The sequence below is a fragment of the Variovorax sp. GW821-FHT09A10 genome, from assembly GCF_059418385.1.
The window spans coordinates 1-224267 of record NZ_JBWKPT010000003.1; the positions used below are offsets into that span (position 1 = coordinate 1).

At 68.2% G+C, this 224267-nt stretch carries 210 protein-coding genes and 1 tRNA gene (1 of these 211 running past the window's edge); 101 read left to right on the plus strand and 110 right to left on the minus strand.

The window, feature by feature from the left end:
* Window positions 1–61 precede the first annotated feature (61 nt).
* Window positions 62–328 carry a hypothetical protein gene (locus AC07Q9_RS13380; RefSeq protein ID WP_495310009.1) on the plus strand — a complete coding sequence of 89 codons (267 nt, stop codon included), beginning with the start codon at window positions 62–64 and terminating at the stop codon, window positions 326–328.
* A gap of 40 nt (window positions 329–368) precedes the next feature.
* On the opposite strand, the gene AC07Q9_RS13385 is transcribed toward AC07Q9_RS13380, so the two are convergent.
* A complete protein-coding gene (locus AC07Q9_RS13385) occupies window positions 369–926 on the minus strand; it encodes a hypothetical protein (RefSeq protein ID WP_495310011.1) in 558 nt (185 codons plus the stop codon).
* A 133-nt stretch (window positions 927–1059) separates the two neighbouring features.
* Between AC07Q9_RS13385 and AC07Q9_RS13390 the strand changes: the two genes are divergently transcribed.
* Window positions 1060–2610, plus strand: a complete 1551-nt coding sequence (locus tag AC07Q9_RS13390; RefSeq protein ID WP_495310013.1) for an MORN repeat-containing protein — start codon at window positions 1060–1062, stop codon at window positions 2608–2610.
* A gap of 106 nt (window positions 2611–2716) precedes the next feature.
* Here AC07Q9_RS13390 and AC07Q9_RS13395 read toward each other — a convergent pair whose 3' ends face one another.
* Window positions 2717–3088, minus strand: coding sequence for a hypothetical protein (locus AC07Q9_RS13395; RefSeq protein ID WP_495310015.1), 372 nt, complete (start codon window positions 3086–3088; stop codon window positions 2717–2719).
* A gap of 8 nt (window positions 3089–3096) precedes the next feature.
* Complete coding sequence (locus AC07Q9_RS13400) at window positions 3097–3564, minus strand: hypothetical protein (RefSeq protein WP_495310017.1); 468 nt, start codon at window positions 3562–3564, stop codon at window positions 3097–3099.
* A 202-nt stretch (window positions 3565–3766) separates the two neighbouring features.
* Between AC07Q9_RS13400 and AC07Q9_RS13405 the strand changes: the two genes are divergently transcribed.
* The 3 genes from AC07Q9_RS13405 to AC07Q9_RS13415 all read left to right on the plus strand — a co-directional run bounded on the left by AC07Q9_RS13405 (window position 3767) and on the right by AC07Q9_RS13415 (window position 7742).
* Window positions 3767–4165 carry a hypothetical protein gene (locus tag AC07Q9_RS13405; protein WP_495310019.1) on the plus strand — a complete coding sequence of 133 codons (399 nt, stop codon included), beginning with the start codon at window positions 3767–3769 and terminating at the stop codon, window positions 4163–4165.
* Window positions 4166–4383: 218 nt separating this feature from the next.
* Window positions 4384–6324: a YadA family autotransporter adhesin gene (locus AC07Q9_RS13410; protein WP_495310021.1), complete on the plus strand. Its 1941-nt coding sequence runs from the start codon at window positions 4384–4386 to the stop codon at window positions 6322–6324.
* A gap of 134 nt (window positions 6325–6458) precedes the next feature.
* A complete protein-coding gene (locus tag AC07Q9_RS13415; RefSeq protein WP_495310023.1) occupies window positions 6459–7742 on the plus strand; it encodes an acyl-CoA dehydrogenase family protein in 1284 nt (427 codons plus the stop codon).
* Window positions 7743–7763: 21 nt separating this feature from the next.
* On the opposite strand, the gene AC07Q9_RS13420 is transcribed toward AC07Q9_RS13415, so the two are convergent.
* Both AC07Q9_RS13420 and AC07Q9_RS13425 read right to left on the minus strand, forming a co-directional pair.
* Window positions 7764–8045 carry a hypothetical protein gene (locus AC07Q9_RS13420; RefSeq protein ID WP_489058355.1) on the minus strand — a complete coding sequence of 94 codons (282 nt, stop codon included), beginning with the start codon at window positions 8043–8045 and terminating at the stop codon, window positions 7764–7766.
* 348 nt (window positions 8046–8393) lie between these two features.
* Window positions 8394–9221 (minus strand): crotonase/enoyl-CoA hydratase family protein, encoded by an 828-nt coding sequence (locus tag AC07Q9_RS13425; protein WP_495310025.1) that lies wholly within the window; start codon window positions 9219–9221, stop codon window positions 8394–8396.
* Between the two features lie 104 nt (window positions 9222–9325).
* Here AC07Q9_RS13425 and AC07Q9_RS13430 point away from each other — a divergent pair, with 104 nt between their 5' ends.
* Together AC07Q9_RS13430 and AC07Q9_RS13435 are read left to right on the plus strand one after the other, a co-directional pair.
* On the plus strand, window positions 9326–11203 hold the full coding sequence (locus AC07Q9_RS13430; protein ID WP_495310028.1) for a PhoX family protein: 1878 nt from the start codon (window positions 9326–9328) through the stop codon (window positions 11201–11203).
* 42 nt (window positions 11204–11245) lie between these two features.
* On the plus strand, window positions 11246–11635 hold the full coding sequence (locus tag AC07Q9_RS13435) for a DUF488 domain-containing protein (RefSeq protein ID WP_495310031.1): 390 nt from the start codon (window positions 11246–11248) through the stop codon (window positions 11633–11635).
* A gap of 10 nt (window positions 11636–11645) precedes the next feature.
* On the opposite strand, the gene AC07Q9_RS13440 is transcribed toward AC07Q9_RS13435, so the two are convergent.
* Entirely contained in the window at window positions 11646–12257 is a 612-nt protein-coding gene (locus AC07Q9_RS13440) for a glutathione S-transferase family protein (RefSeq protein WP_495310033.1), read from the minus strand.
* Between the two features lie 125 nt (window positions 12258–12382).
* Between AC07Q9_RS13440 and AC07Q9_RS13445 the strand changes: the two genes are divergently transcribed.
* The gene (locus tag AC07Q9_RS13445; RefSeq protein ID WP_062481605.1) at window positions 12383–12841 is read left to right on the plus strand and encodes an Lrp/AsnC family transcriptional regulator; all 459 of its coding nucleotides are present in this window, start codon (window positions 12383–12385) and stop codon (window positions 12839–12841) included.
* Window positions 12842–12844: 3 nt separating this feature from the next.
* On the opposite strand, the gene AC07Q9_RS13450 is transcribed toward AC07Q9_RS13445, so the two are convergent.
* Window positions 12845–13747, minus strand: a complete 903-nt coding sequence (locus AC07Q9_RS13450) for an SDR family oxidoreductase (protein ID WP_495310036.1) — start codon at window positions 13745–13747, stop codon at window positions 12845–12847.
* Window positions 13748–13911: 164 nt separating this feature from the next.
* On the opposite strand from AC07Q9_RS13450, the gene AC07Q9_RS13455 reads away from it, so the two are divergent.
* Complete coding sequence (locus tag AC07Q9_RS13455) at window positions 13912–14784, plus strand: CoA transferase (RefSeq protein WP_495310038.1); 873 nt, start codon at window positions 13912–13914, stop codon at window positions 14782–14784.
* A gap of 6 nt (window positions 14785–14790) precedes the next feature.
* On the opposite strand, the gene AC07Q9_RS13460 is transcribed toward AC07Q9_RS13455, so the two are convergent.
* The 3 genes from AC07Q9_RS13460 to AC07Q9_RS13470 form a co-directional block, all read right to left on the minus strand.
* Window positions 14791–16866 carry an esterase-like activity of phytase family protein gene (locus AC07Q9_RS13460; protein ID WP_495310040.1) on the minus strand — a complete coding sequence of 692 codons (2076 nt, stop codon included), beginning with the start codon at window positions 16864–16866 and terminating at the stop codon, window positions 14791–14793.
* Window positions 16867–17008: 142 nt separating this feature from the next.
* Window positions 17009–17923, minus strand: coding sequence for a hypothetical protein (locus AC07Q9_RS13465; RefSeq protein ID WP_495310042.1), 915 nt, complete (start codon window positions 17921–17923; stop codon window positions 17009–17011).
* Between the two features lie 4 nt (window positions 17924–17927).
* Window positions 17928–18848, minus strand: coding sequence for a DMT family transporter (locus AC07Q9_RS13470; protein WP_495310044.1), 921 nt, complete (start codon window positions 18846–18848; stop codon window positions 17928–17930).
* A gap of 291 nt (window positions 18849–19139) precedes the next feature.
* Between AC07Q9_RS13470 and AC07Q9_RS13475 the strand changes: the two genes are divergently transcribed.
* Window positions 19140–19778: a DUF1294 domain-containing protein gene (locus AC07Q9_RS13475; RefSeq protein WP_495310047.1), complete on the plus strand. Its 639-nt coding sequence runs from the start codon at window positions 19140–19142 to the stop codon at window positions 19776–19778.
* Window positions 19779–19797: 19 nt separating this feature from the next.
* Here the strand turns inward: AC07Q9_RS13475 and AC07Q9_RS13480 are convergent, their stop codons facing one another.
* Complete coding sequence (locus tag AC07Q9_RS13480) at window positions 19798–22185, minus strand: YgiQ family radical SAM protein (protein WP_495310049.1); 2388 nt, start codon at window positions 22183–22185, stop codon at window positions 19798–19800.
* A 156-nt stretch (window positions 22186–22341) separates the two neighbouring features.
* Between AC07Q9_RS13480 and AC07Q9_RS13485 the strand changes: the two genes are divergently transcribed.
* A complete protein-coding gene (locus AC07Q9_RS13485; protein WP_495310051.1) occupies window positions 22342–23283 on the plus strand; it encodes a bifunctional helix-turn-helix transcriptional regulator/GNAT family N-acetyltransferase in 942 nt (313 codons plus the stop codon).
* Window positions 23284–23410: 127 nt separating this feature from the next.
* Here the strand turns inward: AC07Q9_RS13485 and AC07Q9_RS13490 are convergent, their stop codons facing one another.
* The 4 genes from AC07Q9_RS13490 to AC07Q9_RS13505 all read right to left on the minus strand — a co-directional run bounded on the left by AC07Q9_RS13490 (window position 23411) and on the right by AC07Q9_RS13505 (window position 26852).
* Entirely contained in the window at window positions 23411–24193 is a 783-nt protein-coding gene (locus AC07Q9_RS13490; RefSeq protein ID WP_099790010.1) for a 3-hydroxybutyrate dehydrogenase, read from the minus strand.
* Window positions 24194–24237: 44 nt separating this feature from the next.
* Window positions 24238–24987, minus strand: a complete 750-nt coding sequence (locus AC07Q9_RS13495; RefSeq protein ID WP_495310054.1) for an acetoacetate decarboxylase — start codon at window positions 24985–24987, stop codon at window positions 24238–24240.
* Between the two features lie 100 nt (window positions 24988–25087).
* Complete coding sequence (locus AC07Q9_RS13500) at window positions 25088–26326, minus strand: patatin-like phospholipase family protein (RefSeq protein WP_495310056.1); 1239 nt, start codon at window positions 26324–26326, stop codon at window positions 25088–25090.
* 73 nt (window positions 26327–26399) lie between these two features.
* The gene (locus tag AC07Q9_RS13505) at window positions 26400–26852 is read right to left on the minus strand and encodes a CHRD domain-containing protein (RefSeq protein WP_495310058.1); all 453 of its coding nucleotides are present in this window, start codon (window positions 26850–26852) and stop codon (window positions 26400–26402) included.
* Between the two features lie 106 nt (window positions 26853–26958).
* Between AC07Q9_RS13505 and AC07Q9_RS13510 the strand changes: the two genes are divergently transcribed.
* Complete coding sequence (locus tag AC07Q9_RS13510) at window positions 26959–27513, plus strand: DUF924 family protein (RefSeq protein ID WP_495310060.1); 555 nt, start codon at window positions 26959–26961, stop codon at window positions 27511–27513.
* Here the strand turns inward: AC07Q9_RS13510 and AC07Q9_RS13515 are convergent.
* Entirely contained in the window at window positions 27510–28439 is a 930-nt protein-coding gene (locus AC07Q9_RS13515) for a YihY/virulence factor BrkB family protein (protein ID WP_489058371.1), read from the minus strand. The two genes, AC07Q9_RS13510 and AC07Q9_RS13515, sit on opposite strands and share 4 nt — an antisense overlap.
* A 46-nt stretch (window positions 28440–28485) precedes the next feature.
* Between AC07Q9_RS13515 and AC07Q9_RS13520 the strand changes: the two genes are divergently transcribed.
* Genes AC07Q9_RS13520 through AC07Q9_RS13530 form a run of 3 tightly spaced genes read left to right on the plus strand, consistent with a single transcriptional unit; the run spans window position 28486 to window position 30680 of the window.
* A complete protein-coding gene (locus AC07Q9_RS13520; RefSeq protein WP_495310063.1) occupies window positions 28486–29076 on the plus strand; it encodes a chromate transporter in 591 nt (196 codons plus the stop codon).
* Window positions 29073–29672: a chromate transporter gene (locus AC07Q9_RS13525; RefSeq protein WP_139704537.1), complete on the plus strand. Its 600-nt coding sequence runs from the start codon at window positions 29073–29075 to the stop codon at window positions 29670–29672. Before AC07Q9_RS13520 ends, AC07Q9_RS13525 begins: the two co-directional genes overlap by 4 nt.
* Window positions 29673–29717: 45 nt before the next feature.
* The gene (locus AC07Q9_RS13530; protein WP_495310065.1) at window positions 29718–30680 is read left to right on the plus strand and encodes an aldo/keto reductase; all 963 of its coding nucleotides are present in this window, start codon (window positions 29718–29720) and stop codon (window positions 30678–30680) included.
* Between the two features lie 7 nt (window positions 30681–30687).
* Here the strand turns inward: AC07Q9_RS13530 and AC07Q9_RS13535 are convergent, their stop codons facing one another.
* Window positions 30688–31209 (minus strand): GNAT family N-acetyltransferase, encoded by a 522-nt coding sequence (locus tag AC07Q9_RS13535; RefSeq protein WP_062481065.1) that lies wholly within the window; start codon window positions 31207–31209, stop codon window positions 30688–30690.
* Window positions 31210–31251: 42 nt separating this feature from the next.
* On the opposite strand from AC07Q9_RS13535, the gene AC07Q9_RS13540 reads away from it, so the two are divergent.
* From AC07Q9_RS13540 to AC07Q9_RS13550, 3 genes are all read left to right on the plus strand, one after another.
* Window positions 31252–31851 (plus strand): helix-turn-helix domain-containing protein, encoded by a 600-nt coding sequence (locus AC07Q9_RS13540; RefSeq protein WP_495310067.1) that lies wholly within the window; start codon window positions 31252–31254, stop codon window positions 31849–31851.
* 120 nt (window positions 31852–31971) lie between these two features.
* Window positions 31972–32142, plus strand: a complete 171-nt coding sequence (locus AC07Q9_RS13545; RefSeq protein WP_143605928.1) for a SoxR reducing system RseC family protein — start codon at window positions 31972–31974, stop codon at window positions 32140–32142.
* A 193-nt stretch (window positions 32143–32335) separates the two neighbouring features.
* The gene (locus tag AC07Q9_RS13550; protein WP_495310069.1) at window positions 32336–33463 is read left to right on the plus strand and encodes an NAD(P)/FAD-dependent oxidoreductase; all 1128 of its coding nucleotides are present in this window, start codon (window positions 32336–32338) and stop codon (window positions 33461–33463) included.
* A 7-nt stretch (window positions 33464–33470) separates the two neighbouring features.
* On the opposite strand, the gene rlmB is transcribed toward AC07Q9_RS13550, so the two are convergent.
* The 4 genes from rlmB to AC07Q9_RS13570 form a co-directional block, all read right to left on the minus strand.
* On the minus strand, window positions 33471–34217 hold the full coding sequence (gene rlmB, locus AC07Q9_RS13555; RefSeq protein WP_062481059.1) for a 23S rRNA (guanosine(2251)-2'-O)-methyltransferase RlmB: 747 nt from the start codon (window positions 34215–34217) through the stop codon (window positions 33471–33473).
* 124 nt (window positions 34218–34341) lie between these two features.
* Window positions 34342–35331: a hypothetical protein gene (locus AC07Q9_RS13560; RefSeq protein WP_070060994.1), complete on the minus strand. Its 990-nt coding sequence runs from the start codon at window positions 35329–35331 to the stop codon at window positions 34342–34344.
* A gap of 4 nt (window positions 35332–35335) precedes the next feature.
* Window positions 35336–35854 carry a ribosomal protein L7/L12 gene (locus tag AC07Q9_RS13565; protein ID WP_489058377.1) on the minus strand — a complete coding sequence of 173 codons (519 nt, stop codon included), beginning with the start codon at window positions 35852–35854 and terminating at the stop codon, window positions 35336–35338.
* A 61-nt stretch (window positions 35855–35915) separates the two neighbouring features.
* Window positions 35916–36638 carry an ABC transporter ATP-binding protein gene (locus AC07Q9_RS13570; protein ID WP_095947226.1) on the minus strand — a complete coding sequence of 241 codons (723 nt, stop codon included), beginning with the start codon at window positions 36636–36638 and terminating at the stop codon, window positions 35916–35918.
* A gap of 36 nt (window positions 36639–36674) precedes the next feature.
* Here AC07Q9_RS13570 and AC07Q9_RS13575 point away from each other — a divergent pair, with 36 nt between their 5' ends.
* Entirely contained in the window at window positions 36675–37310 is a 636-nt protein-coding gene (locus AC07Q9_RS13575) for an arylesterase (protein ID WP_489058378.1), read from the plus strand.
* Between the two features lie 90 nt (window positions 37311–37400).
* On the opposite strand, the gene AC07Q9_RS13580 is transcribed toward AC07Q9_RS13575, so the two are convergent.
* Entirely contained in the window at window positions 37401–37604 is a 204-nt protein-coding gene (locus AC07Q9_RS13580) for a hypothetical protein (protein ID WP_055796387.1), read from the minus strand.
* Window positions 37605–37708: 104 nt separating this feature from the next.
* Window positions 37709–38902: a PLP-dependent transferase gene (locus AC07Q9_RS13585; protein WP_495310073.1), complete on the minus strand. Its 1194-nt coding sequence runs from the start codon at window positions 38900–38902 to the stop codon at window positions 37709–37711.
* A gap of 134 nt (window positions 38903–39036) precedes the next feature.
* Between AC07Q9_RS13585 and AC07Q9_RS13590 the strand changes: the two genes are divergently transcribed.
* The 3 genes from AC07Q9_RS13590 to AC07Q9_RS13600 all read left to right on the plus strand — a co-directional run bounded on the left by AC07Q9_RS13590 (window position 39037) and on the right by AC07Q9_RS13600 (window position 41299).
* Window positions 39037–39792: a M48 family metallopeptidase gene (locus AC07Q9_RS13590; protein ID WP_495310075.1), complete on the plus strand. Its 756-nt coding sequence runs from the start codon at window positions 39037–39039 to the stop codon at window positions 39790–39792.
* Between the two features lie 79 nt (window positions 39793–39871).
* Window positions 39872–40753, plus strand: coding sequence for an AraC family transcriptional regulator (locus AC07Q9_RS13595; protein WP_495310077.1), 882 nt, complete (start codon window positions 39872–39874; stop codon window positions 40751–40753).
* Between the two features lie 75 nt (window positions 40754–40828).
* Entirely contained in the window at window positions 40829–41299 is a 471-nt protein-coding gene (locus AC07Q9_RS13600) for a VOC family protein (RefSeq protein ID WP_489058382.1), read from the plus strand.
* Window positions 41300–41330: 31 nt separating this feature from the next.
* Here AC07Q9_RS13600 and AC07Q9_RS13605 read toward each other — a convergent pair whose 3' ends face one another.
* The 20 genes from AC07Q9_RS13605 to AC07Q9_RS13700 all read right to left on the minus strand — a co-directional run bounded on the left by AC07Q9_RS13605 (window position 41331) and on the right by AC07Q9_RS13700 (window position 61984).
* Complete coding sequence (locus tag AC07Q9_RS13605) at window positions 41331–41855, minus strand: phosphoribosyltransferase (protein ID WP_489058383.1); 525 nt, start codon at window positions 41853–41855, stop codon at window positions 41331–41333.
* Window positions 41856–41873: 18 nt separating this feature from the next.
* Complete coding sequence (locus AC07Q9_RS13610; RefSeq protein ID WP_101490073.1) at window positions 41874–43205, minus strand: adenylosuccinate synthase; 1332 nt, start codon at window positions 43203–43205, stop codon at window positions 41874–41876.
* A gap of 23 nt (window positions 43206–43228) precedes the next feature.
* Window positions 43229–44389: an ATP phosphoribosyltransferase regulatory subunit gene (locus AC07Q9_RS13615; RefSeq protein WP_447744891.1), complete on the minus strand. Its 1161-nt coding sequence runs from the start codon at window positions 44387–44389 to the stop codon at window positions 43229–43231.
* A 44-nt stretch (window positions 44390–44433) separates the two neighbouring features.
* Window positions 44434–44622: a DUF2065 domain-containing protein gene (locus AC07Q9_RS13620; RefSeq protein WP_489058385.1), complete on the minus strand. Its 189-nt coding sequence runs from the start codon at window positions 44620–44622 to the stop codon at window positions 44434–44436.
* A 37-nt stretch (window positions 44623–44659) separates the two neighbouring features.
* Window positions 44660–45547: a protease modulator HflC gene (hflC, locus tag AC07Q9_RS13625; RefSeq protein ID WP_062480758.1), complete on the minus strand. Its 888-nt coding sequence runs from the start codon at window positions 45545–45547 to the stop codon at window positions 44660–44662.
* Window positions 45548–45564: 17 nt separating this feature from the next.
* The gene (gene hflK, locus AC07Q9_RS13630; protein WP_489058386.1) at window positions 45565–46944 is read right to left on the minus strand and encodes an FtsH protease activity modulator HflK; all 1380 of its coding nucleotides are present in this window, start codon (window positions 46942–46944) and stop codon (window positions 45565–45567) included.
* Window positions 46945–47018: 74 nt separating this feature from the next.
* Window positions 47019–48188, minus strand: coding sequence for a GTPase HflX (gene hflX, locus AC07Q9_RS13635; protein WP_070061004.1), 1170 nt, complete (start codon window positions 48186–48188; stop codon window positions 47019–47021).
* A gap of 53 nt (window positions 48189–48241) precedes the next feature.
* A complete protein-coding gene (gene hfq, locus AC07Q9_RS13640; RefSeq protein WP_056582504.1) occupies window positions 48242–48487 on the minus strand; it encodes an RNA chaperone Hfq in 246 nt (81 codons plus the stop codon).
* Window positions 48488–48651: 164 nt separating this feature from the next.
* Entirely contained in the window at window positions 48652–49995 is a 1344-nt protein-coding gene (gene der / locus AC07Q9_RS13645) for a ribosome biogenesis GTPase Der (protein WP_489058387.1), read from the minus strand.
* A gap of 66 nt (window positions 49996–50061) precedes the next feature.
* Window positions 50062–51204 carry an outer membrane protein assembly factor BamB gene (bamB, locus tag AC07Q9_RS13650; RefSeq protein ID WP_489058388.1) on the minus strand — a complete coding sequence of 381 codons (1143 nt, stop codon included), beginning with the start codon at window positions 51202–51204 and terminating at the stop codon, window positions 50062–50064.
* A gap of 12 nt (window positions 51205–51216) precedes the next feature.
* Window positions 51217–51909: a YfgM family protein gene (locus AC07Q9_RS13655; RefSeq protein ID WP_489058389.1), complete on the minus strand. Its 693-nt coding sequence runs from the start codon at window positions 51907–51909 to the stop codon at window positions 51217–51219.
* A gap of 6 nt (window positions 51910–51915) precedes the next feature.
* Complete coding sequence (hisS, locus tag AC07Q9_RS13660; RefSeq protein WP_495310082.1) at window positions 51916–53226, minus strand: histidine--tRNA ligase; 1311 nt, start codon at window positions 53224–53226, stop codon at window positions 51916–51918.
* 15 nt (window positions 53227–53241) lie between these two features.
* The gene (gene ispG / locus AC07Q9_RS13665; protein WP_495310084.1) at window positions 53242–54522 is read right to left on the minus strand and encodes a flavodoxin-dependent (E)-4-hydroxy-3-methylbut-2-enyl-diphosphate synthase; all 1281 of its coding nucleotides are present in this window, start codon (window positions 54520–54522) and stop codon (window positions 53242–53244) included.
* Window positions 54519–55445: a helix-turn-helix domain-containing protein gene (locus AC07Q9_RS13670; protein WP_489058392.1), complete on the minus strand. Its 927-nt coding sequence runs from the start codon at window positions 55443–55445 to the stop codon at window positions 54519–54521. The genes ispG and AC07Q9_RS13670 overlap by 4 nt, the downstream gene beginning before the upstream one ends.
* Window positions 55438–56289: a type IV pilus biogenesis/stability protein PilW gene (gene pilW, locus AC07Q9_RS13675; protein ID WP_495310086.1), complete on the minus strand. Its 852-nt coding sequence runs from the start codon at window positions 56287–56289 to the stop codon at window positions 55438–55440. The genes AC07Q9_RS13670 and pilW overlap by 8 nt, the downstream gene beginning before the upstream one ends.
* Before the next feature lie 4 nt (window positions 56290–56293).
* Complete coding sequence (gene rlmN, locus AC07Q9_RS13680; RefSeq protein WP_489058394.1) at window positions 56294–57463, minus strand: dual-specificity RNA methyltransferase RlmN; 1170 nt, start codon at window positions 57461–57463, stop codon at window positions 56294–56296.
* Window positions 57464–57484: 21 nt separating this feature from the next.
* Window positions 57485–57910 (minus strand): nucleoside-diphosphate kinase, encoded by a 426-nt coding sequence (gene ndk, locus AC07Q9_RS13685; RefSeq protein WP_489058395.1) that lies wholly within the window; start codon window positions 57908–57910, stop codon window positions 57485–57487.
* A gap of 152 nt (window positions 57911–58062) precedes the next feature.
* Complete coding sequence (locus AC07Q9_RS13690) at window positions 58063–59901, minus strand: pseudouridine synthase (RefSeq protein ID WP_495310088.1); 1839 nt, start codon at window positions 59899–59901, stop codon at window positions 58063–58065.
* Window positions 59898–60839, minus strand: a complete 942-nt coding sequence (gene scpB / locus AC07Q9_RS13695) for an SMC-Scp complex subunit ScpB (protein WP_495310089.1) — start codon at window positions 60837–60839, stop codon at window positions 59898–59900. Before scpB ends, AC07Q9_RS13690 begins: the two co-directional genes overlap by 4 nt.
* 128 nt (window positions 60840–60967) lie before the next feature.
* A complete protein-coding gene (locus AC07Q9_RS13700) occupies window positions 60968–61984 on the minus strand; it encodes an RluA family pseudouridine synthase (protein WP_489058849.1) in 1017 nt (338 codons plus the stop codon).
* A gap of 23 nt (window positions 61985–62007) precedes the next feature.
* On the opposite strand from AC07Q9_RS13700, the gene AC07Q9_RS13705 reads away from it, so the two are divergent.
* A complete protein-coding gene (locus AC07Q9_RS13705) occupies window positions 62008–62817 on the plus strand; it encodes an outer membrane protein assembly factor BamD (RefSeq protein ID WP_489058398.1) in 810 nt (269 codons plus the stop codon).
* A gap of 21 nt (window positions 62818–62838) precedes the next feature.
* Here AC07Q9_RS13705 and yoaA read toward each other — a convergent pair whose 3' ends face one another.
* Both yoaA and AC07Q9_RS13715 read right to left on the minus strand, forming a co-directional pair.
* On the minus strand, window positions 62839–64920 hold the full coding sequence (yoaA, locus tag AC07Q9_RS13710; protein ID WP_489058399.1) for a DNA repair helicase YoaA: 2082 nt from the start codon (window positions 64918–64920) through the stop codon (window positions 62839–62841).
* Window positions 64917–65123 carry an HP1242/YdcH family protein gene (locus AC07Q9_RS13715; RefSeq protein WP_095745658.1) on the minus strand — a complete coding sequence of 69 codons (207 nt, stop codon included), beginning with the start codon at window positions 65121–65123 and terminating at the stop codon, window positions 64917–64919. Before AC07Q9_RS13715 ends, yoaA begins: the two co-directional genes overlap by 4 nt.
* A 107-nt stretch (window positions 65124–65230) precedes the next feature.
* Here AC07Q9_RS13715 and AC07Q9_RS13720 point away from each other — a divergent pair, with 107 nt between their 5' ends.
* Window positions 65231–66001: a PP2C family protein-serine/threonine phosphatase gene (locus AC07Q9_RS13720; RefSeq protein WP_101490055.1), complete on the plus strand. Its 771-nt coding sequence runs from the start codon at window positions 65231–65233 to the stop codon at window positions 65999–66001.
* Between the two features lie 15 nt (window positions 66002–66016).
* On the opposite strand, the gene AC07Q9_RS13725 is transcribed toward AC07Q9_RS13720, so the two are convergent.
* The 8 genes from AC07Q9_RS13725 to AC07Q9_RS13760 form a co-directional block, all read right to left on the minus strand.
* The gene (locus tag AC07Q9_RS13725) at window positions 66017–66667 is read right to left on the minus strand and encodes a hypothetical protein (RefSeq protein ID WP_489058400.1); all 651 of its coding nucleotides are present in this window, start codon (window positions 66665–66667) and stop codon (window positions 66017–66019) included.
* Window positions 66664–67761, minus strand: a complete 1098-nt coding sequence (zapE, locus tag AC07Q9_RS13730; protein ID WP_492684040.1) for a cell division protein ZapE — start codon at window positions 67759–67761, stop codon at window positions 66664–66666. The genes AC07Q9_RS13725 and zapE overlap by 4 nt, the downstream gene beginning before the upstream one ends.
* 82 nt (window positions 67762–67843) lie before the next feature.
* The gene (gene lpdA / locus AC07Q9_RS13735) at window positions 67844–69274 is read right to left on the minus strand and encodes a dihydrolipoyl dehydrogenase (protein WP_495310091.1); all 1431 of its coding nucleotides are present in this window, start codon (window positions 69272–69274) and stop codon (window positions 67844–67846) included.
* A 19-nt stretch (window positions 69275–69293) separates the two neighbouring features.
* Entirely contained in the window at window positions 69294–70550 is a 1257-nt protein-coding gene (gene odhB / locus AC07Q9_RS13740) for a 2-oxoglutarate dehydrogenase complex dihydrolipoyllysine-residue succinyltransferase (RefSeq protein WP_495310092.1), read from the minus strand.
* 54 nt (window positions 70551–70604) lie between these two features.
* Window positions 70605–73481 carry a 2-oxoglutarate dehydrogenase E1 component gene (locus tag AC07Q9_RS13745; protein WP_495310094.1) on the minus strand — a complete coding sequence of 959 codons (2877 nt, stop codon included), beginning with the start codon at window positions 73479–73481 and terminating at the stop codon, window positions 70605–70607.
* Window positions 73482–73676: 195 nt separating this feature from the next.
* On the minus strand, window positions 73677–75650 hold the full coding sequence (locus tag AC07Q9_RS13750) for a propionate--CoA ligase (RefSeq protein WP_495310095.1): 1974 nt from the start codon (window positions 75648–75650) through the stop codon (window positions 73677–73679).
* A 98-nt stretch (window positions 75651–75748) separates the two neighbouring features.
* Window positions 75749–76354 (minus strand): isochorismatase family protein, encoded by a 606-nt coding sequence (locus AC07Q9_RS13755; protein WP_062480816.1) that lies wholly within the window; start codon window positions 76352–76354, stop codon window positions 75749–75751.
* A 12-nt stretch (window positions 76355–76366) separates the two neighbouring features.
* Window positions 76367–77053: a TetR/AcrR family transcriptional regulator gene (locus tag AC07Q9_RS13760; protein ID WP_495310097.1), complete on the minus strand. Its 687-nt coding sequence runs from the start codon at window positions 77051–77053 to the stop codon at window positions 76367–76369.
* A 127-nt stretch (window positions 77054–77180) separates the two neighbouring features.
* Between AC07Q9_RS13760 and AC07Q9_RS13765 the strand changes: the two genes are divergently transcribed.
* Together AC07Q9_RS13765 and AC07Q9_RS13770 are read left to right on the plus strand one after the other, a co-directional pair.
* Window positions 77181–78806, plus strand: a complete 1626-nt coding sequence (locus AC07Q9_RS13765) for a 4-hydroxyphenylacetate 3-hydroxylase family protein (RefSeq protein WP_495310099.1) — start codon at window positions 77181–77183, stop codon at window positions 78804–78806.
* A 10-nt stretch (window positions 78807–78816) separates the two neighbouring features.
* Window positions 78817–79617, plus strand: a complete 801-nt coding sequence (locus AC07Q9_RS13770; RefSeq protein WP_495310100.1) for an alpha/beta hydrolase — start codon at window positions 78817–78819, stop codon at window positions 79615–79617.
* A gap of 8 nt (window positions 79618–79625) precedes the next feature.
* Here the strand turns inward: AC07Q9_RS13770 and AC07Q9_RS13775 are convergent, their stop codons facing one another.
* Window positions 79626–80759, minus strand: coding sequence for a PQQ-dependent sugar dehydrogenase (locus AC07Q9_RS13775; protein ID WP_495310101.1), 1134 nt, complete (start codon window positions 80757–80759; stop codon window positions 79626–79628).
* Window positions 80760–81000: 241 nt separating this feature from the next.
* Between AC07Q9_RS13775 and AC07Q9_RS13780 the strand changes: the two genes are divergently transcribed.
* Window positions 81001–81576 (plus strand): C40 family peptidase, encoded by a 576-nt coding sequence (locus AC07Q9_RS13780; RefSeq protein ID WP_489058409.1) that lies wholly within the window; start codon window positions 81001–81003, stop codon window positions 81574–81576.
* A gap of 87 nt (window positions 81577–81663) precedes the next feature.
* On the opposite strand, the gene lpdA (AC07Q9_RS13785) is transcribed toward AC07Q9_RS13780, so the two are convergent.
* The 4 genes from lpdA (AC07Q9_RS13785) to aceE all read right to left on the minus strand — a co-directional run bounded on the left by lpdA (AC07Q9_RS13785) (window position 81664) and on the right by aceE (window position 88591).
* The gene (gene lpdA, locus AC07Q9_RS13785; RefSeq protein ID WP_489058410.1) at window positions 81664–83493 is read right to left on the minus strand and encodes a dihydrolipoyl dehydrogenase; all 1830 of its coding nucleotides are present in this window, start codon (window positions 83491–83493) and stop codon (window positions 81664–81666) included.
* Window positions 83490–84083 carry an MFS transporter gene (locus AC07Q9_RS13790; RefSeq protein ID WP_495310102.1) on the minus strand — a complete coding sequence of 198 codons (594 nt, stop codon included), beginning with the start codon at window positions 84081–84083 and terminating at the stop codon, window positions 83490–83492. Before AC07Q9_RS13790 ends, lpdA (AC07Q9_RS13785) begins: the two co-directional genes overlap by 4 nt.
* 70 nt (window positions 84084–84153) lie before the next feature.
* Window positions 84154–85812: a dihydrolipoyllysine-residue acetyltransferase gene (gene aceF / locus AC07Q9_RS13795; RefSeq protein WP_495310104.1), complete on the minus strand. Its 1659-nt coding sequence runs from the start codon at window positions 85810–85812 to the stop codon at window positions 84154–84156.
* Window positions 85813–85861: 49 nt separating this feature from the next.
* On the minus strand, window positions 85862–88591 hold the full coding sequence (gene aceE / locus AC07Q9_RS13800; RefSeq protein WP_492676698.1) for a pyruvate dehydrogenase (acetyl-transferring), homodimeric type: 2730 nt from the start codon (window positions 88589–88591) through the stop codon (window positions 85862–85864).
* A gap of 183 nt (window positions 88592–88774) precedes the next feature.
* Here aceE and AC07Q9_RS13805 point away from each other — a divergent pair, with 183 nt between their 5' ends.
* The 5 genes from AC07Q9_RS13805 (at window position 88775) to AC07Q9_RS13825 (ending at window position 95631) form a co-directional block, all read left to right on the plus strand.
* Window positions 88775–91315, plus strand: a complete 2541-nt coding sequence (locus AC07Q9_RS13805; RefSeq protein WP_056580072.1) for a PAS domain-containing sensor histidine kinase — start codon at window positions 88775–88777, stop codon at window positions 91313–91315.
* Window positions 91312–91947 (plus strand): response regulator transcription factor, encoded by a 636-nt coding sequence (locus AC07Q9_RS13810; protein ID WP_099790122.1) that lies wholly within the window; start codon window positions 91312–91314, stop codon window positions 91945–91947. Before AC07Q9_RS13805 ends, AC07Q9_RS13810 begins: the two co-directional genes overlap by 4 nt.
* A gap of 80 nt (window positions 91948–92027) precedes the next feature.
* A complete protein-coding gene (gene folD / locus AC07Q9_RS13815; RefSeq protein ID WP_495310105.1) occupies window positions 92028–92879 on the plus strand; it encodes a bifunctional methylenetetrahydrofolate dehydrogenase/methenyltetrahydrofolate cyclohydrolase FolD in 852 nt (283 codons plus the stop codon).
* Between the two features lie 5 nt (window positions 92880–92884).
* A complete protein-coding gene (locus tag AC07Q9_RS13820) occupies window positions 92885–94942 on the plus strand; it encodes a M3 family metallopeptidase (RefSeq protein WP_495310106.1) in 2058 nt (685 codons plus the stop codon).
* A gap of 59 nt (window positions 94943–95001) precedes the next feature.
* Complete coding sequence (locus AC07Q9_RS13825) at window positions 95002–95631, plus strand: glutaredoxin family protein (RefSeq protein WP_255221182.1); 630 nt, start codon at window positions 95002–95004, stop codon at window positions 95629–95631.
* Window positions 95632–95671: 40 nt separating this feature from the next.
* Here AC07Q9_RS13825 and rpiA read toward each other — a convergent pair whose 3' ends face one another.
* Window positions 95672–96376 carry a ribose-5-phosphate isomerase RpiA gene (rpiA, locus tag AC07Q9_RS13830; protein WP_492676694.1) on the minus strand — a complete coding sequence of 235 codons (705 nt, stop codon included), beginning with the start codon at window positions 96374–96376 and terminating at the stop codon, window positions 95672–95674.
* 40 nt (window positions 96377–96416) lie between these two features.
* Between rpiA and AC07Q9_RS13835 the strand changes: the two genes are divergently transcribed.
* On the plus strand, window positions 96417–97496 hold the full coding sequence (locus tag AC07Q9_RS13835) for a quinone-dependent dihydroorotate dehydrogenase (RefSeq protein ID WP_495310107.1): 1080 nt from the start codon (window positions 96417–96419) through the stop codon (window positions 97494–97496).
* 25 nt (window positions 97497–97521) lie between these two features.
* On the opposite strand, the gene AC07Q9_RS13840 is transcribed toward AC07Q9_RS13835, so the two are convergent.
* The 4 genes from AC07Q9_RS13840 to AC07Q9_RS13855 all read right to left on the minus strand — a co-directional run bounded on the left by AC07Q9_RS13840 (window position 97522) and on the right by AC07Q9_RS13855 (window position 100002).
* Complete coding sequence (locus tag AC07Q9_RS13840) at window positions 97522–98223, minus strand: phage holin family protein (RefSeq protein ID WP_495310108.1); 702 nt, start codon at window positions 98221–98223, stop codon at window positions 97522–97524.
* 87 nt (window positions 98224–98310) lie between these two features.
* Entirely contained in the window at window positions 98311–98607 is a 297-nt protein-coding gene (locus AC07Q9_RS13845) for a glycine zipper domain-containing protein (RefSeq protein ID WP_056580064.1), read from the minus strand.
* A 133-nt stretch (window positions 98608–98740) separates the two neighbouring features.
* Complete coding sequence (locus AC07Q9_RS13850) at window positions 98741–99844, minus strand: NAD(P)/FAD-dependent oxidoreductase (RefSeq protein ID WP_495310109.1); 1104 nt, start codon at window positions 99842–99844, stop codon at window positions 98741–98743.
* 35 nt (window positions 99845–99879) lie between these two features.
* Window positions 99880–100002 carry a hypothetical protein gene (locus AC07Q9_RS13855; protein WP_062479916.1) on the minus strand — a complete coding sequence of 41 codons (123 nt, stop codon included), beginning with the start codon at window positions 100000–100002 and terminating at the stop codon, window positions 99880–99882.
* A 497-nt stretch (window positions 100003–100499) separates the two neighbouring features.
* Here AC07Q9_RS13855 and AC07Q9_RS13860 point away from each other — a divergent pair, with 497 nt between their 5' ends.
* From AC07Q9_RS13860 to gmd, 20 genes are all read left to right on the plus strand, one after another.
* On the plus strand, window positions 100500–100805 hold the full coding sequence (locus tag AC07Q9_RS13860) for a hypothetical protein (RefSeq protein WP_495310110.1): 306 nt from the start codon (window positions 100500–100502) through the stop codon (window positions 100803–100805).
* 418 nt (window positions 100806–101223) lie between these two features.
* Window positions 101224–108366 carry a hybrid non-ribosomal peptide synthetase/type I polyketide synthase gene (locus tag AC07Q9_RS13865; protein WP_495310111.1) on the plus strand — a complete coding sequence of 2381 codons (7143 nt, stop codon included), beginning with the start codon at window positions 101224–101226 and terminating at the stop codon, window positions 108364–108366.
* Complete coding sequence (locus AC07Q9_RS13870) at window positions 108363–113360, plus strand: amino acid adenylation domain-containing protein (protein ID WP_495310112.1); 4998 nt, start codon at window positions 108363–108365, stop codon at window positions 113358–113360. Before AC07Q9_RS13865 ends, AC07Q9_RS13870 begins: the two co-directional genes overlap by 4 nt.
* 2 nt (window positions 113361–113362) lie before the next feature.
* Entirely contained in the window at window positions 113363–114136 is a 774-nt protein-coding gene (locus AC07Q9_RS13875) for a 4'-phosphopantetheinyl transferase family protein (RefSeq protein WP_489058422.1), read from the plus strand.
* Window positions 114133–114954, plus strand: coding sequence for a serine aminopeptidase domain-containing protein (locus AC07Q9_RS13880; RefSeq protein WP_495310114.1), 822 nt, complete (start codon window positions 114133–114135; stop codon window positions 114952–114954). Before AC07Q9_RS13875 ends, AC07Q9_RS13880 begins: the two co-directional genes overlap by 4 nt.
* A complete protein-coding gene (locus AC07Q9_RS13885) occupies window positions 114947–115870 on the plus strand; it encodes a hypothetical protein (protein ID WP_495310116.1) in 924 nt (307 codons plus the stop codon). The genes AC07Q9_RS13880 and AC07Q9_RS13885 overlap by 8 nt, the downstream gene beginning before the upstream one ends.
* Window positions 115871–115898: 28 nt before the next feature.
* Complete coding sequence (locus tag AC07Q9_RS13890) at window positions 115899–117074, plus strand: polysaccharide biosynthesis/export family protein (RefSeq protein WP_495310118.1); 1176 nt, start codon at window positions 115899–115901, stop codon at window positions 117072–117074.
* A 44-nt stretch (window positions 117075–117118) separates the two neighbouring features.
* Complete coding sequence (locus AC07Q9_RS13895) at window positions 117119–119398, plus strand: polysaccharide biosynthesis tyrosine autokinase (protein WP_495310121.1); 2280 nt, start codon at window positions 117119–117121, stop codon at window positions 119396–119398.
* A complete protein-coding gene (locus AC07Q9_RS13900; protein WP_495310123.1) occupies window positions 119395–120102 on the plus strand; it encodes a sugar transferase in 708 nt (235 codons plus the stop codon). The genes AC07Q9_RS13895 and AC07Q9_RS13900 overlap by 4 nt, the downstream gene beginning before the upstream one ends.
* A gap of 37 nt (window positions 120103–120139) precedes the next feature.
* Window positions 120140–121117 carry a GDP-L-fucose synthase family protein gene (locus AC07Q9_RS13905; RefSeq protein WP_495310125.1) on the plus strand — a complete coding sequence of 326 codons (978 nt, stop codon included), beginning with the start codon at window positions 120140–120142 and terminating at the stop codon, window positions 121115–121117.
* A 19-nt stretch (window positions 121118–121136) separates the two neighbouring features.
* A complete protein-coding gene (locus AC07Q9_RS13910; RefSeq protein ID WP_495310127.1) occupies window positions 121137–122465 on the plus strand; it encodes a hypothetical protein in 1329 nt (442 codons plus the stop codon).
* A gap of 8 nt (window positions 122466–122473) precedes the next feature.
* Window positions 122474–123565: a glycosyltransferase gene (locus AC07Q9_RS13915; RefSeq protein WP_495310129.1), complete on the plus strand. Its 1092-nt coding sequence runs from the start codon at window positions 122474–122476 to the stop codon at window positions 123563–123565.
* Window positions 123562–124515 carry a hypothetical protein gene (locus AC07Q9_RS13920; protein ID WP_495310130.1) on the plus strand — a complete coding sequence of 318 codons (954 nt, stop codon included), beginning with the start codon at window positions 123562–123564 and terminating at the stop codon, window positions 124513–124515. The genes AC07Q9_RS13915 and AC07Q9_RS13920 overlap by 4 nt, the downstream gene beginning before the upstream one ends.
* 29 nt (window positions 124516–124544) lie before the next feature.
* Window positions 124545–125501 carry a hypothetical protein gene (locus tag AC07Q9_RS13925; RefSeq protein ID WP_495310132.1) on the plus strand — a complete coding sequence of 319 codons (957 nt, stop codon included), beginning with the start codon at window positions 124545–124547 and terminating at the stop codon, window positions 125499–125501.
* A complete protein-coding gene (locus AC07Q9_RS13930) occupies window positions 125498–126766 on the plus strand; it encodes a polysaccharide biosynthesis protein (RefSeq protein ID WP_495310133.1) in 1269 nt (422 codons plus the stop codon). Before AC07Q9_RS13925 ends, AC07Q9_RS13930 begins: the two co-directional genes overlap by 4 nt.
* Window positions 126763–128034 (plus strand): glycosyltransferase WbuB, encoded by a 1272-nt coding sequence (locus AC07Q9_RS13935; RefSeq protein WP_495310134.1) that lies wholly within the window; start codon window positions 126763–126765, stop codon window positions 128032–128034. The genes AC07Q9_RS13930 and AC07Q9_RS13935 overlap by 4 nt, the downstream gene beginning before the upstream one ends.
* Complete coding sequence (gene galE, locus AC07Q9_RS13940; protein ID WP_495310135.1) at window positions 128031–129143, plus strand: UDP-glucose 4-epimerase GalE; 1113 nt, start codon at window positions 128031–128033, stop codon at window positions 129141–129143. The genes AC07Q9_RS13935 and galE overlap by 4 nt, the downstream gene beginning before the upstream one ends.
* A gap of 40 nt (window positions 129144–129183) precedes the next feature.
* Window positions 129184–129945 carry a LuxR C-terminal-related transcriptional regulator gene (locus tag AC07Q9_RS13945; protein WP_495310791.1) on the plus strand — a complete coding sequence of 254 codons (762 nt, stop codon included), beginning with the start codon at window positions 129184–129186 and terminating at the stop codon, window positions 129943–129945.
* A 59-nt stretch (window positions 129946–130004) separates the two neighbouring features.
* Complete coding sequence (locus tag AC07Q9_RS13950) at window positions 130005–131492, plus strand: mannose-1-phosphate guanylyltransferase/mannose-6-phosphate isomerase (protein WP_495310136.1); 1488 nt, start codon at window positions 130005–130007, stop codon at window positions 131490–131492.
* Between the two features lie 30 nt (window positions 131493–131522).
* Window positions 131523–132560: a GDP-mannose 4,6-dehydratase gene (gmd, locus tag AC07Q9_RS13955; RefSeq protein ID WP_495310138.1), complete on the plus strand. Its 1038-nt coding sequence runs from the start codon at window positions 131523–131525 to the stop codon at window positions 132558–132560.
* A 108-nt stretch (window positions 132561–132668) separates the two neighbouring features.
* Here the strand turns inward: gmd and AC07Q9_RS13960 are convergent.
* The 10 genes from AC07Q9_RS13960 to uvrB form a co-directional block, all read right to left on the minus strand.
* Window positions 132669–132743, minus strand: a tRNA-Val gene (locus AC07Q9_RS13960).
* 75 nt (window positions 132744–132818) lie between these two features.
* Window positions 132819–133526, minus strand: coding sequence for a DNA polymerase III subunit epsilon (dnaQ, locus tag AC07Q9_RS13965; RefSeq protein ID WP_495310140.1), 708 nt, complete (start codon window positions 133524–133526; stop codon window positions 132819–132821).
* Entirely contained in the window at window positions 133526–133864 is a 339-nt protein-coding gene (fdx, locus tag AC07Q9_RS13970; RefSeq protein WP_099790179.1) for an ISC system 2Fe-2S type ferredoxin, read from the minus strand. Before fdx ends, dnaQ begins: the two co-directional genes overlap by 1 nt.
* 13 nt (window positions 133865–133877) lie before the next feature.
* Window positions 133878–135740, minus strand: a complete 1863-nt coding sequence (gene hscA / locus AC07Q9_RS13975; RefSeq protein ID WP_495310142.1) for a Fe-S protein assembly chaperone HscA — start codon at window positions 135738–135740, stop codon at window positions 133878–133880.
* Between the two features lie 6 nt (window positions 135741–135746).
* Window positions 135747–136265: a Fe-S protein assembly co-chaperone HscB gene (gene hscB / locus AC07Q9_RS13980; protein ID WP_495310143.1), complete on the minus strand. Its 519-nt coding sequence runs from the start codon at window positions 136263–136265 to the stop codon at window positions 135747–135749.
* 63 nt (window positions 136266–136328) lie between these two features.
* The gene (gene iscA, locus AC07Q9_RS13985; RefSeq protein ID WP_007828190.1) at window positions 136329–136652 is read right to left on the minus strand and encodes an iron-sulfur cluster assembly protein IscA; all 324 of its coding nucleotides are present in this window, start codon (window positions 136650–136652) and stop codon (window positions 136329–136331) included.
* Between the two features lies 1 nt (window position 136653).
* Window positions 136654–137076, minus strand: a complete 423-nt coding sequence (gene iscU / locus AC07Q9_RS13990; protein ID WP_070061054.1) for a Fe-S cluster assembly scaffold IscU — start codon at window positions 137074–137076, stop codon at window positions 136654–136656.
* 50 nt (window positions 137077–137126) lie between these two features.
* Window positions 137127–138347: an IscS subfamily cysteine desulfurase gene (locus AC07Q9_RS13995; protein WP_489058440.1), complete on the minus strand. Its 1221-nt coding sequence runs from the start codon at window positions 138345–138347 to the stop codon at window positions 137127–137129.
* Between the two features lie 87 nt (window positions 138348–138434).
* Window positions 138435–138971 carry a Fe-S cluster assembly transcriptional regulator IscR gene (iscR, locus tag AC07Q9_RS14000; protein WP_056580055.1) on the minus strand — a complete coding sequence of 179 codons (537 nt, stop codon included), beginning with the start codon at window positions 138969–138971 and terminating at the stop codon, window positions 138435–138437.
* Between the two features lie 238 nt (window positions 138972–139209).
* Window positions 139210–141327 (minus strand): excinuclease ABC subunit UvrB, encoded by a 2118-nt coding sequence (uvrB, locus tag AC07Q9_RS14005; RefSeq protein WP_495310145.1) that lies wholly within the window; start codon window positions 141325–141327, stop codon window positions 139210–139212.
* A 105-nt stretch (window positions 141328–141432) separates the two neighbouring features.
* Between uvrB and AC07Q9_RS14010 the strand changes: the two genes are divergently transcribed.
* The 4 genes from AC07Q9_RS14010 (at window position 141433) to AC07Q9_RS14025 (ending at window position 145529) form a co-directional block, all read left to right on the plus strand.
* Entirely contained in the window at window positions 141433–142629 is a 1197-nt protein-coding gene (locus AC07Q9_RS14010; protein ID WP_307586982.1) for an amino acid aminotransferase, read from the plus strand.
* A 155-nt stretch (window positions 142630–142784) separates the two neighbouring features.
* Window positions 142785–144245, plus strand: coding sequence for a polyhydroxyalkanoate depolymerase (locus AC07Q9_RS14015; protein ID WP_495310147.1), 1461 nt, complete (start codon window positions 142785–142787; stop codon window positions 144243–144245).
* A 19-nt stretch (window positions 144246–144264) separates the two neighbouring features.
* Entirely contained in the window at window positions 144265–144897 is a 633-nt protein-coding gene (locus tag AC07Q9_RS14020) for an RnfABCDGE type electron transport complex subunit B (RefSeq protein ID WP_495310148.1), read from the plus strand.
* Window positions 144894–145529 carry a LysE family translocator gene (locus tag AC07Q9_RS14025; protein WP_495310149.1) on the plus strand — a complete coding sequence of 212 codons (636 nt, stop codon included), beginning with the start codon at window positions 144894–144896 and terminating at the stop codon, window positions 145527–145529. Before AC07Q9_RS14020 ends, AC07Q9_RS14025 begins: the two co-directional genes overlap by 4 nt.
* Window positions 145530–145538: 9 nt before the next feature.
* On the opposite strand, the gene yedA is transcribed toward AC07Q9_RS14025, so the two are convergent.
* Window positions 145539–146456 carry a drug/metabolite exporter YedA gene (gene yedA / locus AC07Q9_RS14030; RefSeq protein WP_495310151.1) on the minus strand — a complete coding sequence of 306 codons (918 nt, stop codon included), beginning with the start codon at window positions 146454–146456 and terminating at the stop codon, window positions 145539–145541.
* 116 nt (window positions 146457–146572) lie between these two features.
* On the opposite strand from yedA, the gene AC07Q9_RS14035 reads away from it, so the two are divergent.
* On the plus strand, window positions 146573–147070 hold the full coding sequence (locus AC07Q9_RS14035) for an Lrp/AsnC family transcriptional regulator (protein ID WP_062473217.1): 498 nt from the start codon (window positions 146573–146575) through the stop codon (window positions 147068–147070).
* Here the strand turns inward: AC07Q9_RS14035 and AC07Q9_RS14040 are convergent.
* The 8 genes from AC07Q9_RS14040 to scpA are packed head-to-tail and all read right to left on the minus strand — an operon-like array spanning window position 147060 to window position 156171.
* Window positions 147060–147545 carry a VOC family protein gene (locus AC07Q9_RS14040; RefSeq protein ID WP_495310152.1) on the minus strand — a complete coding sequence of 162 codons (486 nt, stop codon included), beginning with the start codon at window positions 147543–147545 and terminating at the stop codon, window positions 147060–147062. The two genes, AC07Q9_RS14035 and AC07Q9_RS14040, sit on opposite strands and share 11 nt — an antisense overlap.
* Window positions 147542–148579 (minus strand): biotin synthase BioB, encoded by a 1038-nt coding sequence (gene bioB, locus AC07Q9_RS14045; RefSeq protein WP_062473215.1) that lies wholly within the window; start codon window positions 148577–148579, stop codon window positions 147542–147544. The genes AC07Q9_RS14040 and bioB overlap by 4 nt, the downstream gene beginning before the upstream one ends.
* Window positions 148579–150627: an acetyl-CoA carboxylase biotin carboxylase subunit gene (accC, locus tag AC07Q9_RS14050; protein WP_495310153.1), complete on the minus strand. Its 2049-nt coding sequence runs from the start codon at window positions 150625–150627 to the stop codon at window positions 148579–148581. The genes bioB and accC overlap by 1 nt, the downstream gene beginning before the upstream one ends.
* Before the next feature lie 7 nt (window positions 150628–150634).
* Entirely contained in the window at window positions 150635–150862 is a 228-nt protein-coding gene (locus AC07Q9_RS14055; RefSeq protein ID WP_495310155.1) for a hypothetical protein, read from the minus strand.
* Window positions 150863–150873: 11 nt separating this feature from the next.
* Window positions 150874–152418 carry an acyl-CoA carboxylase subunit beta gene (locus AC07Q9_RS14060; protein ID WP_099790205.1) on the minus strand — a complete coding sequence of 515 codons (1545 nt, stop codon included), beginning with the start codon at window positions 152416–152418 and terminating at the stop codon, window positions 150874–150876.
* A gap of 59 nt (window positions 152419–152477) precedes the next feature.
* Window positions 152478–153527, minus strand: a complete 1050-nt coding sequence (gene meaB / locus AC07Q9_RS14065) for a methylmalonyl Co-A mutase-associated GTPase MeaB (RefSeq protein WP_495310157.1) — start codon at window positions 153525–153527, stop codon at window positions 152478–152480.
* Window positions 153521–153994, minus strand: coding sequence for a GNAT family N-acetyltransferase (locus tag AC07Q9_RS14070; RefSeq protein ID WP_139704974.1), 474 nt, complete (start codon window positions 153992–153994; stop codon window positions 153521–153523). Before AC07Q9_RS14070 ends, meaB begins: the two co-directional genes overlap by 7 nt.
* 11 nt (window positions 153995–154005) lie before the next feature.
* Entirely contained in the window at window positions 154006–156171 is a 2166-nt protein-coding gene (gene scpA / locus AC07Q9_RS14075; protein ID WP_495310160.1) for a methylmalonyl-CoA mutase, read from the minus strand.
* 131 nt (window positions 156172–156302) lie between these two features.
* Between scpA and AC07Q9_RS14080 the strand changes: the two genes are divergently transcribed.
* Window positions 156303–156950, plus strand: coding sequence for a GntR family transcriptional regulator (locus tag AC07Q9_RS14080; protein ID WP_369629171.1), 648 nt, complete (start codon window positions 156303–156305; stop codon window positions 156948–156950).
* 129 nt (window positions 156951–157079) lie between these two features.
* Here the strand turns inward: AC07Q9_RS14080 and AC07Q9_RS14085 are convergent, their stop codons facing one another.
* The 4 genes from AC07Q9_RS14085 to AC07Q9_RS14100 form a co-directional block, all read right to left on the minus strand.
* On the minus strand, window positions 157080–157865 hold the full coding sequence (locus AC07Q9_RS14085; RefSeq protein WP_495310162.1) for an IclR family transcriptional regulator: 786 nt from the start codon (window positions 157863–157865) through the stop codon (window positions 157080–157082).
* A gap of 161 nt (window positions 157866–158026) precedes the next feature.
* The gene (dusA, locus tag AC07Q9_RS14090; protein WP_495310163.1) at window positions 158027–159022 is read right to left on the minus strand and encodes a tRNA dihydrouridine(20/20a) synthase DusA; all 996 of its coding nucleotides are present in this window, start codon (window positions 159020–159022) and stop codon (window positions 158027–158029) included.
* Between the two features lie 31 nt (window positions 159023–159053).
* Complete coding sequence (locus AC07Q9_RS14095; protein ID WP_495310165.1) at window positions 159054–159869, minus strand: helix-turn-helix transcriptional regulator; 816 nt, start codon at window positions 159867–159869, stop codon at window positions 159054–159056.
* A gap of 46 nt (window positions 159870–159915) precedes the next feature.
* On the minus strand, window positions 159916–160713 hold the full coding sequence (locus AC07Q9_RS14100) for an acetoacetate decarboxylase family protein (protein ID WP_495310167.1): 798 nt from the start codon (window positions 160711–160713) through the stop codon (window positions 159916–159918).
* Between the two features lie 236 nt (window positions 160714–160949).
* Here AC07Q9_RS14100 and AC07Q9_RS14105 point away from each other — a divergent pair, with 236 nt between their 5' ends.
* Window positions 160950–161333, plus strand: a complete 384-nt coding sequence (locus AC07Q9_RS14105) for a response regulator (RefSeq protein WP_070061069.1) — start codon at window positions 160950–160952, stop codon at window positions 161331–161333.
* A 4-nt stretch (window positions 161334–161337) separates the two neighbouring features.
* Here the strand turns inward: AC07Q9_RS14105 and gabT are convergent, their stop codons facing one another.
* From gabT to AC07Q9_RS14120, 3 genes are read right to left on the minus strand one after another with little or no spacing between them, the layout of a single operon-like run.
* Window positions 161338–162627: a 4-aminobutyrate--2-oxoglutarate transaminase gene (gene gabT / locus AC07Q9_RS14110; RefSeq protein ID WP_495310170.1), complete on the minus strand. Its 1290-nt coding sequence runs from the start codon at window positions 162625–162627 to the stop codon at window positions 161338–161340.
* A 35-nt stretch (window positions 162628–162662) separates the two neighbouring features.
* A complete protein-coding gene (locus AC07Q9_RS14115; RefSeq protein ID WP_495310171.1) occupies window positions 162663–163901 on the minus strand; it encodes a serine hydrolase domain-containing protein in 1239 nt (412 codons plus the stop codon).
* Window positions 163902–163917: 16 nt separating this feature from the next.
* A complete protein-coding gene (locus tag AC07Q9_RS14120; RefSeq protein WP_495310172.1) occupies window positions 163918–164874 on the minus strand; it encodes a GntR family transcriptional regulator in 957 nt (318 codons plus the stop codon).
* A gap of 165 nt (window positions 164875–165039) precedes the next feature.
* Between AC07Q9_RS14120 and aptA the strand changes: the two genes are divergently transcribed.
* From aptA to AC07Q9_RS14170, 10 genes are all read left to right on the plus strand, one after another.
* Entirely contained in the window at window positions 165040–166398 is a 1359-nt protein-coding gene (gene aptA / locus AC07Q9_RS14125) for an omega-aminotransferase AptA (protein ID WP_495275329.1), read from the plus strand.
* A gap of 48 nt (window positions 166399–166446) precedes the next feature.
* Window positions 166447–167544, plus strand: coding sequence for a C45 family autoproteolytic acyltransferase/hydrolase (locus tag AC07Q9_RS14130; RefSeq protein WP_495310176.1), 1098 nt, complete (start codon window positions 166447–166449; stop codon window positions 167542–167544).
* 38 nt (window positions 167545–167582) lie between these two features.
* Complete coding sequence (locus tag AC07Q9_RS14135) at window positions 167583–169175, plus strand: ABC transporter substrate-binding protein (RefSeq protein WP_495310178.1); 1593 nt, start codon at window positions 167583–167585, stop codon at window positions 169173–169175.
* 15 nt (window positions 169176–169190) lie between these two features.
* Window positions 169191–170135 carry an ABC transporter permease gene (locus tag AC07Q9_RS14140; RefSeq protein ID WP_495310179.1) on the plus strand — a complete coding sequence of 315 codons (945 nt, stop codon included), beginning with the start codon at window positions 169191–169193 and terminating at the stop codon, window positions 170133–170135.
* Window positions 170132–170947, plus strand: a complete 816-nt coding sequence (locus tag AC07Q9_RS14145) for an ABC transporter permease (RefSeq protein ID WP_495310181.1) — start codon at window positions 170132–170134, stop codon at window positions 170945–170947. Before AC07Q9_RS14140 ends, AC07Q9_RS14145 begins: the two co-directional genes overlap by 4 nt.
* Window positions 170944–172605: an ABC transporter ATP-binding protein gene (locus tag AC07Q9_RS14150; RefSeq protein WP_495310183.1), complete on the plus strand. Its 1662-nt coding sequence runs from the start codon at window positions 170944–170946 to the stop codon at window positions 172603–172605. Before AC07Q9_RS14145 ends, AC07Q9_RS14150 begins: the two co-directional genes overlap by 4 nt.
* Window positions 172602–173591, plus strand: coding sequence for an alpha/beta hydrolase fold domain-containing protein (locus AC07Q9_RS14155; protein WP_495310184.1), 990 nt, complete (start codon window positions 172602–172604; stop codon window positions 173589–173591). The genes AC07Q9_RS14150 and AC07Q9_RS14155 overlap by 4 nt, the downstream gene beginning before the upstream one ends.
* Window positions 173592–173601: 10 nt before the next feature.
* A complete protein-coding gene (locus tag AC07Q9_RS14160) occupies window positions 173602–174240 on the plus strand; it encodes an FMN-binding negative transcriptional regulator (protein WP_495310185.1) in 639 nt (212 codons plus the stop codon).
* 23 nt (window positions 174241–174263) lie between these two features.
* Complete coding sequence (locus AC07Q9_RS14165) at window positions 174264–175985, plus strand: hypothetical protein (protein WP_495310187.1); 1722 nt, start codon at window positions 174264–174266, stop codon at window positions 175983–175985.
* A 440-nt stretch (window positions 175986–176425) separates the two neighbouring features.
* Complete coding sequence (locus AC07Q9_RS14170) at window positions 176426–177661, plus strand: NHL repeat-containing protein (protein ID WP_495310189.1); 1236 nt, start codon at window positions 176426–176428, stop codon at window positions 177659–177661.
* Window positions 177662–177777: 116 nt separating this feature from the next.
* On the opposite strand, the gene ilvB is transcribed toward AC07Q9_RS14170, so the two are convergent.
* Window positions 177778–179565 (minus strand): biosynthetic-type acetolactate synthase large subunit, encoded by a 1788-nt coding sequence (gene ilvB, locus AC07Q9_RS14175; RefSeq protein ID WP_495310191.1) that lies wholly within the window; start codon window positions 179563–179565, stop codon window positions 177778–177780.
* 65 nt (window positions 179566–179630) lie between these two features.
* On the opposite strand from ilvB, the gene AC07Q9_RS14180 reads away from it, so the two are divergent.
* From AC07Q9_RS14180 to AC07Q9_RS14260, 17 genes are all read left to right on the plus strand, one after another.
* The gene (locus tag AC07Q9_RS14180) at window positions 179631–180125 is read left to right on the plus strand and encodes an Lrp/AsnC family transcriptional regulator (RefSeq protein ID WP_495310192.1); all 495 of its coding nucleotides are present in this window, start codon (window positions 179631–179633) and stop codon (window positions 180123–180125) included.
* 83 nt (window positions 180126–180208) lie between these two features.
* A complete protein-coding gene (locus tag AC07Q9_RS14185) occupies window positions 180209–180736 on the plus strand; it encodes a P-loop nucleotide/nucleoside kinase family protein (protein ID WP_495310195.1) in 528 nt (175 codons plus the stop codon).
* A 4-nt stretch (window positions 180737–180740) separates the two neighbouring features.
* Complete coding sequence (locus AC07Q9_RS14190; protein WP_495310197.1) at window positions 180741–181064, plus strand: hypothetical protein; 324 nt, start codon at window positions 180741–180743, stop codon at window positions 181062–181064.
* 20 nt (window positions 181065–181084) lie between these two features.
* Window positions 181085–181534, plus strand: a complete 450-nt coding sequence (locus AC07Q9_RS14195; RefSeq protein ID WP_495310199.1) for a GNAT family N-acetyltransferase — start codon at window positions 181085–181087, stop codon at window positions 181532–181534.
* A gap of 87 nt (window positions 181535–181621) precedes the next feature.
* Window positions 181622–182131, plus strand: a complete 510-nt coding sequence (locus tag AC07Q9_RS14200; RefSeq protein ID WP_495310793.1) for a GNAT family N-acetyltransferase — start codon at window positions 181622–181624, stop codon at window positions 182129–182131.
* 65 nt (window positions 182132–182196) lie between these two features.
* Window positions 182197–182445, plus strand: coding sequence for a DUF1272 domain-containing protein (locus tag AC07Q9_RS14205; protein ID WP_082818251.1), 249 nt, complete (start codon window positions 182197–182199; stop codon window positions 182443–182445).
* Between the two features lie 121 nt (window positions 182446–182566).
* Window positions 182567–183061 (plus strand): YfbM family protein, encoded by a 495-nt coding sequence (locus tag AC07Q9_RS14210; RefSeq protein WP_495310201.1) that lies wholly within the window; start codon window positions 182567–182569, stop codon window positions 183059–183061.
* Between the two features lie 131 nt (window positions 183062–183192).
* Complete coding sequence (locus tag AC07Q9_RS14215) at window positions 183193–183786, plus strand: hypothetical protein (RefSeq protein WP_495310203.1); 594 nt, start codon at window positions 183193–183195, stop codon at window positions 183784–183786.
* Between the two features lie 265 nt (window positions 183787–184051).
* The gene (locus AC07Q9_RS14220; RefSeq protein WP_495310205.1) at window positions 184052–184813 is read left to right on the plus strand and encodes a class I SAM-dependent methyltransferase; all 762 of its coding nucleotides are present in this window, start codon (window positions 184052–184054) and stop codon (window positions 184811–184813) included.
* A gap of 68 nt (window positions 184814–184881) precedes the next feature.
* Window positions 184882–185322: a GNAT family N-acetyltransferase gene (locus AC07Q9_RS14225; protein WP_495310207.1), complete on the plus strand. Its 441-nt coding sequence runs from the start codon at window positions 184882–184884 to the stop codon at window positions 185320–185322.
* A 188-nt stretch (window positions 185323–185510) separates the two neighbouring features.
* Window positions 185511–187208, plus strand: coding sequence for a serine hydrolase domain-containing protein (locus tag AC07Q9_RS14230; protein WP_495310209.1), 1698 nt, complete (start codon window positions 185511–185513; stop codon window positions 187206–187208).
* 62 nt (window positions 187209–187270) lie between these two features.
* Window positions 187271–187687, plus strand: a complete 417-nt coding sequence (locus tag AC07Q9_RS14235) for a VOC family protein (RefSeq protein WP_062480009.1) — start codon at window positions 187271–187273, stop codon at window positions 187685–187687.
* A 55-nt stretch (window positions 187688–187742) separates the two neighbouring features.
* Window positions 187743–187952 carry a DUF4287 domain-containing protein gene (locus AC07Q9_RS14240; RefSeq protein WP_495310212.1) on the plus strand — a complete coding sequence of 70 codons (210 nt, stop codon included), beginning with the start codon at window positions 187743–187745 and terminating at the stop codon, window positions 187950–187952.
* 101 nt (window positions 187953–188053) lie between these two features.
* On the plus strand, window positions 188054–188425 hold the full coding sequence (locus AC07Q9_RS14245; protein WP_495310214.1) for a VOC family protein: 372 nt from the start codon (window positions 188054–188056) through the stop codon (window positions 188423–188425).
* 73 nt (window positions 188426–188498) lie between these two features.
* A complete protein-coding gene (locus AC07Q9_RS14250) occupies window positions 188499–189023 on the plus strand; it encodes a sigma-70 family RNA polymerase sigma factor (RefSeq protein WP_495310215.1) in 525 nt (174 codons plus the stop codon).
* Window positions 189020–190015: a FecR domain-containing protein gene (locus AC07Q9_RS14255; RefSeq protein WP_495310216.1), complete on the plus strand. Its 996-nt coding sequence runs from the start codon at window positions 189020–189022 to the stop codon at window positions 190013–190015. The genes AC07Q9_RS14250 and AC07Q9_RS14255 overlap by 4 nt, the downstream gene beginning before the upstream one ends.
* 129 nt (window positions 190016–190144) lie before the next feature.
* A complete protein-coding gene (locus AC07Q9_RS14260; RefSeq protein WP_495310217.1) occupies window positions 190145–192652 on the plus strand; it encodes a TonB-dependent siderophore receptor in 2508 nt (835 codons plus the stop codon).
* A 124-nt stretch (window positions 192653–192776) separates the two neighbouring features.
* Here AC07Q9_RS14260 and AC07Q9_RS14265 read toward each other — a convergent pair whose 3' ends face one another.
* Window positions 192777–193694: a LysR substrate-binding domain-containing protein gene (locus AC07Q9_RS14265; protein WP_495310218.1), complete on the minus strand. Its 918-nt coding sequence runs from the start codon at window positions 193692–193694 to the stop codon at window positions 192777–192779.
* Between the two features lie 85 nt (window positions 193695–193779).
* Between AC07Q9_RS14265 and AC07Q9_RS14270 the strand changes: the two genes are divergently transcribed.
* Complete coding sequence (locus tag AC07Q9_RS14270; protein ID WP_495310220.1) at window positions 193780–194874, plus strand: threonine aldolase family protein; 1095 nt, start codon at window positions 193780–193782, stop codon at window positions 194872–194874.
* A 62-nt stretch (window positions 194875–194936) separates the two neighbouring features.
* Window positions 194937–195917: a tripartite tricarboxylate transporter substrate binding protein gene (locus tag AC07Q9_RS14275; RefSeq protein WP_495310222.1), complete on the plus strand. Its 981-nt coding sequence runs from the start codon at window positions 194937–194939 to the stop codon at window positions 195915–195917.
* Window positions 195918–196008: 91 nt separating this feature from the next.
* Here AC07Q9_RS14275 and AC07Q9_RS14280 read toward each other — a convergent pair whose 3' ends face one another.
* The 3 genes from AC07Q9_RS14280 to AC07Q9_RS14290 all read right to left on the minus strand — a co-directional run bounded on the left by AC07Q9_RS14280 (window position 196009) and on the right by AC07Q9_RS14290 (window position 198571).
* Window positions 196009–196440 carry a VOC family protein gene (locus tag AC07Q9_RS14280; RefSeq protein WP_495310224.1) on the minus strand — a complete coding sequence of 144 codons (432 nt, stop codon included), beginning with the start codon at window positions 196438–196440 and terminating at the stop codon, window positions 196009–196011.
* 80 nt (window positions 196441–196520) lie between these two features.
* On the minus strand, window positions 196521–198002 hold the full coding sequence (locus AC07Q9_RS14285) for an ankyrin repeat domain-containing protein (protein ID WP_495310225.1): 1482 nt from the start codon (window positions 198000–198002) through the stop codon (window positions 196521–196523).
* Between the two features lie 59 nt (window positions 198003–198061).
* On the minus strand, window positions 198062–198571 hold the full coding sequence (locus AC07Q9_RS14290) for a hypothetical protein (protein ID WP_495310227.1): 510 nt from the start codon (window positions 198569–198571) through the stop codon (window positions 198062–198064).
* A 212-nt stretch (window positions 198572–198783) separates the two neighbouring features.
* Here AC07Q9_RS14290 and AC07Q9_RS14295 point away from each other — a divergent pair, with 212 nt between their 5' ends.
* On the plus strand, window positions 198784–199176 hold the full coding sequence (locus tag AC07Q9_RS14295; protein WP_495310228.1) for a VOC family protein: 393 nt from the start codon (window positions 198784–198786) through the stop codon (window positions 199174–199176).
* Window positions 199177–199247: 71 nt separating this feature from the next.
* On the opposite strand, the gene AC07Q9_RS14300 is transcribed toward AC07Q9_RS14295, so the two are convergent.
* Window positions 199248–199604, minus strand: coding sequence for a winged helix-turn-helix transcriptional regulator (locus AC07Q9_RS14300; protein WP_495310230.1), 357 nt, complete (start codon window positions 199602–199604; stop codon window positions 199248–199250).
* A 142-nt stretch (window positions 199605–199746) separates the two neighbouring features.
* On the opposite strand from AC07Q9_RS14300, the gene AC07Q9_RS14305 reads away from it, so the two are divergent.
* The 3 genes from AC07Q9_RS14305 to AC07Q9_RS14315 are packed head-to-tail and all read left to right on the plus strand — an operon-like array spanning window position 199747 to window position 203472.
* A complete protein-coding gene (locus tag AC07Q9_RS14305; protein ID WP_495310232.1) occupies window positions 199747–200307 on the plus strand; it encodes a (2Fe-2S)-binding protein in 561 nt (186 codons plus the stop codon).
* 1 nt (window position 200308) lies between these two features.
* Entirely contained in the window at window positions 200309–201298 is a 990-nt protein-coding gene (locus tag AC07Q9_RS14310) for an FAD binding domain-containing protein (RefSeq protein WP_495310233.1), read from the plus strand.
* Window positions 201295–203472 (plus strand): xanthine dehydrogenase family protein molybdopterin-binding subunit, encoded by a 2178-nt coding sequence (locus AC07Q9_RS14315; protein WP_495310235.1) that lies wholly within the window; start codon window positions 201295–201297, stop codon window positions 203470–203472. Before AC07Q9_RS14310 ends, AC07Q9_RS14315 begins: the two co-directional genes overlap by 4 nt.
* A 67-nt stretch (window positions 203473–203539) precedes the next feature.
* Here the strand turns inward: AC07Q9_RS14315 and AC07Q9_RS14320 are convergent, their stop codons facing one another.
* Together AC07Q9_RS14320 and AC07Q9_RS14325 are read right to left on the minus strand one after the other, a co-directional pair.
* Entirely contained in the window at window positions 203540–203851 is a 312-nt protein-coding gene (locus tag AC07Q9_RS14320; RefSeq protein ID WP_492676609.1) for a hypothetical protein, read from the minus strand.
* Between the two features lie 133 nt (window positions 203852–203984).
* Window positions 203985–204878 (minus strand): LysR family transcriptional regulator, encoded by an 894-nt coding sequence (locus tag AC07Q9_RS14325; protein WP_495310237.1) that lies wholly within the window; start codon window positions 204876–204878, stop codon window positions 203985–203987.
* An 88-nt stretch (window positions 204879–204966) separates the two neighbouring features.
* On the opposite strand from AC07Q9_RS14325, the gene AC07Q9_RS14330 reads away from it, so the two are divergent.
* Window positions 204967–205785 (plus strand): NAD(P)H-dependent oxidoreductase, encoded by an 819-nt coding sequence (locus AC07Q9_RS14330; RefSeq protein WP_495310238.1) that lies wholly within the window; start codon window positions 204967–204969, stop codon window positions 205783–205785.
* Between the two features lie 95 nt (window positions 205786–205880).
* Window positions 205881–206270: a DUF427 domain-containing protein gene (locus AC07Q9_RS14335; RefSeq protein ID WP_062481469.1), complete on the plus strand. Its 390-nt coding sequence runs from the start codon at window positions 205881–205883 to the stop codon at window positions 206268–206270.
* A 120-nt stretch (window positions 206271–206390) separates the two neighbouring features.
* On the opposite strand, the gene AC07Q9_RS14340 is transcribed toward AC07Q9_RS14335, so the two are convergent.
* The 5 genes from AC07Q9_RS14340 to AC07Q9_RS14360 all read right to left on the minus strand — a co-directional run bounded on the left by AC07Q9_RS14340 (window position 206391) and on the right by AC07Q9_RS14360 (window position 209554).
* Entirely contained in the window at window positions 206391–206771 is a 381-nt protein-coding gene (locus AC07Q9_RS14340; RefSeq protein ID WP_095947133.1) for a helicase SNF2, read from the minus strand.
* Window positions 206772–207017: 246 nt separating this feature from the next.
* Window positions 207018–207827 (minus strand): APH(3'') family aminoglycoside O-phosphotransferase, encoded by an 810-nt coding sequence (locus AC07Q9_RS14345; protein WP_495310239.1) that lies wholly within the window; start codon window positions 207825–207827, stop codon window positions 207018–207020.
* A 3-nt stretch (window positions 207828–207830) separates the two neighbouring features.
* Complete coding sequence (locus tag AC07Q9_RS14350; protein ID WP_095947131.1) at window positions 207831–208166, minus strand: SMR family transporter; 336 nt, start codon at window positions 208164–208166, stop codon at window positions 207831–207833.
* 114 nt (window positions 208167–208280) lie between these two features.
* The gene (locus tag AC07Q9_RS14355; protein WP_495310240.1) at window positions 208281–208814 is read right to left on the minus strand and encodes a cupin domain-containing protein; all 534 of its coding nucleotides are present in this window, start codon (window positions 208812–208814) and stop codon (window positions 208281–208283) included.
* The gene (locus AC07Q9_RS14360; protein WP_495310242.1) at window positions 208811–209554 is read right to left on the minus strand and encodes an NAD-dependent epimerase/dehydratase family protein; all 744 of its coding nucleotides are present in this window, start codon (window positions 209552–209554) and stop codon (window positions 208811–208813) included. The genes AC07Q9_RS14355 and AC07Q9_RS14360 overlap by 4 nt, the downstream gene beginning before the upstream one ends.
* A gap of 96 nt (window positions 209555–209650) precedes the next feature.
* Here AC07Q9_RS14360 and pdxR point away from each other — a divergent pair, with 96 nt between their 5' ends.
* The gene (pdxR, locus tag AC07Q9_RS14365; RefSeq protein WP_495310243.1) at window positions 209651–211069 is read left to right on the plus strand and encodes a MocR-like pyridoxine biosynthesis transcription factor PdxR; all 1419 of its coding nucleotides are present in this window, start codon (window positions 209651–209653) and stop codon (window positions 211067–211069) included.
* A gap of 3 nt (window positions 211070–211072) precedes the next feature.
* On the opposite strand, the gene AC07Q9_RS14370 is transcribed toward pdxR, so the two are convergent.
* Window positions 211073–211885 (minus strand): ankyrin repeat domain-containing protein, encoded by an 813-nt coding sequence (locus AC07Q9_RS14370; protein WP_495310244.1) that lies wholly within the window; start codon window positions 211883–211885, stop codon window positions 211073–211075.
* A 338-nt stretch (window positions 211886–212223) separates the two neighbouring features.
* Here AC07Q9_RS14370 and AC07Q9_RS14375 point away from each other — a divergent pair, with 338 nt between their 5' ends.
* From AC07Q9_RS14375 to AC07Q9_RS14395, 5 genes are read left to right on the plus strand one after another with little or no spacing between them, the layout of a single operon-like run.
* Window positions 212224–213321, plus strand: coding sequence for a GNAT family protein (locus tag AC07Q9_RS14375; protein WP_495310245.1), 1098 nt, complete (start codon window positions 212224–212226; stop codon window positions 213319–213321).
* Entirely contained in the window at window positions 213318–214169 is an 852-nt protein-coding gene (locus AC07Q9_RS14380; RefSeq protein WP_495310246.1) for a PA4780 family RIO1-like protein kinase, read from the plus strand. The genes AC07Q9_RS14375 and AC07Q9_RS14380 overlap by 4 nt, the downstream gene beginning before the upstream one ends.
* A 22-nt stretch (window positions 214170–214191) precedes the next feature.
* Window positions 214192–215121, plus strand: a complete 930-nt coding sequence (locus tag AC07Q9_RS14385; protein ID WP_495259906.1) for an ABC transporter substrate-binding protein — start codon at window positions 214192–214194, stop codon at window positions 215119–215121.
* Window positions 215122–215133: 12 nt separating this feature from the next.
* The gene (locus AC07Q9_RS14390; protein ID WP_495310248.1) at window positions 215134–216000 is read left to right on the plus strand and encodes a GNAT family N-acetyltransferase; all 867 of its coding nucleotides are present in this window, start codon (window positions 215134–215136) and stop codon (window positions 215998–216000) included.
* Window positions 215997–216551: an SET domain-containing protein gene (locus tag AC07Q9_RS14395; RefSeq protein ID WP_495310250.1), complete on the plus strand. Its 555-nt coding sequence runs from the start codon at window positions 215997–215999 to the stop codon at window positions 216549–216551. The genes AC07Q9_RS14390 and AC07Q9_RS14395 overlap by 4 nt, the downstream gene beginning before the upstream one ends.
* Before the next feature lie 6 nt (window positions 216552–216557).
* Here AC07Q9_RS14395 and AC07Q9_RS14400 read toward each other — a convergent pair whose 3' ends face one another.
* From AC07Q9_RS14400 to AC07Q9_RS14430, 7 genes are all read right to left on the minus strand, one after another.
* Window positions 216558–216854, minus strand: a complete 297-nt coding sequence (locus tag AC07Q9_RS14400) for a DUF1090 family protein (RefSeq protein WP_495310252.1) — start codon at window positions 216852–216854, stop codon at window positions 216558–216560.
* Between the two features lie 90 nt (window positions 216855–216944).
* On the minus strand, window positions 216945–217352 hold the full coding sequence (locus AC07Q9_RS14405; RefSeq protein ID WP_495310257.1) for a RidA family protein: 408 nt from the start codon (window positions 217350–217352) through the stop codon (window positions 216945–216947).
* Window positions 217353–217480: 128 nt separating this feature from the next.
* The gene (locus tag AC07Q9_RS14410; protein WP_495310795.1) at window positions 217481–217978 is read right to left on the minus strand and encodes a vWA domain-containing protein; all 498 of its coding nucleotides are present in this window, start codon (window positions 217976–217978) and stop codon (window positions 217481–217483) included.
* Between the two features lie 140 nt (window positions 217979–218118).
* Window positions 218119–219177: a magnesium chelatase ATPase subunit I gene (locus tag AC07Q9_RS14415; protein ID WP_495310261.1), complete on the minus strand. Its 1059-nt coding sequence runs from the start codon at window positions 219175–219177 to the stop codon at window positions 218119–218121.
* Window positions 219174–222986: a cobaltochelatase subunit CobN gene (gene cobN / locus AC07Q9_RS14420; protein ID WP_495310262.1), complete on the minus strand. Its 3813-nt coding sequence runs from the start codon at window positions 222984–222986 to the stop codon at window positions 219174–219176. Before cobN ends, AC07Q9_RS14415 begins: the two co-directional genes overlap by 4 nt.
* 4 nt (window positions 222987–222990) lie before the next feature.
* Complete coding sequence (cobW, locus tag AC07Q9_RS14425; protein WP_070061111.1) at window positions 222991–224055, minus strand: cobalamin biosynthesis protein CobW; 1065 nt, start codon at window positions 224053–224055, stop codon at window positions 222991–222993.
* A gap of 114 nt (window positions 224056–224169) precedes the next feature.
* A protein-coding gene (locus tag AC07Q9_RS14430; protein ID WP_495310264.1) for an energy-coupling factor ABC transporter permease crosses the window boundary here: on the minus strand, window positions 224170–224267 show its end. The gene runs 580 nt beyond the window's last position; 98 of the gene's 678 nt are visible here — the last part of the coding sequence; the start codon falls outside the window, past its right edge — the gene reads right to left on this strand; it ends in the stop codon at window positions 224170–224172.

The following is a 224267-nucleotide window of genomic DNA, read 5'->3' on the forward strand; positions in this document are numbered from 1 at the left end:
TGAAGCCTTCAGGCTCACAAAGCGGGTGGGTCAGTATTCGACGGAAATCTAGGGTCAGAGATTGGCGGAATCCAACAACCGCTATTACCGCCGCAACCACACGGGGTCCCGTGAGCGCGTGCAAGGCTGGATGACGGAAAAAGCCAGGGGCGAATACGCCGCAGGCACGCTGGCCATTCCGCCCCAGTCGCTGGCCGAGTACCACGCGGGAGCCCTTCAGGAGGCGGCAAGCCGCACCAGGCCGATGGGCAACGGATTGCACGACCCCCATCGCGAACTGGCGCTCCTGCGGGCCTGCTTCATGAAGGCCCGCATGGACAGCCGGTAAAGAGCCACTGCGGCGCTTGCGCGAACCGACCCGCGGATGCTCAGCACCTGGCCCTGAACTGCGCGTCGCGCGCCTCCTTGCGTTGCTGGGCAATCCACGATTGGGACGCGCCGCTCTGCGGCTGTCGCGCCAGGCGGTCGTAGTGCGCCACCTGCTGGTTGAAGTGTGCGCAGCGCGACGTGTCTTCACCCGCACCCGCCCCGCCTGTCACGCCCGGCAGGCTCGCGCCGCGCTGCTGCGCGGCCTGTTGCTGGACGGCGTGGCCCTGCCTGGTCTGCTGGTCGGCAATCTGCACCTGTTGCTCCCACGACAGCCCGCCGGGAACCGGCTCGATGCGCTCGACCAGCGCGCCGCGTTCACGGCAATGCTGGGGTGACCAGAACCGACCTCCGCTGTGGCTGACGCAGAGAAACACCTCGGCAGCGCCGGCCGCATCGAGGTTGCGCACCGGGGGCGACACATCCACCAGCCGGCCGCCGCCGCCGCGTGCACACGGCTCGCTGCTGTACTGGTTGCCGCATCGGTAGACCTGCTGCCCATAGGCCATGCCGCAGGCGGCCAGGAGGAGGCCGGCGAGGAAGGTGGCGGTGTTGCGCATGGCGCGATGGTAGCGACGCCCCGCCAAACGCGGTGACCCGAACCACCGGTTCCCGTGGACTCCCACAAACGCGGTATTTGGTTTGCAGACCGCTTCGCTAGATTCGGCCGATCGCAGACCGAGGAGAGACGCCATGACGACGAAGACCACCGTGCGGCCACCCGCCTGTTCCCATGTACTGTCGGCGCTCGTGCTCTCGGCCTGCGCGCTGGCCCTTCCCGCAGTCGTCCGGGCCCAGGTCAACCCCGAGATCGCGAACTGCACCGAGCTCAAGGACGAAGCCACGGTCACCCAGGCCGATCTTTGTTCGGCCCACATCGGTTGCCGTTTCGTGCTGAGCGCACAGAAGACCTGCGCGCGCGCCAAGAGCTACATCGAGCGGCTGCAGACGGCCATCGGCGAAGGCACGCGCAACTTCCTCGGCTTCTACCGCAAAGAGGTCACGCCCGACGCCATCTTCACGGCGGAGCTGAACAGCGAGGAGCGCAGCAACGAACGCGCGTTGGGCACCCGGCCCGACGTCCAGCCCCGCGCGCAGGACATCGGCACCCACGTGCGCGATGCAGGCAGCGGCGACACCCTGAGCGGCAAGGGCAACAACGGCACCACCTGGGTCTACTACGGCCAGACCCGGGACGGCCAGGAGGAAGGCGCCGGCACGACGATCTTCTCCAGCGGCGAGATCCAGCGCGGCCAGTACCGGCAAGGCGAGAGGCAGGGGGCATTCGACGTCCTGCACTCCACCGGCGACCGGTTCGTGGGCGAGTATGTGAACGGCAAGCGTGTCGGCGCGGGAGCGTACGGCTTCAAGAACGGCGCCACCCTGGTCGGCCGCTGGACCGACACAGGCGCCGTACAGGGCACTTTTACGCGCGCCGACGGCTCCCGCTTCGAAGGCCTGCGCGTGGACGGCAAACCCGCTCAGGGCCGCGAGTACCGCGCCGACGGCTCGCTATCCGAGGAAGGCCGCTACGACAAGGGCGTGCTGTCGGTAGGCGCGCGCATCGACACCGAGGGCAACCGGATCGACGTCAACCTGCCGCGCGACCGCGAGGCCGCCGCCCGCGCCGAAGCAGAAAAGAACCGGCTCGCGGCCGAAACCGAACAGCAACGCAAACGCGAGCAGGCGGCGCAAGCCGAACAGCAATTCCGAACCAGCCTGCAGACGATGAACCCCGGACAGCTGTTCGCACGCGCCGACGAGCTGAATGCCCAAGGCGACCGCGCCCGTGCGCGCGAAGTGCAGCGCACGTTGATGAGCCGCTTCCCCGACCATCCGCTGGCGGCCACGACGGCGTGGCAGATGACGGGTGAGTCGGGTGGCAGCACGGCGACGGGTGGAGGTTCGTCGTCAGGGGGCACCGCCAACGCGGCCAGCCGCCCTGCCGGAACGCGCCTTTCCAGCCAGAGCTGCGAGGCCATGAAGCAGTCGGTCATCGCGACGAAGGTCGCACCCAATGCCTCGATCACCGCCAGCCAGGAAACGGTGATGTACATGACGAAGACGGTGCTGGACATGATCGCCGCCAACTGCCCCACCGAGCCCGGCGTGACACCCGCCCAGATCGCCGCGGAACGCCAGACGCGCCAACAGCAGTACGCCGCCGCCGAGAACGCCTGCAATGCCGTGCAATCCGGCGGGCGTCGGTGCGTTGCGCAGAATCATTTCGGGCCCGGCCGCTGAGGCTCTTGGCCCCTCGCCGTCCGAGCAAGGGAAGGAGCACCTGAGTACGAGTCGTCGTTGAAAGAATGGCACGGGCAGCGGACGCCGACCCTGGCCGCTTGCGCCTTCAGCGTGTCTTGCCGCGCAGCCTGGTGGTCAAGGTGTGCCAGCCGTGCTTCATGATGAGCAGCGACAGCACCCCCAGCACCACCGGGACGATGATGTACTCGGCCATCGAAGGCAGGTCCGTCATGGCCGTTCGCGACTTCTTGATCGTGTCCCAGACGGCGAAGGCGCCCATGGCGAAGCCCCCCAGGTGACTGAAGACCGCATCCGTGAGGAAACCGAACCAGGCCGCGAACCTGGACAGCGGCACGGCGCCCGGCCAATCCAACGCCAGCCACAGAAGGCCCAACCCGAGCAAGGCGACCATGGCCACGAACCAGGCCACGAGCCCGTAGACAAGCAAGGGCACCATCGAGGAAAGGGCTGCGGACATGGCGGCCATCAGCGTCCGTCGGCGGCAGCGGCCTGTGCACGCGTGGACAACGGCACGCCCGGCGGCAGCAGCGCCAACGCCTGCGCACCGCGCGCCGCAGTGCCCACATTCGCCACGAAAGTCCGCCGCGTGTCGTGGAACTCGAAGATCAGGTTGAAGGTGCCGTAGGCCTCGCGCACATCGACCTGTCGTATCTCCGCGAAAGGCCGCTGGCGCTGGCGCAGCACGCGGTACACCAGCTGCTCGCTTTCGATACGGAAGACAGGGTTCAGGCTGTTGGTCGCCAACGCGATCCACGGCATTCCGCGCAGGCCGGTGAACGTGGCCACGGCGGGGATCACCCCGCCCTTGATCACAAGAGGCGCAGCACCCGCCCGGGGCGCCTTGGGCGTGCGAAGCTTCTTCCAGAGCCAGTAGAGGAACCAGAACGACAGCCCCTGCAGGACGATCACTGCGACGGTCCCAAGGACGGTCATCCAATCCATCTGCACGTTGCCTTCCTCTGTGAAACACAGCCTGGGCCCTTCCGGGCAAGGCGCCATTAAAGCAGAGGGTTCCAAGCGTCAGATGTACGCCGCCTGTCATTTGAATTCTGGATTCAATACTGTACATTTAAACAGTATTCTCAAGGAATCCACATGCCGAAGAACGCATCCCAGTCCACCGCGTGGGTGAGCCATGACCCAAGCTGAACTCTTCTTCCCCCGGCCGGCCACGCCGCCCTCGACCGTCTTCCACTTTCACGAGCCCGCCCCTATGGTCCTGCCTGAGGCATCCGAAGATGAACTGGGCGAAGCCTTCTGCGCCAAGCTGATCGACTACCCCCATTCGTCGGCCGACGCGGTCAGGGTCGCAGAACAACGCTTCCGGCGCGAACTCGAAAAGCAGCTGGGCGCCGACGTGCTGCCCGTGATGCGCGCGTTCCAGAACGCCAGCGAATCGAGCGACACCGACCTCACCAAGACCGAGATCGCCCTGGCCGCGCGCTGGATCAAGGCCTACGACGCCGCGCGCAAAGCAGGCTTTCGCGACCTGGGCGATACGGACGAGGCGTACTTCGAAGTCAAGGCGATCTAGCACCCCGGCGAGGGCTCGTACCAGTTTTCGGTGATGGCCTCCTCGAAGGCGAAAGGACACACTTCGACGCGTTTGTCTTGTTTGCTTTCACAGGGGAAGAGTCCATGCCGAGCCACGTCCACATCCATGGTGTCCATGGACAACCACCGCGCGTCCGCGCCCTTCGGCATCTGGCTGCCGCGGCCTTGCTAGCCGCAGGCAGCGTCCATGCGGCCGGTTTGACGCACGGCGATACGGGCAGCGCAGGCGCGGGCAGTTCCGGTGGCACGGGCGGCCTCGGCGGTGCTGCAGCCTCGGCCGCCTTCGATGGCGCGACAGCACTGGGTGCGGGCGGCAATGGCGGGTCCGCGACCTCTGGCGGAACCGGTGGCTCGGGTGGCACCGGTGCCAGCGCTACCACCGGCGGCGCAACCGCCATCGGCGGCGGAGGGACCGGCGGATCGAGCGACGCAGGCGGCACAGGCGGCGCCGGAGGACGTGGCGCCGTGGCATCGGCGGGCGGGGCCATCGCACTCGGCGCGGGAGCCGCAGGCGGCAACGGTTGTTGCACCGGCACCGGCCCGTCGGGCGGCAGCGGCGCACAGGCATCGGGCAACGCCGCCGTCGCCATCGGCAGCGCCTCGGGCACCAGCCAGGGCGCCGTGGCATCCGGCAACGGCAGCACGGCCATCGGCGGCGCGGACAACGGGGCCTCGGGCGCCGCTGCACTGGCCACGGGCAGTGTGGCGATCGGCTCCGGCAGCCGGGTCGTGAACGGCGCGAACGGCGGCGTGGCCATCGGCGCGAACTCGGTCGCCACATCGGCCAACACCGTGTCTTTCGGCAGCGCGGGACAGACGCGCGGCCTCGTGAACGTGAGCGCCGGCGCAGTGAACGCCACCAGCACCGACGCCGTCAACGGGGGCCAGCTGTACACCGTGCAGCAGAGCGCGGCCAATGCACAGGCCACGGCCTCCGCCGCCAGTGGCACGGCCCTCACCGCCATGGTCGACGCGGGCGCAGCGCAAGGCACGGCCAACACCGCCCTGAGCGCCGCGCAAACCGCGCAGGCGGGCGTCGCCACTGCGCAGGCCGCGGCGGCGGCCGCCCAGGGCACGGCCAACACCGCGACCACAGCCGCAGCCACGGCCCAGGGCACCGCCAACACGGCCCTCGGCGCGGCGCAAGGTGCGCAAGCCAGCGCCACGGATGCCAAGGCCACCGCCGTCGCCGCGCAAGGCACGGCCAACACGGCGCTGGGCGTGGCGAACAACTCCGTGCAGTACGGCGCGGGCGGTGCCCAGGTCGCGCTGAACGCCAACGGCGGCGCCGGCACCACGCTGAGCAACGTGCGCGCGGGCGTCGCCGCCACCGACGCCGCCAACGTCGGCCAGCTGCAGCAGGTGCAGCAAGGTGCGCTGACCACCGCCAATACCTTCACGATGCAGCAGATCGCCGCCTTGCAGGGCGTCATGAACCAGGCGCTGTCCAACGGCCTGTGCAGCTTCAGCGGCGGCAACGTGACCTGCGGCACCGGCACGCAGGCCACGGGCACGGGCGCCACGGCGCTGGGCACCCACGCCACCGCCAACGGCGACAACACCACGGCGATCGGCAACGGGGCGCAGGCGCGCTACGCGGGCTCGGTGGCGATCGGCGCGGGCGCGAAGGCGCTGGCCGATCCGACGACGGCCGTCGGCAACGACGCCGTCGCCACGGGCAACAACGCGGTGGCGCTGGGCGCCAACACGCTGGCCGCAGGATCGAACTCGGTCGCTCTGGGCCAAGGCTCGGTGGCCACGCGCGACAACTCGGTGTCGGTGGGCAATGCGGCCACCGGCCAGACGCGCAGCATCGCCAACGTCGCGCCGGGCGTGCTGCCCACCGACGCGGTCAACCTGCAGCAGGCGCAGCAGCTCAATGCAGCCGCGGTGTCGGAAGCACGCACCTTCGCAGCGAAAGGCGTGGCCGCGGCGATGGCGATGGGCGACGCGCCGATGCCGTCCGCCCCCGGCAAGACCAGCTGGGCCGCGCAGCTGGCGAACTACAAGGGCCACTCCGCGATGGGTGCCAGCGTCGTGCACCGCCTTGCGACGGACATGCCGCTGGCGCTCTCCGCCGGGGTCAGCGGCTCGAGCGGATCGGTGGGCGTGCGCGTGGGGCTGAAGGGCGAGTTCTGACGCGATGACACAGCACACCTGCCGCGCATAAGAAAACACGAAAAGCGTATTTCCCCCCGAGGGCATGGCGCGGGCACAGTCCCACGCCTGTATCGCTCTTTTTCCGGCGCGCCCTCGGGGCCGCCCGGCTCGCCATGGCATCCCTTCACGACACGCCGACGCGCCCAGCCGCGCCCTCGGCTCCCACCCGCCCTTCCCCGCCCGCGCCCTCTTCGCAGCTACTTGCCGAGCGCTTCCGCCCCGTCTTCGCACGCATCGCCGAACACGCGGCACAGCGCGAGAACGAGCGCGAACTGGCCTACGCGCCGGTAGCGTGGCTCAAGGCCGCCCGCTTCGGTGCGCTGCGCGTGCCGCTCGAACACGGCGGCCTGGGCGCCTCGGTCGAGCAGCTGTATGACCTGCTGATCGAACTCGGCGAGGCCGACTCCAACCTGCCGCAGATCCTTCGCGCGCACTTCGGCTTCATCGAGCGCCTGTTCGCCGAGATCGACCCCGCGCTGCACGGCCCGTGGATGCGCCTGGCGGCCGACGGCGTGATCTTCGGCAACGCCACCACCGAACTCGGCGAAGGCGCGCTCGGCGCGCTGCAGACCACGCTCACGCGCGACGCGCAGAGCGCCGACACATGGCGGCTCGACGGCGACAAGTTCTACAGCACCGGCACGCTCTACGCCGACTGGATCTCGGTCGCGGCCCAGCGCCTGAACGACGACGGCAGCAGCGACCGCGTGATCGCACTCGTGCCGGCGGAAGCCGCAGGTGTCGAACGTGTCGACGACTGGCGCGGCTTCGGCCAACGCCTGAGCGCTTCGGGCACGACGCGCTTTCGCCAGGTGCGCGTGAAGCCCGAGCACGTGCTGCTGTACGTGCGCGACCAGCCCACGCCGCTCACCGCGCATTTCCAGCTCACGCACCTGGCCACGCTGGCGGGCATCGCACGCGCCATCGTGCGCGATGCGGTGGCCTTCGTGCAGCCGCGCAAGCGCGTCTACAGCCACGGCAGCGGCGCCACGCCGCGCGAAGACCCGTTGGTGCAGCAGGTGATCGGCCAGCTCGCGAGCACGGCCTTCGTGGCCGCGTCGACGGTGCAGGCGGTAGCACGCGGCCTGGGCGAGGTCGATCGCCACCTGCAGCGCGGCGAGGCCGTGCCCGAGCAGCTGCTGTTCGAGGTGGAGCTGAACACCGCCAAGGCGCAGGCCGGCATCGTCGACGCGGTGCTGCAGGCGGGCACGCGGCTGTTCGACATCGGCGGAGCTTCGGCCTTGCAGGAAGACCGGCGGCTCGACCGGCACTGGCGCAATGCGCGCACGCTGGCGTCGCACAACCCGACGATCTACAAGGGGCGCGTGGTGGGCGACCACCTGCTCAACGGTGCGCGGCCGACCTTCTACTGGGCGGTCGGTGCCATTGCCAGCTGAGACGAGCAGCGAGAAAGGTGTTCAGACCCGCGGCAACGCCGCGAGAAAGGTCGACACCACGATCGCAGCCGCGCGGTCGAGCTGCAGGATGTCGGCCACATCGAAGGCGTTCGGCGCGGTGTGACCGCTGGTGCCGAGCGGCTTGCGGATTTCCACCAGCACTTCGGCGGCGAGTTCGCGATCGCTGCGCGGCCGGCCATCAGGGTGCATCACCCAGGCGTCGACCTGTTCGATGGGAATGCTGCGAAACACCCCCACGATCGGGACGTACTTGTAGCGGTCCTCGCCCACGAGGATGGGCACGCTGAGATTGCAAAAAAACGTATTCGTCGACATGCAGGACGCCGTCGCTAGCCAAAGCAAGAAGTTGATTAATTGTTTTCGAGTGTGACTCCGATAGCCATTTCCCCGACCGAGGGCATACGACAAGTCGTGATCTTCCGCACACTAAGTGCGGTCAATTCCGTCGAATTACTCGGGAAAACAACTACTTAATTCTTACACGAAGACACGGATGGTGCACTTTGTGTACGATTTTTGGCATACGAAATGTTGCGAACGCCCCTTTGACCGCTCGAAAAAGGCGCACGAGCAGTTGCGCCTCGCGGTGTCCGCACCGCGAGGAACGCAGGAAAAACCAGAAGAGAAAACTCAGGCCGGCGCGCTGAACTGCGGCGCCCGCCGCTCGATGTTGGCCTTCACGGCCTCGAGCTGGTTCGGGCTGCCGATCAGCGCCTGCTGCTCGACCGACTCGGCGATCAGCAGCTCGGCGGCGCTGTGCGCGAGCGACGCATTCAGCAGCCGCTTGCCGGCGCGGATGGCGTCGGGGCTCTTGCCGGCGATCTCGTGCGCCATCTGCAGCGCCTCGGCCAGCGGATCGGCGGCCACGCGCGTGGCCAGGCCCAGGCGCACGGCCTCTTCGCCCGAGAAGATGCGGCCGGTGAAGGTGAGTTCGCGCACGACGTCGGTGCGCGCCAGTTCGCGCATCAGCACCATGCCCGCCATGTCGGGCACGAGGCCCCACTTGATCTCCATCACCGACAGCCTGGTGTCGGCCGCCACGAGCCGGATGTCGGCGCCCAGCGCCACCTGCAGCCCGCCGCCGAAGGCCACGCCGTGCACGGCCGCGATGACCGGCACCGGCACTTCGCGCCACACCATCGCCACCTGCTGCGCGGCGTTCGAGAGGCCGTGCGTGCGCGCGACCAGGTCGGTGCCGCCGGCCGAGGCGCCCAGCACGTCGCTGGCGGCGCCCTGCCCCATGCGTTCAAACGACGCCATGTCGAGCCCCGCGCAGAAGGCCTTGCCGCGGCCCGCGATGACGACGGCGCGCACGCTCCTGTCGTCGCGCAGCGCTTCGCCCGCCTGGACCAGCGCGTCGAACATCGCGGGGTCGAGCGCGTTCATCTTGTCGGCGCGCGCCAGCTGCAGTTCCACCACGCCGTCGGCGTGGCGGGTCCATTCGATACGGTCGCTCATTGCATGTCTCCTGTCGGTGTCCGGGTATCGGTCCAGTATCGCGCGACCGGGCCGCTGGGCGATGATGCGCACTGTCGCCGACCCAACACCTTCGCCGCCTCGCCATGACCCTGGACCGCCGTCACTTTCTCCTGCAATCGGGCGCCACCGCCGCCGTCGTCGCGCTGTTCGGCCAGGGCTGCGCGCGCTCGCAGCTGCCGCCTTCCACGGGCGCGACGAACCCGTCGGGCTTCTTCACCAGCGTGCCCATTTCGCAACGCGATGCGGTGGTGGTGCCGCCGGAATACGAATGGCAGATGCTCTACCCCTGGGGCGCGCCCACGGGCGTTGCGGGCCGCATGCCGGCCTTCGCGCCCGACGCCGGCAACAGCGCCGACGAGCAGGCCCTGCAGGCGGGCATGCACCACGACGGCATGCACTTCTTCGCGCTCGATGCGCGCGGCGAACGCGGCCTGCTCGTGATGAACCACGAGTACACCGACGAGCAGCTGCTGCACACCGACGGCGTGAAGGCCTGGAACGCCGACAAGGTCCGCAAGTCGCTGCATGCGATGGGCGTGTCGGTGATCGAGGTCCGCCGCACACAAGAAGGCTGGCGCCAGGTGCTGCCCTCGCCCTACGCACGCCGCGTGCACGGCCGCACGCCGATGCGCATCGCCGGCCCCGCCGCGGGCACGCCGCTGATGCGCACCGCCGCCGACCCGGCGGGCACCGGCGTCTTCGGCACCTTCGCCAACTGCGCGATGGGCGTCACGCCCTGGGGCACCTACCTGACCTGCGAGGAGAACTTCCACGGCTACTTCGGCGGCCCGAAAGAGGCTGCGAACCGTGCGACACCCGCGCAACGCCGCTACGGCACGGTGCCAGGCGCGCAGTGGGTCGAGTACTGGCGCTTCGACGAGCGCTTCGACCTGAGCCGCCATCCGAACGAGCCGCACCGCTTCGGCTGGGTGGTCGAGATCGATCCCTTCGACCCCGAGTCGGTACCCGTCAAGCGCACCGCGCTCGGCCGCAAGCGCCAGGAAAGCGCGACCTGCACCGTGGCCAAGGACGGCCGCGTGGTGGTCTACATGGGCGACGACGCGCGCTTCGAGTACATCTACAAGTTCGTGAGCCGCGACCCCGTGCGCCCCGGCACCGATGCCGCCGCGCGCGCCGCCAACCGGCACCTGCTCGACGAAGGCACGCTGCACGTCGCGCGCTTCGACGCCGATGGTCGCGGGCGCTGGCTCGAACTCGTGCACGGGCGCCACGGCATCGACGCGGCCAGCGGCTTCGCAGACCCGGCCGAGGTGCTGATCCATGCGCGGCTGGCGGGCGACATCGTCGGCGGCACGAAGATGGACCGCCCCGAATGGATCGCCGTGCATCCGCACAGCGGCGAGGTGTACGTCACGCTCACCAACAACACGCAGCGCGGCGACCTCGGCAAGCCCGGCGCCGACGCCGCCAACCCGCGTGCGCCCAACTTCTTCGGCGGCATCCTGCGCTGGCGCGAGGACGGCGGCGACGCGGCGAGCACCACCTTCGCGTGGGACCACTACGCGCTCGCAGGCGACCCCGCGCAGCCCGGCGCCGGCACGCGCTACCCCGGCGACCACGCCGACGCGTTCGGCTGCCCCGACGGCCTGCACTTCGACAGCGGCGGGCTGCTGTGGATCCAGACCGACATGAGCGGGCAGTCCATGGGCAAGCCGCCCTACGCCGCGCTCGGCAACAACCAGATGCTGTGCGCCGACCCGGCCACGGGCCGCATCCAGCGATTTCTCACGGGGCCCAACGGCTGCGAGATCACGGGCTGCGTGGTCACGCCCGACCGGCGCACGCTGTTCGTCAACATCCAGCACCCGGGCGAGTCGCGCGACGACGGCGACGCGAAGCACAACAGCGCCTGGCCCGACGGCTCGCAGCCCGGCAGCGCGCGCCCGCGCTCGGCCACGCTGGCGATCCGCCGCCGCGACGGCGGTATCGTCGGCACCTGACAGTCGAACACATCACAACAACAGCCCCAGGAGATCCCCGTCATGAGCATCCGCATCGTCCGCCTCGGCACCCCGCGCGCACCCGGCGAGGGCCTGCGCATCGGCACCGTGCGCCGCCCGCCGCGCGGCGTGCCGAAGACCGAGTTCGCCTCGCAGAACTGGTACGACGTGTGGTACCCCAACCTCGCGCCATCGGCCGAGACGATGAAGCTGGGCCAGGAAGCCGAGACGCCGGCGCAATGGAACGCCTTCATGCGCAAGTACAAGGCCGAGATGGCCGAGGCCGACGCGAGCCGCAGCCTCGACCTGCTCGCGGCGCTCTCGCACACCACTGCGCTCGCGGTCGGCTGCTACTGCGAGGAGGAGTCGCGCTGCCACCGCTCGCTGCTGCGCGGCCTGCTGACCGAGCGCGGCGCGGACATCGCGGCCTGAGCGCGGTCGCTCAGACCAGCGGCGCGCCGACGAACACCGGCAGTTGCTCGGCCTGCGCCGTGTAGGCGGCGAGCAGCACAAAGTCCGACGGGCGCACGGCGTCGGGCAGGATGAATTGCGTGAAGGTCCAGGCCACCGCCGCCGAAATGCCGCCCTGCGTGATCGTGTTTTCTGCGGGTGCCGCCAGAGGCGCAGCCGCTAGTTCGCGCTCCACCTCGGCATAGGCCAGATTCAACTGGCCCTGCACGCGATCGACCCACGGCTGGTGCTGTTTCTCGCTGGGCCGCAGGTTGCGCTCGTAGACGATCTGCACCGTCTTCTCACAGGCCGCGAGTGCCAGCCCCGTGAGGCGCAGGTCGCGCAGCCGGGCGGCCGGGTCGGCCGGCCACAGGCTGCGGCCGGCGACCGCCTGTGCGTGGTCGATGATGAGCGTCGAATCCATCAGCACCGTGCCGTCGTCGCACACCAGCGTCGGGGCCTTCACCACCGGGTTGATCGCGCGGAACTGCTCGAAGGTGCTGAAGACCGAGATCGAGCGGTGCTCGAAAGCAAGGCCGAGCAGGCGCAGCGAGATCGCGGCGCGGCGAACGAAGGGCGAGTCGAGCATGCCGACGAGTTGCATGGGGTCTCCTGGAGAAAGATGACCGCCACCATAGCGGTTGCGTCGCGCGCGCAAAAGGGCAACCCATCGAAAATCGGCGCCACGCACCGATCGATCATCGGTCTCCTCTTCTTTCGCCGCACGCCATGACCCTCGACAAGAAAGACCGCCTCATCCTCGAAGCCCTGCAGACCGACGCGCGCCAGAGCCTGGCCGCGATCGGCAAGCGCATCGGCCTGTCGCAGCCGGCGATGAGCGAGCGCGTGCGCAAGCTCGAGCACGCGGGCGTGATCGAGGGCTACGGCGCGCGCGTGAACCTGCGCGCGCTGGGCGTGGGGCTGGAGGCCATCATCCGCATCGACACCACGCACGCAGCCATTGCGCGCTACCTCGCGCTCTTCGAGGCCATGCCCGAGGTGCTCGCGGTGGACCGCGTGACCGGCGCCGACTGCTTCTTCGTGCGCTGCGCCATCGCCGAGCCGACCGACCTGGAGCGCGTGGTGGACGCGCTGGCGGTCGATGGTTCGGTGACCACCTCGCTGGTGCTGTCGAGCCCCGTGCGCAAGCAGGTCACCGTGGGCGCGGCAAAGGCGCCGCGCAAGTAACTTTCAGCGCTGCGCCTTGTCCTTCTGGTTCTGCGCCTCGATGCGTTCGCGCGCGGCCAGCCAGTCGGCGTCGCTCCACTCGCGCAGCTCGTAGAAGTTGCCGCCGGTGGCCAGCGCATTGCCGCCGTCCATCATGATGCTCTGGCCCGTGAGCCAGTCGCACTGGCCCGGCGCCATCAGGAACGACGCGAGGTTCTGCAGCTCGCTCATGCGGCCCACGCGCGCCATCGGGTTGGTCTTGATGCTGCGCGCACCGGGTTCCTCGCCGGGGTTCAGGCGCTTGCTCATGCCCTCGGTCGGGATCTCGCCGGGGCCCACGGCGTTCAGGCGGATGCCGTGGCGCGCCCACTCCACCGCGAGCGACTTGGTCATGACCTCGATGCCGGCCTTGCTCATGGCCGAGGGCACGACGTAGGGGCTGCCGTTGTCGACCCAGGTGACGATGATGCTCATCACGCTGCGGAAGGCATCGCCCGGCTTCCATGCGCCCGACCTGGCCTGCGCCACCCAGCGCTTGCCCACCGCCTGCGTCACGTAGAAGCTGCCGTGGAACACGATGTTGGCCACGGCGTCGAAGGCGCGCGGCGAGAGGCTCTCGGTCGGCGAGACGAAGTTGCCCGCCGCGTTGTTGACGAGCCCGGTGAGCCCGCCGCTCTGGAACAGGCTCTCGACCATCTCGTCGACCTGCTGCGCGATGCGGATGTCGACGCCGAAGGCATCGATGCGCCGATCGGGAAACTGCTGGCGCCAGGCGGCGGCGGTCTCTTCGCAGACCGCCTGGCGCCGGCCGCAGATGGCGACATCGGCGCCCAGGCTCAGAAAGCGCTCGGCCATGGCACGGCCGAGGCCGGTGCCGCCGCCGGTGACGAGGATGCGCTGGCCGCGCATCAGGGATGCTTCGAACATGAGGGGTCTCCTTGGCGTTGCGGCAGCGGCAGGAGCGCATGCTGCCATCGGCCGCATGCTACGACCGACAGGCCGCCGTGGCTTGCGGAATCTGGCTCTGCCGGCGGGTGAAAATGGCCGCGCCCCCTTCCCTTTCACCCCTGGACCTTCCGGACACACGACCCATGCCCCGTTCCTCCGATGCTTCCTTCCTGCCGCTCGACGGCGTGCGCGTGCTGAGCCTGGCGCTCAACCTGCCGGGCCCCGCCGCGCTGCTGCGCTGCCGCACGATGGGCGCGGCCTGCCTCAAGCTGGAGCCGCCCGGCGGCGATCCGATGGGGCTGTACAACCGGCCCGCGTACACGGCGCTGCACGAGGGCGTGGAGGTCCGCACCGTCGACCTGAAGACCGAGGCCGGCCAGGCGCAGCTGCACGCCGAGCTGGCCCGCACCGACGTGCTGCTGACCTCGTTCCGACCCTCGGCGCTGCAGAAGCTGAAGCTCGACTGGGCCTCGCTGCAGGCGCGGCACCCGGCGCTGTCGCAGGTCGCCATCGTCGGCGCCCCGGGCGAACGCGCCGAGGAGCCGGGCCACGACCTGACCTACCTCGCCGAAAGTGGCCTCGTCACCGGCACCGCGCTGCCGCCCACGCTGTACGCCGACATGGGCGGTGCGCTGCTCGCGAGCGAAGCGGTGCTGAAGGCCGTGCTGCAGCAGACGCGCCAGCGCGGCGGCGTGTACCTCGAGGTGGCGCTGAACGCCTCGGCCGACTGGCTCGCCCTGCCCCGCACCTGGGGCCTGACGAAGCCCGACGGCGCGGTGGGCGGCGCGCACGCGGGCTACCGCGTCTATCCCTGTGCCGACGGCCGCGTGGCCGTGGCGGCGCTGGAACCGCACTTCGCCGCGCGCCTGTGCGACGTGGCCGGCGTGGCGCCGCCGGACATGATGGCGCCGGCCACGCACGCGGCACTGGCCACCTGGCTCGCGACGCGCACGCGCGCCGAGCTGGAGGCCATGGGTCGTGAGCGCGACGTGCCGCTGCTCACGCTGGCCGACTGACGGCGCTCAGGACGCCGGCAGGCGCAGGTCGCTCAGCTTGCGATCGAGCTTGATGAGCCAGATGCGCGTCGGCCGCTCCAGGTCGGAGCCGCGCGTGATGCGCGCCCGGGTTGCGCCCGCGGGGCAGCCGCTGAGCTGGCCGTCGACGGCGGCCGTGCAGTCTTCCACGCTGCCGGCCAGGCGGGTGCCATCGGCGCCGAGCAGCACGGTGCCCAGGCCGAAGTCGTTGTCGTTCACCAGCGCCAGGGTCTGGTCGTCGACGATGGTCAGGCCCTCGGCCTTCTCGGCCAGCCAGCCCAGCGCGTTGAGGTCGAGCAGCTCGGTCTTGCGCATCGTCACCACGGTCGAATAGTCGGCGCCGTTCGACGCGGCCTGCGTGATGCTGCTGATTTCCAGGTTGTGATCGAAGGCCTTGATGTCGGTGGCGTTGGCCGGCAGCTCCACCAGCATCAGCTTGTTGAACACCTTGCCGTCGCTCTTGCGCGCGCCCTGCTCGATGACGATGAAGCGGCCGTTGCCCAGGCTCATCATGTCGCCGAGCTTGGCGTTGCCGGTGCGGTCCTTGTCGTACTGGCTGCCGTCGATCGGGTAGGCGTAGAGCTTCGAGGTCTCGGTGGCCGGATCGAACGCGAGCCAGCGCGTGAACTTGGCGATGTGGCGCACGTCGGTGTTGCTGCCGCCCGGCGGCTTGGCCTTGATCGACTTGCCGTTGGCGTCGCGCGGGTCGATCGGGCTTTGCAGGAAGCCGTGCAGCACGCCGCTGGCCACATCGAGCGTCAGGCCTTCCATGCCGCGGTTGGGGCGGCGCTGGGCCAGCACGGCCGGCAGGTCGGTGGCGCCGGGGCCGGGCGCGTACTTCTTCTCGATCACGCCGCTGGCGATGTTCAGGCGCGCGATGAAGGGGCCGTACTCGTCGCTGGTCCACAGCACGTTGCGCGCCTTGTCGAGCACCAGCGTCTCGGGGTCGAGGCCGTTGGCGTCGTAGCCGGCCTTGGCCTCGTCGAACGTGTACTGGTCGGTCAGCGGGGTTTCGCCCGTCGAGCCCACGCCCGAGCGCGGTGGCAGGCCGGTGATCTTCTTGCCGGCGTCGAGCCGCAACGGCACGCTGGTGCTGAGCACCGCGCCGGTCTTGCCCACGCGCACGATGCCGAAGCTCGGTGCGAACGACGGCGCCGGGAACACCTTGCTGATGTTGGTGGCGCCGTTGCCACCGGGCACGGGCGCGGTCGGGCCGTCGCCGTTGGGGCCGCGGTCGGTGATGGCGTAGAACTCGAGCGTGCCGTCGTCGGCCTTGCCCTTGAACGCCAGGCCCGAGCCGTAGGCCGGCAGGAAGCCCTGGGGGAAGTCGGCCTTGATGTCCGGGTTGTCGCCCTCGTAGGGCACGTGGAAGCGGGCATCGGCCTGCAGCTGGTAGCGCGTGACGGCGATGCCGATGGCGCCGAGCTGGTTCGTCTGCTTCGATGCTTCGGTGACCGGTGCCCCCAGGCGCGAGGCCAGCGTGTCCTCGAAGTGTTCGCGGGCCAGCATGCGGCGGTTCGCATCGACCGTGCGGGCGTTGTAGGGCGCGGGCAGCGCGGCCAGCACCGCGTTGAGCGCGGTGTGGAAGGCGTCGGGCGCGGCGTTGAAATCGAGCGCGCCGGCCGTCAGGGCGGCCTTGAGCGCGGGCGTCAGGCGGATGCCGTTGGCGGGGTCGCGGTCTTCGTCGAAGCTTTGCAGCGCGAGCAGGCGGTTGACCACGGCATCGGCCTTCACGTCGCTGCCGCCGGCCAGGGTGAGCGGCGTGATCGCTTCGCCGCAGGCGGCGCTGCCCAGGGCCAGCGCGCCGGCGCTGAAGGTGACGGTCTCGCCGTCCTTGCAGATGAACTCACCCTTGGCGTTGGTGGCGGCCTTGGCGGCGCTGCCGGCCACGTAGTCGAGGCCTTCGACTGCGGCATCCAGGAAGGTGCCGGTCTTCGACTGTGCAGCGGGCGGATTGGTGGTGCCGCCACCGCCCACCGGGAACGACCAGCCGCCCCCGCCGCCGTTGCCGCCGCCACAGGCGGTCAGCACCGCGCCAGCGCCCACGAGCGCCAGCCATCCCATCCTCGATCCTCTTGTTGTCTTGCGCATTGCTTGTTGTCCTTGTGATGCGCCCGCGCAAAGGCGCAAGCCCCGGCGATTAATGCCGAGGCAGATGACAAGCCCGTGAAATTGCAACCGAAAGGTTGCGGTGGTCGGCGCCTTTTCAGCGGCCGTTGCCGTCGCGCTGGCGGTCTTCGCGCTTGACCGCGAGGTAGGTGTCCAGGTCGACCTCGTGCAGCTGGCGCGGGTAGCGCTCGGCCGCCGCGAACCAGTAGCGCTGCCGGCGCTCGGCCGGATCGTTGGCGCCGGTGGCCAGGTAGGCGTCGAGCGTCAGGAAGTAGCGCATCGCATTGCGCTCCACCAGGCCGCGCAGGCCCCGGATGTACTCGGGCTGGCCGTCGGGGCCCTTGCCCACCACGGTGAAGCCCACCTTGCCGCTGCCGAAAGTGGCCAGGTAGGCCTGCGTGGCCAGCCGCACCATCGTGTTGTGGTCGTAGCCGTAGCTGAAGTGCAGGAAGGTCTTGCGCTCGTCGAGCGCCACTGCCTCCAGCCGCACGCGGTAGTTGCTGGTGCCGAACGGGCCGGTGTCGGCCGACATCTCGACCTGCAGGTGCTCGGGCGTGGCGCTGGCCACGCGGTAGGCAAACGGCAGTTCGAAGGCCTGGTCGACCGGCTTGTCGTAGCGGCGCACCACGAACAGCGTGAGCGTCTCCTTGCCCTGCGGCGAGGTGCTCACGCGGCAGCGCCGGTTGTTGATGTGCAGCGTGAGCAGTTCGCACCAGTGGTCCGAGCCCTTGAGCGCCGCGCTGACCTTCGACAGCGGGTGCTCGACCACGGCGTAGATGTCGCCCTCGAGGCCGCCGGGCGTCTCGGTGGAATCGAGTTGCACGGGGCGCCCGAAGCGGCTCTGGTCGAGCTTGTCGCTGAGCTTCTGGTGCTCGGCCCGCAGGGCCTGGGCACCCGTGGGCGCGGAGGCCTCGGGAGCCGCCGCCTGCGCCAGCAGCGACACAGCGCAGCATCCGGCCATCGCCAGGATGCGCTTCCACGAAACCGGCACGGGGGGCGAACTGCTCGTCATGGGGCTACACGATACCCCGGTTCCGCCGCACCAGCAGCAGCATCGCCCCCGCCAACAGCGCCGCGCCCAACCATTGGCGCGGCGCCATCGGCTGGGCCAGCCACAGCGCCGCCAGCCAGGCCGCCACCAGCGGCTCGATCAACGTGCCGACCACCGCCGCCGTCGGCGAGAGCCGGCGCGCACCCCAGGCGAAAGCCAGGTAGGCCACCGAGGTGGTGGCCACGCCGGTGTAGGCCGCGCCCGTCCATTGCGCCGCGCCTTCAGGCCAGGTGATGCCGTTCGCCACGGCGACGCCGAGCATGCACAGCGCCGCGGCACTCATACCCCAGGCGGACGCGGTCACGGCCGGCACCCGCGCCGGCATGCGCGCGTTGCCCAGCACCACCAGCGCATAGCAGACGGCCGAGCCGAAGGACCATGCCAGCCCGGCGCCGTAGCCTGTCGGCAAGGCGCCCCAGCCGGTGGCCGGCATCACCAGCAGCAGCACGCCCGCCAGCGCCAGCACGAGGCCGCCGAGCAGGCGCGCGCCGAAGGGCTCGTAGCCGCGCAGCACCGACACGCAGGCCACGATCAGCGGCGCGCAGCAGATCGAGATCACCGTCGGCAGCGCGGCGCCCAGGTGCGCGATGCCGGCGAACCAGCAGCTCACGTTCAGCGCCATCGCGGCGCCGGTGCCGACGACGTGGCCCTGCTCGCGGCGCGTCAGATGGCGCCACTCGGCATGGGCGACCGGTGACCGTCGCGTCGCTTGCCAGTGCAGCCACCACAGCAGCGGCATGCCCAGCGCGAAGCGCGCCAGCGACAGGCTGTGCGGCGCGATGCCGCCGTCGATCAGGAATTGCGCCACCAGGGCGCCGCCGCCCCAGAGCACGCCGGCCAGCAGCACGCCGCCCCAGGCCAGGGCGGCCGTTGTTCTTGCATTCATGTTGAAACTCTCCGTGAGGCCCGCTGCCTCGGCGTCGCGTTGACGCATTGCCGGGGGCGGGCATGACCATCCGGCCACCGCCCGGCCTGTCTTCGCTCAGCGGAAGAAGGCGGACGGCAGCGACCACTTGCGGGCCTGACGGGCGCGGCGCGAGGCGCGCGCGAACGTCAGCGGCAGGTCGACGAAGGGGGAGAGTGATGCAGGTGCATGAGCGGTCGATGATAGGAGCGGTGCACCGCGCCCACAAGAGAGAATCGCCCGCATGTGCCCTGCTCTCTTTCATCGCATGCCATGAAGCGCCAAGGTCGACTCGTTCGTTGGGAGGCCGAGCGCGGCTTCGGTTTCATCCGCAGCCCGGAGGTGTCGGCCGACGTCTTCGTGCACCTGCGCGACTTTCGCGACCGCCAGCTGAAGCCGCAGGTCGGCATGGCGGTGCACTTCGAAGAGATCCATGTCGGCGGCAAGGGGCCGCGGGCGATGGCCGTGGAGGCTGCGGCCTCGGCGGGTGCCGCACCCCGTGCAGCATCACGCCCGCAGCCGCGCCGGTCTTCGGGTCGCAGCACGGCCGGCACGCCGTGGGGCGCGTGGCTGATCGGGGTCTATGTGCTGGGCCTGGGCGCCGCTGTCTGGCTCGGTCGCCTGCCACTGCTCACACTGGCGGTCGTCGCGGGACTGAGCCTGCTCACCTTCGGCGCCTACGCCTTCGACAAGCGCGCGGCGCAGGCCGGGCGCTGGCGCACGCAGGAAAGCACGCTGCACCTGCTCGCGTTCGCGGGCGGCTGGCCGGGCGCGTGGTGCGCACAGCGGTTGCTGCGGCACAAGTCGAGCAAGGCGAGTTTCCTGTGGAGGTTCTACGCCACGGTCGCGCTGCATTGCGCGGCGCTGGGGGCGTGGGTGTTCTGGCTGTCGAAGCACGCGGTCTTTACCTGACCGCGCCTTCTTCAACGCATCAACGCACCTTGCGTGAAGGCTTGTTGAGCGGCTTGCCGCCGCTGCCGTTGTCGCGCGGCGGCAGGCCCGTGTGCTGCGTGAGGATGCGGCCCTTGGAGGGCTTCACCGGCGCCAGCCGGACCGGTGCCGTGGCCTTGGCGGCCACCGGCGCAGAGGTCGAGTTCTTGCGGCGCGCGCTCGTGTAGCCGCCATCGGTCAGCGGCTGCCACGTCGGGATCAGGTGATGCTTGCCGTTGCCGATGAGGTCGGCGCGGCCCATGCTCTTGAGGGCCTCGCGCAGCAGCGGCCAGTTGTTGGCATCGTGGTAGCGCAGGAAGGCCTTGTGCAGGCGGCGGCGCTTGTCGCCGCGCACGATGTCCACCGTCTCGCTCTCGCGCGTGATCTTGCGCAGCGGGTTCTTGTTGGTGTGGTACATCGTCGTCGCCGTGGCCATCGGGCTCGGGTAGAACGTTTGCACCTGGTCGGCGCGGAAGCCGTTCTTCTTGAGCCAGATCGCGAGGTTCATCATGTCCTCGTCGCTGGTGCCCGGGTGCGCGGCGATGAAGTACGGGATGAGGTACTGCTTCTTGCCTGCCTCGGCCGAGTACTTCTCGAACATCTGCTTGAACTTGTCGTAGCTGCCGATGCCGGGCTTCATCATCTTCGTGAGCGGGCCCTGCTCGGTGTGCTCGGGCGCGATCTTCAGGTAGCCGCCGACGTGGTGCTGCACCAGCTCCTTCACGTACTCGGGCGACTGCACGGCCAGGTCGTAGCGCAGGCCGGAACCGATGAGGATCTTCTTGATGCCCTTGAGCGCCCGCGCGCGGCGGTAGATCTTGATGAGCGGGTCGTGGTTGGTGCCCAGGTTCGGGCAGATGCCCGGGTACACGCAGCTGGGCTTGCGGCACGCCGCCTCGATCGCGGGGCTCTTGCAGCCCAGCCGGTACATGTTGGCCGTGGGACCGCCCAGGTCGGAGATGGTGCCGGTGAAGCCGCTGACCGAATCGCGGATGGCCTCGACCTCCTTGATGATCGAGTCTTCCGAGCGGCTCTGGATGATGCGGCCCTCGTGCTCGGTGATCGAGCAGAAGGTGCAGCCGCCGAAGCAACCGCGCATGATGTTCACGCTGAAGCGGATCATTTCCCACGCGGGGATCTTGGTCGCGCCGTCGTGGCTGCCGTTCTCGTCGGCGTAGCGCGGGTGCGGGCTGCGCGCATACGGCAGGTCGAACACGTGGTCCATCTCGGCCGTGGTGAGCGGAATGGGCGGCGGGTTGATCCACACGTCGCGCGCCGTGGCGCCCTCGCCGTGCGCCTGCACCAGCGCGCGGGCGTTGCCGGGGTTGGTCTCGAGGTGCAGCACGCGGTTGGCGTGGGCGTAGAGCACCGGGTCGCTGCGCACCTGCTCGTACGACGGCAGGCGGATCACCGAGCGGTCGCGCGGCGGCACGGCGATCTTGCCGCGGCCTTGCAGCGCCGGGTTGGGCACGAAGTTCAGCGGCTTGATGGCGGGGTTGACGACCGAACCGGCGGCAGAGCCCGCGGCTTCGGCGGCCTTGGCGACGGCTTGCGCCTCGTCTTCCTTCGCGCAGGTGGCGCCGTTGGCCTTGGCCTGGTCGGACACCATCAGGTACGGGTTGACGTGCGCCTCGACGCGGCCCGGCTCGTCGACGCTGGTGGAGTTGATCTCGAACCAGGCCTCGGGCGTTTCGCGCCGCACATAGGCGGTGCCGCGCACGTCGGTGATCTGCTGCACCGGCTCCTTGGCGGCCAGGCGGTGCGCGATCTCGACGATGGCGCGCTCGGCGTTGCCGTACAGCAGCAGGTCGCACTTGGCGTCGACCACGATGGAGCGGCGCACCTTGTCCGACCAGTAGTCGTAGTGCGCGATGCGACGCAGGCTGCCTTCGATGCCGCCCAGGATGATCGGCACGTCGTTCCAGGCTTCCTTGCAGCGCTGCGAATACACGATGGCCGCACGGTCGGGGCGCGAGCCGCCGACGTCGCCGGGGGTGTAGGCGTCGTCGCTGCGAATCTTCCGATCGGCCGTGTAGCGGTTGATCATCGAATCCATGTTGCCGGCCGTGACCCCGAAGAACAGGTTCGGCTTGCCCAGCACCTTGAAGGGCTCGGCGCTTTGCCAGTCGGGCTGCGCGATGATGCCCACGCGAAAGCCCTGCGCCTCGAGCATGCGGCCGATGACCGACATGCCGAAGCTGGGGTGGTCGACGTAGGCGTCGCCCGTGACCACGATGATGTCGCAGCTGTCCCAGCCGAGCGCGTCCATCTCCTTGCGCGAGGTCGGCAGGAACTTGGCCGTGCCGAAACGGGCCGCCCAGTACTTGCGGTAGCTGGTCAGCGGCTTGGCGGCACGCGCAAAAAAGGAGACGTCGACGGGGGCGTTCATCGGTGGGAGCGGACAGCGCCGGGGCGCCGCCTGTGTGGGCAACCCTCGATTTTAGGGTTTTCCAGCATTTCTGTCGCCCTGAAGATCCCTTGCCCCGGGATGAGAGGGCTCTTATTCAATTGCCAAAGTCAATCAATTTGAATGACAATGGCAACCATGTCCACGCCAACGCCCTCCGTCGACCCGTCCGCCGTCAAGGCCATCCGCCGGTTCAACCGCTTCTACACCCGCCGCATCGGCGCCCTCGACCCCTACCTGGGCAGCGACCTGTCGCTGACCGACGTGCGCGTGCTCTACGAGCTGGCGCACCGCGAAACCCCCGTCGCCAGCGAGATCGGGCGCGACCTGGGCTTCGACGCCGGCTACCTCAGCCGCATCCTGCGCCGCTTCGAAACCCACGGCTGGCTCACGCGCGAGCTGCACCCGCGCGACGCGCGCCAGAGCGTGCTGCGCCTGACCGAAGCCGGCCACGCCGCATTTGCGCCGCTGCAACAGAAATCGCGCGATGAAGCCGCCGCCCTGCTCGCCGCGCTGCCGCCGGCACAGCAAAACCAGCTGGTGCAGGCCATGGACACGGTGCAGGCGCTGCTCGAACCGGCCGCGTCGCCCGCGCGGCCCCAGGCTGCCGTGCTGCGCGACCCGGCACCCGGCGACATCGGCTGGGTGGTGCAGCAGCACGGCGAGTTGTACGCGCGCGAATACGGCTGGGACCATCGCTTCGAAGCGCTCGTGGCAGGCATTGCGGGCGAGTTCCTGCTCAAGTTCCAGCCCGAATGGGAGCGCTGCTGGATCGCCGAGCTCAACGGCGAGCGCGTCGGCGCGATCTTCGTGGTGCGCAAGTCGGCCACCGTGGCGCAGCTGCGCATGCTGATCCTCACGCCGGCCGCGCGCGGCCTGGGCCTGGGCGGACGCCTCGTGGACGAGTGCATCGCCTTTGCGCGCCGCAAGGGCTACAAGAAAATGACGCTGTGGACCAACAGCTGCCTCACGGCCGCGCGCAGCATCTATGCCAAGCGCGGCTTCCAGCTCACCCTTTCGGAGCCGCATGAGGGGTATGGCCAGCCGCAGGTGGGTGAGACCTGGGAGTTGAAGCTGTAGCGTTTGCCTTGCTCCTTCCCCCGTTGGGGGAAGGTTGGGATGGGGGCATGCCTTCGATCAAGCGCGCGGCCGAATCAGCGCCGCCGTGCCCCCACCCCTGCCCTCCCCCAGAGGGGGAGGGAGAAATTCACTGCATGAACCAGCCGTGGCTCACCACGAGCGACTGACCCGTCAGCGCATTCGTCGGGAACCCCGCGAACAGCAGCGCCACGCGCGCCACGTCTTCCGTGGTCGTGAACTCGCCATCCACCGTTTCCTTGAGCATCACGTTCTTGATCACTTCCTGCTCGCTGATGCCCAGCGTCTTGGCCTGCTCGGGAATCTGCTTTTCCACGAGCGGCGTGCGCACGAAGCCCGGGCAGATCACATTGGCGCGCACGCCGTGCTTGGCGCCTTCTTTCGCGACCGTCTTGGCCAGCCCGATGAGGCCGTGCTTGGCCGTGACGTAGGGCGCCTTCAGCAGCGACGCCTCCTTGGAGTGCACCGAGCCCATGTAGATCACGCTGCCGCCACGGCCTTGCGCATACATGTGCTTGAGGCAGGCCTTCGTCGTGAGGAACGCACCGTCGAGGTGAATCGCGAGCATCTTCTTCCAGTCGGCGAAGCTGAACTCTTCGACCGGATGCACGATCTGGATGCCTGCGTTGCTGATGAGGATGTCGATGCCGCCGAAGGCCTTCGCGCCCTCTTCCACCGAGGCATTGACCTGGTCTTCGTTCGTCACATCGACCGCCACGCCGATGGCCTGCGCGCCCGTGGCCTTCAGTTCGGCAGCGGTGGCGTCGGCCGCTTCCTTGTTGAGGTCGGCAATGATGATCTTCGCGCCTTCCTGCGCGAACAGGATGGCGATTTCCTTGCCGATGCCGCTGGCCGAGCCGGTGATGTAGGCGACCTTGTCCTTGAGTTGCATGGTGAATGTTCCTTGAGGGTTGGATGAAAAGAAGACAGCAAGAATCAGGCGAGATAGTCGTGTTCGACCGTGCCCAGCGCGAGCGTCATGTCGGCGATGTAGTGCACCGCCGATTCGACCTTCAGCACCGGCAGGTCGGCCACCGGCGCCAGCGCATGCGGGTGCAGTTCGAGCGAGGCCGGCGCGGTCCACGCGCCGTGCAGCGTCACGTCGACCATGTGGTAGCGCACCAGCTCGCAGATGCGGGCCGTGCCGTCGACGTGCGGAATGATCTTGAGCAGGAAGTTGGGTTGCGCAATGCCCGCAAGGATCGGCGCGGGGTCGAGCGCGCGGTGCTTGAAACCCATCGTGGCCTTGGCCACGCGCACCTTGCCGTAGTCGAGCGTGCCGACGATCACATCGGTCTCGTAGTCGAGCGACGGCGAGGCCAGCTTCTTGGGAAAGCCCCACAGCTCGCGGCCGCCGGCAATGGGCGGATGGTCGTTCAGGTACATCGCGTGCACGTACGCGCCCTGCTCCACGCCCTTGGCCGTACGCACCTGCACGGGGATCACCTGCCCCGACTCGGTGTAGTCGCCGAAGCCGGTGGAGTCGGGCATGCGGATGAATTCGTACTTGACCAGCGGCTCGACCACTTCGAGCGGCTCGGGCACCACGGCGCGCAGCGCGTCCATGTCGGTGCGGTAGGTGACGATGAGAAATTCGCGACGCGTGAAGCGGTAGGGCCCGGGCGGAAACGCCGGGCTGGTCAACGGCATGGCGAAAGCCGTTCGTCGCACATCTTCAATGTTCATGAAAACATTTCCTCCTGTTGAAGTGACGACCCAGTCTGGCGCTGGTTTCTTAGCCCAAGCTGAATGGCAGCCGCTCGCTGAACGGCGGTCACTGCGACGCTCAGCGCGACAGCCCCGGCCGCTTGATGCGCCCGGTGCCCGGCTCGCCGAGGTCAAAGGTGGTCACGCCGTTCACCGTGGCGTCGGCGCGCAGCGTCTCGGGGTGCGCGAGCGTCTTGCGCATGTCGCGCACGCCCGACTCCCAGTGCTCCTCGACCGCGGCGCGCGAGAACTCGTAGTCCTTCGACTCGAGTTCGTACGACTTGTCGCGGTAGATCAGGTGAAAGATGTCGATCGGCTCGTGCGTGAGCTGCGCCTGCACCTCGACCACGCTCGGGTCGCTGCGCAGGCCGGGCGGCAGCTTGGCGATGAGGTCGGCAATGGCCTGCTGCAGGTTCATGTTGGCCGCGAGCGCATCGGTGTTCATGCGCGTGCGGCTCGAATAGGTGATGTCCTTCTGGCGCTCCATCACGCCCGACAGCGTGTGCGGCATCTCGCCGCGCGCGTTGAACAGGTCGACCTGCAGCACCACCAGCGCCTCGGCGCGCGGATGCGTGTCGAGCACGTACTGCAGCGGCGTGTTCGAGACGATGCCGCCGTCCCAGTAGTCGTCGCCGTCGATGTGCACCGGCGCAAAGCCCGGCGGCAATGCGCCGCTGGCCATGATGTGCTCGGGGCCGATGCGCTGGCGCGTGTTGTCGAAGTACACCGAGTTGCCGGTGCGCACATTGACGGCGCCCACGCTGAAGCGCGCCTCGCAGGCGTTGATGCGGTCGAAGTCGATGAGCCGCTCCAGCGTGGCCTTCAGCGGCGAGGTGTCGTAGTAGCTCAGGAGCGGCGCCGCACCGCCCATCAGCAAGGCCGGCGAATAGCGCGGCTCGAAGAAGCCCGGAATGCCGACCAGCGAGGCCATGGTGGCGCTCCACTGGTTCTGCGTGGCGCGGTCGCCCAGCCACGACGGCAGGCGCTGCGCCGGCCCCGAAGACACCAGGTGCCAGAACTCGCGCAGCCGGTCGACCCGCTGCGCGGGCGCGTTGCCGGCGATGAGTGCAGCGTTGATGGCGCCGATCGACACGCCCGCGATCCAGTGCGGCTGCAGCTCGGTCTCGCTGAGCGCGGCGTACACGCCCGCCTGGTAGGCCCCAAGCGCACCGCCGCCCTGCAGCACGAGCGCCTTGCGGGCGGCGCGCATGTCTTCGCGGCGGGCGATGAACGGATGGGGCGGTGCAGTGGAAGAAGCGGGAGAAGAAGAGGAAGCAGCGGTGGCGGCGCGAGGCTTTTTCTTGGGTGTCGTCGTCATGCGTTCATTGGACACCAGCCTTGCGACAGCTACCTGACCTGGGGCCTTTTCGCTGCTTCAGCCCGGACGAATCTCACATCTTCGGCAGCATCTGCCCGCGGATCTCGCCGCCCGGGTTGGCGGCCGTGTGGATGTTGGCGTACCACTTGCCGGCCACGAGATCGGCCGCTTGCGCCGGCGTGAGCGTGGCCTGCCCCTCGATCGGACTGGCCGCACTCGCGAAGGGCAGCACCACGCCGGCATTTGCGCCTGCAGCGGCAGGCCCGTGGAAGTGGGCCGCCGTGGCCGGGCCGCTCAGGCCGTTGTAGGTGATCTTGTACTTGAGCACGTTGGTGTCGCGGTTGAGCCAGGCCTCGGCCATGCCGCTGCCGCGCGTCATGTTGGGCGGCACCTCGCTGGCCGCGTTCATCGCGCCGCTGAAATTCGCGACGTTCGACTTCGACATCATTCCGCAGCCGGCCAGAGCGACGGCGGCCAAGCCCGCGACGAGGGTGGTGCGCCAGAGTGTGCGAGTGCTGTTGTTCATGGTCGTTGTCTCCTGAGGATGTAAAACATTCAGCATAGGCAGACACCGCCTGCGGCCTTGTCGGCCAGCACCCCTTCTTCGCACGCCTGTGCAAGAGAATGCAACGATGATTTCCGACGACACACTCCCTTCCGCGCGCGACGTGGTCGCCTTCTGGCGCGATGCCGGACCCGAGCGCTGGTTCGCGAAAAGCGATGCCTTCGATGCCGCCTGCATCGACCGGCTGGCCGCCGCCCACCAGGCCGCGGCCGGTGGCCGGCTCGACCACTGGGCCGACACCGCCGAAGGCGCCCTGGCGCTGCTGGTTCTGCTCGACCAGTTCCCGCGCAACGCCTGGCGCCAGAACCCGCACATGCTCGCCACCGACGGCCTTGCGCTGGCCGTGGCGCGCCGCGCCGTCGAGGCCGGCTTCGACCAGCAGGCTGACGCTCTGATGCAGCGCTTTTTCTACCTGCCCTTCATGCACTCGGAGGTGCTGGCCGAGCAGGAGCGTTCGGTCGCACTCAACGCCACGCAGGACGCCAGCACGCAGCACTTCGCCGTGCTGCACCGCGACATCGTGGCGCGCTTCGGACGCTTTCCGCACCGCAACCGGATGCTCGGGCGCACGTCCACGCCGGAAGAGCAGAAGTTTCTCGACGAGGGCGGCTTCGCAGGCTAAGCCGCATCGACGTGCGCGGGCAGCGGCACGTCGCGCGTCGGCGAGGCGTGGCCTGCCGGATCGGCCACGGTGTCTTTCATCGAACCATAGGTGCGCGCATAGACCCAGGTGAACTCGGCGCCCAGCAGGAAGATCTGCGCCGAGTAGTACACCCACACCAGCACCACCACCAGCGAGCCGGCCGCGCCGTAGCCCGAGGCCACGCTGCTCTTGCCGATGTACAGGCCGATGAGGTGCTTGCCCACGGTGAACAGCAGCGCCGTCACCGCCGCGCCCACCCACACGTCGCGCCACTGCACCTTGGCGCGCGGCATGATCTTGTAGATCATCGCGAAGATCACCGTGACCATCGCGAAGCTGAAGACGAAGTTCACCACCTGCGCCAGCGTGGCCCAGGCACCGAACACCGGCGACCACCACTTGCCCAGCGCAGCCAGCGCCGCGCTCGCCACCAGCGACACCATGAGCAGGAAGCCGATGCCCATGATCATGCTGAACGACAGCAGGCGCACGCGCAGCATGTTGAAGACGCCCTTGTTGCGGGTGCGCGCGGGGGCGCGCCAGATGCGGTCGAGCGCGTCCTGCAGCTCGCCGAAGACGGTGGTCGCACCCACGATCAGCAGCGCGATGCCGACCACCGTGGCCACGATGCCCTCGGTCGGCTTGTTGACCGCCTGCAGCATGCCCTGTACCGCCGCCGCGCCCTGCTCGCCCATGAGGCCCGAGAGCTGCGCGAAGATTTCGCCGCGCGCGGCCTCCTGCCCGAACACCAGGCCGGCCACCGCGATCACGATCAGCAGCAGCGGCGCGATCGAGAACACCGTGTAGTAGGCCAGCGCCGCACCCATGCTCGGGGCGTAGTCGTTGGACCAGGAAGCGAAGGCGCGCCGGCAGAGATCGAAGAGTGCGCGAAGTTGCATGAGCATGGCGTCGGGTCCCGGTGAAGCAGTGCGCCTACGATAATCGTTCCACATGCATCCGTCCGCCCCCGCCGCGGCATCGCCGCCCGACCACCCGCAGCCCGCGTCGCCACGCGACCTTTTTGTTTCATTCACCTGGCTCGCGCTGCAGGGCTTCGGCGGCGTCCTCGCCATCGTCCAGCGCGAGATGGTCGAGAAGAAGAAGTGGCTCACGCCCGACCAGTTCCTCGAGGACTGGGCCGTCGCCCAGGTGATGCCGGGGCCGAACGTGATCAACCTCGCGCTGATGATCGGCGACCGCTACTTCGGCCTGCGCGGTGCCGTGGCCGCGGTGACGGGCATGCTCACCGTGCCGCTGTTCGTGATCCTTGCGCTGGCCGTGCTCTACGCGCACTACGCCGCCAACCCGCAGGTGGCCGCCGCATTGCGCGGCATGGGCGCGGTGTCGGGCGGGCTCATCGCGGCCACGGGCATCAAGCTGATCCCGCAGCTGCGCAAGCACCCGCTGGGCTTTGCGACCTGCCTCGCGTTCGTGGCGCTGGTGTTCGCGGCCATCGCGCTGCTGAAGATTCCGCTGGGGTGGGTGCTGCTCGCTGTGGGCGGCGTGGCCTGCGTGTGGACCTGGAAGAAGATCGCTCCATGAACATCGTCATGCAATGGCACGACTGGCTGGCCCTCTTCGGCCAGTACCTGCTGCTGTCGCTGCTGTCGATCAGCGGCGCGATCACCACGGTGCCCGACATGCACCGCTACCTCGTGGCGCAGCACGGCTGGCTCACCGAGGCGCAGTTCACCTCCTCGGTCGCCATCGCCCAGGCCGCGCCCGGGCCCAACGTGCTCTTCGTCGCGCTGATGGGCTGGAACGTCGGGCTCAACGCGGGCGGCGGCATCGGCGCCGGGCCCATGGCCTGGCTGCTGGGCTTCTTCGGCCTGATGGTCACCATGGTCGGCATCATGCTGCCGAGCACCACCCTCACCTACGTCGCCACGCGCTGGGGCCACCGCAACCGCACGCGCCGCGAGGTGCGCGCCTTCAAGCAGGGCATGGCGCCGGTGGTGGTCGGGTTGCTCATCGCCACCGGCTGGGTGCTGGCCGGCGGCAACCAGTCGAGCGGCGTGCCGGCCTGGCACCTGTGGCTGCTCAGCGGCGTGGCCGCGCTGGTGGTCTGGCGCACGCGCATCCACCTGCTGTGGCTGCTGGGCTGCGGCGCGGCGCTGGGCGCGGTAGGCTTCGTTTGAGCCCCCTTCCTTTCTGCATACTTTTTCTTTCAGGAGCCCTCTGCCATGTCGCAACTTCGTCCGCTCGGCCGTTCCACCCTCCGGGTGTCTCCCCTCGCCTTCGGCGGCAACGTGTTCGGCTGGACCGCCGACGAGGCGACCTCGTTCAAGCTGCTCGACGCCTGGCTCGACGCCGGCTTCAACTTCGTCGACACCGCCGACGTCTACTCGGCCTGGGTGCCGGGCCATGTGGGCGGCGAGTCGGAGACGATCATCGGCAAGTGGCTCAAGCACAGCGGCAAGCGCAACCGCCTGGTGCTGGCCACCAAGGTCGGCAAACCGATGGGCGAAGGCAAGGTGGGCCTGTCGCCCACCTACATCCGCGAGGCCGTCGAGGCGTCGCTCAAGCGCCTGCAGACCGACTACATCGACCTGTACCAGTCGCACGACGACGATGCCAACACGCCGCTCGAAGACACGCTGGGCACCTTCGACGCGCTCATCAAGGAGGGCAAGGTGCGCGCCATCGGCGCCTCGAACTACACGGCGCCGCGGCTGGCCGAGGCGCTCGACGTGTCGGAGCGCCTGGGCATCGCGCGCTACGAGAGCCTGCAGCCGCTGTACAACCTGTACGACCGCGCAGTGTTCGAAGACGCACTCGAGCCGCTGTGCCTCAAGCGCGAAGTGGGCGTGATCAACTTCTACGCGCTGGCGGCGGGCTTTCTCACCGGCAAGTACCGCACCGAGGCCGATGTGGCCAAGAGCGCACGCGGCACCACCACGAAGAAGTACCTGAACCCGCGCGGCCTGCGCATCCTCGATGCGCTGGACAAGGTGGCCCAGCAGTACAACGCCAAGCCCGGCCAGGTCGCCATCGCCTGGCAGATCGCACGGCCCGGCGTGACGGCGCCGATCGCCAGCGCCACCTCGCTGGCGCAGCTCGAAGAGCTGGTGGTGGCCACGCAGCTCAAGCTGGACGCGGGCACCATCGACATGCTCAACCGGGCCAGCGCCGAGACGCCGGCCTGAGCCCCGGCTAGCCGTCGACCGGGTTCAGCGGCGTCGCCAGGATGCGCTGGTAGAACGCCACGTCGAGCCAGCGGCCGAACTTGAAGCCGGCCTGCCGCACGGTGCCTGAATGCGTGAAGCCCAGGCGCTCGTGCAGCGCGATGCTGCCGGCGTTCGAGGCGTCGATGGCGCCGACCATCACGTGCACTTCGCGCGCGATCGCCTCGGCCACGATCGCCTCCATCAGCGTGCGGCCCAGGCCCTCGCCGCGGTGCGCGGCATCGACGTACACCGAGTGCTCCACCGTGTACTTGTAGGCCGGAAAGGCGCGGAACGTGCCGTAGCTTGCGAAGCCGAGCAGCTTGCCGTTGTCGTCCACCGCACCGATCACGGGAAAGCCGCCGGCGCGCTTGGCGGCGAACCACGTCACCATGTTCTCGGGCGTGCGCGGCTTGTAGTCGTACAGCGCGGTGGAGTTGACGATGGCCTCGTTCAGGATCGCCAGGATGGCGCCTGAATGGGCTTCTTCGGTGCAGGCGATGAGACGCATGGTGTTTCTCTGTCGTTCAATATAAGAGAATAATAATCTCATATGGGAAACACTTCACCTTCCACCCCCTCGGCGGCGCCGGCCGACGGCCACATCGACGCGCTCATCGCCACCCGGCTGCTGGCGCTGCGCCAGGCGCAGGGGCTCAGCCTCGCGGACCTGGCCGAGTTGTCGGGAGTGAGCAAGGCGATGATCTCCAAGGTCGAGCGCGCGCAGAGCAGCCCCACCGCCGTGCTGCTGGGCAAGCTGGCCGCCGGCCTCGGGGTCTCGCTGGCGCAGCTTCTCACCGAGGACAAGGCGCAGCCGCAACGGCTGCGCAAGCGGGCCGCGCAGGAGGTCTGGCGCGACCCCGAAGCCGGCTATGTGCGCCGACAGGTCGCCGAGCGCAGCGCGGGCAGCGGCGTGGAGCTGGTCGAGGTCGAGCTGCCGCGCGCCGCGCAGGTCGGCTATCCGCGATGGAGCGGCACGCCGTACCGGCAGAGCCTGTGGATGCTCGAAGGCGCACTGCAGGTCGACTACGGCGACGAGCGCTTCGAACTCGCCCCGGGCGACTGCCTGGACTTCGGCGTCGACCGGCCGCTGGTCTTCAAGGCGCTGGGGCCCAGCGCCTGCCGCTACCTGCTGGTCGCCGTTCCCGATTGATTGAACAATTGCCTGACCGATGCGGTAGGCAAGCTCCCACACGCAGAGACGACTCAGGCCGGTCCGGGCCATGGGGTGCGTCGGGATACTGCAAGGCATCTCAGCTACCGGAGCCGCACGATGTCCTTTGCGCTTTACATGATCGGCTTTCTGATCTTCCTGGCCGGGGTCGCCTGGGGCGCCTCGGTGGCCGGCGTGCCCACGCTCTACATCGGCATCGGTGCGCTGATCCTGCTGGGCATCGGCATCTTCAGCGCGGTGGGCCGCACGCGCAGCAAAGACCCGTCCTGAACGCGCCTGTTGGCTTCACAGATCAGTTCACACAGGCTTCACGCCCGGCGCACATGGCGTCGCTAACTTCGCAGGCGCACCACACCCCGTGGTGCGCATTGCAAGTCAGCCTCCCATGCACGCCTCTTCTTCCTGTCTCTTTTCTCCCCACGCGCCGTCCTCGTCGGCCGCGCCCTGCCCCGCACCAGCCTTCGTGAGCGACCCGGGTACGGCCTGCACCCAGGTCGACCTGCTCGTCATCGGCGCGAGCTTTGCCGGGCTGGCCTGCGCCCGCGCCGCCGCCAAGGCCGGCCTGCGCGTGATGGTGCTCGAGAAGAAGGCCGCCGCCGGCGCCAAGCCGCACACCACCGGCATCATCGTCAAGGACGCGGTCGACAGCGTGCCGTGGCTGGCCGAAGTGCCGCCCGCGCTGGTGCGCCGCATCGAAGGCGTGCGGCTGTACGCGCCCGACATGCACCACGTCGACCTGCACGCGCCCGGCTACTGGTTCTGGGCCACCGACGCGCCCGCGCTGCTCGACTGGATGGTGGAGTCCACCCGCGCCTGCGGCGTCGAGGTGCGCCTGGGCACGCTGTTCGAGCAGGCGCTGTGGGCGAACGGCCGCTGGGAGGTGCCGGTGGCGCAGGGCCCGTGCATCCGCGCGACCTACCTCGTGGGCGCCGACGGTCCGCATTCGCGCGTGGCCAAGGCGCTGGGCCTGTCGCGCAACACGCGCTTTCTCTACGGCGTGGAGCACGAGTACCAGGGCGCACGCATGGCGCCCGACCTGCTGCATTGCTTCATCGATCGCCGGCTCGCGCCGGGCTACATCGGCTGGGCGCTCGACGGCGTCGGTGTGAGCCAGATCGGCCTGGCGCGCCGCATGGGCCGCCACGACACGGGCGCGCTGCGGCTCGATCCGCTCTTGCGCAAAATCGCCGCCGTGGTGTCGCCCGGCGAGGCGCCACCGGTCGCCGTGCGCGCCGGGATGATCCCCTGCGGCGGCGTGCTGCCCGTGGTGGCCCGCGAACGGGCGCTGCTGGTGGGTGATGCGGCGGGCATGGTGTCGCCCGTGACGGCCGGCGGCATCCACACGGCGCTGCAGCACGGCGAGCGCGCCGGCGAGGCCGTGGCGCGCTTCGTGCGCGGCGAGGCGGACGACCCCGCGACCTGGTTCGTGCGCGGCTACCCGCGCTTCCTGATGAAGCGCACGCTGCGCTGGGCCTTCGACCACTTCCAGAGCGACTGGATGTTCAACCGCCTGCTCGGCACGGCGCCGATGCGGCGTGCGGCGGAGCTGGTGTACTTCCACCGCAAGGGCAGCGGGCCGGTGGCCCGCTAGGCCTCGCTCAGGCGCTGCGCTGGCGCATCGCCTCGTAGAGGCACACGCCGCTGGCCACCGACACGTTCAGGCTCTCGACCGCGCCGGCCATGGGAATGCTCACCAGCTCGTCGCAGGTCTTGCGCGTGAGCTGGCGCATGCCCTCGCCCTCGGCGCCCAGCACCAGCGCCAGCGGACGCTTGAAGTCGCTCTGGTAGATCGTGCCCGGCGCGTCGTCGCTGGTGCCCACGCACCAGATGCTGCGTTCCTTGAGCTCGTTGAGCGTGCGCGCCAGGTTGGTCACCATGAAGTACGGCACCGTCTCGGCCGCGCCGCTCGCCACCTTGGCGACGGTGGCGTTGATGCCGGCCGCATGGTCCTTGGGGGCGATCACCGCATGGGCGCCGGCGCCGTCGGCCACGCGCAGGCAGGCGCCCAGGTTGTGCGGGTCGGTCACGCCGTCGAGCACCAGCAGCAGGGGCACGGTGCCGGCCTCCTCGAGGCCTTCGAGCAGCTCGTCGAGCGAGCGGACCTGGGCCACGGGCTCGACCCGCGCGACCACGCCCTGGTGGCCGTGGCTGCCGCTGAGCTTGGACAGCCGCAGGCCGTCGGCCTCGACCAGCCGCACGCCGGCTTCTTGCGCACGCGCGATGAACTGTTTCATGCGCGCATCGCGCCGGCTGGCGTCGAACATCACTTCGAGCACCGATTTCGGCGCGGTCTTGATGCGCACGCCCACGGCATGGAAGCCGAAGATCACTTTAGGGGAAGACATCCCCTGATTATCCCTACCCCCAGGCTTGCCCACTTCGTGTGGCCTCCTCCCCCCTGGAAGGGGGCAACACCAGCGGCCCGGCAAAGCCGGTTCCGCGGTGTTTCTCGAATAAATCCCTCGTCAGTCAGGCCAAGGGCAAGCCGCTGTTCGCGCGGGTGCGTTCGTCGTGCAGTTCCTGCACCACCAGGGCGTTCATGTGCACCTTCAGCGTGTTGCCCACGCTGCCCAGGTACTGGCAGGCGGCATACCCCTCGGCCGCCTTTTCGTAACGTGCCACCCAGGCGTCGCGCGCCGGCAGCCGGTCGGGCGACACGGGCCAGACGCCGGGGCGCGGCCGCAGGTGTTCGGCGATGCCCACGCGCCAGGGCTTGGCGCTCAGGCGGGCGCGAAAGCAGTTCTGGTTGCGGCACATGCGCGCGTAGACCTTGTCGGCGCCCAGCGTCTGGAACACGTCGGTCACGGCGGCGTCGGACGGTGCGAAGACATCGTGCATGGCCAGCACGCGCAGCCCGGCCGGCGTGCGGTACAGGCGAAGGTGCCAGTCGGGATGCTGGTGAATGAAGCGCTCGACACGCGCCCGTGCGCCCGCCAGCGGGTCGCTCTTGTCCTCGACCACGGGCAGCCCCTCCTTGTGGGCGCGCCAGAAGCCGAACGCCGCCACCAGCATGAACGCGGCCACGCCAGCCATCGCCGAGCGCGTGGCGTAGCCCGCGACCATCGCGCCGATGAACGCCGCGCCGATCACCGTCAGCCCGCGTGCGCTGCCGCGCGCGCCCTGGTTCTCGAAGTCGACGTCGACGAACAGCACGTCGGGCGTGTTGAGGCAGCGCGCGCCGTAGCCGTTGCGGGTGACGACGCTGTCGCCCTGTCGTTCGACGATCTCCTCGCGGATCGGCACGCCATTGGCGCCGTTGTAGGCCAGCTTGCGTTCGCGGCGCTCGAGCTTTTCGCCGTCGACCACGATGCGGTCATAGGCCTCGCGCGTGCGCTGGTCGGCATGGGCCTGCGCGGCGAGCGGGCTGTCGTCGGACCAGCCGAAGCGGCGCACGGTGACCTGCCGGCCGGCCACGCGCTCCTGGATGCGGCCTTCGGCCCAGAACTGGGGAACGATCACGAGGTCAGGCGCCCTTGAAATACGACCACGCTGCCGCCGCGATCAGCAGCACGACGATCACCGGCAACCACTTGAAGCCGCCGCCCGACACCCGGCCCGGCTCGGCCATCGGATTCACCGCCGCGCTCGACGGCAGGTGCCCGAAGTCGCCGGCGGCCGGGTTCTGGTGCGCCTCGACCAGCTGCTTGGCCTCGGCCAGGCCCAGGCCGGTGGCCTCGCGCGTGAGGCGCACAGCCTCGACCTTCTGGCCCCGCGCCAGGGCCGCGAGCGCGGCGGCCGGCACCGCGGCCGGGCCGTTGCCTTGCATGCCGCCCGTCTCGCCCCCTGCGTCGCCCCGGCCCCAGTCGCCTTCCTGCCAGTCGGCCGGCGCGCCCGCAGCGACCGCACCGCTGTTGGCATAGCGCTCGACGGCCTCCTTGGACGACTTGAGGTCCATGCCGGTGCGATCGCGCACGATCTTGATGGCTTCGATCAGATTGCCGCGCTCCAGGGCGGCAATGGCTTCGGGGGGAAGCTGGGTCATGAACTCTCCTCTGTGTTCAGGGGGAGCGCCGCGGGAGCCGGGCGCTGTCTTTTTTGCTGGCTCAGGCGGCCTGGGCGACGGTCGATTCTGGCGTTTTTTCGTTGAGCGCCACGCGCCCGGCCTCGATGGTGATGCGCCGCTCGCACTGCGAGGCGATGCCGCGGTCGTGCGTGACCAGCACCAGCGTGGTTCCCAGCTCGCGGTTCAGGTCGAACATGAGTTTCATGACCTGCTCGCCGGTGGCGAAGTCGAGGCTGCCGGTGGGCTCGTCGGCCAGCAGCAGGGCCGGCTGGACCACGAAGGCCCGCGCCAGCGCCACGCGCTGCTGCTCGCCGCCCGACAGCACCTTGGGGTAGTGGCCCAGGCGCTGGCCCAGGCCGACGCGGCCCAGCATCTCGGTGGCGGCCTTGCGCGCGTCCTTGCGGTTGGCCAGCTCCAGCGGCAGCATGACGTTCTCGAGCGCGCTCAGGTTGCCCAGCAACTGGAAGCTCTGGAACACGAAGCCCACGCGCTGGGCGCGCAACGCGGCGCGCTCGTCCTCGTCGATGGCGAAGATGTCGTCGCCCGCCAGCTTCACGGTGCCGCGCGTGGGCGTGTCCAGCCCGGCAATGATCGACAGCAAGGTGCTCTTGCCGGAGCCCGAGGCGCCGACGATGGCGGCGGTTTCCCGCGCGCCCAGGGTGAAATGGATGTCCTGCAGAATGTCCAGCGTGCCGGCCGAGTCGGTGACGGACTTGAAGACATGCTCGACGGCGACAATGGCATCAGACGGGGGTTGGGACATGAAAGGCTTTTCGTTTTGAATCGACGTGACTTTATCTTGACCACCGCCGCGCTCGGCAGCGCGGGGGCATGGACGGCTGCGGCGGCCCAGGCCCCGGCGGCACCGGCCGGCAAGCCGGTGATCCTGGTGCTCGGTGATTCGCTGAGCGCAGAGTACGGCCTCAAGCGCGGCGAAGGCTGGGTACCCTTGCTGGAAAAAAGGCTTGCGCAGCAGAAGATCGCGGCCTCGGTGGTCAACGCCAGCATCAGCGGCGACACCAGCTCCGGCGGGCGCGCCCGCTTCCCCGCCCTGCTGACGCAGCACAAGCCCAGCCACGTGGTGCTGGAGCTGGGCGCCAACGACGCCCTGCGCGGCCTGCCGCTGTCCAACACCGAAGACAACCTGCTGCAGATCACCAAGGCCGCCCAGGCCGCCGGCGCGCGGGTGCTGATCGTCGGCATCCAGGTGCCGCCGAACTACGGCGGCGACTACACGCGGCGCTTCGAGGCCGTGTTCGCGAAGGTGGCGGGCACGACCAAGTCGGCGCTGGTGCCGTTCCTGCTCAAGGGCGTGGCCGATGCGCCCGACGCCATGACGCTGTTCCAGGCCGACCGCATCCACCCGACCGCCGCGGCGCAACCGCAGATCCTGGACAACGTCTGGCCGGAGCTGCGCAAGCTGCTGCCCAAATAACGCGCCCTTGCGCGACCCCAAAAGAAAAAGCCGCAGCAGGCCTTCGCCTGCTGCGGCTTTTCTATGTCCGGGGGTGCAAGAAACGGGCAATCACCCGTTCTTGGTCGGCAACTCGGGCACCGTGGGAGGATCGCGTTCGAGCGAGGCCACGTCGGTTTCCGGATCTCCGGGCGCCAGCCCGTCGCTGCTCGGGCTGAGCTTGCGGTTCGCCTTCTCCCGAAGCTTTTCTTCCTTCTTCTTCTTCTTGGCCAGCTCTTTCTGGCGCTTCTCGTAGCCGTAATTGGGTGTTGCCACTGCTTTTCCTTCAGGCGAGGCAGTCAGGGTGACTGCGATTCGGCCTACTGTAAGCGATAACGGTGCACTCCCAGCCCGGCGGCGGCCCGGGCCTGGCGCTTTGCTTACATCTGCAGCAATGCCTGTTGCAGGTCAGCACGCAGGTCGTCCACGTCTTCCAGGCCGACCGAAAAACGCACCAGCGTGCCCTTGTAGGGCCAACGGGCGACGCTGGCGTCGCGCATCAAACCGATGTCGTAGGGCACGACGAGGCTGATCGGGCCGCCCCACGAATAGCCGAGGCGGAACAGCTTCAGGCTGTCGCAGAAGCGGTCGACCTGCTCCGTGCTGAAGCGCTCGTCGAACACCACCGAGAACAGGCCTGCAGCGAGGTCGGTGGCGCCGCACAGCGCGCGCCAGTTGGCATGGCCCGGCGAATCCTCGAGCGCGGGGTGCAGCACCTGCGCGATCTCTTCGCAGCCGTTGAGCCAGCCGGCCAGCTCGCGCGCCGCGCGGTCGTGCGCGGCGTAGCGCAGCGCCATGCTCGGCAGCGAGCGCAGCAGGGTTTCGACGTCGCCCACGCCGATGCCGAAGCCCGTGCGCATGTGGGTGAGCTTGAGCGCGCGGTGCAAGCGCTCGTCGCGCGTGACGACGCTGCCCATGAGCACGTCACCGCCGCCGCTGGGGTACTTGGTGAGCGCGTGCACCGACACGTCGACGCCCTGCCCCGTGCCGTTGAAATCGAAGGGCGCGAAGGCCAGGCCCGCACCCCAGGTGTTGTCCAGCGCGGTCATCACGCCGCGTTCGCGGCAGACCTCGGCCAGCGCCGGCAGGTTGGGGAATTCCATCGTCACCGAGCCGGCGGCTTCGAGCCACACCAGCCGCGTGCGGTGCGAGAGCTTGGCTTCCAGGTCGGACGGGTTCATCGCGTCGTACAGGCGGTGCGTGATGCCGAAGTTCGCGAGTTCGCCGGTGGCCAGCGCCTTGGTCGGGCCGTAGGCGTTGTCGGGAATCAGCACCTCGTCGCCGGTCTTGAGGAACGCGAACGAGACCAGCGAGATCGCGGCCAGCCCGCTCGGCACGAGCAGGCATTCGGTGCCGCCTTCGAGCGTGGCCAGGCGTTCTTCGAGCGTGAAGGTGGTGGGCGTGCCGTGCAGGCCGTAGGTGTAGCCGGCCTTGGTCTTCCAGTCGCGCGCGCGCATGGCGGCGACATCGGCGAAGAACACGGTCGAGGCCTTGAACACGCCGGGCTGCGGCGCGGCGAAGGTGTCCGGCGGCGTGTAGGGATGGTGGATCAGGGTCGTGGAAGGCTTGCTCATGTCCCGATGCTAGCGCCCCGCGAGGAACCCTCAATGGTCGTGACATTCTCCGTGCGATGTCGACGGCCTTGGCCGGAGCACCTGCGCATTGCGGATAGAGTTGCCCCTCCGAAAATAAAGGGAGGATTTTCTCGATGCGTCATCTGCTCATCACCATCACGGCCGCTGCGGCCCTGTCCGCCTGCGGCGGCATGAAGAACCTGGATTCGAACGCGCTCGCGGGCGCCGGCGGCAGTGCCTTCAAGGCCATGTCGCTCACCGACGGCGACGTGCAGGCACTGGCCAACCAGTCCTGCGCCGAGCTCGACAAGAGCTCCAAGGTCGCGGCACCCTCCGATGCCTACAGCAAGCGCCTGGAGCGCGTGCGCCAGGGCCTGCCGACCACCATCGGCGGCCAGCCCGCCAGCTACAAGGTCTACCTCACGAAGGACGTGAACGCCTGGGCCATGGGCAACGGCTGCATCCGCGTCTACAGCGGCCTCATGGACCTCATGAACGACGACGAACTGCGCGGCATCATCGGCCACGAGATCGGCCACGTCGCCCTGGGCCACAGCAAGAAGGCCATGCAGACCGCCTACGCCGTGTCGGCCGCGCGCGGCATCGCCGGCGCCACCGGCAATGCGGCGATCACGCAGCTGTCGTCCTCGCAGATCGGCGACTTCGCCGAGAAGCTGGTCAACGCGCAGTTCTCGCAATCGCAGGAAACCGACTCGGACAACTACGCCTTCGACCTGCTGACCACGCAGAAGCTCAAGCGCGAAGGCCTCGTCACCGCGTTCCAGAAGCTGGCCAAGCTCGACGGCGGCAAGAGCTCGATGCTCAGTTCGCACCCCGCTTCGGGCGACCGCGCGGCCAACATCCAGAAGCGCCTCGCAACGAGCAAGTAAGCAGCCTGGGCCCGGGCGGCTGCTCGGCGCACAATGCGCCGATGCTCACCCGCCCGGCCTTTCCGGGGCCCGTCGCGCCATGCAGCTGACGCGGCCCCCGTCCCCTCATCTGCGGCCCTTCCTGCGGCTGCTGTGGGCCTCGGCGCCCGAGGGCACACCCGACACACGCACCGGCGCCCGCGAGCACGTGCTGCCCACGGGCGGCATGCACCTGGTGTTCCGGCTTTCAGGGCCGCCGCTACGACTCTTCGACGACACACGCGACCTGCGCGGCCACACGGTCGGCCATGCCATCGTCGGCGGTGCGCGCGCCGCTTTCTACCTGCGCGATGTGTCGGTGGCCACACGCTCGGTCGGCGCGCAATTGCACCCCGGTGCCGCCCGGCTGCTGCTCGGCGCACCTGAAGACGCTCTGAGTGGTCGCCACACGCCGCTCGACGCGCTGTGGGGCGAGCGGCAGACCGCCGACGCACTCGAACAGCTGCATGCATCGTCCGACGACCCGGCCCGGCAACTGGACGTGTTCGAGGCCCTGCTGACCCGGCGTCTGGCCGCTGCCGCCCTGCCCCGCACCAGCCCGCGCGGCCTGCACCCCGCCGTGGCCGCCTCGCTTGGGCAGATGCACCGCGACACGCCCGCGCCGATCGCCACGCTGGTGGCGCACAGCGGCTACAGCCACCGGCGCTTCATCGCGCTGTTCCGCGCGGCGATCGGGCTCGCGCCCAAGGAGTACGCCCGCGTGATGCGCTTCGATCGCGTGCTGGCGCTGGCCGCCGACGATCCCGCGCGCGCCTGGGCCGACATCGCGCTCGCCGCAGGCTACAGCGACCAGGCGCACCTGAGCCGTGAGTTCTCCACGCTGGCCGGCCTGTCGCCGCAGGCCTGGCGGCAGACGGGGGCGGCCTCGCCCCGCCATGTGCCGGCTGTCAGTGCGGCAGGTCAAATTCCTTCAAGACGCTAGCGCCGGGGCTGCGCAGAATCGGCGCCACGGTCCCCGTTTCAACACGCTATTCAAGAAAGAAAGGCAGGTCCCGCCATGGCCATCCACGAGCTGTTTCCGTACCTCTGCGTCGACAACGCCGCCGCCGCCGTCGACTTCTATTGCCACGTGTTCGAGGTGAAGGAGATCTTTCGGCTGACCGAGCCCAGCGGCCGCATCGGGCACGTCGAGCTGGACTTTCACAACGGCGCGATCCTGATGATCTCGGACGAATTCGCCGAGTTCAACATCCGCTCGCCCAAGGCGCTCGGCGGCAGCGCGGTCACGCTGCACCTGCACGTGGACAACGCCGATGCGGTGGTCGCGCGCGCGGTCGCCGCGGGGGCCACGCTGGACATGGCACCGCAGGATCAGTTCTATGGGGAACGTTCCGGCGTCTTCCGCGACCCGTTCGGTCACCGGTGGAACGTGGGTCACAGCATCGAGAAGCTGACGCCGGAGGAAATGCAGCGGCGCTACACCGCGATGTTCGACACCCCCGGCGGCGGCAGCTGCAGCAGCAGTTGAGCGCGCCGGCCGGTGGTGCCAGGGCCAGTCGTCAGACCGACCACTTCTCGATCAGCTTCTCGGCGCCGAGCGAGTCGTAGCCCTCGAAGGGCTGGTGGATCCACGGGTTGGTGGCCAGGAACTCGACCGAGTAGTCGGGCGTGAAGGTCGACATCGCCTTGGTCCAGATGACCGCGCTGCGCAGCTCCGTGATCGGCTTGTAGTTGTTGCGCAGCATGTCCATCACGGCATGCAGCGTGTGGCCCGAATCGGCCAGGTCGTCCACCAGCAACACCTTGCCCGCGATCTCGCCCTTGGGGGTCGTGATGAAGCGGGCGATGTCGAGATGGCCCTGGATCGTGCCGGCGTCGGCACGGTAGGAGCTGGTCGACATGATCGCCAGCGGCTTATCGAAGATGCGCGAGAGCACATCGCCGGGGCGCATGCCGCCACGCGCCAGGCACAGGATGGTGTCGAACTCCCAGCCCGACTGGTGCACCTTGATCGCGAGCTTCTCGATCAGGTTGTGGTACTCGTCGTAGCTGACGTAGAGATGTTTGCCGTCTTCGGTCAACATGGTCTGGTTCGTTCCTGTTCAGTCTGCGAGATAAGGGTGGCGCATCATGATCGTGTGATCGCGGTCAGGGCTGGTCGACACCATGTGGATCGGCACGCCCGTGATCTGTTCGATGCGCTGCAGGTACAGGCGCGCATTGACCGGCAGCTTGTCGTGCTGCGTGACGCCCACGGTGCTTTCGGTCCAGCCTTCGAGCGTTTCGTAGATCGGCGTGCAGCGCTCGATTTCGTCGGCGCCCATCGGCAGGATGTCGGTGATTTCGCCGTCGAGTTCGTAGCCGGTGCACAGCTCCAGCTTCTCGAGGCCGTCGAGCACGTCGAGCTTGGTGATGCACAGGCCCGACAGCCCGTTGACCTGCGCCGAGCGCTTGAGCAGCGCGGCGTCGAACCAGCCGCAACGGCGGCTGCGGCCGGTGGTCACGCCCTTCTCGGCGCCCACGGTGCTCATGTGGTAGCCGGGGGTGCCCGGCGTGGCCCAGTCGAGCTCGGTGGGGAACGGACCACCGCCCACGCGGGTGCAGTAGGCCTTGGTGATGCCGAGCACGTAGTGCAGCATGCCCGGGCCCACGCCCGACCCGGCGGCGGCGTTGCCGGCCACGCAGTTGCTCGAGGTGACGTACGGGTAGGTGCCGTGGTCGACGTCGAGCAGCGTGCCCTGCGCGCCTTCGAACAGCAGGTTGGCGCCGGCCTTGTGGGCGTCGTTCAGCTCGCGCGACACGTCGGCCATCATGGGCTTGAGCAGCACGGCGTGGCGCATGGCCTCGTCGAACACGGTGTCGTAGTCGATGGCGGGCGCGCCCAGCACCTGGGTCAGCACGTGGTTGTGCAACTCGAGCAGCACGCGCAGCTTGGCGGCAAAGCGCTCGGGGTGCTTCAGGTCCTGCACGCGCAGCGCGCGGCGCGCGATCTTGTCTTCGTAGGCCGGGCCGATGCCGCGACCGGTGGTGCCGATCTTCTCGATGCCGCCCTTTTCACGGTAGGCCTCGCGCGCGATGTCCAGCGCGGCGTGGAACGGCAGGATCAGCGGGCAGGCCTCGCTGATGCGCAGGCGCGAACGCACTTCGACGCCGGCTTTCTCCAGGCCTTCGATTTCCTCGAAGAGCTTGGCAGCCGACAGCACCACGCCGTTGCCGATGTAGCACTTGACGCCCGGCCGCATGATGCCGCTCGGGATCAGGTGCAGCGCGGTCTTCACGCCGTTGATGACCAGCGTGTGGCCCGCGTTGTGGCCGCCCTGGAAACGGACCACGCCTTGGGCGCTTTCCGTCAGCCAGTCAACCAGCTTGCCCTTGCCTTCGTCGCCCCACTGGGTACCGACGACGACCACGTTTCTTCCGGTGGTTACGCTCATGCTCGTTCCATTACTTCAAAAATTCAGATCGCTCGGACATTCCATTGGCCGGCCTGCTCGACGAGCTCGCGGTCGCAATGGAATTCATCGATTTCGCTGCCGTGGCCGGGCAGCACGCAGACTACCGTTTCGCCGGCCTTGCGCAATTGGGCAATCGCCTGACGCAGGCCGGCCGCGTCGCTCCAGGGCGCACGGATGGCGGCGCGCAGCGGACGCGCCGGCAGCACACCGACGAGTTCGCGCACATCGAGGCTGAAGCCGACGGCCGGACGGTTGCGGCCGAACACGGCGCCCACCTCGTCGTAGCGGCCACCGCGCACCAGCGAATCGGCCGCGCCCGGCACGTAGATGCCGAAACGCATGCCGCTGTAATAGGCATAGCCCCGCAGATCGGCCAGGTCGAAGCTGATCTGGCGCCCCGCCGTGCCATTCAGGCCAGCCGCAAGTTGCTTCAGGTCGGCCAGCGCAGCCGCCACGGCGGGCGTGCCCTTCAGGGCCTTGGCGGCCTCGTCGAGCACGGCCACGTCGCCGTACAGGCCCACGAGGGCGCGCAGGCCGTCGCGTGAGGCCGCGGGGAAATCCTTGGTGAGCGCCTGCAGCTCGCTCGCGTCCTTGGCGGCCAGCGCGGCGTGCACGCGGGCGATCGCGGCGGCATCGACCGGCACGCCAGCGAACAGCGCGCGCACGATGCGGGCGTCGGCCAGGTCGACGATCACGCCGTCGCGCAGGCCGGCGGCGTCGAGGCAGTCGAGCGCCAGCAGCAGGGTTTCGGTGTCGGCTTCCAGGCCGGCGTGGCCGTAGATCTCGGCGCCGAACTGCAGCGGCTCACGGGTGGCGTGCGGGCGGTCGGGCCGGGTGTGGACCACCGGGCCGCAGTAGCACAGCCGGGCCACGCCGTCGCGGTTCAGCAGATGGGCATCGATGCGCGCCACCTGGGGGGTGGTGTCGGCACGCAGGCCCATGCTGCGACCGGAGAGCTGGTCGACGAGCTTGAAGGTTTGGAGGTCGAGCGCCTCGCCGGTGCCCGAAAGCAGCGACTCCAGGTGCTCGAGCAGCGGCGGCATCACCAGCTCGTAGCCATAGCCACGGGCGGTATCGAGCAGCTGGCGTCGAAGTTCTTCGATGTGGCGCGCCTCGGAGGGCAGCACATCGGCAATGTGATCCGGGAGGACCCAGGCGGACATGGGGATCGGGGGCGTGGTTAAACCGGGATTCTACCGGGCCCGCGTTACCCCAGAACCCAAAGGAGTACCAAACCCAGCAGGATGCTGCAAAGACCGAAGAAACGCAGCTGGCCGTCGCGCAGCTGCAGCAGCTGGCTGAAGCCGCGCCGCCACCCGCCCGGCGAGATGAAAGGCAGGATGCCTTCGATCACCAGGACCAGCGCCAACGCGCTCCAGAGGGTGTCGGCGCTCACGGCTCCAGGCAGGACAGCGGAAACGGACGGCCTGTTGTTACTTGCGCGCCGAGCCGGAGCTCTGCATGGCGCGGAAGAAGTCCGAGGACGGGTCGAGCACCATCACGTCGCTCTTCTTGTTGAAGCTCTGCTTGTAGGCCTCGAGGCTGCGGTAGAACTGGGCGAACTGCGGATCGCGGCCGAAAGCCTCGCTGTAGGTCGCGGCAGCCTGGGCATCGCCCTCGCCCTTGATCTTCTGGGCGTCGCGGTAGGCGTTGGCCACGATCACTTCGCGCTGGCGGTCGGCGTCGGCGCGGATCTTCTCGCCTTCGGCCGTGCCGGTGGAACGCAGCTCGTTGGCCACGCGCTTGCGCTCGGCCTCCATGCGGCGGTAGACCGATTCGGTGATGGCTTCCACGTAGTCCACGCGGGTGATGCGCACGTCGACCACGTCGACGCCCCAGGGCTTGGCGCCCTTCACCACGGCCAGCACTTCGCGCTGCACGTCGGCCATCAGGGCCTCGCGGCGCACCGAGATCAGGTCGCGCACGGTGCGCTTGTTGATGTTTTCCTGGAACGCGTTGCGCACCACGCGGTTCAGCTGCATGGCGCCCGCGTTCTCGTCGAGGCCGACGTTGCGGATGTAGGCCTGCGGGTCGGAGATGCGCCAGCGCACGTACCAGTCGATCACCACGCGCTGCTTTTCAGCAGTGAGCATGGGTTCGGTGTCGAGGCTGGACAGCGTCAGCAGGCGCTTGTCGATGTACGACACGTTCTGGAACGGCGGCGGCAGCTTGAAGTTGAGGCCGGGCTCGGTGATCACCTGCTTGATCTGGCCGAGGGCATAGACCACGCCGAACTGGCGCTGGTCGACCACGAAGAGGGTCGAGCTCAGCAGCACGAGCAGGACGAGGACCGAGGTGGCGATGAAACCGATTCTGTTCATGTTGTTCCGGGCCTTTCTCAGCGCACGTCGCGATCACGCGAGCGGCCGTCACGGGCGCGCACGTCGGTGGTGGTGGGTGCCACCGGGATCACCGACGACTGGGTCGGTGCGGTGCCGGCCACGTTGGGGTTGGCGGCGTCCACGGGTGTGGCCGCGGTGTTGTTGCCACCTTGCTGCATCAGCTTGTCGAGCGGCAGGTACAGCAGGTTGGAACCCTGCTTGCTGTCGACCAGCACCTTGGTCGTGCTGGCGTAGATCTGTTGCATGGCGTCGGTGTACATGCGGTCGCGCGTCACCTGCGGTGCCTTCTGGTATTCGGCCAGCACCGAGCTGAAGCGGCCCGCATCACCCTGTGCCTGCGCCACGATCCGCGCCTTGTAGGCCTCGGATTCTTCCTTCAGGCGCGACGAGGTACCGGTGGCCAGCGGCACGACGTTGTTGGCGTAAGCCTCGGCGTCGTTCTTGGCGCGTTCGCGCTCCTGGCCGGCCTTGAGCACGTCGTCGAAGGCGGCCTGCACCTGCTCGGGCGGACGCACGCCGCCCTGCTGCAGGTTGATGCCAACGACTTCGACGCCGACCTTGTAGCGGTCGAGGATGGTCTGCATCAGCGCACGCACGCGGGGCGCGATCTGGTCTCGCTCTTCGGCGAGCGCCGCATCCATCTTCATCTTGCCGACCACTTCGCGCACGGAGCTTTCAGCCACCTGCACGATGGTTTCAGCGGGCGACTTGCTCTCGTAGAGCCAGGCGCGCGCGTCGCTCAGACGGTACTGCACGGCGAACTTGATTTCGACGATGTTCTCGTCTTCGGTCAGCATGGCCGATTCGCGCAGGCCGGTGGAACGCACGATGGCGTCGCGGCCCACGTCGGTGGAACGGATCTGCGTGACCACCACCAGCTCATGGCGCTGGATCGGGTACGGCAGGCGCCAGTTGAAACCCGCGCCCACGGTGCTCTTGTAGCGGCCGAACTGCGTGATGACGGCCTGCTGGCCTTCGTTCACGATGAAGAAGCCGGTGCCGAGCCAGATCAGGACCGCCACGATGGCCACGAGGCCGATGCCGAAGCCGGCGTTCTTCATGTCGGGCTTGTAGCCATTGCCGCCACCACCGCCGGTGCCATTGGGGCGATTGCCGCCGCCTTTGCCACCGCCGAAGAAACCGCCGAGCTTGCGATTGAGGTCGCGCCAGAGTTCGTCGAGGTCGGGCGGGCCCTGATTGGGGCCCTGGCCGCGCGGACGATTGCCGTTGCCGTTGTTGTTCTGGTTGCCGCTCGAAGGCGGCGGGATCGGGGCGCCGGGGGGATCGGCATCGGGCGGCCGGTTGCCGGCCGGGCGGTCGCCGTTGGAGGACGGCTCGTCGCCACGACCCCATCGGCCATCGTTCAGATTGAACATGCCCAGAAACCCTCTCCGCGCTGGCTTTGCATTCATTCGCTTCGTTCTCGTGTCAGTGGCGGGATTGTGCCCAATCAAGGGGCCGCATCGTGCAATTCAGCGTCCGCCTCAGGGGTCATCGTATCGGCGACGGAACCCGATTGCCGGGCCAGCTCGGCCCGCAGCAACGGCAGGCCTTCACCGGTCTTGGCGCTGAGGAAGATGCGGGGAACCTGCACGCCGTCGATTTCCATCTCGTCCTGCAGATGCAGCGGATGTTGCGCGCTTTCAAGGGCATCGAGCTTGTTGAACACCAGTAGTTGCGGCACGTCGCCTGCGCCGATGTCCTGCAGCACCGACTGGACCTCGGCCATCTGCTCGGGATAGTGCGGGTTGGAGGCATCGATCACATGCAGCAGCAGGTCGGCATCGACCGCCTCCTGCAAGGTGGCCTTGAACGCATCGACCAGGCCGTGCGGCAGGTCGCGGATGAAGCCCACCGTATCGGAGATCGACACCTGCCGGCGCGCGTCGCCCAGGTAGAGGTTGCGGGTGGTGGTGTCGAGCGTGGCGAACAGCTGGTCGGCCGCATAGGCGCGCGCCTTGACCATCGCATTGAAGATCGACGACTTGCCCGCGTTGGTGTAACCGACGAGCGAGATGTTGAAGGTCTCGCGGCGCTCGCGCTGGCGGCGCTGCGTGCTGCGCTGCTTCTGCACCTTGGCCAGGCGCTCGCGCGTGCGCTTGATCGACTCGTTGATCATGCGGCGGTCGAGCTCGATCTGCTTTTCGCCGGGGCCGCCGCGCACACCTGCTCCGCCGGTCTGGCGCTCCAGGTGGGACCAGCGACGGACCAGCCGCGTACTCAGGTACTGCAGCCTGGCCAGCTCGACCTGCAGCTTGCCTTCATGCGAGCGGGCGCGCTGGGCGAAGATCTCGAGGATGAGGAAGGTGCGGTCATAGACCGCGACATCGAGCTGGCGTTCGAGGTTGCGCTGCTGCGCAGGGCTCAACGACTGGTCGAAGATGACCTCGCTCGCCCGGTGCATCGCGGCGAGCTCCTTGATCTCTTCGGCCTTGCCGCTGCCGACGAACAGCGCCGCGTCGGGCGCCTTGCGCTTGCAGGCCAGGCGGGCAACGGGCGTCAGGCCCGCGGTTTGTGCGAGCAGGCCGAGTTCTTCGAGCTCGCTGTCGAAATGGGGCAGCCCGAAATCGACGCCGACGAGAACGGCGGCGCCTTCCTGGCGGGGGATCGAATCAGACAAGCGGAATCAGATATGGAAAAAGCGCGGCGGGGTTACCGCCGCGCTCCGCGCGATCAGGCGGCGGCGTCGTCGTTCTCGTTGGCCGAGAAGTTGACGGCACGACCCGGCACGATGGTGGAAATGGCGTGCTTGTAGACCATTTGCGTCACTGTATTGCGAAGCAACACGACGTATTGATCGAAAGACTCGATCTGGCCCTGCAGCTTGATGCCGTTCACCAAATAAATGGAAACCGGCACATGCTCGCGACGCAAGGTGTTCAGAAACGGGTCTTGCAGAAGTTGCCCTTTATTGCTCACGATATTCTCCGTGTTCAAGAGTAGTTGTTGGAGAGATGACCTTAACACAGGGTTTCTGCGCCGCAGCAATCGGGGTTAAAAGCCTTGAGAAAATAACGGTTCTCAAAAGACGGAACTTCCGCTCCTGCTGCGGCTCATCGGCTGCCATCGGCAGCCAAGCGCCCTCAGTTGTCCTTGTCCGCAAACGGATTTTGCGAGCTTTTGAACTGGATCCGCAAGGGCGTGCCCACAAGGTCGAATTCCTTGCGGAAACGCCCTTCCAGGAAACGCTTGTAAGCGTCGGTCACGTGCTCCAGCGAATTGCCGTGAATGATGATCACGGGCGGATTCATGCCGCCCTGGTGCGCATAGCGCAGCTTCGGCCGGTACATGCCGCCGCGTTGAGGCGCCTGGAATTGCACCGCCTCCAGCAGCAGGCGCGTCAGCACCGGCGTCGACATCTTGCGCGTGGCCGACTTGTGGGCCTGCGCAATGGCCTGCCACACCGGTCCCAGGCCTTGGCGCTTGATGGCCGAGATGAAATGCAATGACGCGAATTTCAGGAACGGCAGGCGGGTTTCGATCTGCCGCTGGATCTGTTCGCGCTGGTAGCTGTCGACCGCATCCCACTTGTTGATGGCGATCACCACGGCACGTCCGCTTTCGAGGATGTAGCCGGCAATGTGCGCGTCCTGGTCGGTCACGCCCTGCGTCGCGTCGAGCAGCAGCAGCACCACGTTGGCCGACTCGATGGCCTGCAGCGTCTTGACCACCGAGAACTTCTCGATCGCCTCGAAGACCCTGCCCTTGCGGCGCAGACCGGCGGTGTCGATCAGCTCGAAGCGCTGACCGTTGCGCTCGAACGGCACCGAGATGGCGTCGCGCGTCGTGCCGGGCATGTCGAAGGCCACCAGGCGCTCTTCGCCCAGCCAGGTGTTGATCAGCGTGGACTTGCCGACGTTGGGCCGGCCGGCCACCGCCAGCTTGATCGGCTTGTTGACCTCGTCTTCGTCTTCCTCATCGTCCGGGTCGGCCAGGTTCAGCGGCTCAAGCGCCAGCTCGACCAGGTCGCGCATGCCCTGCCCGTGCGCCGCGGACACGCCGTGCACGTCGCCGAAGCCCAGCTCGTAGAAGTCGACCAGCTTGGTGCCGTCGTGCATGCCTTCGGCCTTGTTGGCCGCCAGCACACAGGGCTTGCCCAGGCGGCGCAGCTCGTTGGCGATGTCGTGGTCTTGCGCCGAGAGGCCTTCGCGGGCATCGACCACGAAGATCACAACGTCGGCTTCGGCCACAGCCTGCCGCGTCTGCTTGGCCATTTCCTTGTAGATGCCGCTGCCGGCATCGGGCTCGAAGCCGCCGGTGTCGATCACGATGAACTCGTGCTTGCCCAGGCGACCGTTGCCGTAGTGGCGGTCGCGCGTGAGGCCGGCGAAGTCGGCGACGATGGCGTCGCGCGTCTGGGTCAGGCGGTTGAAGAGCGTCGACTTGCCGACGTTGGGACGGCCGACCAGGGCCACGACCGGCTTCATGGCCGGCCTTTCGATGGCGCGGTTTTCATGGTCGGGCCTTGGAAGTAAGAGAAAGACAAAAAATGATTATTCAGGGCGGTAACCGAAAACGCCACCCTTGGCGGTCACGACGACCACCGTGTTGCCGGCCAGCACCGGCGTCACGGTGATGGCCGAGCCATCGGGCGTCACGCGGTTCAGCAGCGCACCGTCTTCACGCGACACGAAGTGCAGCGTGCCGGTGCTCTCGCCGATGATCAGCGAGCGGCCCACGGCCAGCGGTGCGGTCAGTTCGCGGTTCTTCAGGCGGCTCATCTGCCAGGCGCGCTCGCCGTCGGCGCGGCGCCAAGCGGTGACGCTGCCGTCGGATTCGGTGCCGTAGAGAAAGCGCTCGTCGCCGCTCACGCCGTCGGCGCCCGAGGCCGGCTTGCTCCAGAGCAGCTGGCCGCGCAGGGTATCGACGCAGCCGACGCTGGCGTAGTAGGCGCGTGCGCAGACCGTGTCGCCGTAGCGGCTCACGCTGCCGGTCAGGTCGACCAGGCGTTCCACATCGTTGGTGCCGCGCGGCGCGGCGATGGGGGCCTCCCAGCGCGAGCTGCCGTTGCCGGGGTTCATGCCGACGAGTCGGCCGCCCAGACCGGCGACCAGCGTGTCGCCGACTGCGATCAGCACACCCGACTTGCGCAGCACGAGGTTTTCGCCTGGGCGCTGCTGCTGCCACAGGCGGCGGCCGCTCTGGCCGTCCCAGGCGCTGACGCTGCGGTCGGCGGTCTGCACGAAAACGCGGCGACCGGCCACCAGCGGCGCGGTGAAGGCCTGGGCCGACAGGCGCTGCTTCCACAGCACCTTGCCGTTCTCAATCGCCACCACTTCGTTGTTGGTCGTAACCACGGCCGTCAGCGAACCGTCGCTGCCGACACCGGCCGCCAGCGGCGCGCCGGCGCTGGCGCGCCAGGTCTCGCGACCGGCGCGGGCGTCGATGGCGACGACCGTGCCGTCGCTGCCGGCCACGGTCACGATGTCGCCGCTGACATCGGCGGTGAGCGGGAATTCGACGCCCGGAATCCGCACGTTCCAGGCCTGGCGCACGCCCATCAGGGACGGGTTGGCCGGCAGCTCGGCGGGCTTGGGCTTGCCGGAGCCCGAGCAGGCGGCCAGGAGCGCTACCAGAACAAGAGCAGAACCCGCGCGCAGGGCGGTCGATTCAGGCTTGAAACGCTTGAAATTCATGAGGGTGTGCGATCAGGAGTTCTTGGGGACGGCGGGCGTCACGGTGACGGTCGGCGCCAGGGTCTTCGGGTCGACACCGACCGCGTTGAGCTTGATCTCGACCAGCCGGCGGTAGTCCGAGCCAGCGCCCAGGCCGGTCCAGGCCTTGCGGTACTCGGCCTGCGCCTCGTCGCGCTTGCCCTGTGCCATGAAGATGTCGCCCTTGCGGTCGGCCACCAGCGGTTCGAATTCGGTCGGCACCTTGCCGTCGAGTTGCTTGAGCGCGTCGTCGTAGGACTTGGCATCGAGCAGCTCGGCCGCCAGCCGCAGCTTGGCGATGGCCTGGTAGCCCGGGTCGACGGCGTTCTGCGCGACCCAGCCCAGCGCCGCGCGCGAGCCGTCGGCATTGCCCTTGTCGAACAGCGTCTTGGCGACCAGCAGGCCGGCCTGTTGTGCGTAGGCGGTGCCAGCGAAGCGCTCCTTCATGTCGGTCATCACGCGCTGGATGCGCTCGACGTCGCCGGACTGCGTGCTGCGTTCGACCTCGTCATAAAGGGCCGCGGCCTGGGCAGCCTTGGTGCGCTGGAAATACTGCCAGCCGTTCCAGGCCACGAAGGCGCCGGCGACGAGCAGCACGGCCCAGGTGATCAGGGTGCCGTAGGTGTTCCAGAAATGCTTGAGCTGGTCGAGCTGTTCCTGTTCTTCGAGGTCGAGATGGGTGGCCATGCGCTGTCAGAGGTTGGGAGCCGGCGATTGTAGGGTGGCGGCCCAGGTGGTCACTTCAGCAAGTGAACGGGCGGACTGCGCAACGCTGGCGTCGCGCAAGGCCTTGAGAGTCACTTCACCGCGCGCAAGTTCATCGGCGCCGAAGATCAGGGCCCAGGCGGCGCCGCTGGCGTCCGCCTTTCGCATCTGCGCCTTGAAGCTCGCCAGGCCTTCGGCGGTGCTGGCGTGCATCTGGACGCGCACACCGGTTTCGCGCAGCTGCTGCAAGGCGCGCAGCACGACGGGCATCGAGGCGGCGTCGGGCACGATGGCATAGACATCGGGCACCGGTGCCGGCACTTCGGCGCCCTGCTCTTTCAGCAGGTCGAGCACGCGCTCGACGCCGATGGCCCAGCCCACCGCGGGCGCCGGCTTGCCGCCGATCTGGGCGATGAGGTCGTCGTAACGGCCACCGGCGCACACCGTGCCCTGCGCGCCGAGGCGGTCAGTCACGAACTCGAACACCGTGAGGTTGTAGTAGTCGAGCCCGCGCACGAGGCGCGGGTTGATCGTGAAGGCAATGTCGTTGGCCTTGAGGATGGCCTGCAGCCCCTCGAAGTGCGCCAGCGATTCGGCACCAAGAAAGTCGATCAGCTTCGGCGCCGACTCGACCACCTCTTTCATCGACGGATTCTTCGTGTCGAGGATGCGCAGCGGGTTGCTGTGCAGACGGCGCTTGCCATCCTCGTCGAGCTTGTCGGCGTGCTGTTCGAAGTGGGCAATGAGCTGGGCGCGGTGCAACGCGCGCTCGGCCGGCTGGCCCAGGCTGTTGAGCTCCAGGCGCACGTCCGTCAGGCCGATGGCCTTCCACAGCGCGGTGGCCAGCAGGATCAGCTCGGCGTCGACATCGGGCCCGGCAAAACCGAGCGCCTCGGCGCCGATCTGGTGGAACTGGCGGAAACGCCCACGCTGCGGCTTTTCGCGACGGAACATCGGGCCCGTATACCAAAGGCGCTTGGGGCCTTCGTAGAGCATGTTGTGCTCGATCACGGCGCGCACGAGGCCGGCCGTGTTCTCCGGACGCATCGCCAGATGCTCGGCCTGCCCATGCTTGTCCGAGCGATCTTCGAAGGCGTACATCTCCTTCTCGACGATGTCCGTCACCTCGCCGATGCCGCGCACGAACAGCGCCGTATGCTCCAGGATCGGGGTGCGGACGTTGCGATACGCATAGCGCCCCATCAGGTCGCGCACGATGGCTTCGAGCCATTCCCAGCGCGCCGATTCGGGCGGCAATATGTCGTTCATGCCTTTGACGGCATTCAGTTTTTCAGCCATGAGTCTGCGGAGGTGTCAGGCCAGGACAGCGTGCTCGCTGCCGAAGCGCTTTTCGATGTAGGTTTCGACGAGCTGGTGGAACTCGTTGGCGATATTGTCGCCGCGCAGCGTGAGGGCCTTTTCGCCGTCGATGAAGACCGGTGCAGCCGGCGCTTCGCCCGTGCCGGGCAGGCTGATGCCGATGTCGGCGTGCTTGCTCTCGCCGGGGCCGTTGACGATGCAGCCCATAACGGCCACCTTCAGCGTCTCGACACCGGGGTACTTCTTGCGCCAGACCGGCATCTGCAGGCGCAGGTAGTCGTCAATCTGCTTGGCCAGTTCCTGGAAGGTCGTGCTGGTGGTGCGGCCGCAACCCGGACAGGCCGTGACGCTCGGCACGAACACGCGCAGGCCCAGGGCCTGGAGGATTTCGTTGGCGATCAGCACTTCCTGCGTGCGCGACTCGCCCGGCTGCGGCGTGAGCGACACGCGGATCGTGTCGCCGATGCCCTCCTGCAGCAGGATCGACAGCGCCGTGGCCGAGGCCACCGTGCCCTTGGTGCCCATGCCGGCTTCGGTCAGGCCCAGGTGCAGCGGGTTGTCGCAGCGCCGCGCGAGTTCGCGGTACACCGAGATCAGGTCCTGCACACCACTCACCTTGCACGACAGGATGACCTGGTTGCCGGCCATGCCCATCGACTCAGCCAGCTTGGCGGACTCGATGGCCGAAGTGATCAGCGCCTCGTACATCACCTGCTTGGCGTCCCAGGGCGTGGTGCGCTGGCTGTTCGTGTCCATCAGGCTGGCGAGCAGTTCCTGGTCGAGGCTGCCCCAGTTCACGCCGATGCGCACCGGCTTGTTCCAGCGCATGGCCGCGTCGATCATCTGGCCGAACTGCTTGTCCTTCTTGTCGCCCTTGCCCACGTTGCCGGGGTTGATGCGGTACTTGCTCAGCGCCTCGGCGCAGGCCGGATAGTCGGTCAGCAGGCGGTGGCCGTTGTAGTGGAAGTCGCCGATCAGCGGCACGTCGATGCCCATGCGATCGAGTTGCTCGCGGATGTAGGGCACCTGCGCGGCGGCTTCGGGCGTGTTGACGGTGATGCGAACCATCTCGGAGCCCGCAATGGCGAGCTCCTTGACCTGGATCGCGGTGCCGATGGCATCGACCGTGTCGGTGTTGGTCATCGACTGCACGCGCGTGGGCGCGTCGCCCCCCACCGTGACGGTGCGCGGCCCCCAGACCACGCTGGCCTGGCGCGAGCGGCGCGCCTTGGGCGCGGCCGATTCAATGGGTTGGGGAGTGCAGTCGGTTGTCACGATTTCACCTCGAAACGCGCCACACCGCCGCCGCGGGTGACAGGCTTCAGATCGTAGGGCTTTCCGTTCACTTGCACATCGACTGCCGATGCGCGTCCGACCACCACGGACAGCGGCAGCGTGCCGGACAGGCCGACGGTTTCGCCGACCTGCAGGCTGCGGCGCAGCAACTGCTTGCCGCCGGCTTCGGTGACGGTGACCCAGCATTCCTCGCGCGCCACCAGGACGAGCTGCTGGCTGCTGGCCGTGCTGGTGTTGGCGACAGCTGCCGCGGGCGCAGAGGCCGGGGCGGCGGGCACAGCAGCCACCGCGCCGGCGACCGGTGCAGCGCCCACCGGACCGGTCGGCGCCACGGCCTGCGTCGGCACGGGCTCCGAGACGCCCCCCTGATCGGCAGGTGGCATGACCTCGGCATCGTTCTTTGCGGTCAGTCGCGCGACGGAGGCGCCGATCTGGTCGAACGCCGATTGCGGCATCCAGAACAGCACACCGGCGCCGATCAGCAGCAGCACGACGACCGTCAGCAACGCGCGCGATGGCAGGCCGCCGGAACGCCCACCGCTCCAGCGCGGCGTATCGGAGACCACGCGGGCATTCAGCGTGCGATTGGTTTCGGCCAGCGGTGCGCGTTGCGCGCCCGGCAGCTTGGCCAGCACGGGCGCCGGATCGATGCGCAGTGCGCGGCACACGCTGCTGGCCAGGGCCCGGGCGAACACCGGGTCGGGCAGCGAGGCGATGTCGTCGGCCTCGAGCGCGAGCAACTTTTGCGGCGGCACCTTGAGTGCCGCGGCCACCATCTCGATGTGCAGGCCATGCGCTTCGCGCGCCTCGCGCAGCATGTCGCCAGCCGTCTTGTGCGCGACGTCGCCTTCTGCCAGCGGCAGTGCCGCGGACGTCCCGAACTCCGAAACCCGTTCAGTCATTGAAATTCCCGCGCTCGTACGCCATTGCCTCCCGCGATTGAGGGAAACGTCGTTGCAGTTGACCGCCCAGCTGCGCGACAGCCTCGCGGTTGTTGAGCTTCCGTTCGACCTTGATGCCGAGCCACAGCGTCTCGGCATTGGCCGACGGGCTGTTGTTGACACGGCGGATGTAGAACTGCGCGCGCGACCATTCTTCGCGCTGCGCCAGCACCGAGGCCAGGTTGAAGCCGATCACCGGATTGCCGGCGTCGAGCTCGTAGGCCTGCAGGAGGCTGCGTTCGGCTTGCTGCCTCTGACCGGCCTTGAGCTCGCAGACCCCTTGGGTCATGAGCGTCTTGGCGCGGTCGGTGTAGCTGGGCACCGCCAATGCGGCGGCGAACTGCTGTGCGGCGTCGCCGTAGCGGCTCTGCTGGCACAGCAGCCAGCCGTAGTTGTGGCGCGTGTTGGCATCGCGCGGATTGATCGCGACGGCGCGGCGGAAGCTGTCTTCGGCCAGACCGGCATCCTCGAGCCGCATGTAGACCAGGCCACGCAGGTTGTAGGCGTCGGCGTAGTTCGGGTCGATGGTCAGCACCTGCTTGAGCTCTTCGAGGGCGACCGAGGTCTGGCCTTGTTCGAAGTAGCCGGCGGCCAGCTCCATCCGCAGGCGGGCACGGCGACGGTTGTTTTCGTCGACGTCGGTCACGACCGTGGTGCCGCTGTCGGCCCCGCTGCCGACAAGCCCGGTGGTGGTGGTTCGCGTGTTGACGCAGCCCGCGAGAAGAAGCACCACGGCGACGCTCGCGATTCCTGCGCTCAGCACTCGCTGCGCGCTCGCGGTCGTCGTCGGTAAGGCCATGCTCATTGCGTCAATGCTCCTGGGGAACGGTTGGTTTGGTGGTCTTGGCGCGGGGCGGGTGCAGAACGACGGGGCGCTCGGCCACCGCCGCACGGCGCTGGGCCATGCGTTCGGCCGCACGGGTGCGGTCTTTCACGTCGCCGGCGAGTTGTCCGCAGGCGGCGTCGATGTCGTCACCGCGCGTCTTGCGCACGGTGGTCACGAGGCCCGCTTCGCTCAGCATGCGGGCAAAGGCCAGCACGCGCGGTTGCGGCGAGCGCAGCAGGCCCGACGCCGGAAACGGGTTGAACGGAATCAGGTTGAACTTGCACGAGACGTCGTGCTTGCGCACGAGCTCGATCAGCTGGCGCGCGTGCTCGGGCTGGTCGTTCACGCCGTCGAGCATGCAGTATTCGAAGGTGATGAAGTCGCGCGGCGCATGCACGAGGTAGCGCTTGCAGGCCTCGAGCAGTTCGGCGATCGGGTACTTGCGATTGAGCGGCACGAGGTCGTCGCGCAGCGCATCGTTGGGCGCATGCAGCGAGACGGCCATGGCCACGGCGCAATCGGCGCCCAGGCGGTCGATCATCGGCACCACGCCGGAGGTCGACACCGTGACTCGGCGGCGCGACAGCCCGTAGGCGTTGTCGTCGAGCATGGTGCGCAATGCGGGCACCAGCGCCGAGTAGTTCTGCAGCGGCTCACCCATGCCCATCATCACCACGTTGGAGATGACGCGCTCGCTGCGATTCAGGTGCTTGCGCAGGAAGTGCTCGGCGAACCAGAGCTGGGCGACGATTTCGCCCGTGGTGAGGTTGCGGCTGAAGCCCTGATGCCCGGTCGAGCAAAAGCGGCAGCCCACGGCGCAACCCGCCTGCGACGACACGCACAGCGTGCCGCGGTCGTCTTCGGGAATGAACACGGCCTCGACCGCATCGCCGCCGCCGACGTCGAACAGCCACTTGATCGTGCCGTCCTTGGATTCATGCTGCGTGAGGACCGACAGGGCCTCCACGCGCGCGGTGGTCGCGAGTTTCTCGCGCAGCGACTTCGCCAGATCGGTCATCTGGGTGAAGTCGCTGGCGCCACGCTGGTGGATCCAGCGAAACAGCTGCGTGGCGCGGAATTTTTTCTCGCCGAGTTTTTCGCAGAACGCAGCCAGCCCGTCGAGATCGAATTCGAGCAGATTGGCTGTGGTCATGAATTCAGGCGAGAAACGGCTTCAGCGTGCGTAGACGTTGAGGCCGGCGAAGAAGAAAGCGACTTCGTTCGCTGCCGTTTCGGGCGCGTCCGAGCCGTGAACGGCGTTGGCGTCGATGCTGTCGGCGAAGTCGGCGCGAATGGTGCCGGCGGCTGCCTTCTTCGGGTCCGTGGCGCCCATCAGGTCACGGTTCTTGGCGATGGCGTTCTCGCCTTCGAGTGCTTGCACGAACACGGGGCCCGAGATCATGAACTCGACGAGGTCCTTGAAGAAGGGACGCTCCTTGTGCACCGAGTAGAACTGCTCGGCTTCGTTGCGCGACAGGTGCACCAGCTTGGCGGCGACAACCTTGAGGCCGGCAGCCTCGAAGCGGGAAACGATCTTGCCGATGACGTTCTTGGCGACGGCGTCGGGCTTGATGATGGAAAGGGTACGTTCGATAGCCATTGAAATGCTTCCTGAGCTTTGATTTTGAAGTGTTTTGTCACAACTGCAGCGAATTTGTTTCGCGGCCCGTCGACAAAGCCTCTGATTTTAACCGGCGCGACCTGCGGGATTGGTGAAAACCCCGCGAAAGGCCGCGCTCCGACGGCTGGCTTTCAGCGTCCGCGGCGGCGACTGCCGGCCGGACCACCGAAGCCACCACCGCCTTGCGAGCCGCCGCCCCCACCGCCGCGACGCCCCGGGCCGCCGCGCTGCTCCTTGCGCTGGCGCGAGAAGCTGTCGGCACCGATGTAGCCGAGTGAGGTCTTCATCGGATCGGGCTGGTTCGCGCCGCCGCCGCCACCACCCGCGGCCCGGTTGCCGCCGCCCTGCCCTTGCCCCTGGCCGCCCTGACGGTTGCCGGGACCCGCGTTGCCGCGACGCCCCTGTTGCGGCGGACCGCCGTTGCCGCCGCCCCGGTTCGGACCACCGCGTCCTCCGCGCTCGCCGCGCGGCGGACGGCCGTCGCCCAGCGGGCTCGGGATCGGCGCTTCGCCGCGTGCTTCACGCGGCTGACCGCCCCCCATGCCACCGTTGTTATTGCGGTTGTTGTTGTTGCCACGGCGCTTCTTGTTTCGACCGTTGCGCCCCCCGCCCTCAGGACCACCGGGGCCACGCTGCTGCTGCGGAGCCGGTCGCGCCTGCGCGCCGCCCGAGGCCTGGAACAGCGCTTGGATATCGCGCTCGTCGAGTTCCATCCAGGCACCGCGCTTGAGACCGCGCGGCAGCACCATCGCGCCGTAGCGGATGCGGATGAGCCGGCTGACCGCATGGCCTACCGACTCGAACAGGCGACGCACCTCGCGGTTGCGGCCTTCGGAAATGGTCACGCGGTACCAGCAGTTGGAGCCTTCGCCGCCACCGTCTTCGATGGTGCCGAACTGCGCCATGCCGTCGTCCAGGCGCACGCCCTCGAGCAGCTTTTTCTTTTCTTCGCCCGTGAGCGCACCCAGCACGCGCACCGCGTACTCACGCTCCAGGCCGAAGCGCGGGTGCATGAGCTGGTTGGCCAGGTCGCCGGAGCTGCTGAACAGCAGCAGGCCTTCGGTGTTCAGGTCGAGCCGGCCGACCGACTGCCACTTGCCCTGCTGCAGACGCGGCAGCTTGCGGAACACCGTCGGACGGTTCTGCGGATCGTCGTGCGTGACGACTTCGCCCACCGGCTTGTGGTACGCGATCACGCGCGGCGGCGGCGGTGCGATGCGGTAGCGGATCGGCTTGCCGTTGATCTTGACTTGGTCGCCGTACTGGATGCGCTGGCCGATGTGAGCCGGCTCGTTGTTGACCGAGATGCGGCCCTGCAGGATCAGTTGCTCCATCTCGAGACGCGAACCGAGACCGGCCTGCGCCAGCACCTTGTGCAGCTTGGGCGAATCGGCTTCGGGCAGCAGCACGCGCTTGAGCGGCGGCACCTCGGGGCTTTCTTCGTCCGCGTCGAACTGGCCGGAAATGACGTCGGCAAAGCGGATCGGCTCGGTCGGCGGCGCGTTGCGCTGCTCGCGCTCGGCGGCGCGGCGGGCGCGGTCGAGGTCGTCCTCCTCTTCGTCGGGCTCGTCTTCCTCGTCGTCTTCGTCATCCCCACGGTCGTCGCCCTCGTCCTCATCGGACGCCTGAGGACGCTGTGCTTCGATCGGTGCCGGCTCGCTTTCCTCGGTCGCCGCTGGCGCAGCAACCACGGGCGCCACATCGGGCTCCACCGTCGCGGGGGCTTCGGCCGCAGGAGCGACTTCCGCCGCGCTCGCCAATTGCTCATCGGCAGCCGGAGCCTCGACCACCTTCTTCTTGCGAGGTGCACGCGGCTTCTTCGGCGCTTCCTCGGCCTCGCCCCCTGCCGGCGCAGCGCCGGATTCAACAGCAACTTCCGTCACCTTCTTGGGCGTGGCTGGCCGCTTCCGCTTCTTGACTTCGGGTTCGACCGGCAGCATCGCTGCGTCGTCGGTGTCGGATGAGCTCATGGGGTTTTTCCGGGAGAAACAGCGGGGGGGTCGTGGGGGTCGGTCTCGTCCGCTGCGGGGGACGGGACCTCAGATTCGGGTTCTTCGGGCGCGGCGGCGACTTCGGGTTCGGCGGGCTGCTCGCCGGCTTCTGGCTCGGACGCCGACGGCGCTTCGTCTACAGGCTCGACGGCTTCGTCGCCCTCGGTGATCGCCACCACCTCTTCGGCAAATTCCGCCGCATCGGTCGAAACGACCTCGGCCAGCTCAGCCGACTCGGGCGGCACATCGACCATGCCGAGTTCGGGCTGCACGCCCTCTTCGACCGCAGCCACTGCAACCTCTGCAGATTCCGCAACCGACTCTTCCGCCGCGTCGACGTCGATCGGCAGCCCCGGCTGGTCGCCCGAGGCCTGCTGCAGTGCATCAACCAGCGCCGCCTGCTGCGCGGGCGTTTCCACCAGCGGCAACTGGTCGAGCGAGGCCAGCCCCAGGTCGTCGAGGAACTGGCGGGTGGTCGCGTAGAGCGCGGGCCGGCCGACCGTTTCGCGGTGGCCGATCACCTCGACCCAGCCGCGGTCTTCGAGCTGCTTCAGGATCAGCGAGTTGATCGTGACGCCGCGGATGTCTTCCATGTCGCCGCGCGTGGCCGGCTGCCGGTAGGCAATGATGGCCAGCGTCTCGAGGGCGGCCCGCGTGTAGCGCGGCGGCTTCTCGGGATGCAGGCGATCGAGGGCGTCGCGCATCTCGGGCCGGCTCTGGAAACGCCAGCCGCTGCCGACGCTCACCAGCTCCAGGCCGCGTTGCGCCCAGTCTTCCTGCAGTTCGAGCAACAGCACCTTGATCGTGTCCACGCCCAGCTCGTCGTCGAACAGCACACGCATGTCGCGCACCGGCAGCGGCTGGCTCGAACAGATCAAGGCGGTTTCGAGAATGCGCTTGGCATCCGCCGTATTCATGGTTCGCGTTATCCGGAAAAAGGCGCCTGGCGACGCTTGTTCAGATGGATGGAAGGGGTAGGCGTTGCCGGCACGCGGCGAGTGCAACGCAAGGCCGGCCTCGGGTGGCCGGCGCGGCCCTCGGGCCGTCAGGCGCGATTGTAATCCAGCCCCCAGGTCTGCAAAGCCTGCGCCAGATCGGGCGGCGGCGGCGAACGGAACTCCATCGCCTGCTGCGTGACAGGATGCACGAACGCCAGCCGGAACGCATGCAGCGCCTGCCGCGACAGACCGACCGCCGGCGCGCCGCCGTACAGCGCGTCGCCGACCAGCGGATGGCCGATCGATGCCATGTGCACGCGGATCTGGTGGGTGCGACCGGTTTCGAGCGTGCAGCGCACCGCGCAGCCGTCGGTATGGCTGTCGAGCCGCTCGATCAGCGTGCGCGCGGTCTTGCCCGCGTGGCGCTCCAGGTCGACCACGGCCATGCGCAGCCGGTTGCGCGGATCGCGGCCGATCGGCGCATCGACCTGCCGGGCCGCCGCGCCTTCCCAGGCCTTGTGCCCCATCGCCAGGTACTGGCGCTTCACGTCGCGTGCGGCGATCAGCGCCACCATGGCGTCCATCGCGGCCCGCGTGCGCGCCACGACCATCAGGCCGCTGGTGTCGCGGTCGAGGCGGTGCACGATGCCCGCGCGCGGCAGCAGCACGGCCTTCGGGTCGAGCGCCAGCAGCCCGTTCAGCAGCGTGCCGCTCCAGTGGCCCGGCGCCGGATGCACCACGAGGCCGGCGGGTTTGTCGATGATTCGCAGGTGTTCGTCTTCGTGGACGGTGACCAGGTCCATCGCCTCGGGCCGAAAGGCCTGGCTTTGGGGCGTGGGCCGCAGTTCGATGCGCCCCGACTGGCCGACGCGCACCGTGGCAGAAACCTTGGTGAGCGTGCGCCCTTGCAGCTCGACGGCGCCAGCCTCAATGAGTTGCTGAAGGTAACTGCGCGAAAACTCGGGCACCAGCGCAGCCAATGCGCGGTCGAGCCGCTGGCCGTGCTGCGCCTGCTCGATGGCGAAGGGCCGCAGCTCGCTGGGCTCCGCGAGATCAGCGCCCTCTTCAGGTTCAGGCCCTTCCGGGGGATCGGTCAGGGGGTCGGTCGATATAATTGAGGGCAACTGTTTCACGAAAGCCGTATGTGATGTTTCGCGCCAAATTATCGGTCCCTGCCTGGATCGCGCTCAGCGCGGCGGCCCTTCTCGTCGCCGGTTGCGGTTCCACCACCAAGGAAGACAAGACCGCGAACTGGAGCCCCAACCGCATCTACTCGGAAGCCAAGGACGAAGTCGGCTCCGGCGCCTACGACAAGGCGGTGCCGCTGTACGAGAAGCTCGAAGGCCGTGCCGCCGGCACGCCGCTGGCCCAGCAGGCCCAGCTCGAGAAGGCCTACGCCCAGCACAAGGCCGGCGAAAAGGCCAACGCCATCGCCACGCTCGACCGCTTCATGAAGCTGCACCCGGCCAGCCCGGCGTTCGACTACGCGCTCTACCTGAAGGGCGTGATCAACTTCAACGACGACCTGGGCATGTTCGCGTTCCTGACGCGTCAGGACCTGTCCGAGCGCGACCAGAAGGCCGCCAAGGAATCGTTCGAATCCTTCCGCGAGCTCGTGACGCGCTTCCCCGAGTCGCGCTACGCGCCCGACGCGCGCCAGCGCATGAACTACATCGTGAACTCGCTCGCGCAGTACGAAGTTCACGTGGCGCGCTATTACTACTCGCGTGGCGCCTACCTGGCGGCCATCAACCGGGCACAGATCGCGCTGTCCGACTACCGCGAAGTGCCGGCGCTCGAAGAAGCCCTGTACATCATGGTGAAGTCGTACGACGCGCTGGGCATGAAGGACCTGCGCGACGACGCGCAACGCGTGCTGACCACCAACTACCCGAAGAGCACCTACCTGGCGAACGGCTTCAAGGGCAGCAGCGACCCTTGGTGGAAGCTCTGGTAATCCAGCGCCCCCGGGTAGATCTCAGTAGGGTTTCCTGAGCGCGTCGATCGCGCTCTCGAAATCCGCTTCGGTTTCCAGCCGGCGCATCGGCGGCAACGCCGCCAGCAGCCGCCGGCCATAGCCCATCGCCACGAGGCGCGTGTCGCAGATCGCGAGCACGCCGCTGTCGGTTTCACGGCGAATGAGGCGCCCCGCCCCCTGCTTCAATGCCACGGCCGCTTCGGGCAGCGAGTAATCGCTGAACGAGCTGCGCCCCTGCGCTTCGAGCCGCTGCGAGCGGGCCTCCACCAGCGGGTCGTTGGGCGGCGGGAACGGCAGCTTGTCGATCACCACGAATTGCAACGCGTCGCCTGGTGCATCGAAGCCTTCCCAGAACGACGCCGACGCCACCAGCACGCAGCCCGCGCGCCCGTTGCTCGCGCCTTCGCGGAAGCGGTCCATGAGCACGCGCTTGGGCAGTTCGCCCTGCACCAACACCTCGGGCCGTGCTTCCGTCTGGAGCAGTTCGAACTGCTGGCGCATCGCGTCGCCGATGGTGCGCAGCGCGCGCAGCGTGGTGGTCAGCACCAGCGTGCGCCCGCCGAGCTCGGCGGCGCCATGCGCGGCCAGCTTGGCCACCTGCTGGCTGTGCGTGGGATCGTTGGGCTTCGGAAAGGTCCGTGGCACGTAGATCGCCGCCTGCGAGGCGTAGTCGAAGGGGCTCTGCACGCGCAGCACTTCGGCGTCGCGCAGGCCGCAGGGTTCGGTGAACCAGCGCAGCGTCGGGTCGTCGCCCAGCGTGGCGGAGGTGAAGACCCAGGCGCGGCGGCTGTCTTCCTGCGGTGGCGGCGGGACGGCGCCGTGCTCGGGGTCTTCCTCATCGTCGCCGTAGGGCAGGTCGGACTCCACAGGCTCGTCGGCCAGCTTGAGCACGCGCTTGCGCATCGCATCGGCGATGTCGAGCGGCGACTCGATCAGCCGCAGCTGCGTGCCCACGTCGACCCAGCGCACGGAATCGAGCTCGCACGGCTGCGCGAAACGCGCGGTGCGTTTCGCGAGCTGGCGTGCGCGCTCATGCAGACGCCCGAAGTCGGGCGATATCTCGCTCACCGTGTCCAGCCCGTCGGCAGCCAGCACGAAGGCGTCCTGCAGGTCGTCGAGCGCACCCTGCCAGGCTTCGGCATTCACGCCCTCGGGGGCGGGACCGATCCAGCGCAGCTTGGCGCCCGGCCATTGCTTGCCGACCACCAAGCGCAGTTCGCGCGCCGCGCGTTCGACGCCCGCCACCAGCTGCTGCCAGTCGACCAGCCCGCGCGCATGCTGCAGGCCGGCGCCGAGCATGTCGCGCGCGAAGTCGAGCGCCTGCCCGCTGCCGAGCTGCGCGCCCAGGAACTGCACGCCGGTTTCGTTGAGCTGGTGCGCCTCGTCGAACACCACGACGCTCACGGTCGGCAGCAGCTCGGCCATGCCGGTCTCGCGCACCGCGAGGTCGGCAAAGAACAGGTGATGGTTGATGACCACGATGTCGGCCGCCAGCGCTTCGCGCCGCGCCAGGTTGACGTGGCAGGCCTTGAACTGCGGGCATTGCGCGCCCAGGCAGTTCTCGCGCGTGGAGGTGATCAGAGGGATCAGCGGCGAGCGTTCGTCGAGCCCCGGCAGTTCGGCGAGGTCGCCGGTGCGGGTGGCTTTCGACCACTGCTCGATCTTCGCCAGCGTGCGCAGGCTGCCGCGCTCGGGCAGCGAGGCGTCGTGGCGCGCCATGTCAAGCCGGTGCAGGCACAGGTAGCTGCCCCGCCCTTTCAGCAGCGCCGTGCGTATCGGCAGCGCGAAGGCCTCGACGAGGCGCGGCAGGTCGCGGCCGAACAGCTGGTCCTGCAGGGTCTTGGTGGCGGTCGAGAGCAGCACGCGCTCGCCGCTCAGCAATGCGGGCACGAGGTACGAGAAAGTCTTGCCCACGCCCGTGCCGGCCTCGACCACGAGCATGCCGCCGTCGGAGATGGTGCGGGCCACGGCCATCGCCATCTCGGTCTGGCCGCCGCGTTCGCGGAACTGCTCGGCGGCCTGCGACAGCACCCCGTCCTGCGCGAACGCGTCGCGCACCTGGTTTTCGAGCGGCGACGTCACGCCGGCTCTTTCGGGTCGAGCGCGTTCTCGAGCTGGGCGATCTGGTCGCGCAGGGCGAGGCGGCGCTTTTTCAGGCGGCGCATCAGCAGTTCGTCCTGCGGCACGCCGTCTTCCGAGAGCCGGTCGATGGTGGCGTCGAGGTCGGCATGCGCAATGCGCAGCTCGATCAGCTGACGGGAAAGGGAATGAAGATTGGAGTCCAACGGTGGGGGTGCGCGTGCCACATGAGGCCGCGCGTGTTCATTCGATAATACGTCCTGACACGAACCCCAGAGAAGACAGAAAGCGCGCCTCTGGCGCCCCAGCGCTCATGACCCAAGGCTTTCGACTCGCCGCCGCCACCGGCCTCCACAAGGGGGATCGCCCCTACCAGCAGGACCAGGTGCTGTTGATGAGCCACCCCCGCACGCCGGGCTGCGTGCTCGGCGTCATCGCCGACGGCATGGGCGGGCGCAGCGGCGGGCGCAAGGCGTCCGACCAGGTGCTGATGACCGCGCGCCAGCTCTTCACCCGCTACAGCCCCGAGCGCGACGACCCCGCCGTCGTGCTGCGTCAGCTGCTCGAAGACGCCCACACGGTGATCAAGCTCACCGCGCTGTCGAGCGAACAAGAGCCGCACAGCACGCTGGCCGCCTTCCTGATGACTCCCCAGGGCGGCTGCGCCTGGATTCACGCGGGCGACTCGCGCATCTATCACTTCAACGACGGCGCGCTGGTCAAGCGCACGCGCGACCATTCGTATGTGCAGGCGCTGGTCGATCGCGGCCAGATCAGCGAAGCCGAGGCCAACATCCATCCGCAGGGCAACATCCTGCTGGGCTGCCTGGGCATGACGACCACGCCGCCGCCCGTCGATCCGCACCACATTGCCAAGCTGCAGCCGGGCGACCTGCTGATGGCCTGCAGCGACGGCCTGTGGCACTACTTCTCGCCCGAGGAACTGGCCAGCGTGCTGTACGCGCAGCCGCCGCGCGACGCGGTGGAAATCCTGGTGGGGGAAGCCCGGCGCCGTGCGCGCGGCACGGGCGACAACATCTCGATCGCGGTGCTCAAGCTCGATCCGCTGCCCGCGGCGGCCTGAGCGCCCTCTGCTCTTTCAGGGCGCCGGTGCCGGCGGCAACGGCGCACCGCGCGGCTTGGTGCGCTCGGCGTTCTGGCGTTCGCGGCTGGCGCGGTGTTCCGCCGCCCGCTTCTGCTTGTCTTCGAAGCGCGTGGTCAAGGCCGGTGCGTCGGCGCGGCGCTGCGCCGCCTTGGCCTGCTCGTCCGCGTGGGCCTTCTGCTTGTTCTCGAACTGGCGCTGGCGCGCGTCCGCATCGGCCGCCGTCGCGGCGCGGCTCGCGGCGTGGTCGGCGGCGCGCTGCTCGCGCTCTTTCTGATCCTGTTGCGACTTCTCGCGCTGTTCGCGCGAATCCTGCGGGCGCTGGGTGGCGGCCTTCTGGTCGAGCTTCTGCAGCTCGGCCGCGCCGCTGCGCTGGCGCTGGATGTCGTTGATCGCGGTTTCCTGCCGCTTGATGTGGTCGGTTTCCTTGCGACGGCGGCTGCGGCTTTCGCGCAGGCAGTCTTCGACCGCGAACTTCTTGTAGCAGGCCGCCCGCTCCTTGGTGTAGCGCGACTCGATGGCCTCGCGCTCGGTGGCCAGACGGCTGCGTTCGGCTTCGAGATCGGCGCTGCCCGCCGCCGCATTGGACTGGGCCCAGAGCGGCAGGCTGGCCAAGGCCAGGAACAGGGCAAGAGCGGTTTTTTTCATGTGAGTCGGGTGTCGACGATGCGGCGTTCGAGGGCGAGGAATTCGCTCGACTGCATTTCGGTGAGCCGGGACACCGTGCGCGGAAACTCGTGCGCCAGCGGCCCTTCGGTGTACAACGCCTCGGGCGGAACCTCGGCCGACATGATGAGCTTGCAGCGCCGGTCGTACAAGACGTCGACCAGCCAGGTGAAACGGCGTGCTTCCGAGGCCATGCGCACCGGCATGTGCGGCACGTCGGACAGCAGCACGGTGTGGAACTGGCTCGCGATTTCCAGGTAGTCGTTCTGCGAGCGCGGACCGCCGCACAGCGTTTTGAAGTCGAACCACACCACGCCGCCGGCCTTGCGCAGCGCGCGGATCTCGCGCTGCTCGATGTGCAGGATCGGATTTTCGTCCGCCGTCTCGGCCAGCTTGTCGAAGGCGTGGCGCATTTCCTTCTCGGCCGCCGCGTCGTTCGGTGTGAGGTACATGCGCAGCTGCTCCAGCGTGCGGCGCCGGTAGTCGGTGCCGTTGTCCACGCTCAGCACTTCGAGCTTCTGGTTGAGCAGCGCAATGGCGGGCAGGATGCGATCGCGGTGCAGGCCGCCGGGGTACAGGTCGTCGGGCTTGAAGTTCGAGGTGGTGACAAAGCCCACGCCGTTGTCGAACAGCGACACGAGCAGCCGGTGCAGGATCATCGCGTCGGTGATGTCCGCGACGTGGAACTCGTCGAAGCAGATCAGCTTGTAGCGCTTGGAAATGCGCAACCCCAGCTCGTCGAGCGGGTTCACGGTGCCCTGCAGGTCGCGCAGTTCGCGATGCACTTCACGCATGAACTCGTGGAAGTGCAGGCGCGTCTTGCGCCGCAACGGCACGGCGTTGAAGAACAGGTCCATCAGGAAGCTCTTGCCGCGCCCCACGCCGCCGTACATGTAGACGCCGCGCGGCAGCTCCGGCCGGTTGATGAGCTTCTTCAGCGCATTGGAGCGCCGGGCCTTGTACTCGCCCCACTCGGTGGCGCAGCGGTCGAGCGCCTCGACGGCCGCCAGTTGTGCGGGATCGCTCTTGAACCCGCGTGCCGCGAGTTCCGCTTCGTAAGCCTGTTTGACGCTCAAGGGATCGGATCGCTTCAAAAATGGAGAGCCCCGACCGCCCCGCGAGGGTCGATCGGGGCCGGGTTCGCTCAAGAACCGGGGATCAGAAGTTGAGCGTGCGCTTGTCCACGGCCAGGGCCGCTTCCTTGGTGGCTTCCGACAGCGACGGGTGCGCATGGCAGATGCGCGCGATGTCTTCGGCGCTCGCCTTGAACTCCATCGCCACGACGGCTTCGGAGATCAGCTCGCTGGCCTGCGGGCCCACGATGTGCACGCCCAGGATCTCGTCCGTGGCCGCGTCGGCCAGGAACTTGACCATGCCGGTCGTGTCGCCCAGCGCGCGTGCGCGGCCGTTCGCCAGGAACGGGAAGGTGCCGGCCTTGTAGGCGCGGCCCGCGGCCTTGAGCTGCTGCTCGGTCTGGCCGACCCACGCGATCTCGGGGCTGGTGTAGATCACCCACGGCACGGTGTTGAAGTTCACGTGGCCGTGCTGGCCCGCGATGCGCTCCGCCACCGCCACACCTTCTTCCTCGGCCTTGTGCGCCAGCATCGGGCCGCGCACCACGTCGCCGATGGCCCACACGTTGGGCAGGCTGGTCTTGCAGTCGTCGTCCACGGCGATGGCGCCGCGCTCGTCGAGCTTCAGGCCCACGGCTTCGACGTTCAGGCCGATGGTGTTGGGCACGCGGCCGATCGAGACGATCAGCTTGTCGACTTCCAGCGTCTGGGCTTCGCCCTTGGCGTTGGTCCAGGCGACGCTCACGCCCTTCTTCGACGACTTGATCTCGCCGACCTTGACGCCGAGTTCGATCTTCAGCTTCTGCTTGTCGAAGGCCTTCTTGGCTTCCTTGGCGATCTGCTCGTCCACGGCGCCCAGGAAGGTCGGCAGTGCTTCGAGCACCGTGACCTCAGCACCGAGGCGACGCCACACCGAGCCCATTTCGAGGCCGATGACGCCCGAGCCGATGAGGCCCAGCTTCTTGGGCACCGCGCCGATGCGCAGCGCGCCGTCGTTCGAGAGGATGTTTTCCTCGTCGAACGGCGTGCCCGGCAGCGCGCGGGCGTTGGAGCCCGTGGCGACGATGATGTGCTTGCCGCTGATCGATTCTTCAGCAGCGCCTGCCACCTTGATCTCGTAGCCGGTTTCGTCGGTCTTCACGAACGAACCGCGGCCATGGAAGAAGCTGATCTTGTTCTTCTTGAACAGGTACAGGATGCCGTCGTTGTTCTGCTTCACGACCTGGTCCTTGCGGGCCAGCATCTTGTCGATGTCCAGGCCAAGGCCTTCGACCTTGATGCCGTGGTCCGCAAAGTGGTGACCGGCCTGCTCGAAGTGCTCCGACGATTGCAGCAGCGCCTTCGAGGGGATGCAGCCGACGTTGGTGCAGGTGCCGCCCGGTGCGGGGCCGCCCTTGCCGTTCTTCCACTCGTCGATGCAGGCCACGTTGAAGCCGAGCTGCGCAGCGCGGATCGCCGCGATGTAGCCGCCAGGACCGCCGCCGATGACGACGACGTCGAATTGCTTGTTTGCCATCTGTGTCTTGCTCCCCGGATCAGATGTCGAACAGCAGGCGCGACGGATCTTCCAGCGCTTCCTTCATGGCGACCAGGCCCAGCACGGCTTCGCGGCCGTCGATGATGCGGTGGTCGTAGCTCATGGCGAGGTAGTTCATCGGGCGAACGACGATCTGACCGTTTTCGACCACGGCGCGGTCCTTGGTGGCGTGCACGCCGAGGATGGCCGACTGCGGCGGGTTGATGATCGGGGTCGAGAGCATCGAGCCGAAGGTGCCGCCGTTCGAGATCGAGAACGTGCCGCCGGTCATTTCTTCAATGCCCAGCTTGCCGTCTTGCGCCTTCTTGCCGTACTCGGCGATCTTCTTCTCGATGTCGGCGAAGCTCATCTGGTCGGCATTGCGCAGGATGGGCACCACCAGGCCGCGCGGCGAACCGACGGCGATGCCGATGTCGAAGTAGCCGTGGTACAGGATGTCGTTGCCGTCGACCGACGCGTTGAGCACCGGGTACTTCTTCAGCGCGTGCACTGCCGCCTTCACGAAGAAGCTCATGAAGCCGAGCTTCACGCCGTGTTCCTTGGTGAACGCGTCCTGGAACTTCTTGCGCAGGTCCATGACCGGGGCCATGTTCACTTCGTTGAAGGTCGTGAGGATGGCGTTGGTCGATTGCGATTGCAGCAGGCGCTCGGCGATGCGGGCGCGCAGGCGGCTCATCGGCACGCGCTGTTCCGGGCGCTCGCCCAGGTCAGGCGCGGCAGGCGCAGCCACCTGTTGCAGCGCGGGCTTGGCAGCCGGTGCGGCGATGGTGGCGGCAGGCTTGGCGCCGGCAGCCACTGCGCCGAGCACGTCGCCCTTGGTCACGCGGCCGTCCTTGCCCGTGCCGGCCACGTCGCTGGTCTTCAGGTTGTTGTCGGCCAGCAGCTTGGCGGCGGCGGGCATGGCCACGTCGGCCTTCGAACCACCGGTGGCGGCGGCTGCCGCTGCGGGGGCAGCAGCGGCCGGTGCGGCGGCGGGTGCAGCTGCTGCAGCAGGCGCTGCGGCGGCGGCCTTGCCGTCGGTGTCGATCTTGGCGATCAGCTGCTCGGCCACCACGGTGGCGCCGTCGGGCTGAACGATCTCGACCAGCACGCCAGCCGAGGGCGCGGGCACTTCGAGCACGACCTTGTCGGTTTCGATCTCGATCAGGATTTCATCGACGGCGACGGCTTCGCCGGCCTTCTTCTTCCACGTGAGCATGGTGGCCTCGGCCACGGATTCGGAAAGCTGGGGGACTTTGACTTCTACGATAGACATTTGGAGTGAGCTCCGTTTTGTTCTTGAGGGTGTTCGTGTGAAAAGGGACGGTTCTTACTTGGTCAGCACGAAGCCCTTGAGCTTGCCAAATGCGCCATCGACCAGCGCCTTCTGCTGTTCCTGGTGCAGGTGCGAGTAGCCGACGGCCGGCGATGCCGAGGCGGCACGGCCGGAGTAGCCGAGCTTCTGGCCTTCCTGCATGTTTTCGTGGATGTAGTGCTGCACGAAGAACCAGGCGCCCTGGTTCTGCGGCTCGTCCTGGCACCACACGATGTCCACGAGGTTGGGGTACTTCTTGACCTCGGCGGCGAACGCCTTGTGCGGGAACGGGTAGAGCTGCTCGACGCGGATGATCGCCACGTCGTCGGTGCCCTGCTCTTCGCGCTTCTTGGCCAGGTCGTAGTAGACCTTGCCCGAGCAGGCGATCAGGCGCTTGACCTTCTCGGCCTTCAGGCCCTTGCTGTCGGGAATGACGGTCTGGAAGCTGCCCTTGGTGAACTCGGACAGCGGCGAGGTCGCGTCCTTGTTGCGCAGCAGCGACTTGGGCGTGAGGATGATCAGCGGCTTGCGCAGGTTGCGCACCATCTGGCGGCGCAGGATGTGGAAGATCTGGCTGGCCGTGGTGGGTTGCACCACCTGCATGTTGGTGTCGGCGCTCAGCTGCATGAAGCGCTCCAGGCGTGCCGAGCTGTGCTCGGGGCCCTGGCCTTCGTAGCCGTGCGGCAGCATCATCGTGATGCCGTTGACGCGGCCCCACTTCACTTCGCCCGAGGCGATGAACTGGTCGATCACCACTTGCGCGCCGTTCACGAAGTCGCCGAACTGGGCTTCCCAGATGACGAGCGTGTTGGGGTCGTTCGAGGCGTAGCCGTATTCGAAGGCCAGCACGGCTTCTTCGGACAGGATCGAGTCGATGACGACGAACGGGGCCTGGTTCTCGGCCACGTTCTGCAGCGGCGTGTAGGTGCCGGTGTCGAACTTCTCGCGGTTCTGGTCGTGCAGCACGGCGTGGCGGTGCGTGAACGTGCCGCGGCCCGAGTCTTCACCCGACAGGCGCACCGGATAGCCGCTGGCCACCAGCGAGGCGAAGGCCATGTGCTCGCCCATGCCCCAGTCGACGTTGACGTCGCCACGGCCCATGGCTGCGCGGTCGTCCAGCACCTTCTTCACGAGCGGGTGCACGGTGAAGTTCTCGGGTGCCTTGGTGATGCGCTCGGCCAGGCGCTTCCACTCGGCGGAGGGAATGGCGGTGTCGCCGGCGTCGGTCCACTTCTTGTTGAGGTACGGGCTCCAGTCGACGGCGTACTTGCTCTTGAAGTTGGTGAGCACGGGGTCGACGGTGTTCTTGCCTTCGTCGAAGGCGGCGCGCTGCGCCCTGACCATGTCGTCGCCGAGCGTGTCGCCCAGGCCTTGCGCGGCCAGCTTGTCGGCGTACAGCTTGCGCGTGCCGGGGTGGGCCGCGATCTTCTTGTACATCAGCGGCTGGGTGAGCGAAGGCGTGTCCTGCTCGTTGTGGCCCAGCTTGCGGAAGCAGATGATGTCGACGACCACGTCCTTCTGGAATTCCATGCGGAAATCCAGGGCGAACTGGGTGGCGAGCACCACGGCTTCGGGATCGTCGCCGTTCACGTGCAGCACCGGCGCTTCGATCATCTTGACGATGTCCGAGCAGTACAGCGTCGAGCGGCTGTCGCGCGGGTCGCTGGTGGTGAAGCCGATCTGGTTGTTGATGACGATGTGCACCGTGCCGCCGGTGGAGTAGCCACGGGTTTCGGCCAGCGCCAGCGTTTCCATCACGACGCCCTGGCCTGCGAAGGCGGCGTCGCCGTGCACGATCACGGGCAGCACCTGCTTGCCCAGCGGGTCGCCGCGGCGGTCCATGCGGGCGCGCACCGAGCCTTCGACCACGGGGTTCACGATTTCCAGGTGCGAGGGGTTGAACGCCAGGCTCAGGTGAACCGGGCCGCCGGGGGTGGTCACGTCCGAGCTGAAGCCCTGGTGGTACTTGACGTCGCCGGAGGGCAGGTCTTCGGGGGCGGTGTGGTCGAACTCGGCGAACAGGTCAGCGGGCATCTTGCCCAGCGAATTCACGAGCACGTTCAGGCGGCCGCGGTGGGCCATGCCGATCACGATTTCCTGCACGCCCTTGACGCCGGCCTGGTTGATCAGCTCGTCCATCGAGACGATGAAGCTTTCGCCGCCTTCGAGCGAGAAGCGCTTCTGGCCGACGTACTTGGTGTGCAGGAAGCGCTCGAGGCCTTCGGCGGCCGTCAGACGGTTCAGCACGTGCTTCTTCTGCTCGGCGCTGAGCTTCGGGTTGGTGCGGGCGCTTTCGAGCTTCTGCTGCCACCAGCGCTTGTGGTTCTGGTCGGTGGTGTACATGTACTCGGCACCCATCGTGCCGCAGTACGTTTCACGCAAGGCATTGAGCAGGTCGCGCAGCGACATGGTCTCTTTGCCGAAGAAAGTGTTGCTGGTGTTGAACACCGTCTCGAGGTCGGCGTCGGCAAAGCCGTAGAACGAGGGCTCGAGTTCCGGGATGGCGGGACGCTCGGCGCGCTTGAGCGGGTCGAGGTCGGCCCAGCGGGCGCCGACGTTGCGGTAGGCAGCAATCAGCTGCTGGACGGCGGTGCGCTTGCGGCCGAGTTCGGAGTCGGCACCGCTGGCCTGCACGACCTTGGTCGTGCCCTGCTTTGCCAGCTCGGCAAAGGCGTTGATGACCGGCAGGTGGGGGACGTCGCGGGCGCTGGTGCCGTCGGCGGCGGGAACGTTCTGCAGGGCGTCGAAATACGTGCGCCAGTTGTCGGGAACGCTGCCGGGGTTGGCGAGGTAGTTTTCGTACATCTCCTCGACATAGGGCGCATTGCCGCCGAAGAGGTAGGTGTTGCCTTGATAGGCGGTATACGCCGTGGGCGTAGAGGAATCGCTCATGATCCGCTGACCTTCGCTTCCCTGGAGGAAGCACGAGTTGGTTAAGAAACCTTCCGCGACACGGCTGGACCGATTGGCGGATGCGACTGTGGCTGGGGAAGGGCCTGAGTACCTTGGCATTGTGCCACGTCAACCATATGACGACAGAACGCGGCTGCGCAAGGCCCGCAACCCTACCCCGATTCGCGCCTGCGGTCAGGTGGCGGACAGTAACTGTTTGATCTGTTGCAGCGTGGCCGGGTCGTCGATGGTGGTCAGGTCGCCCGGATCGCGCTGCTCGCAGACGGCCTGGATCGCCCGGCGCAGCAGCTTGCCGCTGCGGGTCTTGGGCAGGCCGCTCACGAAGCGCACGCGCGCGGGCCGCGCCAGGGCGCCGAGCTGGTCGGCCACGACCTTCATGATCTCGCCCTCGAGCTTGAGCGCCGCGTCGGCATCGGTCACAGCCAGGCCGTCCTTCGGCACGACGAAGGCCATCGCCACCTGCCCCTTGAGCGTGTCGGCCACGCCGACCACCGCCACCTCGGCCACGTTGGCGTGGCCCGAGATGCTCTCCTCGATCTCGCGCGTGCCCAGCCGGTGGCCGGCGACGTTGATCACGTCGTCGGTGCGGCCCAGGATGTAGAAGTAACCGTCGGCATCGCGGATGCCCCAGTCGAAAGTCGAATAGACCATCTTGCCCGGCACGCTCTTCCAGTAGGTGTTGACGAAGCGGGCGTCGTCCTTCCACACGGTCTGCATGAAGCCCGGCGGCGTCGGGCCCTCAACCACGACCACGCCCTTCTCGTTCGCCCCGGTGAGTTCTTCGCCGGTCGACTCGTGCAGGATCTTGATGCGGTAGCCGTACATCGGCACGCCGGGGCTGCCGAACTTGCTGGGCTTGGCTTCCACGCCGTTGGCGATGGTGATCATCGGCCAGCCCGACTCGGTCTGCCAGTAGTTGTCGATGATCGGCACGCCCAGGCCGTCGCTGATCCAGCGCGCGGTCGGCTCGTCCAGCGGCTCGCCGGCCAGGAACAGCGCGCGCAGGGTCGACAGGTCGTATTTCTTGAGCAGCGCCGGGTCTTGTTTCTTGAGCACGCGCACGGCGGTGGGCGCGCTGAACATCACGGTCACCTTGTATTTCTCGACCAGGCGCCACCAGATGCCGCCGTCGGGCTGCTGGTCGATGCCCTGCGTGGGCAGGCCCTCGTACATGATGGTCGCCATGCCCGCGATCAGCGGGCCGTAGACGATGTAGCTGTGGCCCACGACCCAGCCGATGTCGCTGGTCGAGAAGTAGGTTTCGCCGGGCCGGCCATCGAAGATGTGCTTCATGCTCGCGGCCAGCGCCACGGCATAGCCGCCCACGTCGCGCTGCACGCCCTTGGGCTTGCCGGTGGTGCCGCTCGTGTAGATCGTGTAGCTGATGTCGGTCGAGGCCAGCCAGGTGCAGGGCACCTGTGCATTCAGGTGCTTGTGTCTCAGCTCGCCCGCCAGATGGTCGCGGCCGGCCACCAGCGTCATCGCCGCCAGGCCCCGGTCGGTCAGCAGCACGGCCTCGGGCTTGTGCTTCGACAGGCAGATAGCCTCGTCGAGCAGCGGCTTGTACGCGATGACCTTGCCGCCGCGCGAACCGGCGTCGGCGCTCACGACCACCTTCGGCTCGGCGTCCTCGATGCGGGTGGCCAGCGAGCCGCTGGCGAAGCCGCCGAACACCACGCAATGGATGGCGCCAATGCGCGCGCAGGCCAGCATCGCGAAGGCGGCCTCGGGAATCATCGGCATGTAGATGAGCACGCGGTCGCCCTTGCCCACGCCCAGTTCGACGAGGCTGGCGGCGGTGCGCTGCACCTCGGCATGCAGCTCGGCGAAGCTGTAGCTTTTTTCGACGCCGGTCTCGGTCGACACGAAGATCAGCGCCGGCTGGTCACCCCGATCGGCCAGGTGCCGGTCGACGGCGTTGTGGCACAGGTTGGTGGTGCCGCCGACGAACCAGCGCGCGAACGGCGGCTGGCTGGCGTCGAGGATCTGCTGCGCGGGCGTGTGCCAGTCGATCAGCTTCGCCTGCTCGGCCCAGAAGGCCTCGGGCGCGTCGACGGACTGGCGGTAGAACTCTTCATAGCGGCTCATCGGGATCTGTCTCCTGTTGTATGGGCTCCGTTTCAGGCTCGACGCCGAAACTGAATTCATAATTATGGGGACCGATCTTGCGGGAAGCTGACAGCCGCGGCAATCCGGGCGGCCCCCTTGCCGGGCCGCCCTTCACAGCAATTCAGTGAATCAGCGGACTAACGGATCAGTGCCTGCAGGTCGCGGAACGCCGGGTGCTCGGCGGTGCGCAGCCACTCGAAGCCGACCATCTCGGTGGTCACGAGCTCGGCACCGGCGCCGGCCAGCCGGTCGAAGGCGGCGTCGCGGTTGCGCTCGGTGCGCGAGCTGCAGGCGTCGGTGACGACCCACACGTCGAACTCGTCCTCGAGCAGGTCGAGCGCGGTCTGCAGCAGGCAGACATGGGCTTCGCAGCCGGCGATGACGATGGTGTTGCGCTCCTCGGCCGCGGCCGGGGGCTTCTGCAGATGCTTGGGCAGGCTGCGGGCATTGCCCTGCGGCGCCGCCTTGGCGGGCGGGCGCAGCCATTCGCCGAGCCCCTCTTCCACGCCGCTGAAATGCATCTTGGCCAGCGTCTTGCGGCAGAAGGCGCGGATCTCGGGCAGGTTCTCGCCCAGCTTGGACGGGTTCTGCTCGGTGCCCCAGACCGGCACGTCGACCCATTGCGCCATCTGGCCCAGGCGCGCCGCGTTGCGCGCCGCCGCCTCGCCCTCGAAGATCGCCGGCATCAGCCGCGCCTGGTAATCGACCAGGACGAGTTGGGATTGCGTGGCGTCGAGCAGCATGGACTTCTTCTTTCAGGTATCGGTTGAACTGGACTGAACCGTACCACCGAAAAGAGAGGGTTTCGCGGGATCGTCCGCCGTTGCTACCGGGGAAGATCGCTGCACCAGCTGCGCAAGGTAGGTCTTGAACAGCGCATCCGCCGACTGCCTGAACATGCGGATGCGCCCCGTGTGCTGCATCAGCAGCAGCCCGACGCCGTGCGCGAACAGCGCCGTGTTCTCCTGCTGCGCGAGGTCGGCATCGAGGCCCAGGGCGAGCAGCGCCTCCTCGCAGGGGCGCAGGGCGTCGTAGAGGCGGTCGTTCAGTTCGTGGTCGAGCGCGTGCGTCAGTCCCCGGGGCCGCATGCCATGCACCAGATAGAAGCCGAGGTCGAGATCGCGCGGGTTCGCCGCATAGAAGTCGAACCAGGCCTGGGCCTTGGCGGCCAGGGTCTGGTCGGGCCGACGCTCGGACACCGCCACCTCGGCCACGGCGGCCTGCAGGCGCAGCAGCGACTCGTCGAGCAAGGCCGCGTAGATCGCCTCCTTGCTCTCGAAGTACGAATAGATGGCGCCCGGCGTGTAGCCGGCTTTCTTGGCGATTTCCCGGATGCTCGCGCCCTCGATGCCGGCCTCCGCGAACACCGTTCGGGCGGCGTCGAGCACCAGGGCGCGGCGGGCGGCGGTGAGGGTCTGGCGGCGTTGGAGCTTGGCGTGCATGGGCGGGACTATAGCCCTCGATCTGGTCGTCGATCATTTTTTCGAACGTTGATCTAAATATTGAACAGTGTTTAAATCTTCACGCCAACAGCCCCAAAACCCCCACGAGCCCCTGGAGACAACACGCATGAATGCCCCGCCTTCCGACGCCATCCTCATGTCCGGCGCCGACTACCGTGAATCGCTGCGCCGCTACACGCCCACCGTGTTCGTCGACGGCCGCCGCGTCGCCAGCGTGGCCGACGAGCCCGCCTTCCAGCCCGGCATCAACGCCATCGCCCTCACCTACGACCACGCGCTCAAGTCCGAGTACGCGCCGCTCATGACCGCCGTGCAGCACACCAGCGGCAAGCGCGTGAACCGGCTCTCGCACATCAACACGAGTTCGGGCGACCTGCTCAACAAGCTCGAGGCCGTGCGGCTGGTCTGCCAGGAAACCGGCTGCGCCCAGCGCTACCTGACGCACGACGCACTCAACGCCATCGCCCAGGTGTCGGCGCGCATCGACGACGCGCGCGGCAGCACCGAGCACACGGCCCGCTTTCACGACTACCTGCACCGCATCCAGGACCAGGACCTGACCCTGGGCGTCGCCATGACGGACGCCAAGGGCGACCGCAGCCGCCGGCCGCACGAGCAGGCGAACGTCGACAGCTACCTGCACGTGGTCGAGCGCAATGCGCGCGGCATTGTCATTTCGGGCACCAAGGCCATCGTGACCGGCGCGCCGTATGTGCACGAATTGCTGGTCATGCCCTGCCGCAACATAGGCAAGGAAGACGCCGACTTCGCCGTCTGCTGCGCCGTGCCGCTCGATGCGCCCGGCCTCACCATCGTCGCGCGGCCGGCCGGGCGACCCGGCGAGAAGCTGGAGCACGGCGACGCCCTGTTCAGCCGCAAGTACGGCCAGAGCACCGGCGTGTGCATGTTCGACCGCGTGTTCGTGCCGTGGGAGCGCGTGTTCTACGCCGGCGAATGGGAGCACTCGGGCCACCTGACCTACAGCTACGCCACGCACCACCGCCACAGCTGCATCGCCGCCCGCGCCGGTTTCGGCGACCTGCTGATCGGCGCCGGCGCGCTGATGTGCGAGGCCAACGGCTTCGACCCCGGCAAAGAGAGCCACCTGCGCGAGCAGATGGTCGAACTCATCACCCTCACCGAGAGCTTCTTTGCCTGCGGCGTGGCGGCCAGCGTCTACGGCAAGGCCGACGACCATTGCGAGGTCTTCATGCCCGACCCGGTGTTCAGCAACATCGGCAAACTGCTGCTGGCCACCAAGATCTACGACATGCACCGCATCGCCCACTACGTGAGCGGCGGGCTCATCGTCACCCTGCCCGGCCCGGACGAAGACCACAACCCCGAGACGGCGGCACGCCTGTCCGACGTGCTGCGCGCCAACCCTGCCATTCCCTACGAGCAGCGCATCGAGACGGCCCGCTTCATCGAAGACCTCACGGCCGGCTATCAGGGCGGCTGGTACAGCGTGATCAGCCTGCACGGCGGCGGCTCGCCGGCGGCGATGAAGCAGGAGATCTGGCGCAACTACCCGGTGGGCTCGAAGGTCGAGTTGGTCGAGCGGCTGCTCGAGCGCGGCATCGCGGCCGACGGCACGCCGGCCGCCGCGCCGCACGACCCGCGCCGCGCCATCACGAAGAACCGCCAGCCCGGCAAGTGCTGCGACACCGGCTGTACCGTGCCGGGGCAGCCTGTGATGGTCGACCTGCCAATTCCGGTGTCGCGCACCTAGACTCCGGCGGATGCAGACCCTGTCGCTCCTGCGCCGCCGCCTCGCCCTGCTCTTCGGCGCCGCCTCGTTGCTGCTGCTCGCCGGCTGCGGCGGGTTGCGCGCCGCCGAGGCCCCGCTGGCCACCACACTGGAAAAGAGCAGTTGCACCCGCAGCGCCGACACGCTGGTCGTGCTGCTGCCCGGCGCCTACTCGGCGCCCGAGGAGTTCGTGCGCGAAGGCTTCATCGACGCGCTGAACGAGAACCGGCTCGCGGTCGACACCCTGCGCGTCGATGCCCACATGGGCTACTACCGGAACAAGACCATCCTCGATCGATTGGATCGGGACGTGATCGCACCGGCGCGTCGCCAGGGCTACAAGGCGATCTGGATCGCGGGCATCTCGGTCGGCAGTTTCGGCGGACTGCTGTATGCCCAGACACATCCTGGCGATCTCGCGGGCCTGGTCGTGCTGGCGCCCTACCTGGGCGAACGCGTGCTGAGCCAGGACATCGCCAATGCCGGCGGCGTGGCGCGCTGGCGCGGCCCGCTCGAAGCGCCACCCGGCAGCGACCCGCGCACGCCCAGCGACACGCAGCTGTGGCAATGGCTGCGCGGCTACGTCGGCCACACCCGCACCTTCGGCGACCGGCCGCCGCTGTACCTGGGCTACGCGCTCGACGACCGCTTCGCCTTCAGCCACCGGCTGCTGGCCGGGGCGCTGCCGGCGGAGCGCGTGGTCACGACCGACGGCGGGCACGACTGGCCCGAGTGGCGGCGGCTCTGGCGCCGCCTGCTGCCGACGCTGCCGCTGCCGGGCTGCCCCGGCTGAGGCGTCGGTCAGTTCGGCCGCAGACGCAGCAGCTTGCCGTCCGACTCGTCGGTGAGTACATAGAGCAGGCCGTCGGGCCCCTGCTTCACGTCGCGGATGCGGGCCCGGCCATCGGCCAGCAGCTTGTGCTCGGCGACCACCTTGTCGCCCTTCAACTCGATGCGGTCGAGGTAGCCGAACTTCAGCGAGCCCACGAACAGGTTGCCCTTCCAGCCGGCGCCGTAGCGATCACTGGTGAGGAAGGCCATGCCCGAGGGCGCGATCGACGGCACCCAGTAGTGCAGCGGCTGTTCCATGCCGTCCTTGCGGGTGATGCCCTCGCCGATCTTGCCGCCGCCGTAGTTCTCGCCATAGGTGATCACCGGCCAGCCATGGTTGACGCCGGCGCGCGGGATGTTGATTTCGTCGCCGCCCTGCGGGCCGTGCTCCGTCATCCAGAAGCGGCCGTCCGGCGCGAGCGTCGCGCCCTGGCTGTTGCGATGGCCGTAGCTCCAGATCTCGGGCAGCGCACCCGGCTTGCCGACGAAGGGGTTGTCTTTCGGCACGCTGCCGTCCTTGGCGATGCGCACCACCTTGCCGTGGTGGTTGTCGAGCGTCTGCGCATCGTCCTTGCGGCTGAAGCGGTCGCCGAGCGTGAGGAACAGGTTGCCGTCGCGGGCCTCGACGATACGGCAGCCGAAGTGCGCGCGGCTCGCGACCTTGGGCTTCTGGCTGAAGATGACCTTCAGCGCTTCCAGCTTCGTGCCGTCGGCCGACAGGCGGGCGCGTGCGAGCGCGGTGCTGTTGGCCGATCCGCCGCCCGCCTCGGGTTCCGAATAGCAGAAGTACAGGGTGCGGTTCTGCGCGAAGCCGCTGTCGACCAGCACGTCGAGCAGCCCGCCCTGCCCGCCCGCCGCGATGGGCGGCAGGCCCTGGATCGGCGCGCCCAGCTTGCCGTCGGCCGCCACCAGGCGCAGGCGCCCCGGCTTCTCGGTGACCACGAAACGCCCGTCCGGCAGGAAGGCCACGCCCCAGGGGTTCTCAAGACCGGAGGTGACGGTTTCGGCACGCACTTGCGCCATGGCCGCGCCAGCCAGGCCGCAACCAGCGAGCACCACGAGGCTTCCCAGGGAGCGACGAAAGGAGAGATTTCGCAAGTTCATGAAGATTTCCTGAATTTGAGGCCATCTTGACAACAAATGGAATGCACATGTCGACTTTTAAGACCGAAAAGTCATATCGACCGAGGCGTTTACATTCGAATCCTTATGCCGCATAAACGTTCACCGTTACATTTTTTCTTCCGCCGGATCGAAAAAGTTCATGTAAATCAATGGTTTACGCACGCATTCAACAATTCAGATTAAATTGACATAACTGCGCGTCATCAATATCCTACGCGCCATGCGTTTTTTCGTCCTACCCGTATCCCTCCTGTTCGCCGTGGCTGTCCACGCCGCCCCCCCTCAACAGGATCGATCGGATGAGATGGACCGAATCCTTGCCGAACGCGGCCTGGTCGGCCAGTTCCATCAGGTTCGCCAGACCGTCGCAGAGCGCACGTCCGACCTCGTCGTGACCGCCATCGGTTTCCTCGGCGTCCCCTACCGCCGCGGCGGCAACACCGCCGAATCCGGCTTCGACTGCAGCGGCTTCGTCCGCGCCATGTACAACCAGACGGTGGGCCACGTGCTCCCGCGCCGCGCCGAAGAGCAGGCCGCCGCCACCGAGAAGATCGACCGCAGCCAGCTCAAGCCCGGCGACCTCGTGTTCTTCAACACCATGCGCCGCACCTTCAGCCACGTCGGCATCTACGTCGGCGAAGGCAAGTTCATCCACTCCCCCCGCTCCGGCGCCCAGGTCCGTGTCGAAGACATGAACGGCAGCTACTGGCAGCGTCGCTTCGACGGCGCCCGCCGCGTGCTCAGCGGCCAGGGCGACGAGGTCAAGGCTGCGGCCATGGCCAACGCCAGCGACTGATTCAACTCCCCCGAATCCCGGACGAAAAAAATCCCGCCGCGGCGGGATTTTTTGTGGGCGCTCGACAGGCGCCGTAGCGCCTCTCGATCAGGCCGCCTTCTTCGCCGGCGGCAGGTCGGTACACGTACCGTGCGCCACTTCCGCCGCCATGCCGATGCTTTCGCCCAGCGTCGGGTGCGGGTGGATGGTCTTGCCGATGTCGATCTCGTCCGCGCCCATCTCGATGGCCAGCGCGATCTCGCCGATCATGTCGCCGGCATGCGTGCCGACGATGCCGCCGCCCAGGATGCGGTGCGTCTCGGCGTCGAACAGCAGCTTGGTGAAGCCTTCGTCGCGGCCGTTGGCGATGGCACGGCCCGACGCGGTCCACGGGAAGTGGCCCTTCTTGACCTTGATGCCTTCGGCCTTGGCCTGGTCTTCCGTGAGGCCAACCCATGCCACTTCAGGGTCGGTGTAGGCCACGCTGGGAATCACGCGGGCGTTGAAGGCGGCGCTGGACAGCTCCTTGTCGCCCTTCTGCTCGCCAGCGATGACTTCGGCCGCCACGTGCGCCTCGTGCACCGCCTTGTGCGCCAGCATGGGCTGGCCCACGATGTCGCCGATCGCGAAGATGTGCGGCACGTTGGTGCGCATCTGGATGTCGACCGGAATGAAGCCGCGGTCGCTCACCGCGATGCCGGCCTTCTCGGCGCCGATCTTCTTGCCGTTCGGGCTGCGGCCCACGGCCTGCAGCACGAGGTCGTACACCTGCGGCTCCTTCGGCGCGTTCTCACCCTCGAAGGTGACCTTGATGCCTTCCTTCGTGGCTTCGGCACCGACCGTCTTGGTCTTGAGCATGATGTTGTCGAAGCGCGGCGCGTTCATCTTCTGCCAGACCTTCACCAGGTCGCGGTCGGCGCCCTGCATAAGGCCGTCGAGCATTTCGACCACATCGAGGCGCGCGCCCAGCGTCGAATACACCGTGCCCATCTCGAGGCCGATGATGCCGCCGCCCAAAACCAACATGCGCTTGGGGTCGGTGCCCATTTCGAGCGCACCGGTCGAGTCGACCACGCGCGGGTCCTTCGGCATGAAGGGCAGGCTCACCGATTGCGAACCGGCCGCGATGATCGCGTTGCGGAACTTGACGGTCTGCTTCTTGCCCGTGGTGTCCCAGCTCGTGCCGGAGGTCTCTTCGACTTCCAGGTGGTACGGGTCGATGAAGTTGCCCACGCCGCGCAGCACCGTCACCTTGCGCATCTTGGCCATGGCCGTGAGGCCGCCGGTGAGCTTGCCCACCACCTTGTTCTTGTGGCCGAGCAGCTTGGCGCGGTCGACCGTGGGGGGCGCGAAGCTCACGCCGAGGTCGGCGAAGTGCTTGACCTCGTCCATGACGGACGCGACGTGCAGCAGCGCCTTCGACGGAATGCAGCCGACGTTCAGGCACACGCCGCCGAGCGTGGCGTAGCGTTCGATGAGCACGACCTTCAGGCCGAGGTCGGCCGCGCGGAAGGCGGCCGAGTAACCGCCGGGGCCGGCGCCGAGCACGACCACGTCGCATTCGACATCGACCTTGCCGCCGTAGCTGGACGCCGCCACGGGCGCTGCGGCGGCCGGAGCCGGTGCAGCCGCCTTGGGCGCGGGCGCAGCTGCCGCCGCAGGTGCGGGCGCTGCAGCAGCCGGCGCAGGCGCGGCGGCCCCGTCGACTTCGAGCGTCAGCACGACCGAACCTTGCTTGACCTTGTCGCCGACCTTCACAGCCAGCGACTTCACCACGCCGGCTGCCGACGAGGGAATCTCCATCGAGGCCTTGTCCGATTCGACCGTGATGAGCGACTGCTCGGCCTTGACCGTGTCGCCGACGTTGACCAGCACCTCGATCACCGCGACTTCGTCGAAGTCGCCGATGTCCGGCACCTTGATGTGTTGTTCGCTCATTTGGACACTTTCAGTTTGAGTGTGAGAACGTCGGCCGGCAGGGCCGAATTGCGATCGAATTCGCAGGCGGCGGCGATGCCCGCCTCCGCCACGTCGCGCGCGTTGCGCGACTTGTTGTCATAGGCCGCGTGCATGGCGCCGAGCGCGAAGCTGCGTCCCGAGCCGATGGCCCAATACTGCTTGAACTCGAACACCTCGCGGTAGCTGTAGATGCCGTAGATGCCGCTCGGGTTGGCCAGCAGCATCGTGAACTGGCTCGACTCGTAGGGCTCGTGCTCGTCTTCCTTGGTCTGCATGAAGAACGAGTCCTTCAGCACCGGATGCAGCTGCGTGAAGGTGTGGAACACCTCGTGCTTGCTGCCGAACTGCAGCGCCTCGCGCGGCTGGGCCGCCAACGCATGCTGGAGCACCAGCTGGTGCGCGGCGGCGCCCGCCACCGCGAACAGGCTCTGGCCCGCGGCATCCTCGACGGTGAAGATCTTCTGGTTCGCTTCGGCGTTGTGCGACATGCGCGTGTCGCCGAAGGTCACCAGCGAGTCTGACGCCATCGTGACCTGGCCACCCTTTCGGACGGCCACTACGGTGGTCATAGCGCCTCCCGCCGGGCCGCCCCAAGGGAGGCGCCCCCCTCAGGGGGGAGCACCGCAGGTGCTCGGGGGGTCATAGAAGAATACGACGGTAGTCCGCGAGCACCTGGCCCAGGTAGGCGTTGAAACGCGCAGCCAGGGCGCCATCGATCACGCGGTGGTCGTACGACAGCGACAGCGGCAGCGTGAGACGCGGCACGAACTGCTTGCCGTCCCACACCGGCTTCATCTGGCCCTTGGAGAGGCCGAGGATGGCCACTTCGGGGGCGTTGATGATGGGCGTGAAGTGCGTACCGCCAATGCCGCCGAGCGAGCTGATCGAGAAGCAGCCGCCCTGCATGTCGGCCGAGCCGAGCTTGCCGTCGCGCGCCTTCTTGGCGAGTTCGCCCATCTCGGCGCTGATCTGCAGGATGCCCTTCTTGTCGGCATCTTTCAGCACCGGCACCACGAGCCCGTTGGGCGTGTCGGCCGCGAAGCCGATGTTGTAGTACTGCTTGTAGACGAGCTGGTCGCCGTCCAGGCTGGCGTTGAAGTCGGGGAATTTCTTCAGCGCCGCGACCACCGCCTTGATCACGAAGGCGAGCATCGTGACCTTGATGCCCGACTTCTCGTTCTCCTTGTTGGTGGAGACGCGGAAGGCTTCGAGCTCGGTGATGTCGGCTTCGTCGTTGTTGGTGACGTGCGGGATCATCACCCAGTTGCGGTGCAGGTTCGCGCCGCTGAGCTTCTTGATGCGCGACAGGTCCTTGCGCTCGACGGTGCCGAACTTCGTGAAATCGACCTTCGGCCACGGGATGAGGCCCAGCGCCGCGCCGTCGCCACCACCGGCCGGCGCCTTGGCCGCCGAGGCCTTGGTGCTGGCCTGGCCGCTCATCACGGCCTTGGTGAAGTTCTGGACGTCGTCCTGCGTGATGCGGCCCTTGAGGCCGGAACCCTTGACCTCTTCGAGCGGCACGCCGAGTTCGCGTGCGAACTTGCGCACCGAGGGCGAGGCGTGCGGCAGGCTGCCGGTGGGAGCCGACGTCGGCTGGTGGGCCGGGGCGGCTGCAGCAGGTGCGGCGGCGGCCGGTGCAGGTGCGCTGGCGCTTGCAGCAGCGGGCGCGGCAGCCGCGGCCTGTGCCGGCGCAGGCGCCGATGCGGGTGCCGCAGCGCCAGCGGCGCCTTCGAGCACCGCGATCAGGTCGCCGATGTTGACGGTGTCGCCGACCTTGACCTTGAGTTCCTTCAGCACGCCGGCGGCCGACGACGGGATTTCCATCGACGCCTTGTCCGACTCCACCGTGATCAGCGACTGCTCGGCGGCGATGGTGTCACCCACCTTCACCAGCAGCTCGATGACCGCGACGTCCTTGAAGTCGCCGATGTCCGGCACCTTGATGTCGACCGGGCCCGAGGCCACCGGTGCGGCTGCGGCGGGCGCAGGCGCTGCAACCGCCGCTGCGGGTGCCGCGGCAGCAGGCGCAGCGGCCGGTGCCGGGGCGGCGGCAGCCGCGCCCTCGGCCTCGACCACCAGCACCACCGAGCCTTCCTTCACCTTGTCGCCCACGGCGACCTTGATTTCCTTGACCACACCGGCCGTGGACGACGGGATTTCCATCGACGCCTTGTCCGATTCGACCGTGATGAGCGACTGCTCGGCCTTGACCGTGTCGCCCACCTTCACGAGCACCTCGATCACCGCGACTTCATCGAAGTCGCCGATGTCGGGCACTTTCACTTCCACTGCTGCCATATCGTTGTCTCCCGCCGTCAGGCGCCGTTCGTTCGTTGGTTGTTGATGTTCAAGCGTAGAGCGGGTTGACCTTGTCGACATTGATGCCGTACTTCTTGATCGCTTCCACCACCTTGGCCACCGGCACGGTGCCATCTTCGCTCAGCGCCTTGAGCGCAGCCACCACGATGTAGTGACGATTGATTTCAAAATGCTCGCGCAGCTTGGCGCGGAAGTCGCTGCGGCCGAAACCGTCGGTGCCCAGCACCTTGTAGGTGCGGCCCTTCGGCACGAACGGGCGGATCTGCTCGGCGTACGCCTTCATGTAGTCGGTCGACGCGATCACCGGGCCGGTCGAGGCACCGAGCTGCTGGGCCACGAAGGGCACGCGCGGCGTCTGGTCGGGGTGCAGCAGGTTCCAGCGGTCGGCGTCCTGGCCGTCGCGGGTCAGCTCGTTGAAGCTCGGGCAGCTCCACACCGAAGCCGACACGCCCCACTCCTTCTCGAGCAGCTCCTGCGCGGCAAAGCTCTCGCGCAGGATGGTGCCGCTGCCCAGCAGTTGCACGGTCGGCGCTTCTTTCGCGCCCTTGGCGGCCTTGACCACCGGGCCCTGCTTGGACAGGTACATGCCCTTGATGATCTGCTCTTCGGTGCCGGGCTGCAGGCCGGGCATCGCGTAGTTCTCGTTGAGCAGCGTCAGGTAGTAATAGACGTTGTCCTGCTTCTCGACCATGCGCTTCAAGCCGTGGTGCAGGATCACGCCGACTTCGTGCGCGAAGGTCGGGTCGTAGCTCACGCAGTTCGGGATGGTGTTGGCCAGGATGTGGCTGTGACCGTCTTCGTGCTGCAGGCCTTCGCCGTTCAGCGTGGTGCGCCCCGAGGTGCCGCCCAGCAGGAAGCCGCGGGCCTGCATGTCGCCGGCCGCCCAGGCCAGGTCGCCGATGCGCTGGAAACCGAACATCGAGTAGTACACGTAGAACGGCACCATGATGCGGTTGTTCGTGCTGTACGACGTGGCCGCCGCGATCCAGCTGGACATGCCGCCGGCTTCGTTGATGCCCTCTTGCAGGATCTGGCCGGCCTTGTCTTCCTTGTAGTACATGACCTGGTCCTTGTCGACCGGGGTGTACTGCTGACCGTGCGGGTTGTAGATGCCGATCTGGCGGAACAGGCCTTCCATGCCGAAGGTGCGGGCCTCGTCCACCAGGATGGGCACGACGCGCGGGCCCAGGGCCTTGTCGCGCAGCAGCTGCGTGAGGAAGCGCACGTAGGCTTGCGTGGTCGAGATCTCGCGGCCTTCGGCCGTGGGCTCCATCACCGCCTTGAAGGTGTCGAGCGAGGGCACCGTGAAGCTCTCGTCGGCCTTCACGCGGCGATGCGGCAGGTAGCCGCCCAGGGCCTTGCGGCGCTCATGCAGGTAGCGCATTTCCGGCGTGTCGTCGGCCGGCTTGTAGAACGGCAGATCGGCGATCTGGCTGTCGGGAATCGGGATGTTGAAGCGGTCGCGGAAGGCCTTGATGTCTTCGTCGCCGAGCTTCTTGGTCTGGTGGACCGTGTTCTTGCCCTCGCCGATCTTGCCCATGCCGAAGCCCTTGACGGTCTTGACGAGCAGCACGGTGGGCTGGCGCTTGTGGTTCTGGGCGGCGTGGAAGGCGGCATACACCTTCTGCGAGTCGTGGCCGCCGCGCTGCAGGTTCCAGACCTCGTCGTCGGTCAGGTGCTCGACCATCTTCAGCGTGCGCGGATCGCGGCCGAAGAAGTTCTTGCGCACGTAGGCGCCGTCGTTGGCCTTGAACGACTGGTAGTCGCCGTCGTTGCACTCCATCATGATCTTGCGCAGCGCGCCGTCATGGTCCTTCTCGAGCAGGGCATCCCAGCCCTTGCCCCAGATCAGCTTGATGACGTTCCAGTTGGCGCCGCGGAACTCGCCTTCGAGCTCCTGGATGATCTTGCCGTTGCCGCGCACCGGGCCGTCCAGGCGCTGCAGGTTGCAGTTGATGACGAAGATCAGGTTGTCGAGGTTCTCGCGCGCGGCCAGGCCGATGGCGCCCAGCGATTCGACTTCGTCCATTTCGCCGTCGCCGCAGAACACCCAGACCTTGCGGTTTTCGGTGTTGGCGATGCCGCGGGCGTGCAGGTACTTCAGGAAGCGCGCCTGGTAGATCGCCATCAGCGGGCCCAGGCCCATCGACACCGTGGGGAACTGCCAGAACTCGGGCATCAGCTTGGGGTGCGGGTAGCTCGACAGGCCCTTGCCGTCCACTTCCTGGCGGAAGTTGAGCAGCTGGTCTTCGGAGAGGCGGCCTTCGAGGTAGGCGCGGGCATAGATGCCGGGCGACACGTGGCCCTGGATGTACAGCAGGTCGCCGCCGTGGTTTTCGCTCTCGGCGTGCCAGAAGTGGTTGAAGCCGGCGCCGAACATGCTGGCCAGCGAGGCGAAGGAGCCGATGTGGCCGCCCAGGTCACCGCCTTCGGGCGGGTGGATGCGGTTGGCCTTGACCACCATGGCCATGGCGTTCCAGCGCATGTAGGCGCGCAGGCGCTGTTCGATCTCGAGGTTGCCGGGGCTGCGGGCTTCCACGCCCGGCTCGATGGTGTTCACGTAGCCGGTGTTGGCCGAGAACGGCATGTCGACGCTGTTCTGGCGCGCATGTTCGAGCAGTTGTTCGAGCAGGAAGTGCGCCCGCTCGGGCCCTTCGCTCTGGATGACGGAAGACAGTGCATCCATCCATTCACGCGTCTCCTGGGCGTCCGCATCGTTTGCGGCCGAGCCGAACAGGTTCTCGGGATTTGCCGACATGCTTGTCTCTCCTTTTAGGGCTGTGGCTGTAATTTAGTGCGCTGGGCACCGAGCGCGCCGGAGTTTCGCATAGAAGTTTCCCTATTTCAAATAGTGCTTGTTGATTTCTTATTATGAAATATCAAGGAGGCACGTCCCCGGCAGGGCCTCTTGCCCGCGAAGGCCATCACCTAAACTCCGCCCATGCCCCTTTCCTCCCCGCTCGCGGTCGCCCGCAGTGCCGTCAAAGCCTCGCCGCTGTCCTGGTGGCGCACGTGGTGGCGCAAGCAGACACCGGTGCTGCAGGACGCCGTCGCGATGCTCGCGCCGATGGCGGCCGTGCTGTTGTTTCTCGCGGCCATCGTGTCGGCGTTCTGGTACCTGCGCTCCGAAGAAGTCGAGCGCGAGCAGGAGTCGGTGCGGCGCGATGTCGAGTACGCGCAACAGCGCATGCGCCTGCGCCTGCTGGAGCGGCAGGAACAGCTGATGCGCATTGCGCGCGATGCCTCCAACCGCGAGATCGATCCGGTCGAGTTCACCAGCCGCGCCGAGTCGCTCGTGAGCCAGTTCCCCGAGCTGCAGACCATCAGCTGGATCGACGACCGACGCCGCTTCAAGGCCGGCTATGCCGCACCCAGCGTGCACCCGGCACAACAGCACCTGATCGGCGACGTGCTGCGTCCCGGCGACATCGAAAGCAACTACGCGCTGGCGCGCGAGTTGCGCCAGCCGGTGTACTCGCAACCCGTGGCCGGCGGCGAACCGGCCGCGATGCTGCAGCTGCACATCCCGCTGTTCGACCAGGGCCTGTTCGCCGGCGTCGTGCTCGGCGAGTTTTCCATCGACGGCCTGCTGCGCTATGGCATGCCCTCCGAGGTGCAGGCGCGCTATGCCGTCTCGCTGCTCGACGCCAAGGGCAACGTCATCGCCGGCAACACCACGCCGCTGAAAAACAGCGGCACCCGCCTGCTGCCCTGGACCGAAGCGACCAACGAATACGAAGTGCCGGTGTCGCCCGTGGGCAATGCGCTGATGCTGCGCGCGCAGGCCTACCGCACCTCGCAGGGCGTGGTGGGCAACGGCCTCTTCTGGCTCGTGTGCGCGCTCAGCGTGATGACCAGCTGGATGCTGATCGGCACCTGGCGCCACACGCGCCGCCGCCTGCAGGCGCAGCAGCGGCTGGTGGCCGAAACCAACTTCCGCCGCGCGATGGAAAACTCCATGCTCACCGGCATGCGCGTGCTCGACCTGCAAGGCCGCATCACCTACGTGAACGCCGCGTTCTGCGCCATGACGGGCTGGAGCGAAGACGAACTGGTCGGCCAGACGCCGCCTTTCCCCTACTGGCTCGAATCCGACCGCGAGGTGATGAACGAGCGCCTCGAAGAAGAGCTGCACGGCCGCGCCCTGCCCGGCGGTTTCCAGGTGCGCGTGAAGCGCAAGAACGGCAGCGTGTTCAACGCGCGCCTGTATGTGTCGCCGCTGATCGACGCGCGCGGCCACCAGACCGGCTGGATGACGTCGATGACCGACATCACCGAGCCGACGCGCATCCGCGAGCAGCTGTCCGCCTCGTACGAACGCTTCACCACCGTGCTCGAAGCGCTCGACGCCGCCGTGTCGGTGGCGCCCATCGGCAGCGAGGAGCTGCTGTTCGCCAACAAGCTGTACCGCCTGTGGTTCGGCTCCGACACCGTGGGCCACCTGGGCATGGTGGCGCAGGCCGGCGTGCCGCCGTCGAATGCGCACGATGAAGGACTGGACGACGTCGATCCCTACGCCGGCCTGCCCATCGACACCCTCACCGCCGCCCAGACCGCGAACAACGAGATCTTCGTGCCGCACCTGGGCAAGTGGCTCGAGGTGCGCTCGCGCTACCTGACCTGGGTCGACGGCCGCCTGGCGCAGCTGGTGATCGCCACCGACATCACGCCGCGCCGCGACGCCGAAGAGCAGGCCGCCGCGCAGGCCGACAAGGCCCAGGCCGCGAGCCGCCTGATCACCATGGGTGAAATGGCGTCGAGCGTGGCGCACGAACTCAACCAGCCGCTGACGGCCATCGCCAACTACTGCAACGGGATGATGTCGCGCATCAAGGGCCAGACGATCGACAACGACGCCCTGCTTGCCGCGCTCGAGAAAACCTCGAAGCAGGCGCAGCGCGCGGGCCAGATCATCCAGCGCATCCGCTCCTTCGTGAAACGCAGCGAGCCCAACCGCACGCCGGCCGACGTCGCCACCATGGTGAGCGAAGCGGTCGAACTCGCGGGCATCGAGCTGCGCCGGCGCAACGTGCGCCTGAACCACTACGTGGCCGCGCGGCTGCCGGTGGTGCGCGTCGACCCGATCCTCATCGAACAGGTGATGGTCAACCTGCTGAAGAACGCGGCCGAATCCATCGACATCGCCGACCGCCCGCTGGCGCGCCGCAGCGTCGAGCTGCGTGTGCTGCCCAAGGTGATCGAGGGGCAGAATGCCATCGAGTTCTCGGTGCAGGACACGGGCAAGGGCCTCTCGCCAGAAGTCATGGACCGGCTCTACGAGGCCTTCTTCTCCACCAAGCCCGAAGGCATGGGCATCGGGCTCAACCTGTGCCGCACCATCGTCGAGTCGCACCGCGGCCGGATGCAGGCGGAGAACATCTACAATGGCCCGGATGTGATCGGATGCCGTTTTTCCTTCTGGATTCCGGTGTTGGACGCTATCAGTTCCGTAGCAAGCGACGAGGCAAAGGTACCTGCATGAGTTTGATTCCGAAGAAGGGCACGGTCTATGTCGTCGATGACGACGAAGCCGTCCGCGATTCACTGCAATGGCTGCTCGAAGGCAAGGACTACAGAGTCCGCTGTTTCGAGTCCGCCGAATCCTTTCTCTCCCGATACGACCCGCGCGAAGTCGCCTGTCTGATCGTCGATATCCGCATGGCCGGCATGACCGGCCTCGAATTGCAGGATCGACTGATCGAACGGCGTTCTCCGTTGCCGATCGTGGTCATCACCGGCCACGGCGACGTGCCGATGGCGGTCGACAGCATGAAGAAGGGCGCGATGGATTTCATCCAGAAGCCCTTCAACGACGAAGAACTCGTATCGCTGGTCGAGCGCATGCTCGAACACGCACGCGGCGCCTTCACGCAGCACCAGCAGTCGGCCAGCCGCGACGCGCTGCTGTCCAAGCTCACGGGCCGCGAGGCGCAGGTGCTCGAGCGCATCGTTGCCGGCCGCCTGAACAAGCAGATCGCCGACGACCTGGGCATCAGCATCAAGACGGTGGAGGCGCACCGCGCCAACATCATGGAAAAGCTCAACGCCAACACCGTGGCCGATCTGCTCAAGATCGCGCTCGGGCAAGCGGCCCCCACGGCCAAGGCCTCCTGAGCTGCAGCTATCCCGCCGATAGCCACGCACCTTCCCCACGCCTGCGCAAGCGGGCGTTTTTACTTGGAAAATCAAAACCGATGACCGCCCAACTGATCGACGGCAACGCCCTCGCCAAAACCATCCGCGCCGAGGTGTCCGGCCGCACCGCTGCGCTGAAGGCACGCGGCGTGAACCCGGCCCTGTCCATCATTTTGGTGGGCACCGATCCGGCGAGCCAGGTCTACACCAAGCACAAGGTCAACGACAGCACCGAGACCGGCCTCGCGGCCACGCTCGAGACCTACCCCGCCGACCTGAGCGAGGCCGACCTGCTGGCGCGCATCCGCGCCCTCAACGACGACCCGAAGGTGCACGGCATCCTCGTTCAATTGCCGCTACCCAAGCACATGGACAGCCAGAAGGTCATCGAGACCATCTCGCCCGCCAAGGACGTCGACGGCTTCCACGTGGCCAGCGCCGGCGCACTGATGACCGGCGCCCCGGGCTTCTGGCCCTGCACGCCGCACGGCTGCATGAAGATGCTCGAATCGATCGGCTACGACCTGCGCGGCAAGCACGCCGTGGTCATCGGCCGCAGCAACATCGTCGGCAAGCCGATGGCCATGATGCTGCTCGCCAAGAGCGCCACCGTGACCATCTGCCACAGCGCCACGAAAGACCTGGGCGCCCTCACGCGCCAGGCCGACGTGATCGTCGCCGCCGTGGGCAAGCTCGACCTGCTGACCGCCGACATGGTGAAGCCCGGCGCCGTCGTCATCGATGTGGGCATGAACCGCAAGGCCGACGGCAAGCTGGCCGGCGACGTCGATTTCGACGGCGTGAAGGAAGTGGCCGGCTGGATCACCCCCGTGCCCGGCGGCGTCGGCCCGATGACGCGCGCCATGTTGCTCGTCAACACCCTTGAAGCGGCCGAACGCGCCGCCAAGTGATTCACATGGCCATCACGAACAACCCCCTCCTCGACTTCACCGACCTCCCCCTGTTCGACCGCATCAAGCCCGAACACGTGTCGCCCGCGGTCGACGCGCTGCTGGCCGATGCCGAGGCCGCGCTGCAGACGGTAACGGCGCCTGAATTCCCGGCCGACTGGATCGCGATCTCCAAGGTGCTCGACGTGGCCTCCGAACGCTTCAGCCGCGCCTGGGGCGCCGTGGGCCACCTCAACGCCGTGGCCGACACGCCGGAGTTGCGCGCCGCCTACAACGAGGCCATGCCGCGCGTCACCGCCTTCTGGACCCGCCTGGGTTCCGACGAGCGCCTGTACGCCAAGTACAAGGCCATCGACCCGGCCACGCTCAATCCCGAGCAGCGCCAGGCGCACAAGAACGCCGTGCGCAACTTCGTGCTCGGTGGCGCCGAGTTGCAGGGCGAGGCCAAGCAACGGTTTGCCGACATCCAGGAACGCCAGGCCGAGCTGAGCCAGAAGTTCAGCGAAAACGCCCTCGACGCCACCGACGCCTTCGCGCACTACGCACAGCTCGGTGAACTCGACGGCGTGCCCGAAGACGTGGTGAGTGCCGCGCGCGCGGCCGCCGAGGCCGAAGGCAAGCAGGGCTACAAGCTCACGCTCAAGATGCCGTGCTACCTGCCGGTGATGCAGTTCGCCAAGAGCAGCGCGCTGCGCGAAACCCTGTACCGCGCCTACGTCACGCGCGCCAGCGAACTCGGCGATCCGAAGTTCGACAACACCGCGCTCATCACCGAGATCCTCGCGCTGCGCGAAGAAGAATCGAAGCTGCTGGGCTACAAGAACTTCGGCGAGCTCTCGGTCGTGCCCAAGATGGCCGAATCGCCCGAGCAGGTCGTCAAGTTCCTGCGCGACCTCGCCGCCAAGGCCAAGCCCTATGGCGAGCGCGACCTGGCCGACCTGCGCGCCTTCGCGGCCGAACAACTGAACCTCGTCGACCCGCAGGCCTGGGACTGGACCTACGTCGGCGAGAAGCTCAAGGAAGCGCGCTACGCCTTCAGCGAGCAGGAGGTGAAGCAGTACTTCCCCGCGCCCAAGGTGATGGCGGGCCTGTTCAAGATCGTCGAGACGCTGTTCGAGGTGTCGATCCGCCGCGACAGCGCCCCCACCTGGCACCCGAGCGTCGAGTTCTACCGCATCGAGCGGGCCGGCCAGAAAGTCGGCCAGTTCTACCTCGACCCCTCCGCCCGCGCCGCCAAGCGCGGCGGCGCCTGGATGGACGACGTGCGCGCCCGCTGGCTGCGCCCCGACAACGGCGCGCTGCAGACGCCGGTCGCGCAGCTGGTGTGCAACTTCGCCAGCGGCGTCGACGGCAAGCCGCCGCTGCTCACCCACGACGACGTGACCACCCTCTTCCACGAGTTCGGCCACGGCCTGCACCACATGCTCACGCAGGTGAACGAGCGCGACGTGTCGGGCATCAGCGGCGTCGAGTGGGACGCGGTCGAGCTGCCGAGCCAGTTCATGGAGAACTTCTGCTGGGAGTGGGATGTGCTTGCCCACATGACGGCCCATGTCGACACCGACGAGCCGCTGCCGCGCGCGCTGTTCGACAAGATGACCGCCGCCAAGAACTTCCAGAGCGGGCTGCAGACGCTGCGCCAGATCGAGTTCTCGCTGTTCGACATGCTGCTGCACACCGAGCACCAGGCCGCCGCCGCCCAGCCGGGTGCCGTGATGGCGCTGCTCGGCCAGGTGCGCGCCGAAGTGGCCGTGCTGCCCTCGCCGCCGTTCAGCCGCACGCCGAACACCTTCAGCCATATCTTCTCGGGCGGCTACGCGGCCGGCTACTACAGCTACAAGTGGGCCGAGGTGCTGAGCGCCGACGCCTACGCGGCCTTCGAGGAAACCGTGGGCGCCGACGGCGAGCCGAACATCGAGACCGGCCGCCGATACCGCCAGGCCATCCTGGAGGCCGGCGGCAGCCGCAGCGCCATGGATTCGTTCAAGGCCTTCCGGGGCCGCGAGCCGCAGCTTGATGCGCTGCTGCGACATCAGGGCATGGCTCAGGCCCAGCCCGCTTGATACGGCGCTGAAGCTTGCGATACTCGGGAGATATGTATCCGACTTTTTACAAACTCCCGATGCGCGGCCTGATCGGCCTGGTCCTCGTGCTGTCGACCGCCAGCGTGCTGGCACAGGCGGTCTACCGCCAGGTCGACAAGAACGGCAAGGTCACGTTCTCGGACCAGCCCCCCGTCGTCACCAACGCACCGACGGGCGGGCCGCAACCGGCCAGCGCCAACGCGCCGGCCAACAGCGGGCTTCCCTACGAACTGCGCCAGGTGGCACAGCGCTACCCCGTCACGCTGTACAGCGGCGAAGGCTGCGGCCCCTGCAACGAGGCGCGCACGCTGCTCACCACGCGCGGCATTCCCTTCGAGGAACGCACCATCAAGAGCAACGAGGACGTCGACGCCCTGCAGCGCCTGAGCGGACAGAACGCGCTGCCGCTGCTGACCGTCGGGTCGCAGCAGCTCAAGGGCTTCTCGGATGTGGAATGGTCGCGCTACCTCGACGCAGCCGGCTATCCCAAGAGCAACAGCCTGCCCGCAGGCTATCGCCCGCCCGCCGCGCGTCCGCTCGTTGCGCAGCAGGCACCGGCGGCGGCGGCGCCCCGCGCGACCGACACGCCCCTGCAGCCGCCAAACCCCGCGCCGGCACCGCCCTCGAACGCACCGGGCCCGAACAACCCGGCCGGCATCAAGTTCTAGAGACGACGGGGGCCTCGCCCCCGTGTTGCATCGCCGCCGGTCAGCCGGCGAACTGCAACGTCTTCACGCCCGACGCCGTGCCCAGCAGGCAGACATCGGCCTTCTGGTGCGCGAAGACCCCCACCGTCACCACGCCGGGCCACTGGCTCACTTCGGACTCGAAGGCGCGCGGGTCGGTGATCCGCAAGCCGGTCACGTCGACGATGTGCTGGCCGTTGTCGGTCACCAGCGGCAGGCCGTCTTTTTCGCGCACCTGGGCAATGCCGCCCAGGCTGGCGAACTGGCGCATCACGCGGCGCACCGCCATCGGGATCACTTCCACCGGCAGCGGAAACGCGCCGAGCGTCTCGACCAGCTTGGAGGCGTCGGCGATGCAGACGAAGCGCTTGGACTGCGCCGCGACGATCTTCTCGCGCGTGAGTGCCGCGCCGCCGCCCTTCACCATGAAGCCCCGGTGGTCGATCTCGTCGGCGCCGTCGATGTAGACGGCCAGTTCTTCCACCTCGTTGCTGTCGAACACCGGAATGCCCAGCGCGCGCAGGCGTTCGGTGGAGGCAACGGAGCTGGAGACCGCTCCCTTGATCTCGTCCTTGATCGTGGCCAGCGCATCGATGAACTTGTTGACCGTGGAGCCGGTGCCCACGCCGACGATCTCGCCCTTGACCACGTAGGCCAGCGCGGCAAGGCCGACCTGGGCCTTGAGTTCATCCTGGGAAAGAGGGGTTGGGGAGGCGGGTGCGGTCATCGCGGAGAATCCTTGGCTCATTGAAGTCGAGAATTATCCGATGCCCCTGCTGCTGCCCTCTTCGCTCTATGGCCTGGCCCGCCCTTTTCTGTTCGGTTTCGACCCCGAGCACGCCCATGAAATCACCCTCGACGGGCTGGCCCGCACCCAGAACACGCCACTGGCCTGCGCCTACGCGGCGACGCGCGTCGAGGACCCGATCCAGCTGGCAGGCCTGAATTTCCCCAACCGCGTCGGCCTGGCCGCCGGGCTGGACAAGAACGCACGCTGCATCGACGCCTTCGCGGCCATGGGCTTCGGTTTCGTCGAGGTCGGCACGGTCACGCCCAAGGGCCAGCCCGGCAACCCGAAGCCGCGCATGTTCCGCCTGCCGCAGCGCAACGCGCTGATCAACCGCCTGGGCTTCAACAACGAAGGCCTCGACGCCTTCCTGGCCAACGTGCAGAAGGCGCGCTTTCGCAAGCAGGCCGGCGGCGGAAAGTCGCCCATGCTGCTGGGCCTGAACATCGGCAAGAACGCGGCCACGCCGATCGAGCGCGCGGTGGACGACTACCTGGCCTGCCTGGACGGCGTGTACCCGCATGCGGACTACGTGACGATCAACATCTCGAGCCCCAACACGGCCAACCTGCGCTCGCTGCAAAGCGACGAAGCGCTCGACGCGCTGCTGGGCGCCGTAGCCGAGCGGCGTGAAGCGCTGGCCACGCGCCACGCCAAGCGCGCGCCGCTGTTCGTGAAGATCGCCCCCGACCTCGACGACGCCCAGGTCGCGGTGATTGCCGCCACGCTGCAGCGCCACGGCATGGACGGCGTGATCGCCACCAACACCACGCTCGCGCGCGACGCCGTGGCCGGCCTGCCGCATGCGCAGGAAGCCGGCGGCCTTTCAGGCGCGCCGGTGCGCGAAGCCAGCAACCGCGTGATCGCGCAACTGCGCGCGGCACTGGGCAAGGACTTTCCGATCATCGGGGTGGGCGGCATCCTGAGTGCGGCCGATGCCAAGGCCAAGATCGCCGCGGGCGCGGACGTGGTGCAGATCTACACCGGCCTGATCTATCGCGGCCCCGGGCTGGTCCGCGAAACGGCCCAGGCGCTGCAGCAGGATCGCCGCAAGGCCTGAGCCGGCTCTTCGTGCTGCCGGTGGCTCAGCGCATGCGCCAGAGCACTGGCGCGATGACCGTGGCCCAACGCAGCAGCCGCCTCGGGCGGATCACCGCCACAGCGGCGGCAGCGACCACCCCGGCAGCCACCGGGTGCTCGCGCGCAATGCGCAACGCCGTGGCCGCAGCCGATTCGTTCGCAGGCTCGCCCGAGGCCGGCTGCGTCTCGCGACCGCCCTGCAGGGTGGCGATGCGCTCGCGCTGGCGGTCCATGCGGGCCAACAGCTCCTCGCGCGTGGCGGGGCGTGGCGGGCGCGGTGCTTCGTCGTCCTGCTCCGGGTCCTTGCCGAGGTTGAAGCGGTCCTGGACCCAGGCCCAGTCGCGTTCGAACTCCTGAAAGGTCGGAACGAAGCTGTTGGAAGCATTGCTCAGGCTGCGCATCAGGCCGATGGCGGCCGCCAGCCACAGCACCACCCAGACAGCGGCCACCACCCAGGCGGCGGTGACGCGGTACGGCGTGTCCCAGTAATGCACGACCACCGCCATCGAGAGCAGCGCCACCGCGACGGTGGTCAGCCCCAGCACGGCGACGACCAGGACGAGGGTCAGCTTCAGGCGCTGCTTCTCGTCCTCCCAGGCCATGCGCAGCAACTGCACCCGGTCCTCGGCCGCCAGCGCACCTTCGGCGGCTGCGATGCGCAACCGGCGGATGCGGGCATCGAGCCCGAACAGGGACAGCAGTTTCATGCGCCGCCTCCGCCCTCACCGGCCACATCCGCGTGGCGACGGCGAACGAACGAACGGCGGTGTGCGCTCAGTCCGGTGCGGTGACGCTCAGCGGCGGCCAAGCAACAGACCCACCAGCACGCCGACCGCCAGTGCGGCGCCGGCCACCTGCCAAGGTTCGTCGTGGGCGTAGGTGTTGGTGGCGGTGGCCGCCTGGCGCGCCTTCTTGGCGGCCAGCTTGCTCTTTTCGGAAGCCAGCTCGCGCGCGATGGCGAGCTTGGTGTCGATGCGTTGGCGCAGCGCCTTGATGTGGGGAACCGAATCCAGGTCCTTGCTGGCCAGCACGCCGCGCACGTCGCTTGCGATGTCTTCGGCTGCTGCTTCAAGATTGTTGGATGCACTCATTGGAATCTTTCCTCCGTGATGACACCGGCACCGCGCCGGCGGCTTCACGCCAGCATATGGCGTGCTGTCATGTTACAGGCTCGAAAGCCCCTCATGCGCGACAGATGTGCTCAGTTGTGCCCGAGTGCATGCATCAGGCCTCGGCGAGCAGGTCTGCAACGTGCCGTCCGATGGCCAGGCAACTGGTGAGTCCGGGCGACTCGATGCCGAAGAGATGGACCAGCCCCGGCACGCCATGCGACGCCGGCCCCGCGATCACGAAGTCGGCCGCGGGCGCGTCCGGCCCCGAGATCTTCGGGCGCATGCCCGCATAGCCGGGAATCAGCGCACCATCGGGCAACGCCGGCCAGTACCTGCGCACCTCGTCGTAGAAACGATCGCCACGCGTCGGATCGACCACGAGATCATCGGCCGCCTCGACCCATTGCACATCGGGCCCGAACTTGGCCTGTCCGCCGAGGTCGAGCGTCAGGTGCACGCCGAGCCCGCCCGGCTCCGGCACGGGATAGATGAGCCGGCCGAAAGGTGCGCGGCCCGCGAGCGTGAAGTAGTTGCCCTTGGCGAAGTACTCGCGCGGCACGGCCGACGCCGGCATGCCTTCGAAACGACGCGCCAGTGCCGGGGCACCGAGCCCCACCGCATTGACCACGGTGCGACAACGCAGCGCCGTGCCATCGGCGGCGATCAGCACGACCGCGCCGTCCCCGCATTCGGCACGTTCGATGGGCGACTTGAGCGCCAGCATGCCGCCTGCGTTCTCGAGGTCGCCGAGCAGGCCCAGCATCAGCGCATGGCTGTCGACGATGCCCGTGCTCGGTGAATGCAGTGCCGCGACGCAATGCAGTTGCGGTTCCATCGCGAGGGCTTGCTGCGCGGTGAGCAGGACCAGATCGTCCACCCCGTTGGCCGCCGCCTTCGCGCGGATCACGTCGAGTTGTCCCACCTGTTCGGCGGAGGTCGCCACGATGAGCTTGCCGCAACGGCTGTGCGGCACACCGCGCGCCTGCGCGTAGCTGTAGAGAGCCTTGCGTCCTTCCACGCACAGCGTCGCTTTCAGCGAACCCTGCGGGTAGTAGATGCCCGCGTGGATCACCTCGCTGTTGCGCGAACTCGTTCCCGTGCCGATCGCCCCTTCGGACTCCAGCACCAGCACCTCCCGGCCCGCGAGCGCCAATGCACGCGCCACGGCCAGCCCCACCACGCCAGCGCCGATGACGGCGCAATCGACTTCATCCATCGCGCGAGCTTAGCGCGGCGCGAGGGGCGCTGTTCTCACCTCGCGCTGGGCGGCGGCTCGGGGTCGGTGGGCTCGTCGGGCGCGTGCTCCGGCCCTTCATCGGGCTCGACCGGCAGGTCGGGCGTGATCGGAGACGGAAGATCGGGTTGGGTGGCCATGGCTGCACTCCTTCGTTCCATCTCTTCGTTCTAGCGCGTTCTCACGCGCCTGCAAGCGGCCCGTGGCGAAAGGCGTCGTCGGTGCGCACCGACAGCAGACCTTCACCCAGGCGCTCCAGCAACAGGGCCACGCACGCTGCTGCTTCCTCGCCCCTCCCACACCGCACAGGGAGGATCACAGTGGACGATGCATGGCAGGGCCAGTCTAGGCATCGACGTGCCTTCGCACATGAGCCAAGCGCACCTTTGCGAGGGGGGCATGCGCCCTGCCCCGGTACGCCTGCGAGCGTGACAAAACGCCTGCCCGGGACCGGGCGCGTTCCGAGCATCGGCGTCGACAAAGAGGCGGCATCCGACCTGAAGAACCGTCCCCGCAACGCCATCCACGCCGCGGTGCGGCGATGAATTGCGGACGGACCCGGTGCGTCGATGTCCGGGGCCGGGTCGGACCTTCCGGCCAGTGCGACGGAAATCAACCGGGATCAATTCCGGCGCCCATGACGCCGCCGATCGCCCCAATTTCGCTGGCGGCTGCCGCGAGGCATCCGGGTGCTCCGCGTGCTGACAGAGGAGAAATCACCTCATTGGCCACCGCTCCCAATTCTCAAATAAACGATGGCGCCCAGCTAATTAAAGCCATCTTCAACGGTCAGGAAAAACTAAAAACAAAGCACCATCAAGGCATAAAAGTAACATTTTTAATTGAATTTCTCGAAATTCAAATTGAGCTAAAAGTTCAATCATCAAATAAATTGAAAGACAGATTTTTTCTTTCTCCGAAGAAAAACACCTACCCCATTTGAGCCGACAGGTTCTGAATGTCGATGTCATCCGTTTGTCTCAATTTGCGAAAAATCCAATCTCAGCCTTCCATTTTTGACTTAGTTTCACTACAAATCTGAAATTTATACCGAAATTAAGACTTTCGATCGTATCGACCGAAGAAGACGGAACAGCCATTTTTTTGAACTGACGTTCCGCTATAGCTTCAGAAAGGCGTGACAAACCGCCCCCCACAAATGTCCTTGGTACCTCAAATGTCACGGCTTAGGTAGTTCTATTCAGAAATATTTATATCAAAGTGTAAACAAACAGAAAAGACCCAAACAAACGCCTTGCCAAGTTCCTAGGATCGCAACAAATCAAGAACCAAATCCAATTGAAATCAATTCAACCCCTTCAATTGTATTTTTCATTCACAGTCTGCAGCCGGGCAATTGCATGGACACCCACATTGCTTCGTCGCCGGAGGCCACCATGGCTTCGCAGGCCACGCTGGGCGACCTGTTCGTCTCGCCGCCTGCGCGCGCGGCGGCAGGCGAACGGCTCGGCGTCTCGCTGGCTCTCGACACCGGGTTCGCGCAGCGCTGGCTCGCGTCGCTGGGCACCACGGGGTACCTGCCCGACACGCTCTTCGTGGGTGCCTGGTTGCTGCTGCAATCGCGCTGGCTGGGCGCGGCCCTGCCAGGGTCGCAAGGCATGCCGACGTCGCAGCCCGGCACCGCAAGCGCGTGGCTGACCCAGCTCGACCTCGCCCGCCGGACCACGCCGCCCACCGGCGACACCCCGCCGCCGTTGCAGCTCGAAGCCCGGGCGGAACGCCCCGCCAGCCTGCACCTGGACGTCGACGCGAGCCTGATGGACGCGCCCTGCGCCAGCCGCCTGCTCGCTGCCATCGCCGACACCGCCGCCGATCTGCTGGCGCACCCCGACGCAGCACTCCACGGCATCCGCGCCCTGCCCGACGCCGACCGCCACGACCAGCTCGCCAGCTGGACCACGCCGCCCGCCGCGCCCGACCTGTCGCTCACCGTGCCCGCCGTGTTCCGTCGCCGGGCCGCGGCCACGCCCGACGCGGTGGCGCTGGTGGAAGGCGACGAAACGATGACCTACGCCGAACTCGACGCGCGCAGCGACCGGCTCGCACAGCGCCTGCAGCGCGCGGGCGTGCAGGCCGGCGACCCCGTCGGGATGGTGTTCGAGCGCTCGACGGCCGCCATCGTTGCCATGCTCGGCATCCTCAAGGCGGGCGCGGCCTACGTGCCGGTACCCACCGACTTTCCGCCCGAACGGGTCGCCGCCATGTTCGACCAGGCCGGCGTGACCCGGGTCGTGACCACCGAGGCACTGGCCTCTCTCGTGCCGCCCCACCGCACTGCCCTGTGCATCGACGCGCCCGAAGACAGCGCGGACCCCGCGCCGTGGGCACCGCCGACCTTCGACGGCGAATCGCTGGCGTACCTCATGTACACCTCGGGCTCGACCGGCGTACCCAAGGGCATCGAGATCGGCCATCGCGCCATCCTGCGGCTCGTCGTCGATGTCGACTACATCGACCTCGCACCGGGGCGCGCGATGCTGCATGCCGCACCACTCGCCTTCGACGCCTCGACGCTCGAAGTCTGGGGACCGTTGCTCAACGGCGGGTGCTGCGTGATCCACGGCGAACGGGTACCCACCGGCGCCGGCCTCGCACGCACCATCGCCCGCCACGAGGTACACACCGCCTGGCTCACGGCCTCGCTCTTCAACGCCGTGATCGACGGCGATCCGCAGCACCTCGCGGGCCTGGCGCACCTGTTCACCGGCGGCGAGGCGCTGTCGGTACCCCATGTGCGGCGCGCGCTCGACGCACTCCCCGGGCTCACGATCAGCAACGGCTACGGGCCGACCGAGTGCACGACCTTCGCGGCCACCCACCGCATCGAACGCGCCGCGATCGCCGCGGGCCCGCGCTCGGTACCGCTCGGGCGCCCGATCAAGGACACCGTGCTGCGCGTGCTGAGCCCGACACTGGAGTTGCTGCCCAGCGGACTCGTGGGCGAGCTGTGCATCGGCGGACACGGCCTGGCGCGCGGCTACCTGGGCCAGCCCGAACTCACGGCCGCGCGCTTCGTGCCTGACCCCTTCGGCGCGCCCGGCGACCGGCTCTACCGCACCGGCGACCTCGCCCGCTGGCTGCCCGACGGCGCGATCGAGTTCATCGGTCGCATCGACGGCCAGGTCAAGATCCACGGCCACCGCATCGAGACCGGCGAGGTCGAGGCGGCGATCCTCGCGCACCCCGCGGTGCAGTCCTGCGCGGTGATCGCGCGGCCCGGTCGCGACGGCCAGTTGCGCCTGGTCGCCTACCTGGTCGCACGCACGCAGAAGCTGGCGTGGGACACGCTGCGCGCGCACCTGGCGACCCGCCTGCCCGCGCCGCTGCTGCCGTCGGCGCAGGTGTGGCTTGCGCAGCTCCCCGTCACGCCCAACGGCAAGCTCGACCGCAACGCGCTGCCCGAGCCGGCCGCCGAGCGCCCCGAACTCGCGCAGCCTTTCGAGGCCGCGCGCGACGCGCTCGAGCAGCAGGTGTGCGACGCCTTCGCGCGCGCCCTGGGCATCGACAAGGCCGGGCGTCACGACAACTTCTTCGACCTGGGCGGCAGCTCGCTGCTGGTGCTGCAGGTGCTGGCGGACCTGCAGCGCGAAGGCGCGCCGCCGCTGTCGACCAACCTCTTCTTTCGCCACCCGACGCCGGGCGCCATCGCGGCGCAACTGCAGTCCGCTGGCGAGGCGCCACAGGCGCCACAACCCGTGCCCGTGCGCGAGGACGCCGCCAGCGTCCCCGAGCCCATCGCTCTCATCGCCACCGCCGGTCGCTTCCCCGGCGCGGGCGATGTGGAGCAGTTCTGGGACAACCTCGTCGCCGGGCGCGACACCGTCAGCTTCTTCGATGACGCAAGCCTGGACGCCGGCGTCGGCGAGTCGCTGCGCCGCGACCCGGCCTATGTGCGGGCGCGCGGCGTGATCGATGGCATCGAGGGCTTCGATGCCGCCTTCTTCGGCATCGGCCCGAAGGAAGCCGCGCTCATGGACCCGCAGCACCGCGTGTTCCTCGAGATCTGCTGGGAGTGCCTGGAGCGCGCGGGCTACGTGCCCGACGAAGCGCCGGGTCCGGTGGGCGTGTATGCCGGCACGTACAACGCCACCTACTTCCAGCGCCACGTGGCCTCGCGGCCCGACCTCGTGGAGGCCGTCGGCGAGTTCCAGGTGATGCTGGCCAACGAGAAGGACTACATCACCACCCGCGTGGCCAACCGGCTCAACCTGCGCGGGCCGGCGGTGAGCGTCAACACCGCGTGCTCGACCTCGCTGGTCGCGGTGGCCCAGGCCTTCCACGCGCTGCGCACGGGCCAGTGCTACATGGCGCTGGCGGGCGGCGCCTCGGTCACCTGCCCGCCGCGCAGCGGCTACCTCTACAACGAGGGCTCGATGCTCTCGCCCGACGGCCACACACGCAGCTTCGACGCGCAGGCCAAGGGCACCGTGTTCAGCGACGGCGCCGCCGTGGTGCTGCTCAAGCGGCTGTCCGACGCGCAGGCCGACGGCGACACCGTGTATGCCGTGCTGCGCAGCGCCTGCGTCAACAACGACGGCGGCGCCAAGGCCAGCTTCACCGCGCCCAGCGTGGACGGCCAGGCGGCGGTGATCCGCGCCGCGCTGGCCGCGGCGGACGTGGACGCGCGCAGCATTTCCTACGTGGAAGCGCACGGCACCGCCACGCCGATGGGCGACCCGGTCGAGGTCGAGGCGCTGGCCGTCGCGTACGCCGAGCACACCGACGCGCGCGGCTACTGCACGCTGGGCTCGCTCAAGAGCAACGTGGGCCACATGGTCACGGCCGCGGGCGCCGCCGGCCTCATCAAGACGGCGCTGTCGCTGCACCACGAAATGATTCCGCCCACCGCGCACTTCACGGCGCCGAACCCGGCGATCGACTTCGCGCGCACGCCGTTCCACGTCAGCAACCAGCTGCAGCCGTGGCCGCGGGCCGCGCTGCCGCGCCGCGCGGGCGTCAGCTCGTTCGGCGTCGGGGGCACCAACGCGCACGTCGTGCTTGAGGAAGCGCCGGCGCGTCAGGCACGCACCACGCAACCGGGCGTCCACGTGCTGGCGCTGTCGGCCCGCTCGGAGGCCGCGCTCGCGGTCGCGACGCAGCAGCTGGCCACGCACCTGGAAGAACAGCCCGGCCTCTGCCTGGGCGACGCGGCGTTCACCCTGTGCGTCGGCCGCAAGGCCCATGCCTTCCGCCGCGCCGTGGTGGCCGGCGATGCGGCGCAGGCCATCGAGGCCTTGCGCTCGGAGAACACGGCGTGGCGCGTGAGCGACCGGATCGCCGAGCGCGCGCCGCAGCCCGTGCTGATGTTCCCGGGCCAGGGCGCGCAGTACCCGGGCATGGGCCGCGCGCTGCATGCGGGCGACCCGGTGTTCGCGGCCGCGTTCGACAACTGCCTGCGCGCCTTCGAGGGCGCACTCGACTTCGACCTGCGCGAGCGCCTGTTCGCAGACGACCCGCAGGCGCTCGCGCCCACGGCCGTCACGCAGCCCGCGCTCTTCACGCTCGAGTACGCGCTTGCACGGCGGCTGCTGTCGCTGGGCCTGCGCCCGCACGCGCTGATCGGCCACAGCGTGGGGGAATTCGTCGCGGCCGTGATCGCCGGCGTGATGCGCCTGGAAGATGCCGCCCGGCTCATTGCGCGCCGCGGCGCACTCATGCAGGCCCAGCCCGCGGGAACGATGCTGTCGGTGCGCCTGGGCGCGGACGCGCTGGCCGCGCGGCTCGCGTCCTCGCCGCAGGTCTCGCTCGCCGCGGAGAACGCACCCGGCGCCTGCGTGGCCGCCGGCCCCACCGAGGCCATCGCCGAACTCCAGGCCGCGCTCGAAGCCGAGGGCGTCGCCTGCCGGCTGCTGCAGACCTCGCACGCCTTTCACTCCGCCATGATGGACGCCGCGGTGGCGCCCTTCGAGGCGCTCGTGGGCCAGGTGGCGCTGCACGCGCCGCAGATCCCCGTTTACTCCACGTTCACCGGTCGCCTGCTCGAAGACGCACAGGCCACGAGCCCGGCCTACTGGGCGCAGCACCTGCGCGGCACCGTGCGCTTCTCGCCGGCGCTGCAGAGCGCGGCGGACGACGCCAGCCACCCGGTGTTCGTGGAAGTCGGCCCCCGCAACACGCTGGCCGCGCTGGTGCGCCAGCACCGCGTGCCAGGCCTTGTCGCGGCGGTGTCGCTGCTGCACGGCGAGCCGGCCGACGAGCCCCGGACCCTGCGCCTGGCCGCCGCGCGCCTGTGGACCTGCGGCGCCGAGGTCGACCTTGCCCTGCTGGCACCGCGCACCGGCGCCCGGCGCGTGTGCCTGCCCACCTACCCGTTCGAACGCAAGCGCCTGTGGGTCGACATCGCGCCCACCGCGCCGGTGTCGCCCGCCTTGCCTGTTTCCTTGGAGCCGATCGTGACCGCTGCAGCGCCCTCGCCTCACCTGCCTCCGTCTTCTCCCCTGCCGCCCGATGCATCGCGTGCGGCGTCGATCGACGCGCGATTGCGGGCCCTGTTCGAAGACATCTCGGGCATCGACATGGCGCAGGCTGAGGGCCAGGCCTCGTTCGGCGAGATCGGTATGGACTCGCTCACGCTGACGCAGGCGGCCACGCAGATCAAGAAGCGCTTCAAGGTCGAGCTGAGCTTCCGCCAGCTGATGGAGAACTACCGCAGCTTCGACGCGCTGGCCGCGTACCTGCAGCAGAGCCTGCCGCCCGAGGCCGAGCCGGTGGCCGTGCCCGTCATGCCTGCGGCCCCCGCCGTGCAGGCGTCCATGCCAACGCCAGGGCTCCCGCAGCCCACCGGCCTGCTGAACCAGGTGATCGCGCAGCAGATGGAGCTGATGCGCCAGCAGCTCGTGCTCCTGTCTGGCGGGGCCACGCCGGTCGCACCCGAGGCCGCGCCCGCCGTTCTGCAGCCACCACAGCCGCCCGCCGAAGCCCCGCTTCGCTACGACGTCAGCAAGGCCTTCGGCGCCATCGCCCGCATCCACACCCAACGCACCGCCGAGCCCAGCGCGCGGCAGAAGGCGCGGCTGGCGACCTTCGTGCGCCGCTATGTCGAACGCACACAAAAGAGCAAGCGCTTCACCGAGGACAACCGCGCCCACATGGCCGACCCGCGCGTGGTCAACGGCTTCCGTCCGCTGACCAAGGAGATCACCTACCAGATCGTGATCGAGCGCTCCAAGGGCTCGAAGATGTGGGACATCGACGGCAACGAGTACGTCGACGCGCTCAACGGCTTCGGGCTGAACCTGTTCGGCTGGCAACCCGACTTCGTGCAGGACGCCGTGCGGGCCCAGCTCGACGCGGGCTACGAGATCGGGCCGCAGCATCCGCTCGCGGCCGACGTGACCCGCCTCATCTGCGAACTCACGGGCAGCGAGCGCGCCGGCCTGTGCAACACCGGCTCCGAAGCCGTGATGGCGGCGCTGCGCATCGCGCGCACCGTCACCGGGCGCAGCACGGTGGTGGCCTTCACGGGCTCCTACCACGGCACCTTCGACGAAGTGCTGGTGCGCGCCGGCAAGGGCGGCAAGGGCCTGTCGGCCGCGCCCGGCGTGATGAGCGGCATGTTCGGCGACATCCGCGTGCTCGACTACGGCACGCCCGAGGCGCTGGCCTTCATCCGCGACAACGCCGCGGACCTGGCGGCCGTTCTGGTCGAGCCGGTGCAAAGCCGCCGCCCCGACTTCCAGCCGCGCGAGTTCCTGCACGACGTGCGCGAGGTCACCGCGAAGAACGGCTGCTGCCTCATCTTCGACGAGGTCATCACCGGCTTTCGCAGCGCGCTGGGCGGCGCACAGGAACTGTTCGGCGTGCGCGCCGACCTGGCCACCTACGGCAAGGTGATCGGCGGCGGCTTTCCGGTGGGCGTGATCGCCGGCAAGCGCGAGTTCATGGACGCGCTCGACGGCGGCGCCTGGCAGTACGGCGACGACTCGATCCCGGGCGTGGGCGTGACCTACTTCGCCGGCACCTTCGTGCGCCATCCGCTGGCGCTCGCGGCGGCCAAGGCCTCGCTCACGCACCTGAAGGAGGCCGGGCCCGCGCTGCAGGCCGGGCTCAACGCGAGCACGACCGCCATGGCGACGGAGCTCTCGGGCTGGTGCCGGGAGGTCGGCGCGCCGATCGAGATCCGCCATTTCGCGTCGCTGTGGCGCGTGAGCTGGCTCGAAGACCAGCCGCTGCAGGACCTGCTGTTCGCCATGATGCGCAGCCGCGGCGTGCACATCCTGGACAACTTCCCGTGCTTCCTCACGAGCGCGCACAGCGCCGAGGACATCGCCTTCCTGCAGCGCGCCTTCAAGGAGTCGGTCGCCGAGATGCAGGAATCCGGCTTCCTTCCGCGCCGCGCTCCCGTCCCCACCCGCTTCGACGCGCACCAGCCCGCCGAGGACGGCAGCGTGCTGGCCCGCGACAGCGACGGCCAGCCGTACTGGTACGTGCCCGAAGACGCCGCCTCGCAGGCGCGCCTCATCAACGGAAAGGCTGCAGCATGAACGCCGCACTCAAGCCCACCGCGAGCGGTGGCCTCGTCGAATGCATCATCGCGACCACCGAGTCGCAGCGCGAAATCTGGCTCGGCGCCTCGCTGGGCCCCGAGGCCTCGATGGCCTACAACGAGTCGGTCGTGCTGCGCCTGCGCGGCGCGCTCGACGCCGACGCCATGGCGCGCGCCACCGACCGGCTGCTCGAACGCCACCAGGCGCTGCGCGCCACGATCTCGCCGGACGGCAGCTTCATGCTGGTCAGCCCGCCCACCGGGAACCACCTGGTCCGCCACGACCTGGGCGGGCTGGCGCCCGAAGCCCTCGCGCAGGCGCTGCACGCGGCCCACGACGACGCCGTGTGCACGCCGTTCCCGCTCGAACACGGGCCGCTGTTCCGGGCCGTGCTGTACCGCCTGGGCGATGACGAGCACGAGCTCGTGATGTCGGCGCACCACGTGGTCTGCGACGGCTGGTCGTGGGCGGTCATCACCGAGCAGCTGGGCCACCTCTATGCCGAGGAAACCGGCGTCGGGCTCAAGCTCAAGGCCGCGCCGCTCTTCTCCGACTTCGCCGCCGAGGAAGCCGCCGCCGCCGCGAGCCCCGAGATGCAGGCGCACATCGACTACTGGCTGGCGCGCTTTGCCGGCACCACGCAGCCGGTGCTCGACCTGCCGCTGGACCGCCCCCGCCCGGCCGTGCGCACCTTCAACTCGCGCCGCGCCGAACGCCTGCTCGACCGGCGCGTGGTCGGCGCCGTGCGCATCGCGAGCACCAAGGCCGGCGTCAGCCTGTTCACGGGCCTTCTCAGCGGCTTCGTGGCGACGCTGCACCGCCTCACGGGCCAGGAAGACATCGTGGTCGGCATCCCGACCTCGGGCCAGCTCGCGCACGACGTGCCCGGCCTGGTCGGCCATTGCGTGAACCTGCTGCCGCTGCGCATCGCCGCGCACCCGGCCATGCGCTTCGACGCGCTGATGGACGAATGCAGCACCGCCGTGCTCGACGCCTTCGATCACCAGGCCCTGACCTACGGCGCGCTGCTGGGCCAGCTGTCGCTCGAGCGCGACCCGAGCCGGCTGCCGCTGGTGAGCGTGAGCTTCAACGTCGACCCCGACGTGGCGAGCAGCGCGCAGGCCTTCACCACGCTCGACGTGGTGCAGGACACCATCGCCCGGCGCTACGAGAACTTCGAACTGTTCGTGAACCTGCGCCCGCACGCCGGCAGCCTGCAGGTCGAGGCGCAATACAACACCGACCTGTTCGACGACGTGAGCGTGCAGCGCTGGCTCGACATGTTCGAGTGCGTGCTGCAGTCGGCCGCGCACAAGCCCGAGGACACCATCGGCGGGCTCGACGTGCTGTCCGCCGGCGCCGCGCGTGCGCTGCTGGCGCTGCAGCCCGCGCGCGTGCCGCTGCGCGGCGCGCCGCTGGCGCACGCCGGCTTCGTGGCGCGCGTGCCGCAGCAGCCGCACCGCCCGGCGGTGCGCGACGGCGCGCGCAGCTGCAGCTACGGCGAACTCGACGCGCTGTCCAACCGCCTGGCGCGTGCGTTGCGCGCGCGCGGCGTGGGCCGCGGCCAGCGCGTGGGGCTGTGCCTGGAACGCAGCCTGGAGATGGTCGTCGCGATGCTGGGCATCCTCAAGGCGGGGGCGTCCTACGTGCCGCTGGACCCCGCATTCCCGCCGGCGCGGCTGGACCACTACGCCAGCGACGCCACCCTCGCCCTGATGCTGACCTCGTCCGACATCGCGGTGGCGCCGCGCGACTGGCGCGTCGACGCCGACCAGCGCATCTTCGAGATCGATCGCGACACCGCCTGGCGCCAGCTCTCGGGCGAAGCCCTGCCGCCGAGCAGCGACGACCCCGGCTCCGAAGACGCGGCCTACGTGATCTACACCTCCGGCTCCACCGGCCTGCCCAAGGGCGTCATTGCGCACCACCGGGGCGTGGCGCACCTGCTGCAGTGGATGCAGCGCGAATCGGGCATCGGCCCGGCCGATCGCATCGCCGCCGTCACCACGCTGTCGTTCGACATGGCCGTGCCCGACCTGCTGCTGCCGCTGGCGACGGGCGCCGAGCTGGTGATGGTGCAGCGCGAGGTCGCCATGGACGGCAACCGCCTGTCGCAGGCGCTGGACGACGAACAGATCACGCTGCTGAACGCCACGCCCGGCATGTGGCAACTGCTGCTCGATGCCCAGTGGGCCGGCGGCACGCCCGGTTTTCGCGGCTGGACCGGCGGCGAGGCGTTGCGCCCGAGCATGGCGCTGGCGCTGTGCGAGCGCATGGAAGGCCTGTGGAACGGCTACGGCCCGACCGAGACGACGGTGTACTCCTCCGCCTGGCATGTGCGTCCCGAAGAGATCGCCTCGCGCGGCGTGTCGATCGGCAGGCCCGTCGACAACACCGAGATCTGGATCCTCGACGCCGACCTGCAGCCCTGCCCGATCGGCGTGCCCGGCGAAATCTGCATCGCGGGCGAAGGCGTCTCGCTGGGCTACCTCGACCGCCCCGCGCTGACCGCCGAGCGCTTCGTCACGGTGCGCATCTTCGGCGCCACCAAGAAGGTCTACCGCACCGGCGACCGCGGCCGCTGGCGCAACGACGGGCTGCTCGACCACCTCGGCCGGCTCGACTTCCAGGTCAAGGTGCGCGGCTACCGCATCGAGCCCGGCGAGATCGAGGTGCGCTGCTGCGAAGCGGCCGGCGTCTCGCGCAGCGTGGTCGTGGCCCGCGAGGACACCCCCGGCGACGTGCGCCTGGTGGCCTACCTGGCGCTGGTGCCCGGCGGCGGATTCGACCTCGATGCGCTGATGGTGCACCTGCGCAAGCACCTGCCGGTCTTCATGCTGCCGCAGCACGTGGTGACGCTCGACGCGCTGCCCACGCTGCCCAACGGCAAGGTCGACCGCGTCTCGCTGCCGCCGCCGCAGGCGGTGGCGCGCGACGAGGTGCGGCGCGGCGCCGGTCCGCGCAATGCGCACGAGCGCAAGGTGCTCGCGGTCATGGAGAAGGTGCTGAGCCTGCCGGGCCTGGACATGCACGACAACTTCTTCACCATGGGCGGCCACTCGCTGCTGGCCGCGCGGCTCACCACGCTGCTGAGCCACGAGTTCCAGGTCACGCTGCCGCTGCGCGCGCTGTTCGAGGCGCCCACGGCCGAGAAGCTGGCCGCGGCCATCGAGGCCCTGCAGGGCGCGGGCGTCGGCCTGCAGGCGCCGATTGCCTGCCACCTCGATCGCCGCAGCGCACCGCTCACGCCCTCGCAGGAACGCATCCGCTTCATGGAGCAGCTGTACACGGGCCGCTCGGTCTACAACGCGCCCTCAGCCCAGCGGCTCACCGGCAAGCTCGACGCCGCGCGCTTCGAAGGCGCGCTGCGCGAGATGATCCGGCGCCAGCCGACGCTGCGCACCTGCGTCGGCTTCGACGAGGACACGGGGCGGCCGATTCAATCGATCGCAGCGTCGGTGGAATTCGCCTTGCCGCTGGTCGACCTGCGCGGCCTGCCCGCGGACCAGCGCGAGGCCGAGCTGGCCGAGCAGATGCAGGAGCTGTCGGACCGGCCGATCGACATCCACAGCGCGCCGATGATGCGCGCGACCCTGTTCCAGCTCGACGACACCGAGCACGTCTTCCTGTTCGTGCCGCATCACCTGATCTGGGACGGCTGGTCCTTCGACCTGATGCAGCGCGAACTGGCTGCGTTCTACGACGCCGCCGAACGCGGCCGTCCGCACAACCTGCCCGCGCTCGCCACCACCCAAGGCGACTATGCCGAGTGGCTCGAGGCCTGGCTGACCGAACCGGCCTGCGAAGAGCAGCTCGCGTTCTGGCGCGGCCGGCTCGCGGGTGCCAAGGCCGTGCGCCCGCCCCGCACCGACATGCCGCGCCGCGCGGGCAAGAGCGGCCAGGGCGGCGCGCACTGGATCCACATCGACCTGCAGAGCACGCAGCGGCTGCGCGAGGTGGCGCGCGACATGGACGTGACGCTCAGCATGCTGACCTTCGGCATCTACGCGCTGACCATGGCCCAGGCCACCGGCAACGACGCCATCGTCATCGCGAACCCGGTGCGCGGACGCCAGCAGGCCGAGACGGAAGACGTCATGGGCTTCTTCAGCAACGTGCTGCCGGTCTCGCTCGCGGTCGACATGGCGCTGCCGCTGCCCGACTTCATGCGCTACGTGAAGCAGGAGCTGCTGTCGATGATGAACCACCAGCAGGTGCCGTTCGAGCGCCTGATGGCCGAGCCCGGCTACGCGGGGCAGATCAAGGCGTCGGGCCCCTACCAGGCGATGTTCTCGTTCCAGGACGCCCGCGAGCGCGCGCGCACCGTCGGCAGCCTGCAGACCCGCCAGGTGCACGTGATGCAGCACGGCGCCACCGACGACGTCGGCGTGTGGCTGATGGACAAGCCGCACGGCCTGGAAGGCGCGCTGCTCTACAACGCCGACGTGTACCTGCGCGAGACCGGCGCCCAGCTGCGCGAGCGCTACCTCGAGGTGCTGGGCCGCATCGCCGACCACCCGAACGCCACGCTGGCCGAGATCGCCAGCACCGAAGGCTCGGCCAGCGCGCGCTATCTGCGCAAGCTGGCGGCCGACGACGCGGACAAGGGTGCGCCGGCCGAGCCCCTCAACGGCGCCGCGCGCGAGGCGAAGCCCGGACTGCTCAGCCCCGAGCACGCCCAGCTGGCCCAGATCTGGGCCGACGTGATCGGCATCGACGTCGACGAGATCCGCGCCAGCGACAACTTCTTCGACCTCGGCGGCGACTCGCTGCTGGTGCTGCGCGCCGTGCAGCAAGCGGCGCAGACGCTGGGGCACCGCGTGGAGCCGCGCCGCTACCTGTTCGAGAACCTCGGGCAGATCGCCTCTTCGGCGCCCGGCACGGCGCACGGCGTGCCCCCGGACCTCGCCGACCTGGCTGCCGGCACGGCCGCGCATGCACAGCGCGGCGGGCTGCTCGGCGCACTCGGCAGCTGGCTGCGCAAGGGGTGACCATGACCGGCGCCGCCCACGCACTGTCCATCGACGCACCGGTCTGCCGGTACGTCGAGCTGGACCACTTCACCGACACCCTGCCCGCGCAGGTGCTGTCGGCAGAAGAGTGCGCGCGTGCCGAGAGCCTGCGCTTTCCCGTCGACCGGGCGCGCTTCGTGGCGGCCCATGTCGCGCTGCGCCAGGCGCTGTGCGCGTACACGGGCCTGGCGCCCGATGCGCTGACGCTGGCCACCGGCGCCTTCGGCAAGCCGTCGCTGGCGGGCCACCCACGCACCCAGTTCTCGCTGAGCCACAGCCAGGGACTGGCACTGATCGCCATCGGCGGGCGCGGCCCGCTGGGCGCCGACGTCGAGTTGCTGCGCCCGATGTCCGACGCGGCAGCCTTGGCCGCGGCGCATTTCACGCCGCATGAACAGGACGCACTGGCCGCCCTGCCCGCGCACGACCGTGACCGCGCCTTCCTGACCTGCTGGACCCGCAAGGAAGCCTGCCTGAAGGCCATCGGCGTGGGCCTGCTGGTGTCGCCGCAGAGTTTCGAGGTGGGCGTGACACCGGACTGCCGCAGCGTCGAGCTGCCGGTGGCCGGACGTACCCTCGTGCTGGTGCTGGAGCCCGCACCCGCGCGGCCGGACAGCGTGGGATCGCTCGCCGAATGGCGCCACACCGAAGCCCGCGCCCAGGCATCGGGAGCCGGTTTCGAAGGCGGCCCCATGCGCGCCCTGAACGCGCGCCAAGGGATGACCGAGGCGCGATGCGCAGGGGGTGTCGCATGACCCTCTTCACACCGCTCATGTTCGGGCCGGCCTCGCGCCAGGTCTTCGGCGCGTTCCACGCTCCCGACGAAGACCGGGGCGAGCCCACCGCGGTGCTCCTGTGCCCGCCCTTCGGGCAGGAGGGCCTGCGCACCCACCGCTTCTTCAAGGTGCTGGCCGAACGCCTCGCGCGCGCCGGCATCGCCACGCTGCGCTTCGACTTCTACGGCGCCGGCGACTCGCCGGGCGACGAGAGCGAGGGCGAGCTCGACGGCTGGCGCCGCGACCTGTGCGCGGCGCACGAGGAGCTGCGGCGGCACGCGCCCCATGCCGCCATCGTGTGGATCGGTGCGCGGCTGGGCGCCACCCTGGCCGTGCTGGCCGCGCGCAACGGACGCTGCGACCCGGCGCGGCTGGTGCTCTGGGAGCCGGTGATCGACGGGCCGGGCTACGCGCGCCTGCTGCGCGAGCGGCACGTCGAGGCGATCGACACGACCTTCTGCATCCCCGACCTGTCCTGGCGCCGCAGCCTCGCGCGAGAACCCGACGCGCTGCCCGAGGAGGCGCTGGGCGTGCGCCTCTCGCCGACGCTGCAGGCGCAGCTGCGCGCCCTCACACCGCAATCGCTGCCGCTCACGGCCCTGCACGACACCCTGGTGCTGGCCCCGCCCGACGACACGCCCACCGCGCAATGGGCGGCCGAGCAGCAGTCGCGCCACATGCCGGTGCGCCTGGCCTACCTGAGCCATCCGCTGGACTGGACGTCCGACCCCTATCCCCACAGCGCGATGGTGCCGGCCGATGCGCTCAGCCGCCTGCAGGGAGCCATCCATGAATGACCTGACGCAGACCCCGGTGTGCTTCGGCCCCGGCAACGCACTGATGGGCATGCTCACCGTGCCCGCGCAGCGCGTGCCGGCGCCCGTCGCCTGCCTGATGTTCAACATGGGCGCGAACCACCGCGTCGGGCCGCGCCGCATCAACGTGAAGCTGGCGCACGTGCTGGCCGCACACGGCGTGGGCAGCCTGCGCTTCGACCTGGGCGGCATCGGCGACAGCGAGGCGCTGGACACCGGGCCCGACCTGCAGACGCGCGCGGTGCACAGCCTGCAGGCCGCCATGGACCTCGTGCAGCGCAGGCTGGGCATCCACCAGTTCGCGGCCGTGGCCATGTGCTCGGGCGTGGAGCACGCCATGTCGGCGGCCGCGGTGGACGCGCGCGTGGTGGCGCTCTCGCTGTTCGACGGCTTTGCCTTTCCCCAGCGGCGCACGCGCTGGGAGCTCACGGTGCGCCGCGCGCTCGCGGCGCCGCTGCACCCGTCGTTCCCCGGCAAGGCGCGGCGCTGGGTGCTGCGCCATCTGCCGGGCAGCACGGTGGGCAAGCCGCTGCCGGGCTACTTCGTGGACCGGCGGCCGCCCAACGTCAACGCGATCTGGTTCGAAGCCACGATGAAGCAGCTGGTCGAGCGCGAGGTGGCGGTGCAGCTGCTGTATTCGGGATCGCTGCACGTGCGCGACCGCGACCGCGACCAGCTCGGCGCCCTGCGCCACGAACCGTTCATGCAGGGCCTGCAGTACGAGTTCATTCGGGACGTGGACCACACCGTCTGCACGGTGAAGGGCCAGCAGCTCTTCCTGCAGTCCGTCGGCGACTGGGTGGTCGCGCACTGCCTGGCCACCCCCAGCCCGCAGCGGCAAGGCCGCCCGGCGACAGGCACACCGCGCGCGATCCCGGCCACGCTCGCCGCGCCCTGAAACAACAACCGAAGCCAAGGAGATTGCCATGACATCCGCAACCCCAGCGACCCCGCGCGGCGAGCGCCTCCTCGCCACCGAGGGCGCTTGCGCCCTTCCCGGTGGCCGCTTCCGGTCGCGCGCCATGGCGCTGCTGCTGTCGCTCGGGTTGTGCGGCTGCGCACCCGGCTTCGGCACGCCGGGCCCGTTGCAGTCCTCCGACGGCACGGCCGGCGGCCGGATCGCGGCCATCACGCCGGAGCTGATCCGCGCGCAGCTGGCCGGCAACACGGGCATCCCGCCCGAGGTGAAGGCGCTGTTCGGCCGACCCACGGCCTACACCATCGGGCCGGGGGACGTGGTGGGCATCACCGTCTACAACAACCCCGAGCTGCAGCCCAACCTGGGCGCGGTGATCGCGCAGCAGAGCGACCCGACCGGCGTCACCGTGGCACCGGGCTTCATCGTCGATGCCGCGGGCGAGATCAGCTTTCCCTACATCGGCCGCACCCGGCTGCAGGGCCTCACGGAAAGCGGTGCGTCGGAGCTGATCGCCAAGCGCATCGGCAACATCATCAAGGCGCCGCTGGTGAGCGTGCGCATCCAGTCGTTCCGCAGCCAGCGCGCCTATGTCGAGGGCGAGGTCCGCACGCCCGGGCTGCAGATCTTCACGGACATCCCGATGACGCTGTCCGAGGCGCTCAACCGCGCGGGCAGCATCACCGCCGTGGGCGACCGCTCGCAGGTGACGCTCACGCGCGGCGACCGCACGGTGGCCATCGACCTGATGCAGCTCAAGCGCTTCGGCGCCGACGCCAACAACATCCCGCTGCGCAACGGCGACGTGGTGTACGTCGGCACCCGCGACGACAGCCGCATCTACGTGATGGGCGAGATCCTGCGGCCCTCGGCGCTCTTGATGCGCAACGGCCGCATGAGCCTGAACGAGGCCCTGGGCGACGCGGGCGGGCCCGACCTGCTCACGGCCGACCCCGGGCAGATCTACGTGATCCGCAACTCGCCGCAGACGCCCGACACGCCGCAGATCTTCAGCCTGAACGCGAAGAACCCGGCCGCGCTGGCGCTGGCCGACCGCTTCGAGCTGAGGCCGCGCGACGTGGTCTACGTCGACCGCGTGCCGCTGGTCTCGTGGAACCGCGTCGCCACCCTGATCCTTCCCGCCGCCCAGGTGATCAACCTCGCGCGCGACACCGCCCGCAAATAAACCGCGCGGCGCCCCGGCCCGACCACGAACCCAAGGTGAAGCCCATGAATGCGCGTTGGTACCCCCCGCTTCCCCCGCCGTACAACCCGGAACCCGAGCGCCCCCGCTCGCGGTTCAAGGAGTACGTCGACCTCCTGCTGGACAACCGCTGGCTGATCGCCTCGGTCACCGCGGTGGCGCTGGTGCTGGGCACGGGCTACGCGCTGTTCGGGCCGCGGGTGTACGAGACGAACGTGCTGATCCAGCTCGAGGATGCCGAGCGTTCGCCCGGCGGCGCGGGCGATGCCGCGGTCAACGGCGTGAACGTGAAGACGCCGACCTCGGGCGAGGCCGAGATCCTGAAGTCGCGCATGGTGCTCGGCCAGGCGATCGAGAACACCAAGCTGTTCATCACGGCCCGGCCGCACTACATCCCGGTCGTGGGCGAGTTCATGGCACGGCATTCGAAGACGCTGTCCCGGCCGGGCTTCCTCGGCATGCGCGGCTACGTGTCGGGCACCGAGCGGATCGCGGTGCCGCAGATGGACGTGCCACCGGCCCTCGAGGGCAAGAAGTTCCTGCTGACCGCCGGCGCCAACGGCAGCTACACCCTGACGCACCCCGACCTCGACACGCCCCTGCACGGCCGCGTCGGCGAGCCGATGGACAGCTCGGTGCCGGGCGGCACGGTCCACCTGCTGGTGGCCTCGTTCGACGCCCTGCCCGGCGGCGCCTTCGAGCTGACCCGGCGCTCCACGCAGCTCACCATGCTCGCGTTGCAGCGCGAGCTGCGCGTGATCGAGAAGGGCAAGCTCTCCAGCGTGATCGACGTGAGCTGGCAGACCGACGACCGCGAGCACCTGGCGAACCTGCTCAACGAGGTGTCGCGCCTGTACATGCGCCAGAACATCGACCAGAAGACCGCGCAGGCCGAGCGCACGCTGAACTTCCTGGGCACCGAGCTGCCCAAGTTCAAGCAGCAGCTGGAACAGTCCGAAGAGGCCTACAACCAGTACCGCAACCAGAACGGAACCATCAGCCTGGACGACGAGGCGCGCAACGCGCTGTCGCAGAACGTCGACCTGCAGGCCAAGCTGCTCGACGCGCGCCAGAAGCGCCTGGACCTGGCGAGCCGCTTCACCAACGAGCACCCGATGCTGATCACGCTCGATGCGCAGATCGCCTCGCTGCGCAAGGAGCTGGGCGGCGTGGACAACCGCATCCGCCGCATGCCGATGCTGCAGCAGAACTCGCTGCGCATGCAGCGCGACATCAAGGTCAACACCGAGCTCTACGCGTCGCTTTTGAACAGCTCCCTGCAGATGCGCCTGGCCCGCGAAGGCCGCATCGGCAACGTGCGCGTGCTCGACCAGGCCCTGTCGCCCGAAAAGCCGGTGCGGCCCAAGGCCGTGATCTCGGTGGCGCTGGCGCTGGTCGTGGGGCTGTTCCTGGGCGCCCTCGCCGCAGTGCTGCGCCAGGCGCTCAAGAGCACGGTCGCGACCCCCGACGAGATCGAGATGCGCACCGGCCTGAACGTGTACAGCACCATCGCGCTCAGCGCGCGGCAGGCCGTGCTCGACCGCGCCATCCGCCACGGCAGGCCCGGGATCAAGCTGCTGGCGGCTTCGCACCCGGAAGACCCGGCGCTCGAAGGCGTGCGCAGGCTGCGCACCACGCTGGGCTTCCTGATGGCCGGCGCGCAGAACAACCGCATCCTGCTGACCAGCGCCACGCCGGGCGCGGGCAAGACCTTCCTGTCGGCGAACTTCTCGGCCGTGCTGGCGGCCTCCGGCAAGCGCGTGCTGCTGATCGACGCCGACATGCGCCGCGGCAAGCTGGCGAGCCAGTTCGGGCTGAAGGCGGGCACGGGCCTGTCGGAGCTGATCGCCGGCACCGCCACGCTCTCGCAGGCCGTGCACGCGCAGGTGCTGCCGCACCTGGACGTGATCACCACCGGCAAGCTGCCGCTCGACCCGGCCACGATGATGGGTTCCAGCGCCTTCACGCGGTTGCTGGAGACCCTCTCAGCGCTGTACGACGCCGTGGTCATCGATGCCCCGCCGATCCTGCTGGCGACCGAGACCGTGGCGATGTCCCCGGACATCGGCACCCTGATGCTCGTGGCCCGCGCCGGCGACAGCGAGCTGAGCGACTTGGTGGAAAGCGCGAAGCGGCTGGCGCACGTGGGCGCGGCGTTCCACGGCGTGGTGCTCAACGCGCAGGACGCGCGCCAGCGCCACAGTACCTACGGCTACGACTACGGCCCCAACCGCCTGCCGCCGAACATCTATCCGCCCGCGCTGGGGCACACGCCCCACGCCGAACCGGAGCGCGCGACATCATGAGCACGCACCTGTCACGCACGTCACGCACGTCACGCACGTCAAGCACGCCGCACCGCACCGCCGCACGCCCCGTGCCGGTGGGCGGCTCGCGGCTCCTGCAGGCCGCCAAGCGCGCCATGGACATCCTGCTGGCGGGCGCCTTCTTCCTGTTCCTGGGCTGGGCCTACGCGCTGATCGCCGTCGGCGTGCTGCTGACCTCGGGCGGCCCGGCCATCTACGTGCAGCCACGCTACGGCCGGGACGGGCGGATCTTCCGCTTCTACAAGTTCCGCACCATGGCGCCCAACGCCGATGCCCTGCTGGCCCGCCACCTGCGCGAGAACGACGCGGCGCGGCGCGAATGGGAGAAGTTCCAGAAGCTCGAGCACGACCCGCGGATCACCCGCTTCGGCGCCTTCCTGCGCCGCTACAGCATCGACGAGTTCCCGCAGTTCTGGAACGTGCTCAAGGGCGACATGAGCATGGTCGGTCCGCGCCCGTGCATGTTTGCCCAGAAGGAGCTGTACGGCCCCTACTGGGCGTACTACTGCGCGGTGCGCCCGGGCATCACGGGCCTGTGGCAGATCAGCGGACGCAACGAGGTGAGCTACCGCCGCCGCGCGGCCATGGACGCCGAGTACGTCGCCACGCTTTCGTTGCTGCGCGACGTGGTGATCCTGCTGAAGACCTTCCGTGTCGTGCTCGGGGCGCGCGGTTCGCGCTGAGACCCGCAGCGCCCTCCTCCTTCACTGAAAGAACGCCATGCGAATCTATGTTGCAGGTCATCGCGGAATGGTCGGCCAGACGCTCACGAGGCGCCTGGGCGAACTCGGCCACGAGGTCGTGACGCGCAGCCACGCCGAGCTCGACCTGCTCGACCAGGCAGCCGTTGCGCGCTTCTTCGCCACCGAGCGCGTCGACCAGGTCTACGTGGCGGCGGCCAAGGTCGGCGGCATCCACGCCAACATGACCTACCCCGCGCAGTTCATCTACGAGAACCTGCTGATCGCGGCGAACCTCACGCACCAGGCCTTTCTCGCCGGCATCAAGCGCCTGCTGTTCCTCGGCTCCAGCTGCATCTACCCACGCCTGGCCGAGCAGCCGATCCGCGAAGAGGCCCTGCTCACCGGCAGGCTCGAGCCCACCAACGAGCCCTATGCGATCGCCAAGATCGCGGGCATCAAGCTGTGCGAGAGCTACAACCGGCAGTACGGCGCCACGCACGGCGTCGACTTCCGCAGCGTGATGCCGAGCAACCTCTACGGCCCCGGCGACAACTACCACCTGGAGAACAGCCACGTGGTGCCCGCGCTGATCCAGCGCTTTCACCTGGCCAGGATCAGCCGCACGCCGAGCGTGCTGATCTGGGGCAGCGGCCGGGCGCGGCGCGAGTTCCTGTACGTGGACGACATGGTCGAAGGCTGCCTGGACGTGATGAACCTGTCGCGCGCCGCCTACGACCAGCACACCGATCCGATGCGCGGCCACATCAACCTCGGCACGGGCGAGGACGTCTCGATCGCCGAGCTGGTGGAACTCATCCGCGAGGTCGTGGGCTACGAGGGCAGCATCCGCTACGACCTGGCCCAGCCCGACGGCGCCCCGCGCAAGCTGCTGGACGTGTCGCGCGCGGCCAGCTTCGGGTGGCACGCCACGGTGCCGCTGGCCGAAGGGCTGCGCCGCACCTATGCGGACTACCAGGCGGCGCGCCGCAGTGCCACCGAGGCCGCGCACGCCTGAAGCAGAAACGGACCGCGCCATGCGAACCCTCGTCTTCTGGTCCGGCATCGTCTGCGCCGCGCTGTGCGGGCTGATCGATCCTGTCTGGGGCTACGGGGTGGTGTTCGTGCTGACAGTGGTGCAGCTGTCGATGCTGGGCACCGCCGGCGACAGCGTGTTCCTGTTGATCCACTACACGGCGGTGCTCATCTACTTCTCGCTGGCGCCGGCGATGCAGATCGCGACCGACACCGACTTCTGGGACGTCGGCATCGTCGGGCAGGCCGCGCACACGCAGGCGCTGATGCTCGTGTTGATGTACATGGCCGGCGTGGAGGCCGCACGGCTGGGCCAGCCCGCGCCGCCGGCCGGGCCCTGGCCGGCGCCCCGCACGCACGGAGCACACGCCGCCGGCGTCGCCCACCCCTTCCTGCTGCTGGCCTGCCTGGAGGTGGCGTTCGCCATGCTCTTCCTGCGCCCCGACATGAACTTCACGGCGCGCGGCGTGATTTCCGAAGAGGAGGCCGCGCCGGTCCAGTACATCGTCTATTCCACGCTGCCCAAGCTCATGGTGCTGCTGTGCTGCGTGGCGCTCGCGATCCACGCCACGCGCCAGCGCACGCTGTGGGCCTGGTGCGTCGCGGGCCTGTCGTTCGCGCTCGCCGCCATCGCCGCCAACCCGGTCAACACGGCGCGCCAGATCATCCTGATCGGGCTGCTGCCGCTGCTCATCCATGCCCTGGGGCGGCGCCACCGGTGGGCCCTCGTCGCCGTGATCTTCGGCGCCATCGCGGGCCTGGGGCCGGTGCTGAACCTGATCTCGCGGGACGCCATGTGGGGCGCGGAGCTGGCGTCGTACCCCTTCAGCCAGGACTTCGACGCGATGTTCGTCATCGCCGGCATCCTGGAGCGCGCGCCCTCGCCCGAGCTCGGCTATGGGCGCTACCTGCTCTCGGCGTTCTCCTTCGTGCTGCCGCGCGAGCTGAAGATGTTTCCCGAGTTCGATCCGCTCGGCTGGCCGGCCGTGCTGGGCAACTTCTCGCAGAGCAACCTGTCGCTGCCGCCCTTCACCACCGCGTACTTCGACTTCGGGCTGGCGGGCCCGGCGCTGCTGGGCTTTGCGGTCTCGGCGCTCTTTCGCGTCGTCGACAAGGCCGTCGACCCGCACCGCGCGCTCACGCCCGGCTCCCTGTGCGCGCTGGTGCTGCTGGCCGCCTACGTGCCGTTCCTGCGCGGCCCGATCCTGGGCTGGGGACCGTTCGCCGTCTCGGGGCTGGCCGCGGCCGTCGTCGCCGGCAGCCTCGCCGCGTGGTTCCGCCGGCCGGCCCCCCGCCCGGCGCGCCAGCCTGCCGACGGCCTGAGAACGTGAGCGCGACCATGGCCACCTACCTCTTCTACGACACCATCCGGCTCAACGCGTCGGCGGGTGGGGTGCTGAACGTGTCCGAGGTGCTGCTGCAGAGCATGCGCGCGGCGCCGGAGCACCAGGTGCAGCCGATCAGCGAGCGCCATCCGCGCCTGTACGCGATCGCGCGGCGGTTGAAGATCAGCCGCTTCGTGCTCGACACGCTGCTCTACAACCTCCACCTGGTGCGCGGGTGGCTGCACGGGGAGCGGGTGTACTCACTGTTCCCGAACTACTTCCTGCCCTTCTCGCTGCTGGCGCCCTTCGGCCGCCACCGGGACTCGATCGTGGTGGTGCACGACGTGCAGTACAAGTCGTACCCGCAGTACTTCACGCCGCAAAAGCGCCTCTGGCTCGACTGGAACCTGCAGCGCGTCGCGCGCAGCGCCGCCGACGTGATCTTCATCAGCCGCAGCAGCCAGGAAGATTTCGAACGCCACTTCAGGCGCTGCGCGCACCCGGCGGTGATCTTCAATCCCGTGGATGCGGGCGCCGCCCCCCCGGCTTCCGGCAACACGCCGGCGCCCGGCGAGCGCTACCTGATCGCGGCCTACCACTACTACCCGCACAAGAACTTCGAGGGCATCCTTAAGCTGTTCGTGCGCATGAAGCGCCAGGGCCTGGTCGACTGCCTCGACATCACGGGCAACGGCGCCAAGGAGGTCGAACGCATGATCTCGGCCCTGGCGCCCGCGTTCCGCGCCAGCGTGCGGCACCGGGGGCTGGTGTCGCGGGACGAACTGCTGCGGCTGTACCGGGGCGCGACGGCCTTCATTTCGCTGTCGACCTTCGAGGGCTTCAACCTGTCGGCCGCCGAGGCCGCCACGCTGGGCGTGCCGCTGCTGCTCTCGGACCTGCCGGTCCACCGCGAGCTCTTCGCGGGCTACGCGTTCTTCATCGGCAACGAATTCGGCGGCCTGGGCGGCATCGAGCGCTACCTGGCCGCGCACCAGCGCACGCGCCCCGCGTGGTCACTGTCGCGGGCCTGCGCACCGGGCGCGGTGGCGGCGAGCTACCTCACGCTCAAGCGCGGCGACGCATCGCTGGCGAGGGCCACGCCATGACGAACCGCGCACGCGCCCTGCTTCACGCGCTCGCGGCGCTGGCGCTCGGGCTGGCCGCGTGGGCCGGGTCGGCCGCGGCGGCCCTGCCCGAAGCGCAGGGCGTGCAGGGCTTCGGCGTGATGGTCCACTACCTGCCCGACAAGCAATCCATCGCCGGCATCGGGCGCTTCGACGTCGAGGCCTTCGCCGCCGCGCTCGCCGAGATGCGCGCCAGCCATCTCATCCTCACGCTCGGGCAGAACAACGGCCAGTTCATCGCGCCGAACGCTGCCCTCGAAGCGCTGTGCCCGCGCAGCGCCGCGAACCGTTCGCCGCGCGACCTGCCGATGGAGATCGGCCGCGCGCTGCGGCGCCACGGCATCGCGCTGATCCTCTACCTGCCGTTCCGCGCACCGCAAGGCGACCCCTACCTGATGGAATGCCTGGGCGACGTCTCCGAGCAGCAGCCACCGCCGGCGCGCTTCATCGCCGCCTGGTCGGCCGTGATCGACGACTGGTCGCAGCACTACGGCGCGCTCGCCACGGGCTGGTGGTTCGACGGCGTCTACAACACGACCGGCATGACCGCGCGCGACTGGGATCGGCTGTGCGCGGCCGCGCGCAGCGGCGCCCCCACCCGGTGGCTGGCCTTCAATGCCGGCGAGGGGGCGGCGCGCTTCAGCCTCAAGAGCGCGCCGTGCCAGACCCTCATGGCGGGCGAGTACCTGCAGCCCACCGCACGCCTGGCCTCGCCGCCCTCCGAACTCCGGCTGCATGTGCTGACGCCGCTGGGCGCCTCCTGGGCCCAGCCGAGCGCGCCGCGCTTCTCGGCGACGCAACTGCGCAGCTGGATCGGCGACGCGAACGCCCGGGGCGGAATGCTCACGCTCGACATGCCGCTGGACGCCGACTTCCACTTTCTTCCCGCCCACGTCGCGCTGGTGCGCAGCGCCACCGCGCCGCGGCCCTGAACCGTCTTGCCAAACGCCTTGCCCCGACCATGGACCACGCCCTCCCCTTCATCGTTGTGGAAGACCGCCGGAACACGGCCCTGCGCCTGTGCGGCGAATCCGCGGCCAGGGCGCAGGAGCCGCTGGTCGTGCTGTCGGACTCCGACGCCGGGCCGGCATACGAACGCTTCTGCCAGGCCTACGTGCACCTGTCGAGCAACACGCCGGCGTTCGAGAAGATCTGCTTCCGGCGCTACTTCCTGCTGGCGAACCATCTCGCAGCACACCCCGATTGCCGCGCCTTCGTGCTGATCGACAGCGACGTGCTGCTGTTCCGCGGCGTCGGCGCCCACATTGCGCGTCTGGTGGGCAGTGCCGATTTCTCGGGCTCCAGCATCCTGCCCACAGGCGGCTGGAACCCCTGCCAGGTTTCGCCGCACGTGAGCTACTGGACGGCCGCCGGCCTGCAGGACTTCGTCGCCTGCCTCGTGCGCATGTACAGCACGCCCGCCGGCCTGCACCAGCTGCGCGAGATCGCCGAGCGCTTCGCGGCCCGCAGCGTGCGCGGCGGGGTGTCCGACATGACGCTGCTGTACCTGTGGGCGCAGGCCACGGGCAACACCGTGCCGATCAACCGGGTGTTCGACGGCCAGGTGATCGACCACAACGTCAACGGCGGCACCAACCATCTCACGCGCGAGTTCCGCGTGCGCGGCGGCGCCAAGCGCCTGGCCTTCGTCGACGGCCAGCCCTGCCTGCAGACGCCGGCGGGCGACACGGTGCGCGTGCTCGCGCTGCACTTCCAGGGCTCTGCCAAGCTGGCGATGCAGCCCGCGCTGCATCGCCGCGTATACACGGTCGCGGCGCTCACCTGGGCACTGCAGATGGCACGCCGGGCCAAGAACAACGCGCACCGGATCGCCTCGCGCGCGCGCCGCATGGCCGACAGCCTGGGCTTCGCGGATGCGCCGGCAGCCAAGCACCCCGCGGACGGGAGCACGCCATGAAGCCAGCCGCCGGCACCTCGTTCGCCCTGCCCGGCGTCCGCCTGGCGCAGCGCCTGGGGCTGGGGGCGCTCGCATCGCGGCTGTATGTGTACCTGTCGGGTTTCCTGGCGATCTTTCTCATCGCGGCGCAGGTGGCGCCCGCGCGCTTCGGCGAGTACTCGATCTACCAGTCGGTGCTGGAAGTGGCGCTGGTCGTGGGCACGCTGGGCAGCTCGCTGCTGTTCTCGCGCAATGCCGCGAGCGTGCCGCCCCGGGTGACGCGCGGCGACCTGGTGCGCACGCTGGCGATCGGGCTGCCGCTCGCCGCGCTGCTCGCGGCCGGCGTCGTGGGTGCGCAGCGCCTGCCGGTGGTCGGCATGCCCTTCGTGCTGATCGTGTTGTCGCTCGCGGTCTTCGCGTTCAACAGCCTGCGCCTGTCGTACAGCCGGGGCCTGGGCCATGCAGGCCTGCTCAACCTGGAGTCGGGCGTGCGCGCGACCGTGCTGGTGCTGGGCGTGGCGGCGATGGCTGTGCTCGGTCTGGAGATCGGTGTGGCGCACCTGCTCGCCATCAACCTGCTGGCCTTGACGCTCGTGGGCGCGGCCATCTTCCTGACGGCGAACGGTGCTGCGCCGCCGGCCGGGCCGCCCGTGCTGGCGCTCGCGTCGCAGGCCAGCGCCACGGTGTATGCGCTGCTGACCTTCCTGCTGCGCAAGTCGGACCTGCTGCTGGTGGCGCTCTTCATGCCGCTGGGCTACGTGGGCGCGTTCAAGCTGGCCTTTCTTCTCGCGGAGGCGCCCTCGCAGTTCGTGCAGGCCTTTCTCGTCACGAAGACGCCGGCGATGCTGGACGCCAACGCGGGCAACCTCACGCGCGAGAAGCTGCGGCTGGCGCGGCATTCGTTCCTGCTCGGCTGCATGCTCTTCGTGGGGCTGGCGGGGCTGATGGCGGTGGCCGCGCCGTTGCTGAAGCTCGGCCCCGAGGCGCGCGACATCTTCGTGTGCATCGCGCCGTACTTCCTGCTGAGGACCTACACGGTCCATCACGAAATCATGCTCTCGCTCAACGCCACGATGGGCTCGCTCGGCTGGTGGACGCTGCTGGAGTTCGCGCTGCGCATCGCCTCGTACGGCATCGTGATCTCGCTCTTTCCGGACAAGCCGCACTACGTCTTCTTCATCGCCTTCGTCTCCGACTTCCTGCTGTACGAGCTGCGCATGCGCGCGCTGTTCGGCTTCTTTCCGATCGTGCGCCTGCTGCGCCCGGTCATGGAGACGTCGCCGTGAAGATCCTGCTGTACTCGATGAACTTCGCGCCCGAGCTGGCCGGCATCGGCAAGTACTCGGGCGAGATGGCCGACTGGCTCCAGGCCCGGGGCCACGACGTGCGCGTGATCGCGGCGCCGCCCTTCTTTCCGCACTGGGCGGTGTTCGAGGGGCATTCGGCCTGGGCCTATCGCAAGATCACCGGGCGCAACGGCCTCACGGTCTGGCGCGCCCCCACCTGGGTGCCTTCGCAACCGCGTGCGCTGGCGCGCGTGGCGCACCTGTGCTCGTTCATGCTGTCGAGCCTGCCGCTGCTGCTGGCGCAGGCGCGCTGGAAGCCCGGCCTCGTGGTCGTCGTGGAGCCGCCGCTTTTCTGCGCGCCTGCGGCGCTGTGCTTCGCGAAGCTGCTCGGCATCCCGTCGTGGCTGCACATCCAGGACTTCGAGGTCGATGCGGCGTTCGGCCTGGGCCTGCTGCGCGGCGCGGGCGTGCGGCGTGTCGCGCTGTCGCTGGAGCGCTGGCTGCTGGCGAGGTTCGACCGCGTGTCGACCATCTCCGCGGCCATGATCGACAAGGCCCGGAGCAAGGGCATCGGTGAAGGTCGCCTGGTGCTTTTCCCGAACTGGGTAGACGTCTCGGCGGTTCGCCCCGCCCCCCATGTGGACGGCGGCTACCGGGCCGAACTGGGCATTGCGCCCGATGCCGTGGTTGTGCTCTATGCGGGCAGCCTGGGCGCCAAGCAGGGCATCGAGCTGCTGGCCGAGGCGGCAGGCCTGCTCGCCGACCGGCAGCACATCCACATCGTGATCTGCGGCAACGGCCCGAGCCGCGGCCCGCTGATGTCGGCCTGTGCCAGCCTGGACCGCGTGCACTTTCTCGACCTGCAACCCGCCGAGCGGCTCAACGAATTGCTGGGCATGGCCGACATTCACGTGCTGCCGCAGCGCGCCGATGCCGCCGACCTCGTGATGCCCTCGAAGCTGGCTGGCATGTTCGCGAGCGGCAAGGCCGTGATCGCCACGGCGCACCCCGGCACCGAACTCGCCCGCGTGGTCGCGGACCGCGGCGTCGTGGTGCCCCCTGGCGATGCCGCCGTGCTGGCCGACGCGATCGCGCAGCTCGCGTGCTCGCCGGGCCTGCGCGCTGCGCTCGGCGCGGCGGGCCGCGCGTTCGCTCAGGCGGAGCTCGACCAGGACGCGATCCTGTCGCGCTTCGAGCAGGAACTGCTTCGCTGCGTGGCGCAGCCAGGCACGACCACGCCGTCTTCCCTTCACGAGTCACGGCCATGACCCCCTCCAAGATCCTCGTGACGGGTGGCGCCGGCTTTGTCGGAAGCCACGCCTGCGTGGCGTTGATCTCGGCCGGCTTCCTGCCGGTGGTGCTGGACACGCTGGTCAACAGCGATCCGCGTTCGCTGGAGCGCGTGGGGCGCATCTGCGGCGTGCAGCCGCAGCTCGTGCGCGGCGACGTGCGCGACGCGGCGGTGCTCGACCGCGTGTTCGCCGAGCACGGGGTCGACGCGGTGCTGCATCTCGCGGGGCTGAAGGCGGTCAGCCGCTCGGTGAGCGACCCGCTGGGCTACTACGACGTCAACGTGGCGGGCAGCCTGGCGCTGGCGCGCGCCATGGAGCGCGCCGGCGTGCGCACGCTGATCTTCTCGTCCTCGGCCACGGTCTACGGCGACATCCCGCGCTCGCCGATCCGGGAAAGCGCGTCGTACGCGGCCGTCAACCCCTACGGGCGCTCCAAGGTGATGGTGGAGCGCATGCTCGCGGACCTCTCGCGCTCCGATCCGCGCTGGGGCATCGCGTGCCTGCGCTTCTTCAACCCCATCGGCGCGCACGAGAGCGGCCTGCTGGGCGAGCACCCCCAGGGGCCACCCGACAACCTGGTGCCGTATGTCTCGCAGGTCGCGGTGGGCGAGCGCGGGCACGTCGTCGTGCATGGCAACGACTACGACACACACGACGGCACGGGGGTGCGCGACTACGTGCACGTGATGGACGTGGCCGAAGGCCATGTGGCGGCCCTGCGGTACGCGGCGCTCCATCGGGGCCTGCTCACCGTGAACCTGGGCACGGGGCGCGGCGCGTCGGTGCTCGACGTGATTGCGGCCTTCGAACGCGCGTGCGGGCACCGCATCGCGGTGCACATCGGGCCGCGCCGTCCCGGCGATGCCGCGGCCTACTGGGCGGATGTGCAGCACGCCCAGGACAGGCTCGGCTGGCGTGCACAGCGAAGCCTGGACCAGATGTGCGCCGACAGCTGGCGCTGGCAGCTGGCGAACCCGCGCGGCTTCGACGCGCCGGTGCCGGACTTCCCGGTCCACACCGCCGACGCCAGCGCCACATCGGCCTCCCTCCCTCACTCACTCCAACCGGGGCAAGAACATGGTTGACAACACGCTCATGACGTCCGGCGAACCCGCCCCCGCCGCGATGCTGCTGCGCCAGCAGGGCACTTCCACCACCCCCGCGTACGCGTCCGCCGCAAGGCTGTGGCCGGACTTCATGACGGGCCAGGAAAAGTCGCCGGTGCGCGTGCTGCTCATCGACGACGACGAGTACATGCGCCGGGTGATCGCCCAGGAGTTGCTGTCGGACCTGCGCATCCAGCTCGAAGGCCAGGCCGACAGCATCCGCGAGGGACGCAAGCTGCTGGCCACGCATGCGTTCGACGTGCTGATGGTCGACCTGCGGCTCAGCGACGGCATGGGCTTCGAGCTGATCACCGAGGCGCGCCGCCACCATGGCAACGGCGAGATCATCGTGATCTCCTCGCTCGAGGACGACGCCCACGTGCTGCGGGCCTTCGAGCTGGGCGCCACGGGCTATCTGCTGAAGAACGCCTGGCTGCAGAGCTTCGCCGAGGCGGTGCTGCACGTGGTGAACGGCGGCGCCGTCATCACGCCGCGGCTCGCGCGGCGCCTGCTGCACCGCCTGAACCAGCAGCCGCGCGAGCAGCCGCAGCAGCAGCCCGCCGACGACGCCATGTCGCCGCCGCACGGGGCCACGCTGACGCCGCGCGAGAGCCAGGTCCTTCGCCACGTGGCGTCGGGCTGCGTCTCGGCGGAGATCGGCGCCAGGCTCGGCATCACCGGCCAGACGGTCAACGTGCACATCAAGAGCATCTACAAGAAGCTGCATGTGCATTCGCGCGCCCAGGCGGTGAACTTCGCCGTTCACACGGGCCTGATCTGAGCGGCACGCCTTCGAAGCGATCCGATCCACCACCCACCGCACAACAAAGGCTGGTCACCATGAACACCCCCACCATCCATCCCGTGGTCCTGTGCGGCGGCAGCGGCACGCGGCTGTGGCCGCTGTCGCGCAAGGCCTTTCCCAAGCAGTTCGCGCCGCTGGTCGGCAACAAGAGCCTGCTGCACCTCACGCTCGAGCGGCTCGCCACGCTGAACCGGACGATCACCTGCGTCGCGTCGGAAGAGCATCGCTTCCTGGTGCGCGAGGCGATCGAGAACGCGCACGCGCAGGGCCGCCAGATCTTGGAGCCCGTGCCCCGCAACACGGCCGCCGCGATGGCCGCGGCGGCCCTGCTGGCCGAGCCCGACGACCTGCTGCTCTTCGCGCCCGCGGACCACCACATTCCCGACGTGGCGCTGTTCGAGGCCACGATGCGCAGCGGCGTCGATGCAGCCCTGGCAGGCAACATCGTCACCTTCGGCATCGCGCCCAGCTTTCCGAGCACGGCCTACGGCTACATCGAGGCGGCCGGGGCCACGGGCCATGGCCCCAGCCGCGCGGTGGCGCGCTTCGTCGAGAAGCCGACGGCGGCGGTGGCCGCAGCGCTGATCCTGCAAGGCAACTACTGCTGGAACGCGGGCATCTTCCTGGTCCAGGCGCGCACGCTGGTCGCCGCACTGCGCACGCATGCGCCCGACATCCTCGCCACCTGCGAACGCGCGACCGCCGCGGTGTCAGTCGACGGCAGCTTCGTGCGCCTGGACCGCGAGGCCTTCGAAGGTTGCCGCAGCGACAGCATCGACTACGCGGTCCTCGAAAAGCACGCCGACGTCGCGGTGGTGCGCTTCGAGGGCGCGTGGAGCGACGTGGGCAGCTGGAACGCGGTGGCCCAGTTGCACCCGGCCGACGAGGCGGGCAACCGCGTGAGCGGCACGGGCAGCGTGCTGAACTCGCGCAACACCTTTGTCCATGCGCCGCACCGGCCGGTGGTGGCGCTGGGCACCGAGGACCTGATCATCGTGGACACGCCGGACGCGGTGCTGGTCGCGGGCGCGGACTGCGCCGAACAGGTGGCCGAGGTGGTGCGCATGCTGTCGCGCGAGGGCACGGTCGAAGCCACCGAGCATCGCCGCGTGGTACGGCCCTGGGGCGCCTACGACAGCATCGACACAGGCGAGCGCTTCCAGGTGAAGCACCTGACCGTCAAGCCCGGCGGCAAGCTGTCGCTGCAGATGCACCACCACCGCGCCGAGCACTGGATCGTCGTCAAGGGCACGGCCAAGGCCACGCGCGGCGGCGAAGTCCTGCTGGTGCGGGAGAACGAGTCGATCTACCTGCCCTCGGGCACCATCCATCGGCTGGAGAACCCCGGCAAGACCATGCTGGAAGTGATCGAGGTGCAGACCGGCAGCTACCTCGGCGAGGACGACATCGTGCGCTTCGACGACACCTACGGCCGCTGTCCCGCGGCCGAGAAGCGCGAGGCGCTCGCGATGGCATCGGCCGTGGCGCTGGCGATCGAACGCGGCATCGATGCGCCGGCCTGACCCCTTCCTTCATCCCACTGCACCGAAGCCATGAAAAAACGCGCTGTCGTCACTGGCATTACCGGACAGGACGGGGCGTACCTGGCCGAGCTGCTGCTGGGCAAGGGCTACACCGTCTACGGCGCCTTCCGCCGAACCAGTTCGGTGAACTTCTGGCGCATCGAGTCGCTCGGCATTCAGGACCACCCGGAGCTGCAGCTCGTGGAATACGACCTGACGGACCTGGGCAGTTCGCTCACGCTGATCCGGGACGCAGAGCCCGACGAGGTCTACAACCTGGCGGCGCAGAGCTTCGTGGGCGCGAGCTTCAACCAGCCCGAAGCCACCACGCACACCAACGGCCTGGGCACCCTCCACCTGCTTGAAGCGATCCGCCTGACGAACCGCCAGATCAAGTACTACCAGGCATCGACGTCGGAGATGTTCGGCAAAGTCCAGGCCATTCCGCAGAAGGAAGACACGCCCTTCTACCCGCGCAGCCCGTACGGCGTCTCCAAGCTCTTCGCGCACTGGATGACGATGAACTACCGGGAGAGCTATGGGATCTTCGGTTGCTGCGGCATCCTGTTCAATCACGAGAGCCCGTTGCGCGGCCGCGAATTCGTGACGCGCAAGGTCACCGACGCGGCGGCCAAGATCAGGCTCGGCAAGCTCGATGTGCTCACGCTGGGCAACCTGGACGCCAAGCGCGACTGGGGCTACGCGAAGGAGTACGTCGACGGCATGTGGCGCATGCTGCAGGCCGACAAGCCGGACAACTACGTGCTCGCCACCCACCGCGCGGAAACCGTGCGGGAGTTCGTCGACATGGCGTTCAGGGCCGCGGGTTACGAGCTCCGGTTCGAAGGAATGGGACAGGAGGAAGTCGCCATCGACCGCGAGACCGGCAAGGTCCTCGTGAAGATCGACCCGAAGTTCTATCGCCCGGCCGAAGTGGACCTGCTCATCGGCGATGCGTCGCATGCCAGGAAGACGCTGGGCTGGGAGCCCCGCACGACGCTGGAGGAACTGTGCGCGATGATGGTGGAGGCCGATTTGCGGCGCAACCGCGAAGGCCATTCCTTCTGAGCGCCCGAGGTGCGCTGGCCGCACAGCAGACCCCTCCTGAATGGCGCCGGGATTTGCGCGGGACCAACGAAAACGGCACCTGATGGTGCCGTTTGTCGTAGGTCTGAATGGTGGGCGGTGGAGGTTTCGAACCTCCGACCCCAGCAGTGTGAATGCTGTGCTCTACCCCTGAGCTAACCGCCCTGAGACACTGCTTTTGAGTTCAGTGTCTTGAACACGTATCGCGTTGTGCGAAGCCTCAGATTATGCCATAGCTTTTCAGCCGTTTTGGCGAAATAAAGTTTTTCCGCCGCTGGATTTGTCGAGTTGCGACAACACGGCCTCGTGCGCGCTGAGTTCATGCTCGGCCGCCTCGATCACCGGCAGCTCGAACTGGCTCAGGTCGATGGCCACGACCGTCGTGCCCTGCGCGGGCTCGTTCGAGGCCACGTCGATCAGCAGTGCGTCCTGCCCGCGCGTGAGGTTGATGTAGACGTCGGCGAGCAGCTGCGCGTCGAGCTTGGCGCCGTGGAAGGTGCGGTTCGAGCGGTCGACACCGAAGCGGTCGCACAGGGCGTCGAGCGAATTGCGCTTGCCCGGGTAGACCAGCTTGGCCATGGCCAGCGTGTCGGTCACTTCGCTCACGAAGGTCTTGAGCGGCGGCAGGCCGGCGCGCTCGAATTCCTTGTTGAGAAAGCCGACGTCGAAGGCCGCGTTGTGAATGATCAGCTCGGCGTCGCGCAGGTACTCGATGATGTCCTTGCCCAGCGTGGCGAACTTCGGCTTGTCGCGCAGGAAGTCGGTGGTCAGGCCGTGAACCTTGAGCGCGTCCTCGTGGCTTTCGCGCTCCGGGTTGAAGTAGATGTGCAGGTCGTTGCCGGTGAGCTTGCGGGCGAACAGCTCCACGCAGCCCAGCTCGATGACGCGGTCGCCGTTCTCCGCAGACAGGCCGGTGGTTTCGGTATCGAGAACGATCTGGCGCGACATCAGTGGTTTTCCTTGGCGTGGTTGATCGTGTACTTGGGAATCTCGATCGTCACATTCTCCTGCGCCAGGATGGTCTGGCAGCTCAGGCGCGACTGCGGCTCCAGGCCCCAGGCACGGTCGAGCAGGTCTTCCTCGCCTTCCTCGGCTTCATTCAACGAATCGAGGCCCGCGCGCACGATCACGTGGCAGGTCGTGCAGGCGCAGCTCATCTCGCAGGCGTGCTCGATATTGATGTCGTTGTCGAGCAGGGCCTCGCAGATCGAGGTGCCGGCGGGCGCGGTGATCTCGGCGCCTTGCGGGCAGTACTCGGGATGCGGGTAGATCTTGATCGTGGGCATGAAATGGTTCTGTCTACAGGGATTCGACCTTGCGGCCTGCGAGCGCGCGTGCAATGCCCGCGTTCATGCGCTGGGCGGCAAAGGCCTCGGTGTCGTTGGCCAGCGCCTTCGTGGCGGCTTCGATCACAGCGGCTTCGTTGCTGCTCTTGGCAACATCGCGCAGCCGTGCCATCGAGGCGTCGATGGCGGCGCGTTCCTCGCTGTTCAGCAGATCGCCGTCGGCATCGAGCGCGCTCTGCGTGGCCAGCAGCATGCGGTCGGCATCGACGCGGGATTCGACCAGCGCACGGGCCTGCATGTCCTGCTGCGCGGTGGAGAAGCTTTCCTGCAGCATGGTCGCGATCTGGTCGTCCGACAGGCCGTACGACGGCTTGACCGCCACGCTGGCCTCGACGCCGCTGCCCTGCTCCTTGGCACTCACGCTCAGCAGGCCGTCGGCGTCGACGGTGAAGGTGACACGAATGCGCGCCGCACCCGCCGCCATCGGCGGGATGCCGCGCAGCGTGAAGCGCGCAAGGCTGCGGCAGTCGGACACGAGGTCGCGCTCGCCCTGCACCACGTGCAACGCCAGCGCGGTCTGACCGTCCTGGTAGGTCGTGAAGTCCTGCGCCATCGCGGTCGGGATGGTCTGGTTGCGCGGCACGATGCGCTCGACCAGACCGCCCATGGTCTCGATGCCGAGCGACAGCGGGATCACGTCGAGCAGCAGCAGCTCGCCCGCGCCGTTGTTACCGGCCAGCTGGTTGGCCTGGATCGCGGCACCGAGCGCCACGACCTCGTCGGGATTCAGGTTGATCAGCGGCTCGCGACCGAAATAGGCAGCCACTGCGTTGCGGATCTGCGGCATGCGTGTGGAGCCGCCGACGAGCACGATGCCCTGCAGGTCTTCGGGCTTGAGCTTCGCGTCGCGCAGCGCCTTGCGCACGGCTGCGAGGGTGCGATCGGTCAGCGCCTGGGTGGCCGCGAAGAACTGCGCACGGGTCAGCGTGAACTCAGCCTTTCCGCCCGCCAGCGCGGCGCTGAAGAGGGTCGACTCGGCATCGGTCAGTGCCTCCTTGGCGGCACGCGCGGCCACGAGCAGTGCGGCGCGGTCGTTGTCGCTGCCGGCCTGGCGGCCGGTTTGCGCGAGCACGAAGTCGGCGATGGCGTGGTCGTAGTCGTCGCCGCCCAGGGCCGAGTCGCCACCCGTCGCGATCACTTCGAACACGCCCTGCGTGAGCCGCAGGATCGAGATGTCGAAGGTGCCGCCGCCCAGGTCGTAGACCGCGTAGACGCCTTCGCTCGCGTTGTCCAGGCCGTAGGCAATGGCGGCGGCGGTCGGCTCGCTGATGAGGCGCAGCACGTTCAGGCCCGCGAGCTGCGCGGCGTCCTTGGTCGCCTGGCGCTGGCCCTCGTCGAAGTACGCCGGCACGGTGATGACGGCGCCGTAGAGCTCGTCGTCGAAGGTGTCTTCGGCGCGGTAGCGCAGCGTGGCCAGGATCTCGGCGCTGATCTCGACGGGCGACTTCTCGCCGGCGGAGGTCTGCACCTTGACCATGCCGCCGTCGTCACCGCCGATGCGGTACGACATGGCCTCGCGGTTCGCGATGTCGGCCAGGCCGCGGCCCATGAGCCGCTTGACCGAGGTGATGGTGTTGGTGGGGTCCTGCGCGCGCGCGGCCACGGCGTCGAAGCCAATCTGGCGACGGTCGCCGTCGAGGTAGCGCACCGCCGAGGGCAGCAGCACGCGGCCCTGGTCGTCGGGCAGGCACTCGGCCACGCCGTTGCGCACCGAGGCCACCAGCGAATGCGTGGTGCCCAGGTCGATGCCCACGGCAATGCGGCGCTGGTGCGGGTCGGGCGCCTGGCCGGGTTCGGAAATCTGAAGAAGAGCCATAGGGGCCTATTGTCCCAACTGATCGAATTTTTTCTCGACGTCCTCGCCGAAGCGCTCAATGAACATGAGGGCTCTCACCTGCTGCACGGCACCGGGGTAGTCGCCCTTCTCGTCGATCAGCCAGTCGAGCGACGAGAGTGCGCGGGCGCGCGTGGTTTCGACGTCGGCCTGCAGCAGCTCGACGGCGGCGATGTCGCGGGCGTCGTCGAGCGCTTCGCGCCACTCCATCTGCTGCATGAGAAAGGCACCCGGCATCGCCGTGTTGTTCTCCGCATTCAGCGGTGCGCCGTTGAGTTCGCAGATGTAGCTCGCGCGACGGATCGGGTCCTTCAGCCGCTGATAGGCCTCGTTGATGCGCACCGACCACTGCATGGCCACGCGCTGCGCGGCGGCGCCTTGCGCGGCAAAGCGGTCCGGGTGCGCCTCGCGCTGCAGTTCCTTCCAGCGCGCGTCGAGCACGGCGCGGTCCTGCGCGAAGGTCGCCGGGACGGCGAACAGTTGGAAGTCGGTGTCGTTGAGGTTCATGGCAATAAAAAGCCGCCAGCACATGACATGGTGGCGGCTGTGGTCGCGGTCAGCGACGACGCATCAGATGCGAAAACTTTCGCCGCAGCCGCAACGGTCGCGTTCGTTCGGGTTGATGAACTTGAAACCCTCGTTCAGGCCTTCGCGCACGAAGTCGAGCTGCGTGCCGTCGATGTAGGCCAGGCTTTTCGGGTCGACCAGCACCTTCACGCCGTGGTCTTCGAACACCACGTCTTCAGGCGTGAACTCGTCGACGTACTCGAGCTTGTAGGCCAGGCCCGAGCAGCCGGTGGTCTTCACGCCCAGCCGCACGCCCACGCCCTTGCCTCGTTTGCCGAGGTAGCGGGTGACGTGGCGCGCAGCGGCTTCGGTCAGCGTGACGGCCATCTCAGTGAACAGCAGCTTCGGCGGTCGACTCGGTGGTCTTGGCGCCGTGCTTGGCCTTGTAGTCGCTCACGGCCGCCTTGATGGCGTCTTCCGCGAGGATCGAGCAGTGGATCTTGACCGGCGGCAGCGCCAGTTCTTCGGCGATCTGCGCGTTCTTGAGGGCTGCCGCTTCGTCGAGCGTCTTGCCCTTGACCCATTCGGTCACGAGCGACGAGGAAGCGATGGCCGAGCCGCAGCCGTAGGTCTTGAAGCGCGCGTCTTCGATCACGCCGGTTTCGGGGTTGACCTTGATCTGCAGCTTCATCACGTCGCCGCAAGCCGGTGCGCCGACCATGCCGGTGCCTACCGAGTCGTCGCCCTTTTCGAAGGAGCCGACGTTGCGGGGGTTTTCGTAGTGGTCGATGACCTTGGAAGAATATGCCATGGTGTACCTCTCAAACTTTGTTCAATCGTGGAGCCTTGGGCTGGCCTGGGTCAGTGGGCCGACCACTGGATCGTGCTGATGTCGACGCCGTCCTGGAACATCTCCCACAGGGGGCTCAGCTCGCGCAGCTTGGCGACGTTGTGCTTGATGGTCGAGATGGCGTAGTCGATTTCTTCTTCGGTCGTGAAGCGGCCGATGGTCATGCGCAGGCTGCTGTGGGCCAGCTCGTCGCTGCGGCCCAGGGCGCGCAGCACATAGCTGGGCTCCAGGCTGGCCGAGGTGCAGGCCGAACCCGACGACACCGCCAGGCCCTTGATGCCCATGATCAGCGACTCGCCTTCGACGTAGTTGAAGCTCATGTTCAGGTTGTGCGGCACGCGGCGCTCGAGGTCGCCGTTGATGAAGACCTGTTCGACATCCTTCAGGCCGTCGAGCAGGCGCTTCTGCAGACGCGCTGCGTGGGCGATGTCGTCCTTCATCTCGAGCTTGGCGATGCGGTAGGCCTCGCCCATGCCGACGATCTGGTGCGTGGGCAGCGTGCCCGAGCGCATGCCGCGCTCATGGCCGCCGCCGTGCATCTGCGCTTCGATGCGGATGCGCGGCTTGCGACGCACGTACAGAGCGCCGATGCCCTTGGGACCGTAGGTCTTGTGCGAAGCCAGGCTCATCAGGTCGATGGGCAGCTTGGTGATGTCGATGTCGACCTTGCCGGTGGCCTGGGCCGAGTCGACGTGGAAGATCACGCCCTTTTCGCGGCAGACGTTGCCCAGCGCGACCACGTCCTGGATCACGCCGATTTCGTTGTTCACGAAGAGCACGCTGGCCAGGATGGTGTCGGGGCGGATGGCCGCCTTGAACTTCTCGAGATCGACGAGGCCGTTTTCCTCGACGTCGAGGTAGGTCACTTCGAAGCCCTGGCGCTCGAGTTCGCGCATGGTGTCGAGCACGGCCTTGTGCTCGGTCTTCAGGGTGATCAGGTGCTTGCCCTTGCCCTTGTAGAACTGGGCCGCGCCCTTGAGGGCCAGGTTGATCGACTCGGTGGCGCCCGACGTCCAGACGATCTCACGCGGGTCGGCGTTGATCAGGTCGGCCACCTGGCCGCGCGCCTTTTCGACCGCCTCTTCGGCTTCCCAGCCCCAGGCGTGGCTGCGCGATGCCGGGTTGCCGAAGTGTTCGCGCAACCAGGGAATCATGGCGTCGACCACACGCGGGTCAACCGGCGTGGTGGCGCCGTAATCGAGATAGATCGGGAAATGAGGAGTGACGTCCATGGCTGGCTCGGGCTGGCGTGGGGGTTGTTTTATGAGGTCGGGGCAAACTCGGGGCGATGCCCGCAGGCATCGCCGGACTCGATCAGGTCAGGACTTCGCGAAGACGTTGCCGAGAGCGAAGACCGAATTCGGCGCATTCACGCGAATGGGCTTGACCACCGGCTGGGCCGAGATGGCACGCTTGACGACCGGCTTGTTCTCGATCTGCACGCCCTTGGCGATCTGGTCGTCGACCAGCTTCTGCAGCGTGACGGAGTCGAGGAACTCGACCATGCGCTGGTTCAGCGAGGCCCAGAGTTCGTGCGTCATGCAGCGACCCTGCTCACCGAGGCAGTTTTCCTTGCCACCGCACTGCGTGGCATCGATCGGCTCGTCGACGGACACGATGATGTCGGCGACCGTGATGTCTGCCGCCTTGCGTCCGAGGCTGTAGCCGCCGCCGGGGCCGCGGGTCGATTCGACCAGCTCGTGGCGGCGCAGTTTGCCGAACAGCTGTTCGAGGTACGACAACGAAATCTGCTGCCGCTGGCTGATCGCAGCCAGCGTGACCGGACCGGTGTTCTGACGCAACGCCAGATCGATCATTGCTGTGACCGCAAAACGGCCTTTGGTAGTGAGACGCATCGCAAGCTCCTTCAAGTGCTTACCGTTGAAATGACACCACAGCCTTGGGCCGCGGTGACTTCGTCTCCGCCCTGCCCGACCCCGACGCTGGTGAACCAGCCGGTAGGAGTCGGTCCTTCATCGCGAAGTTCTTTGTTGTTGAGTATTTCGGTCAAGTATAGCAGATGCCCCTGAACTCTGCTCGGGTAAACCCCAGCGCGGTTCGCTTGAAGAAAGCGAACTTATGGCCTAGCCGAAATCAGGCCGCCAAACCGGGGATGTTGTCGCCGCCCGACGCCCCGAACGCCTGCTCGCGCAGCAGCGCCAGCTGGTCGCGCACCCGGGCCGCTTTCTCGAATTCGAGGTTGCGGGCGTGCTCCAGCATCTGCTTCTCGAGCCGCTTGATTTCCCGGGCGATGTCTTTCTCGCTCATGTCCTCGACCTTGGCGCGTTCCAGGTCGAGCTTGGCCATTTCCTTGCCGGTCTTCTCGCTGTAGACGCCGTCGATCAGGTCGCGCACCTGCTTCACGATGCTGCGCGGCGTGATGCCGTTCGCCTCGTTGTGGGCGATCTGCCGGGTGCGGCGGCGCTCGGTTTCGCCGATGGCCTTCTTCATCGACTCGGTCATCCGGTCGGCATAAAGAATGGCCTTGCCGTTCAGGTTGCGCGCCGCCCGGCCGATGGTCTGGATCAGCGAGCGCTCGGCGCGCAGGAAGCCTTCCTTGTCGGCATCGAGGATCGCGACCAGCGACACCTCGGGAATGTCCAGCCCCTCGCGCAACAGGTTGATGCCCACCAGCACGTCGAAAGAGCCCAGGCGCAGGTCGCGCAGGATTTCCACCCGCTCGACCGTGTCGACGTCGCTGTGCAGGTAGCGCACCTTCACGCCGTTGTCGCTCAGGTAGTCGGTGAGCTGCTCGGCCATGCGCTTGGTCAGCGTGGTGATCAGCACGCGTTCGTTCTTCTCGACGCGGATGCGGATCTCGCCCAGCACGTCGTCCACCTGGTGCGTGGCGGGGCGCACCTCGACCTCAGGGTCGATCAGCCCGGTCGGCCGCACCAGTTGCTCAACGACGTTGCCGGCGTGGTCCTTCTCGTACTGCGCCGGCGTGGCCGACACGAAGATGCACTGGCGCGCCCGCTTCTCGAACTCCTCGAGCTTGAGCGGCCGGTTGTCCAGCGCGCTCGGCAAGCGAAAGCCGTACTCGACCAGCGTGACCTTGCGCGCCCGGTCGCCGTTGTACATGGCGCTGAGCTGGCCCATCATCTGATGGCTCTCGTCGAGGAACATCAACGAGTCCTTCGGCATGTAGTCGGTGAGCGTCGCCGGCGGGTCGCCAGGCTCCGCGCCCGAAAGGTGCCGCGTGTAGTTCTCGATGCCCTTGCAGTGGCCGATCTCGGCCAGCATTTCCAGGTCGAAGCGCGTGCGCTGCTCCAGCCGCTGCGCCTCGACCAGCTTGCCCGAGCCGGTCAGTTCCTTGAGCCGGCCGGCCAGTTCGATCTTGATGGTTTCGACCGCCGCCAACACCTTGTCGCGCGGCGTCACGTAGTGGCTCGACGGGTACACCGTGAAGCGCGGCACCTTCTGGCGGATGCGTCCGGTGAGCGGGTCGAACAGCTGCAGCGACTCGATCTCGTCGTCGAACAGCTCGAAGCGGATGGCCAGCTCGCTGTGCTCGGCCGGGAACACGTCGATGGTGTCGCCGCGCACGCGGAACGTGCCGCGCGCAAAGTCCTGCTCGTTGCGCGTGTACTGCATGCGGATGAGCCGCGAGATCAGGTCGCGCTGGCCGACCTTGTCGCCGACGCGGGCAATCAGCCGCATCTCCATGTAGTCCTCGGGCGTGCCGATGCCGTAGATGGCGCTCACCGTGGCCACGATGACCGTGTCGCGCCGCTCCAGCACGCTCTTGGTGGCCGACAGGCGCATCTGCTCGATGTGCTCGTTGATCGAGGAATCTTTCTCGATGAACAGGTCGCGCTGCGGCACGTAGGCTTCGGGCTGGTAGTAGTCGTAGTAGCTCACGAAGTACTCGACAGCGTTCTTCGGGAAGAACTCGCGGAATTCGCTGTAGAGCTGGGCCGCCAGCGTCTTGTTGGGTGCGAACACGATGGCCGGGCGGCCCAGCCGGGCGATCACGTTGGCCATGGTGAAAGTCTTGCCCGAGCCCGTCACGCCCAGCAGCGTCTGGTACACCTCGCCGTCGAGCACGCCGGCCACCAGGCCGTCGATGGCCGTGGGCTGGTCGCCTGCCGGCGGATAAGGCTGGAACAGCTCGAACGGCGAGTCGGGATAGCGGATGAATTCGCCCTGTTTCGCCGGCCCGATCGGGTCGACTTTCTTCAGGTCTGCTATGGCTTCGGTGTTCTCTGGCATGGCTGTTCCCGACAGGTGGCGTGGCGCCGGTAAAATTCAAGGCAACCGGAAAGGATAAAGCCTCCTCCGGTTGCCAGCGAAGCTTTCATCCCAAAGGACCTTTCCATGTCTATGTTCACCGCGGTCGAAATGGCGCCGCGCGACCCGATCCTCGGCCTCAACGAGCAATTTGCAGCCGACACCAACCCCCTCAAGGTCAATCTCGGCGTCGGCGTGTATTACGACGACAACGGCAAGCTGCCCCTGCTCCAGTGCGTGCAGGCCGCAGAGCAGAACATGATGAAGGCCCCCTCGGCCCGCGGCTACCTGCCGATCGACGGCATCGTGGCCTACGACAACGCCGTCAAGGGCCTGGTCTTCGGCCCCGAGAGCGAGCCCGTCACCTCCGGCCGCGTGGCCACCATCCAGGCCATCGGCGGCACCGGCGGCCTGAAGGTCGGCGCCGACTTCCTCAAGAAGCTCAACCCCAACGCCACCGTGCTGATCAGCGACCCGAGCTGGGAAAACCACCGCGCGCTGTTCACCAACGCCGGCTTCACGGTCGAAAGCTACCCCTACTACGACGCCGCCCAGCGCGGCATCAACTTCGACGGCATGCTGGCCGCCCTGAACGCGGCACCGGCTGGCACCATCGTCGTGCTGCACGCCTGCTGCCACAACCCGACCGGCTACGACATCACCCCCGCGCAGTGGGACCTGGTCGTTGCTGCCGTCAAGGCCAAGGGCCTCGTGCCCTTCCTCGACATGGCCTACCAGGGCTTCGGCTACGGCCTGAAGGAAGACGGCGCGGCTGTCGCCAAGTTCGTCGACGCCGGCCTGACCTTCTTCGTGTCGACCTCGTTCTCCAAGAGCTTCAGCCTGTACGGCGAACGCGTCGGCGCCCTGTCGGTGCTGTGCGAGAACAAGGAAGAAGCCGGCCGCGTGCTGTCGCAACTCAAGATCGCCATCCGCACCAACTACAGCAACCCGCCGATCCACGGCGGCGCCGTGGTGGCCGCGGTGCTCGGCACTCCCGAGCTGCGCGCCCTGTGGGAAAAGGAACTGGGCGAGATGCGCGTGCGCATCAAGGCCATGCGCCAGAAGCTGGTCGACGGCCTGAAGGCCGCCGGCGTGAAGGAAGACATGAGCTTCATCACCACCCAGATCGGCATGTTCAGCTACTCGGGCCTGACCAAGGACCAGATGGTGCGCCTGCGCAACGAGTTTGGCGTGTACGGCACCGACACCGGCCGCATGTGCGTCGCCGCGCTCAACAGCAAGAACATCGACTACGTCTGCGCGTCGATTGCGAAGGTCATCTAGGTGACAACCGGGTGTGAGTGAATCGACTTTTTGACGATTCGTTCACATTCGGCCACAGAAGGCGAATCCAGCCCGCTTCGGGCTAGGGTTCGGCCCCCTGCGCCGCGGCAAATGCACTGATATATTGCACTGCAACATCCACTCAAAGACCCGCGATGCTCTATCAACTCTACGAAGCCCAGCGTTCCCTGATGGAGCCCTTTTCGGACTTCGCCCAGGCCGCCTCCAAGCTCTACGGCCCCGGCGCCGTCTGGAGCCAACTGCCGATGGCACAGCGCATGGCCGCCGGCTATGACCTGCTGTACCGGCTGGGCAAGGACTACGAGAAGCCCGAGTTCAACATCAAGTCCGTCAAGGTCGACGGCGAAGACGTCGTGATCCAGGAGGCCGTCGAGCTCGACAAGCCCTTCTGCGAACTGCGCCGCTTCAAGCGCTTCACCGACGAACCGCACATCCTCAAGACGCTCAAGAGCCAGCCCGTGGTGCTGATCGTGGCGCCGCTGTCGGGCCACTACGCCACGCTGCTGCGCGACACCGTACGCACCATGCTGCAGGACCACAAGGTCTACATCACCGACTGGAAGAACGCGCGCCTGGTGCCGCTGTCCGACGGTGAGTTCCACCTGGACGACTACATCAACTACGTGCAGGAGTTCATCCGCCGCCTGCAGGCCGAATACGGCAACTGCCACGTGGTGAGCGTGTGCCAGCCCACCGTGCCGGTGCTGGCGGCCGTGTCGCTCATGGCCAGCCGCGGCGAAGCGCTGCCCCTCACGATGACCATGATGGGTGGCCCGATCGACGCGCGCAAATCGCCCACGGCGGTGAACAACCTCGCGACCAACAAGAGCTTCGAGTGGTTCGAGAACAACGTGATCTACCGCGTGCCACAAGGCTTCCCTGGCGCGGGCCGCAAGGTCTACCCGGGCTTCCTGCAGCACACGGGCTTCGTGGCCATGAACCCCGATCGCCACGCCAGCAGCCACTACGACTACTTCAAGGACCTGATCAAGGGTGACGACGCCAGCGCCGAAGCCCACCGCAAGTTCTACGACGAGTACAACGCCGTCCTCGACATGGACGCGGACTACTACCTCGAGACCATCCGCACCGTGTTCCAGGACTTCGACCTGGTCAACGGCACCTGGGATGTGAAGAACCCCGCCGGCCAGGTGGAGCGCGTGCGTCCGCAGGACATCCACGCCACCGCCCTGCTCACCGTCGAAGGCGAGCTCGACGACATCTCCGGCTCGGGCCAGACCCAGGCCGCGCACAGCCTGTGCACCGGCATCGCCGACGGCAAGCGCGAGCACTACGAGGTCAAGGGCGCGGGCCACTACGGCATCTTCAGCGGCCGCCGCTGGCGTGACCTGGTCTACCCGAAGGTCCGCAACTTCATCGCCGCCAGCGACGAGCCCCAGCGCCGCGCCGGTGCGCGCGAAGAGCTGCCGGCCGAAGACCGCATCAAGCCGGGCCAGAAGCTGAAGGCCGTGGCAACCGCCGCGGCCCGCAAGACGCCGGTCGCCGCCAAGAAGGCCGTCGCCGTGAAAGCCGCGCCGGCTGCCAAGAAGCCGGCCGCAGCGGCAAAGAAGTCCCGCGCCAGCGCCGCGCGCTGAGCCGCGCGCATCACCCACCGTGAACGGGCTGGCCGCACGCATCAACGACGCACTGCCTCAAACGCAGTGCACACGGTGCGGCTATCCCGATTGCGCGGGTTATGCGCAGGCCATCGCCGACGGCGAGGCCGACATCAACCAGTGCCCGCCCGGCGGCGCCGAGGGCATCGAGCGCCTCGCGCTGCTCACGGGCCGCGCCGCGCTGCCGCTCGATCCGCAGTTCGGCACCGAAGGCCCGCGCGCCATGGCGGTCATCGACGAGGCCTGGTGCATCGGCTGCACGCTCTGCCTCGACGCCTGCCCGACCGACGCGATCATCGGCATCAACAAGCGCATGCACACGGTGATCGAGGCGCACTGCACGGGCTGCGAGCTGTGCATTCCGGTCTGCCCTGTCGACTGCATCTCGCTCGAGATTGAAACCCCCGGCCGCAGCGGCTGGCAGGCGTGGTCGCAGGCACAGGCCGAGGCCGCATTGCAGCGCTACAAGCTGCACGCCCAACATCGCGAGACAGCGAAGCGTGAGGCCGAACCCGCACCTGCCGCCGCCGAACCGCAGGCCGCCGACACGCGCAAGCGCTCCATCGTCGAAGCCGCCCTGGCGCGTGCTCGCGCCGCCGCCGAACAGCGCCAAGGAGCAACGAAACCATGACCCTCGACACCCTGCTGATCTACGCCGTCGCCTCGCTCGCCCTGGCGGTGATCCCCGGCCCGACCATGCTGCTGGCGCTGTCCAACGGCATCGACGGCGGCATGCGCCGCGCCAGCTGGGGCATCGCGGGCGCGTCGCTCGGCAGCGTCTCGCTGATCGCGGTCGTGGCGCTCGGGCTGGGCTCGCTGCTCGCGGCCTCGGAATGGCTCTTCAACGCGATCCGCGTCGCGGGCGTGGCCTACCTGGTCTGGCTCGGCATCAAGCTGTGGCGCAGCGAAGCGACCGACCTGGGCACGGCGCTGGCCAAGTCGGCCGTCGAGGTCCGTCCGCACGGGCGCATCGCCCTCGTGCGCAGCCTCATGGTGGCGCTGTCGAACCCGAAGACGGTGCTGTTCTTCGCCGCCTTCCTTCCGCAATTCATCGACACGGCCAAGCCCCAGGGCATGCAGTACCTGGTGCTGGGCGCGATCTTCGTCGTGCTCGACACCTGCGTGATGCTGGCCTATGCCGGCGCCGGCACGCAGGCCGTGCGCTGGCTCTCGCGCCGCGGCCTCACGATGCTCAACCGCAGCTGCGCGGTCGGCATGTGGCTGCTGGCCGCCACCCTCGCCTTCTGGCGCCGTCCGGCCTGAGCTGTTCGATCAGCCCTTCTGCGGGCGCTTGAAGAGCAACAGCAGCACGCCCGCCAGCACCACGCCCACCGCGTACCACTCGAAGCGCGTGACCGTCTCTTGGGCGATCCACACGCCCAGCAGCATGGCGATCACCGGATTGACGAAGGTGTAGCTCGCCGCCAGCCCGGCCGGCGCCTGCGCGAGCAGCACCATGTAGGCGTTGAACGCGATCAGCGAGCCGAACACCACGAGGTAGACCCACGCCCCCAGCGCCACCGGCTGCGGCGGCCAGGTCATCGTTTCGCCCGACACCGCGGCCAGCACCATCAGCACCACACCGCCGCACAGCATCTCGCTCGCGAAGCCCATCGCACCGGGCGCCAGCGGCAGCTTGCGCTGGCTCAGCACGCTGCCGAGCGACCAGCAGATGCAAGCCACGCAGATCGCCACCAGCCCTTCAGGCGAGGCCTTGAAGCCGCTGCCCTGCGTGAGCATCAGCACGCCGACGAGCCCGAGCGCAATGCCCGCTGCTTCGAGGCGCGCCGGCTTCACGCCCCAGATCAGGTTCAACAAAGCAATCAGCAACGGGATGACGGCAATGAACGCCACCACCAGCCCCGAGCCGATCGACACCTCGGCCAGGGCCGTGCCACCCATGCCGCCGCCGAGCATCAGCGCGCCGACGACCAGCGCATTGCGCCACTGCAGGCGCGTCGGCCAGGGCGTGCCGCGCCAGCGCATCCACGCCGCCAGCAGCACGCCCGCGACCAGGAAGCGCGAGCCCATCTGCAGGAACGGCGGAAAGCTGATCAGCGCGTACTTGATGGCCAGGTAGGTCGAGCCCCAGACCACCCAGGTGGCGGCCAGGCAGAGCCACAGCAGCGGCGTCAGCCGGGGGCGCGAAGAAGCAGGCGCGGCCTGCGCAGTTGGTGCGAGTGTCGACATGGCGAGGGTGTCTCTTATTGGTATCAGGTGTCCGTCATGGTATGAAAGCCACCCGCCGGCAGCCATGCGAATTTCATGGTTCTGCTCGCACCGCACCGTCGAATTAAAGGACTTCCATGGACTTCACCTTGACCCCCACGCTGGACGCCCACGACACCCGCATCCTCGCCGAACTGCAGGCCGACGCGCGCCTGAGCATGGCCGAGCTGGGCCGCCGCGTGCACCTGAGCCAGCCGGCCGTGACCGAGCGCGTGAAAAAGCTGGAAGCCGCCGGCGTCATCACCGGCTACCGCGCCACCGTGAACCTCACGCGGCTGGGCTACGGGATCCGCGGGATCATCCGTGTCGGTCGGGCCGACTACGACCTCGTGGTGAAGCTGGTGCAGGAGACGCCCGAGTGCGTCAATGCCTACAACGTGACCGGCGAGGACAGCTGGATCCTCGAGATCGCCGTGATCGACGTGCCGCACCTCGATGCGGTGCTCGCCAAGTTCTGCATCCTGACCGAGACCGCGACCTCGATCATTTTGAACCCGGCGCGCGAGCACCAGCCGATGCTGCCGCCGCAGCGCGCCGACGTGAAGCCGCCGGTGCGCAAGGCGCTCAGCGCGTAGCGGCGAGCGCGTTGAAGGCCGTCACCACCTCGGGCGGCGCCTGCACCATCTCGACCAGCACGCCCTCGCCCGAGATCGGGAACTCGTCGTTGGCCTTGGGGTGCAAAAAGCAGATGTCGAAACCGGCCGCGCCCTTGCGGATGCCGCCCGGCGCAAAGCGCACGCCCTGCGCCGTGAGCCATTCGACGGCCTGGGGCAGGTCGTCGATCCACAGGCCGACGTGGTTCAGCGGCGTGGTGTGCACGGCAGGCTTCTTCTCGGGGTCCAGCGGTTGCATCAGGTCGACCTCGACCTTGAACGGGCCGCTGCCCATCGAACAGATGTCTTCGTCGACGTTCTCGCGCTCGCTGCGGAAGGTGCCCGTCACCTCGAGCCCGAGCATGTCGACCCACAGCTTCTGCAGGCGCAGCTTGTCGGGGCCGCCGATGGCGATCTGCTGGATGCCCAGCACCTTGAAGGGACGCGGCGTGGTCATGCGCAGCCGCCTTCTTCCGCCTGCTCCTGCGTGCGGTGCGAGCGCAGGCCGAGCTTGCGCAGCAGCTGCACATCGGCGTCGACGTCGGGGTTGCCGGTGACCAGCAGCTTGTCGCCGTAGAAGATCGAGTTGGCGCCGGCCATGAAGCACAGGGCCTGCACCGCCTCGCCCATCTGCTGGCGGCCGGCCGACAGGCGCACGCGCGCGGTCGGCATCGTGATGCGGGCCACGGCGATCATGCGCACGAAGTCGAAGGGATCGACCGGCTCCGAATCGGCCAGCGGCGTGCCGGGCACGCGCACCAGGCTGTTGATCGGCACCGACTCCGGGTACGGGTCCATGTTGGCGAGCTGCGCGATCAGCCCGGCGCGGTGCACCGGCTGCTCGCCCATGCCCACGATGCCGCCGCAGCACACGCTGATGCCGGCGCTGCGCACGGCCGCCAGCGTGTCCAGGCGGTCCTGGTAGGTGCGCGTGTCGACCACGTCGGTGTAGTACTCGGGCGCGGTGTCCAGGTTGTGGTTGTAGTAGTCCAGGCCGGCGGCCTTGAGCTGCTGCGCGTGGTGCGGCTCCAGCATGCCCAGCGTGGCGCAGGTCTGCAGGCCCAGGCCCTTCACGGCCTCGACCAGCACCGCCACCTTCTCGACGTCGCGGTCCTTGGGCGCGCGCCAGGCGGCGCCCATGCAAAAGCGCGTGGCGCCGGCGTCCTTGGCGGCCTGCGCGGCGCGCACCACCTCGTCGACCTCCATGAGCTTTTGCGCCTTCACGCCTGTGTCGAACTCGGCCGACTGCGGGCAGTAGCCGCAGTTCTCGGGGCAGCCCCCGGTCTTCACCGACAGCAGCGTGGCCAGCTCGATGTCGCCCTCGGGGAAATGCCGGCGGTGCACGGTCTGCGCCTCGAACAGCAGTTCCATGAAAGGCTTGTCGAGCAGCGCCTGGATGGCCTCCACGGACCAGGGGCCCTGGGGCGTCGCCACGGCCTTGGCCGGGCGGTGCAGCGTGATTGCCGCTTGTTGCAGGTCGTTGGCACCCATCAGTTGAACTCCAGAATGATTTGGTCGACGGCGAGCGATTCGCCCTTGGCCGCCGAGATCTTGCCCACCACGCCATCCTGCGCGGCGAACAGCACGTTTTCCATCTTCATGGCCTCGATCACGGCCAGCTTCTCGCCAGCCTGGACCTGCTGTCCCGGCTGCACCGACACCTCGACCAGCAGGCCCGGCATCGGCGACATCAGGAACTTGCTCAGGTCGGGCGGTGCCTTGTAGGGCATCAGCTCGAGCAGGCGCGCGCCCAGCGGCGACAGCACCATGGTCTCGATCTGCGTGCCGTCGTGCGACACGCGCAGCGCCAGCGGGTTCTTGCCCGCGCCGCGCTCCACCTGCGCCGTGAAGGGCTTGCCGTTGGCCGTGCCCTGCACGCGCACCGCACCCAGCGCGAAGTCGCTCTCGATCTGGTAGCGCTTGTCGCCCACCGTGACGGCGCTGGCGCCGGTCTTGTCCTGGAAGTCGCTCACCGACACCGCGTGCTGCACGTGCTTGCCCTCGGGGCCCAGCTCGACCACCACGAACTGCTCGCCCACCTTCACACCGTGACCTTCGAGCTGTCCGCTGATGCCCGAGGCGCGCGCGCGGTAGCGGCGGTTGACGAAGGCGGCCAACGCCACCAGAAACGACGGATCGGCATGCGGCACGTCTTCCGCGTGGAAGCCCTTGCCGTAGTGCTCGGCAATGAAGCCGGTGTTGAAATCGCCCGCCACGAACTTGGGATGCGCCAGCAGCGCGGCCTGGAACGGGATGTTGCTGCTGATGCCGCGGATCACGAAGCCGTTGAGCGCCTCGCGCATGAGCGCGATGGCCTCGTTGCGGTCCTTGCCGTGCACGATGAGCTTGGCGATCATCGAGTCGTAGTACATCGGGATCTCGCCGCCGTCGTACACGCCGGTGTCCACGCGCACGCCGTGCAGGTGGCCGGTGTCGCTCGCGAACATGCTCTCCGCCGGCGGCTGGAACTTCACCAGGCGGCCCGTCGACGGCAGGAAGTTGCGGAACGGGTCTTCGGCGTTGATGCGGCACTCGATGGCCCAGCCGTCGCGCTTCACATCGGCCTGCGCCAGCGGCAGCTTCTCGCCGGCCGCCACGCGGATCATCAGCTCGACCAGGTCCAGGCCGGTGATGCACTCCGTCACCGGGTGCTCCACCTGCAGGCGCGTGTTCATCTCCAGGAAGTAGAAGCTCTGGTCCTTGCCGACCACGAACTCCACCGTGCCCGCGCTCTGGTACTTCACGGCCTTGGCCAGTTGCACCGCCTGCTCGCCCATCGCCTTGCGCGTGGCGTCGGTGATGAAGGGCGACGGCGCCTCCTCGATCACCTTCTGGTGGCGGCGCTGGATGGAGCACTCGCGCTCGTTCAGGTAGATGACGTTGCCGTGCGAGTCGCCCAGCACCTGGATTTCGATGTGGCGCGGCTCCTCGACGAACTTCTCGATGAACACGCGGTCGTCGCCGAAGGAATTGCGCGCTTCATTGCGGCAAGAAGTGAAGCCCTCGAAGGCTTCCTTGTCGTTGAAGGCCACGCGCAGGCCCTTGCCGCCACCGCCAGCCGAGGCCTTGATCATCACGGGGTAGCCGATGTCCTTCGCGATCTCGACGGCGCGCTCGGCCGTCTCGATGGCGTCGTTCCAGCCGGGGATGGTGTTGACCTGGGCTTCGTTCGCAAGCTTCTTCGAGGCGATCTTGTCGCCCATGGCCGCGATCGAATAGTGCTTCGGGCCGATGAAGGCAATGCCCTCTTCCTCGACCTTGCGCGCAAAGGCTTCGTTCTCCGACAGGAAGCCGTAGCCCGGGTGCACGGCCTCGGCGCCCGTCTTCTTGCAGGCCGCGATGATGCGGTCGGCCTGCAGGTAGCTCTCACGGCTGGGCGCGGCGCCGATGTGCACGGCCTCGTCGGCCAGCTCGACGTGGCGGGCTTCCTTGTCGGCGTCGGAGTAGACGGCGACGGTGAGGATGCCCATCTTCTTCGCGGTCTGGATGACGCGGCAGGCGATTTCGCCACGGTTGGCGATCAGGATTTTTTTGAACATGGCGTGCCTAGATCTTGAATTTCTTCGCGCTTCCGAGCGCGGTGCTAGCAACTGTGAGGTTTTGCCTTATCAACTCAGCCTCTTCCTTGACGATCATCTGCGGACGCAGGTGCTCTAGCTCTCGAATCGCTGAGAGCGCGAGAGCGAGCTCAACTCCGGTCAGCACATACTTCGCGTCCGCCTCAAGCGAGGCGAGTTGGGTGTCCAGTTGTGCCGTTGTCTTTGGTGCCTGCATGGTGTTCTGGCTCAGAGCGGAATGTTGCCGTGCTTGCGCCACGGGTTCTCGAGCTTTTTCTCGCGCAGCATCACGAGCGAGCGGCAGATGCGCTTGCGCGTCTCGTGCGGCAGGATCACGTCGTCGATGTAGCCGCGCGCGCTGGCCACGTACGGGTTGGCGAAGCGGGCCTTGTATTCGGCTTCGCGGGCCGCGAGCTTCTCGGGGTTGTTCTTGTCTTCGCGGAAGATGATTTCCACCGCGCCCTTGGCACCCATCACCGCGATCTCGGCGCGCGGCCAGGCCAGGTTGACGTCGCCGCGCAGGTGCTTGGAGGCCATCACGTCGTACGCACCGCCGTAGGCCTTGCGCGTGATGACGGTGATCTTGGGCACCGTGCACTCCGCGTACGCGTACAGCAGCTTGGCGCCGTGCTTGATGATGCCGCCGTACTCCTGGCCGGTGCCGGGCATGAAGCCGGGCACGTCGACGAAGGTGATGACGGGGATGTTGAAGGCATCGCAAAAGCGCACGAAGCGCGCGGCCTTGATGCTGCTCTTGATGTCCAGGCAACCTGCCAGCACCAGCGGCTGGTTGGCCACGATGCCGACCGTCTGGCCTTCCATGCGCGCGAAGCCGATCACGATGTTCTTCGCGTAGTCGGGCTGCAGCTCGAAGAAGTCGCCGTCGTCCACCACCTTCAGGATCAGTTCCTTGATGTCGTAGGGCTTGTTCGGGTTGTCGGGCACCAGCGTGTCCAGCGAGTAGTCGGGCCGGTCGGCCGGGTCGCCCTGGCCGTCATTGCCCAGGCGCACCGGCGGCTTCTCGCGGTTGTTCAGCGGCAGGTAGTTGTACAGGCGGCGCAGCATCATCAGCGCCTCGACGTCGTTCTCGAACGCCATGTCGGCCACGCCGCTGCGCGTGGTGTGGGTGATGGCGCCGCCCAGTTCCTCGGCCGTGACGCTCTCGTGCGTCACGGTCTTCACCACCTCGGGGCCGGTGACGAACATGTAGCTGCTGTCCTTCACCATGAAGATGAAGTCGGTCATGGCGGGCGAGTACACGGCGCCGCCGGCGCAGGGGCCCATGATCATGCTGATCTGCGGCACCACGCCCGAGGCCATCACGTTGCGCTGGAACACGTCGGCATAGCCGCCCAGCGACGCCACGCCTTCCTGGATGCGCGCGCCGCCCGAGTCGTTCAGGCCGATGACCGGTGCGCCGACCTTCATGGCCTGGTCCATCACCTTGCAGATCTTCTCGGCATGGGCTTCGCTGAGCGCGCCGCCGAAGACCGTGAAGTCCTGGCTGAACACGAACACGAGGCGGCCGTTGATCATGCCGTAGCCCGTGACCACGCCGTCGCCGGGGATCTTCTGCTCGGCCATGCCGAAGTCGACCGAGCGGTGCTCGACGAACATGTCCCACTCTTCAAACGTGCCGTCGTCGAGCAGCAGCTCGATGCGCTCGCGCGCCGTGAGCTTGCCCTTGGCGTGCTGCGCGTCGATGCGCTTCTGCCCGCCGCCGAGTCGCGCCTGGGCGCGCTTCTTTTCGAGTTGTTCGATCAGTTCTTGCATGGTGTGCTTCCGAAGCTGTGGTTCTGGATTGCTGGGAGAGTCTTGTGGGGGCCGGGGTGTCACACCCGGGCGGTGATGGCGGCCGCGGCGAGCAGTTGGCGCGCCGCCGTCGAGGCCGGCAGGCTGCCCTGCGCCACCTGCTGCGTGAGTTGCGGCAGCAGCTCGCGCACCTGCGCGTGCTGGCGAAACGCCTGCTTGAGTCCGGCGTCGATGCGTTCCCACATCCACGCGGTCGCCTGTTTTTCGCGGCGCTTCGCGAGCTTGCCGTTGGCGGTCTGCAGCGTCTTGAATTCGAGCACGGCGTCCCAGAAGGCGTCGACACCGGTGCCGGCGAGCGCGCTGAGCTGCAGCACCTTGGGCAGCCAGAAGCGGCGCTCCACGCCGCTGTGGGCGTCGTGCACGGCGTGCGCGTGGTCGGGGTTGCCCTGGTGGCCGAACAGGCGCAGTGCCGAGGTGATCTGGGCCTGCGCGCGCGTGGCGGCGTCGCGGTCGATGTCGGCCTTGTTGATGGCGACCAGGTCGGCCAGCTCCATCACGCCCTTCTTGATCGCCTGCAGGTCGTCGCCCGCGTTGGGCAGCTGCAGCAGCACGAACATGTCGGTCATGCCGGCCACGGCGGTTTCGCTCTGGCCCACGCCCACGGTCTCGACGATCACGATGTCGTAGCCCGCGGCCTCGCAGACCAGCATGGCCTCGCGCGTCTTCTCGGCCACGCCGCCGAGCGTGCCGCTCGAGGGGCTGGGCCGGATGTAGGCGCGCTCGTGCACCGACAGGCGCTCCATGCGCGTCTTGTCGCCCAGGATGGAGCCGCCCGACACGGTGGACGAGGGGTCGATGGTGAGCACGGCCACGCGGTGGCCCTTGCCGATCAGCAGCAGGCCCAGCGTTTCGATGAAGGTCGACTTGCCCACGCCGGGCACACCCGAGATGCCCAGGCGAAATGACTCGCCGGTGCGCGGCAGCAGCGCCGTGAGCAACTCGTCGGCCTGCGCGCGGTGGTCGGCGCGCGTCGATTCGAGCAGCGTGATCGCCTTGGCGATGGCACGCCGCTGCGCCATGCCCGGCGCATCGGCGAGCGCGCGTTCGAGCGCGCCGACGGTGTTCAGCACGCGGCCTCCGACGCCACGCGCCAGCGGTAGTGCAGGTCGACGCCCTCCTCGCCTTCGAGCACGAAGCCGTGCCGCTGGTAGAAGCGGTTGGCGTCGCTCTTCACGAGCGCGGTGAGCTTGATGTCCAGCTGCTGTTCGCGCGCCTGCGCCTTGGCCCAACGCAGCGCCCATTCGCCGATGCCGCGTCCCTGGAAGCCGGTGCGCAGGTACAGGTGATCGAGGCGCAGCGCATCCGCGTCCTCGGGCTTGAGCGTGATGAAGCCCAGGCGCTGCTCACCGTCGAGCACGATGTGGTGCATGTACGGGACCACGAAACCGGCCGACAGGCGCTCGCGCGAACGCGTGAGGTCAAAGCGGCCGACACGCTCCAGGCTCGGGCGCATCGCATCGATGCGCACGGCCAGCATGTCTTCGAAATCGCTGGAATCCACGGGCTGCAGCGACAGCCGCGACAAGAGATCGCCCACGTCGCTTCGTCTCAGACTGCGACGGCCGCGCGGATCTGCTCCAGCACGTCCTTGGCGCTGGCCGGGATGGGCGTGCCCGGGCCGTAGATGCCCTTGACGCCGGCTTCGTAGAGGAAGTCGTAGTCCTGGCGCGGAATCACGCCGCCGACGAAGACGATGATGTCGTCCGCGCCCTGCTTGCGCAACTCTTCGATGATGGCTGGCACCAGCGTCTTGTGGCCGGCGGCGAGCGTGCTCACGCCCACGGCGTGCACGTCGTTTTCAATCGCTTGCCGCGCGCATTCTTCGGGCGTCTGGAACAGCGGGCCCATGTCGACGTCGAAGCCCAGGTCGGCGAACGCCGTGGCCACCACCTTCGCGCCACGGTCGTGCCCATCCTGGCCGAGCTTGGAAATCATCACGCGCGGGCGACGGCCTTGCGCCTCGGCGAAGTTGTTGATCTCGGTCTTGAGCGCTTCCCAGCCTTCGGCCGAGTCATAGGCGGCAGCGTACACACCGGTCACCTTTTGCGTGTCGGCGCGATGGCGGCCGAAGGACTTTTCGAGGGCATCGGAAATCTCGCCGACGGTGGCGCGCGCACGCACCGCGTCGATGCTCAGCGCCAGCAGGTTGCCGGTGTTGTTCTCGGCGGCGTCGGTGAGCGCGTCGAGCGCGGCCTGCACCTTGGCGTTGTCGCGCGAGGCGCGGATGCTCTGCAGACGCGCCACCTGCTGATCGCGCACCTTCACGTTGTCGATCGACAGGCTGTCGATCGCGTCTTCGCTCTTGAGCTTGTACTTGTTGACGCCGACGATCACGTCCTTGCCCGAGTCGATGCGCGCCTGCTTCTCGGCGGCGGCGGCTTCGATCTTGAGCTTGGCCCAGCCGCTGTCCACGGCCTTGGTCATGCCACCCATGGCCTCGACTTCTTCGATGATGGTCCAGGCGGCGTCGGCCATGTCCTGCGTGAGCTTCTCCATCATGTAGCTGCCGGCCCAGGGGTCGATCACGTTCGTGATGTGCGTCTCTTCCTGGATGATGAGCTGCGTGTTGCGCGCGATGCGCGAGCTGAACTCGGTGGGCAGCGCAATGGCTTCGTCGAGCGCGTTGGTGTGCAGCGACTGCGTGCCGCCGAACACCGCGGCCATCGCCTCGATGGTGGTGCGCACCACGTTGTTGTACGGGTCCTGCTCGGTGAGCGACCAGCCCGAGGTCTGGCAGTGCGTGCGCAGCATCAGGCTCTTGGGGTTCTTGGGGTTGAACTCCTTCATGATGCGGCACCACAGCAGACGCGCCGCGCGCATCTTGGCCACTTCCAGGTAGAAGTTCATGCCGATGGCCCAGAAGAAGCTCAGGCGCCCGGCAAAGCCGTCGACGTCCAGGCCCTTGGCCAGCGCAGTCTTCACGTATTCCTTGCCGTCGGCCAGCGTGAACGCGAGCTCCAGCGCCTGGTTGGCGCCGGCTTCCTGCATGTGATAGCCGCTGATCGAGATCGAGTTGAACTTCGGCATCTTCTGCGCCGTGTACTCGATGATGTCGCCAATGATCCGCATGCTCGGCGCCGGCGGAAAGATGTACGTGTTGCGGACCATGAACTCCTTGAGGATGTCGTTCTGGATGGTTCCGCTCAGTTGGTCTTGCGCCACGCCCTGCTCTTCGGCCGCGACCACGTAGCCCGCCAGCACCGGCAGCACGGCACCGTTCATCGTCATCGAGACACTCACCTTGTCGAGCGGGATCTGGTCGAACAGGATCTTCATGTCCTCGACCGAGTCGATCGCCACGCCGGCCTTGCCGACGTCGCCGGTCACGCGCGGATGGTCGCTGTCGTAGCCGCGGTGGGTGGCCAGGTCGAAGGCCACGCTCACGCCCTGGCCGCCGGCGGCCAGCGCCTTGCGGTAGAACGCGTTCGATTCTTCGGCCGTGGAGAAGCCGGCGTACTGGCGGATGGTCCAGGGGCGCACCGCGTACATGGTGGCCTGCGGGCCGCGCAGGTAGGGCTCGAAGCCGGGCAGCGTGTCGGTGTACTTCAGGCCTTGCAGGTCGGCCGCGGTGTACAGCGGCTTCACGCTGATGCCGTCGGGCGTGATCCAGTTCAGCGCATTCACGTCGCCGCCGGGCGCCGATTTGGCGGCGGACTTGGCCCAGGCGTCGAGATCGGCCGGCTTGTAGGTGGGTTCGGGTGTGCTGCTGCTCATGGAAGGCGCCGCTCCAGGCGGTGGTCTGACGGGATTCGCAAGGTCGCTTGCACGGATTTGCAAGCCGTTCACAAGTCTAACCCATCCGTAATTATTAATTCAAACGCATTTTTTGAAGTACAGTGCAGCCCATGTCCGCCGTCACCCTGACCCCCCGCGCCCTCTATGAAGAGGTGGCCGAGCTCCTGCGCCAACGGATCTTCCGCCGCGAGCTGGAGCCCGGCAGCTGGATCGACGAACTCAAGCTGGCCGAGGAATACGGCATCAGCCGCACGCCCCTGCGCGAGGCGCTGAAGGTGCTGGCCGCCGAAGGGCTGGTGACGATGAAGGTGCGCCGCGGCGCCTACGTCACCGAGGTGTCGGAGCAGGACCTGGCCGATGTGTATCACCTGCTCTCGCTGCTCGAGAGCGACGCCGCCGGCGTGGTGGCCGAGCGCGCCACCGACGACCAGCGCGCCGAGCTGAAGGCGCTGCACGCCGAGCTGGAAGCCGCCGCCGCCCCCGGCAAGGAAGACCGCGAGCACTTCTTTGCGGTGAACGAGCGCTTCCACATGAGCCTGCTGGCCATTGCCAACAACAAGTGGCGCGACCAGATGGTGGCCGACCTGCGCAAGGTGATGAAGCTCAATCGCCACAACTCGCTGCTGAAGGCGGGGCGCATTGGCGAGTCGCTGGCGGAGCACCGCGCGGTGATGGCGGCCATCGAGGCGCGCGATGCCGCCACGGCGATGGCGCGCATGCGCGAGCACTTCCTCAACGGCCTCGAGGCCGCTGTATAGGGCTCACCCCCAGGCTTCGCGCACTTCGTGTCGCTTCGCCAACCCCCTTCCGGGGGCGACGCCTGCGGCCCGGCAGAGCCGGTTCCGCGGCGCCTCCCGAAAGGGCCTGCGCCTTTGGCGCGGCCTCGTTCAGTCCAGGGTGAGGGTGCCTGCCTCTGTAGAGATGCGATGGGCGATTTCCAGCATGCGAGGGGCTACGCGGCTCAGCATGGTCTCCCTTGGCAGCAGGTACGCGGGGCCGCCGCAGCTCACGCCGTAGCGTTCGCCGCGCGGGCCTTCGAGCGCGAAGCCCAGGGCGTGGATCTGGGGGTTCCATTCGCCGAAGGAGGTGCAGTAGCCCAGGCGGGCGTACTCTTCCAGGCTGGCGATGAGGCGCGGCTCGATGGCGTGCCAGTTCTCGCCGGTTTCGAGCCGGATCTGCTCCAGCAGGGCCGACTGCTCGACCGAGGGCAAGGCGCCGATGTAGGCGCGGCCGGAGGCGGAGGTGGCGATCGACATGCGCGAGCCGACGTCGATGCGGGAGCTGATGAGCGCCGAGCGCGGACGCAGCGAATCGATGACCAGCATGTCCAGATCGTCGCGCACCGCCATGTGGATGCTGGCGCCCGACAGTTCCGCCAGGTTGCCGAGATGGGGACGCGCCAGCGACCTCAGGTCGAAATTGCGCAGGTAGCGGCTGCTCATGTCGAGCAGCACCGGCCCCAGGCTGAAGCGCTCGCTGTCCTGCGACTGCCGCAGAAACCCCGCCCCTACCAACGTCGCCGTGAGGCGCGACACCGTGGCCTTCGGGATGCCGGTGGTGTCGGCCAATTCCCGGTTTCCGACGGGTGCCGCTGACATCCCGATGACCTTCAGCAGCGACAACCCCCTGGCAAGCGCACTGACTTCTTCCTTGCCGCCCACAGCTTCACTCATAAGACAGAACCTTTTTCTTGTTTCCCTGACCGCCTTATTCTTGAGCAAAAACAGGTGCTTCGCTCACACTTGTTGTTGCATTGTCATGAAACTGTGTTCCATCGAGCGTCAACTTCGCTCAATTGTGTTGACTGTCTACAAAGTCGGGGGCGGGAAAGGAATCAGGCGGCTTGTGCGGCGGGTTCGTGCGCCAGCGCCATCACTTCGTGCGGCGGGCGGGTCTTCAGGCGGTGGTCGCTCCAGACCTGGCGCCAGCGGCGCGCGCCGGGCAGTCCGTTGCGCAGGCCCAGCATGTGGCGCGCGATCGACCACCAGTTCGTGCCATGTTCGGTCGCCTCGCGGAGCATGTAGTCGCACATCCGCGCCTCGATGTCCTCGCGCGTGAGCGTCTGCGGGGCGTCGCCGTAGAACTCGGCGTCCCACTCGGCCAGCCACCAGGGGTTGTGGTACGCCTCGCGGCCGATCATGGCGCCGTCGAGCAGCCGCAGGTGCTCGTGCACCTGGGCGTTGGTGGCGATGCCGCCGTTGATCGAAAACTGCAGCGCCGGAAAGTCGTGCTTCAGGCGGTGCACCAGCGCATAGCGCAGCGGCGGAATCTCGCGGTTCTGCTTCGGGCTCAGGCCCTGCAGCCAAGCGTTGCGCGCATGCACGATGAACGTGCCGCAGCCCGCCTCGCTCACCGCGCCGACGAAGTCGCGCACGAACTCGTAGCTCTCGATCTTGTCGATACCGATGCGGTGCTTCACCGTGACCGGCACATCGACCACGTCGACCATCGCCTTCACGCAATCGGCCACCAGCTGCGGCTCGTTCATGAGGCAGGCCCCGAACGCGCCGCGCTGCACGCGCTCGCTCGGGCAGCCGCAGTTCAGGTTGATTTCGTCGTAGCCCCACTCTTCGCCAAGCTTCGCGCAGTGCGCCAGGTCGTTCGGCTCGCTGCCGCCGAGCTGCAGCGCGACGGGATGTTCTTCTTCATGAAAGCGCAGGTGGCGCGGCACGTCGCCGTGGATCAGCGCGCCGGTGGTCACCATCTCCGTGTAGAGCAGCGCATGGCGTGTCATGAGGCGGTGGAAGACGCGGCAATGCCTGTCGGTCCAGTCCATCATGGGCGCGACGGAGATGATTTTTTCTTTCAGATTCAAGGACTTGTCGTTCATACGCGGGGCGCTCGCTCGGGGGCGTAGTTTCTCACGCGACGCTTCTTGGCGAGCCGCCCGCCCGGTAGTTCCCCGGCGTCACGCCGAAGCAGCGGCGGAACCAGCGCGAGAAATGCGCCTGGTCGGCAAAGCCGCATTGCGCGGCCACATCGGCCGGCCCGTGGCCTTCGCGCAGCAGCACCTTGGCGCGGGCGATGCGCGCCAGCCGCGCGTACTGCGCCGGCGCCATGCCGACCGCCGCGCGGAACAGGCGGTGGAAGTGCTCGCGCGACACGCCGAGCCGCTCGGCGAGCGACGTGGGCTCGATGCGGCAGGCGTCCTCGGTCGCGAGCAGGTCGCACACGGCCTCGACGCGTGCATCGCCCGCCGCCCGCGCGACCGCCACGAGGGGGTCGGTCGTCTGCGTGCGGAAGATGCCGTCGAGCAGCGCGTCGATGCGCGCACCGTTCTTCGCCGATGCCGCCTGCGCGAGCGCGTCGACGCTCGCCTCGTCGCGCCAGACCTCCTGCCGCAGCGCCCCTCGCCGACCAATTGGCCACCCCATTCGTGCCGCCACCCAGGCGTGCGGCACATACAGCATCACCATGCGAAAGCCCTGCGCGCTCACGCCGGCCGTGTGCAGCGCGAACGGCGGCATCAACACCAGCTCGCCGGCCTGCGCGGTACGGGGCGCGCCGGCGCAGACGAACTCGCAGCGGCCTTCGACGATCGCGCCCACGCTCCACTCCGCATGCCAGTGCAGCGCGAAGTGCGCCTTGGGATCGCCCGCGAACATCACCTCGACCGGCGTGCCGTCGCTCAGCAGCAGACCGATCACGTGCGAGGTCGTCGGGGCAGGAAGCGTCATGGCCCGCCGAGGGTAGCGCAGCCGCCCGCCGGAGGCAGCACCCTCCTCACACCGCGATCGCGCCGCGCACCGTGAGGCCCATCCAGCCCGCGCTGGCCTGCGTCGCCTGCACAGGCCCGAGCAATGCGAGTTCCTCCACCGGATGCTCGTGAAAGCGCAGCGTGGCCTCGCCCTGCACCCAGCCCGTTTCGACACGGTCGATGATGTCGGCGCGCAGGTAGCGCGGCACCGCCACGCTGCCTGCTTGCGTCAGGTCGGGCCAGCCGATGGCGCCGATGGTGGGCGCGGCCAGGAAGCCGAGCGGCCCGCTGGCCTCACCCGAGAGAGTGACCATGGCATCGACGAGTCGGCGCTCCTTCACGCTGAGGCTCGCGCCGAGCCGGCTGCCGGCCGCCGTCGGCGCGGCAGCCGGATGGATCAGCGGCAGGCTGCGCGTCAACCAGGTCTGGCCGATCTTCTTGGGCCAGCCCTGCAGCCAGCCGCGCAGCATCGAGATGTCCTGGTCGACGTAGATGAGCGGGCAGTAGAAGCAGCGGCGCGACGTGTCGCCGCGCGCCGGTTCGATCTCGAGCACCACGATGGTCTCGCGGTACTGCGCGTACACCGGGTCGAGCATTTCGCGCCCGTCGTCGCCGCACGATTGCCAGTCGGCGAAATGCACGCAGCCACTACCCGTGGCCACGCCGACCTCCGGCGGCACCAGCGCCGCGCCGCGTGCGGCATCGAACGAGAAGCCCACGTTGACCAGCCACCCGGCGTAGTGCCACGGCGGCGCCTGCACGAGCGCGCTGCGGCCCGAAGCGGTGAAGGGTGGAGCGAAAGAAGACGAAGAAGAACGCGGCATCGAACAACCTGTCGTGACGGAGTCAAAGAAGCCCCGCACGATAGGCACGCCCCGCGCCCGCGTCTTGTACGCCAGTGATGCAATGCACAAACAGCGCTTTCGCGTGCGCGGGGGACGCCATGTGGCGGCGTTGTCCGACTCCGCCCCGCCCTCGCCTCGTGACAATGGACCGGCCCGGCAGACCCGCGCCACAAGCGCAGACGAGCCGACGCATTTCATTTCCAGGCTACGCACCGATGACCCGCATCTACCTCATAGAAGACAACCCCCTGATCGCCACCACCCTGACCGATGGACTGAGGGAATTCTCCGGATGCGAAGTCGTCGCCACCGCCAGCAGCAGCGACGAAGCCATCGACTGGCTCGACGCGAACCCCGACGCCTGGGACGCCGCCGTGATCGACGTGTTCCTCGCGCAGGGCAACGGCCTGACCGTGGCCAACCACCTGAGGGAACGCAAGTCGCCCGCGCAGCGCACCGTGGTGTTCATGAACCACGCGACCTCCGAGGTGCGTGAAGGCGCGCTGTCGGCGGGCGTCGATGCGGTCTTCGACAAATCGCTGCAGCTCGAAGACTTCTACGACTTCTGCCGCACGCTCGGCATTTCGCCGCGCCGTTAGTCGCTCAGACGTTGGCCGCGCGCACCGATTCGGCCAGCAGCCCCAGCCCTTCTTCAAACACCGCCTCCGGAATGGTGAGCGGAAACAGGAAGCGCACCACGTTGCCGTGCACACCGCAGGTCAGCAGCAGCAGACCGCGCTCGAGCCCGGCCGCATGCACGCGCTTCGTGAACTCGGCATCGGGCTCCCCGCTGTGCGGATCGCGAAACTCCACCGCCACCATCGCGCCCAGCCCGCGCACATCGCAGATGCGCGGCACCTCGGTGCGCAGTGCCGACAGGCACGCCGTCAATCGCTCGCCGAGCATGCGGGCGCGGGCGACCAGCCCTTCGTCCTCGATCACGCGCATCGTCTCCAGCGCCGCGGCCACTGCCAGCGGATTGCCCGCGTAGGTGCCGCCCAGGCTGCCGACGCGCGTGGCGTCCATGAGTTCGGCGCGCCCCGTGAGCGCCGACAGCGGAAAGCCGCCGGCCAGGCTCTTGGCGGTCGTCACCAGGTCGGCCTCGATGCCGTAGTGCTCCAGCGCGAACAGCTTGCCGGTGCGCCCGAAACCGGTCTGGATTTCGTCGACGACCAGCAGGATGCCGTGGCGGTCGCACTCGGCGCGCAGGTGTTCCATGAGTGCGGCCGGCGCCACGTAGAAACCGCCCTCGCCCTGCACCAGCTCGATGACGATCGCCGCCACGCGCTGCGGGTCGACGTCGGTCTTGAACAGCCGGTCGAGTGCCGCGATGCAGTCGTCCACCGTCACGCCCAGCGGCGCGGCCGGAAAGGGCATGTGCCACACGTCGCCCGGCATCGGGCCGAAGCCGGCCTTGTACGGCGCGACCTTGCCGGTGAGCGCCATGCCCATGAAGGTGCGGCCGTGGAACGCGCCCGAGAACGCCACCACGCCGCTGCGGCCGGTGGCGGCGCGCGCCACCTTCATCGCGTTCTCGATGGCCTCGGCGCCGGTCGTGAAGAGCGCGCTCTTCTTGGCGCTGGGGCCGGGCACGAGGCGGTTCAGCTGCTCGCACAGCGCCACGTACTCCTCGTAGGGCGTGACGTGGAAACAGGTGTGATGAAAGTCGTCGAGCTGCGCACGCACCGCCGCCACGATGCGCGGGTGGCGGTGGCCGGTGGCGAGCGTGGCGATGCCGCTGGCAAAGTCGACAAAGCGCCGGCCTTCCACGTCCCACAGCTCGGCGTTGTCGGCGCGGGCGGTGAAGTGCGGCGTGAGCGTGCCGATGCCCTGCGCGCAGGCGGCGTTCTTGCGGGCCTGCAGGCTCGCGTTGGTCGTGACTTGGGTGAGCATGAAGAAGAAAAATCAGAAAGGAGAAACGAAGGAAATCAGCCGCGCATCAGGTGCTCGGCCATCGCGCGAAAGGCGTGCATCGAGGTCGGCAGGTGCGCGTTGGCGGCCAGCGGGTGCGAGGCGAAGCGCGCCACCACCATCTCGGCCTCGGGGTCGATGTGCAGCGCCTGGCCGTGGATGCCTTGCGCGGTGAAGGTGCGGCGCGCGTCGTGCGCCACCCACCACATGTTTCTGTAGCTCCAGCCGGCCAGCCGCGTGTAGCCCGCGAGCGCGAAGCGCGCCGGATCGGCGCCGCGGCGGATGTCGGCCACCACCGCCTCGGGCACGATCTGCGTGCCGTTGAAGGCCCCGCCGAGCCGCATCATTTCGCCCAGCCGCGCCAGGTCGCGCAGGCCGGTGCACAGGCCGCCGCCCGCGAACTCGGCGCCCTGCCCGTCCACGGCAAAGGCCGCGTCCTGTTCGGCGCCCAGTCGCGACCAGATGCGCTCACTCAGCACCCGCGCCAGCGACTGGCCCGCCACGCGGCTGATGAGCCAGCCCAGCACGTCGGTGTTGACGGTGCGGTAGGCAAAGGCCTCGCCGTGCGTGCCCTGCCCCTGCACGGTCTGCAGGAACTGGCGGTAGCCCTCGGCGCCCGCATAGCCCGCGGGGCGCGGCAACAACTGACCGGCGCGCGCGTGCTTCCACACGCCAGCATCGGGGTCTGTGTAGTCCTCCGAGTAGTCGATGCCCGTCGTCATGTCCATCACCTGGCGCACGGTGGTATGGCCGAAGGCGCTGACCGCCAGCTCGGGGATGTAGTGCCGCACCTGCGCGTGTTCGTCGAGCGCGCCCTCGGCCGCGAGCATCGCGCCGACCGTGCCGACGACCGACTTGGTGACCGACATCGCCATGTGCTGCCCCTGCTCGTCGAGCGCGCCGAAGTAGCGCTCGTACACGATGCGCCCGCGGTGCAGCACCACCGCGCCGTCGGCGCAGATCGTTGTGAGCGCGCTGCACCAGTCGGTGCGCGAACCGTCGGCGGGCAAGGTGAAGGCCAGCGTGTCGAGTTCGGGCCGCTCGGCGCACGGCAGCACCGACACCGGGCCGGTGCCGCGCGACACGTTGCGCGTCGGCTGCAGCTCGCGCAGGTGCGAGAAGGCCCAGCGATTCTCGGGGGACTGGAAGATCGGGCGTTCGCGCGGGCGCTGCACCACGGTGCCGGCCGTGGGAAAACCATCGCGCCAGCCGTCGGCCATCGCGGCGTTGGGAGCCGTCGTTTCTTGGGGGGTCATAAAAGGGTGCGGTGGCTCATTCGCCGAGCGCATCCAGGTCGCCCATCACGCGGCGCTCCAGGATGTCGCTGGCACGACTCAGGTGGGCGTGCATGTGCTTCGCGGCGACTTCGAGCTTGTTCTCCTCGACCGCGTCGAGGATCTGCAGGTGCTCGCGGCACGACTTGCGCAGCAGGTCGATGTTCACGAGCGGGTAGTCCGACAAGTCGGAGATGCGGCGCAGCCGGTTCTGCTGCTTCACGGCATCGAGGATGAAGCGGTTGCCCGAGGCACTGGCCAGCAGCTCGTGGAACTGCGCGTTGGCCTCGAAGAACTCCATCCACGAATGGCGCGAGGCGTGCGTGAGCAAGGTCTGCTGTTGTTCGCGGCAAGCGAGCAGCCGCTCGTGCTCGACCTTGAAGCCCGGCTCGCGCAGCGCCGCGCATTCGACCACCAGGCGAAAGCGGTAGCTCTCGCGTTCGCTCTCGACCGAGTCGAGGGTTTCGGTGAACTCCCAGCGCTGGTAGTGGCGCCCGCGCAGCACGCCGTCCTGCAGCAGCGTGGTCATCACGTTGCGCAGCAGCGGGCGCGGCACGCTGTAGGTCTGGGCCAGCTCGAGTTCGTTGACGCGCGTCGGCAGCTTGCCCGCAAGGCGGTCGCGCAGCACGCGGTAGTAGAGCGTCTTCTCCTCGTCTTCCGGCATCTCGCGGCGTGCGCGGTCGAGCGCCTCGCGGTCGGCCACCAGCGTGTAGCCGCGGTTGGGCACGTGCGCCAGCAGCGCACGCTCATGCAAGAGGCGCAGCGCGGCGCGCACCGGCGTGCGCGAAATGCCGAGCCGGCCCGCCAGGTCGGTCTCGGTCATGTGGCGGCCGTTCTCGTAGCCGCCGGCCAGGGCCTGGTCGAGGATGTAGCGGCTCACGCGCTGGGTGAGCGGCGGGACCGACTTGTTGTCCATCTGCGTCTGCATCTGCTGCTGCTGCTGCTGCGGGGCCATCCATGGGTCTCCGGAAACACGGGCTGGGTGCCGATCATCGCGGGTTCTTTGTATTTTTGGCCCTAAAAAACCATGTACATCTCGCGCCAAAAATACAATTTGGATTTCAAGATCGGCCCCACGCCGACCCGGACGACGGGTCGTTTCCCCAAGGAGAAAAACACCGTGGCTTCCGCCGATACCCTGACAACGCCACCCGGTTCGCTCGACGCGTTCTGGATGCCCTTCACGCCCAACCGCAAGTTCAAGCAGGCGCCGCGCCTCATCGTCGGCAGCGAGGGCCTGCACTACGACCTGGCCGACGGCCGCCGCGTGCTCGACGCCATCGCCGGCCTGTGGTGCGTGAACGCCGGGCACCGCAACCCGCGGGTCAGCGCGGCGATGAAGGCGCAGATCGACGTGCTCGACTACGCCTCCAACTTCCAGATCGGCCACCCCGCCGCCTTCACGCTGGCGCAGCGCCTCACGCAGATGGCGCCGGCCGGCATGGACCACGTGTTCTTCACCAACTCGGGCTCCGAGTCGGTCGACACCGCGCTGAAGATCGCCGTGGCCTACCACCGGGCGCGCGGCGACGCAGGCCGCTACCGGCTCATCGGGCGCGAGCGCTCGTACCACGGCGTGGGCTTCGGCGGCATCTCGGTGGGCGGCATCGGGCGCCAGCGCAGCACCTTCGGGCCGCTGCTCAACGGCGTGGACCACCTGCCGCACACGCTCGACCTGGCGCGCAACGCCTTCTCGCGCGGCGAGCCGCCGCACGGCATCGACAAGGCCGATGCGCTCGAAGCGCTGGTTTCATTGCACGACGCCTCGACCATCGCCGCCGTGATCGTCGAGCCCGTGGCCGGCTCCACCGGCGTGCTGCCGCCGCCGCGCGGCTACCTGAAGCGCCTGCGCGAGATCTGCGACAGGCACGGCATCCTGCTGATCTTCGACGAGGTCATCACCGGCTTCGGGCGCGTGGGCAGCAACTTCGCATCCGACCTGTTCGGCGTGACGCCCGACCTCATCACCACCGCCAAGGGCCTGACCAACGGCGCCGTGCCGATGGGCGCGGTGCTCATGCGCGGCGCGGTGCATGACGCCTTCATGCACGGCAGCGTGAGCGCGGTCGAGCTGTCGCACGGCTACACCTACTCGGGCCATCCGCTGGCCTGCGCCGCCGCCATGGCCACGCTCGACGCCTACACCGAAGACGGCCTGATCGCCCGCGCCGCCGAGCTGTCGCCCTACTTCGAAGACGGCCTGCACAGCCTGCGCGGCCTGCCGGGCGTGATCGACGTGCGCAACGTCGGCCTGCTGGCCGGCATCGAGCTGCAAGGCTGGGCCTCGGGCCCCGGCACGCATGCGCAGGCCGTGGCGCAACATTGCCTGGACGAAAGCGGCGTGCTGGTGCGCTCGGTGGGCGACACCATTGCGCTGTCGCCGCCGTTCACGCTGGAGCGCCGGCACATCGACCAGATCATCGACAGCCTGCGCGCCGCCATCGCGCAGACCGCACAAGCCACCGACACGGCAGCCTGATCGCATCAGGCTGCACACACAAGACAAGCCCCGGAGACAAGACACACCATGGACATCGAATCGTTCCCCCTGTACGACATCGAAGGCGACGCACAGCAGCGCGGGCGCCAGTACGGCCGCGCCGCCGGCGACCGCATCGACCTGAGCCTGCGCACCTACCGCGCCGCCTTCGAGCGCGTGGGCCTGAGCTGGGAGCGCACGCGCGCGCTGGCGCGCCGCTTCATGCCGATGGTCGAGGCCTTCGACGCCGGCATGCTGCGCGAGATCGAGGGCGTGGGCGAAGGCGCGGGCGTGCCGGCCGAGGACATCGTGGCGCTCAACGCGCGCAGCGAAATGCTCTACGCCTTCCAGCAGCTCGAAGCCACCGAGCCGCCCGACGGCTGCACCGGCGTGGTCGTCATGCCCTCGGCCGCGCGCGACGGCAAGCTCATCCATGCGCAGAACTGGGACTGGCGCGTCGAGAGCCTCGAACTCGGCGTGGTGCTGCGCATCCAGCCCACAGAAGGCCCGGCCATGCTCACCTTCGCCGAAGCCGGCACGCTGGCGCGCGCCGGGCTCAACAGCGCGGGCATCGCCGTCACCGGCAACTTCATCAAGGCCGACAACGACGGCAAGCAGCAGGGCGTGCCGCTGGCGCTGATCCGCCGCGGCATCCTGCAGTCGACGCTGTACGCCAACGCGCTGGGCGTGGTGTGCCGCAGCGCGCGCTCGATCTCCAACAACATGATCATCACGCACGCCGAGGGCGAGGCCGTGAGCCTGGAGACTTGCCCCGAGCAGGTGTTCTGGCAGCAGCCCGAAGGCGGCATCCTGGTGCACGCCAACCACTTCAAGACCCCGGCCGCGCTGGCGCGCGTGGTCGACCGCAGCCTGGAGACCACGCCCGATTCGCTCTACCGCGACCGCCGCGTGACCGAGGCGCTGCACAACCGGCGCGCTGCAGGTTTGCTCATCGAGCAGGACGTGCTCGACGCGCTGCAGGACCGCTTCGGTGCGCCGCGCGCCGTGTGCCGCAGCCCGAGCGCGGGCCCCGGCGGTGCTTCGTCGGCCACCGTGGCGACCATCGTCATGGACCCGGCGGCACGAAAGATGCGCATCGCGCCGGCGCCTTTCAAGGCGCACCGCTTCACCGAGTATTCCCTCTGATCCGCCCGCCCCGCCCAGCCATCGCCAGGAGTGTTGCCATGAACCTGCCCACGCCCCCGTCCCTCCCTCCCGCTGCGCGCACCGCCGCCGCACTGGCCCTCGGCCTGGCCGCCAGCGCGGCCTTCGCCCAGGCCCCGGCCGGCCAGACGATGCGGATCCAGATCAACTCCGACATCCGCTCCACCGACCCCGGCGGCAACCGCGACGACAACACCGACAACGTGCTCATCCACGTCGTCGAAGGCCTGGTCGCACTGCGCGAAGACACCTCGGTCGGCCCGATGCTCGCGAGCAAGGTCGACACCTCGGCCGACGGCCTGACCTACACCTTCACCTTGCGCGACGGCGTGAAGTTCCAGAACGGCGCGGTGCTCACGGCCGACGACGTGGTGTGGAGCTGGCAGCGCTACCTCAAGCCCACCAGCGGCTGGCGCTGCCTGCCCGAGTTCGACGGCAAGGGCATGACCAAGGTGCTCGCGGTGGAAGCGCCCACGCCCAAGACGGTGGTGTTCAAGATCGAGCGCCCGAGCGCGCTGTTTCTCACGATGATGGCGCGCCCCGACTGCGGCGGCGCCGCCATCCTGCACCGCAGCTCGCTGGGCGCCGACGGCCAGTGGAAGGAGCCCGTGGGCACCGGCCCCTACAAGATCAAGGAGTGGAAGCGCGGCCAGTACATCGAGCTCACGCGCTTCGACGGCTACAGCTCGCGCCCCGAGGCGCGCGACGGCCTCACGGGCGGCAAGAAGGCCGAGATCGAGAACCTGCGCTTCGTCGTCATTCCCGATTCGGCCGCGGCCAAGGCGGCGCTCTACAGCGGCGGCATCGACGCCTTCATCAGCCCCAGCCCGGCCGACGTGGTCGAGATGCGCGGGCGCAGCGACGTGCGCGTCGACACCACGCCGGTCATGACCATGGTGGCGCTGCTGCTGCAGACCACCGACCCGCTGCTGAAGGACGTGCGCGTCCGCCGCGCACTGGCACTGGCGCTGGACACGCCCGAGATCGCCAAGTCGGTCACCGAGGGCCTGTCGGCCGTCAACAACTCGGTCGTGCCTTCGTCCAGCCCGTTCTACAGCGCCGTGCAGGCCGGCGGCTACAAGCGCGACATCGCCGGCGCCAAGAAGCTGCTGGCCGAAGCCGGCTACCGCGGCCAGCCGATCAAGCTCGTCGCCAACAAGCGCTACGAGGCGCTGTACTCGGCCGCCGTGCTGGTGCAGGCCATGGCCTCCGAAGCCGGCATCAACATCGAACTGGAAGTGCTCGACTGGGCCACGCAGCTCGACCGCTACACCAAGGGCCAGTACCAGAGCATGGCCTTCATCTACTCGGCTCGCATCGACCCTTCGCTCAACTACGAGATGGTGTCCGGCGACAAGGCCACCCAGCCGCGCAAGGTGTGGGACAACGCCGCCGCGCAGACCCGGCTCACCGAAAGCATGGTCTCGCGCGACAAGGCGCGCCGCCAGGTGCTGTTCGACGAGCTGCACAAGCAGATGCTGCAGGACGTGCCGATGGTTGTGCTCTTCAACGCCAGCGACGCCACCGCCATGCGCAAGAGCGTGACCGGCTTCAAGGGCTGGGCGCCGGCCAAGCCCCGGTTCTGGAACGTCCGGCTCGACGCGCGCGGCTGACGGGGCCTCGCCGCCATGCTTGCCTACCTCTTGCGCCGGATCGCCATGACGGTCCCGACGCTGCTGCTGGTCTCGATTGCCGTCTTCACGCTCATGCGGCTGATTCCGGGCGACCCGGTGCAGCTCATGCTCGGCGAAGGCGCCGACCCCGCGCAGCTCGAACTCGCGCGCCAGCAGATGGGGCTGGACCAGCCCCTGGTCACCCAGTACGTCGTGTGGCTGCGCCACGCGCTCACCGGCGACCTGGGCGTGTCGACCACCAACGGCCTGGCCGTGCTGCCGCTGATCTGGGAGCGCTTTCACGTGAGCGCCGTGATCGTGCTCACCGCCGTGGCGCTGGCCTCGCTGATCGCCGTGCCCGCCGGCCTTATCGCCGCCTGGCGCAAGGACCGGCCGACCGACCTCGCCATCATCGGCGCGGCCACGCTGATGCTGTCGGTGCCGAGCTTCTGGCTCGGCCTGCTGCTGTTGATGTTCTTCGGCCAGTACCTGCACTGGCTGCCGGTGGTGGGCTACGTGCCCATGTCGGAAGACTTCTCGCAGGGCCTGCTCTACGTGATCCTGCCGATCGTCACGCTGGTGCTGGTCGAGACCGGCGTGCTCACGCGCATGTCGCGCGCCAGCACCATCGAAGTGCTGCGGCTCGAGTACGTGACGCACGCGCGCGCCAAGGGCGTGCCCGAGTCGCAGGTGCTGCGCCGCCACGTGCTGCCCAACGCCTTCAACCCCACGCTCACCATGATCGGCCTCATCCTGGGCCATCTGCTGAGCGGCATCGCGGTGCTCGAAACGGTGTTCACCCTGCCCGGCCTGGGTCGCCTGATGATCGATTCGATCTTCGCGCGCGACTACCCGGTGCTGCAGGGCTGCCTGCTGTTCACGGCCTGCATCTACGTGGTCATCAACCTGATCGTGGACATGTGCTATCCCCTCTTCGATCCCCGGGTGTCGGTTCAGTGAAAAAGATCAAGACCCATACCCTCGTGGGCGGCGTGCTCATCGGCGTGCTGCTGGCCCTGGCGCTGGTGGCCGCGCTGTGGACGCCCTACAACCCGCTGGGCATCGACCTGCGCGGCAAGCTGCAGCCGCCGTCGATGGCGCACTGGCTGGGCACCGACGAGTTCGGGCGCGACGTGGCCAGCCGCGCCATGCGCGCGGCCTCCACCAGCTGCCTCATCGCGCTGCTCACGGTGGCACTGGCCACCGCCGTCGGCCTCGTGGTGGGCGTGCTTGCCGGCTTCGTGCGCGGCTGGACCGACCGCGTGCTCATGGCCTTCAACGACACGCTGCTGGCCTTTCCGGGCCTTCTGCTGGCGCTGGGCGTGATGGTGATCGTGGGCGCCAACCAGTGGGGCATCGTGCTCGCGCTGAGCATGGCCTACGCGCCCTCCGTGGTGCGCGTGGTGCGCGGCACCGTGCTGTCGCTGCGCGAGCGCGAGTACGTCGAGGCCTCGCGCATGATCGGCAACGGCGAGATCTACACCATGTGGCGCCACATCCTGCCCAACTGCGTGGCGCCCGTCGCCGTGCTGGCCACCAGCATGTTCGGCTGGGTGCTGCTGTCGGAAAGCGCCCTGAGCTTCCTCGGCCTGGGCGTGCCGCCGCCGGCGCCCACCTGGGGCAACATGCTCTCCAGCGCGCGCCCCTACATGGCCTCGGCCGTGTGGCTGTGCCTGGTGCCGGGCCTGTGCATCGCGCTCACGCTGCTGGGCATCAACCTCCTGGGCGAATCGCTGCGCGACCGGCTCGACCCGCGCACGGAGAAGTCATGACCCATCCCACCTCTTCCGCAGCGCCCGTGCTTTCCGTGCGGCACCTGAAGATCGACCTGCACGGCGGCGCCCAGACGCTGGTGCACGACCTCTCGTTCGACGTGCGCCCCGGCGAGTTCCTTGCCGTGGTGGGCGAGTCGGGCAGCGGCAAGACCATGGCCGCGCGCGCCATCCTGCAGCTGCTGCCGCCCGGCATCGCGCAAAGCGGCGGGCAGATCGTGTTCGACGGCGAAGACCTGAGCACCCGCAACGTGAAGGCCATGCGCCCCATCCGCGGGCCCGGCATCGGCATGGTGTTCCAGGAGCCGATGGTCTCGCTCAACCCGGTGCACCGCATCGGCGAACAGATGGCCGAAGGCCTGCGCATGCACACGAAGCTGTCAGCCACCGAGATTCGCGCACGCTGCCTCGACATGCTGCGCCGCGTGCAGATCGCCGACCCCGAGCGTTGCCTGCACGCCTACCCGCACGAGTTCTCGGGCGGCATGCGCCAACGCATCATGCTGGCCAGCGTGATGCTGCTCCAGCCGCGGCTGCTGATCGCCGACGAGCCGACCACCGCGCTCGACACGCTGAGCCAGCGCGAAGTGCTCGACCTCATGGTCGGCCTCGCGAAAGACCAGGGCACGGCCGTGCTGCTCATCACGCACAACCTCGGGCTGGTCGGGCGCTATGCGCAGCGCGCCATCGTGCTGGAGAAAGGCAAGCTCGTGGAGACGGGCGACGTGCCCGCCATCCTCGTCGACCCGAAGCAGCCCTACACCCGCAAGCTGGTCGACGCCCTGCCGCGCCGCCAGGCCGCGAAGCCGGCCCCGGCCGCGGCGCAGCAGCCGCTGGTGCAGGTGCGCGGCCTGTGCGTGAGCTACCCCGGCGCGCGCGCGGGCTTCTTCAAGCGCCATGCGCCGGTGCAGGTCATCGACCAGCTCGACCTGGACATCCACCCTGGCGAGATGGTCGCGCTGGTGGGTGGCAGCGGCTCGGGCAAGACCACGCTGGGCCGCGCCATTCTGCGGCTCGCGCCGTCGCACGCGGGGCAGATCCTGTTTCGCGGCGACGACGTGCGCAGCGCCGACCGCGCCGCGCTGCACCGCTTCCGGCTCGCCTGCCAACTCGTGTTCCAGGACCCGTTCTCGTCGCTCGACCCGCGCATGCGCGTGCAGGAAATCGTGGCCGAGCCGCTGCGCCACCTGCCCGCGCTCGATGCCGCTGCGCGCGTGAAGCGCGTGCACGAGACGCTCGACGAAGTCGGCCTGGACGGCCTGGGCGTGCGCTACCCGCACGAGCTCTCGGGCGGCCAGCGCCAGCGCGTGGCGATTGCGCGTGCGCTGGTGCGCCGGCCCGCCTTCGTGGTGGCCGACGAGCCCGTGTCCGCGCTCGACATGACCATCCAGGCGCAGGTGCTGCGCCTGTTCCAAAGCCTGCAGGCGCACCACGGCTTTGCGTGCCTGTTCATCAGCCACGACCTCGCGGCCGTCGAGCAGATCGCCGACCGCGTCGTCGTGATGGAGCGCGGCCGCATCGTCGAGCAAGGCCCGCGCGACGCCGTGTTCGACCGGCCGAGCCATGCCTACACGCAGGCGCTGCTGGCGGCCACGCCTCGGCCGCTCGTGTCGCTGGCCGAATCTGCCTCCTGCCCTCCCGAGAAAGTGTTTGCGTGACTGCCAACCCCTTGCCCGCCACCTGGCTGAACCCCACCGCCCCGCTCCCGCTCGACCCGCAGATCGTCGAGTTCATGCGCCTCATGGCGGCCGAGGGCGGCCGCTACCCGAAGCGCCACACCATCCCGATCGCCGAAGGCCGCGCCAACGCCGAGAAGGTGCGCGCGCCGTGGACCGAAGGCGGCCCGACGATGGCACGCACCGTCGAACAGCAGGTGCCCACGCGCCACGGCAACGTGCGCATCCGCGTGCACTACCCGCGGCACCGCAGGCTGCAGGGCGCGCTGGTCTACGTCCACGGCGGCGGCTTCGTGCTGTTCAGCCTCGACACCCACGACCGCGTGATGCGCGAGTACGCGGGCCGCGCGGGCATCGCCGTCATCGGCATCGACTACACGCGGGCGCCCGAGGCGCAGTTTCCGCAGCCGCACGACGAGTGCGTCGACGTGATGCGCTGGCTCGCGGCGAACGCGGGCACGCTCGACATTGACCCCGCGCAACTCTTCATCGGCGGCGACTCGGCGGGCGCCAACCTGTCGATGGGCGCCTGCCTCGTGCTGCGCGACGCGGGCGAGCCGCTGCCGCTGGGCATGCTGCTGAACTACGGCGCCTACAGCACCGAGCTGTACCGCGAGTCGGTGGTGCGCTACGGCGCAGGCGAGTACGGCCTGTCGCTGCACATGATGGTGTGGTTCTACGGCCTGTACCTGCGCCGGCCCGAAGACTCTCGCGACCCGCGCCTGGCCAGCCTCACGGCGCGGCTCGAGGGCCTGCCGCCCGCGTGCCTGGCGATCACCGAGTGCGACCCGCTGCACGACGACAGCGTGCTCATGGCCGCGCGGCTGCGCGAAGCCGGCGTGGCCGTGACCGACGTGCTCTACCCCGGCACGATTCACGGGTTCCTGGAGGCTGTGTCCATCGCCGACGTGGCCGGCCGCGCCTTCGACGACGCCGCCCGCTGGATGCACGCGCTGGCCGCGCGCTGAAGCCCTCGCCATGTACACGCCCAAGCCGTACATCGAAGACGACCTCGCGACGCTGCACGCTGGCATCCGCGCGTGGAGCTTCGGCACGCTGATCACCATAGGAGCCTCAGGCGCCAGCGCCACGCACCTGCCCTTCCTGCTCGATGCGCAGGACGACGGCCCCGGCCTGCTCACCACGCACCTGTCGAAGAAAAACCCGCAGTTCGACGAACTGCGCGCGGGCGCCGAAGTGCTCGCCATCTTCCAGGGGCCGCATGCCTTCGTCACGCCCAGCTGGTACGTGAAGCAGAGCACCTTTCCGACCTGGAACTACACCGCGATCCACGCGCGCGGCACACCCCGCGTGATCGGGGAACGCACGGCCATCCATGCCGTGCTGCGCCGCACCGTCGCGCTGTACGACACGCCGCTGGGCGGCAACTGGGACTTCGACGCCATGCCCTTCGACTTCGTGGCGCCGCGCCTGGACATGATCGCGGCGGTCGAGATTCCGGTGCGCGTGCTCGAAGGCAAGTTCAAGCTCAACCAGGACCGCTCGGAAGAGGACCGCAAAGGCGTGATCGCCGCGCTGGAGCGGCTGGGCGATCCGCAGGGCGTGGCCGTGGCCGGACTCATGCGGCAGCAGATGGCGTTGACGGTGGCGGGCTGACTCGCGGCGGCACAATCGTCCGCGTGCCACGCCTCCTTCACCTTCTGACCGCCGGCCTCGCGCTCGCATCCTCCTTCGCCCACGCAGCCGACCCGGTGCTGCTCGTCACCTCGCCCGTCGCGCTGCAGGCTGCCGAGAAATCCGGCGCCGGTTTCGGTCGCTGGTTCGACGTGCCCGTGGCTGCCAGCGGCATCGCCACCAATCAAGCACTTGCACGCTCGCCGGCCTGGCAATCGATCGGCGACCCGCTGAAGACCAGCCTCGCCGCCCTGCAGCGCCGCGACCCGCAAGCCGGCGTCGGCATTGCGCGCTACCCGCACCGGATCTTCGACGCGCGCTGGCTTGCCAGCCCCGACGCCTTCTTCGAGCTGGTCGGCGTGGCCAACCGCATGGACCGCCGCCCGTTCCAGCCCGGCGCCTGCGGCGAGACGCGGCTCGTGTACCGGCTCGCCTACCGCTCGGCCGCGATGCAGTCGCGCCTGCCGATGACCGTCGCCGTCGAGCTGCGCGGCGATGCGCCCGATGCCGACGGCGGCTGCGCCAGCGCCGCGCGGCGCTGGCAACCACCGCAGGCATCGATGAAGGACGAGGCGCTCGGCCGCTGGCTCGTGTCGGCCGACGGCCCGCTCGCGTCGCCGCGGCTTGCACAAGCCCGCATCGCGCAGGTGACGACCAATCTGCAGAGCGTGCGCTGGCCCTCGGCCGTGCGGCCCGACCTGGGCGGCCATGCCGAGTACCTGCTGCGCGCCTTCCGCTGGAACGCGGGCACGCAGCGCTTCGACGCGGGCCCGCTCGAGAACACGCCCGACGTCGCGAAGCTCAAAGCCGACGCCCCGCTGCGCAAGGCGCTGCTGCAATGGCTGCAGCAGCCCGACACGCTGCGCGCGCTCGACAGCGCCACCGTGCGCATCCCCGATCGCTTCCTGGCGACCGAGTCGGTCTCCGTCGCGCCGCGCGGCCTCGAGCGCCTGGCGAACCGCCCCTTCGAACAACTGTTCGCGCCCGGCGACTGGCAACCCGTGCCCGGCAGCCGCACGCTGCAGTCACCGCAGGCCGTGCTGCGCCGGCTCGACGACCTGAGCTGCGCCGGCTGCCACCAGAGCCGCGCGGTCGCGGGCTTTCACCTGCTGGGCGTGGACCGGCGCGGCGCCTCGCGCACCTTCACGACCGGCAACGCGCTCGCGCTGCCGCATTCGCCGCATCTGCAGGATGAGCTGGCGCGGCGCGAACGCTATGTGAAGGCCGCGTTGACGACGCCCGTGCCCGACCCGTTCCGCCCGCTGGCCTCGCCGGACGATGCGAACGCCTTGCCCGACAAAGCCACCGTCGGCGCCAGCTGCGAGCCCACGCGCATCACCGCCTCGGCCGACCCGTGGCGCGACCGCGCGCAGAAGCTGCCGCGCACCGCCGCCACGACCTGCGAAGGCGAAGACTCCGTGTGCGAGAAAACCTCGGTCGGCTTCCCCGGCGGCATGTGCTCAGGCCGCTGCGATCCGAAAGACCCGAACGGCACCTGCGGTGGCATCGCCATCCTCAGCGACTTCAACCAGTGCCTGGCAGCCAAGCAACCCTTCGGGGATTGCCTGAGCAAGCACACGCGGCCCGGCAACCTGCGCAGCTGCTCGGCGCAACAGCCTTGCCGCGAGGACTACATCTGCGCGCAAGCCGAAGGCCAGCCCGAAGGACGCGGGGCGTGCATTCCGCCCTACTTCCTGTTCCAGATGCGGGTGGACGGGCATTCGTGAAGGGGGCTCCCGTACGGCTCCCGAATGAATGACTCCCTCTCCCGCTTGCGGGAGAGGGTCGGGGTGAAGGTGAGCAGCGATGAAGGCCGCGCGACGTTGTCAGGTCCCCCTGGCTGGCGGACCAGGGCGCCATTGCTGGCGCCAGAAGAGAGGGCCGACCGCGAAAAATACCAAGTTCTGGGGATATCGAAAGACACTTTTTTTAACAATGATTGACATTTGGAAACCCCCTGCACGCCCGTCGACAGGGGGCTTCTTTTTGTTGAGTCCTACAACCATAAAGAGGGGTCAAGATGCTTTTCAGTCAAGCAAGTTCGGTCGCGCGAATCGGCGCCGTGGCCGGTGCGGTCATGTTGGTGGCATCGTGCGGCGGGGGTGGAGGTGGCGGTACTTTTCTGCCGATGGTCGCACCGCCCCCTCCGGCGACAGTGCCGCCCGTCGTGAAGCATTCCATCGGCGGCACGGTCACCGGCCTTGAAGGCCGCCTGGTGCTGCAAAACAATGCCGGCGACGACCTCCAGCTGTCGGCCGATGGCAAGTTCACCTTTGCAACGACCCTGGTCGAGGGCTCGGACTACAAGGTCAGCATCCGTACGCAACCCCTGTGGCAGGTCTGTACCGTCACCAAGGACACCGGCAAGGCCTCGGCCGACGTGAGCGACGTGACGGTGGCCTGCTCGGCCGCGGCGGCCAAGGTCGAGACGCTCGCCGGCACCGGCACCTCGGGCACTGCCGACGGCAAGGGTACGGCCGCATCGTTCGACCTCCCTTACGGCATCGCCCTCACCAAGAATGGGGGTCTGCTCGTCGGCGACTGGTCGAACAACCTCTTGCGCAAGATTTCGCCCGAGGCCGACGTCACCACGTTTGCCGGCAACGGAAACCCGGCGTCGGTGGACGGCAACGGCCTCAACGCTTCGTTCAAGGACCTCACCGGCTTCACCGTGGACGCGACCGACACCGCCTTCGTCGCGGACGCCCAAGGCCATCGAATCCGCAAGGTCACACCGGCGGCCGATGTGACCACGGTGGCGGGCAATGGCACCAACACCACGACCGATGGCAACGGAACCGCCGCCACCTTCAACACGCCCATCTCGGTGGCCGTGGATGCTGCCGGCAATCTGTACGTTCTGGAGTACTACGGCGGCGTCGTTCGCAAGATCTCCCCCACCGGCGATGTCACCACGCTGGCCGGCAGCAGCCCGCGGGGCTTTGCCGACGGCACGGGAAGCGCCGCGAAATTCGGGCTCGGCTACAACATTGCCATCGACGCGTCAGGCAACCTCTACGTCGCCGACAGCAGCAACCATCGAATTCGCAAGATCACCCCCACTGGCGTGGTCACGACCCTTGCAGGGACGGGGACGCCCGGCGCCACCGATGGACCCGGGAACTCCGCGACCTTCTCCGATCCCCGCGGCGTCGCTGTCGATGCGGACGGCAATGTCTACGTGGCCGATTTCGGGAGCAGCCTGTTGCGCAGGATCACACCGGCAGGGGTGGTCTCCACGCTCGCCGGCAAAGAGGGTCGTACGGGTAGCCAAGACGGCATCGGCGATGCTGCCAGGTTCAATCAGCCGCAAGGGCTCACGATCAACGCAGCGGGCACGCTGTATGTCGCCGACACCTTCGGCCAGTTGATCCGCAAGGTCACGCCGGTTCGGACGCCCTGAGGCGTGCTGCGGCGACGTGCGCCGAGCGCGTCGCCGCGTGTCAGGCCCCTGCCCTCACCCTGGCCCTCTCCCAAAGGGAGAGGGGACAAGACCGCAGGCCTCGGGCCAACGCGCCCTCACTCCCCCTCGTACCACCTGTCCTTCGCCAGCATCACCCGGTGGTGCCCGCACCCCGACGGCATCATCGGGAAGCAGTTCTCCTGCGCCGCCACCTGCACGTCCAGAAAGAACGGCCCTTCGCTCTCCAGGCATTCGGCCAGCGCCTCTTCCAGCTCCGCCGGATCGGACACGCGTCGCGCCCCCCAGCCAAAGGCCTTGGCCAACGCCACGAAGTCGGGCAGCGCCTCGTTCCAGCTGTGGCTCAGGCGGTTGCCGTGGTTCAACTCCTGCCACTGGCGCACCATGCCCATGTAGCCGTTGTTGCTCAGCACCAGCTTGACGGCAGTGCCGTGCTGCATGGCAGTCGACAGCTCCTGGATGTTCATCAGCACCGACGCGTCGCCACTCACGCACACCGTGAGCGCATCGGGGTGGCCGATCTGCGCGCCGATGGCCGCGGGCAGTCCGTAGCCCATGGTGCCGGCGCCGCCCGAGGTGAGCCAGTGGCGCGGGCTGTCGAAGCGCAGGTACTGCGCGGCCCACATCTGGTGCTGGCCCACATCGGTCGAGACGATCGCGTCGCGGCCCGCGATGGCCCGCTGCAGCGACGACATGAGTTGCTGCGGCAGGATCTCTTCGGTTGATGGTGTGAAGGCCAGGCAGTCTTCGGCACGCCAGCGCTCGATGCGCGCCCACCACGGCGCCAGCCGCTCGGGCGCAAACTCGTCCGGCAGCAGCCCCAACAGCGCTTCGACGATGGCGCCGCAGTCGCCCACCATCGGCACGTCGACGTGCACCACCTTGTTGATGCTGCCGGGGTCGATGTCGATGTGGATCTTGCGGGCGTGCGGGCAGAACTCGTCGAGCTTGCCCGTCACGCGGTCGTCGAAACGCGCGCCCACGCACACCACCAGGTCGGCCTCGTGCATCGCGAGGTTGGCTTCGAGCATGCCGTGCATGCCCAGCATGCCGACGAACTTCGGGTCCGACGCCGGGAACGCGCCCAGCCCCATCAGCGTGAGCGTGCACGGCGCGTGCAGCCGGTGCACGAGCTGCGTGAACGCCTCGCAGGCCGTCGGCCCCGAGTTGATGAGCCCGCCGCCGCCGTAGAGCACCGGCCGGCGCGCGGTCGAGATCAGGTCGGCGGCGCGCTGCAGCATCGCCCGCGGCGGCAGCGGCGCGCGGCCCGTGCGCAGCGCGCGCAGCGGGGCCGGTGCGGCGCCGTGCGTGAGGCGCATCAGCTGGATGTCCTTCGGCACGTCGAGCAGCACCGGGCCGGGGCGGCCGGTGGTGGCGATGTCGAGTGCGCGGCGCACCAGCGCGGGCACGTCGTCGGCCGCGCGCACCTGCCGGTTCCACTTGGTCACCGGGCGCGACATGCCCAGCGCGTCGCTTTCCTGGAAAGCCTGCGTGCCGATCACCGCCGTCGACACCTGCCCGCTGATGCACAGCACCGGCACCGAATCGCTCATCGCGTCGAGCAGCCCCGTGATCGTGTTGCCCACGCCCGGCCCCGAGGTGACCAGCACCACGCCCACGCGGCCCGTGCTGCGCGCATAGCCCTCGGCCGCATGCACCGCCGCCTGTTCGTGGCGCACCAGCACATGGCGCAGCCGGGGTTCGCCGTGCAGCGCGTCGTACAGCGGCAGCGCCGCGCCGCCGGGGTAGCCGAAGATCGTGTCGACGCCGCACGCGACCAGCGTGTCGAGCAGCGCTTCGGCGCCGTTGCGCACGCGGGGTGGGGTCTCGGGCATGGCCGGCGAGAGGGAGGGCGAGGATGTGGGGGGAAGGTCGAGCAGTCGCATGCCGTCAATTCTTCCGCTCTTGAGGCAGAATTTGCTTCTTTCTTTTGGCTGTTTAAGCTCGAAACATGAAAACCAATCGCCAAACATCGTCAGACATCGAAGGATCTTTCGACAAGACCGATCTGGCGATCCTGCGGGTGCTGCTGCTCGACTCGCGCAAGACCCTGCAGGAGATCGGCAACGAGGTCGGCCTGTCGCCCACCAGCTGCTGGACGCGCATCAAGAAACTCGAGGCCTCGGGCGTCATCAAGCGCTACACCGTCGACGTCGACCCGGCCAAGCTGGGCTACCACGACTCGGTGATCGTGCAGGTCACCCTCGAGAGCCACACCGACGAAACCCTGTACGACTTCGGCCGCACCCTCGCCACCATTCCCGAGATCCAGGAGGCCTACCTCGTGTCGGGCGACTACGACTACTACATCCGCATCGCCGTGCGCGACACGCGCGACTACGAGCGGCTGCTGCGCGAGAAGCTCTACAAGATCCCCGGCATTCGCCACAGCAAGTCGCACTTCGTGCTGCGGGTGCTGAAGGAAGCGACGGTGCCGCTGATCTGACGGGTCGACGGGCCCGCATGACCGAACGGTGGGTACGATCGCCGACGAACGGCCCTTCGCAGACGCCATCCCCTTCCCTTTCCATGAGATCGACTTCGGAACATCGAGCCCTGATCGTCCTGAGCGGACTGCCCGGCACAGGCAAGACCACCATCGCGCGCGAGCTCGTGGCGTGCGTTCCCTCTGTATACCTGCGCATCGACGCCATCGAGCATGCGCTGAAGACCGCGAGCGGGCGCGCTGACGGCGTGGGCCCGGCGGGCTACGTCGTGACCTACGCGCTGGCTCGGTCCAACCTTGCGCTCGGCATGTCCGTCGTCGCTGATTGCGTCAACCCGCTGTCGGTCACGCGTGAGGCGTGGCGGGCCGTGGCGGCAGAGACGTCATCGCATCTGGTGGAGGTTGAAGTCGTGTGCTCAGACGTCGTTGAACATCGCAGGCGGGTGGAGAACCGGGAAGCCGACATTGCGGGCTTTTCGTTGCCGAGCTGGGAGGCTGTGCTTGGGCATGAGTACGAGGCCTGGGACACGAGCCGTCTGGTCATCGACTCGGCGCTGGTGAGTGCAAGCGAGGCGGCGGACCTGATCTGGCGGCGAGTACGCGAGCGGTAAATCGATGCGCTCCCGTTTCATCGACGTCTTCCTGGGCACTATCGTGCTCGGCCCATGGGCCGCGATGTTTGCCTATCTGGGCCTCGCACCGCTGGCCGCCTACTGGCTGGACGGAACCAAACACCGCACGGGGCCCGGACGCGGCGCCTCCTATTGGTGGAGCTTCTCGGACGCCGTGACCACCCAGTACCCGGCTCTCACCTGGCTGCTGGAACTCAAGAGTCACGTCGTTGTGTGGAGCTGCCTGGCTGGCATGGTGATCGGGCCGGTGGTTGCGTGGATCATGAGCAGCCGCTTGAACCGCATGCGTCGCGACATCCGTCTGTGAATGGGGACCAGCGAGCTTCGATGAACCCAACCCTGCGCGCCGCCCTCGACTCGGATGTCGAATTTGCGTTCGATGCCAAGCGACAGGCACTCGGCCCCTACGTTGCAGCGCGGTGGGGATGGGACGACGATTTCCAGAGAAACCTGCATCGGAGCCGATGGCGAGAACGCCCGTGGTCGGTCATTCTCAAGGGTGCAACGCCGGTCGGCACGATCGCCACATGGGCGGTCGATGATCACCGCCGGATTGGCGAGTTCTACGTCTTGCCGGCCTTTCAGCGCGCCGGCATTGGTTCAGCGGTGCTTCGCCATGTGCTGGAGCAAGCTGACCGAGACCACCAAGCGGTGCGACTGGAGCATCTGAAGTGGAATCCGGTTGGCGAGCTTTACGCGCGTCATGGGTTTGCCCACGAGAGCGCCAACGCCACGCATTGTTTTTTGGTTCGTTGGCCGGTCGCGCCGTCTCGATGAGGCGGGTCGACGGGCAGAATTTGGTTGAAGCACTGATCGCGAGTTCAGTCCCTCAACTCTCAACCAGAAGGTGATTTTTTGATCTCAGTGCAACCCGCGAAATCAGATGAATGGAAGACCTACCGGGACATGCGCCTGCGGGCGCTGCTCGACTCCCCGGACGCCTTCGGAAGTACGCATGAAGCAGAGGCCACGAGAACCGACGCGATGTGGTCCGCTCGAATTGCTGCGGCTACGTCGTCCGGGAAGGATCGTGTCCTTTTCGCATTCAATCGCGACCACGCATGCGGTCTGATCTGGTGCAAGTTGTCCAGCGATGAACCGGCTGTCGCCGACCTTTTCCAGATGTGGGTCGATCCTGCATCGCGAGGAATGGGGGCCGGTCGCGCTTTGCTCAAGGAGGCGGTTTCTTGGGCTGAGAGCGTGGGAGTGAACCGCATTCGTTTGGGCGTCACTGCCGGAGATACGCCGGCGACGCGCCTGTACGCAGCTTGCGGCTTCTGCCCCGATGGCGCGCTGGAGCCACTGCGGGAACACTCGAATCTGATGGTGCAGCCGATGAGCCTTGCGCTCGGCCCTGTTGGGTCGACGGACTGACTTCCACCATCGACCACCTTGCCCTCGTTTAAGCTCAACCGACAAACTCTCTCTGAGGTTTCGCCATGCTCCAAATGCGCCCCGGGTGTGAATGCTGCGACCGAGACTTGCCGCCGGATTCGGCCGATGCCCGCATCTGTTCTTTCGAGTGCACGTTCTGCAGTGATTGCGCGAACCAACGCTTGGCAGGCACGTGCCCGAACTGCGGCGGAGAGTTGGTCCCGCGCCCATCGCGGCCAGCGGCCAAGCTTGAAAAGTTTCCGGCATCGACCACGCGGGTGTTCAAGCCTGAGGGGTGCGCGGCGGCATCGTGAAGGGCCGTCGTCAGGCATCCCGTCAACGCCAGATCATGGCCAAGGGCGATCACCCGCGACCAAGAAGAATTCGGGAGGCCTCGTCGGCCCACTTCAGGGATTCATTTTCAGGAGACCACCAATGTCGATGATCGGCAGCTACCTTCGAATCTCCCCCGACCAACTCACCGCGCTCATCAACGAGCCTGCCCTTGCTGCGGAACTGGCGTACCCGGACGATGGCGAGTTTCCGGAGCCTCCGATCAGCTTCGATCTGGACAAGTCTTGGCATCTGATCCACTTTCTCCTGACAGGAGAGGCATGGGGAGGCGAAGGTCCCTTTGCCATGGCCGTACTCGGGGGCGAGGCGCTTGCCGATACAGATGCTGGCTACGGCCCCTTCCGATACCTACGGCCTGACGAGGTGCGCGCGACGGCCAACGCGCTGAACTCCATAGACGCATCGACGCTGTGGAGCCGTTTCGATGCAGACCGTGCCAAGGCCGCAGAAATCTACCCGGGGTGGACTGGCGAAGACCTTGACCGTCAATACGTGTGCCATCACTACGAAGCCTTGCGCCAGTTCTACAACACCACCTGTTCGGCTGGCGAGGCTCTGCTCCTGTACATCTGCTAAGTCCGACTTGGCTCAGCCAGAAGAGCTCATTTTTCCGACAGTCCATGCACACAGCTTCAGCCAAAAGTAGACTCCCGAACAACGAAAAAATTGGCCGAAGAACACGTCACGCCCACTCGTTGGTAATCGAGTTGGACCTCAAGGAACTCAACATGCGTCTTCGTCTACCTGTCATCGTCCTCGCAGTCGCTGCATCGTTGCCGGCAATTACCTGGGCCGCCTTCAAGCCCATCCGTGTGCTGGCGCCTCAACTCGTTGGCCTGACATGCACTGACAACAACGTCTGCATAGATGACATGGCGAAAATGCCTGAAGCACTTGCCCTGAGGGCTGAGGCATTGAGTTTTGTATCCAACCGCGTTGATCGAGTTGCGAGCGTTCCGCGATTCGTGTTCTGTTCGCAGTCGGCTTGTGCCGAGAGTTTCGGGTTCACTCACCAAGGGGCATACCACGTGGGCACCTCCGGGGTCGTTATTGGCCCAAGGGGATGGCAACCATTCTTCGTAAGACACGAACTCATCCATCACGTACAGATGGAAAACATTGGAAGCCTGCATGCACTGCTGTTCACTCCAACGTGGTTCATCGAAGGCATGGCTTATTCACTGAGCGAAGACCCTCGCAGGCCGTTGCCAGAACCGCTTGAAGGTTGGCGCAGCCAGTTTGAAGCTTGGTACCCGAACGTGAACAAGCAAGAACTTTGGCCAGCTTCCCGCGCCCTCTGACGCCCGGCCCTGCCGCCGAGAGGACGCTGCCAGTGCACACCGTTGCGCTGCCCCGTCTCATCGCGACCCCACCGGCCGCTTCGGGCTCGCTCACGACGGCGTCTTGGAAGGCGCGCTCGATACTATCGATCAGCATCACCCCGGCGAGGTCGTCTGAATTGAAGCTGCGCCCCCCACAGGCTGACAGCGCCAGGCCAAGACCAGACCTTCACCGGGCCGACCACTTGCAAACCAGCGATGCCCTTTCGCAGCCTGACGTTAACCGATGGACTTCTACGACGACCTCGCCCCGCTGTATCACCTGATGTTCCCCGACTGGAGCAACAGCATCCGGCGGCAGGGCGAGCAGCTCGACAACGTCATCCAATCAGAATGGCCCGGACATCGCACGGTACTCAACGTCTCCTGCGGCATCGGCACCCAGACTCTCGCGCTTGCCGGGCGGGGCTACTCCGTCGTCGGGTCAGACTTGTCGAGCAGGGAAATCGAGCGTGCGCGACGCGAAGCAGACCTTCGTGGCTTGGCCATCGACTTCAAGGTCGCAGACATGCGCACGGCCCACCAGGACCACGGTACCGGATACGACCTCGTCATTTCGTGCGACAACTCGGTCCCTCACCTGCTGACCGACGAGGACCTGCTGCTTGCGTTGCGCCAGTTCCTCGCGTGCTTGCGCCCCGGCGGCGGATGCGTCATCACGGTCAGGGACTACGACAAGGAAGAGCGCGGGACGAACCTGGTCAAGCACTATGGCGCGCGGGTTGAGGACGGCAAGCGGTACGTGCTGTTCCAGGTTTGGGATTTCGACGACGACCACTACGACTTTGCCTTCTTCGTCCTCGAAGACGAACTGACTACCGGTCTGGTGAAGACCCATGTCATGCGCTCCAGGTATTACGCAGTCTCGGTCGACCGTCTTTGCGAGCTGATGCGAGAGGCGGGCTTCGAGAATGTGAAGCGACTCGACGCCGCGTTCTATCAGCCTGTCTTGATCGGAACCAAGCCTGCGACTGGCTCGCTTGCTTAGAGCCGACCAGAAGCGGACCTTCCGACGTACCTTGTTCAACCTAGCCACTCGCAACCGCCCCTCATCGAATGGAAAGCATCACATCACTTTCTCTGGAGAACATTTCCGAGTTCGTGCCACTGTATCGCTCAGTTTTCAATGCACCCCCTTGGAATGACGGCTGGACGGAGGCAGTAGCTGCTGAGCGGCTTACAAGTTTTGCGCAATCACCCGCGTTTCAAGGCATGGGCTTGTCAATGCATGGAGAAGCCATTGGCCTTGTTCTGGGCTGGGGCGAGCGTTGGGTGCAAGGCTGGGTTTTTCACATCAAAGAGATGTGCATCCATGAACGTTACCAAGGGCAAGGATTCGGCGCGAAGCTCATGCGGGGCTTCGAGGAGCACCTTCAAGCGCGCGGCTTCATGAGTGCGAATCTTCAAACCGGCGAATCAGTTCCCGCGAGGAAATTCTATGAAGGCCTCGGCTACAAGCAGTGCGGATACGTCAGCCTGCTCAAGAAGCTCGGTTGAAGCTGTATGTCGGCTCAGGCCCCCTCTTGCGCCGTCCATCGTGCAGCAGGCCGCGCACAGCATGGGCGGCAATGCGAGACTCGCGACAGGCCTCGATGACTGCGGCGTCGGGTTTCTGGTGAGCGTGCCGAACACGGACTTCCGGGCCGGCTGAACACTGCCATGCAGGAATGGCGAAGGACTCGCGCATGAAGAAGAAGGCTTCTGACACCCTGGGGTTCGCGCTGCGTTGCGGCGCGCTGCTGCTTTCGGGCCTGCTGGCCTTCGGCACCGCATGGGCACAGCCCCCCAGCTTCGCGACCGACCCCGCCGAGTTGGCGCGCATGGCACTGCGCGATGAACGCGGCTCGGCCTCGGTCGGCGTGTTGCACGCGGGTCAGGCACGCTTTGCCTTTCTGCAGAACGACGGCGGGGCCATTCCGCCCAATGGCGATGCGGCAGATGCAGTCGACGCCAATGCCCAGCCGCTCTACGAGATCGGCTCGATCAGCAAGGTCTTCACCGGCCTGCTGCTGGCGCAGAGCGTGGAGCGCGGCGATCTGGCGCTGGACGACAACCTGGGCGCGCTGCTCGAGGGCAAGGCCGGGCTCTCGCCGGCAGTCGCCGCCATCACGCTGCGCCAGCTCATCACGCACAGCGCCTGCCTGCCGTGGGACCCACCGGACTTCGAGGGCTACGCTTCGGGCGATCCCTTTTCGAGATTCAGCCGCCGCCGCTTGCTGGCAGCGTTGTCCAACCAGCCCATGACCGCCGCGCCGCCCTGTGCGGCGGCGTACAGCAACTTCGGCCTGGGGGTGGTGGGCCTGGTGCTCAGCGAGCGCTACGGCAAGCCTTGGCAGCAGCTGGTGCACGAGCACATCACCGGCCCGCTCGGCATGCAAGACACGGTGCAAGACCTCGGCGACAAGGCCGCGCGCGTGGCCCCGGCCTTCAACCACAAGGCCGCCGCCCCGCTGTGGGACTTCGATGCCCTGGCCTCCGCAGGTGCGTTGCGCTCCACACCCTCCGACCTGCTGATCTTCAGCCGCGCCTTGATGGCCGGCCGCAGCGGCCCGCTCGGCCCCGCCGTCGAACGCCTGCTCACGCCGCTGGGCCGCTACCGCGAAAGCGAGATCGGCTACGCCGTGATGATGCGCGGGCCGCCAGGCAAGCGCACCTACTTCCACTCCGGCATCACCGGCGGCTTCCGCGCGCTGTGGATGATGGCGCCCGATACACAAGAGTCCGTGGTGGTGCTCGCCAGCAGCGCGCATGCGCAGCCGGGGCGGGTCTTCACTGCCCTCGCGGCCAGCCGGTATCCGGTGGCCCTGTCGCCTGTCACGCTCGATGCCGCGTCATTGGCCACGTACGCGGGCGTGTACCAGGTCGACCGAAACATGGCCTTCACCTTCGTGCCGCAAAACGGCAACCTGTACCGCCGCGCCAGCGCGGGCGGTTACCGGCCACTGCGGCCGGCAGGCAACGACACCTTCATCGACACCGAGGTGGGCGCGGTCTACGTCTTCGCCCGCGAGAACGGCGCGCTGGCCCGCGTGGACATCACGCAGGGCGGCGGTCGCCTGCGGGCCACGCGCACCGACAAGGCCGCGCCGGCCGTGGCGGTCGTGGCGCCTGATCTCGAGGCGGACTACGCAGGCCGCTACCACCTCGCCCGGACCTTGCGGCGTAACCTCGATTTCGACGTGAAGGTCGAGGGCGGCCAGCTCGGCGTGCGTTCGGGCAACTGGGAACGCAGGCCCGTCTTCCCGATGGCGGATCGAACCGATCGCTTCGCCTACGAGAACGCGCGCAGCCAACTGCAGTTCGAGCGCGACGCCGAGGGCAAGGTGGTCGCGCTCGTGCTGTACGAAGGCGGCGAGTTCCGCATGCGGCGCTCGGCGGACTGAGTCCAGTCCTCGCGCGCGGTGGCCCGGCGATTTACCATCGCTGATTTTTGCGATCGCACCCCATGCATCAATCACTTGGCCTGGTGTCCCTCGTGGTCCCCGACTACGACAAGGCGCTCGAATTCTTCGTCGGCACGCTGGGCTTCGAACTCGTCGAAGACACGCCCGTGCCTGCGCAAGGAAAGCGATGGGTCGTGGTCAAGCCGCAGGGCGGAACAGGGGCGTGCCTTCTCCTGGCGCAAGCGTCGGCGCCAGAACAGCAACGCGCCATCGGCGACCAGGCTGGCGGCCGCGTGTTCCTGTTCCTGTACACGGACGACTTCTGGCGCGACTACGAAAAGTACAAGGCCGCAGGCGTCGAATTCGTTCGCCCGCCAGAGGAACAGCCACACGGGGTCGTGGCGGTGTTCAAGGACCTGTGCGGGAACATGTGGGACCTGATCCAGCCCAATGCCAGCAACAGGAGCTGGCAGCTGTAAGAATGCCCTCCTACCGTTGCACGAACCTCACTCTCCACCTGCGAAAGAACTGCCCATGACCGAGACCGCCAAGGTAAAAGGACCCGCCTCGTACTTCCCCTCCATCGAGAAGACCTACGGCCAGCCGATCGCACATTGGATGGGCATTCTTCAGGCTGCGGGTCCCCTCAAGCACATGGAGCTCGTGAGCCAGCTCAAGACCCAGCACCAGATGGGTCACGGGCATGCGAATGCGTTGGTTGCAGCGTTTCTTGCGAAAAAGTAGCACGCGCGATCGGCGCCAAGAATGCAGACCTTTGGCGCACGGAGGTGCGAATGGCCAACGACGCGTTCCCTTTTCGTCGAGCAGTTCCACCAGGAGGCACCATGCAGCTTCACACCGCCCGCATCTTCGTCCAGGACCTCGCCCTCGCCTCCCGCTTCTATGAAGACACCCTCGGCCTGCCCCTGAAGGCCGACGGACGCAAACAGGGCTTTTGCGTATTCGACGCAGGGCCAATCAGCCTTGTCGTCGAGTGTGTCGAAGCAGATGCCCCGCCAGAAGACCAAGCACTGGTCGGTCGCTTCACAGGCCTGTCTTTCGACGTGGAAGACATCCAGTCGAAGTACGCAGAACTCTCTTCACTCGGCGTGGCCTTCAGCGGCCACCCCGAGCCGCAGTCCTGGGGTGGCATCCTCGCCACATTGCGCGACCCCGCCGGCAACGAGCTTCAACTGGTGCAGCAGCCCCGAACGTAGCCATTGGTGCACAGTCGTCATACAATGAGAATAATTCTTATTTGGATGGCCTGGCCTCCGCACTACGTCCGCCATGGCCGCCGATCCCGCTCTGCACCCGCACATCCACACCCTCTATAGCGAGCACCACGGGTGGCTGCAGGGCTGGTTGCGCAGGAAGCTCGGCAATGCCTTCGACGCTGCAGACCTCGCACAAGACACCTTCCTGCGCATCCTCACCGCGCCAGACCACACGCCCGAGAAGCAGTGCGACTGGCAATTGCGGGAGCCACGTGCCTACCTGACGGTCGTTGCCAAGCGGCTGCTGGCCAACCTGTACCGCCGGCGTTCGCTGGAGCAGGCCTACCTCGATGCTTTGAGCGCGTTGCCCGAACCGCTGGCGCCCTCGCCCGAGCAGCAGGCGATCATTCTCGAAACCCTGCAGGAGATCGACGCGATGCTCGACGGCCTGGCGCCGCCGGTGCGCCAGGCCTTCCTGATGGCACAGCTCGAAGGACTCGGCTATGCGGAGATCGCTGCGAAGCTGGGCGTGAGCGAGCGCACCGTCAAGCGCTACATGGCCGAGGCCATGGCCCGCTGCATCCTGCTTGCCGCGTGACGGTGCAACGCACGATGGCGGTCGTGGTCGACAAGGCCGTCGCCTTTCAGGCGGCGCAGTGGTTCGTTCTGTTGCAGTCGGGCGAGGCCACGGCGGCCGATCGCACGCAATGGACGCGCTGGCGGGCAGCCGACCCCGCGCACGAAGCGGCCTGGCAGCGCGCCGAGCAAGTCAGCGGCAAGTTCGGCACGCTGCCGGGCGCGCTGTCGATGCCGGTGCTGGGCCGAGCGGTGCGAAGCGACCGCCGCACCGCCGCCAAGGCACTCGCCGTGCTGCTGACTGCGGCGCCCGCCGGTTGGCTGGCGTGGCGTGCGTCGCCAGCGCGCGAATGGCTGGCCGACCACCGCACCGCCACGGGCGAACGCCGCGAACTGCGACTTGCCGACGGCACGCGCATCCAGCTCAACACCGCGACGGCCATCGACGTGGCCTACGGCACGACGCAGCGCCTGGTGCGGCTGCATGCGGGCGAAATACTCATCGAGACGGCACCCGATGCCGTGCCCTCTTCCGACGCCGCCTACCGCCCCTTCATCGTCGAGACCGCGCAGGGGCGCCTGCGTGCGCTGGGCACGCGTTTCGTGGTCCGGCAGCACGAAGGCGATCGCAGCCATCTGACGGTGCTCGACGGCGCGGTCGAGGTTCGCCCCGACCACGCACGCAGCCTGGTGGCGGTGGTGCGTGCCGGCGAGCAGGCCATGTTCTCTTCGGCGGCCGTCGGCGAGATCACGGCAGCAGCGCCCGATGCCGACGATTGGTCGCGCGGTGTCCTGCGCGCCAGGAACATGCGGCTGCACGACTTCCTCGCCGAGCTGGGCCGCTACCGGCCCGGCGTGCTGCGTTGCGATCCGGCGGTGGCCGACCTGCGCGTGTCGGGCGTGTTCCAGCTGCGCGACACGGGCCCGGTGCTCGACAGCCTGCCGCAGGCCTTGCCGGTGGACGTGCTCTTTCGCACGCGCTACTGGGTCACGGTGGTGGCGCCGGGCGGTTGAGGCATCGGGTGCCGGCAGCGATTTCGGCCGCTGCGATTTTTTCTGTCGCGGCCTGTCCCCTTTTTTTTCCTCGCGTGTGAAGCCTTGAGGAACAGCAACTTCACACCCTTGCAGGAGAGAGAGAAATCCATGGCCCGTCGCCGACCGTCCCCCCTTAATTCCGACGCCGTCTCGTTGCGTGCGCTGTCGCTCGCCGTGCATGGCGCGTTGTTCGCCATGGCGTGCGCCGCCGCGGGGACGGTCGCCGCGCAGACACCGGGTTTGCCCAACGCACCAGCCGCACAAGCCGAAGCACGCAAGGCCTACAACATCGCACCCGGCCCGCTCGACGAGGCGCTGTCGAGCTTCGCCGCCTCTGCCGGTGTGAGCATCACGATTCCGCCTGCCCTCGCGCAGGGCAAGCGCTCGCCCGGCCTGCAGGGCCAGCACGCCGTGGGCGAAGGCTTCGCGCGGCTGTTGGCCGGCTCGGGCCTCGAGGCGGCGGGCGGTGCGGGCGGCGCGTATGCGCTGCGCCGCTCGAGCATCGGCGGCCCTGCAGACACCGGCGCCGACGGCAGCACCACGCTCGCACCGGTCACCGTCACGGCCGAGGCCGAACGCAGCGCCACCACCGAAGGCACGCGCTCGTACACGGCGCGCGCGCTGACGCTCGGCAAGGGCGAGCAGGCGCTCAAGGACATTCCCCAGTCGGTCAGCGTGATCACGCGCCAGCGCATGGACGACCAGGGCCTCGTCGACCTACGCGATGCGGTCAACAACGTCACGGGCGTGGTGGGCGTCAAGGGCGTGGGACCGGGCATGGTCCTCACGTCGCGCGGCTTCCAGATCGACGCCTGGCAGTACGACGGCGTGCCCGTGCCGCGCAACATGTACTCGCTGGGCAACTGGGCCACCGAAGACACGGTGTTCTTCGACCGCGTGGAAGTGCTGCGCGGCGCCTCGGGCCTGCTGCAGGGCACGGGCAGCCCGGGCGGCGCGATCAACCTCGTGCGCAAGCGCGGCCAGCCCGAGAAGACGCTCACGCTCACCGGCAAGGCGGGCTCGTGGGACCACTACGGCGCGCAACTCGACGCCGGCGGTCCGCTCAATGCCGAAGGCACGCTGCGCGGCCGCGTGGTGGTCGACGAAGACCGCAGCCACTCGTTCACCGACTACGTGTGGCGCAAGACGCGCTCGCTCTACGGTGCCATCGACTACGACATTTCGCCCGACACCACCGTCGGTTTCGGCGTGAGCCACTCGCACGCCAAGGGGCGTCCGATGCTGCGCGGTTTTCCGCGCTACCCGGACGGCACCGACATCGGCCTGCCGCGCTCCGTGTTCACCGGCGCCCTGTGGAACCACAGCGACGTCGAGCAGACCACCGTGTATGTCGACGCCGAGCACCGCTTCAACGACAACTGGAAGCTGAAGTTCTCCGCGCTCGGCATGAACGAGAAGAACAGCGCGCAGCACCAGCGCATGCACGGCGACGTGCAAGCCGACGGCAGCGGGCTGAACTTCGCCGACTGGGACACCCGCTTCGATTCGCGCAAGCTCGGCTTCGACGTCTACCTGCGCGGGCGCTTCGACGCGCTGTCGATGCAGCACGACCTGACCATCGGCGCCAACTACTCGAAGTTCGAGTCGACCGACCGGTATGCGCGCCGGTTCAGCGGCGGCGGCAACATCTTCGCCATCGACCACAACCGCCCGGCGCAGAACTACGACACCATCATGGCGGCGGGCGGCGGGAAGAGCCACACGCACTACGACGTGCGGCAAAAGGGCATCTACGGCAGCTGGCGGGCCCAGCTGGCCGAGCCGCTCACGGCCATCGTCGGCGCGCGCCTGAGCTGGTACGACTACCTCTATTCGAGCCAGTCCGCGGGCTTCACGAGCACCGTCAGCACGTCGGGCGAAGTGACGCCGTACGTCGGCCTCGTGTTCGCGCTCAACAAGCAATGGTCGGCCTACGCGAGCTACACCGACGTGTTCGAGCCGCAGACCGAGCGCACCGTCTCGGGCGAGGGGCTCAAGCCCATCATCGGCAGCAACTACGAGGTGGGCCTCAAGGGCGAACTGATGGACGGCCGCCTGAACACCTCGCTGGCCGTGTTCCGCTACAACCACACCAACCGCGCCGTGACCGACCGCGACGGCGGCTTTGCCTGCGACGGCTGGTACTGCTCCAAGTCGTCGGGCAAGGTGCGCAGCCAGGGCTTCGAGGCCGAGGTCAGCGGCGAGGTCGCGCCGCGGCTGCAGCTCACGGCGGGCTACACCTACAACACCACCAAGTTCCTCGAAGACCCGGACAACAAGGGCCAGGTCTTCAGCCAGTGGACACCCAAGCACATGCTGCGCGTGTGGACGAATTACCAGCTGCCCGGTGACTGGAGCCGGCTCAGCGTGGGCGGCGGCTTCAGCATCCAGAGCCACACGCTGGGCTACGACCGCACGTACAAGGTGCCCGGCTTCGCCGTGTGGAGCGCACGCCTGGCCTACCAGCTGACGCCGGAGGTGGCGCTGGCCGTCAACATCAACAACGTCTTCGACAAGCGCTACTACATCCCGGCCTACAGCGAGGCCAACGGGAACAACAACTACGGCGATCCGCGCAATGTGCTGTTCACGGTGAAGTACACGCCGAAGCTGTGAGTTGTGGGGAAGGGGCGCGCGGGTGGCGTGGTCCCTTCTTCGTTTTCGATGGCCGGAAATGGGAGGAGCGCTGATTGCCCCCCGGCGACTCGGCATGCGACAGCGCAGCGAACCGTCGCTGCGCTCAGCTGCGGTACGGGCGAATGTGATCCAGTTCAGTTTCGATGACGCCGCGCACGACATCCTTGAACGCCGACGCAAGCCGGGAACCAGGAGCATCGGGCGCAAGCAGGATCGCAAGGCGCACCGCTATTGCGGGTTTGAACGTTCGCACCTCGAAGTCGAAATTGCGCTGCTCCTCAAGCGCTGCCAGCGGATTGATCACGCTCACGCCCAGACCCGCAGCAACCAGTGAACATACGGAGGTGCCCAAGTCGGACTCCAGCACCGTGCGGGTTCTCACACCCGCGGCAGCCAACACCTGATCGACGCGCTCCCTGGGGCCGCTGCCCAGTGGGAACGAGATGAAGGCCTCGCCGTCGAGGTCCGATGCCCGGACGAACTTGGCCCGCGCCAGACGGTGGTTGCGGGGGAGCAGCGCGACGCAGTCCATGCTGAACAGTGACTCGACCTGCATGCCTGGTGGATCATCGCCATACAGGATGGCAAGGCCCAGATCGCACAAGCCCGAAGTCACCCAGGTGTTGACGGTGGTGGCCGCTCCTGAGTGAATGGTGACCAGCGTCTCGGGGTGGTTGCGCTTGAAGCCGGCGACCGCGTCACTGAGGATGCCCCCAGCGATTCGCGCCATGGCTGCGACGGCAAGGCGATCGCCACCGAACGTGCGAATGTTTGAAGCCGCGGACTCCAGGCTTTGCAGGCCGGCGAATGTCTTCTCGACTTCCTGGAAGAAGCGCTTCCCGTCCAGCGAAGACACCAGACGGGTGCCACTGCGCTCAAAAAGCGGAAAGCCCGTAATCGCCTCCAGCTGAGAAACGAGACGGCTCACCTGGGGCTGCGACGTGTGAAGCCGTCGTGATGCTTCGGTCATCGAACCGGTCTGCATGACGACACGAAACGCCTCAATATGCTTCAAGGTCATTCGGCGACTGCTCATATCAATATTGTATGAGGCACTCCGAGATACGCATTTGCAGTATCAGGCGCCAGAAAGAATACTTGCGTCCATGCCAGACAAGACCACGCAAGTTGTTGACCCGCAGTTGCCGCGCAGCCCGTACCTGGGTGCGCCCATGGTGGATCTGCGCAGCGACACCGTGACACTGCCCACACCGGCGATGTACGACCGCATGCGAACGGCCGCGCTAGGAGACGACGGCCTGGACGGTGACCCTACCGCGCGCGCGCTCGAGGTACTGGTTGCCAAGACGCTGGGCAAGGCGTCCGGTCTGTACGTGCCGACTGCCACGATGGGAAATCTCCTGGCGGTACTGACGCAGGCTGAGCGCCAGTCGCAGGTGGTGCTGGAGGCATCTGCGCACATGCTCGTCTCGGAGCGCGGAGGCCCCTTGTTCGGCGGCGTGACCTACACCGGTATTCCTGGCGTCGCCGGTGCGATGGACCTCGAGCAGCTGACGTTGGCGCTCAAGCCATCCGGCGCGTTGCGCACAGAACTGGTCTGCATGGAAACCACGCACGTCAACGCGGGCGGGGCCGTGCTTCCGCTTGATCACATGGAGGCAGTTTGGAACGCCTCTCGGCGCGCCGGGGTGCGCGTACACCTCGATGGCGCCCGGCTCTTCAATGCAGCTGCGGCGCTGAATGTCGATCCCGCCGCGATCGCATGCCATGCCGACACGGTGTCCATCTGTCTTTCCAAGGGCCTCAGTGCGCCTGCGGGCGCAGTACTCGCTGGGCCGTCTGACACGATCGTCCATGCCAAGCGGTTGCGCAAGATGCTCGGGGGCACACAACGCCAGACTGGCGTGGTTGCTGCAGCAGGCCTGGATGCGGTCGCAACGATGGCCGGCCGGCTGGCCCAGGATCATGCGTTGGCATCGCTTCTGAGTGAAGCATTGCAGGGCGTGTTGCCCGAGTCGGTCGTTGTCAGCACGCCGGCGACGAACATCGTCTTCGTCGACCTGCCCGAGGCCGTCGCAGACAGCGCCGCCTGGGCTGAGGCGCTCGAAAAAAACGGGGTCCTGATCCGGCCGTGGGGCGTGCGGCGGATCCGCCTTGTCACGCACCGTCACATCGACGCGAACGCCGTGAGTACCGCAGCGGCCGGATTCCGGCGTGCCGCGCAATCGCTGCTTGCCTGAACGAGTCCTCGCGAAAACGCACATCCCATCGAACACAGTGATTGCCAAATAGGAGTTTGACCATGCCGTACCTCTGCCGCCGTGAATTCATCGCCTCCACCTTCTTGATGACCACCGCTCTGGTGAGTGGCAAGGCATTGGCCAATGGCTTTCCCAATCGCCCCATTCGCTTGATCGTGCCGTATGGCCCCGGAGGCGGTTCCGATTTTGTCGGGCGCCTGATCGCGCAAAAGCTGACTGAAACGGCCGGATGGAATGTCGTTGTGGACAACAAGGCGGGTGCCGCTGGACTGATCGGCACGGATGCTGTGGCCAAGAGTGCTGCGGATGGATATACGTTGTTCCTTGCCGACGCTGCGCACGCTACGAATGCGGCGGTGCAGCCCAAGCTCTCGTTCGATCCAGTCAGCGATTTCGCGCCACTGACGCTCGTGGGATCTTCGCCGCAACTGTTGGTGGCGCACCCTTCGCTTCCAGCCAACTCCCTTCGAGAATTGCTGGCGCTCCCGCGTGATCAGGTCCGCCAATTCGGTGTGGGCACACCAGGCCAGGGGTCTGTACCCCACCTGCTGTACGAGACGCTGAAGCTCAAGACCGGGATGGAACTGGTGCATGTGCCCTACAAGGGCGGCAGCCTCGCCTTGACCGATGCCGTCGGTGGACAGATTCCCATGGTGATCAACTCCGTGCCCGCCTGCATGCCGCACATCGAAGCGAAGCGGCTGAAGGTACTTGCCATCGCCAGCGCTACGCGGCATCCGAAACTGCCCGCCGTGCAGACCTTCTCCGAAAGCGTTCCAGGTGTTGAGGGAAGTGCCTGGTATGGCGTGATGGCACCTTCCAAGGTCCCCGCAGGCTCGCTGCAACAGTTGAACGCAGCCATCGACAAGGTGCTGGATCTGCCTGAAGTCAAAGCCAAGCTGGGAAGCTCTTTCGTAGACCCCATGCCCCGAGGGCCTCAGGAATTTTCCAAGTTCTTGAACGAAGAAATTGCACGCTGGAAATCGGTTGTCAAACAGACGGGGGTCACGATCAGCAGCTGAGGTCGTTTCGCTTTGGCGTCGCCGCCATTCGGACAAGACGAACCGCCCCACGTCGGTAGTTGCAGTCACTTTGACGAAGCACCGCGAGCAGTCAAAACCTGATCCGCACCGAAGCCGCACTCCGATCGGCCACGCCGTGAAACACGGCCTCGATGTTGTTGCCGTCCGGGTCCAGCACGAACGCCGCGTAGTAGCCCGGGTGGTAGAGGCGCTCACCTGGCGGGCCGTTGTCCCGCCCGCCGTGCGCCAACGCAGCCTTGTAGAAGGCATCCACCATGGGCCGGTCTTGCGCCTGGAACGCGATGTGATGGCGTCCGGTCAGCGCGCCCTGCACTTCCTCGCTGCCGGGCGCCGAGACGAAGAGTTCATCGGCCCAGAAGTTGTGTTCGTCGGAGCCGCCCATCGGGATCTTCAGCGCTTCGAAGACGGCGCTGCAGAAGGCCTTGCTGGCCGCCAGGTCGCGAACGACCAGTCCGATGTGGTCGATCAGGCGGCCGCGATGCAATTCTTTTTGTGTACTCATGAAGCGCTCCTGTCGGTGGAGGTCGGAGTGGCGGAATCTACCAAAGCCAACCTCGGATATCGAGCGACAGGGTTTGCATCTCAGGGTCGACTCGGCTTCAGCAATTTCTTCCATGCGGCCAGCGACGCGCCATGCGATGGCGGGTGCGCCTGCAGCCATGTCTGCGCCGATGCGTGCGGCGGGTAGTGGCTTCGCAGCGCCGGATCGGCACCTGCCGCCACCAGCAGCCGCGCGATCTCGAGGTGGTTGCGCGCCACCGCGCGCATCAGGGCGTTGTCTGTCCAGAACCCGGCCGGCGGCAAGGCGCTTTCATTGCCGGGCGCGGGTGCGAACGGCAACCGGCCGACAGGCAGCGCGGCCTGCGGCAAAGTCGGTGAACCTGCCTGCGGCGCGAGCGAAGCGTCGTTACAAGGAGGCGGCAGCACATGGACCAGGCGAGGCAGCCCCGACGAGGTGTGCGGCTGCGGCACCAGCTCGCTGCGCAGCGGCGCGGGGGTCTGGTGGTTCACGTCGACGCCCAGGGCCAGCAAGGCCCGCACGGCCTCCACGTTGCCGGCATCGACCGCGGACGCCAACGGGGTCATGCGTCCGCACGCGACGGTTTCGAAGGCGCGGTAGGCGGCCAACGCGTCTTGCGGCTTCTGCTGCAGGATCAGCAGGTAGACCCGCGCCTCGGCCGGTGCCCCCGCTTCGAGGGACGGCCACTGCGGCGGGTCCATGGCCCGGTGCAGCAGGCGGGCGGCCTGCAGATGCCCCTGCGTCGCCGCTGCGCGCACGGCGCGCTCGGTCGCCGGCAGGCCCTGCGCCAGCAGCAGGCGAACGATCCCCGCATCGCCGCCCCTGGCCGCTGCATCGAGCGCGTTGTGCCCATCGGCATCGGTGCCCCGCACTGCATCCGGCGCCATGGCCGCCAAAAGCTGCCGGACGCTTTCCAGGCTGCCCTTCTCCGCTGCCATCGCCAGCGCCGACGCACCCTGCGCATCGCGCACATCAGGACGGGCACCGGCGGCGAGCAACAGCCGCACGCGCGTCGGGTCGTGCGCATGCTCGATCAGCGGCGGGTTCGAGCTCGCGGCGTTGGGGTCCGCGCCCGCAGCCAGCAGCGCCCGGATGACCCAGGTCGTGCGCGCGAAGAACAACGGAAGGCCGCTGTTGCGATCGGGCGTGTCGGGGTTCGCGCCCGCCTTCAGCAGCAGCGCCAGGGTCTGGCGGTGGTCGATGGCGTGCGTGTCGCTGATGCCGCCGGAGCCCGCGAACTTGGCTGCGCGCAGCAGCGCCGTCTCGCCGTCGTTGGCGTTGCGGTAGTTCACATCGGCTCGGCGACGCAGCAGCAACTTCACCATCTGCGCGTTGCCTTGCTGTGCGGCCTTCATCAACGGCGAGTCGCCGAGGTTGAAACCGTAGCCCTGCACATCGTTGACACCAAAGCCCCGCGCAAGAAATGCCTCGACCTCGCGGAGGCGACCGCGCTCCAGGGCATCGAAGAACGCGATCTGTGCTTGTGCGGACGTCGTGTCACCTGCAGGTTCGGCCTCAGCGGGGTGTGCGGGCATGTGGAGCATGAAAGCTGATGCGAGGGTGATGCACCAACGAAGGGACGGGTTTCGTGGGAACACTGGGGTCAGGCCTCGCTGGCCTGTCGATCGATGCCCGCCACGAGGCCTTGCAGCCACAGGCGGTGGTCACTGAAGGTGCCCAGCCGCTCCTCGGCTTCGTCCCTCGCGGCCAGATGCTCATCCAGGCACCGGAACCCGACCAGCCGTGCGGCCTCGCGCAGAACGTCCTCGGGCACATCGTTTTCATACAGCGCGTCGAAGCGGGTCAGCCAGAAGCCTTGCTCCGTCAACGCGATCCGCTCGAACGCGCGAGGGTCTTCCACGCTGAACTCGATGAACTCCAGGCCACCCAGATGCGCGCGCACGCCAGTGACCCGGCTGCTGCAATCCCACAGTGGAACCCATGGCGGCCCGTCAGGTGCACGGGCACCGTGGTACGCGAGGAACGGAGGCCCCAGGCAGACCGTGCGGAACGCTTCATGGAGGCACTCGCCCATCGCCAACTGCACCAAGGGCGCGGACGCGCCGAGCCGCTGCAGTGTCGACATTCGCAAAGTCTCTGCCACCACCGTCATCCTGCGTCCTCCTTGATGTGCTTTCGGCCGATGTTAGCCATGCCCGCCCCCCGGCCTAGAAGCGCCCCATGAAACAGCCGCGCGTCACCGAACAGGGTACCCACCGCACTGGCATCGCCTCCGCCGCAGGCGTAAGCTGACCACCGCCCGGCCAGCCAAGGCCATGCCGCCTGGCGGCACCCGCTGCGCCGCACTGTGCGAAAGGACCCACCATGCTGTCCGACTCGTCTGTCACGACCATGCTTCCGGTGAAGGACATGGACCGCGCGCGTGCTTTCTACGAAGGCTGCCTGGGCTTGAAGGCCGGTGGCTTGCGGCCCGACGGCAAGTTCGTCTACACGGTGGGCGGCAGCACGCTCGCGCTGTTCCCCAAACCCGAGGGGACCAAGGCCGACCACACGGCGATCAGCTTCCAGGTGCCGGACATCGCCGCCAGCATCGACAAGCTGAAACGCGCCGGCGTGGTGTTCGAGGACTACGACTTTCCCGAGCTGAAAACCGTCAACCATGTCTGCGTGCTCGGCTCGGAGAAGGCGGCCTGGTTCAAGGACACTGAAGGCAACTACCTTTGCATTCACGAGGACATTGCGCAGGCCCAGCCGTAGGCGGCTTGACCGCTTGTTCCATCGTACCGACCGGATCGTCGGCATCGCCCGTGAAGACTGTTGATTCCCGTCTACTCGTGACCGGTGGAGTCTTTCAACGGGTATGCAAGCCCTGCCCCCCAATCGGCGAGAGGCCATAGGGCGTCGTCCAGCGCAGCGCCCATTTCGGTTGCCGAGTATTCAACCCGGGGCGGGCTTTCTGCAAAGGTCTTGCGGCAAATGATGCCGTCCTCTTCCAGTTCCCGCAGCTGCTGGGCAAGCACCTTCCCGCTGACGTCAGGCAGGCACCGCCTCAAGTCTGTGAATCGCATCACCTTTGCGACCTTGATTTCCCACAGGATGCTGGCTTTCCATTTTCCTCCGATGACCTCGATCGCGGAGCCGAGGCCACGGCTGTATCGCTGTTTGTCTTGTGATTCTTTTTTCATACTTACCAATCAGTAAGTACATAACCAAATGGTAAGTACTTGTCATTTTCGATAGTTTTTTTAACATGCAAATCGGCGATCAACTCTTTACCAAGAGAGGTCTCAGGGGTTTTCAAATTGATTTTTCTTGATGGAGACACGCATGGATTCTTTGAGCCCTCATCTGCACGAGACAAGAACGGCACACCCTGCGTTGCACGCAGAGCAGGAATTCGCGAGCAGCCCCCTGGATGCGATCCCTGTCACTCTGCGAGTGAACGGGTCGGACCGTTCGCTGCCCCTTGACCCGCGCGCGACGTTGCTCGACGCACTGCGCGAACGCCTTGGACTCACGGGCACCAAGAAGGGCTGTGACCGCGGTGAATGCGGCGCCTGCACGGTGCATATCAACGGACACCGCGCACTCAGTTGCATGACGTTGGCCGTCATGGCGGATGGCAAGGAGGTGACCACCATCGAGGGTCTCTCACCCGAAGGCGAACTGCATCCGATGCAGGTGGCATTCATCGAACACGATGCCTTGCAGTGCGGGTACTGCACGCCCGGGCAGATCATGTCGGCGGTTGCCCTGATCCGCGAGGGCCATGCCGGTTCGAAGGATGAGATCCGTGAATTCATGAGCGGCAACATCTGTCGTTGCTCCGCATATCCCCAGATCGTTCAGGCGGTGCACATGGTTGCGAATGCCGGCGGAGACAACTGACATGCAGACCTTCAGCTATGCACGACCGGCCACGCTGGCGGACGCCATCGACGCCACCTCTCAAGCAGGCACATGGGCCATCGCCGGTGGCACCGAACTCGTCAACTGGATGAAGGAAGGCATCGCCTCCCCCCGTCGCCTGATAGACCTCAATCACATCCCGGGTCTCGACCTCATCGAGGCCGACGACCGCGAACTGACGATCGGTGCACTCGCGCGCATGAGCGACGTCGCGGCACACCCGTCGGTGTGCCACGACTTCCCTGCCATCTCCGAGGCTTTGCTGAAAAGTGCATCGGCACAACTTCGCAACATGGCCACCATGGGTGGCAACCTGATGCAACGCACACGGTGTCCCTACTTTCGAGCGGAAGCAGAACTTCCTTGCAACATGCGGCGAGCGCGCAGCGGTTGTGGGGCAATGGACGGCGAAGACCGCGCGGGCGCGCTGTTCGGCTGGAACACGCATTGCATCGCGACCCACCCTTCGGATGTCGCGGTGGCCTTGACTGCATTGGATGCCGATGTGGTCGTCCAGGGGCCCGGCGGGCAGCGGCGCATCGCAATGACGGCGTTGTATCGCGCCCCGGGTGAAACGCCCGGCAACCCCACGGTGCTGGATGCGGGTGAACTCATCGTTGCCATCTCGGTGCCGCTCTCGCAGACGGCTCGCCTTTCGCGCTACGTGAAGATTCGTGAGCGAGCGTCCTACGAATTTGCGCTCGTCTCGGCCGCCGCCGGGGTGACGCTCGACGGCGAGGTGATCCGTTCAGCACGCATCGCTCTTGGAGGTGTCGCTCACAAGCCTTGGCGGCTGAACGCCGCCGAGCATGCACTCAAGGGCCTCGCTATTACCGACTCCGCGGCACTCGGACGAGCGCTGGAAGAGGACTTCGCCTCGGCACGCCCCGGGCGCCAGAATGCCTTCAAGCCCGAGCTTGCCAGGCGAGCCGCCATCCGGGCCTTGCAAACTGCGGGAGGTGCGGCATGAGCGGCGGCCTCATCGGCAAGGCTGTCAATCGGCTGGACGGGCCGGACAAGGTGTCGGGGCGCGCACGCTATACCGCGGACACCTTCGTGGCAGATGCGACACACGCGGTGATCGTGACGGCAAGGTGCGCCAAAGGAACGATCACCCGTTTCAACCTGACGGACGCGCTGGCCGCACCGGGCGTTATTCATATCTTCACGCACCTCAACACGCCGCGGCTCGTCAGCATCAAGGACTACCCGCTGGCGTCGCAGCATCTGCTGCCACTGCAGGACGACCGCGTGATGCACGATGGCCAACCCGTGGCGTTGGTCGTGGCCGATACGCTGGAGCACGCAACGGAGGCCGCCCGGCGTGTCGAAGTGCTGTACCGGAAAATTCCTTTCAATGTCGGCTTTCTCCCCGGCATCGATCGCGCCGAAGTGGCACCTGCCTTCTTCGATGTACCGCCCAACAAGAGTTTCGGCGACGTGGCCGCGGCATGGACCGAAGCAGACGCGACAGTGGATGGCGTCTACACGACCTCGGACCGGCATCACAACCCCATCGAACTTTCGGTGACCCTTGCCATTTGGAACGACGGCCATTTGCTGGTCCATGACGCGACACAAGGCGTCGTGGATACGCGCAACGTGCTGGCACGTGCACTGGGGCTGGACCCGGCGAACGTCCGCGTGCGGAACGAGAATCTCGGCGGCGGCTTCGGCTGCAAGCACTACGGCTGGCCGCACCAGATCCTGGCGGCGATGGCTGCGCGCGAACTGGGGCGACCGGTCAAGCTCGTGCTGACACGTGCACAGTCCTTCACCGGCCATGGCCATCAACCGGCCACCCGGCAAAGGGTCAGGCTCAGCGCCCGCGCCGACGGCGCCTTGACCGGCATTCGCCACGACACCATCGCGGCCGCCTCCCGGGCCGGCGACCATGTCGAGGGTGCGGGCTGGGAGACGGCGCCGCTGTATGCGTGCCCATCCGTCATGACCACGCACAGCATCGTGCGGCTGGACCGCAGCGCGCCCTGGTCGATGCGGTCACCGTTTGGCGGTGTCGGCCTCGTGTCGGTCGAGATCGCCATGGACGAGCTGGCCTTCACCTTGGGCATGGACCCGCTTGCGCTGCGGCTGAAGAACCATGCGGATTTCAACCCGGTGGACGGACGCGCCTTCTCCTCCAAGAAGCTGCGCGAGTGCTATGAGGTCGGTGCCCGCCGGTTCGGATGGGCGGATCGCTCACCCGCGCCGCGCTCGATGCGCGCAGGCCGCGACCTGGTCGGCTATGGCATGGCAACCGCCATCTTGCCGGCGTATCGCTACCCGGCGAAGGTCCGGGTCAGCATCGACCGAACGGGGCAGGTGCTGATCGAGGCCAGCACGCAGGAAATCGGCACGGGCACGCGCACGGTGTTTCCGCAGATCGCGGCAGATGTGCTGGGCATTCCGGTCGAACGCGTCACCATCGAACTGGGCGACACGGCACTGCCGACGTCGCCTGTCAGCGGCGCGTCGGCGACAACCATGAGCGTCGGCGCTGCGGTGATGGACGGCGCGCTGAAGCTCAAGGCCCTGCTGGCACAGGCTGGCGCCAGTGAACCCGCGGACTTTCCGGGCGCGCTGGCCCGGCTCGACGCCAGCCAACGCCTCTCGGCCGACGGCGAATGGACGCCGGGCGAAACTGCTGGAGCCATCTTCAGCTTCGGCGCGATATTCGCCGAAGTCCGGATCGACGAGGACCTCCCGATCCCGCGCGTCAGCCGCATCGTTGCGGTGTACAGCGCCGGAAAAATCGTCAACCCCAAGACAGCGCACAGCCAGATGACCGGCGGCATCATCTGGGGACTGGGGCAGGCGCTGCTCGAGCGATCGGAAACGGATCTGCGACTGGGGCGTTTCATGTCGAAGAATCTCGCGGGATATCTGGTGCCGGTGAATGCCGATGTTCCCGACATCGACGCGTCCTTCGTCGAGGAATTCGATACCCAGTCGTGCCCGTTCGGGGGGCGCGGCATCGGTGAACTCGGCGCCATCGGCGTCGGCGCGGCCGTCGCCAACGCCGTCTTTCATGCGACAGGCCATCGCGTGCGCGATCTGCCGATCCGTCCGGAACACCTCATGGAATCCAGCACGACAGGCACGGAAGCTTCACACGCCGCTTCTGGGAGAGCCGGGCATGGTTGAGGTTGAAGGTGCAGTCCTTCGATGGCACCTTCTCGTCGTCCGTACGCAATCAGGATCGGTCATCCGGCTAGTCCCACGCAGGAAGCTGCTGCAAGGCGTCGGTGGGGCGATCCAGAATGTCGACGCCAGCAAAGGCGGTCCCACCCGGCAAGAGCCGGGCGTCGCAAATGACTTCCCAGCCGTGGCTTTCGGTGCGCCGTGCCAGGCACACCTCCTCGCCAGCCGCAAGGAGCTTGACGCATTCGCCGACGCTGACGCGCTGTGCCGTGCCGAGAGAAAACTCCGTCGAACCGAACTCCTTCTCCACGACCGGGTGAATGGCGACGAGGTCCACCTTTGCGTCCTTGAAGTGAACCGCGGTAATTGCGTGCTGGGCCATCTTCGACCTCCATTCGTGCAGAGAGAGCCCCGACAGGCTCACACTTCGACTGTACGCCCGCGGCGGCAAGCGCTGCGCCGTCATGGCGGAAAGCCGATGCCGGCGAAGGGGGCGGCCCGCTCGCCAGCCGGCGCTACACGCTGCGGGCGATCTGCTCGCGCAGCCACCGATGTCCCGGGTCGCGATGCCGCCGCTCGTGCCACAGCATCGCCATCTCGTAGCCCGGCACGTCGAGCGGCGCTTCCACCACGCGCAGCCCCGGCGCGCCGCGCGCCAGGCGCTCGGGCAGCATGGCCACCATGTCGGTGCTGGCGAGCACGGACATCATGAAAAGGAAGTGCGGCACCGACAGCGCCACGCGCCGCGTGAGGCCCTGCGCCGCCAGCGCCTCGTCGGTGGGCCCGGCAAAGCCGCCGCCGCTGAGCGACACCACCACATGCTCCAGCGCGCAGAACTGCGCGAGCGTGGGCCGGCGCTTCAGGCGCGGGTGCCCTGCCCGTCCGGCCAGCACGTAGCGCTCGTGGAACAGCACGCGCCGGTGCAGGCCGGGCGGCGCGCCCACGCTGGTGTGGAAGAACAGGTCGATCTCCGCCTGCTCGAGCTGGCGCGCCATGCGCGTCGGCACGGCGTCGACCACGGCCAGCCGCGTGTTGGGCGCCGCCGCGCGCAGGCCGGCCAGCGCGGGCAGCAGGATGGCCGACTCGGCGTAGTCGGCCGCGGCCACGCGCCAGGTGGTGGTCGCCTTGGCCGGGTCGAAGGGCTGGCTGGGCGCCACCGCGCGGCCCAGCGATGCGAGCGCTTCGCGCAGCGGCTCGCGCAGTTCGTCGGCGCGTGCGGTGGGCCGCATGCCGCGCTGCGCGGGCACGAGCAGCGGGTCGTCGAAGAGCTCGCGCAGCTTGGCGAGCTGCACGCTCACCGAGGGCTGCGAAAGGTTCAGGCGCTCGGCCGCGCGGGTCACGTTGCGCTCGGCCAGCAAGGTGTCGAGCGTGACCAGCAGGTTGAGGTCGATGCGGCTGAAATTGTTCATGGCGATACCTGGAATTCAAACTATTCATTTCCAATATAGCGCGGCAATCCCTAACCTGAGGGCATCTTCACTCGAACCCTTTGACACCGTGAACATCCTGCTGGTCCTTGCCCATCCCGAAGCCGCCTCGCTGAACGGCTCGCTCCATCGCTTCATGGTCGAACGCCTCACGAGCGCCGGCCATTCCGTGCGCGTGTCCGACCTGTACGCGATGCGCTGGAAGCCCGCGCTCGACGCCGACGACTTCCCCGCGCGCGACACCGCCGCGCCCTTCGACCCCGTGCGCGACTCGCTGCGCGCCTTCGAGGGCGGCACGCAGACCGCCGACATCGCCGCCGAGCAGGAGAAGCTGCTGTGGGCCGACACGGTGATCCTGCAGTTCCCGCTGTGGTGGTACTCGATGCCCGCCATCCTCAAGGGCTGGATCGAGCGCATCTACGCCTACGGCTTTGCCTACGGCGTGGGCGAACATTCCGATACACACTGGGGCGACCGCTTCGGCGAAGGCACGCTTGCCGGCAAGCGCGCGATGCTGGTGGTGACCACCGGCGGCTGGGCCTCGCACTACGCCCCGCGCGGCATCAACGGGCCGATGGACGAGCTGCTGTTCCCCATCCACCACGGCATCCTCTACTACCCCGGCTTCGACGTGCTGCCGCCCTTCGTGGTGCATCGCACGGGCAAGGTCGATGCCGCAGCCTATGCGCGCATCACCGGCGAGCTGGGCGAGCGGCTCGACACGCTGTGGAGCACCGACCCGATTGCGTTTCGCCCGCAGAACGGAGGCGACTACGAAATTCCGGCGCTCACGCTGCGCGAACACATCGCGCCGGGCCGCGCGGGCTTCGGGGTACACCGCAAAAACGGCGAATCTGAAACTTTGGTTTTCGAACCCGGCCGCCTTTAACCACGCCGGGAACAGGTGGATTCGCAAGAGACTTCAAATCGTCGCGACATCGCAGCAAGATGCGCATCCGCCGATTCGTCCGAAGGAGCTTGTCCATGTTCGCCACGCCAGAACGCACCGTCAAGATTCCGGGCCCCGACCATGCGATCACCATCACGCCGAATCCGTTGCGCGTGGTGGTGTCGGTGGGAGGCCATGTCATTGCCAGCTCGCGCGAGGCACTGACCTTGCGCGAATCGCATTTCGGCACGGTGCATTACCTTCCGCGCAAGGACGTGCGCATGTCGCTGCTGGAGCGCACCACGCATGCGACCTACTGCCCGTACAAGGGCGAGTGCGCCTACTACAGCATTCCAGCGGGCGGCGAGCGCTCGGTGAATGCCGTGTGGACCTACGAGTCACCCTACGAATCGGTCGCGCCGATCAAGGACTACGTGGCCTTCTACCCGGACCGCGTGGGCACGATCGAAGAACGCTGCTTCTGACGACCGCCCCACCCCGTTCGTGAAAAAACCGGCCCTTGCTTTCGCAAGGCCGGTTTTTCTTTCCCTGGCCCGCCGACACCCGTCCCGTGGGGCCGAGTGGGCGTGCCTATCGCCGATCGGTTACAGCGGCAGTGCCTCGCCGCGTGCAGCGGCACGGGCCTCGGCGCGCACGCTGGCGCGGTCCAGGCCGCTGGCCAGCACCGGGGCCACGCGGGAGGTCACGGCTTCGCTGTAGGGGTTCTCGCTGCGGGCGGCCACCACGGCCTGGGCGCGCACAGCGTCACGGCTCACGGTCGACACGAACACCTGTGCGGGGCCTGCCTCGGCGCCGGTGGCATAGGGGTCGGCGCTGTGCGCGGCCACGACGGCTTGTGCGGCGACGTCAGCGCGGCTGGCGGCCGAGGTCAGGCGATGCACGCCTTCGTAGGTTTCAGCGTGGGCGGCACCGGCGACGGCCATCAGGGCAACAGCAACGGCGGAGAGGATCTTCGAGGCGTTCATGGCGGTTTCCTTCTTCAATTCAGTTCAGTAGTACAAGTGTTGGCTTGGATGGTTTGAACCGGTCTTGGGTGGGTCACCGTCCCTCTTCTTGAAGGGCGGCCAACTCGCTCGGGGCCTGTTCATCCGGGTCGGCTTTGGGGGCCGGTCCGTGAGATGAATTGTGCGGCGGGATCTAGGTAAAAACCCACAGCAAAAAGAACCACGGCGTTCCCGAAAAGGAAACAATGCGGCGCCCCTGCACGGCCTTCAGCCCCAGGTCAGCGGGTCGAGCCGAAGATAGAAGTCGAGCCGGCCGTCGTCGGGCGCGTCGATGCCCAACTGCGTGAAGAGCGAAGCATGCGCGGCGCGCGCGTCGGCCGCATCGCGCCAGCTCTCGCGCGCATTGCCCAGCAGCAGCGACAGGTCGACGCACCGGTCCGCCGTGCCCAGCCGCCCCACGTCGATGAGGCCCGTGCATTGCAGCGTCTGCGGGTCGACCAGGAAGTTCGGCAGGCAGGCGTCGCCGTGGCACACGACGCGGTCTTGCGCTTCCTGCGCGAGTCGGTGCGTCAGGTCGGCGTGCAGCCGTGCCAGCAGCAATGGCGGCGGCACGTCCTGCTGGTCGGGGTCGAGGAATTCCGGGTTCACCGCGCCGCGTGCGACAACATCGGCGGCGCGGTCGTACATCGCCGACAGCGGGCGCGCAAACGGGCACTCGCCCGCCGGAATCTCGTGCAGCGCGCGCAGGCGCCGCGCCATCGACGGCCAGGCACGCAGCAGCTCGGCCGCCGGCAGGTCGCTGGCCGGCACGCCCGGCACCGCGGCCGTGACCAGGCAGGCGCCCTCGGGCGTCGCGCGCCAGTCGAGCACGCGCGCGGAGCCGACGTTGTACGGCGCGAGCCACTCGGTGCGCCGGCGTTCCTCGTCGAGCTGCGCCGCGCCCGCACCTAGCGACACCTTCGCGAAGGCCGCGCCGTCGCTGCGGCGGAACACCGCATCGCCCGACTCGCCCTCGCTGACCGGCGTCCACGTCGTACCGGCGGGCAGCCGGGGCAGCAGCTGTTCAATCGTGCCCATGCCTCAGTGCCCCACCGACTTCGAGAACACGTTGACCACCACCACGCCCGCGATGATCAGCCCGAGCCCGACGATGGCCGGCGCATCGAGCGTCTGGCCGAACCAGAGCCAGCTCACCACCGAGATCAGCACGATGCCCACGCCCGACCAGATCGCATAGGCGATGCCGGTGGGCAGCACGCGCAGCGCGAGCGAGAGAAAGTAGAACGACACCGCGTAGCCCACCACCGTGGCCACGCTGGGCCAGAGCCTGGTGAAGCTGTCCGAGGCCTTGAGGAAGCTGGTCGCGAGCACTTCGACGACGATCGCGACAGCGAGGTATGCATAGGTCAGGGTCATCGCCGGACTCTAATCGCGCGCAGTCCGTGCGGCCTCGGTGGCCTTGCGCGATCCGGGGCCGAAGGCGCGTGCGTTTGACGCTCTCCCGAAGCTGTGCGCACAGCACCAGAAGCTTCAGGGCGGCAGCAACAATGGTCCGCAGTGGGTATCGGTGACGAACACCGCCATCAGCTTCGCGGGCTTCACCGGGTCGGGGTTCTCCGCGAACATGTGCAGCGTGTTGGGCGGCTCGAAGAAGGTCTCGCCGCTCTTGAAGGTGCCCACCGGGCCGCCGCCCAGCTGCGAGCGGATGGTGCCTTCGACAATGATCGCGGTCACCGAGCCCGGGTGCCGGTGCGCGGGCGAATAGGCCAGCGGCGGAAAGTCGACGAGCACCGTCGTCACCGACTTGCCGGGCACGTGCGGCAGCGCCTCGCACGACAGCACCTTGACCTGCGTCGCCGGCCGCGCCGTGGCCTCCGAGCCCGCAGGCACGGGTGCGGACGCGAACATCGGCCGCGCCACCGCGCTGCACACGTCGGCGAACCACTGCACGGCCTCCTGCTGGCCGGCGCGCGGCATCAGCGCCCAGCCGGCGGCGAGCACCAGCGACAGCCCCGCGAGGCCCGCGCCGATCGACGGCGTGCGATGCCAGCGTTCGGCCTTCATGACGCGACCTCCTGTGACGACCGGAATGCCGCGTGCCACCCAAGCTCACGCTTTGCCTTCTCGCTGCTGACCTCGGCGCTGTCCTCCGCGATGTTGAAGATGCCGCCGCGTGCATGCCGCATCGCGAGCAACGCAGCCCAGGCTGCGGCTTCGACGTGCACCGGGCTCGCGCCCTTCGGCGCCGCGTTCGAGGTGCCCGGCCCATGCAGCTGCCCATAGCGCAGCACCGTGCCCGTGAGGCCGACGGCACCCAGCACGCTGCGCTCCAGCGCCGCCACGCCGTCGATGCTGATGCGGCGACCGCCTTCAGCCCCGAGGTCGAGCGGGTCGCCCTCGGTGTGCGGCGTCGGCCCGGGCGCGTAGACCCAAGCGATGCTCTGCGCAATCAGCTGCTTCGCACCGGCCGCCAGCGCCGCCGCCACGAGGTGCCGCGTGCCCTCGATGCGCACGCGCGCATTGCGCACCACCGCCTCGGCCATGAGCGCCGGGTCCAGGTCCCGGGGCAGATCGGTGAGCTGATGGATGACGACCGTGGGCGCGATGCGCGCCAGCGCGTCGCGCAAGGCCTGCGCGTCGAACACATCGACGACGACCGGCGTCGCGCCGCGGGCCTCCAGCGCCGCCGCACGCTCGGCCCGGCGGGTGCCGCCGTACACCGTGTGGCCGGCCTCGACCAGCAGCGGGATCAGCGCCGAGCCCACGGCCCCGGTCACGCCCGCCACGAATACCTTCTCGCCCATTGCGTTTCCTTCTTTCCTGCTGGCTGTTCGAAGGCTTGAGCTTAGGATCGCGATGCACCAGACGAAAGAACCAAGAATCGTCAAAATGACTGGGCCATGATCGAACCGCCAGACAACGCCCTCCCCGGCATCGACCGCTCGACGACGACCCCGCTGCATCGCCAGGTCTACGGGCGCTTTCGCACGGCCATCGAACACGGCGTGCTTCGCCCCGGCGACCGCGTGGCGTCGGCGCGCAGCCTGGCCAGCGAGCTGGGCGTGGCACGCGGCACGGTGGAAGCGGCCTACAGCCAGCTCGCGGGCGAAGGTTATTTCTGCGCGCAGGGACAGGCGGGCACGGTGGTGTCGCCGTCGCTGCCGGTGCAACGGCCGGTGCGTACCGGTTCGCGCCCCGTCGCGGATGCGCCCGCACTGGCCGGGCCCGCCGCTCCGCCACCGCTGCAACTCGGCATTCCGGCACTCGATGCCTTTCCGCGCAAGCTCTGGGCGCGGCTGATGGCCCGCCGTGCGCGCGCCATGGGCGCGGCCGACCTGTTCTACGGCGACCCCGCAGGCCATGCGCCGCTGCGCGAGGCCATCGCGGCCTACCTGCGGGTGTCGCGCGGCTTGGCCTGCCAGCCGGCGCAGGTCTTCGTCACCGGCGGCTACCGCGCGTCGCTGGCGCTGGTCGCGCGCACGCTGCTCACCCGGGACGACCGCGTGTGGATCGAAGACCCGGGGTACGCGCCCACGCGCGACGTGCTGCACAGCGCCGGCCACCGCGTGGTGCCCGTGCCGGTGGACGACGAAGGCCTGGTCGTCGCGCGCGGCATGCGCCGCTCGCCGAAGGCGCGCATGGCGGTCGTCACGCCCTCGCACCAGGCGCCGCTGGGCGTGTCGATGTCGCTGGCGCGCCGCCTGCAGCTGCTCGACTGGGCCTCGCGTGCGAAGGCCTGGATCGTCGAGGACGACTACGACGGCGAGTACCGCTACGCCGGCGCGCCGCTGCCCGCGCTCAAGAGCCTCGACGGGCACGACCGCGTGCTGTACGCCGGCAGCTTCTCGAAGGTGCTCTACCCGGGCCTCGCGCTGGGTTACCTGGTGGTGCCCGAATCGCTGCGTGAACGCTTCGAGGGCGCAGCGCGCATCGCGTCCAACGGCTGCCCGCAGATCACGCAGGCCACGGTGGCCGACTTCATGCGCGACGGCCATTTCTCGCGCCACCTGAAGAAGATGCGCCTGCTCTATGCGCGCCGCCGCGCCCTGCTGGTCGAGGCCTTGCACAAGGCCTTCGGCGGCGTGCGCATCGACCTGCAGGCCGGCGGCATGCACCTGATCGCGCGCTTCGAAGGGCACCGCGACAGCGACGTGGTGCTGGCCCGCCGCGCGCAGGCGGCCGGACTGAACTGCCAGCCACTGTCGGCCCGGGGCACCACGGTCGTCAAAAGCCAGGGGCTGCTGATGGGCTTCACCAACGTCGCCTCGCCCACCCAGGCCCGACAGCTCGCGACCCGGCTGCGCGCGGCGTTGGGCTGAGGCTCAGGCGCGCAGATCGACTTCGGGCCGCATCGACGACGCGCCGTTCCAGCGCACCTCGAAGCCCGCGCCGCGGAACTGGCCGACCACCAGTTCGCCGACGCGCTGCATGTCGGCATCGCCGCCTTCTGGGGCGCCCCAGAACGCGAGCGAGAGCTGGCTGGTGCGCTTGGCGCGGTTCTGGTCCTGCCGCGTGTAGAAGCAGAAGCCGTGCACGCCGGCCTTCTTGCCGCCGCGCTCGCGGAACGCTTCGGAACAATCGGAGAAGCCGTCGGACTGCGTGTCGCCCGCGTCCTGCAGCGCGACCAGGCCTGCCTGCGTCAGTGCAGCGAACACCTCGGCGATGCGTGCCTCGGCGGCGCGCCACTGCGCGGCGCTCATCTTCACCGGGTCGGGCTCGGGCGGTGGCGGCTCAGGCAGCGCGTGGCCGGTGATGCGCGACAGCAGCTGCGCAACCTCTTCCTCCATCGCGTTCTCCGTGATGTGGTTGCCGTGGCTGTCGCGCACGTCGGGGTTCGCGCCCGCGTCGATGAGCAGTTGCACCGGCTCCGTGGTCGGTGAGAACTCGGCCGTGAGGTACAGCGCGGTGCGGCCGTCGGTGCCGGTGTATTCGAGCGGACTGCCGGCCTCGAGCAGCAGTTGCAGCACGGCGAGGATCGGCTCGAGCTCGGATTCGTTCGTGCCCATCGCGGCGCACTGCAGCGCGGTGAATCCCTGCTTGTTCACGGCGGCCAGGTCGGCCCCGGCCGCGATGCAGGCGCGCACCGTGTCGACATCGGCTTCGCGCGCCGCGTCGAAGATCTTCTTCGGATTCATGGCATCTCCCTGTTGGTTTTTGGATTCTGCCCCAGGCGCCTTGCACTTCACAGACCGCGCGAACCTCGCTACATTCGACGCCTCGATCAACAAACCGGACTGGAGGTGCGCGATGGAAGACACTGCTATTCACTCTCCCTCCCACGTACGGTTTGTCGGGTCGCATCCGAACTGCTGCTGAAGCGCTCCCCGCGCACCAGGTGCCGCTGAAGGCGCCACCAGCCAGCCCGTTCGACCCTCGCGGTGTCCTGCCGCGACACGCCGTCCGATTCAGACAACGCCACGCGGGTACACCTGTGCCGTGCGCGGTCCGTTCCCTTTTCGAATCAAGGCTCACCATGCTTGAAACCCGTGCCGCCGATGCGCGGCAGTTCGTGACTTCTCTTTTCGATCCGCAGCGGGCGTCCGCTGAAGAATGGGCGCAGGCGCTGGCCTACTGGCGCCAGCGCCACGACGAAGACTTTCCGGGCGAGCCGCAGCCCGACGACGCGCACACCCAGCAGAACGTGCAACAGCACACGCCGCTGCATGTGGTGCACCGCGCCTTCGCGCGGGACGCGCAGGGCCGCATCGTCGGCAGCCTCAACATGGGCGTGCGCCGCGAAAGCTCGCCCGACTACGCGACCTTCGCGCCTTTCATCGACGCGTGGGGCGGCGTGCTGCGATCGCACCAACGCCAGGGCGTGGCCAGCACCTTGCTGCACCGGCTTCTGGCGCTGATGGAGGCGCGTGGCCCTTCCACCGCGACCTTCAAGACCCACTTGCCGGAAGGCCGGGCGTTCCTCGCGACCATCGGCGCGACCGAGAAGCACCGCAGCATCGAGAACCACATGGCCTTCGCCGGCCTGGACGAGGCCGCGCTCGCCCGCTGGCGTGCCGACGCCCTCGCGCCCACGCACGGGCTGCGCCTCGAGATCCACGCAGGCCGCGTGCCCTTCGAACGGCTGGCCACGCTGATGGCGCCGCTGTCCGCGCTGCTCGAAGACGCGCCCACCAGCGCACTCGAACGCGCACCCATGCGCTTCGAGCTGGAAGGGTTTCGCGCCTGGTACGCCGAGATCGACCGCCGCGGCGGCGAGCACTTTCTCGTGCTGCTGCTCGACGGCGACAGCGTGGCCGCCGTGTGCGACGCCAGCTGGAACCAGCTGTACCCCGACCGCATGTTCCAGCGCCTCACCGGGGTTGCCCGCCATTGGCGCGGCAAGGGACTGGCCAAGGGCGTGAAGGCGATCATGTTGCAGCTCGTGCGCGAGCGACATCCCGAGGTGGCGATCGCCGTCACGCAGAACGCGGAGGCCAATGCGCCCATGCTCGCCATCAACCGCCAGCTGGGCTTTGCCCCGCACAGGCATGATGGCGCCTACCAGATCGGCACGGAAAGCCTGAGGGCCTTCCTCTCGACCCGCCCCCTGGCTGTGCCGGAGGCGCGCGCATGAAGACACCCCAAAGACTGCAATCCCTCGTCGACGAAGGGCTGATCGACAGCGTCGTGCGCCAGCTCATGAGCGGCAAGGAGGCCATGGTCTACGTCGTGCGCTGTGGCGAAGAAACGCGCTGCGCCAAGATCTACAAGGAAGCCGACAAGCGCAGCTTTCGCCAGGCCGTCGACTACACCGAGAACCGCCGCGTGAAGAACACCCGCGAGGCGCGCGCCATGGCCAAGGGCACGAAATTCGGCCGCCAGGTCACCGAAGCCATCTGGCAGAGCGCCGAGGTCGATGCGCTCTACCGCCTGGCCGCGGCCGGCGTGCGCGTGCCCACGCCGCACAACTTCCTCGAAGGCGTGCTGCTCATGGACCTGGTGACCGACGCGAACGGCGACGCCGCGCCGCGCCTGAACGACGTGGCCTTCTCGCCTGAAGACGCGTTGCAGCACCACGCCAGCCTGTTGAAAGAAGTGATGCGCATGCTCTGCGCGGGCATCGTGCACGGCGACCTGTCGGAGTTCAACGTGCTGCTGGCCGAAGACGGCCCGGTCATCATCGACCTGCCGCAGGCGGTGGACGCGGCGGGCAACAACCACGCCAAGCGCATGCTGCTGCGCGACGTGGAGAACCTGCGCAACTTCTTCGGGCAGTACGCGCCCGCGCTGCTGCAGACGCACTACGGCGACGAGATCTGGCAGCTCTACGAACGCGGCCTGCTGCGGCCCGAGACCGAACTCACGGGCACCTTCGTGCGCGAGACCGGCCCCGTCGACCTCAGCAACGTGCTGCGCGAAGTGGACGACGCACGCGCGGAAGAAGCGGCGCGCCAGCTGCGGATGCAAGCGCCGCGACAATAGCGGGCTGACTCCGCCCGCCCCGATGACTTCCAACGCCCTGCCCCAGCGCCCGCCCTTTGCTTCCACCGCCGTGCGCCACATCGCCCGGGCCGCGGCCTTCGTGGCACTGGGCCTCGGCCCGGCCGCACACGCGGGCGCCATCCGGCTGGAAGACGACCGCGGCCGCGTGCTCGAGCTGCAGGCGCCCGCCAGGCGCATCGTCTCGCTGATGCCTTCGCTCACCGAAACGGTCTGCGCGCTCGACGCCTGCGACCGGCTCGTGGGCATCGACCGCCACGCCAACTGGCCGGCGGCGGTGAAGGGCCTGCCGCAGGTGGGCGGCATGGACGACGCGAACATCGAGCGCATCGTCGCGCTCAAGCCCGACCTCGTGCTGCTGCGCCCGCGCAGCCGCGCCGCCGAGGCGCTGGAGCGCCTGGGCATCAAGGTGCTGGCGCTCGACGCCAAGACCCATGCCGACATGCGCCGCGTGATGGAAACCGTGGCCCGCGCCACCGGCAAGCCGGGCGCGGGCGAGGCCTTCTGGCGCAGCCTCGACGCCCGGCTGAACGCAGCGCGCGCCCGCGTGCCGCTGAACTGGCAGGGGCGCCGCGTGTACTTCGAGGTGCACGGTGGCGTCGCGGCGGCGAGCGAAAGCTCCTTCATCGGCGAGACCCTGGCGCGCCTGGGCCTGGCCAATGCGGTGCCGGGCTCGCTCGGGCCCTTCCCCAGGATGAACCCCGAGTTCGTGGTGCGCGCCAACCCCGACGTGCTGATGGTCTCGGCCCTGGGCGAAATCTCGGCCATGGCAGGGCGGCCCGGCTGGTCGGCGATGTCGGCCATCCAGCGCGGGCGCGTCTGCAGCTTTGCCTCGGCGCGTTTCGACCTGATGATGCGGCCCGGCCCCCGGCTCGACGAGGCGGCCGATGCCATCGTGAATTGCCTTGCGTCGCTGGATGCGCCGCGCAACTGACTCGCACACCCCATGAATTTCGATATCGTTCCCGCCGCGAACTTCGGCACCGACGAACTCACCGCCCTCTGGAACCGTTCCTACGAGGACTACTTCGTGCCGATCGCGTTCGACCGCGCGATGTTCGAGCGCCATGTGCGGCGCGCCGAAGCCGACCTGGCGCTCTCGCGCGTGATCGTCGTCGACGGCGAGGCCTGCGGCCTCTCGCTCGTTGGCCGGCGCGGTTCGCGCGCCTACCTCGCGGGCTTCGGCATCGCGAGCGCGCAACGGCGCCGGGGGCTGGCGAAGCAACTCATCGAGGCACAGCTGCGCGACCTGTCGGCGGCCGGCATCGCGCAGGTGCAGCTCGAAGTCATCGAACAGAACCCGGCGCGGCAGCTCTACCGGCAGGCGGGCTTCGTCGAAACCCGCACGCTCGAGGTGCTCGAAGGCAGCTTCGAACCTCGCGCCGATGCAGCTTCGACGGCGCCCGACACCGACGCACTCGCTGCCCTGCATGCGGCCTGCACCGCCGTCTCGCGCCCCACCTGGCGCCGCGAGTGGCCGACCGTGCAAGGCGCGCTCGCCCACGACGACGCCGCAGCCCTCGGCGCGGCAACAGGCGGCTACGCCATCCTGCTGCCGCCGGCCTTGCCGCTGCACATGCTGCTGGACGCCGCCGCGCCCGACGAAGCCTCGGCCCACACCTTGCTCGACGCACTCGCGCAGGCACGCCCCGGCGCACGCTGGCGGCTGGTCGACGAGCCCGAGGGCAGCGCGCTGCACCGCGCGATGGCCGCACGCGGCGCAACCGTTGTCATACGCCAGATCGAGATGACCGCGACACTCCAGCCCCAGCCCACCTCTTCTTCCGATTCCTCGCGCCCCGTCCGTTCATGAAGTCCCCCAAGCGAACCTCGTCCACCCCTTTCATCCGCGTGGGCCCCAGCGGCGTGCATGGCCTGGGCGCCTTCGCCACGCGCGACCTGCCGGCCGAAGCCTTCCTGGGCCTCTACGAAGGCCGCCGCTACACCAGGCAGGAAGTCGCCGCCAAGCTCTGGGACGACCAGCTCACCTACCTGTTCACGCTGACGACCGGCGAGACCATCGACGGCGCCAAGGGCGGCAATGCCACGCGCCACCTGAACCACTCCTGCGAGCCGAACTGCGAGGCCGTCGAGGAATACGACGAGGCAGGCGAAATGGTGCTGCGCTTCCAGACGATGGAAGCGGTGGAGGCCGGTGACGAGCTGTTCATCGATTACTCGCTGACGGCCGACGACGGCTCGCCGCCGTCGAAGTACCCCTGCCATTGCGGCTCGCCGAACTGCCGCGGGACGATGCTGGCGCCGGTGGAGGCGGTGGCGGAGAAAGACGGGCCGGACACCCCCGCCGATCTGGCGCCGGCTGTTTCAGACCCGCGCAGACCGCTCAGCGAGCTGCCCTGGTGACGTAGCTCAGGGCGACTCGCTCTTCACGCTGCGCAGCTGCGCCTCCGCGCGTTCGAGCTCGGTGCGCAGCGTGCGGATCTCGTGCTCCAGCTTTTCGATGCGCGCTTCGCGGCTCATCGGCGCAAGCGCCTGGCAGCGCAGCTGCAGCGCGCTCAGGGTGTCGGCCAACTCGCGCCGGCGCAGCATCTGGCCGCGCGAACGGGCCAGGCCCATGTCGCGCTCCAGCACGGCTTCCTGCGCCTTGCACTCTTCGGCATTCAACGGCTGCGCGGACGCCTCGGTTTGTGCAAAGGCGGCGGGCATGGCCAGGGTCAACGCAAGGACCAGGAGGCAGGGTTTCGGACGCATGCCGTACGGTACCCGAACTCCCTGGCGGAAACGGCCTTCAGCCCTTCAGGCTGCAGCTGTTCTGGCGATGCACTTGATCTCGATCAGCCAGTCCGCGCTGCCGAGCCGCGCCACCTGTACCAGCGTCTGCGAGATCTGCGGCTCCCCACCGAACATCTCGGCGCGCAGGGCGAACAGTGTGTCGGCCTGGCCGAGGAAGCCGTCGATGTCGGTCACGAACAGGGTTTCGTCCACCACGTCGGCCATCGAGGCGCCGAAGGATTCGAGCACGCTGCGCACGTTGGCGTAGGCCTGCCGCACCTGCGCCGCGATGTCGCCGGCGCCGAGGGTGCGGCCCTCGCCGTCCACGCTCACCTGGCCCGAGAGATAGATCGCGTCGCCGACCTGCACACCGTCGGCAATGATGTGCTTGAACGCGCCTTCGCGTACGACGCGGCGGGGAGTGACGGACATGGGCTTCCTTTCGTTGAGAGCGCGGCAGTATCGAAGGCGCCGCCTGCCGCGGTACGCCGCGCGGCGGATGCCCCTTCTCGCCCCAAGTCGATCCACGAGCGCCGAGGCGCGCCCCACGATCCTGTGATTCAGGCGCTCAGGTAGCGCGCGTCCCACCGAGCGGCCAGCTGCCGCGCCCGGTGCAGCGGCGTGCGGGCGCGTTCGAAGTCCATCACGCAGGCGACGTCCGCGGCGGCGGGGCGCGCGGGGCTTTCGTTGCTGCGGCCGTCCGTCAGCAGCCAGAGCCAGCGTTGGCGGGTCTCGTGCTTTGCCAGCAGCTGCTGCGCGCGCTGCACGCCGAGCGCCAACGGCGTGCCGCCACCGGCCGCGATGGGCGCGACCCAGTCGTCGTTCCAGGCGCTGGCGCGGCGCGGCGGCAGACGCAGCTCGACCACATCGCCGGCAAAGCACAGCAGCGCCACATGGTCGCGCCGCTGGTAGGCCTCCTGCATCAGCGCGAGCAGCTGGCCCTTGGCGCGCGCCAACTGGCCGTCGTGGCGCATCGACGCCGAGCAGTCGAGCAGGAAGCAATGCAGCGCACCGCTGCGCGCCTCCTGCGGGCGATGGTGCAGGTGCGCGGCCTGCAGGCGGTCCGCGCCGCGGGCGACGAGCGTGCGCGGCCAGTCGAACGCCGTGCCGGGCGCGGCGGCGCCATGCCAGGCGTCCCGTTGCGTGCCCTGCCTCCGGTCACCCTGGCGTGCGCCAGCGGGTGCGGCGTCCCGGAGGCTCAGGCTTTTTTTGGGGCGACCTGCTGCGCAGAGATCAGCGGGCGCAGCGGCTTCACGCGCTCGATGCCGACGGGCTCGGGCGGCATGGCGCCCCAGTCGCCGTCGCCGGCATCGCGTGCAGGTGCATCGCCCGGATGGCGATGAGGTGCGGGCGACGGCATGGGAGGCGCCACCGCCGCTTCGGCCGCCGGATGGCGCCGGTGCAACAGCACCGCCTCGGCGACGCGCTGCACATGGTCGTCGGTGATCGATGCCGCGCCTTCCCATGCCGCAAGCGCGCGTGCGGAGCGCAGCATCACGAGGTCGGCGCGCAGGCCGTCCACGCCGGCCGCGATGCACAGCGCGCCGACGGCTTCATGCACCGCATCGCCGTACGGCAAGGCCGCGGCGTCCGCCATGCGCGCGCGCGCACGCACCAGCGCCGCCGCGAGTTCGGCCTCCTCCTTCGCATGCGCCGCACGAAAGCCCTGCGGATCGGCGTCGAAGGCCAGCCGCGCACGCACGATGGCCTGACGCTCGGCCGCGTCCTGCAGATTGCGCAGCCGCACGCACAGGCCGAAGCGGTCGAGCAGCTGCGGGCGCAGCGTGCCCTCTTCCGGGTTCATGGTGCCCACGAGCACAAAACGCGCGGCATGCCGGTGCGAGATGCCATCGCGCTCCACCACATTGACGCCGCTGGCCGCCGCGTCGAGCAGCGAGTCGATGAGCGCGTCGGGCAGCAGGTTGATCTCGTCGACGTACAGCACGCCGCCGTGCGCGCGCGCCAGCAAACCCGGCGCAAATTTCAGTTCGTGGCCGGCCAGCGCCTGCCCGAGGTCGAGCGTGCCCACGAGGCTTTCGAGGCTCGCGCCCAGCGGCAGCGTGACGAAGGGCGCGCCGGGCAACAGCTCGGCGAGCGCACGCGCGGCCGTGGTCTTGGCGGTGCCGCGCGGGCCTTCGATGAGCACGCCGCCCAGCGCGGGATCGACCGCGGCCAGCAAGAGCGCCTGGCGCAGTTGCGGCTGGCCGGCGATCGCGGCAAAGGGGAACGGCACCGGCATCGGGGCGGCTGTGGTCATCGGGGGCTTCCTTCCATCTGCTGCTCGTGGTCGAGCAGCAGGTTTTCCAATTGGTCCTTGTAGTCGCCGGGCGACTGCCAGAGGCCGCGCTGCATGGCTTCGAGCAGGCGGTTGAGCATGTCCTGCAGCGCGCGCGGATTGTGCGCGTTCACGAAGTCGCGGGTGGCCTCGTCGAGCACGTAGGCGTCGGCCACCATCGCGTACTGGTGGTCGCCCACCACGCGCGCGGTGGCATCGAAGCCGAACAGGTAATCGACCGTGGCGGCCATCTCGAAGGCGCCCTTGTAGCCGTGGCGCTTCACGCCGTCGATCCACTTGGGGTTGACCACGCGCGCACGGATCACGCGGCTGATTTCTTCCTTCAGCGTGCGCACGCGCGGCGCTTGCGGGTTGCCGTGGTCGCCGTGGTACATCGCCGGCTGCTGCCCGCTCAGATGGCGCACGGCGGCGGCCATGCCGCCCTGGAACTGGTAGTAGTCGTTGGAGTCGAGCAGGTCGTGCTCGCGGCTGTCCTGGTTCTGCAGCACGACGTTCATGGCACGCAGCCGGCGCACCAGCGCATCGCCCGCCGGCACGCCGTCGCTGCCCTGGCCGTAGGCGTGGGCGCTGCCGCCGACGTAGGCCTTCGACAGGTCGTCGTCGGTCTGCCAGTCGCCGTGGTCGAACAGCGGCTGCAGGCCCGAGCCGTAGCTGCCGGGTGCGGAGCCGAACACGCGCCAGCCGGCCTGCGTGCGTGCCTCGCCGGGCGCCACGCCCTGCGCCTCGAGCGCGGCGGCCTCGCGCAGGATGCGCGCGCGGATCGGGTTGCGCTCGGCGTCTTCGTCTTCCTGCGCCGCCACGGCCTGCACAGCGGCGTCGAACATCTGCACGGCGTTGGGAAAGGCATCGCGGAAGAAGCCCGAGATGCGCAGCGTGACATCGATGCGGGGACGGCCGATGCCGACCGTGGGCAGCACCTCGAAATCGACCACGCGCTGGCTGCCCGGCGCCCACTTGGGGCGCACGCCGATGAGTGCGAAGGCCTGCGCCAGGTCGTCGCCGCCGGTGCGCATGGTGGCCGTGCCCCAGACCGACAGGCCCAGCGCCACGGGGTAGTCGCCGTGCTCCTGCAGGTGGCGTTCGACCAGCTGCGCGGCGGACTTGAGCCCGAGCATCCAAGCCGTGGGCGTGGGGATGGCGCGCGTGTCGACCGCGTAGAAGTTGCGCCCGGTCGGCAGCACGTCGGGCCGGCCGCGCGAAGGCGAGCCGCTCGGGCCCGGTGGCACGAAGCGGCCTTGCAGTGCGCGCGACAGCTGGCGCAGTTCTTCGGAGCCACACGCATCGAGCGCGGGCGCGAGACGGTGCGCGATGCGGCCCATCACGGCGGCGGTGTGCGGCAGTCCGGCCGGGCAGGCGTCCGCTTCGAGCAGTTGCTGCGCGAGCAGCTCCAGCCGCTCGCGCGTGTCGCCCTGGTGGCGCCAGGCCTCGTCGCTCACGGCCGCCAGGAGCGCGGGCCGTGCGCCGTGCCAGGGCTTTGCCGCGTCGATGTCGAGCGGGTCGAAGGCGTCGCCGGGCAACAGGTCGGCCGCGAGCGCGCCGAGCAGCCCGGCGTTCTCGCCCGCGCCATCGGCGGCCGGGTAGCGCGCGAGCGCGAGCAGCGTGTCGCGCCGCAGCCGCGCGCGCGGCGAATCGCCGAACACATGCAGGCCGTCGCGGATCTGGGTCTCTTTCAGCTCGCACAGGTACGCATCGACGCGCGCCAGCACGGCATCGTCTTCCGCGCCCGGCAGGCCCAGCTCTTCGACCAGGTGCTGGGCACGCACGGTCGCGAGGATCTGCGCACGCAGCACCTTGGCGCGGCGCGCATCGACCAGCAACGCGTCGTAGTACTCGTCGACCTGCCGCTCCAGGTCCTGCAGCGGGCCGTGGTTCTCGGCGCGCGTGAGCGGGGGCATCAGGTGGTCGACGATCACGGCCTGCGTGCGGCGCTTGGCCTGCGCGCCCTCGCCGGGGTCGTTGACGATGAAGGGGTACACGTTGGGCAGCGGCCCGAGGATGGCGTCGGGCCAGCAGGTGGCCGCGAGCGCGAGGCTCTTGCCCGGCAGCCATTCGAGGTTTCCGTGCTTGCCGACATGGACGACCGCGTCGATGGCGAACACATCGCGCAGCCAGAAATAGAACGCGAGGTAGCTGTGCGGCGGCACCAGTTCGGCGTCGTGGTAGCTCGCGTAGTCGGCCAGGCCCAACGGACCCAGCGCGCGCGCGGGCTGGATGCCGACGAACACGCGGCCCAGCCGCAGCCCGGCGATCATGAAGCGGCCCTGGCGCAGCATCGGGTCGTTTTCGGGCGGGCCCCATTGCGCGTCGATGGCGGCGGCCATGCCCTCGGGCAGCGCCGCGAGGCGGGCGCGGTAGTCGGCGAGCGCGTAGCTCTGCCACGCGGGCCGCGCGGCCCACTGCGCGGAATCGTTGGCGATGCCCTCCTGCAGCGTGCGCATCAGCGCATCGCCGTCCGCGGGCAGCGCGTCGAGCGTGTAGCCCTCGGCCTGCATCGTGCGCAGGATGGCCATCACCGAGGCCGGCGTGTCCAGCCCCACGCCGCTGCCGATGCGGCCTTCGCTGCCGGGGTAGTTCGCCAGGATGAGCGCGACGCGCTTCTCGTCGGCGCGCAGGCGGCGCAGGCTGCACCAGCGGCGCGCGAGTTCGGCCACGAAGGCGATGCGGTCGGGCTCGGGCCGGTAGCCGACCACCTCGGTCTGCGTGAGTTCGCAGCGGTGCGACAGGCCCTTGAAGCTCACGGCGCGCGTGACGATGCGACCGTCCATCTCGGGCAGGGCAATCTGCATCGCGATGTCGCGCGGGCGCAGGCCCTGGCTGTCGGCAAGCCAGTCCTCGCGGTTGCCGCCGCTCACGATCACCTGCAGCACGGGGGCATCGCCCGCGAGCGCCAGAGGCTCACCGCTTTCATCCGCAGCGCCCTGCCGCAGCGCGGCGAAGGCGGTGGTGTTGAGCACCAGCTGCACGTCGTGCTCGGTGCACAGCGCGCGCAACGCGGACAGGCACAGCGGGTCTTTCAGCGAATCGAGCGCCACGGGCAGCGGATTCAGCCCTTGCGCATGCAGCGCGGCGGCCAGCGCATCGAAGGCCTCGGTGTTGCCCGACAGCAGGTGCGAGCGGTAGAACACCAGCGCCACCACGGGCGCGTTCGCATGCCAGCTGGCACGCAGATCGTCGATGCCCGCGACCGTGTGCGTCGCGTCCATGCCGCCCGGCACATGCAGCGCGACCTGCGGCAGGCTGCGCGGCGGCAACGGCGCCTCGCCGTGGCCCAGGCCGTGGAAAGCCACCGCGCGCAGGAACTGCGCCGCATTGCCCGCCCCGCCCGAGCGCAGGTACTGCCACAGCTGCCGGCTCACGCCGCGCGCCGCGGTGCCGCGCGCGAGCAGGTCCTCGTCTTCCTGCAGGTCGCCCGAGAACATCGCGAGCTGCTGGCCCTGGCGCTTCGCAAGCTTCTCGAGCTGCTGCAGCCCATAAGCCCAGGCCGATTCGGCCCCCAGGTGATCGACCACCACCACGCGCGCGTGCCGCAGCACCTCGTCGACGTACAGGTCGAGCGACGCGGGCTGGCGCAGGTGCATGAGGTTGGCCAGCCGCAGCGAGGGGTAGCCAGGGTCGGTGGCCGCCAGCGCCGTGCGCGCGGCGGCGAGCAGCGCGAGCGTGGTGTCGGCCGAGCTGAGCACCACGATGTCGCCCGGCGTCTGGTCGAGCCGGGTGACGACGCTCGGATCGTCCTCGACGAAGCGTCCGGGCTGGGTGCTCAGCAGGTGCATGCGGTCAGGCGGGAACGGCCGCCACGCCTTCCAGTGCCTTGCGCAGCGCGCCTTCGTCCAGGTCTTCGCCGATGAACACGAGCCGCGTGCGCTGCGCCTCGCCGTCGCGCCAGCGGCGGTCGAAGTGGTGGTCGAAGCGGCGGCCCACGCCCTGCACCAGCAGGCGCATCGGCTTGTGCGGCACGGCGACGAAGCCCTTCACGCGGTAGATGGTGTGCTGTTCGACCAGTGCGGTCAGCACGGCAATGAGGCCATCGCGGTCCACGGGCGGCAGCTCGATCACGAGCGAGTCGAACTCGTCGTGGTCGTGATCTTCCTCGTGGTCGTGGTGGCTCTCGCGCAGGTGGATGGTGCTTTCGGCGGCGCGGCCCTGGCCCAGCAGCAGCGCGAGCGGCAGCTTGCCTTCGGTGGCGCCGACGATCTTCACCTCGGGCGGCAGTTCTTCGCGCACCAGCGCCTCGACCTGCGCGCGCGCGGCGGCGTCCATGAGGTCGGTCTTGTTGAGCACCACGAGGTCGGCGGCCGAGAGCTGGTCTTCGAACAGCTCGTGCAGCGGCGATTCGTGGTCCAGGTTGGGGTCGGCGCGGCGCTGCACGTCGACCTGCGCGGGGTTCGCCGCGAACTGGCCCGACGCGGCGGCAGGGCCGTCGACCACGGTGACCACCGAATCGACGGTGAAGATGTTCGCGATGTCGGGCCACTGGAAGGCCTGCACCAGCGGCTTGGGCAGCGCCAGGCCCGAGGTCTCGATGAGCACGGCGTCGATCTGGTCGCGCCGCTCGGCCAGCTGCAGCATCACGGGCAGGAACTCTTCCTGCACGGTGCAGCAGACGCAGCCGTTGGCCAGTTCGTACAGCGCGCCTTCGCGCTCGTTGCCCTCGTCGTCGCAGCCGATGCCGCAACCGCGCAGGATGTCGCCGTCGATGCCGAGTTCGCCGAACTCGTTGACCACCACCGCGATGCGGCGGCCTTCGGCGTTGCCGAGGATGTGGCGCAGCAACGTGGTCTTGCCGCTGCCGAGGAAGCCCGTGACGATGGTGACGGGGATCTTGGCGTTGCTTTGTGTCATGGAATGGATGCTTTCAGGCGCGCAAAGCGCGCGGGGAATCGGGCGCGCGGCGCGTGCATGGCGCACGCGCCGGCGAACGGCACGCCCTCTTCAACGAGGGGCAGCCGGCGCGAATCAGACGGCGCTGTACAGGCGGCGCTCGACCAGAGCAGTGCCCTGCAGGCGACGCCAGGCCTTGGCCGCGGCCAGCACGCCCAGGTCGACCAGCGGCT

Excerpts from the sequence above, each read along its gene's own strand:
- AC07Q9_RS14140 (WP_495310179.1), top strand. The coding sequence starts at position 169,191 with ATGCTTGCCTACCTCTTGCGCCGGATCGCCATGACGGTCCCGACGCTG.
- AC07Q9_RS13750 (WP_495310095.1), bottom strand. The coding sequence starts at position 75,650 with ATGAATTCAGTTTCGGCGTCGAGCCTGAAACGGAGCCCATACAACAGG.
- AC07Q9_RS14265 (WP_495310218.1), bottom strand. The coding sequence starts at position 193,694 with ATGACCTTGAAGCATATTGAGGCGTTTCGTGTCGTCATGCAGACCGGT.
- AC07Q9_RS13860 (WP_495310110.1), top strand. The coding sequence starts at position 100,500 with ATGACGCCGCCGATCGCCCCAATTTCGCTGGCGGCTGCCGCGAGGCAT.
- AC07Q9_RS13770 (WP_495310100.1), top strand. The coding sequence starts at position 78,817 with ATGCAGACCCTGTCGCTCCTGCGCCGCCGCCTCGCCCTGCTCTTCGGC.
- cobW (WP_070061111.1), bottom strand. The coding sequence starts at position 224,055 with ATGACACAAAGCAACGCCAAGATCCCCGTCACCATCGTCACGGGCTTC.
- AC07Q9_RS13820 (WP_495310106.1), top strand. The coding sequence starts at position 92,885 with ATGGCCATCACGAACAACCCCCTCCTCGACTTCACCGACCTCCCCCTG.
- galE (WP_495310135.1), top strand. The coding sequence starts at position 128,031 with ATGACCCCCTCCAAGATCCTCGTGACGGGTGGCGCCGGCTTTGTCGGA.
- dusA (WP_495310163.1), bottom strand. The coding sequence starts at position 159,022 with ATGAACGACAAGTCCTTGAATCTGAAAGAAAAAATCATCTCCGTCGCG.
- AC07Q9_RS13500 (WP_495310056.1), bottom strand. The coding sequence starts at position 26,326 with ATGACGACGACACCCAAGAAAAAGCCTCGCGCCGCCACCGCTGCTTCC.
- AC07Q9_RS14250 (WP_495310215.1), top strand. The coding sequence starts at position 188,499 with ATGGCCGCCGATCCCGCTCTGCACCCGCACATCCACACCCTCTATAGC.
- AC07Q9_RS13515 (WP_489058371.1), bottom strand. The coding sequence starts at position 28,439 with ATGCTCATGCAACTTCGCGCACTCTTCGATCTCTGCCGGCGCGCCTTC.
- AC07Q9_RS13485 (WP_495310051.1), top strand. The coding sequence starts at position 22,342 with ATGTCCACGCCAACGCCCTCCGTCGACCCGTCCGCCGTCAAGGCCATC.
- AC07Q9_RS13875 (WP_489058422.1), top strand. The coding sequence starts at position 113,363 with ATGACCGGCGCCGCCCACGCACTGTCCATCGACGCACCGGTCTGCCGG.
- AC07Q9_RS14235 (WP_062480009.1), top strand. The coding sequence starts at position 187,271 with ATGCATCAATCACTTGGCCTGGTGTCCCTCGTGGTCCCCGACTACGAC.
- scpA (WP_495310160.1), bottom strand. The coding sequence starts at position 156,171 with ATGAGCAGCAGCACACCCGAACCCACCTACAAGCCGGCCGATCTCGAC.
- AC07Q9_RS14345 (WP_495310239.1), bottom strand. The coding sequence starts at position 207,827 with ATGGGCACGATTGAACAGCTGCTGCCCCGGCTGCCCGCCGGTACGACG.
- AC07Q9_RS14035 (WP_062473217.1), top strand. The coding sequence starts at position 146,573 with ATGGACTTCACCTTGACCCCCACGCTGGACGCCCACGACACCCGCATC.
- AC07Q9_RS14335 (WP_062481469.1), top strand. The coding sequence starts at position 205,881 with ATGTTCGCCACGCCAGAACGCACCGTCAAGATTCCGGGCCCCGACCAT.
- ndk (WP_489058395.1), bottom strand. The coding sequence starts at position 57,910 with ATGGCTATCGAACGTACCCTTTCCATCATCAAGCCCGACGCCGTCGCC.
- AC07Q9_RS14060 (WP_099790205.1), bottom strand. The coding sequence starts at position 152,418 with ATGCAAGAACTGATCGAACAACTCGAAAAGAAGCGCGCCCAGGCGCGA.
- AC07Q9_RS13450 (WP_495310036.1), bottom strand. The coding sequence starts at position 13,747 with ATGTTCGAAGCATCCCTGATGCGCGGCCAGCGCATCCTCGTCACCGGC.
- AC07Q9_RS14105 (WP_070061069.1), top strand. The coding sequence starts at position 160,950 with ATGACCCGCATCTACCTCATAGAAGACAACCCCCTGATCGCCACCACC.
- AC07Q9_RS14285 (WP_495310225.1), bottom strand. The coding sequence starts at position 198,002 with ATGCTCCACATGCCCGCACACCCCGCTGAGGCCGAACCTGCAGGTGAC.
- scpB (WP_495310089.1), bottom strand. The coding sequence starts at position 60,839 with ATGAATACGGCGGATGCCAAGCGCATTCTCGAAACCGCCTTGATCTGT.
- rlmN (WP_489058394.1), bottom strand. The coding sequence starts at position 57,463 with ATGACCACAGCCAATCTGCTCGAATTCGATCTCGACGGGCTGGCTGCG.
- AC07Q9_RS13510 (WP_495310060.1), top strand. The coding sequence starts at position 26,959 with ATGATTTCCGACGACACACTCCCTTCCGCGCGCGACGTGGTCGCCTTC.
- AC07Q9_RS13445 (WP_062481605.1), top strand. The coding sequence starts at position 12,383 with ATGACCCTCGACAAGAAAGACCGCCTCATCCTCGAAGCCCTGCAGACC.
- AC07Q9_RS13755 (WP_062480816.1), bottom strand. The coding sequence starts at position 76,354 with ATGCTGCTCGACGCCACGCAATCCCAACTCGTCCTGGTCGATTACCAG.
- AC07Q9_RS13870 (WP_495310112.1), top strand. The coding sequence starts at position 108,363 with ATGAACGCCGCACTCAAGCCCACCGCGAGCGGTGGCCTCGTCGAATGC.
- AC07Q9_RS14080 (WP_369629171.1), top strand. The coding sequence starts at position 156,303 with ATGTCCGCCGTCACCCTGACCCCCCGCGCCCTCTATGAAGAGGTGGCC.
- AC07Q9_RS13930 (WP_495310133.1), top strand. The coding sequence starts at position 125,498 with ATGAAGCCAGCCGCCGGCACCTCGTTCGCCCTGCCCGGCGTCCGCCTG.
- AC07Q9_RS14195 (WP_495310199.1), top strand. The coding sequence starts at position 181,085 with ATGAACCCAACCCTGCGCGCCGCCCTCGACTCGGATGTCGAATTTGCG.
- AC07Q9_RS13570 (WP_095947226.1), bottom strand. The coding sequence starts at position 36,638 with ATGTCCCAACCCCCGTCTGATGCCATTGTCGCCGTCGAGCATGTCTTC.
- AC07Q9_RS13765 (WP_495310099.1), top strand. The coding sequence starts at position 77,181 with ATGAATGCCCCGCCTTCCGACGCCATCCTCATGTCCGGCGCCGACTAC.
- AC07Q9_RS13840 (WP_495310108.1), bottom strand. The coding sequence starts at position 98,223 with ATGAAACTGCTGTCCCTGTTCGGGCTCGATGCCCGCATCCGCCGGTTG.
- AC07Q9_RS13995 (WP_489058440.1), bottom strand. The coding sequence starts at position 138,347 with ATGGACGTCACTCCTCATTTCCCGATCTATCTCGATTACGGCGCCACC.
- AC07Q9_RS14135 (WP_495310178.1), top strand. The coding sequence starts at position 167,583 with ATGAACCTGCCCACGCCCCCGTCCCTCCCTCCCGCTGCGCGCACCGCC.
- AC07Q9_RS14245 (WP_495310214.1), top strand. The coding sequence starts at position 188,054 with ATGCAGCTTCACACCGCCCGCATCTTCGTCCAGGACCTCGCCCTCGCC.
- AC07Q9_RS14160 (WP_495310185.1), top strand. The coding sequence starts at position 173,602 with ATGTACACGCCCAAGCCGTACATCGAAGACGACCTCGCGACGCTGCAC.
- AC07Q9_RS14300 (WP_495310230.1), bottom strand. The coding sequence starts at position 199,604 with ATGAAAAAAGAATCACAAGACAAACAGCGATACAGCCGTGGCCTCGGC.
- ilvB (WP_495310191.1), bottom strand. The coding sequence starts at position 179,565 with ATGCGACTGCTCGACCTTCCCCCCACATCCTCGCCCTCCCTCTCGCCG.
- bioB (WP_062473215.1), bottom strand. The coding sequence starts at position 148,579 with ATGGGTGCCAACGACCTGCAACAAGCGGCAATCACGCTGCACCGCCCG.
- AC07Q9_RS13400 (WP_495310017.1), bottom strand. The coding sequence starts at position 3,564 with ATGACCGTCCTTGGGACCGTCGCAGTGATCGTCCTGCAGGGGCTGTCG.
- AC07Q9_RS13895 (WP_495310121.1), top strand. The coding sequence starts at position 117,119 with ATGAATGCGCGTTGGTACCCCCCGCTTCCCCCGCCGTACAACCCGGAA.
- AC07Q9_RS14360 (WP_495310242.1), bottom strand. The coding sequence starts at position 209,554 with ATGGGCGAGAAGGTATTCGTGGCGGGCGTGACCGGGGCCGTGGGCTCG.
- der (WP_489058387.1), bottom strand. The coding sequence starts at position 49,995 with ATGAAGCCGGTCGTGGCCCTGGTCGGCCGTCCCAACGTCGGCAAGTCG.
- hscB (WP_495310143.1), bottom strand. The coding sequence starts at position 136,265 with ATGAACCTCAACGACACCGACTTCCAACTGTTCGCCGTCCCGGCGACC.
- AC07Q9_RS14325 (WP_495310237.1), bottom strand. The coding sequence starts at position 204,878 with ATGAACAATTTCAGCCGCATCGACCTCAACCTGCTGGTCACGCTCGAC.
- AC07Q9_RS13600 (WP_489058382.1), top strand. The coding sequence starts at position 40,829 with ATGGCCATCCACGAGCTGTTTCCGTACCTCTGCGTCGACAACGCCGCC.
- AC07Q9_RS13900 (WP_495310123.1), top strand. The coding sequence starts at position 119,395 with ATGAGCACGCACCTGTCACGCACGTCACGCACGTCACGCACGTCAAGC.
- AC07Q9_RS13855 (WP_062479916.1), bottom strand. The coding sequence starts at position 100,002 with ATGGCCACCCAACCCGATCTTCCGTCTCCGATCACGCCCGACCTGCCG.
- AC07Q9_RS13585 (WP_495310073.1), bottom strand. The coding sequence starts at position 38,902 with ATGAGCAAGCCTTCCACGACCCTGATCCACCATCCCTACACGCCGCCG.
- AC07Q9_RS13610 (WP_101490073.1), bottom strand. The coding sequence starts at position 43,205 with ATGAGCGTAACCACCGGAAGAAACGTGGTCGTCGTCGGTACCCAGTGG.
- AC07Q9_RS14095 (WP_495310165.1), bottom strand. The coding sequence starts at position 159,869 with ATGACGCTTCCTGCCCCGACGACCTCGCACGTGATCGGTCTGCTGCTG.
- AC07Q9_RS13415 (WP_495310023.1), top strand. The coding sequence starts at position 6,459 with ATGGCATCCCTTCACGACACGCCGACGCGCCCAGCCGCGCCCTCGGCT.
- AC07Q9_RS13395 (WP_495310015.1), bottom strand. The coding sequence starts at position 3,088 with ATGTCCGCAGCCCTTTCCTCGATGGTGCCCTTGCTTGTCTACGGGCTC.
- odhB (WP_495310092.1), bottom strand. The coding sequence starts at position 70,550 with ATGTCTATCGTAGAAGTCAAAGTCCCCCAGCTTTCCGAATCCGTGGCC.
- AC07Q9_RS13505 (WP_495310058.1), bottom strand. The coding sequence starts at position 26,852 with ATGAACAACAGCACTCGCACACTCTGGCGCACCACCCTCGTCGCGGGC.
- pilW (WP_495310086.1), bottom strand. The coding sequence starts at position 56,289 with ATGAGCATGGCCTTACCGACGACGACCGCGAGCGCGCAGCGAGTGCTG.
- AC07Q9_RS13720 (WP_101490055.1), top strand. The coding sequence starts at position 65,231 with ATGACCCAAGGCTTTCGACTCGCCGCCGCCACCGGCCTCCACAAGGGG.
- AC07Q9_RS13385 (WP_495310011.1), bottom strand. The coding sequence starts at position 926 with ATGCGCAACACCGCCACCTTCCTCGCCGGCCTCCTCCTGGCCGCCTGC.
- AC07Q9_RS13760 (WP_495310097.1), bottom strand. The coding sequence starts at position 77,053 with ATGCACGCCAAGCTCCAACGCCGCCAGACCCTCACCGCCGCCCGCCGC.
- AC07Q9_RS13430 (WP_495310028.1), top strand. The coding sequence starts at position 9,326 with ATGACCCTGGACCGCCGTCACTTTCTCCTGCAATCGGGCGCCACCGCC.
- AC07Q9_RS13425 (WP_495310025.1), bottom strand. The coding sequence starts at position 9,221 with ATGAGCGACCGTATCGAATGGACCCGCCACGCCGACGGCGTGGTGGAA.
- uvrB (WP_495310145.1), bottom strand. The coding sequence starts at position 141,327 with ATGCCAGAGAACACCGAAGCCATAGCAGACCTGAAGAAAGTCGACCCG.
- AC07Q9_RS14315 (WP_495310235.1), top strand. The coding sequence starts at position 201,295 with ATGAGCGGCGGCCTCATCGGCAAGGCTGTCAATCGGCTGGACGGGCCG.
- AC07Q9_RS14355 (WP_495310240.1), bottom strand. The coding sequence starts at position 208,814 with ATGAAGGCCGAACGCTGGCATCGCACGCCGTCGATCGGCGCGGGCCTC.
- AC07Q9_RS14015 (WP_495310147.1), top strand. The coding sequence starts at position 142,785 with ATGCTCTATCAACTCTACGAAGCCCAGCGTTCCCTGATGGAGCCCTTT.
- AC07Q9_RS13810 (WP_099790122.1), top strand. The coding sequence starts at position 91,312 with ATGAGTTTGATTCCGAAGAAGGGCACGGTCTATGTCGTCGATGACGAC.
- AC07Q9_RS14380 (WP_495310246.1), top strand. The coding sequence starts at position 213,318 with ATGAAGACACCCCAAAGACTGCAATCCCTCGTCGACGAAGGGCTGATC.
- rpiA (WP_492676694.1), bottom strand. The coding sequence starts at position 96,376 with ATGACCGCACCCGCCTCCCCAACCCCTCTTTCCCAGGATGAACTCAAG.
- hflK (WP_489058386.1), bottom strand. The coding sequence starts at position 46,944 with ATGTTCAATCTGAACGATGGCCGATGGGGTCGTGGCGACGAGCCGTCC.
- rlmB (WP_062481059.1), bottom strand. The coding sequence starts at position 34,217 with ATGTCTTCCCCTAAAGTGATCTTCGGCTTCCATGCCGTGGGCGTGCGC.
- AC07Q9_RS14320 (WP_492676609.1), bottom strand. The coding sequence starts at position 203,851 with ATGGCCCAGCACGCAATTACCGCGGTTCACTTCAAGGACGCAAAGGTG.
- AC07Q9_RS13390 (WP_495310013.1), top strand. The coding sequence starts at position 1,060 with ATGACGACGAAGACCACCGTGCGGCCACCCGCCTGTTCCCATGTACTG.
- lpdA (WP_495310091.1), bottom strand. The coding sequence starts at position 69,274 with ATGGCAAACAAGCAATTCGACGTCGTCGTCATCGGCGGCGGTCCTGGC.
- dnaQ (WP_495310140.1), bottom strand. The coding sequence starts at position 133,526 with ATGTCGCGCCAGATCGTTCTCGATACCGAAACCACCGGCCTGTCTGCG.
- fdx (WP_099790179.1), bottom strand. The coding sequence starts at position 133,864 with ATGCCCACGATCAAGATCTACCCGCATCCCGAGTACTGCCCGCAAGGC.
- AC07Q9_RS14180 (WP_495310192.1), top strand. The coding sequence starts at position 179,631 with ATGAAAACCAATCGCCAAACATCGTCAGACATCGAAGGATCTTTCGAC.
- AC07Q9_RS14190 (WP_495310197.1), top strand. The coding sequence starts at position 180,741 with ATGCGCTCCCGTTTCATCGACGTCTTCCTGGGCACTATCGTGCTCGGC.
- AC07Q9_RS13890 (WP_495310118.1), top strand. The coding sequence starts at position 115,899 with ATGACATCCGCAACCCCAGCGACCCCGCGCGGCGAGCGCCTCCTCGCC.
- pdxR (WP_495310243.1), top strand. The coding sequence starts at position 209,651 with ATGATCGAACCGCCAGACAACGCCCTCCCCGGCATCGACCGCTCGACG.
- AC07Q9_RS14385 (WP_495259906.1), top strand. The coding sequence starts at position 214,192 with ATGACTTCCAACGCCCTGCCCCAGCGCCCGCCCTTTGCTTCCACCGCC.
- AC07Q9_RS13465 (WP_495310042.1), bottom strand. The coding sequence starts at position 17,923 with ATGACGAGCAGTTCGCCCCCCGTGCCGGTTTCGTGGAAGCGCATCCTG.
- AC07Q9_RS14350 (WP_095947131.1), bottom strand. The coding sequence starts at position 208,166 with ATGACCCTGACCTATGCATACCTCGCTGTCGCGATCGTCGTCGAAGTG.
- AC07Q9_RS14225 (WP_495310207.1), top strand. The coding sequence starts at position 184,882 with ATGGAAAGCATCACATCACTTTCTCTGGAGAACATTTCCGAGTTCGTG.
- AC07Q9_RS14340 (WP_095947133.1), bottom strand. The coding sequence starts at position 206,771 with ATGAACGCCTCGAAGATCCTCTCCGCCGTTGCTGTTGCCCTGATGGCC.
- iscU (WP_070061054.1), bottom strand. The coding sequence starts at position 137,076 with ATGGCATATTCTTCCAAGGTCATCGACCACTACGAAAACCCCCGCAAC.
- AC07Q9_RS14290 (WP_495310227.1), bottom strand. The coding sequence starts at position 198,571 with ATGACGGTGGTGGCAGAGACTTTGCGAATGTCGACACTGCAGCGGCTC.
- AC07Q9_RS13910 (WP_495310127.1), top strand. The coding sequence starts at position 121,137 with ATGCGAACCCTCGTCTTCTGGTCCGGCATCGTCTGCGCCGCGCTGTGC.
- AC07Q9_RS14150 (WP_495310183.1), top strand. The coding sequence starts at position 170,944 with ATGACCCATCCCACCTCTTCCGCAGCGCCCGTGCTTTCCGTGCGGCAC.
- AC07Q9_RS13920 (WP_495310130.1), top strand. The coding sequence starts at position 123,562 with ATGACGAACCGCGCACGCGCCCTGCTTCACGCGCTCGCGGCGCTGGCG.
- AC07Q9_RS14280 (WP_495310224.1), bottom strand. The coding sequence starts at position 196,440 with ATGAGTACACAAAAAGAATTGCATCGCGGCCGCCTGATCGACCACATC.
- aceE (WP_492676698.1), bottom strand. The coding sequence starts at position 88,591 with ATGTCGGCAAATCCCGAGAACCTGTTCGGCTCGGCCGCAAACGATGCG.
- AC07Q9_RS13655 (WP_489058389.1), bottom strand. The coding sequence starts at position 51,909 with ATGGCCACCCATCTCGACCTCGAAGAACAGGAACAGCTCGACCAGCTC.
- AC07Q9_RS14185 (WP_495310195.1), top strand. The coding sequence starts at position 180,209 with ATGAGATCGACTTCGGAACATCGAGCCCTGATCGTCCTGAGCGGACTG.
- AC07Q9_RS13705 (WP_489058398.1), top strand. The coding sequence starts at position 62,008 with ATGTTTCGCGCCAAATTATCGGTCCCTGCCTGGATCGCGCTCAGCGCG.
- AC07Q9_RS13865 (WP_495310111.1), top strand. The coding sequence starts at position 101,224 with ATGGACACCCACATTGCTTCGTCGCCGGAGGCCACCATGGCTTCGCAG.
- AC07Q9_RS13495 (WP_495310054.1), bottom strand. The coding sequence starts at position 24,987 with ATGAACATTGAAGATGTGCGACGAACGGCTTTCGCCATGCCGTTGACC.
- AC07Q9_RS13605 (WP_489058383.1), bottom strand. The coding sequence starts at position 41,855 with ATGTTGACCGAAGACGGCAAACATCTCTACGTCAGCTACGACGAGTAC.
- AC07Q9_RS14400 (WP_495310252.1), bottom strand. The coding sequence starts at position 216,854 with ATGCCCGCCGCCTTTGCACAAACCGAGGCGTCCGCGCAGCCGTTGAAT.
- gabT (WP_495310170.1), bottom strand. The coding sequence starts at position 162,627 with ATGCTCACCCAAGTCACGACCAACGCGAGCCTGCAGGCCCGCAAGAAC.
- AC07Q9_RS14220 (WP_495310205.1), top strand. The coding sequence starts at position 184,052 with ATGGACTTCTACGACGACCTCGCCCCGCTGTATCACCTGATGTTCCCC.
- AC07Q9_RS13775 (WP_495310101.1), bottom strand. The coding sequence starts at position 80,759 with ATGAACTTGCGAAATCTCTCCTTTCGTCGCTCCCTGGGAAGCCTCGTG.
- AC07Q9_RS13850 (WP_495310109.1), bottom strand. The coding sequence starts at position 99,844 with ATGGATGAAGTCGATTGCGCCGTCATCGGCGCTGGCGTGGTGGGGCTG.
- yedA (WP_495310151.1), bottom strand. The coding sequence starts at position 146,456 with ATGTCGACACTCGCACCAACTGCGCAGGCCGCGCCTGCTTCTTCGCGC.
- AC07Q9_RS13540 (WP_495310067.1), top strand. The coding sequence starts at position 31,252 with ATGGGAAACACTTCACCTTCCACCCCCTCGGCGGCGCCGGCCGACGGC.
- gmd (WP_495310138.1), top strand. The coding sequence starts at position 131,523 with ATGAAAAAACGCGCTGTCGTCACTGGCATTACCGGACAGGACGGGGCG.
- AC07Q9_RS14405 (WP_495310257.1), bottom strand. The coding sequence starts at position 217,352 with ATGTCCGTCACTCCCCGCCGCGTCGTACGCGAAGGCGCGTTCAAGCAC.
- AC07Q9_RS13780 (WP_489058409.1), top strand. The coding sequence starts at position 81,001 with ATGCGTTTTTTCGTCCTACCCGTATCCCTCCTGTTCGCCGTGGCTGTC.
- AC07Q9_RS14390 (WP_495310248.1), top strand. The coding sequence starts at position 215,134 with ATGAATTTCGATATCGTTCCCGCCGCGAACTTCGGCACCGACGAACTC.
- AC07Q9_RS13530 (WP_495310065.1), top strand. The coding sequence starts at position 29,718 with ATGTCGCAACTTCGTCCGCTCGGCCGTTCCACCCTCCGGGTGTCTCCC.
- AC07Q9_RS14210 (WP_495310201.1), top strand. The coding sequence starts at position 182,567 with ATGTCGATGATCGGCAGCTACCTTCGAATCTCCCCCGACCAACTCACC.
- AC07Q9_RS14010 (WP_307586982.1), top strand. The coding sequence starts at position 141,433 with ATGTCTATGTTCACCGCGGTCGAAATGGCGCCGCGCGACCCGATCCTC.
- AC07Q9_RS13725 (WP_489058400.1), bottom strand. The coding sequence starts at position 66,667 with ATGAAAAAAACCGCTCTTGCCCTGTTCCTGGCCTTGGCCAGCCTGCCG.
- AC07Q9_RS13925 (WP_495310132.1), top strand. The coding sequence starts at position 124,545 with ATGGACCACGCCCTCCCCTTCATCGTTGTGGAAGACCGCCGGAACACG.
- AC07Q9_RS13545 (WP_143605928.1), top strand. The coding sequence starts at position 31,972 with ATGTCCTTTGCGCTTTACATGATCGGCTTTCTGATCTTCCTGGCCGGG.
- AC07Q9_RS13435 (WP_495310031.1), top strand. The coding sequence starts at position 11,246 with ATGAGCATCCGCATCGTCCGCCTCGGCACCCCGCGCGCACCCGGCGAG.
- AC07Q9_RS13835 (WP_495310107.1), top strand. The coding sequence starts at position 96,417 with ATGCCCCTGCTGCTGCCCTCTTCGCTCTATGGCCTGGCCCGCCCTTTT.
- AC07Q9_RS14375 (WP_495310245.1), top strand. The coding sequence starts at position 212,224 with ATGCTTGAAACCCGTGCCGCCGATGCGCGGCAGTTCGTGACTTCTCTT.
- AC07Q9_RS14310 (WP_495310233.1), top strand. The coding sequence starts at position 200,309 with ATGCAGACCTTCAGCTATGCACGACCGGCCACGCTGGCGGACGCCATC.
- AC07Q9_RS13590 (WP_495310075.1), top strand. The coding sequence starts at position 39,037 with ATGCGTCATCTGCTCATCACCATCACGGCCGCTGCGGCCCTGTCCGCC.
- AC07Q9_RS13525 (WP_139704537.1), top strand. The coding sequence starts at position 29,073 with ATGAACATCGTCATGCAATGGCACGACTGGCTGGCCCTCTTCGGCCAG.
- AC07Q9_RS14230 (WP_495310209.1), top strand. The coding sequence starts at position 185,511 with ATGAAGAAGAAGGCTTCTGACACCCTGGGGTTCGCGCTGCGTTGCGGC.
- AC07Q9_RS13480 (WP_495310049.1), bottom strand. The coding sequence starts at position 22,185 with ATGAACGCCCCCGTCGACGTCTCCTTTTTTGCGCGTGCCGCCAAGCCG.
- hisS (WP_495310082.1), bottom strand. The coding sequence starts at position 53,226 with ATGGCTGAAAAACTGAATGCCGTCAAAGGCATGAACGACATATTGCCG.
- AC07Q9_RS13880 (WP_495310114.1), top strand. The coding sequence starts at position 114,133 with ATGACCCTCTTCACACCGCTCATGTTCGGGCCGGCCTCGCGCCAGGTC.
- AC07Q9_RS14115 (WP_495310171.1), bottom strand. The coding sequence starts at position 163,901 with ATGACCCCCCAAGAAACGACGGCTCCCAACGCCGCGATGGCCGACGGC.
- AC07Q9_RS13460 (WP_495310040.1), bottom strand. The coding sequence starts at position 16,866 with ATGGGATGGCTGGCGCTCGTGGGCGCTGGCGCGGTGCTGACCGCCTGT.
- AC07Q9_RS13915 (WP_495310129.1), top strand. The coding sequence starts at position 122,474 with ATGGCCACCTACCTCTTCTACGACACCATCCGGCTCAACGCGTCGGCG.
- AC07Q9_RS13845 (WP_056580064.1), bottom strand. The coding sequence starts at position 98,607 with ATGAGTGCATCCAACAATCTTGAAGCAGCAGCCGAAGACATCGCAAGC.
- AC07Q9_RS14025 (WP_495310149.1), top strand. The coding sequence starts at position 144,894 with ATGACCCTCGACACCCTGCTGATCTACGCCGTCGCCTCGCTCGCCCTG.
- AC07Q9_RS14120 (WP_495310172.1), bottom strand. The coding sequence starts at position 164,874 with ATGGCCCCGCAGCAGCAGCAGCAGCAGATGCAGACGCAGATGGACAAC.
- folD (WP_495310105.1), top strand. The coding sequence starts at position 92,028 with ATGACCGCCCAACTGATCGACGGCAACGCCCTCGCCAAAACCATCCGC.
- AC07Q9_RS13475 (WP_495310047.1), top strand. The coding sequence starts at position 19,140 with ATGAAGCGCCAAGGTCGACTCGTTCGTTGGGAGGCCGAGCGCGGCTTC.
- hflC (WP_062480758.1), bottom strand. The coding sequence starts at position 45,547 with ATGAACAGAATCGGTTTCATCGCCACCTCGGTCCTCGTCCTGCTCGTG.
- AC07Q9_RS13615 (WP_447744891.1), bottom strand. The coding sequence starts at position 44,389 with ATGTCCGCCTGGGTCCTCCCGGATCACATTGCCGATGTGCTGCCCTCC.
- cobN (WP_495310262.1), bottom strand. The coding sequence starts at position 222,986 with ATGCACCTGCTGAGCACCCAGCCCGGACGCTTCGTCGAGGACGATCCG.
- AC07Q9_RS13520 (WP_495310063.1), top strand. The coding sequence starts at position 28,486 with ATGCATCCGTCCGCCCCCGCCGCGGCATCGCCGCCCGACCACCCGCAG.
- AC07Q9_RS13490 (WP_099790010.1), bottom strand. The coding sequence starts at position 24,193 with ATGCAACTCAAGGACAAGGTCGCCTACATCACCGGCTCGGCCAGCGGC.
- AC07Q9_RS13790 (WP_495310102.1), bottom strand. The coding sequence starts at position 84,083 with ATGACCACCGTAGTGGCCGTCCGAAAGGGTGGCCAGGTCACGATGGCG.
- AC07Q9_RS14040 (WP_495310152.1), bottom strand. The coding sequence starts at position 147,545 with ATGACCACGCCGCGTCCCTTCAAGGTGCTGGGCATCCAGCAGATCGCC.
- AC07Q9_RS13565 (WP_489058377.1), bottom strand. The coding sequence starts at position 35,854 with ATGACCCAGCTTCCCCCCGAAGCCATTGCCGCCCTGGAGCGCGGCAAT.
- AC07Q9_RS13535 (WP_062481065.1), bottom strand. The coding sequence starts at position 31,209 with ATGCGTCTCATCGCCTGCACCGAAGAAGCCCATTCAGGCGCCATCCTG.
- AC07Q9_RS14055 (WP_495310155.1), bottom strand. The coding sequence starts at position 150,862 with ATGCAGGCACCAAAGACAACGGCACAACTGGACACCCAACTCGCCTCG.
- AC07Q9_RS13885 (WP_495310116.1), top strand. The coding sequence starts at position 114,947 with ATGAATGACCTGACGCAGACCCCGGTGTGCTTCGGCCCCGGCAACGCA.
- AC07Q9_RS13945 (WP_495310791.1), top strand. The coding sequence starts at position 129,184 with ATGCTGCTGCGCCAGCAGGGCACTTCCACCACCCCCGCGTACGCGTCC.
- iscR (WP_056580055.1), bottom strand. The coding sequence starts at position 138,971 with ATGCGTCTCACTACCAAAGGCCGTTTTGCGGTCACAGCAATGATCGAT.
- AC07Q9_RS14205 (WP_082818251.1), top strand. The coding sequence starts at position 182,197 with ATGCTCCAAATGCGCCCCGGGTGTGAATGCTGCGACCGAGACTTGCCG.
- AC07Q9_RS13825 (WP_255221182.1), top strand. The coding sequence starts at position 95,002 with ATGCGCGGCCTGATCGGCCTGGTCCTCGTGCTGTCGACCGCCAGCGTG.
- iscA (WP_007828190.1), bottom strand. The coding sequence starts at position 136,652 with ATGGCCGTCACGCTGACCGAAGCCGCTGCGCGCCACGTCACCCGCTAC.
- AC07Q9_RS13405 (WP_495310019.1), top strand. The coding sequence starts at position 3,767 with ATGACCCAAGCTGAACTCTTCTTCCCCCGGCCGGCCACGCCGCCCTCG.
- AC07Q9_RS14130 (WP_495310176.1), top strand. The coding sequence starts at position 166,447 with ATGGACATCGAATCGTTCCCCCTGTACGACATCGAAGGCGACGCACAG.
- AC07Q9_RS14260 (WP_495310217.1), top strand. The coding sequence starts at position 190,145 with ATGGCCCGTCGCCGACCGTCCCCCCTTAATTCCGACGCCGTCTCGTTG.
- AC07Q9_RS13595 (WP_495310077.1), top strand. The coding sequence starts at position 39,872 with ATGCAGCTGACGCGGCCCCCGTCCCCTCATCTGCGGCCCTTCCTGCGG.
- AC07Q9_RS14270 (WP_495310220.1), top strand. The coding sequence starts at position 193,780 with ATGCCAGACAAGACCACGCAAGTTGTTGACCCGCAGTTGCCGCGCAGC.
- aceF (WP_495310104.1), bottom strand. The coding sequence starts at position 85,812 with ATGGCAGCAGTGGAAGTGAAAGTGCCCGACATCGGCGACTTCGATGAA.
- AC07Q9_RS13905 (WP_495310125.1), top strand. The coding sequence starts at position 120,140 with ATGCGAATCTATGTTGCAGGTCATCGCGGAATGGTCGGCCAGACGCTC.
- bamB (WP_489058388.1), bottom strand. The coding sequence starts at position 51,204 with ATGAATTTCAAGCGTTTCAAGCCTGAATCGACCGCCCTGCGCGCGGGT.
- AC07Q9_RS14085 (WP_495310162.1), bottom strand. The coding sequence starts at position 157,865 with ATGAGTGAAGCTGTGGGCGGCAAGGAAGAAGTCAGTGCGCTTGCCAGG.
- AC07Q9_RS14275 (WP_495310222.1), top strand. The coding sequence starts at position 194,937 with ATGCCGTACCTCTGCCGCCGTGAATTCATCGCCTCCACCTTCTTGATG.
- AC07Q9_RS14295 (WP_495310228.1), top strand. The coding sequence starts at position 198,784 with ATGCTGTCCGACTCGTCTGTCACGACCATGCTTCCGGTGAAGGACATG.
- AC07Q9_RS13455 (WP_495310038.1), top strand. The coding sequence starts at position 13,912 with ATGCCCCGTTCCTCCGATGCTTCCTTCCTGCCGCTCGACGGCGTGCGC.
- AC07Q9_RS14305 (WP_495310232.1), top strand. The coding sequence starts at position 199,747 with ATGGATTCTTTGAGCCCTCATCTGCACGAGACAAGAACGGCACACCCT.
- accC (WP_495310153.1), bottom strand. The coding sequence starts at position 150,627 with ATGTTCAAAAAAATCCTGATCGCCAACCGTGGCGAAATCGCCTGCCGC.
- AC07Q9_RS14100 (WP_495310167.1), bottom strand. The coding sequence starts at position 160,713 with ATGCCGCGTTCTTCTTCGTCTTCTTTCGCTCCACCCTTCACCGCTTCG.
- lpdA (WP_489058410.1), bottom strand. The coding sequence starts at position 83,493 with ATGAGCGAACAACACATCAAGGTGCCGGACATCGGCGACTTCGACGAA.
- AC07Q9_RS13440 (WP_495310033.1), bottom strand. The coding sequence starts at position 12,257 with ATGCAACTCGTCGGCATGCTCGACTCGCCCTTCGTTCGCCGCGCCGCG.
- AC07Q9_RS14395 (WP_495310250.1), top strand. The coding sequence starts at position 215,997 with ATGAAGTCCCCCAAGCGAACCTCGTCCACCCCTTTCATCCGCGTGGGC.
- hscA (WP_495310142.1), bottom strand. The coding sequence starts at position 135,740 with ATGGCTCTTCTTCAGATTTCCGAACCCGGCCAGGCGCCCGACCCGCAC.
- AC07Q9_RS14415 (WP_495310261.1), bottom strand. The coding sequence starts at position 219,177 with ATGACCACAGCCGCCCCGATGCCGGTGCCGTTCCCCTTTGCCGCGATC.
- AC07Q9_RS13670 (WP_489058392.1), bottom strand. The coding sequence starts at position 55,445 with ATGACTGAACGGGTTTCGGAGTTCGGGACGTCCGCGGCACTGCCGCTG.
- AC07Q9_RS13950 (WP_495310136.1), top strand. The coding sequence starts at position 130,005 with ATGAACACCCCCACCATCCATCCCGTGGTCCTGTGCGGCGGCAGCGGC.
- AC07Q9_RS13745 (WP_495310094.1), bottom strand. The coding sequence starts at position 73,481 with ATGAGCGATTCCTCTACGCCCACGGCGTATACCGCCTATCAAGGCAAC.
- AC07Q9_RS14370 (WP_495310244.1), bottom strand. The coding sequence starts at position 211,885 with ATGAATCCGAAGAAGATCTTCGACGCGGCGCGCGAAGCCGATGTCGAC.
- AC07Q9_RS13470 (WP_495310044.1), bottom strand. The coding sequence starts at position 18,848 with ATGAATGCAAGAACAACGGCCGCCCTGGCCTGGGGCGGCGTGCTGCTG.
- AC07Q9_RS13805 (WP_056580072.1), top strand. The coding sequence starts at position 88,775 with ATGCCCCTTTCCTCCCCGCTCGCGGTCGCCCGCAGTGCCGTCAAAGCC.
- AC07Q9_RS14240 (WP_495310212.1), top strand. The coding sequence starts at position 187,743 with ATGACCGAGACCGCCAAGGTAAAAGGACCCGCCTCGTACTTCCCCTCC.
- AC07Q9_RS13690 (WP_495310088.1), bottom strand. The coding sequence starts at position 59,901 with ATGAGCTCATCCGACACCGACGACGCAGCGATGCTGCCGGTCGAACCC.